Source organism: Paenibacillus humicola (genome assembly GCF_028826105.1).
Taxonomy (GTDB): domain Bacteria; phylum Bacillota; class Bacilli; order Paenibacillales; family Paenibacillaceae; genus Paenibacillus_Z; species Paenibacillus_Z humicola.
This window is the reverse complement of the sequence record NZ_JAQGPL010000001.1, coordinates 2,615,207-2,845,892: the sequence shown is the minus strand read 5'-3', so window position 1 is coordinate 2,845,892 and position 230,686 is coordinate 2,615,207. Positions and strand designations below refer to the sequence as shown.

Below are 230,686 nucleotides of genomic sequence, written 5' to 3'. Positions count from 1 at the left end.
ATTCGGCTCCGCCGATCTCGAACACCGTATCGGCAAAAGCCGTATCTTCCCCTTTTGCAGCCGTGATCAGGACGATATGCGCCCCGTATTCCTTCATTTCCTCCGCAACCTTCAATTCATAGGAACGGGCGTGCTCGGATACGAGCAGGCAAACCAGGGTGCCGTTATCCACGATGGATTTGGGGCCGTGGCGGAATTCCAGGGTGCCGTAGCTTTCGGTCCAGACGTACGACATCTCCTTGATTTTCAGACTCGCTTCGGACGCGATGCCGCCGTAAGCTCCCATTCCTAAATAAATGTACTTATTAAAAGATTTGCTTTCCGTCAGCATCCGGACGACAGCGTCGGCCTCCCGGACGACCGCAGCGTCGCGTTTCATGACGGCTTCCAGCTCGCCCAAGGCTTTGACGTTTCCGGCCCCTTTTGCAATGGCGGCCTGCATCAGAAAGGTCATGCTGCTGAACGATTTGGTCATGACGGTGCTCTGTTCCCGGCCCAGCGGCGAGACGAGACATTCGGCGAGCCGCGCCATCCGGCTGTCCTCGTAACAGGTAATTCCGGCAATCGTCCAGCCCGGCAGATCGCGGACGGATTCGAGTGCCAGAATGACTTCCGTCGATTCGCCGGAGCGGGAAACGCCGATCAGCAGCCGGCTGCGCCCCTGCGGCGCAGCCTGGTCGCGGAACAAATAGATTTCGGAGGAAGGATAAGCCGCCGTGCTTTTCCCGGCCCAGGACCGGCAAGTGGCCGCCATCGTGAGCGCCTGATAATAGGAGGAACCGGATCCGATAAAAATGATTTCTTCGTAAGCGGGATTAAGAATATATTTCGCTGCCCATTCCTGCTGCTTCTCCAATTGCTCCCACGCTGCCTGCAGCGCTTCGGCTTGCGTCGATATTTCCGGATACGTAAATTTTCCATACTGCGACATAGGATTAAGCCCCTTTCATCATAATAATGAAATACTAAATCATTAATATGATTTTTTCAATCATTTTTTAATAAATATTTGATTAATTTTTGTAAACTGCTTCGTTTTAGCCTTCGGCACGAAGCGAATGGGCGGACATGAAGGCTTCGACTTCCGCCGCGTCCGGCACGCTGCTTGCGCCTCCGATCCGCTGCGTGGCCATCGCGCCGCAAGCGCTCGCAAAAAGAAGCAGCTCTCTTCCCGTTTTGCCCGTCAAACGGCCGTAAATGAGTCCGGCATTAAACGAATCGCCCGCTCCCGTCGTATCGACGGGAACAAGATTATACGCCTGCACCGAGCAGATCCGCTTGCCGCGATCCAGCAGCATCGCTCCCCGCGCTCCCCGTTTCACGGCAGCCATTCCGCCATAGCCGGACAAGGCTTCATCCGCCTGTTCGATGTCGCCGGCACCCCAAATATGCAGCAGCTCATCCTCGCTCGGAATAAACATATCGGTATGCTCCAATAATCGGGATATTTCGTCCCGATCGAACCGTTCGTCCGGGTCCCACCCCGTATCGAAGGAGGTGGTGACGCCGCGCTTTCGCGCCTCGGCGAACAGCGCGTTCCAATGAGGCTTCATGCCCGTTTGCAAATAATACGAACCAAAATGAATGTGATCCGCCCGGTCAAACAAATCTTCGGGCAAATAATCGGGGGCCAGATGAGGAATGGCTCCCATATACGTCAACAGCGCCCGGTCGCTCCCGTCCGACAACGATAACGTTACGCCCGTTTGCAGCGCGGGATCGGCTTTGACGAAATCGGTCCGCACCCCCATAGCCTGCAGCCTCTCGATGCAGAACGCGCCAAAGCTGTCGTCGCCAACAACGCTTACGAACGACACGTCCAGGCCGAGCCCCGCCAGACCGCATGCCGTAATCGCGGAAGACGAGCCAAGGACGGCGCGGAACGAGTCCACCGTTTTTTCGCGGTTCCACTCCGGGGTCACGTCTTTTCCGGTTACGATAAAATCGACATTCAGTTCGCCCAAAACAACAACGCTGCGGCGCATCGGACACCTCCCTGGGGGAGGGAGAGGATCTCCCTCCGAGTTTATTTATGGGAATCGATCATCTGATTAATATTATCCTGAATTTGTTTTAATCCTTCTTCAACCGTCACTTTTCCTTCGCATATCGCCTGAAAATGGTCGGAGACCACCTTCCACCAATAATCGCGATCGATTACCGGTCCGACCCATTGACCGTACTGCAGCACGTCAAGGGATGTCTTCATGAGCGGAACCTGCTGCAGAAAATCGGCGTCGGCCGCCACCTTCTTATTGGCCGGCACGGTAAAGGTCCGCAAATTCCAGGCTTTCGCCTGATCCGGCTGCGCCGCGAAGGTGACAAAATCTTTCGCCGCCTCCTTGTTTTTGCTGGCCGCGGAGACGACCTCTCCCCAGCCGGATTCGGCCGCGAAAACGGGCGGACCGGAGGTGAAGGAAGGAACCGGAATATAATCGAAGCCGTCGGTTCCGAACGTCGTCTTCCCTTCCGCAATCGTCCACGGTCCCGCCGTCGTCATCGCCGATCCGTTTTTGAAGAAGATCATATAGGGCTCTTCGTCCGTATTGCCGAACGTGGATAAATCCGAAACCTTGTATTTCGTAATCAAATCGGTGAGTGCGGTCATCGCCTTGACGGCTTCGGGAGTCTGGAAATTGACGTGGTTGTCCTCCGTCCAGTACTTGCCGCCCTGCTGCAAAATCATGGCCAGAAACGTAAAATTGACACTGTCGTTGGACGTAATGTCCAGCCCTCTCACCTTGATTTTATTGCCGTCGTAAACCGTCAGCTTTTGGGCCGCTTCAATCATATCGTTCCACGTTTTGGGAGGGTACGCAATGCCTTTTTTGTCAAACATGTCCTTCCAGGCCAGCATCCCGTCGTTTTCGATATTGAATTCGTGCGGTATGCCATATACCTGATTGTTGTACGTATAACCCCCGATCGCCGCGGGATACAGGTCGTCCTTCAGCGTGCCGAGGTCCAGAGGCTCAAGCTTGCCGTTCTTGGCGTATTCCCACACCCAGGTGCCGAACATTTGGGCGATATCCGGCGGATTGCCCGAAGCATAGCTGGCCTGCAGCTTTTGAATAAACGCATCGTAAGGGAACGTTTGGTAATTGATGGTGATCTCCGGATGAACCTTCTTATACGCTTCGATCAGCTGTTTGTTTGCATCGACAAATGAGGGGCTGTCCTGAGACCACCAGGTCAGCGTGACTTTTTTGGATGACGAACCGCCGGAACCGCCGGAACCGTTCGATCCCCCCGCCCCGCCGTCGGAGCATGCGGTCAAACCCAAGATGAAGACGAGCAAGAACGGCAGTGCCATTTTCAACTTCATTCCCAAATCCATTACCTCCCGTTTGATAATGTTGAACGCGCGGCGGACGATGTCAGCTCATCGAGAAGTCATCGAAGCTCACCTCCTTACCGAAATCGGGATTAAAATATGTAATTTTTAATATTAATGGATAATTTATACTGTAAAAGCGCAGTCGTTGAATAGACAGGGCGATATGTCCTGTTTCGCGGGAGTTCGGGTCCAGCGGGTGAGGCGGGGATGCCGAAGCATCCGCGGCCGCATGCGCTGAACGTCACAATCGGTAAGCGGGTGTAGATCTCGGAAAGCGCGTTCGTCTTCGGGGAACGGTTAAACTGGGGGGAACAACCTTATTCGGGCAGCTTATTGGAGGCTTTCAGGCGTATAAATCTTGACGTTGGCCTGCTGAAAAGCATCCGTATACGCGTTTGCCGGCAAGCGGTCCAAAATGACGCCATGTACTTGATGGAGAGGCGTTATGGTGAACAGCGAAGCGATCCCCAGCTTGGAATGATCGAAGACGGCGAAGCTTTTTCTCGATCTTGAAATCATCAGCTGCGTGATTCGATTTTCCAGTTCGGAATACATCGTAAAGCCCTGCTCCACGGAAAAACCGTCAATCCCGAAAAACATTTTCGTAATGTTGATGTTCTCCAAAATGATTTCGGCAAGCGGACCGCAAAGCTCGAAGCTTTTGTTTCGCATTACCCCTCCTGTAACCACCACCTGGATATCTTCCGCTTCCGCCAGCTCCGTCGCGATATTGACGGTATTGGTGACGACCGTAATGTTTTTCTTCTGCTTGAGCGACTTTGCGATTAAATACGTAGTCGTTCCGCCCGTAAGCCCGATCACATCGCCTTCCTGCACGAGACTTGCGGCCGTTTGCGCGATTTGCTCTTTTTCTTTCGATAAGACCGAGCGTTTTTCCGAAAAGGGGATTTCCTTTTCTCCGCCATCATATATGGCACCGCCGATTGAACGGATGATTTGTCCCGATTTTTCCAGCGTGTCCAGATCTCTGCGTGCGGTTGCCTCCGATATTTGAAGGCGGTCGGTAATTTCCTGCAGCGAAACCCGTCCATGCTGTTTGATTAAATCAATCAATTGTTTGCGGCGGCTTTCCACCTTTGAATATTCCATTCTATCACTCCTCTGTGCAGTAAAAACACAAGATGGAATGATTATACCACACGGATTGCCTGATAATCAGCATCACATCTTTCGATTCCCCTTATAATCAGCATCATATCTCAGCTTTTTGATTTTTGCAATCACTGTTTTAAAAATTTCTTTAAACAAATGATTGACTCAATCATATCTCGATGATTAAATAAGGATAGATTCGATTTACTGCTTCATATTCTAATTCATGAGGTGATTGTTTTGACGAAAATTTCCATTATCGGCGCAGGAAGCTTTTTCACCCAGCACATTGTTGTGGACATCCTGAACATTTCCGGTCTCGATTCAGGCGAAATCGCGCTTGTGGACGTCGATCCGGAACGTCTCGAGCTTGCCCGGCAATTGGTGGAACAAGTCGTGAAGATGACAGGGAAATCGTTCCGGGTCTCCGCCTCGGTCAACCGGAAAGAAGTGCTTCCCGGAACCCGTTTCGTCGTCAACCAGATTGAAGTCGCCGGCATGCAAACGGTCCGGAACGACTTTGAAATTCCGCTGAAATACGGGGTTAAGCAGTGCATCGGAGATACGTTGGGACCCGGAGGCTTGTTTAAAATTCTTCGCACCGTGCCGGTATGGCTGGAGATCGTGCGGGATATCGAGGAGCTTTGCCCGGATGCGATGATCTTAAACTATACGAACCCCATGTCCGCGGTCACGCTCGCTACCGTCAAATCCAGCCCCATCCCCGTCGTCGGCTTATGCCATTCCATTCAAAACACGTCCAGGCAGCTTTCCGAATATGCGAACGTCCCTTACGAAGAATTGAAATGGAGAGCGGGCGGCATCAACCACATGTCGTGGTTTGTGGAGCTTACTCACCATGGCCGTGATCTGTATCCGGCCTTGATCGCACAAATGAACGATCCCGAGTTCGTCGCCAAAGATCCGGTACGGCTTGATTTCATGAAATACAGCGGCGCTTTCGTTTCGGAATCCAGCGGCCACTTCTCCGAGTACATACCCTATTACCGGAAACGGCAGGAGCTGATCGACAAGCATTGCGGACCGGATTATAAAGGGGAAACCGGATTTTACGCCAACCGCTGGCCCGCAATGAGGGAGCGTTCGGACAAGGCGATCCGCGCGAAGCTGTCCGGCGAAGAACCGATTGCGCTGGAATCGAGCCACGAATATGCGGCCGTCATCATCGAGGCTGTGCTGAGCAACAGTCCGAAGGTCATTTACGGCAATGTGCCGAACGAGGGACTGATTCATAACCTGCCGGCGGGCGGAATCGTCGAAGTGGCCTGCATGGTCGACCGGAACGGCGTTCACCCGACCCGGTTCGGCAGTCTGCCGGAGCATTTGGCGGCTCTATGCCGCAGCAATATGGCGTTTTTCGAGCTTGCCGTCGATGCGGTCATCCAACGAAGCCGGGATATGGCGTTCCATGCGCTGCTCGTTGACCCGCTGACTTCGGCGGTATGTTCTCCCGAGGAGATTAAGCGAATGTTTGACGAACTGTACGAGGCGGACCGGGCTTACATCCCGGAGCTGAGCTAGCGGGCGGGGCGAATCCGGAGGAATAGGACTTCCTTTCCTCCGTTCGATTCTTTTGACATTTGGAGGGAAGTCATTTGAAAAATGAACGGCACTTTCAGCAGCAAGTGAGCGAAATGCGTTTTGTATCCGTTTCCCTGTCCCCGATTATCGCCATTTTCCTGATTTTCGCCATCGTCCCGATTGTTTGGGGGCTTGTGCTCATGTTTTACAACTACAGCCCGCTCGACGCACATTCCCCTTTTATCGGCTTTGGCAACTTTAAGCGCATGCTTCATGACGATCTGTTCCTCAAGTCGTTCGGGAACACGTTCAAATTCGTGCTCATGGCGATTCCCGGCAACCTGGTGCTGACCTTGGCGCTGGCGATCGGCATCAACCGCGTGCGCAGCAGGTTTTGGCGCAACACGTTCCGCACCTTGTTTTTCCTGCCGACGATTGCGCCGTTATCGGGCTCAGCCGTCGTCTGGACGGTTATGCTGCGGCAAAATGACGGGCTGTTCAACCTCATTTTGGACCGCTTGGGAATGCCCGAAGTGAATTGGCTTTCCGACCCGCAAATGGCGATGATCTCGATCGTGATGATGACGCTGTGGGCCGATATCGGCTATAATATCGTCATTTTCATGGCCGGCCTGGACTCCATTCCGCAAATGTTTTACGAGGCGGCCGAGCTGGACGGCGCCGGCCGGTGGCAGCTGTTCCGGCATATTACGATGCCGCTGCTGAGCAGGACAAGCGTATTTGTCGTCATCATGACGTGTATTTCGTATTTTCAAATGTTTCCGCAGTTCCAGATTATGACGAACGGCGGTCCGAGCAACGGAACCCGGGTTTTGGCTCTGGACATCTTCGACAACGCTTTCTCGTACATGAATATGGGCTACGCGTCGTCGATCGCTTTCGTGCTGCTGCTCATCATTTTAGCCATCACCTTGGTCCAAATCCGTCTGGGCCGATCCCAATGGGAATACTAATGAGGTATGCTATGAGAAAAAAACAATGGGATATCCCCTACATCGTCCTGATATGCGTGCTTTCGGCCGCATCTCTGATCATGTTCGTGCCGTATTTGTGGATGCTGCTGCTGTCGTTCAAAAGCAATGTCGAGATCCTTCGCGATTCGACGTCCCTTCTGCCGAAGAAGCCTACCTTGCAGGGCTATCATACGGTCGTAAGCGACGCGCCGTTCATGCGGTGGTTCTTCAACAGCCTGCTTACATCGGCGATTGTAACGGCCGGCACGCTGTTCTCCAGCTCGCTTGCCGGTTATATCTTCGCCAAATTTACGTTTCGCGGCAAAAAAATCTTATTTGTCGTCATTCTCGCGACATTAATGGTACCGTTTCAAGTCGTCATGATTCCAACTTACCTGATCATTTCCAAGCTGCACCTCATCAACAATTTATCGGCGATCGTCGTTCCATATCTGGTCAGCTCCTTCGGCATTTACCTTTGCAAACAATTCGTCGAAGGTATACCGCGCGATTTGATCGAAGCGTGCCGGATCGACGGAGCCCGGGAATTCCGCATCTATTTATCCGTCATTATCCCGCAGATTACACCTGCGATGTCCGCTCTCGGCATCTTTACCTTCATGTCCGCCTGGAACAATTACTTATGGCCGCTCATCGTACTGAACGAAGAGCAGAAAATGACGGTGCCGCTTGCGCTGGTCTTTTTCAACAGTCATCATTCCGTGAACTACAACGTGGTGATGTCCGCAGCCGTGCTGATCATGATTCCGGTGCTGATCATTTTCCTGATCTTCCAGCGCCAGTTCATTAAAGGTCTTACGATGACCGGCATCAAATAAGCCGCCTGTCCGCTTCGCCACGCTGACACCGGAAGGGAAACATACGCCAATCCAAAAGAAACCGCCGCATGGAAAATGGACTCCCCATTAACCATGCAGCGGTTTCTTAGCGCTTGCATTTGAACCGTCTTAAGGCGGGGTTAGCTCTCTATGCCGGCCATCCGCCGAAAAAAAGCGGCAAAAGATCATCAAAAAGAAGGCTGAACGGATCCGGTTCCCCATCCCGCTCAGCCGATTTTCATGCTTATATCTTATTTGTTATGCTTGAATACTTTCGTTCCGGTCCCGTTATCCGTTACGCGTTCCGCTTCAATCCGGCGATATAGTCGTCGAATTCGACGGTTTTACCGGTCATCCGTGACTGCTCGGCGGCGAATACGATCAGGTGGCTTCGCGCGGACTCCATTCCGGAGGTGACGCTGTGAAGCCGGTTCTCTTTCACCTGCTTGACGAAGTCCATCATAATGAGGGTATCGGCGCCGCCGTGTCCCCCTTCGACGGATTCGGGGCGGATGACTTCCCGCTTCCCGGAGAAATGGTTAATGATAATCTCGTTCTTCAGCGAATGCCCGCAAATTTCCCCGGTGGAGCCCATGATTTTAAACGTACGGCTGATTTCGCTCGTAAAAGCCGACATGGTAAAGGAGACGGTAACGTCGTGATCGAAAACGAGATTGACGACCTGATGATCGACGACATCGTTATCGCAATGAAACACGCAGCGTCCGTACGGCCCTTCCTGCAAAGCCTTCAGACGCGCATCGAGGCTGGGATCCAGCGAGACGACGCGCTGCGGCCACTCATCCTCTTCGTTCAAATACAACTTTACCGCGGAATAAGGGCAGACGTGCTCAACGGCGCATCCGCTCGTGCAGCGGTCCGTCGAGCCTTCCGGCGCGTTCTGCGCTGTAAAATAGGACAAGCTGCCGAAAGACGAGACCTGAACCACATTTCCGCCAAGCAGCCACTGCAGAATATCCATGTCATGGCACGATTTTTGCAGCAGCATCGAGCTGGTTTCCTGCGAATTCCGCCAGTTCCCCCGGACAAAGCTGTGCGCATGATGCCAAAAGCCTACGTTTTCCGTCCATTGCACCGTCATCACCTTACCGATCACGCGCTGATCGAGCAGCTGCTTGACGGTGCCGTAAAACGTGGAATACCGGTTTCCGTGACAAACCTTCAGAATCCGGTTTCTTCGCTCCGCTTCCTCGGCCATGCGCAGCGCTTCGAGCGGATCGGGCGACATCGGTTTTTCCACCATAATATGATAGCCTTTTTCCAAGGCGAGCATGGTCGGCCGGTAATGATCGCGATCCTGGGTGCAGATCAGCAGCGCGTCGCACAGCTTGGGACGCTCCAGCAGCTGTTCCCATGAAGAAAACTGCATGTCCGGCGCAATGCCGTGCTTTTTCGCAAACAGGTTCCTGCGTTCTTCATTCGGTTCGCAAACGGCGATAAACCGGATTTCATGCGGCCTTTTTTCGGCATACGTCCCATAGGCAAACATCCCGCGTCCGCCCGCTCCTATCAGTGCGGCTTCAATCATTTAAAATTCCTCCTTCGTTCATGTCCGATTTCCGTTCCGCATGCTGCTGCCGCTCGTAAGCGCGTATCGCGCTTCCGATGACGCCGGCCTCTTCCATATGCTGCGCCGGCTCGATGCGGACCCGTTCCCTGAATTTGTTGTGCAGTCTGCCAAACAGCGTCTCGCGCAAAGGACGGAACAGGCTCTCGCCCGCCATCGCCCCTCCGCCGCCGATGATAATCACATCCGGACTCAGTAGCGGGACGGCTGCGGCCAGCGCTTTGCCCAATGTGGCGCCGGTGAAGTCCATAATTTCTTTCGCTAGCGGATCTCCCTCGGCGCACGCTTCGGATACGTCTCGCGCCGTGATCTGCTCCACATCGCTTTGCCGGCCGGCAAGCATCCGGCCGCTGCTTACCGCCCGTTTCGCCTGGGCCGCGATGCCGTTTGCCGACACCAGCGTTTCCAGACAGCCGCGAAGCCCGCATTTGCACGGCAGATCGTTGCCGTCCAGCGGGATATGCCCGAATTCCCCGGCGTAAAACTGCGCGCCGTAATAAATGTTTCCTTCATTAATCATCGCCGAGGCAATGCCCGTGCCGATCGTGACGCCAAATACGTGCTTGTCGTTCCGGCCCGCCCCTGCTACCGCTTCCCCGTACACATACATTTTCACATCGTTATCGATATGGACGGGCAGCCCGAGCTTGGCGGCAAGGGCTGCCGCGACGGGGATATTGGACCAGCCCAAATTGCTCGCCTGCACGGAAACCCCGGTTTCCGGGTTGACGATTCCCGGGATTCCGGCTCCGACGGTGATGATGTCCGTCAAAGATACGCCGTGCCCGGCAGCCGTTTCTTGCACCATGGACGCCATTCGTTCGAGCACGGCTTCGGCGCCCTGCTCGGCCCGGGTTAACCGCTTCAGCATGGCGACCGGATTGCCGTTCAGGTCGAGAAGACCGCATACGATATGAGTGCCGCCCAGATCCAGTCCAACGAGATAGCGCATCCTTCAGCCCTCGCTTGATCGATTGAATTTTTCCTCGCTGCCGTAAACCCGATGTCCGCGCACGAACGTGCTTTCCACCAGAAAATCGTCCGATAAAATGAGAAAATCGGCGTCTTTTCCCGGCTCGATCGATCCTTTCCGGTGATCCTCCTTCGCCTGGCGGGCCGGATTGATCGTCAAGGCGGGCAATACCTCATGCAAAGGCAGCCCGGTGAACCGCATCAAATTGATCAGCGCCGTATTCATGTCCAGGGTGCTTCCGGCCAGACTGCCCGGTTCCCCGTTCTCCCGCTGCAAATAAATCGTATTTCCCTTCTTGACGATGGTCCGTCTGCCCGACCCAAATTCGCCGTCCGGGCAGCCTGCGGGCAGGACGCAGTCGGTAACGGCAATGATTTGTTCCCTCGGTTTGACGCGAAACATGAATTTGACGACCTCCGGATGGACGTGAAGCCCGTCGCAGATCAGTTCCGCCGCGAGCTCGTCTCTCATCATCGCCGCCCCCGCTACGCCGGGCTCGCGGTGGTGCAGCGGGCTCATGCCGTTAAACGTATGCGTGATATGGCTCGCGCCTGCCGCAATCGCTGCGGCGACCGTCTCGTAATCCGCGTCGGAATGACCGATCGATACGACCGTCCCGAGTCCGGTCACATGGCGGATGAACGTCTGCATGCCTTCCTGTTCCGGTGCGACGGTAATGAGACGGAGCGACTGCTCTGAAAGCTGGAAATACCGCTCGAATTCCTCGATCGTGCCTTGACGGATCAGCTCGGGATTTTGCGCGCCGCACCGCTTCGGGTTCAAAAAGGGACCTTCCAAATGAATGCCCAGCACCTCGGCGCCCGGGGTCCCGCGTTTCATCGCCTGCACGATTCCTTGAATGCCCCGCTCGATCGCTTCCTGCGATTCCGTCCGGGTCGTCGCCAATAAAGAGGTGGTTCCTCTCGAGGCGTGATAGCGGCAGATTTCATCCACGCCGGACGGATCGCCCGACATCAGGTCGAACCCGCCCCCTCCGTGGATATGCACGTCGACAAAACCGGGTACGAGATATTTGCCTTCCAAATCCGTCACCGGAACGCCGAGGCACTCGGTTTTCCATGCATCATCCGTATAAATCGCTTCAAACTTTCCGCCGCTGACGAGAACGCCTCCCTGCCCGGCGACCTTTCCCGGCAGCGCCAGCCGCGCATTGACAAACAAGCGGGAATCCGAATTCATTGCTCGCTTCATCCTCCTCGGGGCTCCTTATTTTTCCTGTCCTCCTTATCCTTTCGTGCCGGAGAGCGCAATCCCTTCAATGAAATTTCTTTGCAGAAAAATGAAAAGAATTAGCATCGGCGCTGTGGCCAATACCGAGCCGGCCATAAGCATCGGATAGTCGGTTTCGTACTGTCCCTGCAAGGAGGCGAGGCCCGCCGACAAGGTCATTTTATCGGGCGAATTGTTGACGATGATGGGCCACAAAAAATCGTTCCAGGACCAGAGCGCGGTCAGGATTGCGAGCGAGACCAAGCCGGGCTTGGCCAGCGGAAGCAGGATCCTGTAATAAATGACGAAATGATTGCAGCCGTCGATTTTGGCGGATTCCTCGACGTCCTTGGGCAGGGACATAAAAAACTGCCGCAGCAAAAACGTTCCGAAGGCGCTCGTCAAGCCGGGCACGATCAGCGCCGTCAAAGTGTTCAGCCAGTTCATCTTCACCATGATGAGGTAAAGCGGAATTTGATACGTCTGCTGAGGCACCATCAGCACGGACAGCAGCACGATGAAGAGGACGTTTTTGCCCGGAAATTCAATCCGCGCGAACGCATACGCCGCCAGCGAACAAAAGAGCAGCTGGCCGGCCGTTTTGGCGATGGTGGTCACGATCGTATTCCAGTAAAACGACATAAACGGCAGCGTGCCGAAAATGTTCACGTAGTTTTCCCAATGGTAGCTGCGAGGGAAAATAGCCGGCGGAACCTGCGTCGCTTCGCCGATCGATTTGAGAGAGGTCAGAATCATCCAGGCAAACGGCACGACCATGATGAACGCGCCGATGGCGAGCAGCAGATGAATGAACCATTTGACTTGGAATTTGGATCTGTTCATCGTCATGATCAGGCTCCTTATTCGTAATGAACCCATTTTTTCTGCACCCGGAACTGGATGACCGTCACCACCAAAATGATGGCGAACAGCAGCATGGCGATCGACGTTGCATACCCTTTATCGTTCATCAGGAAAGCGTATTTGAAGAAGTCGTACACGATCGTTTGCGTTCTGCCGATCACGGGGCTGTTGGCCCCGATCATCATAAACACCAGCTCGAAGGTTTGAAGGGTCGAGATAATCGATATGACCGATAAAAAGAAAAAGGTCGGGCTGAGCATAGGCAGCGTGATGCTGAAAAATTTTCTCATGCCGCCGGCTCCGTCCATCGAAGCCGCTTCGTACAAATGGGACGGAATTCCCTGCAGCCCCGACAGGATAATGATCATGTTGTACCCGATCGCGGACCAGACGGCGACCGCCGCGGTGGAATAAAGCGCGAGGCCGGGATTCGTCAGCCATTGTACCTTGGCAGACGAGAATAAGCCGAGCAGCTCGTTGAGCAGGCCGAAATCGCCGTTGTACAGCCACTTCCAGACCATGGCGATCGCCGCGGGCATCGTGATGACCGGCAGGAAATACAGCGTCCGGTAAACGGGAATGCCCCGGATTTTCTGGTTGAGCAGCACCGCCGCGATCGTGGACAAGGCGAGCCCGACAGGCACCGTGATCAACGTAAAAACGACGGTATTGCCCAATGAGGACCAAACTTCCGCGTCATGCGCCATTCGCCGGTAGTTGTCCAGCCCGCTCCACTTGTAATTCCCGAACGAATTCCATGTCGTAAAGCTGAGGTAGACGGATTGCAGCACCGGCCATATATGAAACAGCAGGGTCCCGAGCATCGTAGGAGCGATCATCAAATACGCCCACGTATAATCGCCTCGCCGCATCGGACTTGTCTTCCTTCGCTTTGCCGCAGACAAGTCCAACGCGGATGGTCGTTCCATTTCCAATCCGTTCACACCATCATCCCCTTCCATGGTCTGCTATCCTTTCTCGGCTGCAAGCATGGCGTTGTCCTTTTCCGTCATCGCTTTTAACGCATCCGGCAGGGGAATTTGCCCGGAGAACGCTTTCGTCAGCTGCTCGGTATCCGTTTGCTGGATCGAGCGAAAATCCATCGAAATCGGGTAGTTGACGGCGTAAGATAACGCATCGATAAACACCTGCAGCTTATAATTCGGCATCGATTTCACCCACAGGTCCTGCGTGCCGTTGAAGGCCGGAATAACGGTTCCGGTTGAGCCCATAATTTCCGCCGCTTCCTTGGAACCGAGAAATTTCAGGAACTCCCAGGCTTCGGCCGTATGTTTGCCGTTTTTGGCGGCAACGTTGCCCAGCCCGTTAATAATCGTCGCCTTTTTGACCATTTGCGGAAGCGGAGCCACGTCCACCTTGTCTTTGATCAAATCCGTGTTGTTAAAGGCGACCGCCTCCCACGAGCCTGTCGTATACATGGCCAGCTTGCCCGATTCGAATAAGGACTCCGGAGTCGTATCCGTCATTTGGGCGATCGTCGGCGATACTTTATATTTATGAATGAGATCGTACCAGAACTGCAGCGCCTGGGCGGCTTCCGGCTTATCGTAGCCCATCGACTTCCTGTCGTCCGAGATGACGTAGCCGCCGTTTTGCAGGATCAGGTTATAATACGACGTTTGACCGCTGTCGACCGCAGCGCCGATCCCATACACGCCTTTGGCGGGATCCGTCAGCTTCTTGGCGGCATCGAGCAGCTTGTTCCAGTCCCACGTTCCGTCCGGATAGGGCACCTTCGCTTCATCGAAGAGCTGTTTGTTATACCATAGACCGATGGTGTCGAAATCTTTGGGGAAACCGTAGACCTTGTCTTGATATGTAAAGAAGTCAACCAACGGTTTGGGGTAGTTGTTCATATCGATGTTATTGCTTGCGATGTAGTCCGATAACGGAAGCAGCTGGTCGTTCGAAGCGAATTTCGGAAAGTTCGCCGGATTCATCCAGAATACGTCGGGCATGCTGTTGCCTGCCGCGGAGGTTTCTAATTTTTGAAAGTATTGATCGAAAGGGGTAATTTCCACATTGACGGTAATATTGGGGTGCGTTTCATTAAATTTCGCTGCAATTTGCTTCATGGCCGGGGCTTGGTTCTCGTCCCAGATACCGTACCGCAGCGTGACCGGTTTATTGGAACCGGCATTCGAGCTGCCGCCGTTTCCGCTGGTTCCGCTGGTTGCTCCGTTTCCGCCGCCGGATTGCGAGCATGCAGTAAGGATGATAATCAGACACAAAAGCAGGAGAGACATTCCTTTTTTCATGGCATTTTTTCCTCCCTATCCCATTTTCGGTTGTTTCCTTAAACTGCGGTTTACTGCCAAATTTCCCCCTCCCCGATTCTTTTTTAGACTATGAAGTGCTGATCGTGTTGTTAATTAGATTTAATCACGTCAAAATGATTGTGTCAATCATTCGTGTGAATATTTCTTACATTTTGAATCTTTTTTATGATCTTTTTATATAGATAATGATGGTTTATTTCATTTTTTCATCAGGATAGCTTCCTGATTTCCTCGTATTTGGCTTGTTTTTCTTATAGATGCTTTGTTTTTGATTGCAACATTCATTTAATTGATCTGTTGTTCCGTTTTTTGAATGGGGTCTGTTCGGATCGACGATCCGGGAATCGTAACGCGCGGCGAAAGCCCCGGATGCAAGTTCCGGGGCTTTCGGGAGGGGCTTTCATTCACCGTCGCTGTCGCGTAGTCTGGCGAGCTTTTCCAGAAAGTCCGCGACGGTCTCAAGGGATTGCAAATCGTAGCTTCTGAACAGCTCCAGACCTTTTTGGTCGTGCTCCAGATGAAACTGCCGATGCAGCTCGGCAAGCTCTGCGCCCAGCGGCGTGACGGCGAAATAAATTTCTTTGAGGTTGGACGGAAGCTGACTTTTTTGAATCAGCTCTTGCTCGAGCTGCCTTCGGGTGATTTTGGAGATGGCGCCCTTCGTCACTTCCAGCTCGCGCGCAATGTCCGCCCCTTTTATGCCCTTATGCCTGCTGATGATATCCAAAGTATGCAGGCTTAATACGGATTGGCGGGGAATCAGTTTTTTCAGGCGCGGATTGGATGTGCGCTCCATTAACCACGTTTTATCGGAATCGTCGTCGGTTTGGCTCGCGAGGAGAAGAAGCATCGATTTTTGAATGCGGTCTGTAAGCTTCAGGAAATCTTCGTTTGTTTCGGACACGACGCAGCCTCCCTTCATAAACTGGATTATAGCATAGTTTACACGGAAACCATTTGACAGCGCAACAATAAGGTGTTACATTGTTTCCATGGAAACTATATAGCAAAGGAGTCCTTCAAATGATGAATGATGTACTGAAGACGATTTACAATCATCGCTCGATCCGAAAGTTCAAACCGGTTTCGCTTACGCAGGACCAATTATACGATTGTTCGCGCCGCTCAAATGGCCCCTACCTCCGCTCATACGCAGCCGTTTGCCATGATCGGCATCACGGACCCCGATCTGAGAAAAAAACTGGCAGCCCGGGCGAACGGCGCCGCCGTCGGCGGAAACGGGTATTTATTTATTTTTTGCGCCGATCTTTATCGGATCATGGCTGCGGCAAGCCCGGAAGACAAAGCGAAGATGAGAGCCAATTTAAGCTCGTCGTTCTTTTTTCAAACCGCCGTGCTCAGCGCTGCGCTCGCTTTGCAAAATGCCAATTTGGCGGCGGAGTCGATGGGGCTCGGAACCGTCATCATCGGAGCCGTCAACAGCGCTTTGCCGGAGCTTGACGAATGGCTGAATTTGTCGGAGTTCGTCATTCCGATGGCGGGATTTGCGGTCGGCGTTCCCGATGAGCAGCCCGAGCAAAAGCCGCGTCTGCCGCAGTCCGTCGTCTTTTTCGAAAACCGCTATGATCCCGATATGAAGGAAAGCATTGCGCAGTATGACCGCGATATGGAGCTCTATTACGAGCAGCGGACGGACAACAAACAGAAAGCCAATTGGTCGCAAAAGTTTATCGGCATGCTGACGGCCGACCTGCCTCTCGGCTTTTACACGGAATATATCCGCCGCAAAGGCTTTGCGCTTAAGTAAACGATCGGAAGCGTGGTCTGGAAATTCATCATCACCAGGCGTTCAGCGGATCATATTTATTGCGACTCCTGCTGCGGTTCCGTATTTCAAACGGATTGAGGAATTATGGCGGCAGGGCTTGATGCACACAAGCAGCGCAATCCAAACAGGCCGTCAGGAACGCGTTCAATTCCTGGCGGCCTTATGCTTTGCATATCGTGTCCGTTTCGGTGAACCGGATATTGCTTCGATTGTACGCCGTTGTTCCCTAACTTAAGGGTGCTTTGTGGAAATAAACCGCCATCCGTACCGCGTTGAGCTGAAGTGCGGTCAGGCTGCCTACCGGCACGTAAACGTTACGGTTTGTACCTCCTGCTTCGCCTCGGCGTAAGCCCGCTGGATGCCAAGCCTTTGAACGGCGTCCTTGGATACGCGTTTCAGCGGCAGCGATGCCGTGAAATCGCTTTCGATCAGCCACGGAGTGATGCGGATTGTCTCGTTATCGATCCAAGAAGCCTCCCTCATTTTCCCATCCGCAAGCTTCCCGACGCCGTTTCTGAACCAGGGATGCTCGCTGCGCTTTTCCGCCCCCGGCTCATTCATCCCCACATAAAGCGACAAGTTGTCGCACAGCTGGAGCAGTTTGAGATGTTGGGAGACTCTCTTCTCATCCGGATCGCCGATCGCCGACCGGATCCGGTCCTGGCGTTCGCGTTCCAAGGAAGTAAATTCGACGCAATCGGGATCGTCCGAGCTGCGAATATCTATGAAGGATGTATAATGCAGACTGCAAAGCAGCGCAGCATAAGCGTCCGCCTCTTCCACCTCATCGACACCGAGCCGGTACAGAACCAGCTTGGGCGGCAGCGGGTAGTCGAAAAAAGAGAACGGGCGGTGTTCCCGGTCGTTCCAAACCGGCGTTCGGTCGAGCCGGATCCAGGCCCGGTCATGCTGACGCACGGCGTACCTCACCTGAGCGGCATCCCCGCCGAAGAGCCCGTCAACCAGCCGATCGGCAATTTCGCCCGACAACACCGCGTGGTCATGCTGGCCGATCATCGTAAACTGCTGCATGTCTTCACGGATAATCATTTTCCAACCTCCCCGATATAGAATCTGCCGACAACATCCATTACGCCCATTAGCCAAGCCGATAATCCTGCGGGATTTCCGAGCGATATCAACGTGTGGCCCTTATTTGACCTCCTTGTAAAACAAGCCCCCTTTTATTATATTCCTTCGAACAATGACAGGCGGACAAAATTGTAAAATATTTTAATCGGATCGTACACATACCAAAAATAAAGCAGCCGCGAAAAAAAACTCTCGCAGCTGCTTTTCCGCGGCGTTGACAACGACCTTATAACAATGCACCGCCCTTTTCCCGGATTAGCCCTCGCTTTCCTCCCAGCAAACGCAGCAGCAAAGCCGCGCAGGCGCCGCCGACAATAGCCGCGCCGTGAATGTCCCTGAGAGAGAGCAGGATAAGGGCGCCCGCAAGCGTGGCAGCTCCGGCGATTTGCTCGAGTCCTCTCCTGGCGTCCTTCATTCGCTTCGCGGCGGGTACGACGAGGCCGGCAGCCACAATCAGCACGATGCCGATATAAAGATTTCCTAGATCGCTGATCAGAAGTCCGACGACGAAAAATATCGAGACGAGACAGGGTACCGGATTTACACGTCCCGTCCTGCTTAACGCCGCCACGCAAATTCCGCCGCTCACACCGCAGAACCCTACCGATGCGCCGGCTCCGAACGGATCCCAGCCTGCGTATCCGGCCAGCTGGCCGATTAATCCTCCCGCCAGATAGAGCAGAAGAAAACGTCCGTGACCGAAGAGGCGTTCGGCGGCGTACCCGATCAAAAGGAGACACACCATATTGAGCGCATACTGCGTCCATCCGTCCGCATGAACGAGCAGCGACGTCACCACCCGCCACCACTCCCCCCTCTCCAGCGCCGCAGGGTTGCGGCGCAGTTGTTCCAGCACCTCAGGGTAAACGAATTGAAGAAGCGTGAATACGGTAGTCAACAGAAAAACCGTTATCAATACAATCGGGTACCGGTGCGTTTTCGTCTGATTCATCATCGCTTACCTCCGCCCGGTCAAGGGCTCGTAAAATGGGGGTTACGCACAATCGCCAAACAGACGGACCCGGCATCCCGCATATGCTGCGAAATGGCGGAATCGATCGTTTCGCGGGATTTTCCTTCCGCTTCCAGTGTACTTTTCATCTCGTTCAGATAACGGATCGCCTGCTCCAGCGCGGACCACATCTGCAGGGCAAGCAGCATCGGCGACATTGTCCGGATCTCGCCCGTTTCCATTCCCCTGCCGAGCAAGCCGACAATCTGCTCCATGTACAGCTGCGGCCACCGCAGCGCTTCGAGCTCGCCCTCGTCGAAGACGGCGTGTATATCGTAGCCCATGCGCATAAAGAAAAGGACGTTGTTCCGGTCCTCGAACGTGTTGGCGAGCATGGTTTCCACGTAGGTTTCGAGCACCTCGAGAACGGTACCTTCCCTGTTAAAAAGCTGCCGGATATAATCGTCGGCTTTCCCGATCATCTCTTGAAACAAAACGCGAAACAGCGTCTTCTTGTCCTTGAAATAATAATAGGCCAGCTCCCTGACGAGACCGGCCCGCTTGGCGATTTCACCGATATCGGATGCGGCGTAGCCATTTTCCACATAAACCTCGAGCGCCGACCGCAGCAGCTGTTCCTTGCGAAGCCGGCGAATCTCCTCGTTCTGCTTTTTTGTGCGCGGCATGTCGTCCCCCTTTTGATTTACACTGATGTAAATCAAAATACACGTTTCATGCTCAGCTGTCAATATGCGGTAATTATTATGTTAGTGAAAGCGTCAACAGTATCGTGAAAAAACAGCCATATCGTCTGACAGCTTGAACCCTTAACCGATTGCCGGCATCAACAAAAAACTCCTCCAGCAGCCGCTGGAGGAGCAAAGAGTTTACAGCTTCGATTCAAATGGCTTGTAATAATGAATGGGGCGAATTTCGACTCGCCAGCCGAATTGCTCGCCCGAAGCGATTTGTGTCGTTGGATGCAGCGAGGCGATCTCGACCGCTTCCTCCATGTCGCGCGCTTCGATGAGGAACACGCTGCCGATCATCTCTTTGCTCTCGACAAAAGGTCCGTCCGTAACGATCACCTTCTCGTTCTGCCGCCGCAAGCATTTGGTATCCGGCGATAAACCGGCATCGATCACGACGCGGCCGCTGTTATAGAACCGCTCGAGATGAGGCTGGCAAGCTTGCATGACGGCGTCGATTTCCTCCTTGGGGCGGGCATCCATTTTCGCGGGATCGAGATATCCCAAACATACGAATTTCATTTGTCCTGTCTCCTTTTTACGAGTTTCTATTAAGATCGACGAATAACATGCGGTTAAATCGACACCGGAAGAAAAAAAGAATGCTTAAGTTATCGGAATGGGATCGATCGAAAGTATTGCCAACATTGCATTTCTTATTGTACGATTACATGTAAGTTAATCTCACATGTATTTGCCTGAACTTAACATGAATAAACTCAAGCATGCTCGATACGAGGAGGACAACCCATGGTCAAATGCTATTATTTGTTTAAAAATCAGCCGGAAAAGGAGTATTACGAAGACCACTCACTGCTCGTGATGACCGGGTTTAAAAAATCGGAGCTGGTCGTCAGAGATGACGGCAGAGTTATCACGCCCGCCGAGTATCTTGCGTACAGCATGTCCACGTATTTGCCGGAGTCGGACAGTCATACGCTCAAGTACATTATTCACGATAAAGGGCTGGCGCGAAAGTTTTTGACCGAAAAAAAATGCAAGCTGCTGTGCGATGACCGGTCGGTTCATAACGGCAACGCGATCGACTACCTGTTAAAAGATTTCTAGACACGCGCCCGAAAGTGCCGGCATCCGTCCGCACACTCGAAAATCGGCGGAATCCCGCGACAACCGCGGCTTTTTTTGATAGGGTATACGTAGAGATCCCATAAAGGAGGAACAACAGGATGAAGCCTTTCGCGAAAGCCCGGCAGAGCATCCGGATGAACGGCATTCGGGAAATCATGAATTACGCCGAAGGGTTGTCCGATGTCATTTCGCTTCAAATCGGGGAACCTTCCGCGGCGACGCCGCTTCACATTCAGGAAGCCGCGGTCCGGGCCATGAGTGAGGGGTATACGCACTATACGGCAAACGCCGGCCTTCCTTCCCTTCGCGAAGCGATTTCCCGAAGGATGCGGCGGGACTATCGGCTCGATATCCCCATAAACCGCATTGTCGTTACGGCCGGGGCGGTTTCCGCGCTCCATCTCAGTCTGTTGGCCCTGGTGGAAGCGGGAGAAGAGGTGCTGATCCCGAACCCGGTATATCCCAATTACGAGGCGTTGGTGCGGATGCAGGGCGCGGTACCCGTTTATTATTCGACGAAAGAAGAGAACGGTTATCTCCCGGTCATCGAAGAGATCGAATCGCTCATTACCCCGCTTACGAAAGCCGTCATCGTCAACTCGCCGAACAATCCGACCGGCACCGTGTACCCGAAAGAGGTATGGGAGCAGCTGCTGTCGCTTGCCCGGACCTATGATCTTTACATCCTGTCCGATGAAATCTACGACGGACTTGTTTTTGAAGGCGAACATATTTGTCCGCTGGCATTGGATCCGCAGCTGCACGACCGGGTAATCAGCATTTTCGGCTTTTCCAAAGTGTATGCGATGACGGGTTGGCGGCTGGCTTATGCAATCGTGCCGGAATCCCTCTTTCCGCTGATATGCAAGCTGCAGGAGCCCGTCACGACCTGCGCTTCCTCCATATCTCAAAAAGCGGGAGAAGCGGCTTTGGACGGGCCTCAGGATTTCGTGGATGAAATGCGGGAATTGTACCGGCGCAAACGCGATTTGTCCTGCCGGCTGCTGAAGGAGACGAATATCCCCTTCACCGTTCCCAAGGGAACTTTTTATATTCCCATTAATGTGCAGGCCTCAGGTATGACGGCACAAGAGTTCGCCGTGGAATTGTTAAAATCGAACCGGGTTATGGTTGCGCCATGCGGATCGTTCGGTCCGGGAGGGGAATATTTGGTGCGCGTTTGTTTTGCCGGAGACGAGAAGCAGCTGCAGGAAGGGCTCGTCAGACTCGGGGAATTTTACGCAAGCAAAACCGTTCACGTTTGACCGCACGCCTTCTCCCCTTCGCGCGTCTGACCGGACGTATTATCCCCTTCGCGCTCTTGAAGGCGCGAAGGGGAACCGTTAACCGACGCCGATATTTTCGGTGACATGCCGGGCCGAAGAGGCCCTGCAAGACGCATCCTAAAAATCGGATGAAGCCCGTTCAGGACGAAAGCATTGCGTAAGCCTTATCGATTTTGGCGACCAGCGAATAGTTTGTATCGACCATGTTGCCGACATATAGCTTGCCGATTTGGGTCAAGGCTTGATAAGCCTCCCATTTGTCCCATCCGAGCTCCATCATCCACTCGATCAACTCCGCATACGCGATGCGCGCGGCATCCTCCATCGGCCGCGCGCTGCCGACGACCATCAGCTCCGTGGGGCTCTCGATTCTCGGCCACGCGATGGATGCTCCTTTGATCAAATCGAACTTCAAGGTGACCTTGGCCGCGATTTCCAATGCCACGCCGCACAGCTCGCCGTCTCCCTGTCCCGCGTGACAGTCTCCCGTGAAGAAATACCCGCCTTCCACACATACGGGCAAATAGACCGTGTTCCCTGGTTTCGTGTCGGGCACGTCCATATTGCCGCCGTGATTGCCCGGCGCCAGCGCGGAAATCGCTTCGATTTCCGGGGCCGTCCCGATCGTGCCCAGAAACGGCCGCCACGGAAATTTGAGCCGCTCATTATGAATCGCGAATTTGTCCTCAAGGCGATACATGAACACTTTTTCCGGCAGAGGCTCGTTCAGCGTCCGGGTCAAGCCGGTCGAGGTGAGGCCGCCGAAATTCGGCAGGTGTGCGCTGACGGCCCAATCCCGGGTCGGCTCAATGTCGAGGATATGGACGGCAAGCGTGTCACCGGGCTCCGCGCCTTCAATAAAGATAGGTCCGGTTTGAGGGTTCAGGTGGTTTCCGAGTATTTTCGACGGTATGTCCGTTTCAGACGTGATGAGGTCTCCGAACGCATCGATCGTATATACCGCCACCGTTTCTCCCGGACGTACCGACGCAATCGGTTCCGGGTAAGGACTAAATACGAAGCTGTGTGTTCCGGGCTGGCGAATTTCTCTTATCATCGCTACACGCTCCTTCTTATCGAGAGTTGATCTGCAGCCGCGCGCCTTTCATTCCATTTCCAGCAGGTCCTTCAGCCCTTTCTCGACGAACGCCATGTCTTCCGGGCTCAGACTTCCGCCGGCGGCATGACCGTAAACGCTTGGGATGACGCGGACTTCCGCACCGGGAATAAATTGCGCCTCGTATTCGACGTCGACCGGCGGGAAGTACAAATCCGTTTGTCCCGGCATGATCATCGCTTTCGCCTTAATGCTTCCCAGCGCTTTCTCGCGGCTTCCGCCGCAGCCCGGCGTCATGCCGATATCGGCATGCTGCCAGGTCCAGGCCATGGCGAGCAGGTTGTTGGCGTCTTTTTTCAGGAAATTGCCTTCCCAGTTGGTCACTATGTAGTCCTCCAGCGAGGAAAATCCGTGCTCAAGGTAAAGCCTGCGGTAATAGAACGCTTGCGACAGTCCCCAGCCCGCATACACCCTGCCCATCGCCCGAATGCCGATAACGGGCTGCTTGTCGTAAAATCCGTTGTTCCATGCGGCATCCGCACGCAAAGCGCTTGTAAAGCCATCGATAAATACGAAATTATGCGGCGTGGTCGAAGCGGTCCCGCAGATCGGCGCGATACGCTGAACCATGTCCGGAAATGCGGCTCCCCATTGAAACGTTTGTTGGGCTCCCATGGAAAAGCCGACGACGAGCGCCAGACGCTCGATACCGAATTTTTCGGTGACGAGCCTGTGCTGGCACAATACGTTGTCCAGAACGGTTACGTTCGGGAACCGCGCTTGATTGAAGGGCATCGGCGTATTGCTCGGCGAAGACGACAGCCCGTTCGCCAGCATATTGACCTGGATGATGAAATATTTGCCCGGATCCAGCGCCTTCTCTTCCCCGATCCGGAACTCCTCGTTCTTATGCGTCGCGGAGTAGCTCGTCGGGTAAAGAATCGCATTGTCTTTCCGCTCGTTCAGCGTCCCGTGGGTCTTGTAGGCCAGCTTCGCGCCGCGCAGTGTCGCGCCGCTTTGAAGCCGGACGTCGCCCAATTCGAACGTTTCGTAATCCGTAATCTGCCCGTATTCCGTCATGTTGACTCCAGTTCTCCTTTTCCCCCAAGTTTTAATGTAAAGTAATATAACATAAGCAGGGGGGTTCAATATAGGTTTACTAGCGATAGAGTAAACTATATTCACTTTAGATGTCAATTGAAATCTAAAATCGACCCGCGAATGGCCTGAATCCAAAGCCGCCTTTCGCGAGTCGATCCTTTATTTTCCGTGATTTCAATGGTCGTTACCGATGCTGTAATAATCATACCCCAGCTCGCGCATTTGCGCCGCATCCATCATATTTCGACCGTCGTAAAAATGCGGTTGTCCGAGCAGCGGCTTCGCTTTCTCCCAATCGACCCGGCCGAATTCAGACCATTCCGTGCACAGGATGACCGCATCCGCGCCCATCAAAGCGTCCTCAATCGCGGCACAGACCGTCACCGCTTGATAGGGGGAACGATTCGGCAGAACCGCAACCGGATCGTACAAACGTACGTCCGCTTGTTCCAGCAGCAATTGCTCCATAATCCGCAGAGCCGGCGCTTCGCGAATATCGTCCGTTTCCGGTTTAAAAGCAAGCCCGAGAACCGCAATGCGCTTGCCCGCGAAGCCTCCCAGCCGCGACCGCGCCTTGCCGAGCAGATAGGCGAACTGATGACGATTGACTTCCATCACTTGTTCCAGGATTCGAAGCCCGGAATTATGTTTATTGGAGGTCGTGACGAGCTCGGACAAATCTTTGGGGAAGCAGGAGCCTCCGTATCCAAGACCGGCCTGGAGAAAGCCGGGACCGATTCTCGCATCCAGCCCCATTCCTTCGGCTACCGTTTTAACGTTGACTTCAAGCGCGTCGCACAGCTTTGCCAGCTCGTTCATATACGAAATTTTCGTAGCCAGAAACGCATTGGACGCATATTTGATCAGCTCCGCGGCTCTGGGCTTGGTTACGATCAATGGACACGAAAACGACCGGTATAACGTCTGCAGCATTTCCGCGGCGCGCGGGCTGTCGGTGCCGATCACGATCCGGTCGGGCCGCAGCGCGTCTTCCACGGCTCTGCCTTCCCTCAAAAATTCCGGATTGGAGGCAGCATCGAAGGGATACGCCTGCCGCTGCGCCGCTTCGATCCAAGCTTTGACCTGCTCCTGCGTACCGACCGGGACGGTGCTTTTGACAACGACGAGCTTGTACCCGTTCATGGCGCGCCCGATATCCTCCGCCGCCAGCCGGATATAGCGCATATCCGCGCTTCCATCCGCCCCTGCCGGCGTTCCGACGCATATAAAGATGACGTCATGGCCGGCGATCGCCGCTTCTTTGTCCGTTGTAAACCGCAACCGGCCGCTCTGCACATGCTCGGCAATGCGATCCTGCAGACCCGGCTCGTGAAAATGCAGGTCTCCCTTCTTCAGCCGTTCAATCTTGGAAGCGTCAATATCCAGTCCGGTCACCTGCCAGCCGGTTTCGGCAAAAACCATTGCGGTTGTGGAACCGACATAACCCGTACCGATAATCAATACCTTCATGCTTTCTTCACCTCTTCACTGGCAAGGACGCCGGCGACGATGGCGTGCTCGCCGAAAATAACCTGCTTCACCGGGAACGGAAGATGACTGGCGTGAACGCCGTTTAACAGGATGCTGTTTTCGATTTGAACGTTTTCCAGCTTGGAGCCTGCGCCGACCGATACGTACGGCCCGATCCTGCAGTCCTTCAGCACGCAGTCTCTCGCGATCGTTACCGGTTCCAGGATCGTGCAGCGCTCCAGTATAACGGATTCATGAATGTTGTTTTTCGATCCTTTCGCCTCAAGCAGCTTTTGATTGGCCTGCAGCCACCTTTCCATCGTGCCGACGTCGATATTCAGCTGATCGGTGACGCGGTAGCTGACAACGCGGCGCTCCTGGATCAGCCATTGAATCGCGTCCGTTATTTCATATTCGCCCCGCTTCGAAGGCCGGATTTCATCGACCGCGTCAAAGATTGCCGGCGTAAACGCATAAGCGCCCATGACCGCCAAGTTGGACTTGGGCATGGCCGGCTTCTCTTCCAGGCCGACGATGCAGGAATCCCGGATGACCGCGATGCCGTAATCCTGCGGGATTTCAACCTCCGCGAGCAGCAGGGATGCTTGTACACCGCCAAGCTCGATATCGTCCTTCAAATCCTTCAACGAAGCGGATATCAAATTATCCCCGAGCAGCAGCAGAAACGGTTCTTCCGCAATGTAAGCCCGCGCCTGTTTTAACGCATCTGCGATTCCTCTCGGCTCATGCTGATCAATATACGTCAATTCGACGCCCATCGCCCCGCCGTCGCCGAACAAACCGCGGATGTCCGCTTCCTGGGACGGATGAACGACAATGCCGACCTGCCGTATCCCCAGCTCCACGAATTTCATGATCGAAAAATGCAGCAGCGGCGTATTGGCGACAGGCATCAGCGTCTTCGGCCGGCTGCGGGTAAACGGATAGAGCCGGGTGCCTTTTCCCGCACAAAGGATCAGTCCTTTCAACAGCTTCACTCCCCTCTCCATCGATTGCTATTATTCTATGAAAATGATGCTCAATCGGTATAGGCCGTATGCCGAATGCGGCCGGATAACGAAGCTTAAATTGAGGAAAGCGCCGTGACCTGCACGAATGTCCATTCATATTCTACATGGAATGCCTATGGAAGATATTGACCTAAGGAGCTGGGGGACAATTGCGAATTGTTCAAATCTCGACAAATACGATTCCGGTCCCGCCGAAGAATTACGGTGGCACGCAGCGCGACGTTCATTATTTAACGGAAGAACTGGTCAAACGGGGGCATGAGGTGTTTCTGTTCGCAAAGAAAGGCTCGACATCAAACGCGACCCGTACGTTCGAATATGAATCGAATGACCGGCAGGAGCAGCTGGATTTCATTATTAAACACATGCCGCCCGATGTGGACATTATTCACGACCACTATGGGATTGTTGCGAAAGCGAATCCTCCGATTCCGACGATCTGTCAATCACATTCCAAAAGGATCAAGAGCCGCGTGCAGATTCCGGTTTACGTAAGCAAATTCATTTTGCGCAAATACGGGAGACGCAGGGGCTATGCCGTCTATAACGGCATCCGGATGGAGGATTATACGTTTAAGACGGCCAAACGCAAATACCTGCTCTTCCTGGGGAGAATGATCAAGGAAAAAGGCGTTCATCTGGCCATCAAGGTCGCCAAGAAAACAGGCATGAAGCTTATCATCGCCGGAACCTTAAATGACAGAAAATATTTTAATACCCAAATCAAGCCGCATTTGAGCAGCAAAATCCGGTATATCGGCCCGGTTGGCGGAGAACGCAAACGCAGGCTGCTCGCCAATGCCAGCTGTGTCCTGTTCACTTCGACCTGGGATGAGCCGTTCGGCCTGGTCCTGGTCGAATCGCTGGCCAGCGGCACCCCCGTGCTCGGCTTCAGGAGAGGAGCCGTTCCCGAAGTGCTTCGCGGATTGCCGCAGCTCCTCTGCGGCACGACGTCCGGCATGGCGTTCAAGGTCAAACGCCGCAAACAGCTGCCGACCGCACGCAGATGCAGGCGCTATGCCAGAACCCGTTACTCCGACGTCATCATGACCGACCAATTTCTCCGCTTATACCGAAAGGTGATCGATCGAAGGCTGTACCGAATCAGGAAAAATAGTTTATGGAACCGGCGCAAAGCGAAGCTTCAATCCGAGTCGAACGGAGGGAATGGATAAAGTGATCACGGTTATCGCATGCACAATGAGGTCCTCCTTCATCGACAATGTCTTCGAGAATTACGACCGGCAGCTTTGGAAGGACAAACAAATGATCATCGTTTTAAACAACGATAAAATGGACGTTGAGCTTTACCGGCAGCGGGCGCGGCAATATCGGGATAACGAAATCAAAGTGTTCCAGCTTCCGCAAAAGTATAAGCTCGGCAAATGCATGAATTATGCGATCAGCCAAGCCGACGGCGGCATTATCGCCAAGTTTGACGACGACGATTATTACGGTCCGCGGTATTTGCAGGAAGCCGCCCGCGCGATTAAACGCGGCAAAGCCTCCGTCGTAGGCAAACATACCGCCTATCTTTATTTCACGTCAAAACGGGCGCTGATGGTATTCCGCCGCGGCGGCGAATGGAAATACAGGCGCAGCATCAAAGGCGGTACGCTGGTCTTTCGGAAATCGGTATGGAGGAAAGTCCGGTTTCCCGAGTTTAAAAAGGTCGGCTCTGATTCCGGGTGGGTCGGCCGATGCATCCGCAGAGGCTTTCGCGTCTATTCCGTATCCAAACGATATTATGTTTGTATCCGAAGAAAAAACTCCGGCAGCCATACGCAGAAGAAAAGCGTGCGCCGCTATATGGCACAGTGCACGCTTGTCCGCAAAACGAGAAATTTCAAACGTTACGTCAATTAAGATATATCATGATCCGATGCCGGGCGCAGAATTGCAGTCAAGGCCAACCTTTCATCGCCGGTTGACCTTGATCCGGCACAACGTATTATTGCGGCGTTCGACTTCCGTTCCCTAGCGTAACGAGCTTCGCTCCCCGGCGAATTTCTTTCACGGCGTTGCGCGTGTCGTAAACGAACGAGCAGTGCTCGGCAATCAACTGAACCGGCAGTTCGTTATGGTTCGTCAGAATGAGCAGGCAGTCCGCTTCCTCGAGCGCCGCCGCGGTCAGCTCGGTCCGCCGGACGATGCTGCCGGAAGGCAGCTGTACCGAGGGGAGATAAGGATCGTAATAGCGGATGTCGGCCCCTTGCTGAAGCAGAGCTTCCATAATCGCCATCGCGGTCGATTCCCGGGCATCGGCGATATTCGGCTTGTAGGTCACGCCGTATACCAGAATCCGCGCATGGTTCAGCTTTGTCCCTTCAGGCAAATGCCTCCTGATTTCCTGCACGAGATAATCCGGCATCTGACGGTTGATCTGCAGGGCCGTCTCGATAAAGCGGCTGATCTGTCCCGACTGCGCGGCTTTCCATTGGAGGTAAAGCGGATCGACGGGGATGCAGTGCCCGCCAATGCCGGGTCCGGGATAAAAAGCGCTGAAGCCGTAAGGCTTCGTGGCGGCAGCTTCGATAATTTCCCAGACGTTTAAGCTGAGGCGTTCGCACAGCATGGCGAATTCGTTTATGAAGGAGATATTAATGAAACGATAGCTGTTTTCCAGCAGCTTGATCGTTTCCGCCGCTTCCGTGGAGGACACGGGAATCACGCGGTCGAAGACCGTCCGATAGAGATCCGCAACCCGTCCCAAACACGCTTCCGACGTACCGCTGACGATCTTCGCGATCTGGTGAATGCCGCAGTCCCGGTTGCCGGGGTCAATCCGTTCGGGAGAATAGGCCAGATAGAAATCATGCCCCGCCTTTCTGCCGCTCGTTTCCAGCACCGCCCTGATCTGCCCGGAGGTTGTTCCCGGATAAGTGGAGCTCTCAATGATAATCAGCTGGCCGCTTCTCAGCACATGGGAAAGACGTCTGCAGGCATCGAGCAGGAAGCCAAGGTCGGGCGTGCCGTCCGAAGATAAAGGGGTCGGAACGCAGATCATCACTGCTTCGGCCTTTGAAGCCGCATCGTACCGTCCGGTTAATTCCAGCCGGCCGGAGGAAATCTCTTCGAGAAGGTCATGGCCGGAAACATCCTGAACATAGCTGTCCCCCGCCGCAAGCGCCGCTAGCTTGCGCTCGTTCGTATCGATCGCAACGACCCGAAATCCTTTTGCAATAAAACTCATGGCAAGCGGCAAACCGACAAAACCAAGTCCAATGATACAAACGGTGCGCTCCGAGTCCCGGTTGTACGCTGTCATTTCAATTTCTCCTTCCAACGCGGCTCTCTTCTAAACTATGATAAGAGATTCGCGCCGGACTATGCGCATAGCCCGTATATGCAACAATATTAGGACCGGAGGTGAAGATTTTTGTCTCTGAATGAAGATGAAGGCGTCACCGTCATTACGTCTACGATGCGCAAAAATCATAGGGAGAATATTTTCGATAACTTCAATCGTCAATTATGGCAGGACAAAGAGCTCATCGTGATCGTCAACGATAACGGCATCGCCTTGAGCCCCTATCGGGAGCTCGCCCGTCAGCAAAGCAACGTTCGCATCTTTCGCGTCGATGAGCGCAGCAATTTAGGCGCCTGCCTGAATTTCGGAGTTGCCCGCGCACGCTTCCCCTATATCGCCAAATTCGACGACGACGACTACTATTCGCCTCATTATTTGGATGAAGCCATGCTTCTGTTTTCCAAAAAAAAAGCGGACGTCATCGGCAAACGCTCCTGCTTCTTCTTCTTCCCACACCGTTCCGTCCTGCTGCTGCGCAGAACTTCCGTAAAGCCGTACGGGAGGTGCAGACGAATCGCAGGCGCGACCATCATGTTCCGCAAACGAGTATTCAAGAAAGTGTCTTTCTCGACGAAGGTCACGGCAGGTTCCGACGTTCGTTTTATCCGGGCGTGCCTGAGCAACGGCTTCAAGGTGTATACGACCTCTTCCTACAATTTCGCCGCATTCCGCCGCGCAGACCGGCAATCGCATACGTGGAAGGTATCGGAGCAGAAGCTGCTTGGTTCGAAAAACGCGGCGGTCATCCGGACGCCGGACTTCAAGCCGTACGTCGACCGGACAATCGAGCTTCTGCCCCTGCCGCGCGGTCTGGCGTCGAACGGAACGAAGGGGACGAATGGAACGAACGGGACAAATGGGACGAACGGGACGAACGGAAGGTTTGGCGGTTAGGCGTTTTTATTTTTTGGGATACGCTTTGGAATACCGCATGATTTTCTTAAATACTTTCGGATCCGGGTGTTTCCTGAAAATATAAGGGTCCGGCCGCGTATTGACCTCCAGGATCCAGGGATGCATCGATTTATCCATGGCAATGTCCAGGCCGATGACGTAAACGCCCGGGAACGCTTGCTGCATCGCCCTGCCTGCCTGAACGCCAAGCGTCGACAGCGACTGCAGCTTCGCACCCGGCTGGTTCGTATGCGGCCGCAGCAATACATGGGCCGGAACGATTTTGCCCCCGCTGTGGTAATTGGTGACGATTTTGTTTTTTGCGGCGACCCTGCCGATAATGCCGGTCGTTTCCCAGGTCCGGGACGGCGAGTATTGGGCCATGACCCGGAGATCGAACTTTCTCCCTTTAAATTCAAGCAGATGAATCCCCTTCTGAACGAGATAGCGTCTTCCTCCGGTTTGACGCCTGATCGATCGGTACAGTGCCCCGTATCGGCTGAATTTCCGCAGCTTCCTTCCGTGCTGATAGCGGAAACCGCCGCCGTGACGCTTGACCCGCATCACCCCTTTGCCGTAAGTGCCGCGGTCCGGTTTTACATAAACCATTCCGTGCCGCTTCAACTGATCGAATAAGGATGTCCGGGTCATTTTGAGCGTTTCGGGCACGTATTTGGCCAGCTGCGCGTGTTTGCGAATCGCGGCCGTCTTGCTCCACTTGCTCCCTACATAACGAGGCATAAGATCCCCCTTCAAGATTGGAATACTCCTGCATGCATTGCCGTGAGGTGCATGGTCGCCCGTTTCCTGCCCGGCCGGCTTGTCATCGGGCCCGGCATGAACGTATTACAGCCTATTCAGCGCTTTCGCGGTTGTTGCTGGGCTGTTAACGCAGGCAGCCAATTGTGTGCCTCCGATCCCATAAGCGAGGTCAGCGTACAACTTTCTCCTCTTCTGCATAGAACGATGGAAAACGGTGAAAATTAAAGAAAATTTGACCAGGGGGCGGGATGGCTTATTCAATTCATGAAATCGTCAACGTCGAAGGGCAGGAGCGATAAATTAACCGCTGCCGAACAGGGGAAGCTGTGGGCCAGTTATATGGGAAACACCATGTGCATTTGCGTTTTGACCCATATGCTGGAGCATGTCGAGGATCATGAGATTAAAAAAATCGTTGACCGGTCGATGTCCTTATCGAAGCAATTCGTCGCGGAAATCAAAGATATAATGTCCAAAGAGCAGTTTCCGCTGCCGGTCGGCTTTACGGACGAAGACGTCGTAAAAGGAGCTCCGCGTTTGTTCAGCGACGAATTTTGCCTGCATTATTTGAAATACGTCGGCAAAGCGGGCATCAGCCTTTACGGAATCGCCGTCCCTCTTGTCACCCGGCCGGATATTCGCCATTTTTTCACGCATTGCGTCGAATCCGCGCTGGAATTGATAAACGCGGTCAACGAAAACTTGATCGCAAAAGGACTTCTTGCAAAACCGCCCTACACGCCGTACCCGAAGAATGTCGAGTATATCCGGAAACAAAGCTACCTGAACGGTTTTTTCGGGGATGTCCGGCCGCTGCAGGCCATGGAAATTACCCATCTGTACGACAATATCGAGAACAACGCCACAAGCAAAGCGATCCTGATCGGGTTCAGCCAGGTTGCGAGCTCGCAGCAGGCCAAAGCTTATTTTATTCGGGGCAGGGAGCTTGCCGAGAAGCATTACGATCTGCTGTGCAAGGTTCTGGAAAAAGAACATTTGTCCGCGCCGCCGATCGTCGACCCTTATGTTACGACTTCAACGATCGCGCCGTTCTCGGACAAGCTGATGATGTTTCATAAGCTGGATATGTTTACGATGCGCATTCGCTCTTACGGGAACGCGCTGTCGATGTGCGCCAGGCACGACCTCGCCGAGCGTTATGGGCGGATCATGCTGCAGGTCGCGAATTATGTAGAGGACGGAGCCAACATTCTGATCGATAACGGCTGGCTGGAGCAGCCGCCGGAAGCAGCCGACCGCAACGCCCTGGCATCCCCGTGACGGCAAAAAGCCGGCTGCTGACCGCAGCCGGCTTTTGTCATGCTTACAACCCGTTCGCACGGAAGGCGAGGCGCCCGCCGCACTGCGCTTGAACCCGGACGGTCAGCGTCCGTCAGGTCCGTACGCAATCAGCGTCAATCCGCCGTCAACGCCGATGACCTGTCCGGTAATAAAGCTCGCGGCGTCGCTGGCCAGAAACAGCGCAAGGCCCGCCACGTCCTCCGCCTGCGTCAAGCGGCCAAGCGGCGTGCGGCTGGTGACGTTCGCCTTGAACGTGTCGAAGCCTTCCTTGGCATAAAACCGCACCGAATCGGTTTCGACCACGCCGGGGGAGATGACGTTGCTTGTGATCCCTTTCGGTCCGAGCTCCGTGGCCATATAACGCGTCAGCGATTCCAGCGCGGCCTTGGCCGAACCGATATTGGAATAGTTCGGAAGCGTAAATACGCTGCCCAAGCTGGATATGGTGATGATGCGGCCCTTCCGGCCTTCCATCAGCGGAACGGCGCGCTGAACACCGTGCAGCACGCTTTTGATGACGACCTGATACGTCCGGTCGATATGGTAATCTTTCGTATCCATAAGCGGCTTGAACGCCGTGGCGGCCGCATTGGCCATAAAGACGTCGAGCGCGCCCCATTCCTGCTGAATCGTATCGAACATCGCGTCGATTTCGGCCGGGGATTCCAGCTCCGCTTTGCATACGAGCGCCTGCGCGCCAAGCTTGCGTACCTCTTCCGCCGTCTCGTTCGCCGCATCCGCATCCCGGCGGTAATGGATGGCGACATCCGCGCCTTCCTTTGCGAAGGCCAGTGCGGTTGCGCGTCCGATGCCGCGAGAGCTGCCGGTAATGAGCACTTTTTTATCCTTGAACGACTGAGACAATGAAATCGCATCCTTTCAATCTGAGTAAATAGGTCGATAACAGCCGGATTGTTTGCCTGATCTTAAATCTTGGCGGCAATTTCGTAAGCATGGCGAATCGCTTTGGCGGCGTTCAGCTCCGCAGCGTCGCTCACCCCTCCGGCCCATTCGACGCCCGGACGGCCGTCCAGCTCTTCCGCCAATACGACCCGCGGCTCCTGCCCCGTGCACAGCACGACCTGGTCGGCCGGCAAAAACTGCTTGTCCTCGCCGTTCTCCGCCCAGACGCCTTCCGCCGTGATCGAAGCTGCGCGGAAGCCCTTCAACACGTGCACGCCTCGTCGTCTCAGCTCGCCAAGCAGCACCCAGCGGGAGGTCGGCCCGACGCCTTTGGCCACCTTCTCCGAACGGGAAATGAGCGTAATGCTCGTCTCAACCGGGTGCTTCGCTTCGCAGCCGCGCTCTGCGAAGAACGCCTCCACCTCCGGCCGCAGTCTCATCCGTTCGGCGATATAATGGGCGACGTCGCAGCCGATTCCGCCTCCGCCCACGATGACGATCCGCCTGCCGAGCGGCCGGGCTCCCGATAAAATGTCGGGGTAAGCGCACACATGCGGCAGCTCCGCGCCTTCAAGCGCTTCGGAAACATAAGGCTTCACGCCGGTCGCCATAATGACGCGGTCATAGCAATCCAGCTCAGCTGCGGACGGAGCCGTGTTCATCCGCACGTCGACGCCGAGACGCTGGAGGGCGACCCGGTAATAACGCACCGTTTCACGGAATACTTCCTTGCCGGGAATTTGCGAAGCAAGCAGGAATTGTCCGCCGAGACGGTTCTCCGCCTCGTACAATGTCACGCGGTGCCCGCGTTCGGCCGCCGTCTTGGCTGCCTGCAATCCGGCTACGCCCCCGCCGACCACGGCGACCTCAAGCGGCCGGTCCGCCGGCTTCAGGCCGACCGATTCGCTGCCTGTGCGCGGATTGACGAGACAGCCGACCGGCTTGGGCGGATGACCGAGCGTATGGTCCAGGCACGCCTGATTGCAGGAAACGCATAAATTCAGGGCGTCGCGGTCGGCATCCGCGATTTTCCGGGCGAACGAAGGATCGGCCAGCCACGGACGAGCGGGCGCGACAAAGTCCATGTCTCCCCGGGCGACGACCTGCATGGCTATCTCCGGCGTATGGATGCGGTTCGCGCCGATGACCGGAATCGAAACCGCGGCTTTGACGGCGGCCGCGACATGGGCGTACCCGCCTGCAGGCACGATCGCCCCGACCGTCGGGATCGTCGATTCGTGCCAGCCGATCCCCACATTGAGCGCGTCAACCCCGCACTGCTCCAGCCTGCGGGCGAAGCTCAGCGTCTCCTCGCGGGTCGTGCTCCCTTCCATGCAGTCGTCGCCGGACATCCGGTAAATAACGGGGAACTCGCGCCCGACCCGCTCGCGGATGTCGCTGACGATTTCCAGGCACAGCTTCATCCGGGCTTCGCTGTCTCCCCCGTATTCGTCGGTCCGCCGGTTCGTCAGCGGCGACGCGAACTCGTTCAGCAGATAGCCTTCCGAGCCCATAATTTCAATCGCGGCAAAACCCGCAGACGCCGCGAACGCCGCGGCGTCCGCGAACGCTTCTTTCAACCGGGCGATGTCCTCCGCCGTCATCTCGGCGGGCATTTCCTTCGTCAGCCGGGAAGGGACCGGACTTGGCGCAAGCGGCGTGAGGCCCGTCTCCCGGCTTGTGGCATACCGGCCCCTGTGAGCCAGCTGCAGCGCCAGCCGGCCGCCCGATCTGCGGACGGCCGCGGCCAGCTCCTCGAGCTGCCGCCGGTGTTCCGGGTCGGTCAGGCAAAACATGCCGTGACCGCCTCCTTCAGGCAGTACGGCGGCGTTGCCGGTAACGATCAGCGCCGCCCCGCCGCGCACGCGCTCCACATAGAAAGCGATCAGCTGGGGGAGCCGGCTGGGCTCCCCCTCGATCCCCAGATGCATCGCGCCCATCAGAATGCGGTGTTCAAGCGCGAGCGAGCCGATGCGGCCCGGCCTGAGCAGTAGTGGCTGTTCCATCGACAAGCCTCACTCTCCCGCCAAAATATGCTTGGCGATAACGGCCTTCTGGATCTCGGCCGTGCCCTCCTCGAACTTTTGAGCGCGGGCGTCGCGGTAAATGCGTTCGATCTCGTTGCCTTTGAAATAGCCGATGCCGCCCCAAATCTGCTGCGCTTTGTCGGTCACGCGCTGCAGCATTTCCAGCGCGTACAGCTTCGCCATCGACGCCGGCGGCGGCGTCAAGGCGTTCTCGTCCTTCAGCCGTCCCGCGTACATGACGAGCTGCCGGGCCGCCTCGATGTCGGTCGCCATCTCGGCAATCCAGGTTTGCACCACCTGGCGCTGGCTCAGCGGCTTGCCGAACGTCACGCGCTCGCGGCTGCGCTCGACCGCCAGGTCAAACGCGCGCTGCGCCAAGCCGACGCAGGTCATGCCGACGCACACCCGGCTCGGATCGAGAAACCCGTTCAGCGCCCCGGCCAGCCCCTGTCCGACCTCGCCCAAGAGGTTGGCCGCCGGCACGCGGGCATCCTTCATGATGATGCGGGCGTGACCCGTGCCCGTCAGGCCGAGCGTCGGAGGCATGACCTCGATCTCGACGCCGTCCGTCTGTCTCGGAACGAGCAGCGCCATGGTGCCCTCATAGCCGCGCGTACCTTCCATCCGCGCGTACAGCATCAGGTAATCCGCGGTATCCCCGAAGGTGATCAGCCATTTCTCCCCGTTCAATATGTATTCGTCGCCCTGCTTGCGCGCGGACGTCTGGATATCGGCTCCGGAGCCGGCATACGGCTCGGTCAGGGCGAAAGCCGCCGTAATCTCGCCGCGGACCAGCGGCTTGACGAACCGCTCCCGCTGCTCGGCATTCGCCAGGAAATCGATCGGCCGCCAAATACCGTTCATGACGTGAACAATCATCCGCAGGGAGCCGTGAGATTGGGAAAACAGCTCCAAGAGCTGCAGGTATTGGGTAAAGCTAAGCCCGCAGCCGCCGTATTCCGCCGGTGCCGCGAGCCGCAGATAGCCGCGTTCCCTCAGCTCCGCCCAAATATCCGGGCCGCATTCTCCGGTTTCCTCAATCCGTACGGAAAGCTCACGCAGCCGGCCGTTTACGTAGGCTTTGACTTCCTCTTTCAAATGTTGAAATGCAGCGTCATTCATTCCGATTCTCCTCACTGGTTTGATTTTGGCTCCCGTACAGCAGAAAGGACCGGACGCAAATCGCGCCCGGTTTGTGCCCCGGCTTTACTCGGCGGCTTTCAGCTTGTCCGCGATCATTTGTCTGAGCACATATTTTTGAATTTTCCCCGTGGTTGTGCGCGGCATCTCCGGTATGAGCTCCAGCCGTTCGGGCCAGTAAATTTTGGTGACGCCTTTGCCCTCGAGATAAGCGGTCAGATCCTCGAGCGCGATGCCGCGGCCGGGATCGTTCAATGCGACGTAAGCGCAAATCCGCTCGTTGAGCCGCGGATCGGGCATGCCGACAATGGCGACATCGCGCAGCCCTTCCATTTGGTAGAGCAGGTTCTCGATCTCGGCCACGGGAATTTTGACGCCGCCCCGGTTGATGACGTCCTTGACCCGGCCCGTCAGATGGAGATTGCCCTCTTCGTCAATGATCGCAAGATCTCCGGTATTAAAATAGCCGTCCGGATCGACAGCCGCTTCGTACCATTCCGGATGGTCCAGATAAGCGGTGAACATCGCCGGCGTTTTCACCTTGAACAATCCTTCCTGGCCGGGCGGGAGCGTGCGGCCCTGCTCGTCCGTGATCTTCATTTCCCTGCCCGCGATGACTTGTCCGTCCGAGTTCCAGGACGCTTCGGTGTAGTTCTTCACCGAGCCGACGCTGATCATGCAGCTTTCGGTCGAGCCCCAGCCGCCCGCAACCTTGCAGTTCAGCCGCTCGCTCGCCTCCTGCGCGAGCTTGCGGGGAACCGGCGCGCCCGTCGCGATGAAGACTTTCAACCCTTGCGGCGGATTCTCTTCACGGGTCAGATCGGCCAGGAACGGCATCGCCGCCTGAACGAACGTCGCGCCATACTTCTCTATCGCCACGCGCGCTTTGGACACGTCCCACTCCGCCTGGCATACCTGGGTGGCGCCTACGTACATCGCCATGATCATACCGTACAGGAATCCCGTCTGATGCGCCATCGGCGACGGAATCCAAAGCGTGTCTTCCGCGCTCAGCCCGAGTCCTTCCGCATGCGCGAGGACGCCGTGGCTGAGCGTGCCGTGCGTATGAATGACGCCCTTCGGCTCGCCGGTCGTTCCCGACGTAAACAGCAGCTGAGCCGGAGAATCCGCGCCGGGACGCCTCCGCTCAAGCTCCGCTTCATCCGGATCCTGCGCGGCGAGACCGCCCAGACAGCGCGTCAAATCCTTGGGATCCCGGTCGCTAATCGTAATGAGATGCTCCAGTCCCGTCAATTGCGGGCGGATGCTCTCGATCATCGGCCCGTATTCAAACTTGCGGTACGAGGCCGGAATGATCAGCACCCGGCTGCGCGACTTGTTCATAATGAACGGAATTTCCCGTTCCCTTAAGGCAGGGAGCATCGGACAGGCGACGGCTCCGATTTTCCATATCGCCAGCGTCAAGGCGACGAATTCCCAGCTGTTCGGGAGCATATAAGCGACGCTCTCACCGGGCTGTACGCCGCGTTCGATCAAGCCTGCCGCCGCGCGGCACGCCAGATCGTTCAGCTCTCCGTTGCTCATGACAATCGGAGAGGAAAGGCTCAGATCGACGACCGCATCTTTTTGAGGATCGGCATCGGCGAACCGGTTAAGAATCAACCGGCCGCCGTCAAGGTGATGGGATGCGATCATACGCTGACAACCTCCTCTGCGCGCAGCTCTTTCGGAGCGGCAGCCGGATCATCCGGAGCCGCCTGGATGCCGAGAAGCGCCAGATGCTCGAAAAATTCCGGATAGGAGATGCGGTAAGCGTTCGGGAAGGTCAGCTCGCTGCCCTCGCCCGCAGCCCGCAGCGAAGCGAGCGTGAACGCCATTTGCACCCGGTGATCGTTGTACGTGGAAATCGAAGCGCTGTTCAGGCTGCCGACCCCTTCGATAATCAGGTCGTCGCCGATTTCACGAATGTTCGCCCCCATTTTATTCAGCTGCAGCATCGCTTTTACGCGGTTGGACTCTTTCATCCGCCCCGGGCCGATATTTTTAAGCACGGTCGTCCCCCGGGACACCGCCGCGAGCACGGATAACGCCGGAATCAGATCCGGAATATGGCGCATGTCGATTTCGCCGATGCTGACCGGCTGAACATCCGGCCGCTGGATGCGCACGCTGTTGTTCCCGCCGTCATAAGCAAGCGGCACGCCGAACCTTTCAATAATATCTAGTATTTTCCCTTCGGGATGGGTTCCGCTTCCTTCCAGCCCTTGCAGCACAATGTCTGCCGGGAACAGCGCCGCGAGTACGAGCAAAAATGCGGCCGAGGATAAGTCCGGTTCGATATGGATCTCTGCGGGCTGGTATTTTTGCCCCGCTGGCACTCTCCAGCGGGTGCCGCTCGGATCCGTTTCGACGTGGATGCCAAACTTTTTCTGCATATCAATCGTCAGTTGGACGTATGTAAGTTCGTTATGCGGCGGCAGGGCCTCGATGATCGTATCCTTCTCGGCGAACGGGGCAAGGATGAGAAGGCCCGATATCCACTGGCTCAGCGTCCCCGGAATTTGAATGAGGCCGCCTTTCGGCCTGCCGGGTTCAATGGTAACCGGCATTTTGAAATCGGCTGCCGACCACCGGACCCCCATGGAGCCGAGCGCCTTGAGCAGCGGGCCGATCGGCCGTTCCCGAAGCGCTTTATGGCCGTTATATACGGGAGCTATGCTTTGCGACAGGCTTCCAAGACCGAGCATGAACTGCAGCGTGGAGCCCGAGCTGCCGACCCGGATTTTACCGTTCGCAGGCTTGTACGCGCCTCCCCGCACCCGATATCCGAATTCGTTCGGGGTGACGGCAATGCCGAAATCTTTGAGAGAATTAAGCGTATCCCGGATATGAAGCGCTCCTGATTTCCCGTGTATGACGGTTTCGCCTTCCGCAAGCGATCCAAAGATTAAAGCCCTGTGCAGATGATACTTGGATGGTGGAACTGCAACAGCTCCAGTAATCGATCCGTTATGGGGGTAAACTTTCAATCTTTTCAACGACCTCACTCCTTGTCTGGTTTATTTTTGCAGGCGGGCAAACCTGGCGTCGGCGCCAAGCTCGTTTCGATTTCTCCCGAAGCCGTTCCCACATGCCGGATCGTTCCGCGGCCAATCGCTGCTGTTGAATGGCGCAGAGCAAAATTTGCGAACTGCCTGTCACACTGCATTCTCTCATAAATGATTATACTACCCAAAATGGCTTTCATAGAACAGGCTGTCCAAAAAAATGACCCAAATTGCACAATTTTTCACAATGATTTTCATATTTGGATCCACATTATCCAATTTATGTATGGTTTTTCAGGGGCTATACTCCCGGATTCCCCCGCTGTACCAAAAAACCAGCCCCTTAAAAGGCTGGTTCATCCGTTTGCATTCCTAAATCGGGTCTTCAGGTTTCAGATGCCCGACGGAAGCAAACGCCGCGATTTTACATGCATTCCGATCATAATGTAGCGTTGTAACGGAGCACTCGGGGATCAGGCTGCTTTGGGCTTCAATGAAGCTCGGATGCCATAGATTAAGCTGGTCTTCGGACACGGCATGCACCAGAAAATCCGTGATAAGCCCTCCGTGGGTAACGATGACGATGCTGCTCCCGGATCCGTATTTCACAGCCAGCTCCGACAGCACCAGGGCTAAACGTTCGCCGGCCTGCTTCGCGGAATCGCCGACCGGCGGCATATAATCGGGATCCCGGGTGCTGCGTTCCCACATTTCAACAAATTCCTCGAACGATTGTTCCGGCAAATCCCCCCAATTCGCGCGTTCACGCAGGCGATGATCCACTTCCAAACCGGATTTTGCGGAACGTGCGATATATTCGGCGGTTTCTTTCGCTCTGCGAAGCGGGCTTGTCACGATAAGGCTGACCGGGAGCCTGCTGAAATGACACGCTGTCTTTCGGGCCTGCCATCGGCCGGCAGAGGTTATCGATACATCTCCGATCGCCTTTTCTTTCTCGGCATGCCGGACCAAATAAAATGTCGCCATGTTCGGAACCACCTAGTACCTGGTAATTAGATGATAGTCTAATGTATGATATCACACGAACGGTATGCCTTCAATCTTGAGTTGACCGATTTAATGTTATGTAAACGATCGAGCTCGCTTTAACTTCTCGTGCCGTTCGCCGCTTCCGCATCGAGACGGCCGAATTTTGGATGCCAAAATTAATGCAATCCCGCAGCGGAATCAGCTTCGTCCGCTCCGGAAGCTTCGGGGATGCACTGCATACCGAGAGACGGTATGCCGAATCGAAATCGATCAATTTCAAATCATACGCTTTGCCGCAATGAACGTGCTTCCAACAGCCTCCTCCGATCTGATAGGGGTCTACCCCCGTCAGCGGATACTGCAGGCCCACGCCCAGCGCCTTGACGAAGCTCTCTTTGAGCACCCAGCGGCTGCATACATATTCCTCCCGCCCAGGGGTAAACGACCACTCCCGCCGTTCCCGGCCGGTCAGCATCAGGGGAACGAGCCCGTTCAGCTTCTCGTCTACTCTTTCGACGTCGATCCCGACCGGCGCATAACCAAAGGCCGCCACCATCCAATCCCCCGAATGAGATACGTTAAAATGCGGTAGTCCCGGATGGAGCAACGGTTTGCCTAACGCATTATACCGGTAGGAAATCTCGCCCCTTTTCAGCCCATAGGCCCGAATGAATACGTAATCCAGCAGCAGCTCGGCCGCCGCAAGACGCATTCGCTGTTCCGGCCGCAAGCAGGCTTGCGCCCTGATTCTCCGCTGCACGTTTAAATGAGGATAGCACAATTGCCAGTCGTTATCCGCCGATTTCGGACATAACCTGGTGGCCCACAGTTGGATCAAACGAGTCACCCGGCCTTGAGAGAAAGTTTACGATTGCCTGCGCCTCGCGGTGCACCCAGCCGATTAACGCAGAGCCGCGCGTTGTTTGCCAGGGAAGGCCGACGAAAGCAAGACCCGGCACGGAAGCGATTCCTCGATCGTGGATCATTTGACCTCTTGCGTCCCGGATGCCCGGAATATCGATCCAGTTGTAATCGGAACGGAAGCCTGTTCCCCAAACGATCGCGCGCACTTCGGACGACGATCCGTCTTCGAAATGGACCGTTCGTCCTTCCGCTCGAACGGCTTTCGGGACGACAACAACCTCGCCCTCCGCAATCGCTTTCTTCAGCTCAAATCCGTACAGCGGGTCGCGTTTTGCTTTCAGCTTTCGGCCTAATCGGCTGTCCGGAGTCCGTTCGAACAGCCGGATCAGGTCGTACCACCAAAACAAGCTGCGGCCGAGCAGCCGTCTCGGCAAATAACTGCTCGGAACGCTGACGGACAAGCGGACGCGCTCCTTTCGGGACAGCTCATACGCGATTTGAACGCCGGAATTGCCTCCGCCGACCACCAATATTTCCCCGTTGCCGTCCGGCAGGTCCTGCGGATTCCGGTAGCGGTTTGTATGAACCTGCGTGACATCCGGATCCAGCTGCGAGGCGAACGAAGGGATATGGGGCCGTTGGAACGGACCCGTCGCCACCACGACCCGTTTCGCTCGAATCGCACCTTGGTTGGTCTTCGCAACGAACTCCCGTCCCTGCAGCGACAATCGGCTTACCCGCGTGCCGGTCTGTACGGGGAGCTGGAATCGGGACCGTTATTGTTCCAAGTAGTCCGCAAATTCATCTTTGCCCGGATATCCCCAAGGATCCCCGGTCAGCGGAAGTCCGGGCAGCGAGCTGTAAAGCCTCGGCGTAAAAAGCGTCAAGGAGTCGTAACGATTCCGCCAGACGTCCCCAACCCGACCCGATCGTTCCAGGGATCGGGAAGTTGGAGGACCGGTCCTTCATATAATAGCCCGTTGAGAGGCCCGCCTGTCCGCCGCCGATGATCAAAATGTCAACATCGCGCACTTCCATCCCCCTCTTAACAGAAGCATGTAAATTTCGAATCCCCATTCTCGATGCCGAGCAGCAGAGCCATCAGCTGTTTGCCGATCAGCCCCATATCGTGAAATACGGGCAGCCAGCTTAAGATTTTCGAATCTTGATCCAGCTGGAAATATTTCGCCAGCAGCGTCAGGTTGTGCAAAAGGTTGCTGTGCGTGACCATGACGCCTTTCGGATTGCCTGTCGACCCCGATGTATACTGCAGGAAAGCGAGATTTTCCCCTTTACACGACGGTCTGTAGTGTGTATCGGTAATCGTAAGCGTGTCCGTTGCGATCCACCGGAGATTAGACAGATGAACGAGATGATTCCGGTTGTTGGCCATATCGCGCAGTATGCTGCTCGTCGCCAACGCCACGGTCGCTCCGGAATCCTTGACAATCGCTTCAAAGACGCGGAGACGGCCGGCGAAGATGCGGCGGGAACGCCGGTATGGCGATGACGCCGGCGTACAAGCATCCCATAAATCCGGCAATGAAGTCATTTCCTTGCGGGTACAGCAGAATGGCCGATTCCGGCCGCCGGCCCGATTCAAGCAGAGCCATCGCGATCTCAGCCGCCCGCCGGTCGAGTTCGGCAGCCGTCATGCTTTCGCTCTGGCTTTCCCCGTCCGCGAGGTACGTATACAGCACCGTATCCGGGGAGTCGAGCGCGCGGTACCTCAGCAAATCGACCAGATTGTTTTGAAGCAATTTGTCCATTACCAGCTCAGCCATGACGCTCCCCTTCCGCCAGAAGGTGCATGACGAATACGGCAAGCGTCCGGACGGATTGGAAATGCGGCCGCAGCTGATTCAATTTTGTCCGGTCGATTTTCACGCCGAAACGCTCCTGAATGCCGCCGGCAATATAAAACGCTTCGACGGACTCCAGCCCAAGCCCCTCGCCGAATAACGGCGCGTCATCGGCAATATCGTCCGGTTCAACGCCTCTCAGCTCCAAATTGCGAATAATAATGTCCCGTTTTAAAATGCGGCGTTTGCCGTATTTCCGTCAAGGACCGGCCCTTCACGTATTCGCTGAAAATACTCGCGGTCGCGATCGACGCTGCGCATCCGTACGCTTTGTATTTCACATCCGCTGCAATATCTCCGTCGAAAAGCACCTGCATATGGATCGTGTCGCCACATATCGGATTCCCGATACGGACCGTCTCGTCGGACGTTTCCAGCTCGCCGATGTTGCGCGGATTCATGAAGTGTTCGGCAATCGTCGGATTATACATCGATCGAATTCACCTTCTTTGGCTTGAAAATGGATGCCATACGATCGGGCATTCCATGACGGAGCCGTCTTTGTCCGACATATATTTCTCCAAGTTAATCGCGCAGCAGCCGATTTCCGCGCCCTTGATGCGGTACATGTAATTCACAATTTGACCGTTGCGGCCGCAGCCGCAAGGCTCTTTGCTCAAATACACCAGATCGTCGGTCACGATAAAGCCCGGATAAGCTAAGGATAGCGGATCGTTTACGACAAGCAGCCCCGGCTCGCCCGGCGCCACCTCACGCGACGGATTGTCCAGATCTCTTACGGAAAAATGCACCCATGGCGGAACGTGCTTGGCATGCCGGTCGCATTCAATCGCCATGAAGTTCGTCTCGACAAGCCCGTACATGTCCCGGATTTGATCTTCGCTTATGCCAAATACGCGCGTGACGAGCTCCCTGAACGATTCCGGAACGATTTCCCGGCCGGTGAAGCTGCGCCAGCCGCCGAGCGTCACGATATGGGTTCTGCGTCAAGCTTCAGCTCGATCCCTTTCTCCTCGATTTCCTTCACGAGCCGTTCCACCAGAAAAGGAGGTCCGATCAGGTGACGCGTATGCGCATGCTGCCAAGCTTGAAGCTGCGCAACGACCGCTTCCGGATCGAGCTTTGCGTCGTGCACGAAAAACCGGGTTGAATCGAGCAGGCCGGAAAACATGTTGATCAGCTTCACTAGTCCCATCTCCGGCATATCTTCGGCAGAGGGCGACAGAAAAACGGCCGCACCGCCGAATAAACCGAACAGTTCCCGGAGCATCGCATAGATGCTGAATACGCTTCGCGTTACCGTTCGGTCGTCCCGGCGCGAAATGCTTGGAATGCCGCTCGTCCCCGTGCTGCGCAGCTCGTGCTCCAGCTCATGGATCGGCTTCGTAAGCAGCAGATGGGAGTTTACCTCTTTAAATTTGCGAATCGAGATGGCCGGAATGTTCGCCGCATCCCGGATGGAGTTGATGTCATCCGGCGTTAAACAATTTTTTTAAAATATCTTTAACTTTTTGCCGGAAAATCAGCGTAAATAAAAAAAGAAAGTTAAATATTATTATATATTAAACTATTATTTTGGCGCGTTTTTATTAGATATCTAACTATATGGTGATGAAAGCCCGCCTTCAAGCGGGCAACGGTTATTTTCCCTCGGCCTGATCTTCGTTTCGAATGACGGCGACAGGGCTAAAATTAGCATCTAATTTCTTCATCCACATGCGCATCATCGCCACTTCTTCTTGACTAAACCCGGTCCGGAGTACCCGTTCCCCTTTCTCTACGATGTCGAGACAGGGATCCTTGAGCTCGAAGCCTTTCTCCGTCAGGAAGATTCGGTTGATTCGCGAGTCCGCAGCATCCTGCTTCCTGATAATGAGCCCTTTGTTCTCAAGCCCCCGCAGCAGGAACGTCATTGATGCCGGCTGTATGCCTAACACCCGAACCATTTCCTTCTGCGTCAAGCCTTCCTTTTCCCACAACATGATAAGCACACCGAGCTGGGAGTTGGTTATTCCATGACGCTCGAGCTGCTGGTCGAGGTAATTGCAAATGTTCCGGTAATTTTTCTTCAGCCAAAATCCGATCCAGCCGTGTAAGATGTTATCGACCTCGATCACCCCCTTTAAGTCGTTATCGGTATGCCAGGCGCCGCAGCTTCTTCGAGAAATACCAGGTCCATGCGGCCGTGTAACAAATGACGCAGCCGTAAAACCTCGGTTTGGGATCGGTTGGATTGATCGGACACGATTGTTTCATCGAGCGTTCCCCCTTCCTTTTTTCATTTAGATATCTAACAATAGTATTATGCAAACCGCCGGAAATGATCAAGGAATGCCGCCTATTTTAACACTTTTTTTAGTTTAAGACTTAAACAAGAAAAGGAACCGGCTGGAAAACCGGTTCCTTCCATTATCCAAGAAAGAAGTTTACTTGGATGCGTTCTTGTCCAGATCAAATACGTATGGCTTGACGTTGACGTTGCCTGCCGCATCCTTCAGCCGGACCAGAATGAGCTGACCGCCGTTCTTGACCGCCTGATCGAAGCCGATGGTAACTTTCGTGTTGTTGTCGCTCCAATTCACGGTGTAATGTTCGGCAAAGTCCGTACCGAAGCCGAAGTTTTGCGGATCCATCGGATTGGCGAAGCCGATCGTGACGCTCGTCGTGTTCCCTTTAATCTTCTCATGGTCGGGATTAAAGGTCACTGCGCCGAGATTGGTCGTCGGCCATGGGAGCGTCTCCGGTCTTGCGCCGGTATCCGTGTTCTTGTTCGGGTAATCCGGCCAGTCGGGGCTCGGGCCGATCTTGACGTTCGTCGACGGCCAGGACGGCGGCAAAATCGTCTTCGCGCGGTTCAAATCGTACGAGAATTGGAACGTGAAGCCCGGCAGCGATTCCAGCTTCACGCCTTCGAGACGAACGACCCGGTTCGTGCCGGGAGCGTACGTAACCGGGAAGCCCGGCACGTCTTCCTGGAAGAACGCGTGCTGGTTCGAGCCGTCGGCGTCGGCGCTCGTATAGCCGGTATTAATCGAAGCGCCATACTTCAGAATCCAACCCGGCTCCTGCGCTTCGTTGACGCTTGCCGGAACCGGCACGTCGTTCGCGAAAATTTTCATCGAATTCGGGTCGACTTTGCTCGTGAACCCGAATATCCAGCGTTGATCGCCGGTATCGTCGCCCGTAATGCTCGTGCGCAAAATGCCGGTCAGATCGTAGCTCTGCAGGTAAACCGAATTGGCGTCCTTATCGTTGCCGATCGTGGTCAGCGTGTATCGGCCTGCCGTGACCTGATCAGCCTTCAGCTTAAAGGTGGCGACGCCGTTGGCGACGTTCGCGGTGTATACGCCCGAGCCGGTATTCAGCTGTACTTTCTTGGCGTTGGAGTACGCCTTGATCGTGGCGGGATAACCCGCCGTCACCATTTCGTTCGTGGTATAAAGCGTATATTTGTTCGGCCGGGACCATTGAATATACGAGCTGTCCACTTCGAACGGATATGAAGACATCGCCCACACGCTGTTGACCGTTTTCGCCGGACGAATCGGCGGGTTGACGTTCACGCCAAGCGTGTCGGGTCCCTCGACCTTCATCGGATCGCCGTATTTTCCGCCATGGAACTCGCGGTCCATGATCGCGAGCATGTAGGCGTGGTCGCGGTCCTGGAAGGCGTGCGCGCCGTCATGGACGCGGATGCCGATGTTGCCGCCCACCCCTAGGAAGTCGTAAACTTCTTTGCCCGCAACCGTTGCCAGCTCGGCGCCCGGCGAACCGAGCCAGTCGAAGCCCTCGCCGGTGAAGGTGAGGATCGGGCGAGGCGCGACCAGCGCCGCGAGAGCGTCCGAATCAAACGGCAGCTTGTCCAGGTTGAAGCGGAATTCCTCCGCCTTGACATCCAGCCAATGCGCTTCGCTGGGCGACAGCAGGTTCGTCGGCTTCTCGTTGCGGAAGAAGCTGCGGTTCATGTTCGAGTTGCTGTAGTCGGCGTTCGGCGAACCGGCTGTGGCGTCGGGCACGTTGTAATTGTAAATCCGGCCCTCCGACGTGTAACGCATGGATGTAATGCCGCCCTGACCGGGATCCACCGGAACGACAATGCTGATGCGCTGATCGAACGCGCCCGCCAGCGCGGCGGCCTTGCCGTTGCGGGAAACGCCGGTGACGACCGAGCGTGCCGGGTCGATCAGCCCTTTATACGCCCCGTTCTCGAGCGCGTCGATCGTCCGCGAAATCCCCCACGCCCAGGCCATCAGCGCGCCGGAGTTGTACTCGTACGAATCCTTGTTAAACGGATACAGCGTGGTGTACAGGCCGCTGCGGCTCGCATCGTCGCTGTAGATCGGGCGTGTCGGGTTGTTCATCACCGCATAGCCGCGCTGCAGGAAAGCGTTGCGCATATTCGCGGAAACGCCGCCGCCAACCCCGATGACGAACGGATATGGAGGCGCGATGTTCGTTTCGCCGGGCTGCAAATCGGCAGCCGCTACTCCCGGTTTGTAGGTCGGGACATAGATACCGGTCACGCTGTAGCTGCCGGAAGTACCGTTATCCGGATTTTTTACCGAAACCGTTAGCGTTCCGTTATTCGTTCCCATATCACCAGAGTAGGAAACGTCCTCCTTGGGAGTCTTCTCCTGATAACCGTAATAATAATATTGCAGCAGATCGGCGAGCTCGGAGCGGCGTTCGGGCCACTGTTCCTTGGTCGTGACATACCCGTTCGTGCCCTTCGCCGGATCCAGAAACTGAAACAGGTTGGGCAGCCCTTCGGAGCTCGGCAGTTTGCCGATATCGGTGGGGAAATATTCCCGGCCCGCAGGCGGCTGAGCGTTGGACGGCCCCTGATTGGACGGATAATAATAGTTCGTCGCAAAAGCGGCTTGCGCCATCGAGAACGTCAATGCTGCGCCCAAGACGGCACTCAAGATTTTCTTCTTGCCTCTCATTCAGCTTCCTCCTGTTCTTGTTAGCGGACATTTGCAAAAAACCAGCAGTCGAAAAATCGTCTTCCCCTTTTCACTGAACATCCCAATCGAACCAAGCCCGGTTATCCGTTTACTTAACCACCTCCTCGTCTCTGAGCGGAATGCGGGGCATTCCTCGTGCTTTAATGTAGCATTCGCCGTCCCGTTCTTAAATTAACATTAATTGAACGGTTAACCCTTGTGTAAACTCAGTCGCCCGGTCGATTAACTTGTTTTAAGATCGGTTAACTCCAATTAACATTTGATCGATCCCATCGAAAAACGGTCTCAATCGAACGGAATCAGCTTCCTTGTCAGCCGTCGGTTTAGTGCGCTTGGCACCGCTGTATCATTCGGTATGCTTCAGATTCTGTCTGTAGGAGCCGGGCGTGATGCCTTCCATTCGCTTGAAAGCCCTTGTCAGCACGATATTGTTGGCATAGCCGACCTTGGCCGCGATTTCCTGGACGGTAAGATTTTGTTCAAGCAGCCGTTTGGCGTGTTTCATGCGGGTTTTCATAATAAAGTCCGTTATATTTTCGCCGCTGTATTTTTTGAAAAACGATGAGATATAAACCGGGCTTAACCCCATTGCCTCGGAAATCATCGACAAGCTTAATTTGTTATCGCCGTAATGCTCCTCGATGAAGCGGATGATCGCTTGAACCATCCGTTCATTGCGGTCGGTCCGCTCCCCTCTCATGAACGAGCATGCCTTGATATACATCGCTTTCGTCCTGGCATAGAGTATTTCTGCGGTTGCCGCCTCGGTTAACATCGAAACCGGATCGGGGTCCAGGGGGAAAATGTCCCTGAAATCAACATGAGCCGAATCGAGAAGCTTCAACAGGGTACACTGCAGATCGAGAAAAAACCATTTGACCATGACAGGCGCCAACCGGCCGCTTTCTAGATTTTGATGACATAAAAGATCCAGCACTCGTTCCGTATGAACCCGATCGCCGTTCTTCACCCTATCGGCCAGCTGTGCCAGAAGGTCGGGCGGAAGGCGGTAGCAGTCTCCGCTGAACGAAACGGCTTCCTCGTCACGCCCGACAGTCTCGCCTTCCTGCGGGAATTTGCCTCCGGCGACGGACTCGGGAGCCTCCTGGATGACCCGCTTCAACTGATCACTGCGGTTCGCCGGCATGCAGTCCGCAGTATTTCCGGGCAACGGCGGAAGGGTGCTGCCGTCCGGTGAAGACTCGTCCTGCTTGTTCTCTTTGCGGATAAAATTGACCAGCTTCATCAGGTGCGCATAATGACGGCCGCTCAGGATACTCCTGTATCTGCTGTTCATCGCACATGCACGGCAGCGATACGAAATGTCCGTTGAGCTGCGACTGTATGCAATCTTAACGTTTCGGGTCTGCCGTCTCCCATTTTTCCGGTAACATCCGGGTCCATCGTGATCCCCCTTTGATTTCTCTTGTTCTCCACTTGGTTATGTCGTTCGCTGCATCCTGCCTCCTTAAGCACGGGCAAAACGCCCCGATCAAGCTGCTGCTTTCGAATCGGGACATCTGCGATATATTGTATACGAAAACGCTTTCAATATAAATGAAAAAATATCCATCTATGGATTCGATTGTGAGTAAGACCCGTCATTTCCCGCTTTTGATAGCGGCCTTGAAATAATTCGCGCCGGAAGCCGGATCTCCGGCCATTCTGCGGATAACGAGCAATTGGCCGATATGGGTCATGGCATCCGAAAGCGGGCCCTGCACCACCTTTTCGATCGTCTCGCGGCTCTGTGTCAATCCCGCCGGCACTGCTTGATCCAGTTTCTCGATAATGCGGTAAAAACGGGCCGTTTCCTCTTCCCATGTCCCCGTTTCGCCTCGGTCATGAAGCTCGCCGGTCATGGCGGTATGGGCGGATTGCAGGACGTTCGCCATATGGGCGACCAGTACGACGGGCGTACGAACGCCATTACCTGCCTCAAAGCCCGGATACTCTTCGTTCACCCCGGCAATCGCGATGTCGAACCGGAATTTTAGCGTGGCCAGCACATGACGCAGCAAATCCTCCGCTCCGATGGACTTTTGGGCACCATTCATTTCCATCAAGCTCAACCTCCTGCTGATTGCAATTACGGGTCCGGCAGTCCGATTACCTGTCGGCAGTACCGTCAATTTCAAACTTATTGAGGATCCATTTTCTTCATCAATATACCGCACGTCTTTTTGGATTGTCAAATCCAAAATTCTTTCCTGTTTTCGGCTTCGAGACGTACGATGAAATGCTGGCAATCGACGAAATAAGGAGTGATCGTTCAAGTATAACGCTGCGGCACTTTGAGCGGATGACCGCCCGGCGGCCGGCTTTTCCGGCCGGCCCGGGCAGTCCATCCCGTTTATCCGCGCAGCGTTCCCGGCTCTGCGGACGCGGCGGGCTCCTCCTCCCTCTTGACGAGCACGCCTTTGTTCAAAAACCAGCAGAGGACGAAGGCGATGATGACAAAGATGAGCGAAATATAAAAAATGTTCCGGAACGACTCCGCGAAAATGGTCTGAATGTCGGCCACCAGACCGCCGGCCAACCCCTGCGGAATACCGCCGGTCGCAATATTGTCCGCGGTGCCGGCCGGCAGCCTGTCCGCCATGGCGGCCACGCCCTCCTTGATATGCCGCGCCAGCAAGCTGCCGAAGACGCTCAGCCCGATCGTCGCGCCTAGCGATTGGAACAGCTGGACGGTACCGAGCGCAACGCCGCTCGTTTCTTTGGCGACCGATTCCTGCACGATCAGATTGTCGCCGCCGAACAATGCCCCGAGACCGAGACCGAGGACGAAGAAGGAAATGACGATGTAGAGCACTGTCGTCGAAACGCTGATTTGGGACAGCAGCATCATGCCGAAGACCGGCAGGATAAAACATACGATAAACAAATTGCGATAAGAAATTTTTGTAATGAGAAAGCCGTTTACGATACTGGAAGGGATGGCGCCCGCCATGAACGCGAGCGTCAGATAACCGGCTGCCGTCGGCGTAAGCCCCATTACGTTTTGGGCAAAAAACGGGAATGTCGCGATGCCGCCCATGAGGCCGAGCATCAAAATGAAGACGAGCATGGACAGAACAACGACATTGCGGTTGCGGAACAGGTGAAGCGGAATAATCGGCTCCTCCGCACGCGATTCGATCCGGATAAACAGACCGATCAGCAGAACGAACAATGTCAGCAGGCCGATAATAACCGGCGACGACCACGAAAGCCCCCGGTTATCGACCAGCACCGGCGCGAGCAGCAGCGACAGCAGCGACAGCACCAGCGTTCCCGCGCCGATCCAATCGATGCTGCGCTTGCCTTCGCCGCGCGATTCCCGCATGCCGGCGGACAGCACCGCGGCAGCCGTCAGACCGATCGGGATGTTAATCAGGAACACCCAGTGCCAATTGACATGGGAAACCATGTAACCGCCCACCGTCGGGCCAAGCAGCTGCGGTAAAATCATCAGCGGCCCGAACAGACTTTGGATTTTGGCCCGCTGCTCCAGCGGATACGTTTCGCCGATAATGACGAGCGCCAGCGGCATGAGCCCGCCCGCCCCGATCCCCTGAATGCCCCTGCCGACGAGCAGCATAATCATCGAAGGCGCCAGGCCGCTTACGATCGAGCCTGCGATGAACAGGCCCATACAGCTTAAATAGACGCGCTTGCGGCCGTACAAATCCGCCAGCTTCCCGAGAATGGGCATAAACATCGTAACGGCGAGCATGTAGACGCCCGCGACCCACCCGTACAGCGACAAGCCGTGAAGCTCGCGGATAATCGTCGGCATCGCCGTGGATACAACCGTTTCGTCCAGCTCGGCAAAAATAAGACCGATCAGCAGGCCGGTCAGCACCAGCGCTTTATTGTTTGATCTTTCCATCTCGTTACCTCTTTCAAATCTTTATATTTTTCATGCGATGCGGCCAGCTTCGCCCCGCTTGGCAAAGCTTACCGTCCCATTATGAACGGAAGATGAACGGAAGAATTCTATTACATAGAGGAATGAGGTCAACGGAATGAATTTCTTCGGAGTTGAATTCAGAAAGTGAAATGCGACACAGGACAGTGCCGCATCTCATGAGCTAGAAATATTTTTTGAAGTAAAAGATTCTGCAACTAAAGAGTTCCAAGAGCATCGACTGAAACTTCAAAATCTCCTACGAATTGACTGGCTATGCTATCGATCTTGATCAGATCTTCACGGTTTAATTTAACCTTCAAAGCGCCGATATTCTCCATTAATCTTATTTCTTTGCTTGTACCCGGAATGGGGACAATATCTTTCCCTTGAAGAAGTACCCAGGCAAGAGCAACTTGAGCAGATGTTACCTGATTTTCTCGTGCAATGTGTTCAATCTCAGCGATCAAATCGAGATTTATTTTGAAATGATCACTTGAAATCGTGTGAAGTGCCGCCTGATATCATGTTCATCCAAGTCCTCGTAACGTTTTATAGCTCCGGTTAAAAAACCCATTCCTAGCGGACTATAGGCCACAAGGCCTAATCCCAGTTCCCGTACTGTAGGCAGCGCTTGTTCAGCTTCGCGGCTCCATAAGGAATATTCGGCTTGTAGAGCCGTAATCGGATGGATTTTATTTGCTCTGATCAATGCTTCTGTCCCGATATTTGAAAGACCTATATGACGGACTTTTCCTTTTTTTACAAGCTCGCTCGTGGCACCTACTGTTTCTTCAATTGGAACATGAGCGTCTGGCATATGCTGATAATATAAATCAACATAATCTGTACCAAGTCTTCGTATCGTTTGACCCTTCGACACCATACGTATCAGCAGTATCAAACAATTTTATTCCTAAATCCATTGCCTTATGGATCGTTTGAATGGATTGTTTTTCATCAGCCGCACCATTAAAGTCGGACATCCCCATGCAGCCAAGACCCATTGCAGACACTTCCAGTTGACCTAACCATCGCTTTTCCATAGAATGGATCTCCTTGGATTATGTTCTGCTCCGCGGAAGCAATAACAAAAATATAGTGGAAATTTTCAAAAATGAATAGACTTTTTCTTTCCGATGATTTATTCTGATGATAAGGTGCGCCCCTTTGAACGATGGTTAATAGTTTCCTTTAAATAAGCAGTCAATCAAGGTTTTCTTTCTTCCCCTTGGTTGACTGTTTTTATTTGAACTTCATTTTACACGGAGACAATTACAGGAGTACGATCGGTTGTCCGGGCCGATAAGCGTCTGGCGGATGAACCCAATTTCCATCCCGGGACAGAAAGCATGATTTCCAAATCCGCCAGAAAAAAAGAAAAAAGCCGCAACCAAGCGGCTTTCTCATCCGGTTTATGAAGTCACACCAGCCAAACTTTCAATCGTTAACCATCACCATTTTGATCGCGGATCCGCGGTCGGCCTGCAGTTCCTTCATCGCTTCCGCGAACCGTTCGAGGCCGAACGTGTGGGTGACCAGCGTTTCGCCGTCGACCGCGCCCGATTTCAGCAGCTCGATGCTTTTCGGGAAAAATAGCGCGGGGGTCGCATGCGAAGCTCTCAGCTGCAGCTTCTTGAAATGAAATTCGTTCGCATCGAATGCGATATTCGCGCCGGCGCCGTATTCGATGCCGATAAAGCCGATGACGCCTCCCGTTCGCGCCGCCTTGAACGACGACGGGATCGTGGAAGGCGGAGCGGTCACGAGCACGCGGTCTACTCCGCCGCGGTCGAACGGATAGGATTCGAGCGGCGTCTTGTCGGTATAAATGATTTCGTCCGCCCCGAAGGCAAGCGCCGCCTCGATCCGTTTTATGGAGTGGGAACGGGCAGCCGCGTAAATTTTGCGCGCGCCGCGCAGCTTCGCCAGCCTCAGCGCCATCAGGCCGATCGGCCCGAGGCCGAGCACAAGCACGTCGTCGCCCATGCGGATGTCGACCGTCTCCGTCAGATCGACCGCGACCCCGAGCGGCTCCACCAGCGAAGCGACCGCGAAGGAAAGCCCTTCGAACGGTACGACAACCTCTTTGGGGACGACGATATACTCACCGAATCCCATGGAGAAGCTGCGCCCCCAGAAGCTTGGTCCTTTGTTGCACAGGTCGTACCGGCCGTCCCGGCACCAGTCGCAGGTCCGGCAAAACGTGCTCGTCTCCAGCGTAACGGAGCTGCCGACCTCGACGTGCCGGACACGCGCTCCCTTTTGCACCACGATACCCGATATTTCATGGCCGATCGGTTCCCAATCGGAAGCTGCCGTTTTGGCGCTCGTCATATCCGTGCCGCATATGCCGCATGCTTTCACGCGAATCAATACCTCATCCTCGCCGACCTCCCCAAGCTCGCCTTCGCGCAGCTCGAATTGAAAAGGCGCTTTGACATACCAAGCCTTCGTTTTCATCCCGTTCCTCCCGTGAATAACGCCTTATGTCATTTTTAAACAGATTAGATTATAAGCCATTTACCGGATTCATACGAGCGCTTACAAAAACTGCATCAGGTCTCAGCCATCATGATCCGTCATTTCGGTGACGCCCGCAACAAAACAAAGCCGCCTTTCGCAAGGCGGCTTGGCAGAACGGCTTCGGGTCAAGCCGTGGCTTGAGCGGCGATGCCGCCCAGTTCGGCTGCGTCCTCGGCGGTCAGCTTCACGTTGGACGCGCCGGCGCAGTTGACGATGTTGACCGCTTTGCTCGCACCGGGAATCGGCAGGATGACCGGCGACAATTGCAGCAGCCAGGCGATGGCGATTTGCTGCGGCGAAGCGTTATGCTTGCCGGCAATCCGCGAAAGCGTCTCGTTGCTGCCGATGCCGCCCGCGTTGCTCATCCCGTTGAGCGGGCTGTACGGCAGGAAGGCGATGCCGAGCTCTTCGCAGCGCTTCATGACGTCCATGGAGGAATGGTCGAACAGGTTCATCCGGTTTTGGACGCTCGCAACGTTGACGATTTTGCGCGCCTCCTCCAGCTGAGCAACCGAGACGTTCGACAGCCCCACATGGACGACCTTCCCTTCCCGCTGCAATTCCGCGACCGCTCCGACGGACTCGGCGAAAGGCACCTTCGGATCCGGGCGGTGAAACTGATACAGCGTAATCGCTTCGACGCCGAGCGAACGCAGGCTGTCCTCGCACGCTTCACGCAGATGCTCGGGGCGGCCGTCGGTATCCCAGCGGCCGTCCGGCCGGATATGCCCGCCTTTTGTCGCTACGATCGCGTCGGGGCGGTTTTTCAGCGCTTTGGCCAGCAGGCGCTCGTTATGGCCGTTTTCGGTCGAATTCAGGCAGTAAGCGTCGGCGGTATCGAACAGCGTGATCCCCTGCTCCAGGGCGGCATGAATCGTTTTGATGCCATCTTCCTCCGGCGGGCGGCTGTTCAGTGACAGCGGCATGCAGCCCATCCCGATTTCGCCGACGGACAAACCCGTCGGACCCAGTTTGCGCACAGGCATAGTCATTATAATATCCTCCTTGAGAGAAACGTGTTGTCGCCGGACATGCAGCGAAAGGTACCCTATCAATTATAGCAGTCGGCCAACCCCGCCAATAGTACTGAAATCGAGTTCATTAACTTACTTCGATGTTACGGTCCTTGAGCCAGGGCGTGCCCGTCCAAAAATTTCCGGCTCCAAAAATTGTGCTTGACAATTTCTTCCGTCATCTTTTATTATACGAGTAAATTAATCTGACCGAGTAAATCGAATAGGATGTGCAAAAATATGGAGCAGTACTTTATCATTACCACTTACGATCAATTAAAGGCGGTCAGCGATCCGTTTCGCGTCAAAATTTTGAGTTTGCTGATTGAAGGCTCTTATACCGGCCAGCAAATCGCCCAAATACTGGAAATTCCGAGAGCCAAAATTCATTATCATCTGAATGAGCTGGAGAAAAACGGGTTTATCAACGTCGTCCGCACGGAAGTAAAGAACGGGATCGTCCAAAAATTTTTCCGCGCGGTCGCCTACGGATTCAGACCGGCCGACGACCTGCTTCCATATACGGCTGAAGTCGGCGATTTGCTCCGGCAGACCATGCTTGAAGTGTTGAACCGGGCGCGGCTTCGCGTGCTTTCCGCCCCGGATGAAGCGTTTCAAAACGGCGGCAAGGACGCGAGCCTGCGCCCCCGCATCGGCGTGCAGGCCGAGATGCGCGTCCGGGAGGATCAATTTGTTCAATGGCTTGCCCGGTTCCGGGAGCTGCTCGACGAGTTTGACCGGATGGATGAAGCAGGCGAAGATGACGAGAATGCGAAATGGTATTATTTCTCTGCCGTCGGCCTGCAGATCGACGAACCGCGTTTTACCGCGGCCGTCAGAGCGCCAGAAGAGGCCGAAAAGCCCGAAAAAATGGAAGAAACAAGCGGAGATGAGAATAACGCGAACCATGAGGAGGAGAAATGACGATGATGCATCCTTATCGTTTCGAGAAATTTTCGCAGGCCCGGGAGGCCGAGCTGCAGCAGCGGCATAAGCATACGTGGGTGCTTGGGGATATCGAAGCAAAAGTACATCGGCACAAAAGCTTCCCGTTTCGATTTCGCAGGCAGCGGGACGAGGCCATCAAGCGGAAAGCTTTCATCGTCCTGGAGGAAATGCTGCAGCACGAGAACGGCGACCTCCGCTTGCGCGCGGCAGAAATCATCCTCCGCTTCTCGAGCAGATCGAGGCCAACCGCCTTATTCAGCCGAAACCGCCCCGGGCTTTAATCCGGCAGGGCACGCGGCCTTCAGCTTGATTCTCCGCGTCAGGCTTCGATTTTGTTCTGCACGGGTTCGAATATTCGTATCCACCGGAAACGGTTCACTTTCACGATCGCCACGAAGCATTTGAGGATTTGATCCGATTTCAAACAAATAAACGTCGGCACGGGCGGCAGATGGAATACGAACGCACATGCGGCGGAAGCCGGCAGCACAACCAGCCACATGAAAATAAAATCGTTGTACAGGACGAAACGGGTGTCGCCGCCGCTGCGCACGATGCCCGTTAGCGACGGCATTTGATAAGCGGTGCCGCACGACGTAATGGACAGGATCGTCATGAACTGCAGCGCAAGCGCTTTGGCGTCGCTTGAAATACTGTAATACCCGATGATCAGATCCTTGGCGGCAAACAGTACCGCCCCCGTGCCGAGCCCGATGATCACGTACAATAGCTGCAGCGTCTTAGCATACGATTTGATGGAATCGATTTGACCTCCGCCGATGGTTTTGCCGATGATGACGGCCGTCGCGCTTGCCGAGGCGTACGCCACCACCGAGACGATCTGAAACGCGGTCGTCGCCACGCTGTTCGCCGCAATCGCCGCCTCCCCCATATGACCCAAAATGGCGGTTTGAGTCGCCATGGCTACACCCCAAACGGCGTTCGACATCAGAATCGGCGATCCGATCTTGATATACTGCTTGAGCAGGCCAAAATCGATTTTCGCGACGAAATGACGAAGCTTGAACCGGAGCTTGCGATCGAATGCTTTCAGATACACCCAAACGATGAAGCATTCGATGATCCGGGCGGTAAGCGTCGCTGTCGCCGACCCCCTCACGCCCATGGCCGGAAACCCGAAATGCCCGTAAATGAGCGTGTAATTCAAACCGATATTGATGAGCAGCGTGGATACGGATACCATGAAGCCGACCTTGACCGTCTCCACGCTCCGCAGCGACGCGAGCAGCAGATTGGTCATGGCAAAAAAGAAATAAGAGAAGCAGATGATCCGCAGGTAATCGACCCCGGCTGCAATGACGCTCTGATCGTTCGTAAAAAGGCTTAAACATCCCGTGGGGAACAACCACACGACCCCCCACATGATCAAGCCGATTGCAGCCGCAATCCGCATGCCGATATTCGACACAGCGCGGATCGACTGCACATCCTTGGCGCCCCAATAGCGCGAGGACATAATGACGACGCCTTCGCCCACGCCCATGATCAGCATCTGGAGAATGAATTGTATCTGGTTGGCGATGGCTACGCCCGAAAGCGCCGATTCGCTGTAGCCTCCCAGCATCAAATTATCCGAAAGATTGACCCCGAATGTGATTAGGTTTTGCAGCGCGATAATAGAAGTCAGGACAAAAAAACGTTTGTAAAACGACATCTCCCGGACCCATACACTCATGCTTTTGCCCACCGTTCCTAAATTGGCCGGGAATAAACGGACCGCGCACCGTTCATGGCATGCGAGTCCCTTTTCCCTTATGTCTATAGAGAAAGTCCTTTTCCAATCGAAAACGTTTTCTATAGATGCCGAAAAATCGGGCAGCCTGCCGCCGCCCGTTACCGTTTGCGTCATTGCCGATGATAAAGCTTCGCTTCCGTCCCGGTTAAATCCTGCCGGCCCTGCAAAAATATTATTGTTCCGTCCGGGGGGAGCCGAGCGCATTCATCATGAACGCAAAGATGTCCTTTTCGCCGATTTTACCGGCTTCGTCCGAAATGTTTTGCTGCACCTGAAGCCCGTTTTTGAAAATCGCAAACATGCGCGCGGCTTTATCCGCATCGACCGAGCCCGGAATCGCTCCGTGCTGCTGCCCGAATTCAATCCACTTCCTGCTCGTCTGCACGGAAGTCTCGTGATATCGCTTCAAAATGTCCGCCACGGCGGGCTTATCCTGCTGGCTGAGCAGATAGAGAAACACCAGATTGACGGCGCTGTTCCCGCTGCCGATGCTTTGCAGCCGGCCGGATACGGCGTTCAGCGGCTCGATCAGCCCTTCCGGCCCTTCCGGGGCCTGGGCGGCGGATTCAAAAAACAGCCGGTTTGCATTCTCCATTCCCGCCTCCAATATCAGGGCGAACAATTCGTCCTTGCTTTTGACGTAATGATAAATGGCTCCTTTGGTCAAACCGGCGCGGTCCGCGATATCCTGAAGCGTGGTCGCCCGGCATCCCTTTTCCAAAATCATTTGCTCCGCGATATCGAGCAGCATTTTAAGGCTGGCGTTCATCGATTTTGTTTGCATTCGCAAAACCTCCCGGTGTCGTCAGATGTGTAGGAACCGCCGCAGCCTTTCGTTTCGCACGTCTAACGTAGGCGATATTCCACCAGATTGTCAACCCGATCAGCCCATAAGTGAATATCGGCGAGAAAGCCAGGAAAGCGGGAACCGGCAGCGCATAGACCAGCACGACTTTGACGCATGCTTCCAGCAGCAGGCTGGCGCCCCATACCGCCGTCATCAGCCGAAAGACCCGCCGATAGCGCGGCAGCCGCTGCCACTTGTCGTTCATTTCGGGATCGCGGCCCGTAAACCGCTCGGCAAAATAATAGATTAAAGGCCGGGAAAAAGCCAGCGAAATCAGGAACGTCAGGCCAAGCAGACCGGTGAGGTAAGATTCCCGCAGCAAAATGAACCGCTCATCTCCTCCCAGCAGAACGGCAGCGACGCCGAGGACCAGACCGAAAAAAATAAAGCCGGAAAACGCATCCGCCCTACGCGTACGGATCAGGCTGTACAGCGTGTCGCAGAGCGGCACGAGAGCCGCTGCGGACAAAGCGGTCAGGCTGCTCGTATGTTTAACCAGCAGGCTGTAAATCAAGTAAGGCAGCACGATGTTAATAATCAGCGTGACGATGATTTCTTTTCGTGTTTTGCTCATTTTCGTTCTTCCCTTCTCTTCGGTCTCGAATGAACCAACCGACCATACCTTCGGTAGGTATCTTCAATATACATACCCTCGGTAGGTATGTCAACGCCCCAAATATCATGTTTTTGAAATCGAAGCTTCTGCATCAAAAATAAGAGCAGGCCGGCTGCCTGCTCTTTCGTTTCCTATTTTGCTGCGCCGGAGAGCGTAACCGCGAAAAAAAACGCCTTTCATCAAAGCTCGCCTTATCTGCGCCTTCTCGGTCTTGTGGAAGAAATGGCGGCCGGCGAACGATCCGCAGCCGGCGGCGCAGAGAAAGCCCCCGGACCTGCAGCGGGCGGCGCGGGCGGCATAGCTCCCGGTCCCGAAGCAGGCGATGTATCGGGCACCATGGCGGCCGGTCCGCCGACCGCCGCCAGGCTGAGCTTCAGGGCTTCCATAAGATCGGCGACGGGCGATATTTGCGGCTGCACGATTTCTCTGTTTTGCAGCTTCGCCTGAATGAGCTGCTGAAGCGCCGCTTCGTAATTGCTGCGGTAATCGCTGCGGAACGCGCCGCTGATTTCACGGATCAGCTGCACCGCCATTTGAAGCTCGGGTTCGGAATATGGCTCCGCTCCTCCCAGCCCGGGCACCTCCTGCACCGGACGGACTTCCGCAGGATAATACAAGAAGTTCAGCACCAGGCCGTTCCGGTGGAGCCGCAGGACGGACAGATGCTCGCGGGTGCGGAAGGCGATTTTGGCTACTGCTGCCATGCCTGTCTGACTCATGGCGGCGTGCAGAAGCTTGTACGGTTTAGCGCCGAATTCACTCGGACCGAGGTAATAGGCGTTTTCATAAAAAATCGGGTCGATGCCGTTTGCGTCCGTAAAATGCAAAATTTCGATCGTACGCAGCGTGGGAAGCGGAAGCTTGTCCATTTCATCATCCGAAATCGTGACGTAATTTCCCCGTGCAAACTCATAGCCCCGGATGATCTCCTGCTGCTGCACCTCGCGCTGGCAGGACGGACACCATTTCTTGTATTGGATGGGCTGCTGACATAGGGCATGCAGGCTGCGGAAGCTGGTCTTGTGCTCTTCGGTCGCTTTATACATGCTGACCGGAATGTTGACCAGCCCGAAGCTGATCGTGCCTTTCCACATCGCCCTCATCGGTATCGGCTCCTTTCCGTATCCGGGCCCGCTTTCGCCGGCGAACCGGAGTGGATATTCCTGGTTATAGCCATGCCCAACCTCAACGGAGCCCATACAAGCACCGGTTCCGCTGGCCGACCGGTTATCCATATACGCCGCCTATAAAAGATATAGTTATTATATATTTCAATAATAATCGTTTCGCACTTACAATAGAGCTAACAGAATACCGGGAGGGAACACGTTTGTCCGAGTTTTTGCCGCTGTTCGCCAATGTCAGCATACCGATCCTGATCGCTTGTTTGCTCGGCGCTTTATACCAGCATTACAAGCAGCCGGATTCCCGCGGTCTGGCCGATATCAGCCTTTATTTGCTTTCGCCGTGCCTGATCGTTTCCGCGCTGACGTCCAGCACGCAGCACGACGCTTCCTTTCTCCACATCCTGCTGTACACGGCCGTTCATTCGGGGCTCTGCTGGGCGGCCGCCGCTGCGGCGGGGCTCCTGTTCCGCCTCCCTTCTCCGTCCCGCAGGGCAGTCGAGCTGACGACGATCTTCGGGAATTCGAACAATTACGGGCTTCCCCTGCTCCTGCTTGCGTATGGGACAAGCGGGTTTACGTTCGGCGTCACCTACGTCGTCGGGCAAATTTTGCTCGTCAACACGCTCGGTCTTTATCTTGCTTCCCGTTCCACCTTCAAGCCGCAGACGGCGCTGAGGCAAGTCGCCAAAGTGCCGCTCATTTATGCCGCCATCATCGGAATTGCACTGTACCTTCTGCGGGTTCCGCTACCGGGCAGCGTCGAAAGCGGCCTCAAGCTTGTCGGCGACGCTTATCCGGCCGTCGTGCTGCTCATTCTCGGGATGCAGCTGAGAAAAACGTCATGGCGCAAAAGCTGGCGGAAGGAGATCGTGCTTGCCGTGCTGCTGCGGATCGCAATCGTTCCCGTCCTGGCCTGGCTAGTCATTCTGCTGCTCGGACTTCACGGCCAGGAAGCCGCGGTCCTGTTCGTTCAATCGAGCATGCCCGCCGCCGTCAACGCCGTTGTGCTGATGGAGAAATACAACGGGGACAAAGATTTGGTGTCCATCACCGTCGCCTTTACGACGCTCGCCAGCTTTCTGTATTTGCCGCTGTTCATTACGTTATCCAGCCAGTTCTAAACCGGCTGCCGTCCGGAACTGAGCCTCTCAGCCCTCCGGACGGACAGTCCGACTGGGCCTTCAAACGTATTCCCCTTGAAAAAAAAGCGATTTTTTTCTCTGCAAAATAAACATTAATCCTCACGCAAAATTCATGTTAAATGTTTACAATGGGTCTAAATGGGACCTGAAGGGGGTCGTCCGATTCATCATCCGGCGCCGGGTGTATAAGAATTTGACGATGTATATTCATCCTCTTATTCCCGTAAGCTATACCAACTATTAAATAAAGATTTAAAATTCGGGGGGTTTTTGCTTGTAAACAATACGCGTTCTGACAGGAGGCCTTAAAAATGAAAAAGCGGTACATCTTCTTGATAGCGCTGTCATTAGTCGTCGTGCTTGGCGCCTTCTCCGTGACCGGCTTTACCAAAAACGCCGTGACCGGAAAAACAACGATCTCCTGGCTGGTACGGAGCGATCCGAATGCCAATCCGTGGGAACGAGATATCGTCAAATCGTTCGAGCAAAAGCATCCGAACGTCCACGTCAGTCTCATGATCGTTCCCCAGGCCCAGATCGACCAGAAAATGCAGACGATGTTCGCAAGCGGCAGTGTGCCCGACGTGCTCGCCACCAACTGGGCCAATGCCGGTTTCGCCACCTACAAGGACTACCTGATGGATTTGAAACCGTTTATGGAGAAGGACCCCGACGCGATCAAAGGATTTAATCAGAAGCTGATCGATATTTATACCATTGACGGCCATTCGTACGGCATGCCGATTCTCGGCCTTGGATCGTTCCTGTTCTATAACAAGGATTTGCTGGATGCCGCGGGTTTGCCGTATCCGCCGACGGATTGGGACGACAAGTCCTGGACATGGGATAAAATGATCGAATACGCCAAAAAATTGACGAAAAACACAGACAATCCGCAAAAAGCCGTCTACGGGATCAACGATGCCCTGGATATAGCCGGAGAATCCTGGCTGTTCGGCGGCGATTATTTCAAGCCCGAGGCATACGTAACGGGAGACATGGGAACTCCCACGGTGCTGACGGATCCGGCGGTAAAGAAAGCGGTTCAAGCCAGATACGACCTGGTCAACAAATACAAAGTGTCTCCCAACACTTCGGAAATGAAAGCGATTACCGCGCTTGGCGATCCTTTTCTTACCGGGAAAATCGCCATGACGATGACCGGAGGCTGGGGGTTCTCGACGTATAAACCGGCCACGTTCCATTGGGGCGTCGCGGCGCTGCCGTACACCCAGGACAACCGCCACGATGTGCTGTACGTCGATACGATGAACATTCCGAAGGCTAGCAAGCACCCCGAACTGGCCTGGGAGCTGATCAAGGAAATTTTGAACCCGGCCGACGGTCTCAAGCAATTTATGCTGAAAACGCAAAATACTCCGCCGGAGCAGGGCCTGCTCGAGCAGTGGGCGCAGACGATGAGCAAGTCGCTCGGTATGCCCGCGGACAAAATCATCCAGGTCAACGAAGGCGCCATCAAATACGGCAAAGAAGCGCCCAACCACATGATTAAATATTACGACTCGATCTCCAACGTACTGAATCAGTCGCTTGGAGCGGTGTGGGACGGCCGCAAGAGCGTCGACCAGGGGCTGAAGGAAGTCGACAGCAACCTCCGTTCCCTGCAAAACCTGAAATAAGGCAGCTGATCTATCGGCGGGTTTCCGCAAAGGAGTGAATTCCATGAAGGCCATTCCGGTTCAGCGCGCGGACGTTTCGGCTCATCTATCCGCAAAGCGCTCCTCGATTGCAAAGAAGGAAGAACGCGCTTTTTGGTTATTTGTCTCTCCATGGGTTATCGGCTTTATTCTGTTTTCCGGCGGTCCGATCGTGGCGTCGCTCGTGCTCAGCTTCACCAATTATAACGTCATGTCGCTGCCTTCGTTCGTAGGGCTAGGAAATTTTGTCCAGCTGTTCCACGATCAGCTGTTTACGAAATCCTTGTCCGTCACCGCCTACTATACGCTGCTGGCCGTGCCGTTCGATATCGTGGTATCGCTGCTGCTGGCGGTACTGCTCAATCAGAAGGTGAAAGGGCAGACCATTTTCCGGACGATCTTCTACGCCCCTTCCATCGTATCCGGCGTTGCGATTTCGTTCCTCTGGTCGTGGCTGCTCAATCCGCAGTTCGGGGTCGTGAACTATTTGCTGTCCTTCATCGGACTGGGCGGGCTGCAATGGTTCAACTCGCCGACGACCGTCATCCCGTCGTTCGTGCTGATGACGCTGACGTCGATCGGGGGCACGATCATCATTTTCCTCGCCAGCCTCCAGAGCCTGCCTACCGATCTGTACGAAGCGGCCGAAATGGACGGAGGGGGACGAGTCCGGCAGTTTTTCAGCATCACCGTTCCCCTGCTCTCGCCCGTCATTCTGTTCAATGTCATCATGGGCCTTATCGGCTCGTTTCAAATTTTCACGCAGGCTTACGTCATCACGCAGGGCGGGCCGGACTGGAATTCGTATTTCTACGTCTACTACCTGTTCAATACGGCATTCGGGCAAATGAGACTCGGGTACGCTTCCGCCCAGGCCTGGATCCTGTTCCTGATCATTTTCGCCTTGACGGTGCTTTCGCTGCAGCTGTCCAAACGGTATGTCCATTACGGAGATACGGAAGGAGGAATTTGAAATGGCGGGTAAAATATCTCTGTCGCGGCGCGAGACGCTGAGCGTACCCGGCAAAGTGCTGGTTTACGTGCTGCTCGGTATCTTTACGATCTTTTTTCTGTTCCCCCTGGCCTGGATGCTGACGACCTCGCTCAAGGTGCTCGGCGACGTCTACCTGATGCCGCCGAAATGGATTCCATGGCCGATGCTGTGGAAAAATTACGTGCAAATTTTTATCGATCAGCCGATGCTGGCTTATCTCTGGAATTCGCTTGGCTATACGGTTTACTGCGTCGTCGGCACGGCGATTTCGTCCTCGCTCGTGGCCTACGGGTTCGCCCGGCTGCGCGCCCGCGGCCGGAACGCCCTGTTTTTGCTGGTGCTGGCGACCATGATGATCCCGTCCCAGGTCACGATGATTCCGCAGTTTCTGCTGTTCAGCGGCGCCGGCTGGATGGATACGTATCTGCCTCTCGTCATCCCCGCCTTCGCCGGCAGCGCGTTTAACATTTTCCTGCTCCGGCAGTTTTACCTCGGTCTTCCCCGGGCGCTGGACGAGGCAACTATGATTGACGGCGGCGGTTATTTTACGATTTTCCGGCTGATCATTCTCCCGCTTTCCCTCCCGTCCATGGCAACGGTGGGCATTCTGGAATTTATGTACCGCTGGAACGACCTGATGGGACCGCTCGTCTACCTGAACACGACAAGCAAGTACCCGCTTGCGCTCGGGCTGACGAACTTCTCCGCGGCTTACGGGGCGACGCCTTGGAATCTGCTGATGGCGGCTTCGATCGTGTCCGTCGTGCCGCTGCTCCTGATTTTCTTCCTGGCGCAAAAGCATTTTATCCAGGGGATTGTCATTAACGCTTCCAAATAAATCCATTTTTATTCGCAAACGGATAAACGCAATTCGTCTCTTGTCCGGCACAAACAGCCCCCGTCTTTTCGAGGCGGAGGCTGTTTGACGCTGCGACGATCCGTTTAGGCTTGGCGGCCAGCGAGCATTCCCAGCACGTTCAATCGGACCTTGTATAAAGACGTGGAAGCCGTCACAAACAACGTTTGTCCGTCTTCTCCCCAGGCCAGGTTGGCTGCAATTTCGGGCGTCTTGATCACCCCGATCTTCTCTCCGGACGGGGAAATGATCCATACGCCGCCGTGTCCGGTCACGTACAATCTGCCCTGCAGATCCGTTTTCATGCCGTCCAGTCCGCCTCTGCCGGCATCGGGATCGATCTCGGCAAAGATGCTGCCGTTGACCAGATCTCCCGCCCCGGTCACGTCGAACACCCGAACGTGATCCCGGCCGGTATCATCGACATAAAGCTTTCGCTTGTCCGGGGAAAAAGCCAGTCCGTTCGGTTTATCGAAATCGTCGGCGAGCAGCCGCAGCCCTTCCGTCTCCGGGTTATAGCGGTATACGCCTTGAAACAGCAGTTCCTTCTCCTCGGACACGTTATTCAAACCGTAGGGCGGGTCCGTAAAATAAATGGAGCCGTCGGCGTGGACGACAACATCATTGGGACTGTTCAGCCGTTTCCCGCCGTAATGCGACGCCAGTGCGGTGACGGTTCCGTCCGCCTCTCCCCGCGACAGCTTTCTTCCGCTATGCTCGCAAGCCAGCAGGCGCCCCTGCCCGTCGAGCGTCAGCCCGTTGGCGTTCAGGCTCGGCGAGCGGAAGACGGAAAAACCGCCCGCCGCACTCCACCGGTAAATCGTATCGGCCGGAATATCGGAGAAATAAAGGCAATGATTCGTGTCGTCCCAAACGGGACCTTCCAGAAACTTGTAGCCGGTACCGAGCCGCTCCAGTACGGCTCCGTCCGGCACAATCGTATTCATTTCGTCGGTAAACGCCAGCCATTCCATGCGAGACACCTCTTTCGCGTCCGCCGGACCAAGCCTCAGGGGCTCGCCCCGGCTTCCTTATTATGCAGCCGTTCTTTTCACCCGCTTTATTCCAGCGCGCCGTATATCACGGACCGGAGCCTTGGCTGTATGTAACCGTCGAGCGGCGGCACCAGCTGCTGCATATAGACGACGGACAGCTCCTCCTTCGGGTCGATCAATACCCAGGACCCGGCCATGCCGGCCCAGCCGAATTCGCCGATCGTCCCGTTAATGCCGCCTGCTGCGGGATCGACCAGGACGCGAACGCCGAGGCCGTAGCCGTAGCCTTTGTTCTTCGGATTAAATTCGGCCATCTGCTGCATCTGCTGAGGCGTCAAACGGTTCGTCGCCATCAGCTGCACCGTTTTCCGGCCCAGAATGCGCACTCCGTCCAGCTCGCCTCCTCGTGCAAGCGCTTGCGCGAAACGGGTGTAATCGCCGATCGTGGACAGCAGTCCGCCGCCCCCGCTCTCGTGCCGGCATCCCGGCTGAAACGGGGCGTCGCGGCCGGTATCGGGGGTTAAGGTGCCGTCCTCCGCCCGGGCGTACAGCTTACTCAATCGGTCCCGTTTCGACTCCGGAATCCGGAAGAAGGTGTCGGTCATGCCGAGCGGCTCGAAAATTTCCTTCCGCAAAAACTCGCCGAACGTTTCGCCCGACAGCACCTCGATCAAAGCGGCCAGCACATCGTGGCTTGCGCCGTATTTCCACCCCGTTCCGGGATCGAATGCCAGCGGCACGGCCGCCAGCGCTTTGGACAGCGCCCGCATGTCCATCGTGGACACGGCGTCCTTGAACACGGCTTCGGTCTGCCGCTCGGTTTCCGTGCTGTTCCCGCCGTACGTCAGCCCCGAGGTCATGGCGAACAAATCCTTGACCCGGATCGGACCGGCCGCGGGTACCGCCATCCTGGAGCCGTAGCCGTTATAACGGTATACCATCGGGCTGCCGAATTCCGGCAAATACTGCTCGAGCGGATCGTTCAGCAGAAAAAGACCCCGCTCGTAAAGCATGAGCGCCGCCGTGCACGTAATCGGTTTGGTCATGGAATAAATGCGGTAAATGGTATCGCCTTCAATCGGCTTCCGGTTTTCCGCGTCCGCGTAACCGCAGCTCCCCTCGTACAACACTTCCCCGCTTTTGACGACGGTGCAGGCGACGCCGGCAGGCCCTTTTTCCACAAATTGCTTGAGCAGCGGGGTCAGACGTTCCATACGGTTCATTGCTCCCGACTCCTTTATAAAAAATGGAATTCGTCTTAAATGTATCACAACGTACCCGCCGGTGTCAGGCTATTTGTAGAGAAGCATGGATTTCTCCCAACCATGAAGAAAGCCCGGCGCGAAAACGCGCCGGACCCGCCAAAACCGATTGCTTGCGATAAACGATTCTTATCCTTTAATTCCTGTTAAGGTTACGCCTTCGATAATATAACGCTGCCCGATCATGTAGACGATCAGCACGGGCAGAATCGCGATGCTCGAAGCGGCCATCAGGAGCGCCCAGTCCGTCGTATACTGCCCCCGGAACTGATTCAGCATCATCGGTACCGTAAATTTCTCCGGCGAATTCAGGAAAATAAGCGGCTTGAAAAACGAGTTCCACATGCCGAGAAACGTGAAGATTCCGAGCGCCGAGAGCGCTGGCTTGATGAGCGGCATCGTAATCCGGCTGTAAAGCGTCCAGCGCCCCGCCCCGTCGACGATCGCCGCTTCCTCCAGCTCGGGCGGAATGCTCTTCACGAACTGCCGCAGCAGGAATACGCCGAAGGCGTTGATCAGCGAAGACGGAACGATCAGCGGCAGATGCGTGTCGATCCAGCCGAACCATTTCATGATCAGATACAGCGGAATAATCGTCACCTGCTCCGGCACCATCATCGTAGCCAGGAACAGCACGAACAGGGAATCGCGCAGCGGAAAACGGATTTTCGCGAACGCGTACGCCGCCATGGAGCAGGTAACCAGCTGTGCCGCCACGACGATGACATTGATGTATAGGCTGTTGAAGTAGGCCGTGCCGAACGGCAGATAGTTCCACGAATTTTTGAAATTGGACCAGATGAACGGATGCGGAATCCATCTGGGAGGCACCAGGAAAATTTGCGACAAATCCTTAAATGCGCTGAGCAGCATCCAGATAAAAGGCAGCGTCATGATCAACGCGCCGAAGATCAGGACGGCATGCAGCAGAATGCCCGCCGCTTGACCGCCTGCACGCCGCTTCGCCAGGACACCCGTTTCGGTTCGCTGCGCGTGATGCACGTTTGCTTTTGCCATCGTTTAACTCCTTTCGTCCTTCTTAACGCAGCCGTCTTTGTCACCTGCCGCTATCCTTCGTAATGCACCCACCTGCGGCCCATCCGCAGCTGAATGGCGGTCAGCAGCAAAATGATGACGAACAGCACGATGGCGCCGGCCGCGCTCCGTCCGAACGTGAAGTCGACGAAGGCCCGCTGGTAAATATGGTACACGAGCGTGTAGCTTGCTTTGGACGGCCCGCCACCCGTCATGATGAAGGACTGGTCGAACACCTGGAACGAGCCGATAATCGAGACGATCGTGGCGAAGAACGTCGTCGGCGTCAGAAGCGGAATCGTAATGTGCCGAAACTGCTGCAGCTTGCTTGCGCCGTCGATTTGGGCGGCCTCGTAATAGGAGGCCGAGATGCCCTGAAGCCCCGCCAGGAACAGGATCATGTTGCCGCCAACTCCCCACCAGATGCTGAGCAGCGCGATCGACGGCAGCACGATATGCGTATCCGTCAGCCATTTGGGTCCCTGGATATGGAACCACTGCTTCAAATAGACGTTAATCAGCCCGAAATCCGAGTTGAAAATCCACAGAAACACGACGGCGACCGCAACGGAGCTTGTGATGGACGGCATGTAATAGAAGATGCGGTAGAGCATTTTGCCCCTGACCTTGTTCAGCCCGACGGCGATCAGAATGCCGAATATAATCGTGCCGGGAACGACCATGACCGTATAAAACGTCGTGTTTTTGAGCGCGATGAGGAAATCCGGGTCCTTGAACGTGTAGGCGAAGTTGGCGAAACCGACGAACACCTTGGCCCCGAAGCCGTCCCATTTCATAAAGGCGAGGACGACCGCCATCACAAGCGGCAGGAGCGCGAACACGAGAAGCCCGGCCAGCTGCGGAAAGATGAACAGGTAGCCCCAGAACGTGTTGACTCCCTTTTTCTGCACGGCGGTATCTCCCTCCTTAACCTTTCACGTCTTTGATTTTGGCGTTCGCCTTCTCGCCGAGATTTTTCAGGCCCTGCTCGAGCGGGATGTTTTTAAGCCACAGCTCTTCCAGCGCCGAGGTGATCTCGGAACTCAGACCCGGGATGGACGCTTCGGCGGTTGGAATGACGTAGCCGCGTTCGCGGGTATCGAGGAACGTCTTGGCATGCGCCGGAATGTTGCCTTCCAGCACCACGTCGTCGGCGCCTTTCACCGATGGCACCGCGTTGCCGCCGCCTTGCAGCCGGAACGTCTGGCCTTCCTTGGACAGAAATGCCTGCATGAACTGCCAAGCCTCGTCCTTATGCTGGGTCGCCTTGTTCATCGTCAGGTAAGCGGTGGCCACCGCCGCAGGCTCGACCTGGCCGGTCTTCGTCGGGAACGGCACGACGTCGAAGCTGAGGTCCTTGTTCTGCTTGAACTCCGGCAGGTACCACCGTCCGGCGCCCGCAAAGCCCAGCTGGAACGACATGAACATCGCGTCGGAGCCCTGGCCCTTCGGCAGCGTGCCCGCAAACGTAAAGTTGCCCGCTTTCAGGTTATCGTAGAAGTACTTCCACGTTTCGACCGCTTTCGGATCGGTATCGGCGATGAACTTGCCGCTGTCGTCGTAAACCTTGCCTTCGTTGCCGGTGATCCAGCTGTAATAGGTATTCCAGGAATTTTCCACGACATAGCCGTATTTGCCGGCGGCATGCAGCTTGGCCGTCATATCCTGGAACTTGTCCCAGTTCCACTCGCCTTTCTGCTGAAGATCGGCGGGATCCTCCGTAATGCCGGCGTCGCTCAGCACTTTCTTGTTGTACCAGAGCACCATCGGGTTGCAGTCGACCGGAACGCCGAAAATTTTGTCGCCCGATTTCGCGGGTCCCCACAGCCCGTCGGCGTAATCGTCCGTTTTGATCGTGCTGTCGGCCCGCTCGAAATAAGGAGTCAGCTCCTCGATGCTGCCGTTATCGATCAGTTTGACGATCGTCGTATCCCCGCCGTAGAAAATGTCCGGCGCCGTGCCGCCGCTCAGCTGCGTCAAAATTTTCTGCTCGTATTCGCCCGGAATCGGAATCAGCTCGGCCTCGATATTGGGATGCGTTTTGTTGAATTCCTTCGTGAATTCCTGAAAGCGCGTCAGCTCGCCGGGGTTCCCCCAAGTAGCCCATTTGATTTTCACCTTCGCGCCGCTGCCGGACTCTGCGCTGTCCCCGCTGCCATTGCCGCTGCCGCCGCCTCCGCCGCATGCGGACAGCAGGAGCGACATCGCCATAGCCGGAGCGAGCACGCGCAGAACATTTCGTTTGAATTTCATGTCCAATCCCCCTCAACCGATATTTTTGAAAGCGTTTTAAGTATAAGACGGACCCATCCCCCGTTAAACCGCTTACATTCCGCCGGGGTGGAGTATGTTCGGAAAATAAACGGTTTCCATTCTTTTCAAACGATGAGCGGAAGCCCGGAATATTTTACTCCCTGAATTCGGACGGCGAGCAGTTCATCATTTTCTTGAACAGCCGGCTGAAATATTTCACGTCGCTGAAGCCCGAGCGTTCCGCTACCTCGAACACCTTCAGCGAGGTCGTCTTCAGCAGATGCCGGGCATGGCCGAGCCGGAGCTGAATAAGGTAGTCGATAAAGCTTTGGCCCGTCTCGCGCTTGAAAATTTCGCTGAAATAGTTTTTGCTCATATTGACATGCCGCGCGACATCGCCGAGCGTGATGCTCCCGCTGAAATGATCGCTCAGGTAGGCGAGCGCCGAATCGATCACCTGCTTGTACCGCTCGCGGTCCTCCTTCTGCCCGCTGCCGGCTTCGGGAGGCTTCTCCGTCTGCCGGACGGATTCGAACACCTCGACCATCCAGCTCTTGACCTCCTCTGCGGTGTTGAGCAGGTCCAACCGGTCGAGCCGTTCCGCGGGCCGGATCGCTTCCGGGTTGAACGGATGGCAGACATACAGCACCTCCTGGGCTTCGCGCAGCACCTCCTCCGGCGTCCGCTGCTCAAAGGTCCAATACCCGGCGATTTCCTCCAGTGTCGCCGCGGCCTTCTCGCGAAAGCCGTCTTCCAGATACCGGCGCAAAATGTCCTTCAGCTTCCGGAAATAGTCCGTGCTGAATTCCCGCTTCAGCTCAAACAGCGGCGTATACGCGTAAATGTTGCCGTAGGCCTCGAAAAATCCCCGCCGGACCGCCGTGACGGCCTGCTTGTACGCCTCCGGCAGGGCTGCCGCCTCCTTCACCGGAAGGCTGACGCCCAACGTGACGGTCCGCTCCAGCCGCTCCAGGCCGGCGTGAATCCGGCTGAGCCTGGCGTGAAAATCGGGATCCGGCCCTTCATCCGGGATCAGCATAACGAGCTGGTTCGACGGGTAACGCGCGCAGATGCCGTCCGAGCAGCAGTAAAACAGCTCCGCCGCCTCCTCCAGCGCAAATTCCAGAAAAACGCGGTTGTCCGGCTTGCGGCCGGCCATAACAAGCGAGCAGACGACAAGCCGGCTGCCGCGGAATTGGCCGTCCGCTTCGGGCGCCTTCCCGCCGGCTGCGTTCGGGTCGTCCTCCGTTTCGCCGCGAATCCAGCGCAGCAGCTGCTTCTCCTCCCGCATGCGGCGAATCTGAATGACCTGATCCTGACGGAGCATCGCCTCCCTCTCCTTCTCCTGCGCAAGCTCATCCGCCAGCCGCCGCAGCACCTCGATCAGGTTTTCCGCTTCCAGCGTCGGCTTCAGCAGGTAATCCGAAGCCCCGAGCCGGATCCCTTCGCGCGCATAGGCGAAATCGCTGTAGCTGCTCAGCAGCACGATTTTGGTGGACGGCGACACGGATCGCGTAATTTTCGTCAGCTCCAGCCCGTCCATGACCGGCATATAGATATCGGTGATCAGGATATCGATGTCCCCCCGTTCGATATAAGGCAGCGCCTTCTGTCCGTTCGAGGCTTCGCCGGCAAGCCGGAAGCCGTGCGCCTCCCACTCGAACGAATAACGCAGCCCGGTGCGGGCGAGCGCTTCGTCATCGACCAGCAGCACGTTTAGCATGGGCATCCTCCTCCCGCGAATCGGCGAACATCAGCGTTACCGTCGTGCCTTTTTTTGGCGCGCTTGCGACCCGGACGCCGTATTCTTTGCCGTAATACAGCTGCAGGGACTGATGGACGTGACGCAGACCGATATGCGACATGCCTTTGGATGCCGTATCGTGCGTCCGTTCCTTCAGCAGCTCCGGCAGCTCCTCGGGACCGATTCCGACGCCGTCATCCGATATGCGAATGAGCAGACGCTCCCCTTCGCGGGCGACGGCGATATCGATCGTACCCGGCTCGTCCTTGGGCGCAATGCCGTGAAAAATCGCGTTTTCCACGATCGGCTGCAGCAGCATGCGGGGAATTTGGCGGTCCATCAAATCGTCCGGGCAGTCGATCCGCAGCTGCAGCAGGCCTTCATAGCGGTACTGCTGAATGACCATATATTGGGTGAGCAGGTACAGCTCTTCCTCCAGCCGGACGAACAATCCCTTGCGTTCGACGTTCGCCTCCAGCAGTTGGACGAGCGCGGATATGGCCCGCTCCACCTTGTCGGGCTTGCCGAGCTTCGCCATCCAGCGGATGGAATTGAGCGTATTGTACAGAAAATGCGGATTGATCTGGTACCGCAGCGCGCGGATTTCCGCCTTCTGCTTCTCGGATTCCTCCTCGGAGATGCGGCGGATCAAATGGCCGATCTGGCCGATCATGTTATTGAAGCTCCGGCTCAGCTGACCGAGCTCGTTATGTCCGTATATGCTGCTGCGCACCGACAAATCGCCCCTTTCGCTTCGTTTCATCAGAATGCTCAGCTCGCGCAGAGGCCGGCCGATTTTGCGGCTGATGTAGTAGCCGACCGCCAGCGCCCAAAGCACCGATACGGCGGCGGTCAGAATCGTCAGGTTGCGGATCTGCACGGATTCCGCCACAAGCTCCTGGACGGGAACGATGCCGTTCAGCATCCAGCCGTTATTTAATACGGCCGGCACCATCAAATATTTTTTGCCGCCTTTCGTGAAATGATTGATTTGCGTTGTTTTGGGGAAATCGGCCTGCTTGCCTTCGAAAGCGGTATAGGTGACGTCCGGCCGGTAGACGACCCGGTTCGAGGCGTCCGACAAGTAGGCGAAGCCGCTTTTCGCAAAGCGGACATTGTCGAGCTGCTCGGAGAGCACATTGCCGCGGATTTCGATGAAAATGACCCCGATCACCTCGCCGGTCTGCACATTGCGCAGCGCCCGCCCAAGGCCGAACACGGGAATGCCCATGTCCGTCGCTTTGATAAACGATTTGTCGGATATGCCGAACCAGACCGGGCGGCCGCCCGCGGCGACGATCGATTTGTACCAGCTTGTTTTCCAGTGGTCGACGATCAGCTCGTCGTTGGAATCGAAGACGGAATTTTTTTTCTTGGCATCGAAAATGTAAATATGAAGCAGCTCCGGAGAATTGGCCATGACCGACGAGATGAGGCGCACCGCTTCGTTCTCCTGCTGCTCCTTCTCGTATTCGGTATCGCGCGGTCCGGGCTGAATCGCCTTTTGGATGGCCTGGCTGTACATGAATATCATCGACGTATCTTCGTATTTCTTCGTGATCACGTTCAGCTTGTCCCGCAGCTGATTGATCGTCTGCTGCGCGACGGCGCTGACCTGGCGCTCGATCATCCCCGCCGATTTATGATACGAGAAATATCCGCCGGCCAGTACGGGAATGATCATGCTGACAAAAAAAATGGAAAACAACTGCGTAGCTACGGTTCGGAACCTTCCATGCATCAAGCATCCTCCTTGCAAGCATCTGTTCGGGATGTTACCGGCTCGTTGGCGGAGACGGCCGTCAAGGCACGGAATCGCGTTGTCTTGCCCATTGGTGTCTGATCATTGTGAGCACCCCCTCTCGATCTATTTGGATACATGTTCGAGATTGAAACCGCCTTTCCTTGCCGCTGCGAGTGGATCGCGACTTGACCGGCGGCCTGTTGCGGTTCGTAAATCGGACTCGATTTCCGGTTTTTGGGGGAATGCGGCGGAAGATTGGAAGGCTCTACAAAATGGCAGGGTAAGTGTTAAGTTCGGGATCAGGGAGAAGAGCATATCGCTGTTCAGACATCCGGTGGGGCTATGAACGGCAAAACGCCCAAAAAATCGAATCGATTTTTTGGGCGTTCCAGTTTCCGGAGGTTGCGGTTTGGTGAAATTCAAACCAATAAACCCATTTGTTTACATTTAGTGCCAATCTATCAACTGCTACAATTCTTAAATTAGCGCCAGCTCCCGGACCAGCTCACCGGGCAAAACGACATCGCCTGCCGAGCAGCTGTCCGCCGCCTGGGCCGGATTGGAGCAGCCGCAAATCGGAAACACGGGAAACGGCCGGGATAGCAAATAGCCCAGCGACACCTGCGTCAACGATAGGCCGAGACGCCGGCCGAGCCCGGCGGCCTTCTCCAGCCGGGCTATATTTTGCGCGGTTCGCAGCTCGCCCGCTTTATTCGTTTGTTCCGCGCTTGCACGGAGCATGTCGGCGGTATATTTACCGCTAAAAAATCCGCCGGCCTGCGCATTGTACGGCACCGCGGTCAAACCGGTCCGGTGATGATAGGCGTATTCATCTCGGTCCATCGCGACCATCGACGGATCCTTCGGCTGCGGGTAAACGGCCAGGCTCCATTTGTTTTGGTTCGCCGCAAATGCCTGCAGCCCATGCTTTGCCGCATATTCCTGTGCAGCATCGATACGATCCGAACGCCAATTGGAACAGCCGAAATAGCGGATTTTTCCCTGCCGGACCAGCTCGTTCAAGGTGTCGACCAGCTCTTCGACAGGCCGGGCGGGGTCGTCACGGTGCAGCCAGTAGAGATCGATATAATCGGTTTTCAGATGACGCAGGCTGGCTTCAACGTCGTAAGCGATATCCTCGCGGCTTAGCTTGGAGACATCCATCGTATCCAGATCGGGGTGTCCGCCTTTGGTGGCGAGTACGATATCGTGCCGGTTTTTGCGATCCGCCAGCCAGTCGCCAATGATCTCTTCGCTCAGGCTCCTTTTTCCCGGCACCCACTCTCCGTAAACTTTGGCGGTGTCCAAAAAAGTGCCACCCGCCGCGGAGAATCGGTCCATGATCTCGTAAGCCGTTCGTTTGTCAATCGTATCGCCGTACTTGCTTGTCCCCAGACAGATGACGGACGGAACGAGCTCGGTTCCGGGTATCGGTTTCGTTTTCATTTATTGAGACCTCCTCATTTACGGAAAACCGCCGCTTCCGCGATAAAGCGTTTCCTTAATCATTTTATCAGCATTTCAATTTCACGGGGCGAAATGAACATAAAAAAAGCCGCGATATACGCGGCCCAAATGAGTGGTCCTTTCATCTCTTTCCGGATACGGCTTCGTCCCTGGAGAAAGAGAGCAGCTTTGAGCTGAGCTTGATGCTGTCGGACAGCCAGCCGAAGCTGCGGCTGACAACGCTCAGCGTTGCATCGTAAGACGCTTTCGTGCCGCCGGTCGTGCAGTCCGTCACGAGAATCGGATAGAAATCCAACATATACCCGTCGCGCAAGGTGGATTCTACGCAAATGCTTGTAACCACGCCTGTCATTAATAAGGTTTCGCAGCCCAGCGTACGCAATCGAAGCTCGAGATCCGTTCCGATAAAAGCGCTGTACCGGTGCTTGATGACTTCAATATCTCCCTGCTGCGGATATACGCCGAAATATTCGGCGCCCCAGGTGCCCGTTACGCAGGTTTTATGTTTTCTGTCTTTTCGCATGGCGAGCGAAACCTGGGAGTCCGTCGTTTCATCGTGGGTCGTTTGAATGAAAAATACGGGCCGCCCGGCAGCATGCGCAGCATCGATCAATCGCTGCAGGTTCGGCACGATGGCGGGAACACCGGAGACGTCACCGCCATTCCGCGCCGTCGCGCCATTTTCATGACAGAAATCGTTTTGCATATCCACGACAATGACCGCGCTTTTCTTTAAATCGATAAACTCTTCCCAATTGCTCATGTCAATTAATCTCCCTTCAAATATAATAGTTTTAATCCATGAGGGGTATAAACCAAACAATAGGTGAATCTTCTTTCCATGTAAATATGTTAGTATAGATTCCAAGTAAATTTTGGAAAGGGTGCGTGCTATGGAGGGCATGAACATGAATCATTTCCAAACTTTCATCACGCTGTGCGAATGCAAAAATTTTTCCGAAACGGCCAAGCTGCTGTACGTTCCCCAGCCCACGATTTCAAATCGAATCCATTTCATGGAAAATGCCTTTAAACGGGAGCTGTTCATCCGGGGGAAGAAAGGCGTGGAAATGACGAAAGCCGGGGAGCTGTTCCTTCCTTACGCCAGACAAATCATGGATTTATTAAGCCAGGCGATCAGCAGATTAAACGAAACCGAAGGTAAACACGAAATTGCAATCGGAAGCTCCGTGCCGTTCACGCTGCCGTTGATATTAGAGAAAATACTGGAGCTATCCTGCGAGGAATTGGAACATAATTTTATATTGACCAGCTTATATTCCTATGACATTATCCAATCCCTGCTCGACAAGGATCTCGACCTTGCGATTGCCATCAATCCTCTGAACCATAAGGATATCGAGACTCACCTCATCGGAAAAGAGGATTTGACGCTGTTTTTATCCGCCCATCACCCCCTTCGCGATCAATTCGAGCATCACGAGCCATTTTCCTTCATCCACGATTTCATTGTCTATTACCAGCCTTACTATGAGTTATTCCGCTCTCATCCGCTCATGAACCTGAATAATAAACGAAAATTCATTACCAACAATGTCGGTCTGATCAAAAAGCTGCTTGCAAGCAGAAATGCCATCTCGTTTCTTCCCGAGTCCCAGCTTCAGGACGAAATCAAACGCGGGGAGCTCGCCGGCATCCCCATAAAAAACGACCTTTTTGCGCTCTCGATTTCTTACTATCTCATGTATCGAAGAAACGAAAGATATTACGAGCATATATTGCTGCACACGAAATAGGTAGACTAGCTGCCGCGAAATCATGGCCCTCCAAAGTCGCATCGGATGCCTTTAGGGGGGCCATCCCTGCAATAAAATTTCAAATCGGGCCTTCAAACGGTTCGCCACATCCCGCCATCCCTTTCAGCTTGTTTGCCATCCTACTGCCAACTGCGTTCTTCTATCATCCGAGGCGGAAAAGAAAGGGGAAGCGGACGCTCCCCCTCATCACGCTAAACGGCTCGCTGTTCTTCCGTCATCCAGATCTCTTCATTCGGCCGCGTCTTGTTCCAGGACGTTTGCTGCTCGAAGCAGTGGCCGATGGATAAAATTTCGCCTTCGGCAAAAGGACGTCCCATGATCTGAAGTCCGATCGGCAGTCCTTCCGGCGTAAATCCGCACGGAATCGATAAAGCGGGCAGGCCCAGGAAATTGGCCGGTCCCGTAAAGCTTGGCGCCATCATATTCGAATTCCTTTCGTGCTCTTCGATAAGCTTGGCCGCAGTCGGGTTCGTCGGGCTGACCAACACATCCACCTTTTCGAATAGTTCATTAAACTTCGCCCTCATCACCGTTCGCAGGCGCTGCGCCTGGATATACTGCGCCGATGTGAAATACTGCCCCATTTCAAAGGCCAGCCGCAGCTTCGGCCCATACCCGTCCGCGCTCGTCTCCAAATTTTGCTGGTGATAAGCGTACGCCTCCGAGAGCAGAATGACCCGGTGAGCGGTCCTCATCTCTTCCATCCATTCCAGATCGACGGGGATCACTTCCGCTCCCGACCGTTCCATCACTTGTACGGCGGCGCGAACCGCCGCTTCCACATCCCCATCCACATCGTCGAAGAAGTAGGACGTTGGAAGGCCGACTTTTATCCCTTTTAAAGATTCCAGCTTGACGAAGGATCGAATGTCGAAATCGGAGCCGGGAACCGAGCTGTCGTCCTTCCCGTCGTAACCTGCGATCGCCTGCAAAACGAGAGCGGCGTCTTCGCATGTCCGGGTCAATGGGCCGATATGATCCAGCGACCATGACAACGGGGACACTCCGTAACGGCTGACTCTTCCGTATGTCGGTTTCAGACCGGCTACCCCGCAGTAGCTGGCAGGATTGCGAATGGATCCTCCCGTATCCGTCCCAATCGAGCACAAGACAAGCGAAGCTTGCACGGCCGAGCCTGCGCCCGAGCTGGATCCGCCGGGAACGCGTTCCAAGCTCCACGGGTTTCTCGTCCAGCCGTAATCGGGATGCGGTCCTCGAAAAGCGAATTCGTGCAAATGCGCCTTACCGGTAACAACAGCCCCGGCGTCGATCAATTTTTGTGCGACCGTGGCATGGAAATCCGGAATATATTCCGGATCGATCCGTGAACCGTTCGTCATCGGATATCCGGCGTAAGCGATGATATCCTTCAGCGAAATCGGAATACCGTGCAGCGCGCCCCGGTAATTGCCGTCCATGATTTCTCGTTCCGCTTGCTTGGCTTGTTCCTTTGCAAGGCTTGCCGTTACGGTAACAAAGCTGTTCAGTACCGGCTCAAACCGCTCGATACGCTGCAGAAAATAATCGGTCAATTCAACGGGAGACAGCTGCTTCTTTTGAATGGAAGAAGCCGTTTCGGCAATCGTCATCACGTTATTCGACTCCATGGTTAAGCTCCTCCTTTATTGCGCCTTGCTCTTAAATACCGGAGCAGGCTCGATGTCCGGCGAAACGGTTTTTGCCAGGTTTTGGGCGCTGTACAGCATCTGGATGATGGATTCGGCATTTTCCTCCACATATTGATCCAGCTCCGTGTACGGCGTTCGTCCGTTTGCTTCCGTGATCCGTTTAAGCAGATCTGCATTCATAGCGGAATCGGTCCCCTCTCTACAATGAAATGGACGTCACTTGCTTCGTTTCTTTGTTCACGGTCTTCGGTTTAAAGCAGGAAGCGGGTTCGATTTCGGCGGCAAGTTGACTGGAAAGCTCCGTCAGAACGTCCATAATCGAATCGATGCTCTTATGTACCGGACTGACAGAAGCACCCATTTCCTGCCGTGTATCCGGCGACTTTCCGGGAAAATCATCTTGAAGAACCGCCGGAACCTGTTTGCTGAACCATAACGTTGCCTGTTCGTACGCATGCGCCGCCTGAAAGACGAGGCTCTCGTCGAAAGGAACGCCCTGAATCTGCAGGCCGACCGGCAGGCCCGCATCCGTATATCCGCAAGGAACGGAAATGGATGGATACCCGTTGAAGTTGCCCGGCGCCGTTCGCCCGATAATGCCGATGTCCCGGGGATTCACGTCCTTGCCGTTCAGATGAATCGTTTCGGCTCCGATCGGAAACGCGGGAATCCCCGTCGATGGAACGGCCAGCAAATCGATTTCCCGATACAGCTCCGACCATACGGCTTGATATTGCTGACGCAGCCTTTGGGTCTCCAAATACGCCTGAGCCGAAATTTCCTTGGCCATTAAGAGCCTGGGAAGAATGTTCGTGCCGTAATCCTCCGAACGGCTGGTTACGTTTGCGTTATGGAAGGTCAACATTTCGGCGGCGGAAATCAGGGAATGCACCTGAACCATCTGTTCCAGCATCGGAATTTTCACTTCGCGGATTTCGGCGCCCAAATCGGCCAAAACCGCGATCGCCTGCTTCACGAGACGTTCGACCTCCGGGTCGAGGTTTTGAAAAAAATAAGCCTCGCAGTACCCGATCTTCATGCCCTCGAGCGGACGGCTGACCCCGGAATTCAATGCGGCCGCATAATCGGGTACGGGATGATCCGAGGACGCGGCGTCCAAAGGATCTTGACCGGCGATTACCGACAGCACTTGTGCCGTGTCCCATACCGATTTTGCCAGCGGTCCCGCATGGTCGAGCGACCAGCTGAGCGGAAACACGCCCCGGCGGCTGACTCTGCCGTAAGTGGCTTTCATCCCGACGATCCCGCAAAGCGAAGCCGGCATCCGGATGGAACCGCCCGTATCGGTCCCGAGTGAAAAGATGGCCGACGATGCGGCTACGCATGCAGCCGAACCGCCGCTTGAACCGCCCGGTATCCGATCCGGATTCCAAGGATTTCGTGCAGGGCCGAAATGTTCGTTTTCATTCGTTCCCCCGGAAGCAAATTCGTGCGTATTGTTTTTGCCGACCAGGATCGCTCCCGCATCCTTCAGCCTGGCGACTGTCGTCGCGTCGTAATCCGGCACGAAATCCCGGTAAATTTTCGATCCTGCGGTCGTTCGGATTCCTTTGGTGTAATATAAATCTTTCACGGCGAAAGGAATGCCGTGCAGCGGTCCCTTATAACCGCCGTTGACGATTTCCCGCTCGGCCTCTCGCGCATCCGCCATCGCCTCGTCTTCAAGACGGGTAATATAGGCGTTTAATCGTCCCTCCGTCTCCTCCATTCGCGCAAGGACCGCCTCGGTCAGTTCAACCGGGGAGACCGTTTTGCTTTGTAGAAGCGGGGCCAGTTCCTGAATTGTGCTGTCCGCCAATGATTTGCTCATCGCTAACACCATCCTTTATTCGTTATGATTTGATTCCTTTACGCAAAGTGGCAGGCTACGAAACGGCCTTCCTCATCGGAAATCAGCGGCGGTATTTCGCTCTCGCACTTCTCGCCCGCAACCGGACAGCGCGTTCGAAAAGCGCATCCCGAAGGCGGCTCCAAAGGGTTGGGAGGCTCGCCAATCGGCGGCATTTCGTTCCACCTGCCGATTTTCGCAAGAGACGGCATGGAATCCATCAGCAGCTTCGTGTAGGGATGCTTCGGCGAACCGTACAAGACCGAGGATTTCCCGGTTTCCATCAGCCCGCCGAAATACATGATGGCGACTTGATCGCTCATATATTCGACGACGTTCAAATCGTGGGAAATGAAGATATAACTCAGACGGTATTCCGTTTTGAGATCCTGCAGCAAATTGAGCACCTGTGCCTGCACCGATTTGTCCAGCGCCGATACCGGTTCATCCAATACGACCAGACGCGGCCTCATCACAAGCGCACGGGCGATGTTGACCCGCTGACGCTGACCGCCGCTTAATTCGTGCGGATACTGCTGCGCCTGCCTTTTCGAGAGTCCCACGTCCGCCAAAACCTTCAGTACCTTCTTTTCCGTTCCATTCCGTTCTCCATGCACCCAAAGATTAAAGGCCGCATTATCGAAAACGGACATTTGCGGATTTAAAGAGGAGTAGGGGTCCTGAAATACGATCTGCAGCTTTTTACGCACGTCCTTCATTTCCCGCCCGGACAATCCGTTCAAAAGCTGTCCGTCGAAGCGCACGTTTCCGCTGTCCGGTTCGATCAAACGCAGAATCAAGCGGGCCAACGTGGATTTTCCGGATCCGCTTTCGCCTACGAGGCCCGTCGTTTCGCCGGAGTTCACCGATAAATTCACTTGATTGACGGCATGAACGGTCCTTTTGCGTCCGCGCTGATCCTTCACTTGAAACGTTTTTGAAACGGCTTCGACTTCGAGCAGAGGGGCAGTCATCATCCCGATAACACCTCCGGATCAAGATCAAGATCGAACATCCAATGCATCCTGAATACAATCGCTGAGCAGGTTGAACGACAATGCCGTCAGAAAAATAACGATTCCGGGCGGTATGGCCACGCTTGGCACGATAAAAAGCGCGTTTTGCAGCGAGCCGAGCATCGCTCCCCATTCCGCCGTCGGAGGCGAAACCCCAAGCCCCAGAAAACTGAGCGACGAGGCGATCAGGATGCTGATCCCGATCAACGTGGTCACATACGCAAAGACCGGGCGAAAAATATTGCTCAGCAGGTGGTGACGAATGATCATCCAATGACCGGCTCCGCTGGCACGGGCGGCTTCGAAAAATTCGAGCCCCTTCACCTGCTTGACCGCCGTCTCCGTAATCCGCGCAATCGGGGCGATAAATACGATAGGCAGCGATACAAGGGCGTTGCTGATCCCCGGGCCGAGCGCCGCAGAGATCGCAATCGCCAATACAAGCGCGGGAAAAGCGTAGAATACGTCCAAGCACCTCATGATCACTGTGCCGGTCGTTTTCCCGAAATAGCCGGCTGCAATGCCCAATCCGCAGCCGATCAAACCCGCAACGGCCACCGGCACGATCCCCATCAGAAGCGTTATCCTCCCGCCGAAAAAGATGCGCGCAGCCAGATCGCGTCCTTGATCGTCGGTTCCCAGAAAGTGGCCGGCGGTACCGATCGGCATCAGCTTGTCCGCAATGTCGCCGGCAACCGGGCTGTAAGGCGTCAATAAAGGGGCGAATACGGCCGCTGCCACCACCAGGAAGATCCATCCCGATGAAACCCACGCGATGGGACCCGAATACAATTTTCTTAGGAACGAGCGGTTTGAACGGCTCCCTTCATCCATTTCCTCCGCTTGTTCAGGCATGACATCCTGCACTTCTTCAAGACTGCGTTCCTTGGCTGTCAGTTCCACCGGCTTATCCTCCTTCCTTCTAGGTTTTTTGAATGCGAGGATCTACAAGGGCGTTTACATAATCAACCACGATATTCAAGACGACAAACACCGTGCCGATCAGCAGAATGCCGCCCTGGATAACGGGGATATCCCGCAAGCCGATCGAGCTGTTCAACAACCCGCCCAGTCCGGGCCAGCTGAAGATCGTTTCGATCAGGACGGATCCCCCAAGCAGCTGTCCCATTTCCAACCCCATCACGGTCAACACGGGGAGCGCCGCGTTGCGAAGCAGGTGCCACAGGATTTTCCCGCGGAACAAGCCTTTCGCGCGCAGCGCCATCACGAAGTCCTGCGTGACGACTTGGATGAAGCTCGCCCGCACCATCCGGGAGATAAGCCCGATTGAAGCGAAGCTGAGCGCGACGGCCGGAAGGATCATATGCACCATTAAATCCGGAATGTTGTTTTCCATGCCTTGAGAATGCATTCCGCTCGTAGGAAGCAGATTCAGCTTTACGGAGAAGACAATGACCATCACCATGGCGAACCAATAAGCCGGGATGCTTACGCCCGCGAGCCCAAGGCTGCTGATCAGGCGGTCGATCCATTTGCCCCGGAAGATGCCGGCCGTCACGCCGAGAACGGAACCGGCGAAAAATCCGACGAAGCCGGCCGCCACCGCGAGAATCAACGTATTTTGAATGCCCTGCTTCAACAATTGGATGACAGGCACCCGCATCCCGATCGACTGCCCAAAATCCCCCTGAACGGCATGGAATAACCATAATCCGTATTGAACGAGCAGCGGTTTGTCGAGACCGTACATATGAATGACCTGCATTCGCACATCGGGCGTCGCATCCGGGGGGACCAGCGCGTCGATCGGGTTGCCCGGCATAATGTGGATCAAGATGAACGAGACGACCGAAATGCCGAACAACGTAGGAATCGCCATCAAGAAGCGTTGAAACAGCCGCTGCATATCAAGATCCCTCCCTCTCCTAATGTTGGATCCAGACGGTTGTCAGGTCGCAGAACCAGGAGGCGGGCGTCACGAGGCCTTTCACATTGGAGCCGAGAACCCGCAGATTTAAATCGTGGACGACCGGCAGCAGGGCCAGATCGTTCTGCTCGATGCCCCAGCCTTCCTTCAAAAGCTGGTCTCTCTTTGCCGCATCCGTGGTCGTTTTCGCTTCCTGATTCAACCGGGCCAATTGTTTATTGTCATAGCCCATAATGTTCCCACCGGCGGGAGGAGGAAGGACCACATTGCTTTCCAGATCGGTGAGCAACGTTCCGGCGGCGGCCGAAAAGACGAGTCCGTCCGCATCCTTCAAGGCTCCCGATTCAAAGCCCGTCCTTTTCTGCGTTAAAATTTCGTTTCCAGTCGTAGGTGCGGAATTTGACATGAATGCCGACTTTCTCTTCCTGGCTTTGGATGTATTCGGACATCGGAAGCGGCCACATATTCCCGGACCCGCTGGTCGGCATGTTCAGCGTGATGTTCAAGCCGCCTTCGTATCCCGCTTCCTTCAACAGCTTTTTGGCGTTTTCGGCATCGTAGGGATACTTCTGCGCATCCTCGGGGTAGTACTTGCTTTCGGGGAACATCGCCCCGTTCGCCGGCGCGGCCGCTCCGTTCAGGAGCTTATCGGACATGGACTCGCGGTCGATGGCTTCGACAAACGCTTCGCGGACCCGCTTATCGTTAAACGGAGGCTTCGCCATATTGGGAATGACCTCCCAGATATGCGGATAAGGTTTCGTCAGCACCTGGAAGCCTTTTTGTTTTAACTGGTCGATGGATTCCGTCGGCGGCACCTCCGCCCAGTTGATCTGCCCTGCCAGAACGGCGGCGAGACGCGATGCCGGGTCGGGCATGGGCCTAAGCACGAGCTTGTCCAGCTTGGGCGGATGATTCCAATAATCCCGGTTGGGAACCAGATCCAGCTCCTGCCGGGGCAAAACCTTGTCCAGCTTGAACGGTCCCGTCCCCGTCGGGTGATTTTGATAATCCTCGTTTCCGTATTTCTGAATCGCGGCCGGGCTGGCAAAGTAGATTTGGGTCAAATCCGAGACAAAAAAGCTGTCCGGCTCTTTCAGCGTAATCTGAAGGGTCATGTCGTCCAAAGCCTTGTATGATGCGATCGATTTCGTTTTGGATATGAGCAGGGCGGCGACGGGAGCGTAGTAATATTTGAAATCCGTTTTCATTAAACGGTCGAGGTTGAATACGGCGGCGCTTGTATTCCAAGGCGTTCCATCGTGAAAGGTCACATTCGGTCGCAGATGAAAGGTCCAGACTTTGTTATCGCTTGTGTCGTAGCTTTGGGCGAGATCCGGCTCCAGCTCGTTCGTATTCGGATTTTGCGCAATCAGCGGATCGTAGAGCTGGTTGCCGACGAATCGGCGTCCTTCATACCCTTGATCGGGATAGACGTCCATGTTCGGAATATTGGAAAATGTCGCGCCGATGATCAGCGTGCCGCCCGATCCGTTCTTTGCCGCCGGCGCGGAGGAAGAGATTGCGGCGGTCTTTCCGCAGGCCGTGATCGACACGGCCGCCGCTGCCGTGATCACCAACATCAACATGCTTTTGCTAACGTTCATATGTAGTCTCCTCCTCCCGTACCCTTACAATCGAACAATTGCGGTTCCGAGGCAGTCCGGTTCGCCGCCGTTTCCGTACGAGACGGAAGCGCTCCTCGCGGTCAAACGACTTTGCTGTGAGCTCCGCTCCGCCCTTCGCCGGCTGCCCAGCATGCAACCTCATGCCCCGACTCCATCCTGGTTACGCCGGGCATCATGCCGAGACATTCTTCTCCCGCGATCGTACAGCGCGATGCGAACGGGCATCCGCTTGGCAGACGGTCGGGCCGGGGCGGCTGCCCTTGGATCGCTTTGAGCCGGCCTTTCATCCCCAAGGTCACATTGGCTTCGATCAACGACTTCGTATAAGGATGATTCGGATGATGAAGCACCTGCCGAACGCTTCCCCGTTCGACAACGCGGCCCGCATACATGACCGCGATTTCATCCGAGATCGAAGCAACGACTCCGATGTCGTGGCTGACGAATACGATTCCCATGCCCGAATCCTTTTGCAAATTTTTAATTAAAGCAAGTACCTGGGCTTGAACGGTTACGTCGAGCGCCGTTGTCGGTTCGTCCGCCAACAGGAGACTCGGCTGACAGGCTACGGCAATCGCGATCATCACCCGCTGGCGCATGCCGCCGCTCATCTGGTGCGGATACTGCCCGAGCCGTGATCTCGGGGAAGGGATGCCGACCTTTTCCAGCAGTTCTTCGGCTTTTCTGTACGCCTCCATTTTCGATAACCGCTGATGGCGCATCAGCGTTTCGCAGAGCTGATAGCCAACGGTAAACAAGGGATCCAGCGCGGTCATGGGATCTTGAAAAATCATCGAAATTTCCTTCCCCCGGACGGATGCATACTCCATTTCGTTCATTGCCGTCAATTCTTTGCCTTCAAAACGAATGCTGCCGCCGATACGCGTATTCGGCGAACGCGTAAGCCCTAATATCGTCCGAAGCATGACGCTTTTGCCGGATCCGGATTCGCCGATAATCCCCAGCGTGCTCTGAGGATCCAATTTCAACGAAACGCCGTTCACCGCTTTCGATTCCTTCTCCTTCCGCTTGAACACGACGGATAAATTGTCCACTTCGATTAAAGACATTTTCTTACGCTCCTCTCTCATTATCATGTAAGATTTCGAAGAGAACGTCGTGATGAATAGAGCTGCCTGGCTGTTTAGTCCATTATATGGGATGTTTAGTAACATGGATAATACCTGTATTGTATAGTGATGATAAATATTCCGTATGTAAGCCTTTCCATTTGAGGGAAATTCAGTTTTCCTAAAATTTGTGTAATGTTATCTGACATAAAAATCGAAAAAAGAACCGTTTTTTGACGGCTCTTTTTCAGCAGAATGTGCTGGGATACGGATTCATTCCGTTCACCGGCATACGCGGAAAGAAGTTAAAAACTTCCGGCGGAAAACCAAACGAAAAATCGTCCCGCACACCGCCGAGTAGGCAGTATACGGGACGATTGGTTACCCGGCTTTATTCATCGCATGAGCTTAAATAAACATGCCGCCATCCACTTTCACAATTTCGCCTGTCACAAAATGAGCCTGTGCAATGAGCGAATAAGCCACTTCGGCGACATCGTCGGGAACGGCGACCCGGCCAAGCGGTGTGCCTTCCGCCAGACGCGCAACATGCTCGTCTTTCCCTTCGACCCAGCGCGTCTGCACGATTCCGGGAGCGATCGCATTCACGCGAATGTCCGGCGCCAAAGCGCGGGCCAGCGATTTCGTCACGCTGTTGGCGGCAGCCTTGGAAGCGGCATATGCGATCGAGCTTCCCTGACCGGTAAGCCCCGCAATGGACGTGACGTTCACGATACATCCCTTCCGCTTTTTCAATTCGGGCGCCGCCGCCCGGCAGCAAAAGAACATCCCTTTGACGTTCACGTCCATCGCGCGGTCCCAAAATTCCTCTTTCAATCCTTCCAAATCTTCATGCTGGACGAAATCGGTAACGCCCGCATTGTTGACCAGCACATCCAGCCGGCCGAACGCGTCGACCGTCTGCTTCACCATCGCTCTGACCTGCCGGTCGTCGGCTACCGATCCCTTCGCCAGCAAACAGGAAACGCCAAGCGCTTCGATTTCTTCTTTGACCGTCAGCGCATCCTGCTCCGAACGGGAGTAATTGACGGCAATATTCGCACCTGCTGCGGCCAGCCGCAGCGCGATCGCCCTTCCGATTCCGGTGGCGCCTCCTGTAATGAACACCGCTTTACCTTTCAAATGATTCCTCTCCTTCGCATCATAGGTGCAGCTTCAAATCATAAACGCCGGTTGCGTTTTTCATCCAGATAAAGATCGAGTGCTTCAATCCCCCGGAGCGCCAGCTTGATGAACAGATACAAGCTGTACAAGCCGAGCAGCAGAAACAGCCCGTAAACGATAAACAAAATCGTCGGCAGCGTTGATAACAGTTGAATGTTCATTTTCGTCAGCCTCCTTTCTTACATGGCGAAAGAAATTGACAGCTTGGCGGAAATAAGTTGGCTCCACTCTAGTCCCGCGCAAGCGAGTGAAGCCCGATCCGCCCGGTTACCACACGCTAACGTAACCGTCCGTGCGCGGCTCCGTCCCTCCGGCCAGGACGCCGCCAGGCGACCGCCAAATGATTTGTCCGCGTCCGAACCGCGAGGCCGGGGAAAGCTGAACCTGATGCTCCATTCTCGACAAAGCGTCCGCGATATGCTCCGGCGTGGAATGCTCGAGCTCCACCGTTCTGCCCGACGTCCACTGCCAGCGGGGAGCGTCCAGCGCAGACTGAGGATTCAGGCCGAAATCGATCGTATTCATTACAACCTGAACGTGTCCCTGCGGCTGCATAAAAGCGCCCATCACGCCGAACGGCCCGATAGGCTGCCCGTCCTTCGTCAAAAAACCGGGAATAATCGTGTGGTAAGGCCGTTTCCCCGGCTCCAGGCGGTTGTCGTGCGAAGGGTCCATCGAGAAATTGTGGCCGCGGTTTTGCAGGGCGATGCCCGTGCCCGGAACGACGATCCCGGAACCGAAGCCCATGTAGTTGCTCTGAATGAAGGACACCATGTTGCCTTCGCCGTCCGCCGCCGCCAAATAAACCGTGCCGCCTCGCGGAGGGCTTCCCGGCTCGGGGAGCAGGGCCGTCCTTCCGATTAACGTTCTTCTATCCGCCGCATAAGCTTCCGACAGCAGCGCTTCAACGGGCATCTTCATGTTCCGCGGATCGGTGACGTATTTCATGCCGTCGGCAAAAGCGAGCTTGATGGCTTCAATCTGCTTATGATAGGTATCCGGGTGATCGCGGGTTGTAAACTCAAATCCTTTCAGCAGATTCAGCGCCATCAGCGCCACGATGCCCTGACCGTTGGGCGGCAGCTCCCAGACGTCGTAGCCCCGGTAATTTACGCTCAGCGGCCGGACCCACTCGGGCTTGTACGCGGCGAGATCCTCTTTCGTCAAATAGCCGCCGGCCTGCTTCATGCAGGCATCGATTTTTTCCGCCAATTCACCGCGGTAAAAAGCCTCGGCCTTCGTTTCGGCAATGAGCCTAAGCGTCGCCGCATGATCCCGGGCTTTCCACATCTCGCCGATTTCCGGCGCCCGGCCATCCGGCGCGAAGACGCGGAACCACTCCGCGAAGGCGTCGCCCGTTACTGATTTCAAGTAATTCCGGTACGCCGAGCTCCACGTCTTTCCGAGACTCGGCGTTATCGGAAAGCCTCGCTCGGCATAATCGATCGCCGGCTGCAGGACATCCGGGAACGGGAGGCGGCCGAACCGTTCGGACAAAGCGGCCCATGCGGCCGGCGCGCCCGGAACGGTTACCGGCACGGCGCCGTAAACGGGCATCGTCGTATGCCCCGCCTTTTGCAGGGCATCGATGGAAATGCTGCGCGGCGCAGGTCCGCTGCCGTTCATCCCCTGCAGTTCGCCTTTCGTCCAAACCAGTGCGAAAGCGTCACCTCCGATGCCGTTTGTGGTCGGCTCCACCACCGTCAAGCAGGCGGCGGTTGCAATAGCCGCATCGATGGCGTTCCCGCCTCTTCGAAGCATGTCGAGCCCGGCTTGCGCCGCAAACGGCTGCGAGGTTGCGACCATGCCGTTTCTCGCATACAATGCATACCTTCGGGATGAATACGGATAATAGGCCGAATCAAAATCCATCAGCTCAAGCACTCCTTCATACCTTGATTCCGATCTATGTATCGGTTTACGCACGTTGACGATGAGGAAGAAAACGGACAGCGCAGTCTTTTGGCTCGGAACAAGCTTCTTTCTTCGAATCTATAGCGGAAGGAAGGCGATAAGTTAACCTTTCCGATTCGATAAAATCATAGGTCGGACGAAAAGCGTTCGCAGCCGCGCTGCACCTTACCAAATTATGTTCGCCATTGAAAGCGTTTGCTCCTTTTTTGCCGGGGATAAATCTTTGACCGCCGCCGTCCGCAGCTCCCGATCGCGCACAAAAAATAGGCCAGCCGTTCATTCCGGCTGGCCAATACATACGAAACCGTTCCTTTCTTGAAGGACGGGCCGGTGAAACTTGCACTGGAAGCGCCTAACGAAGACGAATGGGTTACATGGTATCCGCTCCGCCGTTCAGGTTCCGCAATAGGTTCGGTATGGACGGGCCGACGGCGCGGGAAGCGAGCAGTATTCGTCCTGTTCGGGCAAGTAGGCGTAAGGGTTGGCAAGCGCCGACAAAAGCCGCTCCATCACACTGTAATCGCCCGACTGCGCCGCCTCCAGCGCTTCTTCAACCCGGTGATTCCGCGGAATGAGCGCGGGATTGGAATTTCGCATCATTTGCTGCGACTCCGTTACGGGCTCCCGCTGCCTGCCCAGTCTCGACTGCCACAGCTCAAGCCACTGGGAAAACCCCTCCGAACCGAACATCGGCGTATCCTCCGGTTTGCCAAGCGTGAAGGCGCGGAACGTATTGGTGTAGTCCGCTCCATGCTTCTGCATGATGGCAAGCAGGTCTTGAACAAGAGACTCGTCCTCGGGCTCCGCGTTCAGGATCCCCAGCTTCGCTCTCATGCCTGCGAGCCAATTGTGATGGAACCGCTCATGATAGTTCCGGATTTCGTCTTCCGCGAGTTCAATCGCCTTGTCTTCGTTCTCATGCAGCAGCGGCAGCAGCGTTTCGGCGAATCTTGCGAGATTCCAGCCGCCGATATTCGGCTGATTGCCGTATGCGTACCGGCCCTGACGGTCGATGGAGCTGAATACCGTCTCCGGGTCGTAAGCATCCATAAACGCGCACGGTCCGTAATCGATCGTTTCGCCGCTGATCGCCATGTTATCGGTGTTCATCACCCCGTGAATAAAGCCGGCAAGCTGCCATTTGGCGATCAATCCGGCCTGCCGCTCGATCACGGCTTGAAGCAGCGCCAGGTACCGGTTCTCCGCGGCGGCCGCGTTCGGATAATGCCGCTCGATGGCGTAATCCGCCAGCGTTTGAAGATCTTGAGGAGCCCAGTGCGCGGCATATTGGAAGGTGCCGACGCGCAGATGGCTGGCCGCGACACGGGTCAGAACGGCGCCGGTCTGCAGCGATTCGCGGACGATTTTGTCGCCCGTGGTAACGACCGCGAGGCTGCGGGTGGTCGGAATATGAAGCGCGTGCACTGCTTCGCTGATGATATACTCGCGCAGCATGGGACCGAGCGCCGCCCGGCCGTCGCCTTGGCGGGAATACGGCGTTCTTCCCGATCCTTTCAGCTGAATGTCCACCCGGCCGCCCGCAGGCGTGATCTGTTCACCGAGCAGCACGGCACGGCCGTCTCCAAGCATCGTGAAATAGCCGAATTGATGCCCCGCATAGGCTTGAGCCAGCGGTGCCGCACCGGCGGGAATACGGTTGCCGGCAAAAACCGCCGCGCCGTCCCCGCTTTCCATCTCCTCCGGATCCAAGCCCAGCTCTGCGGCTAACGAACGATTGAACCTGGCCAGCTTCGGCGAGCTGACCGGGACGGGATCCTGCCTGGTAAAAAACGTTTCCGGTAAACGGGCGTAACTGTTATCGAAGTTCCATCCGGTCTGTGTCGCTGTTTGATCTTGGGTCATGGGAGCTCCTTTATTTTATCGGACTTGAGGGATTGCTCTTTATACCTTTCCAAATGGATGCCGCCTGATATACGCGATTTTCCATCTTTATTATAACCCTATTTCGAGAAGGGTACAGTGCCCGTAAGGGAATCGATGCAAACGTCCCCGATCCTGCAGCAAAACCGGTACTCAAAGCGACGGTTCGACTCCAGTTGATAGGCGGGAAAATGACGGCCGTAACTTCGCATGAGCGGCATCAAATGTATACGCCCGATCAGAGCATTCCGCCCGGGGCGTTCATCTGTCCCAATTTGCGATGAAATATCTTCCGCATAAAATAAACATAGCCAAAGCAAACGCTTCGGCTATGTTCAGGTTTAATGATGGATCATTATTGCTTATGCTTGCTTTCCGCGCAGGGCAATCAATTCCGGACCGCCGACGTTTTGCCGGATTTCCAGCGCGATTCCCGCGTCTTCCAATCGGCACGTGACGGTATGGCCGAACGGCGTTTCAATATGGCGGACGGTCAGCTCCAACGTGTCCGGGCCGCGCCAGGTGAAGCTGGAAGCGACCGCGCGGTCGACATTTTGCTGGATGCGGGATACGCCGGTCAGCCATTCTCCGCGGCCGCTGCGGATCGTATGCTCGCCGTTCCCGTTTCGGATGACGACGGCAGCTTCTTCCTGATCAAAGCGGATGGAGAACGTGCTCCAGCCGGTTTCGTTCTCGTCCAGCCGGTATACGTTGCCCGAAAGCTCCGCTTCTCTGGGGGAGCTCGGTTGATCGCGCGGCAGCCCGAGCGCAAGTCCGTTCAGCTGCGCGGACAGTGCGGCCGCGGCTTCGTTGTTCGCGGGCAGCGTGCCCGGCTGCATGGCGGGAAGCAAATGCTCCCAGACAAGGTTCAGCACGGCCTGCATGTCGCCCGTCCCGCTTGTAAATACGGCCACCGCATCCTGCTCCTGCATGACGATGCAATACTGGCCGAGATAACCGTCGCCGCGGTACGCCCCGTGCCGGCACCGCCAAAACTGATAGCCGTAGCCTTGCGCCCAGTCGACGTTTTGATTGCTGTTCTCGATGTGCTTCGAGGTCGCTTCCGCCACCCAAGCCTCCGGCAGGATGCAGCTGCCGTTCCAGACGCCTTTCTGCAAATACAGCTGGCCGAATTTGGCGATATCTTCGGTTTTGACGCTGAGCCCCCAGCCGCCGACATGAATGCCCATCGGACACGACTCCCACGTCGCGCCTTCAATCCCGAGCGGCAGCAGCAGGCGGGGCTGCAAATAATCGAGCAGCTTCTCCCCGCTCACCTTTTGCAAAATGGCGGACAGCATGTAGGTCGCCCCGCTGTTATAAACGAAATGCGTGCCCGGCTCGTACACCACCGGCGCGTGCAAAAACGCTTCAACCCAATTGTTCCGCGGGTTCTCCCGCAGCTTCGGCTCTTCGGCGTGACCGGTGCCCATCATGAGCAGATGGCGGATCCGCATGGCCGACAAATTCGCCGATACGTCCTGCGGGGCTTCTTCCGGGAAGAACTCCACGACCCGGTCGTCGAGCGAGATTCTCCCTTCCTCCACAGCGAGTCCGATGGCGGTCGAAGTGAAGCTTTTGCTCAGCGAATAAAGCGAATGCGGCAGGTACGCCGCGTAAGGCGACCACCAGCCTTCGGCGACCACCTGGCCGTGCCGGAGCAGCATGAAGCTGTGCAGCTCCATTTTGCTGTCGTTTTGAACCGCTTTCAAAAAATCCGAAACCGCCGCAGAAGAAATTCCTTGCGCTTCCGGAACGCTTCTCGGCAAAACCATTCGTTTATCCATCGGATCGCTCCTCTCTTTCTCTAACAGTACCGCAATCTGGAATATCCGGCAACATAAAGATCAGACACGCCTTATGCCGGCATTTTCGGCAGAAAACGCTTGTTCAATTTGCACACCATCGTGTATGCCGGATCGAATATGTTCCCCAGCTCGTACTCGACGCATTGGCTGAGTAAAATACTGGCCTCGGTCGTGCTCAAACCGTAATCGTCGCCTAACCAGCGCACCATCTCCGTCGTTGCATGCTGTACGGCTTGGTCCAGCGGTCGTGCATTGCCGACAGTAAACAAATGGGTGCCGGAATCGCCGCGCGGCCAGCGGGTCGTCTTGCCTTTGATCACTTCGACGGTAAACCGGATATCCATGGATATTTCGATTCCGTTTCCCGTAATTTCTCCGTCCCCCTGCACGGCGTGACCGTCACCGACATGCAGGAGGGCGCCTTCGGCAAAGACGGGGAAATACGCCGTTACGCCTTCGACAAAGCCTTTATAATCCATATTTCCGCCGTATTCGCCCGATGTGGCGGTGGAAATGGCCTGTCCGTTTGCGGGAGCCACGCCGAAGCATCCCAGAAAAGGAGCCAGCTCCACGTGCAGATAAGCAAGCGAAGGAGCCGAGTCGGCCAAGCGGGCCGTGCCCGCCTCCAAATCGACCGTCCAGCGGACCGTTTCCTTGCCCGGCAGAGTCGGAACAAAGTCCGGATCCAGCACATTCGGAGCAATAAGATTCGCCGCCCAGCCCCAGTCCCGGTTCGGGTAAATCCGTTCGAAGCGGACCGCAAGCATGTCGCCGGGCTCTGCCCCTTCGATGTAAAAAGGGCCTGTCATCGGATTGCTTCTCCTCGCGACCTGATCGCCGCGAATATCCATTCCGGCCGCGTCGACGGACGTCGTCTCGATCGTATCGCCGCTGCGGACGCGCAAAATGGGGTCATGCGAACCGATCGTGTTGTGGTAAACCGATGGCACAAACCGGTGAACCGTCATTTTTCCTCTCTCCCTCCAAATCCATCCCGATACAATTGCAGGTGTCCTTCATCCTATCATGGACTCGCCGCTCCTGCAATCTGTCTGCGGTAATAGACAGGAAGTCATTGCTTTCAGCTTCTATGCGGCCGCTTCATGTACCGCGGTCAGGACGGTTTACGCCCCGTTACAATCCGGACCGGCGGAAACATGAGCCAATGCGGCCCGACGATCCGCAAATCGTTCGCGCCAAGCCGTTCGAACCCTTCGGCGTATTCCTTCACATACTGAAAGTCAAGGATCGCAAAACGTCCGCCGGGCTTAAGAACACGCATCATTTCGCTCAAAGCTCTGTACCGCTCCTCGGTCTCTCGAATATTGTGAATGGCCAGACTGGATACGACCACGTCGTATTCGTTATCCCCGAACGGCATGCTCCGCGCGTCGCCGTCCACAATTTCCACCCGTTCGGCCACCCCTTCAACCTTGGCGTTTGCCCAAGTCGCGGCCGGACCGTTGCCCGACTGGTCCTGTTTGTTCCAAATATCGATCCCGACCGCTTTCCCGGTCGTCAGCCTGCGGGCCGCGGCGTTTAGCACAAGCCCCCGGCCGCAGCCGACATCCAGCACGTTTTCGCCGCCTTGCAGCTTAACAAGCTCAAGCAAACGTTCCCGCTCGCGGAATTTTCCTTTTTTGCTGCTCCAAATCATATACAGCGCCTCGGCCTCGAACACCAGGAAACCGATCAGGAAAACGAAGCCGATTGCCAATCCCAGTCCGTGCAGCCTGCCCGGGAATGAGGAAAAAGCCGCGATGGCCAGAAGGAAGGCCCCCGCTCCCGCCAGCGCCAGATTTCGTACGACGCCGGGCGCGTCGATCCCGTAATCACCCCTCATTGATTTCGCCTCCAGACTCGATGCAAAATAAACAAAAAATGAGTCTGCCATCACCAACCCGAATAAACTGGTTATATTATCCATCATCTTCGAATAAATGCCAAGAGATAAAGCGCAAATAAAAAACGCTCCTGCAGAGATATCGTGAAGCGGGCTTCACGACTCTTCTGCAGAAGCGATTTAAGCAGCCATTATGATTTGACGGAATGCTCTACCGGTTGATTGTCCATCCATTGGAAGTGGAAGCTGCCTTCCCGGTCGACGCGCTCGAACGTGTGCGCCCCGAAATAGTCCCGCTGCGCCTGCAGCAGGTTAGCCGGAAGCCGTTCTGTGCGGTAGCTGTCGTAATACGCCAGGGCGGAAGCGAATGCAGGCACCGGAATCCCCCGGGTTACTGCGATCGCAATTACGCGGCGCCATGCTTCCTGGTAGTTCTCGACGATGCTGCTGAAATATTCGTCCAGCAGCAGGTTTTTCAGCTCCGGATCGCGGTCGTACGCGTCTTTAATATTTTGCAAAAATCTCGCGCGGATAATGCAGCCGCCGCGGAAAATCATCGCGATGCGGCCGTAGTTCAAGTTCCAGCCGAACGCGTCGGATGCGGCTTTCATCTGCGCGAAGCCCTGCGCATAGGACGCAATTTTGCTGGCATAAAGCGCTTTGCGCACCGCCTCGATGAACTCCTGCGGATCGCCGTCATAAGCGGATGCCGCCGGGCCCGACAGCCGTTTGCTGGCCGCAGTGCGCTCCTCTTTCATCGCGGAGAGGAACCGGGCGAACACGGACTCGGTAATGATGGACAGCGGAACGCCCAGGTCAAGCGAGCTTTGGCTCGTCCATTTGCCGGTGCCTTTCTGGCCTGCGGAGTCGAGAATGACGTCCACCATCGGCTTGCCGGTCTCCGGATCGCGCTTGGAGAAAATATCGGCGGTAATCTCGATTAAATAGCTGTCCAGCTCGCCTTTGTTCCATTCCGAAAAAATTTCGTGCAGTTGGTCCGTGTCAAGCTTCAGCACGTCCTTCAGCAGATGGTACGCTTCGCCGATCAGCTGCATATCGCCGTATTCGATGCCGTTATGAACCATTTTCACATAATGGCCGGCACCGTCCGGACCGATATACGTCGAGCACGGGTCGCCGTTCACTTTCGCCGAGATGGCGGTCAGAATCGGTTCGACAAGCTCGTACGCGTCTTTTTGCCCGCCGGGCATGATCGCCGGGCCTTTCAACGCGCCTTCTTCGCCGCCGGAAATTCCTGCGCCGATAAAGCGCAGTCCTTTGGCCTGCAGCTCTTTATTTCTTCGCTGCGTGTCGGGGAAAAAGGCGTTGCCGCCGTCGATGAGAATATCCCCTTCGCTCAGATGCGGCACAAGCTGATTGATCGTATCGTCGGTCGGCTGTCCCGCTTTGACCATGATGATGATTTTGCGCGGCGTTTCAAGCGACTCGACGAATTGTTCGACGCTGTACGTGCCGACCAGATTTTTCCCCTGCGCTTCCGATACCAGATCCTTCGTCTTCTCCGGCGAGCGGTTGTACACTGAAACGGAAAATCCCTTGCTTTCGATATTCATAGCCAGGTTTTTCCCCATGACAGCCAGGCCCGCTACGCCGATCTGCTGCTTGCTCATTGCGATTGCCTCCCTCTCACTCCGTAATTCCGTATCTATAAAAGCTTGCCCAATGGACGGCCTGTATTATTGAACGGCTTTTTTCCAGTCGGCGGCAAATTTGGCGATCCCTTGATCCGTCAGCGGATGCTTGGAAATTTGCTCGATGACCGAGAACGGCACCGTTGCGATATGCGCGCCGGCCATCGCGACGCGGGTGACGTGGTCCGGATGGCGGACGGACGCCGCGATGATTTGCGTATCCAGGTTATGCGTGCGGAACAGCTCCGCTACCTTCGATACCAATTGGACGCCGTCTTCGGAGATGTCGTCCAAGCGGCCGAGAAACGGCGAAACGTAGGTTGCGCCAGCGCGGGATGCCAAGAGTGCCTGGTTCACGGTGAAAATGAGCGTCATGTTCGTTTTGACGCCTTTTTTCGTCAGGTAGCGGCACGCCTCCAAGCCGGCCAGCGTCATCGGCAGCTTGATCGTGATATTTTTGTCGTTGTCGTTGATTTTGATCAGCTCGTTCGCCTGCGCGATCATGTCTTCGGCGGTCTCCGCGTCCGGCGTAACTTCCGCCGAGACGGATTCGACCTCGGGTACTTCGCGCAAAATCTCGGCAATGCGGTCCTCGAATTTTACACCTTCCTTGGCGACAAGCGACGGGTTCGTCGTGACGCCGGAGAGGACGCCGAGTTTATAGGCCTTTCTGATATCTTCCAGGTTTGCAGTGTCGATAAAAAATTTCATGTAAACTACCTCCATTTAATAAAGTTGTATATCGAATCAAGCTGCATTAAAGCAGCTCCTTCGCTAATCTTACCACGTTTTGGACGGAGAAACCGAAATGCTCCATCACCGCGCCGCCGGAACCCGACGCGCCGAACGTATCGATCGACAGCACTTTGCCGCTTGGCCCTGTGTAACGGTCCCATCCCAGCGAAATGCCTGCTTCGATGGCGATCCGTTTCGTAACGGAAGCCGGAAGGATTTGTTCCTTGTACGCCTCGGTCTGGCGGTCGAACAGCTCACGGCTCGGCATGGCGACTACGCGTACCGAAACGTTGTCTTTCTCCAGCTCGGCTTTGGCGTCCATGGCCAGCGAAACTTCGGATCCGGTGCCGACGAGAATCAGATCCGGCCGGTCATTCGTTTCCGCCAGCACATATGCTCCCTTGGCGACCTCGTCCACATTGCCTTTGGTCGCTTCGTATACGGGCAGATTCTGCCGGCTTAAAATGAGGGCGACCGGCCCGGCGGCTTGCTGCAGGGCGTACGCCCACGCGCTTGCCGTTTCGTTGGCGTCGGTCGGACGGATCACCGTCATACCCGGAATGGTGCGCAGCGCGGCCAAATGCTCGACGGGCTCGTGCGTCGGACCGTCTTCCCCAACGGCAATCGAGTCGTGGGTGAATACGTAGACGACGGGCAGCTTTTGCAGAGCGGCAAGCCGGATGGACGGGCGCAAATAATCGCTGAATACGAAAAACGTGCTGACGAACGGCTTGACTCCACCGTGAAGCGCCATGCCGTTGCCGGCTGCGCCCATCGCGTGCTCGCGGACGCCGAAATAAATGTTGCGTCCCGAGTAGGAATCGATCGCGTATGTCGGCTCCCCGCTGATATCCGTCATCGTGGAGTGCGACAAGTCCGCGCTGCCGCCGAAAATGGCGGGTACCTTTTTCACGTAATGGTTGATCGCTTGGCCGCTTGCGATACGCGTCGAAACGGCTTTGGAAGCGTCGAACGTCAAAATATCCGCAGCATCCAGCAGCACCTTGCCGTCGATCGCCCGATCCAGCTCTCCGCCTTCCGAAGGATACTGCGCTTTATACGACGCGAACAGCGAATTCCACGCTTCTTCTTTGGCCGCTCCATGCTGCTTCAGCTGCTCAAAATGGGCTCTGACCTCATCCGGAACGGTGAATTCTTCCTCAAACTTCCAGCCGTACGCTTCCTTGGTCGCTTTCCCTTCTTCTTTGCCCAGCGGAGCGCCGTGCGCTTTATTCGTCCCCGCAACCTTGCTGCCGTAGCCGATAATGGTGCGGATTTCGATCAGCGTCGGCTGCGAATCGTTTTGCTTGGCGGCCGCGATCGCATCGGCGATTTGCGAGACGTCGTTGCCGTCCTCCACCCGCAAATAGTGCCAATGGGCCGATTCTGCACGTTTCTGGATATTTTCCCCGAAAGACAGGTTTAAATCCCCGTCCAGTGAAATGTCGTTGGAATCGTATAGCACGATCAGCTTGCCGAGCTTCATATGGCCCGCCATCGACATCGCCTCGTAGGAGATGCCTTCCATCAGGCAGCCGTCGCCGACGAGCGCGTACGTATAATGGTCGACGACCGGGAAGCCGTCCCGATTGAATTTCGAAGCGAGATGGGCTTCGGCCATCGCCATGCCCACCGCATTCGCGATGCCTTGGCCCAGCGGTCCCGTCGTAGCTTCCACGCCGTCCGTATGCCCGAATTCGGGATGCCCGGGCGTCTTGCTGTTCAGCTTGCGAAACTGCTTCAAATCGTCGAGCGATACCTGGTAGCCCGTCAGATGGAGCAGGCTGTACAGCAAAGCCGAACCATGGCCAGCGGACAAAACGAAGCGGTCCCGGTTGAACCATTTGGCATTGCCGGGGTTGTGATTCAGATGTCCGGACCAAAGGGCGTATGCCATCGGCGCCGCCCCCATCGGCAGCCCCGGGTGGCCGGAATTGGCGGTGTTGGTGGCATCGATCGACAAGGTGCGAATCGTATCGATCGCAAGCTGATCAATGGTTTGCGTGATAGGCATAATGATCGTCTCCTTTTTTGTTATCGGCTTGCTCCCGCGGCTTGTCGTCGAACCACCAGTGGTATCCTTCCCTTGCGAGGAGCGCATCGGACTCGGCCGGCCCGTAGCTGCCGGCCGGGTACAGATGAAGCGGAACGAGATTTTGTTCGAACGCCTCCAAAATCGGCTGCACCCATTTCCACGACAGCTCGACCTCATCCCAGTGCGCGAAAAACGTCGGATCTCCCTGAAGCGCGTCGAAAATCAAATTTTCGTAAGCTTCCCGCACGTCCTCGCGGCTCTCGTGAAAATCGATCTGAATCGGCTTCAGCTCCCCTTTTTGCAGGGGATCTTTGGAGTTAAGCTGCAGCGTAATGCTTTCGTTCGGGCTGATTTCGAAGACGAGCAGATTCGGCTCTTTGCTGTCGTCGTTTGCTGCCGAAGACTGCTTCAGCGGCTCCTTGAATTCGATGACGATCCGCGTCGATTTCTCCTTCATTCGCTTGCCCGTCCGGATATAAAAAGGAACGCCCCGCCAGAAGTAATCGTCGATCTGCAGCCTCGCCGCGATAAATGTGTCGTTCATGGACGTTTCGGCAATGCCCGGTTCGGAACGGTACCCGGCCGCCGGCTTCCCTTGAATTTCGCCCTCCGCATATTGTCCGCGGATCACATGGGCGCCGACGTCCTCTTTCAGCAGCGGCTCGACGGCTTCCATGACCTTTTTCTTCTTGATGCGCACCGTCTCGGAGGTGCTGTTATGCGGAAGGTGAATCGCCAGCATCATCAGAAGCTGCAGCATATGATTTTGGAACATGTCCCGAACGGCGCCTACATGGTCGTAATATCCGGCCCGCTCTTCCACGCCGACCATTTCGTTCGCCGTAATTTGCACGTTGGCGATGTACCGGTTGGTCCATAAAGCGTGCAGTACCGGATTGGACTGCTGCAGCACCTCGAGCTTCTGCACCATCGGCTTGCCGAGATAATGGTCGATGCGGAAAATTTCATGCTCCTCGAACGATTCGCTGAGCTTCTCGTTCAAATCCCGGGCGGACTGCAGATCGTGGCCGAAAGGCTTCTCGATCACGAGGCGCTTCCAGCCGTCTTCGGAACCGAGCCCGCTGTCCTTGATGTTCGCGGCGATCGTTTCGAAGAATTCCGGCCCGACCGACAAATAGAAGAGCCGGTTCGGCGCGGCGCCAAGCTCGCGCTCCCGCTGCTCGACCCGCTGCAGCAGCCTGCTGAAATCCTCCTTGCGGCCGACGTCCAGAATGCTGTAATAAAACGCGCTCACGAATCGCCCGATTGACGCGGCATCGTCCGCGCCGCGCCTCGAGAACGTGCGGATCGACTGCTCGACGTTGGCGCGGAAGGTTTCGTCCGTATTTTCTCTTCTCCCGAGTCCGAACAGGGAGAATGCTTCCGGCAGCTTACCGTCGAGAAACAAATTATACAACGCAGGGTAAATTTTCCGTTTGGCCAAATCCCCTGTGGCTCCAAACAAAACAAATGTGGTTGGCTCCATTTTTTCCTCTCTCCTTCCAGCAGAGATTCCGATGATCGTGCGGCATTGGCGTAAGACGGTATATGCAGCGGCGCAGGGCCGTTTCCAATCCGGTTGATCTGGTTTCTTTTACGTAATTACACTATAATACGATTAACATCCATACAAGTAATAAATATATTTCACAGGAGCTATAGACCGGATCTATGAACAACAATTACGAATTATATAAGGTTTTTTATTGGGCCGCAAAGACGGGCAGCCTTACCCAAGCCGCCAAAGCGCTTTATCTCACTCAGCCGAGCGTCAGCCATGCCATCAAGCAGCTCGAGGACAGCTTCGGCCTCACTTTGTTTTACCGGAATTCCAAGGGCGTTTCGCTGACCCCGGAGGGGGCGATCCTATACTCGTATATCGAGCAATCCCAAATTCTGATCTCGCTTGCCGAGGAGAAAATGGCCGCGCTGAAAAATCTGGACAGCGGCGAGCTGCGGATCGGCGGGAGCGATTCGCTGTTTAAGCATTATTTGCTGCCGTTCCTGGAGGAATTCCACCGGACTCATCCCGGCATCCGCCTTCATCTCAATCACGGCACGACGCCGGAAATCATATCGTTTCTGAAGGAAGGCCGGATCGACCTCGGCGTCGTCCGCATGCCGATCGTCGATTCCCAGTTGGAGGTGAAGGAGAGCTTTCAGCTGCAGGACTGCTTCGTCGCCGGGGCTCGATATGCCGAGCTGAAGGACAAGGTTCTGTCGCTCGACAAGCTGCTCCAGTACCCCGTGATCCTGTTTTCACGCAACAGCCGGGTACGGATGGCCATTACGGAATTGTTTCAAAACTACGGGTTTACGCTGAAGCCCGAAATCGAGGTCGGCAGCGTCGATCTGCTGATCGAGTTCGCCCGCAAGGGGCTCGGCATCTCGTATGTGACAAGAGAGTTCGTCAAGAAGGAGCTGGACGAGGGCTCGCTTTTCGAAATTTCGCTGGACGTTCGGCTTCCCCCGTCTCATGTAGGCATTATGACGATGCGCAACATGCCGCTGTCCAGCAGCGCCGGACGGTTTATCGATCTGGTGCAGGGGCCGCTGCCCCCGGGGCGGACCGAATAACAAGCACGATGCGACAATCGCCCTCCGCCCGGCCAAGACGGCCAAGCGGAGGGCGATTCATTCATCTGCAATATAGTTTTAAGACGTCGGTTCCGGATCTCCTGCATCCTCCGGTTCCTTCGCCGCGGCGATCTGGGAAATCGAATCGAGCTGCGCGTGTGATTTCACCGCCTGCGGCTCAGGCCGGGTGTGTCCGTACATCCGCACGTAAATGTCCTCGATCTCCTCGCCCGTCAAATCGCCCCGGAGCAGGAGCTCCTCCGCTATGGCGTGCACGAGCTCGGCATGCTCCCGCACCAGCTCCTTCACCTGGAGCATCTGGTCCTTCAGCAGCTCGTTGATCTTCGGCCGCAGCGCTTTGAGCGAGTCGCCCTGGCCGCCTGCAGCCCGGAAGCTGAACAGCTCGTCGCCCATGCCGACCATGCCGAGATAGGAGCCGGCGATGAGCGTTGCCTGCTGCAAATCGGAGGTGACGCCGTTCAATTTCTTGCCGAGAAACTCCTCCTCTACGGCTCTGGCCGCCAGGCAGACCTGAATTTCCGCCAGCATCTCGCTGTCGCTCCGGTTGTACCGTTCGTGCGTCGGCTTCGTGGCCGCAAGGCCGAGCGCTCCGCCGCGGCGAATAATGGTCACCTTCCAAACCCGTTCGTGAGGCTTCAGCAAGTATTGGGCGACTGCATGTCCAGCCTCGTGGTAAGCGACGTTCCGTTTTTCGTCCTCACTCATGGAGCGCAGCGGCTGCTTGAGCCCCCACTCGTACGTCTCCATGGCTGCGCGGAAATCTTCGTAGCCAGCCATCTGCGCGCCGCGCTGGTGGGCGATGACGACCGATTCGTTGACGATATGCTTGATTTGCGCCGGGCTGTAGCCGATCGTATCGAGCGCGGCGCGTTCCGGCGTCAGCGTCCGGTCCCGTTTGACCTTCTGCAAATAATAGTCGAACACGTCCACCCGCCCGTCGTAATCCGGCGAATCGACCCAAAGCTGCCGGTCGAAACGGCCGGGCCGAAGCAATGCGGGATCGAGCACGTCGGGCAGGTTCGTGGCGGCGACCGTCAGCACTGCCGGCCGTTCGGCCTTCCTGCGCCGCAGCCCGAGCGCGCGCAGGAACCTGGCGAAGCGGGAACCGTCCAGATTCGGCGGATCCATCTGCAGGAGAAGCTCATTGAGCAGGCCCGAGCCGCCGCCCATCATGCCCATCATGCCGCCTCCGCTGCCATTCTGCCGTTTGACGCCGATCGCGTCGATTTCGTCAATAAAAATGATGCACGCGCCGTACACCTGCGCCAGCTTGCGCGCTTTCTTGTAAAGCCGCATCACCTTCAAGTTGCCGACGCCGAAAAACATATTTTGAAAGCTGGGAGCGGACGCGTACGCGAACGGAACCTCCGCTTCGTTGGCGATCACCTGCGCCAGATACGATTTGCCCGTTCCCGGAGGTCCGCAGAGCAAGAAGCCGCGGATCGCCTCGCCGCCCATGTCCTTGAACTCTTTCACGCCCTTCAGCAGCGTAACGATCCGTTTGGCGTTCTCGACAATTTCCGGGTTGCCGCGGTAATCGTCCCAGGTCGCGCCGGTTTCCCCCGGCAATATCCAGTACGTCCGTCCCCGGGCCAAAAACCAGAACATGGCCGCGAATTGAATGATGATGAACAAGATGGCAAAAAGCAGCTGAAAAGCGACGCTCGCAATGCTGATCGCGATCCCTAAGGAATACTTGCCTCCCAAATACCACAGCACGCCTACTGCGATGAGAGCCGCAAGCCACAGGAGGAATGCACGCCATTTGATCCAACGATATCTCCTCATGGCTCCACATCCTTTTGGACAGTTTGCACCATTCTATTATGCAATCGGAGACCCGTCAACACATTTTTTATGGGAGAATCAGCGGCCAAAAGGCGTCGACGGTGACATCCAGATTCGTGACGCCGGCGCCGTTCAGGTAAGGCCGATGGTCGCGAAAATAGTCCGCATGCCCGCCGATCAGCTGCAGCGGTACGACGCGGCCGGGCCTGTATAGCCGGCGGTTCCAGACCGGCCCGCGGAAGCGCCCCCGCTCCCATCCGCCCCAGGTTCCCAGGCGGCAGACGGGATCCCGGATTCCGCCCTGCGGGCCGGCGGCATACAAATAGCCGACGCTCGAACGAAGCCCGTCGGGAATCCGGCATTTCGGCGAGCCGATCTGAACGACGCGGCAGTCCGCCAGCGGCTTGCGCGATTTCAGCAGCTCCAGTGCATGCACGGCCGCCAATCCGCCGGCGCTGTGCCCGATTAGGACGATACGCCAGCCGTCCCGGTATTCCGCCGTCTCCCGCAGGACGAACTGCCCCCCGACGGATCGTGCGCGCTTCCGCATGGAAAGGTTCAGATCGCGGCGGACTTCCCGCAGCTGGCCCAGCAGGCTTCGTCCCCAATCGCCATACGGGAACAGCAGCCTGGAATGGATGCCGGCAATGCCCGCCTGCCGGGCGCGGCGCACAAGCTCGCCTCCCAGCGCTTCCATGAAATCCGGCGAAGTATAAACCCCTGCGATCAGAAAAAATGCGATCCGATCGGGCATCGTTTCATCCAGCTTTTCCGGCATAACGGACCGTTCCTTTGCACATCGAATGGATGGCGGATGGGATTGTACATTTTCCGCAAATCGTAGACAATGGATAAGACAGGTTGTGCATGAATCCGGGATAGGGGAAAACCATGAAAAAATCGCTCGCTTTTCCGCTCGCCGTTGCGCTGGTCGCGATTTCATTTTCGGCGATCTTCGTCAAATGGTCCGATGCGCCGTCCACCGTCTTAAGTATGTACCGCATGCTGTTCGCCAGTATCCTCATGTTACCGATTGTATGGAAAAAACGCGCGGAATTCAAAAAAATCGCCGGTAAGGAGCGGCTGTTCCTCCTCTGCTCCGGCTTTTTTCTGGCGATGCATTTTGCGCTGTGGTTCGAATCGCTGAAGCTGACGACCGTGGCCAACTCCACGATCATTCTCGCCCTGCAGCCGATCGTCTCGCTGATCGGCGGCTTTTTCCTGTTTAAAGAACGGACGACTGCCGCGGCGCTTGTGACGATGGGCATCGCCACCGCCGGAGCGATGATGATCGGCTGGGGGGATCTCGGCGTCGGCCGCAGCGCGATCCTCGGCGACATCAGTTCTTTTCTCAGCGTTGTTGCCGTGGTCGGCTACTTGTTTATCGGGCAAAGCATTGTGAAGAAAGTGTCGCACTGGATTTACAGCTTCTGCGTCTTTCTGAGCGCAGCTTTGTTTTTAACCGTCTACAACGTCATCGCAGGCAGCGCGTTCGGCGGCTACTCGGCGCGGAACTGGGGCATCTTTCTCCTGCTGGCGATCGTTCCGACGATGGCCCATGTCATTAATAACTGGCTTTTAAACTACATCAATGCCACGACGATCTCGATGAGCGTATTAGGCGAACCGGTCGGGGCGACCGCGCTTGCGGCCTGGCTGCTGGGCGAGAGCGTTGTCGGCTGGCAAATTGCCGGAGGCCTGCTCGTTCTGCTGGGCGTTTTCCTGTTTCTCATCCTGAAGCAGAAGCCGTCTCTCCCGAATGAACGGGCTTCCGCCCGTCCCTTGAACACCGATTGATCAAGCGGACGGCAATTTGCGGTCGAACAAGCTTTTAATATCCCGGACGAGCTGCACGGACGCCTCGATTTCCACCTTCCGCGTGGAGACGCTTTCGACGCTGCAGCCGATGGGAATGCCTTTCTCCAGGCTGAAATCGAGCAGCTCCTCGAAGAGCTGCCGGGCGAGAACAAGCGATTTGTCCAGCACATCGCTCGAATATTTCAACTCGTTTTCCAGCCATTTTGGGATGCTGATGCCGAGCCACTTCATAAATTCCAGCGTTTTCGCGGAACCGCAAGGCGCAAGATTGAACAAGACGGGCGCCATTACGATTCCGTTATTCGTGCAGGTGTAATAATAGTCGGACAAAAAGTTTTTCGACGCTTCGACGTTATAGGTCGCCTGCGAAACGAAAAAGCTGCACCCGTCACGGATCTTGTTCACCACCCGCAGGTGTTCATCCTGCTTCTTCGTATGCCGCTCGGGTATCACCACGCCGCCGAAATGAAAATCCGGCTGCACGCGCTTGCTCAGCCGGGCGGCCGACGCGACATCGAGATGGACCTCCTGGTTGCTTGACGATGCGCCGACATAAACGGCATATTTGTCATGCTCCGAATTGGCCTTGATCCATTCTTCGAGCCGGGCTTCGGTATATTTGCCGACACAGCGGTAGATAATTTGCGGAACGGGCAGCCCGCGAAAATACAGGTCCCCGTATTGCGAAGGATCCACCATCGGCAGGTACGGAAACGGCCTCTCCTGCTCCGCCGCGCGGTCAGCCTCTTCCTGAACGTCATAAAGCAGCAGCGCGTCGATGGGGAGAGCTTCGATCCGCGCCAGCTGCTTCTGCGCAATTTCCGCGATTTTGTCCGGCGTATAAACCGCCTTCGGCGGAGTCATTCCATACGTTAAAATGCCCGGCTGCCTGTTCAGCAGCTTCTGTTTCAGCATCGCAGCCTCCCCCTGTCCTTTGCGATAATCGCAGCATGTATGGGATCGTCATTCATCGGAAACCGGCAGGCCGGGGCAAAACCGGCTCGCTCCCAGGCTTCTTCCTCATCCCGAATGTCCAAAAAATTCAATTGAAATTCATCTGCTGTTCACGCCCTCTTCATTTAACCCCGCTACGATTGGAATGTATTCCCAATCAAGTCATAGAAAGGCGGAGCTAAATGAAACGTACAAGCACCATTGCGGCGTTTATGGCCGCAGCCCTGCTCATGGGCTCTGGTATCGTCACCGGTCAGTCGGTCTTTGCCGCGGCGGCGCAGCACCAGACGAATACCTGGAGCGGCGGAAGCGTTCGGGCAGGCGGAATGAGCATGGCGAACGATGAGCTGGCCAAGCTTCTCGGCATGACAACGGCGGAGCTGCAGAAGGAACTCGCTTCGGGCAAATCCCTTGCCGCAATCGCCAAAGCCAAAGGCATTTCCGCGCAAAAGGTGACCGATCTGCTGGTGAAGGACCGGAAAGCCCGGCTGGAAGATCTGCTCAAGAGCAAAAAGATTACACAGGCTCAATTCAACAAGATGAGCCAGCAGCTGACCAACATGGCCGAAAAATCCGTTAACGGAACAATGACCGGTCATGCGGGCGGCCGCGCTTTTGCCGCTACGGACGAGCTTGCCAAGCTGCTGGGCACGACGAAAACGGAGCTGCAAAAGGAGCTTTCCGCGGGCAAGACGCTTGCCGCAATCGCCAAAGCGAAAGGCGTTGCCGTCCAGAAGGTGGTCGACACGCTCGTAAAATCGAAATTGACGGCGCTGGATACGCAGCTGAAAAACAAAAAAATTACGCAGACCCAATACAACACGATGAAAGCCCGGCTGAGCGCAGCCGCAGCAGCATTCGTAAACGGCAAGAAGTAAGCCACAGCCGGGCCATTCATTCCGCAGACGCCTGCCGAATCGAGGCTGCCGGTTGTCGCTGCGGAAGCCAAGCCCGATATCCGCCGAAGCGAACATATTGAACGGCAGGACGTTTGCCGTTTGAAATGCGCCCGTATAAACAAGAAGACCGCCGGCGTCCGGCCGGCGGCCGAACGCGGCGATCTCCCGTGCCGTCCGAAGACGGCGCACCCGCGGCGCTAATTTGTTGCTTTGATCCGCATCCCGCGCCTCTGCCGAAACCGGTTCTTTAGATTGCAGCAGATCGGGTAAAGGACGCGTTCAACATATGAGTACTAATGTTGACGCACCTCCTTTCCTGATAAGCAAACTGTACCACAGCTCCGGGCAAAGTGCCAGTCCTTTTATTCTTATTAGCCGATCTCTACCTGACCCTGATCGATGAGCCAATCGAGCGATTCCCTGACCGCTTCCAGCGAAGAATAACGCGGTTCGTAGCCGAACAGCCGCCGCGCCTTGCCGATGCTGCAGTTCGGGCTGTGCGCGATATGATCCCAAACGCTTCGCGCCTCCTGCTCGGACAGCTTGTCCTTCAGCGATTCGAACGGCTCGAAGCGCATATTAGCCTCCCGGCCGAACCAGGACGCGACGGCTTCCGCATATCCTCGCAGCGTCAAAGCCGCCGGGGAGACGACGTGAAAGCTTTCGCCGACCGCAGCGCTCCAGCATTGCGATGCCTTGACGAAAGCCTGCGCGACATCTTCGGCGTGAACGTGATGGATCGTCTCCAGGCCGAAGTTCGGGATGTCGACCTCCTCCCCCTTCGCCAGCCGGGAGAACACCTGCGGATTGAAATGACCGGCAGGATTCAGCGGCGCCCACCCCGGACCGACGATATGACCCGGATGCAGGACGGTCGCCGGGAAGCCTTTCCTTCTGGCGCGGTCCAGCAGGAAGCCTTCGATTTCCGCTTTCAAAATGCCGTACTCGCCGAACGGCCTCCGCGGCGCTTCCTCGGTAGTCGGCACCGATACGCTCGGTCCGTGCACCCAGATGGTGCCGCAGGAAATATAATGCTGGACCTCCCCATGCAGCGCCTCAACCATCAGAGCTGCGCTCTCCGGCTTGAAGCAGATCATGTCGATGACGACGTCCGGCTGAAGGGCGGCGATTTTTCGCCCGAACGTGCCGTCCGCTTCTTCCGCCGTCCGATCGGCGGAAACATGCCGCACGTCCGTCCAGGCCGCGTCCGGACGATACGGCTCCCTCGCTCCCCTGCTGACGTTGATCACCTCGTGACCGAGCCGCACCAATTGCGGAATCATATACGTCCCGACATGCCCGCTGCCGCCTATAATTACATACCGCATATAAAACTCCTTTGCCTTGTAGTGTGGGAAACCCATTAATAAAACACCAACATACTTATCCTATATATTAAGCGGAAACGCTACAAATTGAAAAGGGAAAAATAAAGGCCCCCCGGCTTCGACCTGCGGGAACGGCTCATATGCTGGGCGGCAGCCGCATCCGCTTTTCAATTCGCGCAGAACCGCAACTTTTGGTGTTTATTGAGCAAGAATGCGCTTTCTATACAAGAATAACAACCATTATAATAAATGGTAGAAGCGCAATAATTGGAGGAGGAATGCGGTATGGCGCTGCACGGACTGACAATCGAACAGAAGCTTATCTGGGAACGCGACGGTTACCTGGTTCTGGAGCAGTTTCTTGATGCCGGCGAGGTGAGCTATTATAACGAGAGGCTGGACAACGCCTTCAAGGCATGGGAAACCAAAGGCGGCACGAATCCGGCCTCCGGCCAGCTGCAAAACGTTCAGCAGGTATGCGGTGTGATCGAATACGACGACGCCCTGCTGGAATTGATGGAAAACAGGCGGATGATGTCGATTTTGCGCGATATCCTCGGCGATTCCTTCGTTATGATCGACAATGACGGCCTGATCAAACCCCCGCAGAAGGAAGCGCATACGAATTGGCACCGGGATACGGGCACTCTGCTCTATGTAAACGAGAAAAAAGTCCCTTTTATGGCAAAAGTGTTCTACTTCCTCTCCGACGTCCATTACGACGGCGGCTGTCTCGCCTTCCTGCCCGGAAGCGCGAATATGATGAACGAGCAGCTGCCGAAGGTGGAGAAGCAGGAGGATATGCCCGGGCATGTGCGCATGAATGTAAAAGCCGGAACCGCGGTTGTCTTCAACGGGTATACGTATCATTCCGCGCTCAATAATTACACGGAAAATACCCGCCGTTCGCTCATTTATAATTATGCTCCTTCGTTCCTTCGAACATGGCCCGGCTACGAGCCGTCCGAGGCGCTGAAGTCGAAAGCGAGCACCCGCCTTCGCCAAATGCTGCTCGGCATGCTGCCCTGGACGGAAAATCCGAAAGCGTTCGAAGAGTCCGAAGCCGTTAAATCATAACGGTCGCAAACATCATATAAGGGAACATCCTGCCGGACTCGGTCCTGCAGGATGTTCCCATTTGGCGGCAATTGTCGATCAACGAACAAAAGGATGCGATACGATGCATGAGGAATGGCTGAACACGCCGAGCCCGTTCGCCAAGGCGGCCCTTTATTATCCGCTCATCGGCGGCTTCGATCCCTGTCACAGCCGCTTTTACTTCGAACGGGATCATTATCCCGCCTATGAAATCCTGCTCATCACGAAGGGCAAAGGGGCTTTCCGCCACGGGGATGCTTGGATGAGCTTCGGTCCCGGCGACTGCCTGCTGCACAATATGCGCTACCCGCATGCTTACCGGGCGGACCCGGAGGATCCGTGCCAGATGCTGTATCTGGTCTTCGACGGCATCGAGCTGGAGCAGCTGTGGCTTCGTTTGTTCGGCGCGCCCGTCAAGCTTTTTGCCGCATTCGATGCCGGGCCGGAAAACGGCTCCTCCCCGATCGTCCGCACGCTTCGGGCGGTGCTGAGCGGCATGCGGACGCCCATTCCCCAGCAGGAATGGGAGCAATCTACGCTCCTGTACCGGCTGCTGATGGAGTGCGCCTGTTCGGCGGGCGGCGGCGGGGTTCTGCTTCCGGTTCCGGCCGCTATCGAACGCGCCGTGCGCCACATCGACGAGCATTACGTGACGGTCGGCGGCATTGCGGAATGCGCGGATAAGGCCGGGCTCAGCGTTTACCATTTTATCCGCCAGTTCCGCAAGCACTGCGGCTGTACGCCGAAGGAATATATTCTGCAGAAGCGGATTAATCATGCGAAACGACTTCTGATGCTGACGGACGCCTCCGTCGGGGAAGTGGCCGAGCAGGCCGGCTTCGAGAGCTACAACGCGTTCCTGCAGGCGTTTCGCAATGCCGAGCGCTGCTCACCGACGGCGTTTCGAAAAAACTGGAAACGGAGCTAGCATGGACGGCTGGACTTGCGGATTTCCCGGATCATCCGGAGCTGCGCATGCGGATGCGCAGCCTCGTTACCGCGCCGGTCGGCCGCTCCTTCCGCTACCGGATGGCGGCCGCTCCGGCCATTCGCCGTTTACAAGGCAGCACTTCGAGCGTGTTACGGTTTTGCCAAAATTTCGTTCACCTGCTGCTCCATCTGCTTCAAGCCCTCTTCCACGGATATCTTGTTGGCGAAAATTTGGTCGTCGATCGGGGAAATGACCTTATCCTGCGCCTCTCGCCAGTTCAGCTGGTAGATATCCCCGATTACAGCGTCTTTTTTCCAGGCGAAGCGAGCTTCCTCGTAGCCTTTCGGCGCCCACTCCGGAAGCTTCGCTTTCTCGAGGGCGGACTTGCTGACCGGAATCCAGGACTGCTGCTTCGCGAGCGTCTCCTGATTATCGGTCATCGTCCATTTGATGAACTGCCACGCTTCTTCCGGGTGCTTCGTCTTGGACGTCATCGCATAACCGCCCATCCAATACGGCACGACGCGCTTACCGTCCCATTTGGGCATCGGCGCCATATCCCAGTGCAGGTTTTTCGTATCCTTCAGCGTGCCCAGATCCCAGTCGCCGCCGACATACATGGCGATTTTTCCGGTCATGAAGTCGCCGCCGAGGGCGTTTGCCTGAGCCGCGTCGGGCGCTACGTGCTCCTTGTAAATCAAGTCCTGTAAAAATTGAAGCGCGTTTCTCGTCTGCGGCGTATCGAAGGTCAGCTTCTGCGGGTCGTGAATGTTGTCCGTCAGCGAACCGCCCTGCTCCTGGCTCAGCGCCATCCATCCCCACCACGCGCCGAGCGACATCGTCGTGCCGAACTGAACGGTTTTGTCTCCCTGCTTCACCGTCAGCTTCCTGGCCGCATTCAGGAAATCGTCCCAGTTCCAATCCGCGGTCGGATACGCGACATGCGCCTTGTCGAACAGGTCTTTGTTGTAATACAGCACCAGCGTCTGATAGTTTTCCGGCGCGACGTACATATTTTGGCCGTCGAATTTGAACGGTTCGAACAGCTTCCCGTCGTAGTCCGACATATCGAGGTCGCGGTCGAAATACGGCTGCAAATTGGCCATCAGCCCTTTTTTGTAATAGGCATAGGCCGGCACGTCCCAGTAAAACAGGTCCACAGGCGTGCCCGACGCCAGCGACAGCTCGATTTTTTTGAACGTTTCGTCCCACGGCAGCAGCGTCATGTTGACTTGAATGTCCGGATGCGAATCGTTGAACCGCTTGACCTTATCCTTTTCTTCGGCGTCAAGCGCCGGACCGTTCGACCAGCGGATGAAATTGAGCGAGACCTTCTCCTTCTTGCCGCCTTCCGAAGCTGGTTCGTTCCCGCTTGCGCCCGGCCCGGCCGGGCTCGTTCCTTTCGAACCGCCGGAGCAGCCGTACATCGTCAGCGTCAGCATGGCGGCAAGCAAACCGAGCGCCCATCTTTTTTGTCGTCCCATCGTCTAACCTCTCCCTTTGTTCATATTCCTTGAAGAACCGTTTCCGGATGGCTGGGGCTGAGCCGGCATTTTCCACACGTCGGATTACCCTTTCACACCGGTAAAAACCATGCCCTTGACGAATACCCGCTGACACAGAAAATAGAGCACGACGCACGGCGCGATCGCGTACAGCGTGGCGGCCATAAGCAGATGCAGATCGGGCGCCGCACGGGCCGAGCCCTGAAAATACGAGAGCGCGAGCGCGATCGTGCGCTTGTTCTCGTCGGTCAAATAAATGAGCGGTCCCATAAAATCGTTCCACGTCCCCATGAACGTAAATACGCCGACCGTGACGAGCACCGGCCTGCTCAGCGGTACGATGATTTTCAGCCATATCCCGTACGTGCTGCAGCCGTCGATTCGAGCCGAGTCTTCGAGCTCAAACGGAATGCCCATGTAAAACTGCCGCATCATGAAAATGAAGAACGCATTTCCGAACCAGGCCGGCACGATCAGAGGCATAAACGTATTGGTCCACCCCAGCTTGTTAAACAGCAAATATGTCGGCACCATGGTCACCGCAGCCGGCAGCATCATCGTGGACAGCAGCACCAGGAACACGAGATTGCGTCCGGGCGCGTTCAGCCGCGAGAATCCGTATGCGGAGAACGAGCAGGACAGCAGCGTACCAAGCAGGACGAACGACGTGATCGTAACGGTATTCCACGTGTACAGCCCGAAGGGAAAGACCGTGAAGGCGTCCTTGTAGTTGTGCCACTCCACGGGAGAAGGAATCCAATGCGGCGGGAACGTATAAACATCCTGCTTCCGTTTGAGCGAGGTGGAAACCATCCAGGTGAACGGAACGAGAATCATGAGCGAGCCCAGCGTCAGCAGCAAATAGGTCAGTCCGTCCCGCAGCCGCTCCGCCCGCCGCCTGGAAACCGTAGCGCTTTTCCGTTCCGTTCGAACCGCGGACGCGAAGACCGGATTCGTCTTGTTCATTTGGACGACCTCCTGCTTCCTTCATAGAAAACCCACATCGGAGACGATTTGAAAATAATAAGCGTGAACAGCAAAATGAGGAGAAACAGAACCCACGCAATCGCCGACGCGTAACCCATCTGCAAGTAATCGAACGCATTGCGGTACAAATAGAGCACGCTGAACAGGGTGGCGTTGTTCGGCCCGCCCGCGGTCATGATGAAGCCTTCGGTGAACACCTGGAGCGCGCCGATGATCCCCGTGATCAGGTTAAAAAAGATAACGGGTGACAGCATCGGAATTGTGATGTGCAGGAACCGGCGGAATGCGCCGGCGCCGTCGATTTCGCCCGCCTCGTACAAATCTGTCGGTATGCCCTGAAGCCCGGCCAGATAGACCAGCATGCTGCCGCCAACGCCCCACAGGCTCATGATAATAATCGGGGGCAGCGCCCAGTGCTCGTCGATAAACCACTTCGGCCCGTGAATGCCGATCAAGCCGAGCGCCCAGTTCATCAAACCGAAATCCGGATTGAAAATCCATTTCCACAGCAGCGCAACCGCGACGCCGGACATGACGGCCGGCAGATAAAATATCGTGCGGAACAGGAAAATGCCCTTTATGCTGCGGTTCAGCAGCAACGCCAGCAGCAAGGATACGACCAGCCCGAGCGGTACGCTCGCAGCGGAGTAGATGAGCGTGACCTTGAACGACTGCCAGGTCAGCGGATCTTTGATGAGCGCCTTGTAATTGTCCAAACCGATCCAGGCCGGCGCGCCCAGAATATCGTATTTCGTAAAGCTGAAATAGGCGGATGCCGCCATCGGCCCGAGCATGAAGATGACGAGGCCGATAATGGCCGGACTCATGAAGATGTAGCAGTCGAGCGCCTCCCGGCGCGATCTGGTCAACCATTTGCGCTTGAGGTTCATGCTGTCAATCGCCTCCTGAATTTAACCGCTTTCACGCTTGAGAACGGAGGGGAGGGCCCGGGTTCCCCTCCTCATTTCACGAGGTATTTCTTCACGACGCTTTCGTCAAGCTCGATTCCCAGACCCGGACCGTCCGGAAGCCGAATATATCCGTCCTTGAAGGAAAGCGGATTGGCCACGACATGCCTGGCAAGCGGCGACTCCGAACGCGTGTATTCGATCAAATCGCCTTGGGGCATGGTAGTCGCATAATGCGCGCTCGCCGCCACCAAGATGCCGGTCTTGAAAGCGTGCGGAACGACTTTGCGGTTCCGGTCGTAAGCCATACAGGCGATTTTCCGCCCTTCGGTGAGGCCGCCGCATCGTCCCAAATCGGGCTGCACGATATCGATTCCGCCTTCACGCAGCAGCCTGTCGAACGCCCTCCTTCCGCTCTCCTGCTCCCCGGCCGCTATGTACAAGCCGGACGCTTCGGACAGCTGCCTGTAACCTGACAGATCGTCCGGGGGAAGCGGCTCCTCCACCCAATACACGCCGTAGCGCTCGAACTCGCCGGCCATCCGGATCGCATGCTTGACGTCCCACACATGGCCTACGTCGATCATCAGATCGTGTTTTTCCCCGATAACCGACCGGAGCGTCCGGACAAGCTCGATATCGAACGACTTCGATACTCTTCCGATCGGTCCCCAGCCGAATTTGATCGCCTTGTAGCCGAGGCCGATGTACGTTTCGGCCAGCTTGGCTGCCTCCGCGATCGTGTCCGGCATAAGCAGGCTGGCGTAAGCCTTGATCTCCTTCCGGTACATACCGCCGAGCATCTGTGCCGCCGGCCGTCCGGCCGCTTTGCCGATGATGTCCCACAAGGCGATATCGATGCCGCTCATCGCATGCAGCACGGGACCCGTCCGGCCGTAATAAAGCGCGCCCATATACATTTTGTCCCAGAGCCGCTCAACTTCGAAGGGGTCTTCGCCGACGAGCAGATCCTTCAGTCCGGCGGCAATGGCATGCGACGGCGGGGCGTCGATGACGGAGCGGGCGACGACGGGAACGGAGTCGATTTCGCCGATGCCGTCGATCCCCTCGTCGGTCCGGACCCGGACGATCAGCGTATCCTGCGTGCCGTCGCAGCGCGATGCGTCGATTTCCGGCAGCTTGAGGTAAAGAGCTTCAACGTCGGTAATTTTCATTCAAGTTGCCACCTGCCTGCTTCATAAATGGGATAAGTTAGTGCGATATAACGCTCGGATGCGCTTTCACCCAAGAGTATAATTCCCGACATTATGATTGTCAACAATCTTAATGGTGACTGTTATTTTGACAACATCAGGAACTTCGCCTATGATTAATAGATAATGAGAGAGCCCTAGATTGCGATCCCTATCATGATCAGAAAGGTTTTGATGATGGAAACGTTCAGCTTTAAAGAACAAAAGCCCACCTCGCTGCGGCACCGGGTCACGGAAGAAATCCGCAACGCGATTTTGCGCGGACAGCTGAAGCCGGGTGACCGGCTGCGGGAAATTACGATTTCGAAGGAAATGGGCGTCAGCCGCGGCCCCATCCGCGAGGCGATCCGAACGCTGGAGCAGGAAGGTCTTCTCCTGTCCTCTCCGTACAAGGAAACGGTCGTGGCCGAGTTTTCCAAGGAAGAAGTGATTGAAGTACTGATTCCGATCCGGCTGACGATCGAGCTGTTCGCGATCCGCTCGGGTCTGTCCCGCATGAACGAGGAAAATTTCGCCGCAATGAGCCGGTTTGTGGAAGCGATGAAAGCCGCGGCGGAGCAGAAGGATCTGGTCCGCCTCGTCGACAGCGACATTTCGTTTCACGAATACTTAATCCAGACATCGCACGCCGTCAACGTGATGAACATCTGGTCGAGCATCGTCAACCGGATCCGGCTCCATTTTTTCGTCCAGGGCCCGATGTACAGCGACCCGAAGCAAATTTACGAGGAGCACGAGGTGCTCCTTGAGGCGATGAAAGCAAAGGACGTCGAGCGGACGTGCCGCTTAATGAAGGCGCATATTTACGACGAGAACGTCACCATTTTACAAAACGGCGATCTAGGCGTGACGGAATCAAGCTCCGCGCCCGAGGACCAGCCGGAATAATGGCGGACGCCCGTCCGCACTTACCCGCAATCAGCAAGGCCTTCCCGATCGGAAGGCCTATTGCTGCATCGGCAGCCGTTGACTTGGACGCCTCCTCCCCGTTATTCGCTGACGCAACCGATAACTTGGACGATGCGGCCCCTCCCTGTTATGCGCCGACACACACGATAACTTCGACGACGCGGCCCGTGCGCATTATGCGCAGCCGCAGCCGATGACTTGGACGACGCGGCCCGTCCCCGTTATGCACCGACGCAGAACCGCTAAGCAGCTGTGCGCGCTGCCCGCAGCCATTCTTTTCCCCCGCTGCACAAAGCCGGGACGTTCCCTCAAACGGCAATCCGCCGCCATGCTGATTTTTTGAAACTTCCATGTTTACCCTATTACAACCTGTCGGCAGCCGCCATATGATAGAGTACAAACAAAAATGATCCTCCTATAAGGGGGTGAATCAGGATGACCTTAATGCTTACAGGCTGGATGCTTTATTCGCTCTGGATTGTGCTTGGTTTAATGGCGCTCGATTTTCTGGTTGGCCTTTTCCGTTCGCTCCGCGTCGGCGATTTCTCCCCTGCGTTGATCGTGGGGTACCTGCAGGACATTGTCTACTACGTCTTCCCGCTGCTCTTGCTCGCCAGCATCTCCACGCTCGATACGACCGGATGGATCGTATTGACCGGCTATTACATCGGCGCGCTCGGCGTTGCACTCAAGTACGTACTCGGTCTGAAAGGCAAACTGTAATCGAATGGAATTGCCCCGGTGAACGGACCGGGGCAATTGTTTTTTCGGCGCGAAATTGGACAAGCCATCGGTTTGCCGGACCGGCCCTTCCGTGCCGCAAGCATGATCAGCCGGTGTACGCATACATTTAGCCTATATACCCATCGCGAGAAAGGAGTCTGGCGATGAATTATTATCCGTATTTCAGAACGGGGCCCTCATCCGCCTTCAAAAGCGCTTCCACGATCGAGGTGTTCGGCGAGGGTACGGTCGGAGCGGCCCCCGACCAGGCTGTCATTGTGCTCGGAGCCGAATCGGAAGGCCCGGAGCTGCAGCCGCTTCAAGCGGCCAACGCGGAAATCATGACGAATATTATCAATGCGCTTCTCCGGTTGAACATCCCCCGGGAGAACATACAGACGTCCGATTACCGAATCGAGACCCGGTACGATTTCGAGGACGGCCGGCAAATCTTCCGCGGCTACAGCGTCACGCATCTGCTCCAAATCAGACTGGACGAAATCGGGCAGACGGGTACCGTTGTCGATACGGCCGTTTCCGAAGGAGCTAACCGGGTCGAAAGCATCCGCTTCACGATCCGGCAGCCGGAGGTTTACGTCAATCAAGCGCTCGCGCTCGCCCTGCGCAATGCGCGGCAAAAAGCCGCCACGATTGCCGCCGCTCTCGGCGTCCCGCTGCCCGCCGTTCCCAGTCTTGTGGAGGAGCTTCCCCGAGCCGGCGAGCCGATCCCCTTCGCCGCCGTCTCCGCATTCGCCAAAAGCGCGCCGACGCCGATCGAACCCGGCGAGCTGGACGTGCGGGCCGCCGTCCGGGTGACGTACCGGATTTGCTAAAAGCGCACGACAAAAAGGCTGCCGCGGCAGCCTTTTCCGTGCAAAACGAAGACAGTCGGGTTCTTCCGGTGAAGCGTCGGCTATTTCCCCGGGCGCTTCTATTCCATGCTCGCGCCGCCGTTGACCGGCGTGTAGGTACCGGTCACGAACTTGGCATCGTCGCTTGCCAGGAATGCGACGACGCCGGCGATGTCGTCAGGCTGTCCGACCCGGCCGAGCGGCGCATGGCTTCCGGCCGCCTTCTTCATTTCATCCGGTATAAACGCCGTCGCATCCGTATCGACGAGTCCGGGTGCTACGACGTTCGCGGTAATCCCATGCGGGCCGAATTCCTGTGCTATGTAGAGCGAGAACGTATCCAATCCGCCTTTGGCCGTGCCGTGGGCGATCATGTTCGGGCCCGGATGCTTGCCCAGCCCGCTGGAAATATACACGATCCTGCCATACTTGTGCTCGATCATGGACGGGATGACGGCTTTCGTCATCATAAACGCGGATTTCAGCTCGTCGTTCAGCTTTTGCGAAAATTCTTCCCAGCTCATCGCCTCAAACGGCTTCATGGCGAAGGACATATTCGCGTTATTGACCAGAATGTCGATTCGGCCGCCGAACGTTTCCTTGGCAAAACGAACGAGCTCCGCAATCTGCTGCTCGTCGCGGACGTCCGCCCGAAATGCCGCCGCCCTGCCGCCGGCGGCCCGAATCTCCTCCGCTACCGCTTCGGCCGCTTCCCGCTGGCTGACATAATTGATCACGACCGCGGCGCCGCGAAGCGCCAGCAGCCTGGCGGTGGCGCTGCCGATTCCTCTTGCCCCGCCCGTTACGATTGCGACTTTGTTCGCCATATTCATGTGTGAACCTCTCCTTTTCCAGGAAAATGTTAGGTATGAACGAATTGCCGTCTCGGTATCAGGATACCATTAGACCGCTTTCAACCTTTTTGATGGCCTCCACTACCATGTCCGCCGTAACCGGAAACGGCATGTTCCCCATCGTCCCATCGGGCGAAAGCGAAAGGCGGGCAATCTCGGCCAGTTCGTCCTCCGATAAACGCCGGTCTATCCCCAGCTCGCTTAGCGCTGTCGGCAGCCCGATCCTTTTATAGAAGCCGCAGATGTCCTCGATATCCGTCTGCGAGCGGTTTTCCAGCACCAGCTGGACAAGAATCCCGTAGGCTACCTTCTCCCCGTGGTACGCATGGTGCGATTCCGGGATGGCCGTCAATCCGTTATGCACCGCGTGGGCGGCCGCCGAACGGCAGTTGTCTTCGCCCAAGCCTCCTACCATCCCGCTGAACAAAATATTCGCGTCGATGACGCGCTGCAGCGAATCGCTGGAAATGCCGCGCCGCGCATCCTCCATCGCCTGCTCGCTGTCCCGAAGCAGCGTGTCGTAGCAAAGCTTGGCCGCCATCAGCCCGCCTGTCGTCGGCAAATTGTGCGGTTTTCCCTCGGCCGCCATCGGCGCCTCGATCCACTTGGCCAGCGTATCGGCGATGCCCGCCCCCAAATAACGGACGGGCGCCCCGGCAATGACCTCCGTATCAACGAGACAAAGCGTCGTTCCGCGGACGAATACGGGAAAGTCGCGGTAAACGCCGTCCTCGGTATACATCACGGCCAGGTTGGCGACGGCGGCGCAGGTCGCGGCCAGCGTCGGCACGGCCACATATGGTTTGCCGAGGCGGTTAGCCAGCATTTTGGCCGTGTCCAGCACCTTGCCGCCGCCAACCCCGCAGATCAGCTCCGTCTCCGGCTCTACCAGCTCCTGCATGCGGGCAACTTCTTCGTACGAGCATTCGCCGCGGTACCGGTTCACCGTGTACGCAATGCCCGACCGCTCCAGGCTGGAAGCGAGCCTTTCCCCGCAGCTGGCCCAGGACCGGCTCCCCGTTACGATAAACACGGACTTTCCGTAGTGGCCCATCCATTCGCCGGCCCGGTTCAAAATACCGGGCTCGTGAATATAAGCGCCCGGCGATCCCAGAACAAAATGAACTCCATTCATGCATTTCCCTCTTTTCGCTCGGCTTCGGTTCTGAATTGCCTCCCTGCTTCCGTTAAGGAATTCTAGGCGGCGATTCAAAATCCTTCCGCCAAACGATCATTGCTGGAATCGAAGCAGTTTGTCGGGATTTCGGACGACGTACAGGCGGGTCAACTCTCCGGCGGCGATTTGCGGAAGCGCGACGGCGATCACTTCGCCGGCAGAACGGACGACGATGCCGGTTTGACCGTTGATTTCTGAAAAATCGATGTCGGTCCCGCCCGGATAATTGCCTGCCAGCCGACTCAAGCCGAGCAGGAAACGAAGCGCGCGGCTTCGGGTTTCGACCGGCACCGCCGCGGCAATTGCCTTGCCTCCTCCGTCCGATACGATGACGGCGTCCTCGGCCAGCAGGGACAAGATCGTCTCCGCCCTGCCTTCCAGCAAAGCCGCCATAAACCGCCGGACCCATTCCTCGCTCGCCGGTTCGGCATCGATCGGCTCGTCCTCGGAGATGCCCATTTTCCCCCGGGCACGGCTCATTAATTTGCGGCAGTTCGCCTCGCGTTTGCCGGTTAATCCGGCAATGTCGGGGTAATCGAAGCCGAGCGCTTCGCGCAGGACGAAGACGGCCCGTTCCGCCGGCGTGAGCCGATCCATCAGGACGAGCATGGCATACGACAGCAGATCGCTGCGGACGACCGCCTCGAACTCGTCCGGCTCCGCCGTCGAAACCGGCTCGGGCAGCCATGGACCGAAATACCGCTCCCGCCGCCTGCGCGCCGACCGGAGCAGGTCGAGACAGCGGTTCGTCACCATTTTGCATAAATAAGCCTTCGGATGCTCAAGCTTCTGCGGATCCAGATCCGCCGCCTTGACGAACACATCCTGCACGGCATCCTCGGCATCGGCGGCCGAACCCGTCAGCTGGTAGGCCAGCGTGTACAATAACATTCGGTATCGTTCGTATAGCTCTTTCATGCCAGTCCTCTCCCGCGAAGCAGCGTCCCGCGACGATCGATTTATTGTAACAGGCTTGCATGATTCCATACCCATTTTTTGAGGTTCCAAGCAAGCTTTCCTGTCATGATCATATCAAGTCCCCATTTGCGGGTCCATACGAGTCCGCGGTTCGGCCCGAGGCCAATACAGAAGAAATCCATCACTGCCTTGTGGGAAGGAGCGGGAAGTCCCTGCAAATCCGCGGTTACGATTTTCCCCAATCGGATCGCCTGCATGGAGCCTTCCTTGCAGGTCATGCCATCCGGCCTGCCGCTGACGGGGTCGACGATTCCGGCGCAGTCGCCGATGCTGTAAACGCCGGCCATTCCGTGCACGCGGTAGCAGGCATCCACCAGCACACGGCCTTCGGGCGTCAGCGGCAAGCCGATCGAACGAAGCGCCGGATTCGGCTCCAGGCCAAGCGCCCATATACTGAGGCCGACGGGAAGCGGCTCGCCGGATTCGAACCATAACCGCCCGTCCGACTCCTGCAGCGCTTTGCGCCGGTGCAGCACGGTTACGCCTGAATCCGTCAGAAGACGCTCCAGCTTGCGACCCACTTTGGCCGGTCCCTCTTGAAAAAGCCGGTCGTGCGCGTTGATCAGATAAACTTTGACGGCCCGCGGATCCAATCCCAGCGCCGCCGCTTCCTCCCGCATCGCATGCGCCAGCTCGGCGGACGTTTCGACGCCGCTGATGCCCGCGCCTGCGACTGCGGCGCTCATCAGGCGCAGGCGCTCCGCGCCCCCCGGTTCACCGGCAGCCCTGCGCATATTCGAGCGCCACCGCTCCCTGATCGCTGCCGCCGATTCCAGGCCGGTCAAAGCGATTCCGCCCTGAACGGGGGCCGGCTGCCGAACGGTGCTGCCGATTGCCGCGATCAGCAAATCGTAAGGCATGCTCGTCTCGTTCCCATTGGCATCCCGGACCAAAAGCCGCTTTTTCCCGCCGTCCACTTTCGTAGCGGTCCCTTGAATGACCTGAACATCGTCCGGGAACAGCTTTGCAAGCGGGATTGTAATATCCTCCTCTCCAACGGCCGGCCTGAACAGCAGTACCTTCCGGACATGATAAGGCTGCTTGTCGATCAAAATCAGCCGAAGCCTCCGCGAACCTTGAAGCTCCTTCGAAACGTTCAGCAGCGCCTTGGCCGCCTGAAGCCCGGCATGTCCTCCTCCGATGATGACACAGGTCAATTCCTCCATGAAACATCGCTCCTTTTCCCCGATTACACTTATAACGGGGGGCGGGCACGATCTGTGACACACGGTCGAATTTTTACCAACGGATTATTCTGCTATCCTTCGCGGGTTCGCTTACCGGATAATGACCTTCAATTTGAATCTTCCACTTTGGAGGTATAAAATACCAAGTATACGAGAGATGGGAGAGGTGCCTGTGACGACATTCGATACCGGTCTGGATTTATCTTCGCCGGATTTCAAACGAAACGCTTATGCCATTTACAACCGGCTGCGGCGGGAAGATCCGGTTTTCGAAACGATTCTGCCCGATGGAAGAAAAGCCTGGATGTGCACCCGCTACGACGATGTATTGGCCGCCTTGAAAGATAACGAGCGGTTCACGAAAAATTTGCAGTCGCTCAGCCCCGAGGAATATGATTCCGTGCTGCCGCGCAAGGAAATGGAGCTCCTCAGCAATCATATGCTTTCCGCCGATCCGCCGGATCACACCCGCCTGCGGGCAATCGTCTCCAGAGCGTTTACGCCGCAGCTTGTCGACCATATGGAGCCCGACATCCGGCGAATCGCCGATGGGTTGATCGACCGGATCGCTGAGAAGGGGAGCATGGAAGCCATCGCGGACTTCGCCTTCCCGCTGCCGATCCTCGTCATCGGTCAAATGCTCGGCATCCCTGAAGAGGACCATATGCTGCTTAAAAAATGGTCGAGCGATTTCATCGCCGCGGCCAACGACCGCAATAAGATGAAGGAAGCGGCACCTTCCTTCCAGGCTTTCGGCCAATATATTCAGGCGATGATTGCCGAACGAAGAAAGTCCCCCCGTTCGGACTTGACCAGCCTGCTGATCGACGCGCACGACAGCGGCGATCGCCTGTCGGCCGCGGAGCTGTCCTCAACGATATGGCTGCTGATTCTCGCCGGACACGAGACGACGGTCAACCTAATCGGCAACGGCATTTTCGCGCTGCTGGAAAACCCGGATCAAATGCGCCTTTGGCAAAACGACCCTTCGCTGACGATTACGGCCGTCGAGGAACTGCTCCGGTATTACAGCCCGGTCGAAATTGCAACTGCCCGCTGGGCCGGCCGCGACTTCGATTGGTATGGAAAAAACGTAAACCGAGGAGACGTCATATTCGTCAACCTGGCATCGGCCAATCGCGATCCCGAGCATTTCGGGCATCCGGACCGGCTCGATCTATCGAGAAAGAAAAATAAGCACGTAGCGTTCGGCAGCGGTATCCATTTCTGCCTCGGCGCCCCGCTCGCCCGCCTGGAAGCCCAAATTGCGCTTTCGGCGCTGCTTCAAAGACTGCCAAATATCCGGCTGGAGGGAACATTCGACGAGATCAGATGGCGCCCCGGAATTCTGATGCGAGGCCTGGAACGGCTTCCGGTCGCTTTTTAACCTCGGTAACCGGGCCTATCACAGCCTGCAAAACCGGAAGTTCGATTTCAACCAAGCATAGGCGGCGCGATACGGCTTAAACAGCCGATTGCGCCGCCTATGCTTTTGGACTCATCTCTCCGCCTGCGATTCAGCTATTCGGCGACGTACCGTGCTGAATCGCGTTAAAGTCGCCGGAGGCAACGCCACGGTTTCCTTTTCTCAGCTAAAAAAAAGCCCGCCCTGCGGCGGGGACTTTCATAAAGCTGACGGAGCGGATGGAGCGGTCTGTATGTTTTCCGGAGCTTTCTGATTTATAATCGGCAGCATCGTGAACGCGCCCACTAAAAATAACAGGCCGGATCCGGTATAAATGGACACGAGCGAGAACGAGTCCTTTAACGGGCCCGCAAACGACATGGAGATGACCATCATGCCGACGAACATCGGATTCAGGACGCCGTTCACCCGGCCGACGATCGAAGCGTGCGACCACTTCAGAATCATGGTGCTGATGCCGATTTGAATGCAGGGGAACACAAGACCGTTAATAAACTGCACCGTCAGTGTAAGCGGAACGCTGGTTGAATAGCCGACGATGACCGTGCACGCGGCGCCTACCAGCATCCCTATGATGAGCAGCAGCTGAGGGGCAACCCGCTTGGAAAATACGGCGACGACACCTCCGCCGACCAGCATGGCGGCTCCGCTCACCATAAGCAGGTACTGCAGAAAATCCTGATCCCGGCCGAGCCGTTCCGTCACGATGAAAATATTAAGCGCCTGGGCGACGCCTACGGCGAGACCCGCGAGAATGAAGGCGGCTCCGAGCATCCGCAGCACCTTCGTCTGCCAAACGTAACGGAAGCCTTCGGCGAATTCCTTGCGGAATTGGCCCTTGCCGCCCGCCGTCTGCGGCTGCGTCATATCCTCGGGCAGACGAACCAATACGGCCGCCGACAACATGAAAACGACGCCCATAATGGCGATCGACGTTTCCAGCCCGAACTTGCTGTACACGAAGGTTCCCAGCATCGGCCCAAGTACCATAAAGACGGCCATTAGCGATTGAAACAGGGCCATTCCCTGCTGCTGCTGTTCTTCCGGAATGTGATACTTGAACAGCCGCATGCCCGACGGCTGCGAGAACTGTGAAAGAATCGCCGAGATGAAGGCCACGAGATAGACGGCATGCCAGGTTCCGAAATGAATCGTCAGCAGCACCGCAAACACCGAAACGGCGGATAGCGCGTCGCACGTAATCATCGTGCGTTTCGGGCGCCAGCGGTCGGCAAAGGTGCCACCGATGAACGAAAAAATGAAAATCGGCGCGAATTCCGCAACGCTGATCAGCGAAATCGCATACGGATCGTTGTTCGTTTGTTTCGCCACATACAGAAGAATGGCGAAATTACGTACCCAGATTCCGATTTGCAGCAGCATGTTGGATAGCAGGATCGTTTGCAGAAAACGATTTCCCCAAAGACTCGGGGCTTTCGCGGTAACCGTGTTGGTTTCCATATGTGTTCAACCTCCCCTATTTCGTACCACATCTGTTAATTATACCTTTCTCATCCCCTTTTTCCTCCTCCCGGGGACCGAGCAATTTTATATTTTTTCATTTTCGCCCGAAATGGTCAAGACGTATGGCAGGCATTAAATTCTTGTAAATCATTCCTGCTCTATTGTCCGGGAGAAACGCGCTTTTTATAATGTAAGTGTTGGTAGATTCGCCTGTTTTATACTTTCTGGGAGAAGGTGATTGTCATTCCGTTCGGAAAAATGATTACGGTCTGCGCCGCTGCCGGATTGCTGTTTGCCGCTTCAGCCGCCGCCGATTCAGCCGACAAACCGGCCGCCGCCGGACCGGTTCAACCGGTTCAAGGTCAAGGTCACTTCGGCAAGACTGCCAAGCCCATTCGCGTCCACCGGTTTGTCCGTCATGACGATGTGGGGCAGCTTGCGTTCATCGGTGAACAGCGAATTTCAAACGATACGCAGTACAAAGGAACGCTGGTCGGCGGTCTCTCCGGCATCGATTACAATCCCCGAACGCACCGGTGGATCATGATCAGCGACGACCGTTCGGACCATAACCCCGCCCGTTTTTATACCGCGAAGCTGAAATACGATACGAAGAGCTTCTACTCGCTGAAGCTTACCGGAGTGACGGAATTAAAGCAGCCGGACGGCACCGTATACCCGAACAGCAGCCAGTACGGCACGACGCATCAAGGCGTTGTACCCGATCTGGAGTCGATCCGTTTCGATCCGTCCGGCAAATCGGTCTGGTACACGAGCGAAGGCGACCGCAGCCTCGGATTTAATCCTTTTATTGATCAAGCATCCATGAAAGGGAAATATTTGTCCTCCTACTCCATTCCGGATGCGGTTAGAATGGATTCGGCCGCCGGCGGTTCAAAAGGATTCCGCAGCAATCTCGCACTGGAGGGCAGCAGCTTCACTCCGGACGGGCAATTTTATTTTACGTCCATGGAAGCGTCGCTCTATCAGGACGGAGAGATTTCGACCGTGGATAATGGATCGTATTCGCGCATAACGAAGTATGACCGCGACGGGAACATCGTTGCGCAGTTTGCCTATCCGGTCGATCCCATTCCCGCGAAGCCCGGCCCGGGCAAAAGCGCCGACAACGGCGTGTCCGACATGCTTGCCATTAACGACCATCAATTCCTGATGCTCGAGCGTTCGGGCGTGCAGGCCGCAGACGGCAGTTATACCAATTACATCCGGATTTATGAAGCCGATCTCGATTCGGCGACCGATGTCAAAGACATGGACGCCTTGAAAACGGGATCGTTCAAGCCGGCCGCCAAAAGGCTGGTTCTGATCCTGAATTCGCTCCATTTGCCAAAGCTGGACAACATCGAAGGCATCTCCTGGGGGGCGAAGCTGAAAAACGGGCACGACAGCCTCGTGGTGATATCGGACAACAATTTTAATGATTCGCAGGTCACGCAGCTTCTGGCGTTTGACGTGCTGCCGGCAGCGAAAGGATAAAAACGGGCCGGAATCGGTTAGCCTAAGTTTAGTGAACAGGCTGTCTGCACGTTTTTATCATCCATGCTTTCTCCTTGAAGAGATGCATCTGACGGGCAGCCTGTTTGGCGAAATCCTTTACCCCGAATCCCTGACAGTAAGCAGTTTCGGGGCTGCTGTTCGGGCAGCCTACCTTGGACGAGTGCGGCGACCGGCGGACATCAGACATCCGCGGCGCAGCGGAATCCTATATTACCCGTGGAACTGTCGGGAGTATTGGAGCTTCTTGCCGCTACCCGGTAACGGTTGCAGTACGATTTATGGCAAAGGTAAGAGCCGCCGCGCGTAACTTTGGCCTGTCCGGCCGGCGGTCCCGACGGGTTCACCTTCGGTCCGGCAAAATGATAGTCTGGACTGAACCAGTCCGTACACCACTCCCACACATTGCCGGAGACGTTATACAGGCCGAACCCGTTAGGCTCGAAAGCGTCAACCGGACACGTGCCCGCATATCCGTCACTCGCGCTGTCGCGGACGGGAAATTTCCCCTGCCAGATGTTGCAGCGGTGTCTGCCGTCCGGCTTGAGCAGGTCTCCCCAAGGGTAACGCTTCTGAACGAGTCCGCCGCGCGCGGCGTACTCCCACTCGGCTTCGGTAGGCAGCCTTTTGCCCGCCCACCGGCAGTAAGCCTGTGCGTCATTCCAGGATACATGAACCACGGGATGATTCATCCGGTCCTCAAGATGGGAATCGGGTCCTTCCGGCCGCTTCCAGTAGGCGCCTTCAACGGCAAGCCACCATGGAGTGCGAGGGACCGCCTGCTTGACAGACGCACGCACCTGATCCGATGCCAGCAAATGAAATACAAACGACCAGCCGAAACGTTCGGCCTCCGTCACATAGCCGGTCGCCTCCACGAATTTGGAGAACGCTTCGTTCGTAACGGCGCAGCGATCGATGCGAAACGGTTTGATCGTTACGTTTCGTACAGGCCCTTCGCCATCAGCGGGAAAGCTCTCCAGATCATCCGTCCCCATCAAAAATGGTCCGCCTTCAAGCTCAACCATTCCTTCGATTGCCGGCACATGCAGCCCGGCTGTACTCGTTAATTGCACGTCCCCGGTATGCTGCCCCGATTGAACCGGTCTGCTCGCGGAGCAGCACGGGCACGTCGTATTCTTTTCCATTTCGAATCATCCTTTGTTCTGAAATCATGCAGGCACCCTCGCCTGAACGGCAGCAGCACTTCGCACCCCTTACGCTTATTCGTATTTTTATTATAATCGAATCTTACAAATCGTGATATGAAGATCGGACTTGACGCGCTTCGGTTGTGAATACCCCGCGGTTATATTATAATTTTCAATACGTACATTCGTGTTGAGCAGTAGAAACGGATATACTTTTAAGGAGTTGAGCAGGATTGCGCGATCGCAAGAGCGGGTACGGTGCCTGTCCGAACGATGAAGGCTGCCCGGTCGAATTTACACTGGACGTGATTGGCGGGAAATGGAAAGGCGTGCTCTTATACCATTTGATTGAAGGGCCGATCCGGTTTAACGAATTTCGCCGCATTTGTCCGACAATTACCCAAAGGATGCTGACGCTGCAGCTAAGAGAACTGGAAGAGGACGGCGTCGTCCACCGCGAAGTGTACCACCAGGTTCCGCCCAAGGTCGAATATTCGCTGACGGAATTCGGCAAGACGCTCGTGCCGATAATTTTAAAAATGAAAGAATGGGGCGACACCTACAAAAAAACGACGGCATTCTCGGCCAAAATGGAAGCACGGCCTGAGGAAGCCTGACCCCGTATTTCGAACGATTGCCGGCGGCATGCCATATGCCGCCTTTTTTATACCGATTCCAGCTGAGCCGGCAGATCGGCCCAGTGATCCTCGAGCCAATGCATTTCTTCGATGAAGCGGCCGAGCAGTCTGCGAAGCCCGCTCTCCTTGCGGACCTCCGTCCGAAGCCACCAGATCGATTCGATCAGGTAAATCATAGACATCGCCCGGGCTAATGTGCCGCGCGGCGCATATGCGTGCTCCCTGTATCCTTCCATGAACGCCCGAACCGCCTCCAATCGCAGTTCGCCGTCCCGCAGAGTCCCGGAAAGAACGGCACGAGCCAGATCGATTTCCGGATAGGCCACCTCCATCCGGTCGAAGTCGACGATACCGGCCAATCGGCGCTCGTTAAACAATATATTATCCACCCATAAGTCCCAGTGCAGCCATCCGGTCCTGCACGATTCAAAGCACCGGAAATCCATCGGCTCGACGATGGAATGCGACCGTTCGAGCCATTCCAAAACGGTCGGATCGCCGGCAGCCTTCGCCTGTTCCCGATTGATTCTCCACTGCCTTAAATAAGCTTCCTTATCCGGCTTCCAGCCAGGCGAATCGCTTAGAGGGACGGATTGGAGCCACCGATGCATGCGTCCGGCTCCCAAACCAAGCTCGAACATTTGTGCCGCGCTCATATGCCCGGCTTCCACGGCGCGTCCGTTCACCCACTCCATTACCGTATACATGCATCCCGACGGCGTTTGCTGAAGATGCCGTCCCTCGAACGACAATACCCGGGGGCACGGTATACCGGAGGCGTTCATTTCTTGCTGAAACCGGAGCGTCCTCTCGATCTTATTCCTTCTGTCCGGATGCAAATGAAGCTTGTATCGCTCCGGGTGATAATATTTTACGAACATAAGACCTTGATCGGTGGGCATTTTCCATTTCACGTTAAGAAAGCCTTTGTCGATGGCGGTCGCGGCATCGCAAACCGTTATTCCGAACCGGTCCTTCAGGTGACCGGCGATTTCCCCAGCCAGCCGCTCGTTCTCTTCCTTATGCATGCGGAACGTTCCTTTCCGTCATTGTTCGTTCATGCGTAGGTCCGACCCGTACCGGCCATGTCGGGATTCGGTCTCCGCAAAATCCGCCCTACGCATAGGCGGGTATCGGAAATCAATATTTTCCGGACGGCTTCAGCCGTATTGAGGTTCCCTTTAGCCCGACTTTTATTCCAATTTAACCGAACATCCGTTCGTTGTAAAGACTAAATTTTCTCACATACAAAAAGAGCATCGCCCGAAACCGGGAGATGCCCTTACATTTCCCCTGCCTGCTTCATTGTCCGAAGGTAAGCAGGCCTTTCATATAATTTCCGTCGCTCATGCGATGCAGCGTCCGCTCCAGCTCGTCAAGGGACGTAACATGCGTATACAGCTTGTCGTAACTGATTTTGGCATGGCGCTTCAGCAAATGAAAGGCTTTGTCGAACGCTTTCGCCGAGTTTGCGCTCATTCCGATGATGCGCGCATGCTTGCCGCAAATTTGGCGTGCCGGGTCGATGGCGACGGTCGAGCCGGTATTCACCATATTGCCGACTTCGATCAGCGTTCCCATTCTCCGGATCATGTCCAGCCCCTCGACAAAAGCGCCGGGAACGTTGGCGCATTGGATGACGACATCCGCTCCTTTGCCGCCCGTCATGTCTTTGACCTGTTTGATCCGTTCTTCCGGCGTCGTTTCCCGAATATCGATGACCGCATCGGCATCGGACAATTCCCGGGTAATGGAAAGCCGCTCTTTTCTTCCCCCGACGATAATTACCCGTTCCACCCCCATCGTTCGGGCGACGAGAGCCGTCAACGCGCCGACCGGACCGGCGCCCATCACCACAACGGACGAGCTTGTGGTGAAGCTCTCTTCCACGACGCCCGGACTCATAACGGCAAGCTCGATGGCGCGAACGGCTACCGCCAGCGGGTCGAGCAGCACGGCAACTTCGGAGGGCATATCATCCGGAAGCTTCCACATATAGGTGCCGGGGAAAACATACAAATATTCGGCAAACCCGCCTTTAAAATGAGGAAACAGCTCGACATCGGAGCTGATGCCCGCGACGCCCTCCAGTCCCAGCTTCTCGTAGGGTATACCATAAACGAACGCGTTGTCGCAGACCGTACAGGTTCCCGATCCGTAGGTCAGGCAGCCTTCGCATTTTCCGCACGTGATCCAAGGATACAGCACGACCCGGTCGCCGACCTGGACGGGTCCGCCAAAAATATGCTGCGTCCGGTTCGCATTCTTGCCCATTTGCACAATCGTGCCCGTAACCTCGTGTCCGAGAATTGCGCTGTAAGGCGGATTCTGCGGAAAAAGATGACCGTCCGTGCCGCAGACGCTCGCCGCATCGACGCGCAGCAGAAGCGCCCCTTCGCCCGCCTCGGGAATCGGCAGCTGCCTGACCTCCATTTGTCCCGTTCCGGTCCATACCGCCGCCCTGGCTGTTTCCCGTAACATAACCTTCATCTCCCCCATCGGCAAGTTGGAATTATATGACATGAATCCGCTTACTTATCATCCCATATGTCCTATGTAATCAGGAAGTGCGGCGGACTGTCAATGGCATTTTTGAAAGGCACGGCGGTTTCCCTTGCCCTTGTTCAGTCGCAGGCCGAGCTGAGACAGCTAATCATCCGGCTCCTTCGCCTTTATTTCAATATGACCGGACCGGTTCAGCTTCCAACCGTAAGCGGATTCCTTCAGCTTCGTACCGCCAATTTCAATCTCTTTCTCGCGAATGAACCGGCCTCCAAGCGCCTCGTAAAAATACCGGTTCGGGTTTTCGGACAGCACCCAGATCAGCATGCGTTAAATCGATGCTCCGCCAAATACGCAGCGGCGCTCCGGAATAGCCGTCTGCCGATTCCTTTTCGTTGATGCTCCGGAAGCAAATAGATGGCATACAGCTCTCCATCATACTCCGGATCTCCCGATCGCTCGGGCCCGCCGTCGGCAAACCCTAGGATGCGCCCCGCATGGTCTTCGGCTACAAATAATGTGCTGCGATCGGGCGGATGCTCAAGCCGGCGCCGCCACCTTTCCTCCCTGGACCGGTACGATAACCCTTGAAGGAAGTCCGCGGGAATCAAGTCTTTGTAAGTCGACCGCCAGCAGTCCACATGAACTCTCGCGACCGCCGGCGCATCGATTGCGTTCGCTTCCCGAATTGTCCAAGCCGCCACGGATGGTTCCTCCTTTCACGACCGCTTTAACGTTTCAGTACGCTCAAATAATTTTTGAACGCGCCGACGTCCTCGCGGTATCTGCCGGCCATCACCCGAATAATCTGGGCCATATGCGTCATATCGTGCACAACCCATGCCGAGATCAGTTCTCTTGCCTTTACCGGTCCCAGCGCTGGGTGCAGGCCCGTCCATTCCAAATGACGCTCAGAATCATCGATGAGCGCCTTCAGCTTGACTATATTTTGCGCACGGACGATGCTGAACGCTTCAAGCTTTCGCTCGATCGGCATTTCGGCGTCATCGTTCAGGTGCGCAAAACGGTCGAAGGCGGGAAACGGCTCGCGCTCCCCTTCCCGAAGCATAAATTCGAGCCGCGGAATCCAGTTCGTCTTCTCGGCCTCGATGAGGTGATCGACAACCTCCCCGGCGTTCCATGTTTCGTCGCCTTCCCTGCACGACAGCCATGCTTCCGATAAACCGGCAAGCAGCCCTTCCAAAGTCTTTGGCGTGCGCTCCAAAATCTCAATCGCTTCGTTCCAATTAAAATTCACGGACGTCGCTCCTTTCGGGGGAATGTGGTTTATGAAGCGCATAGCGTATTACTGCGTTTTACCTTCCCGCAGAGCCGCGACCGCTTTATCGATCCGCCGCTGCCGCGTTTCCGCCGTCTTGGCGTCCTCGATCGGGAGAATAAACCGGCGCTTGCCGCTATAGGACAATTTTTCAAAGTAACTCCTGGCTTTATCGTCCTGATGGAGCGCCTGGGCGAAATCAGACGGCACGGCAAGCTCGCGCGGCTCTTGATCGAGCTCGATGTCGACCTCCACCTCGTCGCCTGCGGTTAAACCGGCCGCTTGGCGGTGCTCGGCGCTTACGGGGATCATGAACTGCCCGCCCATGGACCCCACTGTCGTGCGATACGTATAGCCTTGGACGGTAATTTTAACCGCCGGCTTCTTGCCCGAACCGAGCGCTGCGATCACATCCTCCGGAACGGGGATGCCGGTCGCCGTTTTGCCGTTGAGCTTGAGAAAAGACTTGAATTTCATCTTGTTCATACCTCCCGCAGCGTAATTATGGGGTAAAAAATTCGGTCAGCACCGGCGCGAGAACAGCCGGTTTTACAATGTGCGTCTGACCGCTTATCGTTCGAAGACCGGCATTCGGCAGCGTTTCCGCGAGCGCCTGCATCGCGTTTCGCATCCAGGCGGGGCTTTTTCCGCCGACGGCAACGAGCGTCGGTACGGTTACGGCGGACCACTTGCCGGCAGGAAGCGGCTTCCCTTGCTGCAGGCTCACGGTGAGCATCGTATCGTAAGGAAGCGTATGCGCGACCGACTTCATTCTGGGCCATGCCGGCATCAGCTGCATCATGGCGACGAATATCGAAGGGATTTCGATTCCCTTGCGCATGAAATATTTGATCGCATCGCCGTACCGGCCCGATTCGACAAGCCCGTTCATCTGCTCCAAATAGAAGTCCGGTACCGGGGAGCGGCTGCCGTCGACAATGAACGGAGCCTCGTAGAGCGCCAATTTCCTGACGGACGGAAGTCGATTGGCCGCCTCAAGCGCTAACGCGGCACCGGACGAGATGCCATAGAGGTAAGCCGATCCGCCGGCCCGCTCGATTAATGCCTCGATATCTTCGACTTCCCGTTCAACCGCATACGGTTTCGTGTCTCCGCTTTCCCCCCGTCCGCGCCGGTCGTACGCGTAGACGGAAAAACGGCCGGCCAGCTGCGCCGCCAGCGGACCGTTTGGACCGGACGCCCGGTAACAGAGCGCACCGTCGACCAAAATAAGCGCGGGTCCTTCACCCAACTGATCGTAGGCGATGGTAGTGCCGTCCTTTGAGATGACGTGACCCATAGGGACACCTCTTTCCTGTTTGGGGTTTATCGAATGGCAATGGATATTTTCAAGGAATTTCGATAAATGTTCCTTTTTTCCTGCCGGATATCCCGTCCCCTATTCAAGCGACGAATAAGGTAAGGCGGCTTCGACATCCCCGTCAAAATAATTTCACGCCAAACAGCCGCCCCCTGCAGGGCGGCCTATTGAAAGACGTTTATGAAATTAATACGAAGCTTTCGTTTGCAGCTTACCGCAATAAGCCTAGCCTTCACGGCAGATCATCAGCTTATTGCCGTCCGGGTCGTTCACCACGAACCAGTGATCGTGCATAATGTCCGTTTCCAGTTCTACGCCGAGCGACTTCATATAATCATATGAGCCCTGCAAATTGTTCGTCATCAGCATGAATGCCGGTGTTTGGATCGCCGGCGCGCCTTCCGGCCGGCCGCCTCCCCATTTGGGCATCGTATCCAATACGACGCCGGTCCCTTCCATCGGAAGCGGGCATAAATGGCCGTGACTAATCGGGCAATCGTCTTCGTTCACGCCAAGGACGCGGCAGTACCAGCTGCGCGACTTTTCAATATCCCGTACCGGGACAAAAATAGACCCTACTTTGTTTTTGATCGGGCTGATCGGGCTGGTCCGCCCTGAAGCATCTTCCGCTTGCAGTTGTTTGTCCATCGTTTTGCCTCCATGCATCATTTTTAACAATTTCGGCACGGCATACGGCCGATATCCTTCCGGTGACGTTTTACGATTCGGCAGTTCGCTCATGGTTGATCCTCCGATTATGACTTCATTCTGACGGGTACGTAACACTCCGCGATAACGGAGCGTTCAAAGGACGTATTCGACTGTACCGGCTGCACCGTGTCCCGAGCCGGTACGTATCTGGTGTACCAGGTACGTGCGGTATCCGGCCGGTATTCGGAAGACGCATTCAGAAAACGATAAATCCGTTCCAGGACGCCGGTCATAGATCCGTAAGCTCCGCTTATCATCCGGGCATAAAGGCCCCCTTCCAGCTGCGAGAGCAGCGTCGCGTCATTCCCGGCAGGAACCTTGTTTTCCGGAAGGGAGATATACAGCTCATATTTGTGATCCTCAGTCCAGCTTCCGGTTCCGCAGCTCATGAATACGTCCAAGCTGTTACAGCTCCCGTTAACGTCCCGGGCGAGCCATGTCATGGCCGCCGCATCCGCCTTTTCGGCACAGCCGGCTCCCTCCGCCCGAAAACGAATGACGCTGACCGCCGGCCGCTCCACGAATTCAATCTTTTCCTGAATGGCGCTGCGGCTCACAGGAAGGTACAGCTTCATGCGGACAACCCGGTCTCCATATAGAAAATATTCTTCCATATAGCCATGCTCTCCCAGTTTGAAAGCGCTTCTCGGAAGCCATTTTGATAACATTCGGTCCCATGCGGCGGCGACGCTCTCCCCGGACCCTGCTGGAATCCGGCTCATGGCATAGAGACCTCCCTGCCGTTCAACCGGGTGCAGCTCTGGATGCTCCAAGACAAGTGCGGAACCGATTTCGCCGAAAGCGGCCAAATGATAGCCAAACGGCCGCCCGGTTCCTTCAAGATCCACATTCCAGCCGAACAGCCGAAGCCTTCCGTTATCGATGCCGATCCCCGAGAGAAGCTTCCTGAACTGCTTAAAGGCCCTTTCTTCCATTCCCTCCTCATGATCGGAGCGATATAAATAACCGACTCCCCGGGCGGCTTCGAGCCTCATGACCCGCATATCCGGGAATCGTTCGGCGATCTCGCGGTCCTCCGCAAAGAAGACGCGTTCTTCAAGATTCATCGGTTCGAAGCTGAAGATCGATTCGGAACGCCGGTAAACCCCCGGGGTCAGACCCGTATACCGTTTGAACGTTTTCAAAAAAGTCGAGTACGCCTCGAACCCACACCGGAATCCGATGTCAACCGCAGGAAGATCGGTTTCGCGCAGCAGACAGGCCGCCTCGCTAGTCCGTCGCTGACGCAGGTACTCTTTAACGGGATGGCCCGTTATGGCATAGAACAACCGGTACAAATTCGGCACCGACATCGAAGCCGCTTCGGCGATTTGTTCAAGCGTGAGCGGCTCGTGCAGCCGTTCTTCCACATAATCGATCGCTTTCTGGACGATTTTGGATGTCTGCATACCATCCCCCCATTATCGCTGTCCTAATCGGATGCGTCTCTGTTTGGTAAACATATCATAGCAAACCGCTGCCGCTTGAAGAGTGTCATTTTTTATCAAAATAAGCGAAGCCGGGCGTTTTTGACATTCAAAAACCCGGCCCTTTTAATTAATGCCCTAAATAATTCACCACATGAAAGAAAGCGAATTCTGCATTCGCCCGAGGCCCACGTCACGCCAGACTCAGCAAAGCCCCGATCGCACCGCAATATTCGCCGTTCTCGAGAAAGCGGGCTTGCGCCCCTCTGAGCTCCGTGTACCGTTCGACGACCTGCTTCAGCAGGTCGTTCCCGATGAAGGACGAGCCGATAAACACGATGGTCGACATTCCGCATTGGCCGGCGGCAAGCACGCTCGTCGTCGCTACCGTTTCGCCCACCAGACCGATGACGGAAGCGAGCAAATCTTCGCGGCTCAGCTGCTCTTCCGCATGAAGAGACATCAGGTTTCCGAAATTGCTGGCCGTCAAATCGCCCGGAATCGGCGGCTCGGCTCCCTCGTAAATATGGCTGACTTTCAAATCGATCCGGTCGCGCATGCCCTTTGCCGCCATCGATACGATCGTTTCATAATCGGTTATGCCGGTCAGCAGCCGGGAAAGCCCCATGATCGTTCCGCCGCCGACGCCTGTGCCGCCCACCCTGCGGTGGCCCCCATTTTCCAAATGATGGATCGACGTACCGGTGCCCACATTTGTGAACACAAACTCCGTTTGGGACATCGCGTTCCGGGCCAGCAAATAGCGAACGCCGCTGCTTGACGCCTCGAATTCCACGATTTCCGCCGGCGCTGTGTCCAAGTAGGAAGCCAATAAAGCCGCTTTCCCCCCGGTAATGCAGATTTGAGCATTTTTCATTCCGTTTATCCACGAAGCCGCCTGCTTCAGCTCGGAAACCGGAAACTTTCGATAGTCGGTCGTTTCCTTTTCCATGACGGCGATTTTAATCAGGGTGCCTCCAGCGTCAATTCCGACTTTGATCAAATGTCATTCACTTCCTCTTGTTTGTATGCCTTTGCCCTTCCCGTCCATCTCTTTATTCGCCGGGTATCCCCATTATCCTCTCAAACGGCACGCGCATGCAAACAATTGGCAACGACAAAAGAAGCCGCTTGCGCGGCCTTTCGTTTCGATGGTCTCGTTTTACGATAGAATGGACTTCGTTCCGCGACTTCTCAGCCCTTTACCGCGCCGTCGGTAATGCCTTGGATGATCCACCGCTGGAATACGGCGAAAATGACGACGATCGGAATCGACGACAAAATCAGCGACGCCAGAATAAGCGACCATTCCCGGCTGTATTTGCCGAAAAACATGTTGATCGTCAGCACCAGCGTATAGTCTCGGTAATCGGTCAGCAGCAGGATCGGCAGCATCGCGCTGATCTCCCCTTTCGGCCATAATGATCTATATTACGGGAATACGTGCGGGAGGACAATCCTGTAAACCTGTAAACGCTGTCACTTATCGCCAGACGGCTGCCCAGACAGGGGCCGGCTCGGAAAATACAAAAAAGCCGCTCGGAGCGGCTGCGGACTTTCTCGTTGTGCTTTCCGTTAGCGGGCCGGGCGGTCGGATCCTACAAAATCCGGCGATTGCCGGGTTTCGTCTGCCGAATCCGGCTCCCGCACCGAAAGATTTTTCATGCGGCTCACCATATTCTCATAATAATCCAGCTTATAGTTCATCATCTCGAGCGCGGCGTTCATTTCCGCCATCTGAGCCACGATCCGAAGCTTATGCTCGTGAAGGACTTCATAGCTTTTCTCGAAATTCCGGTCCCCTGCGAAGGCCATATACCGTTCGATTTCCTTCAGGGGCATATGCGTCCGCTTGAGCGTGGTCACAAAAACAAACCGTTCCAGGTCGATCGAATCGTAAGTCCGCTGCCCGTTGTCCCTGCGTTTGGCCGGCGGGGTCAGCCCGATTTTCTCGTAATAGCGGATCGTATCGTAGCTGAGTCCCGTCCGGCTCGCGATGTCCGCGATCGTATACGTCGTCGGTTCCACCCGTATCCCCTCCTCGTTACCTGCATCATAACGCATGGAGCATACTCCAGGTCAAGCAGATTCGCCTGGACAGCTTCGCTTAAACGGCTGCCGGATCGATGTCCATCCGTTGTTTTCCCCGATTCCGGACAAAAAATGTACCGGGAAGTCCAAACAGGCTTCGCCGGTGCATGAAAGCGATGCTGCACTATTATTTGATCGTTCAGAACTACTTGAGCGTCAGTTTCTTAGACCAGGTCAGCTCGTGCCCCTGATCGTTCTTGAAGGTGAACGTCACCGTGCCTTCCTCGCCCTTCATCTTATCCGGATAAATGAACCCGGAAAATTGCCCGTCGCCGCTAATATAAAACCCGTCTTCGTCGTTGCCCCCGTGAGCGATAGCCTCCGCCGTCGTATTGACAATGGTGGTCTTATCGGACACCCACTTCATTTCAGACAGCGCATACCCGTCCGGACGCTTGTTGACCGTAAAATCGAAGCTGTTGCCTTCGATCGGCTTCGGAGTCTGGTCGATAATGATGTAAATGTCGTTTTCGGCGTTGGCCGTGCTCGTTCCTTGATCCGCATTGCCGGCGCCCGCTGCGTCTGTTCCATGGCCAGTCTCGTTGCCGGCATTCCCCGCGTCCGTTCCTTGGCCCGCGTTTGCCGGTTCCGTTCCGAGGCCGGCGTTATCCCCGTTACCCGCTCCGCCTGCGCCTTGAGCTCCAGACCCTTCCTGACTCGTACCGGCCTGCTGCCCGTTTGCGGCATTCGCCGCGGAGTCCGATTTCGCGCCGCATGCGCTGCACAGCAGCAGCACGAACACCGCAGTAATTAAAAGGATCGTTTTCTTGTTAGTCATGAGGACTTCCTCCGCTTTCTTGTAAGGTAAAATAAAAGGCGACGCCGTCCGCCGTGTTGCGTGCGCCGAACGTGCTGCCGTGAAGCTCCAAAATATGCTTGACGATCGCGAGACCGAGACCGGTTCCGCCGGATTTGCGGTCCCGCGAGCGCTCGGCCCTGTAGAAATGATCCCAAATGCGGGCAAGATCTTCTTCCGCGAGGTGCGGTCCGTCGTTTTCGACGACTGTTATAACGCGTCCGTCCGCCGCTCGGCGTATCTCGACGGTAACGATACTCTGCTCCGTCGCGTGGCGTATGGCGTTGCTCAGCAAATTCCGAACGACCTGCTCGATCCGCGCCGGATCCGCAATGACGCGCAGGTCCTCTTCGCCGGCTTTTAACTCGGCTCGCAAGCCTTTGCTTTCAAGCTGCTGCGCGAACGAATCGGCCGCGGTTTGAATCAGCGCTTGAAGCAGCAGGCTTTCGGGCTTCAGCCGAACCGCTTTAACCTCGTATTTGGACAGCTCCAGCATATCCATGATCAACGCGTTCATCCGGTCCGTTTCGCTTACGATGAGCGCCAGGTAGCGGTCCTTTTTATCGCCGGCCACCCCGTCCTGCAGGCCTTCCGCAAAGCCTTTCACGATGCCGAGGGGCGTCTTGAGCTCGTGGGAGATGTTCGCGATCAGCTCCTTGCGCAGCTGCTCGGAGCGCTGCTTCTCGAGCACATCCTGCTGAAGCTTCGTATTCGCCTCGGTCAGCTCCTGCAGCGCCGAATCCAAATTCCGGGATAACAAAGTCAAATGGCGCGACAGCTCGCCGAACTCGTCCTTCGAGCGGATTTCCGGCTCTGCGCCGAAATCCAGCCGGGCCAGGCGCGCAGCCGAGCGGCTGAGCGCAATCAGCGGACGGGATACGATTCGGGAGTAGATGAGCGACAGCACAAGGATCAGCAGCAAAATGATCGGCGTCAAAAAGATGACGTACTTCCCGAGAATGTCGACCGCTTCTCCGACAGGCTGCATCGAACTGAGAACGAACAAATAGCGCTCCCCGCCGCCGGCCGCCGGAAGCGGCCGAATGAGCACGGCGTACCGGACGCCGCTCCATTTGTCGCTCCATTCCGTCCGGACCGTCTGCCCGCTGCGCAGCCGGGACTGATCGCCGCCCTCGTCCGCCACCCAGTCGCGGAGTGCGTCGTCCAGGAGCGAATCCTGGTAAAGCGGATTGAACGAACGCTGTTCAGGCAGCAGGAGATCCGAAACTTTTCCGGAAACCCGTGTGAGCCCTTCCTGGACGGCCGCCGCATTTTCCCGCCGGATGACGACGGGATGCAGAACGGTATCCTTCTCGTCCATGTAAATGCCGTCCACTGTCAGCGTATCCCCGGCCCGGATGCCTTGCGGAAGATCGTCCTGCGTCATGCCTTCCGCCGGAATCGGTATGAGGATCCGTTTTTTTGACGTTTGCAGCTCCAAAAAATAAGGATCGACGGCGATACGCTCGAACCGTTGATTTAGCAGGGCAGTGCTTGCATCGTTTTCGTTCATGAATGCGCCGAGCAGCCGGGAAAGCTCCCGCTCGCCGGAACCCGCCTGCCCCAGCTGCACCGCAAACCGGCTCATATTCCGTTCCAGGGCATGAACCTTGGACAGCCGGTAAAAACGTTCGAAAAACAAGCCTTCCGCAAGCATCACAAGCGAATAGACAAGCAGAATCATGACCGACGTGACGACAAACAGCTTAAGCACGACGCTGTTTTTTCTCATGGCTCGACGTCGAATTTATAGCCCGAGCGGATGACGGTGCCGATCATCCGGCCTTCGTCCCCGAGCTTGGCTCTCAGCTTTTTAATATGCGTATCGACGGTGCGCAAATCGCCCTCATACTCGTATCCCCAGACCGCGTCCAGTATATATTCGCGGGACAGCACCTTTCCTTTGTGCCGGATGAGAAAGAGCAGCAGATCGTATTCCTTCGGCGACAAATTGACCGGCTGACCCGAGACGGAGACCGCATGAGCCATCCGGTTGACGGACAGCCGCCCGAAACGGAGCGTACCGCCTTCGCGGCCGACCGTCCCTTCCGTTCTTTTCATCAAGGCCGTGGCGCGGGCGACCAGTACCCGCGGGCTTAGCGGTTTTGTGACATATTCGTCGGCGCCGAGTTCGAACCCCATGACCTGGTCTTCGTCCTCCGCCCTCGCCGTAATCATAATGACCGGTACGTCCGATTTCTCGCGGATACGGCGGCATACCGACCATCCGTCCATTTCCGGCATCATAATGTCCAGGACGACGAGATCGACGGACGTCCGTTCGAAAATTTCCATGGCGATCCGCCCGTTCTCCGCTTCATGTACGTCCCACTGTTCCTTTTTAAAATAATCCGTTATAAACTCGCGCATCAAAATATCGTCTTCCACCAATAATATACTTCGTTTCATGGCAGCACACTCCGGGTCAATCCGTATCGTTATCGATTTGAGTCGGGACAAATTCGCGTATCCCGTCCCATTATGTTACCACAAGCGAGACTGAATCCCGGAAGGGGCTGCACGTTTCCCATTTCTCAAGCAGCCGGCTGCCGGCCCTGTTAATGCATGGTTGTCATCGTATCCACTGCACCTCCGTTCCTTCAATCCGAAGTATAACGGACTCCTGTGTACATCGTGTGTAGGTTGTGTGATCAAATGAAATTCATGCCGAAATCCGGCAAAAAAATACCGCCCGGCAAAAATTCCGGGCAGCCTGGGGATGTTGCAGCACGTCCTGTGTGATTAATTGGCGATGCTTTGCAGCACGTCCGCGCTCACGGCGCTCAGTCCGGCGATTTCCTCGTCCGTCACCTGAAGGCCGACGGCTTTCAGATTTTCAAGAAAATGCTGCTCGTTCTGCGTCCCGATAATCGCGGATGTCAAGCCTTTCTGGCGGAACAGCCAGTGAATGGCCACCTGCGACAGCGCGGCGCCTCGCGCATCGGCGATTTCCTTCAAGCCCGCGATGAGCGGAGCCGTTTTCCGCATGTTATCCGGCTGGAATAACGGACGGTTGCGCCGGAAATCGCTTACCTGATGGCCGTACAGATGGAACGCGCCGGTCAGGATGCCTTTGGCGACCGAGTTGTAGCTCATGATGCTGATTTCATGCTCGACGCAATACGCCATTAGGTCCTGCTCGATGTTCCGCTGCAGCAGGTTGTACTCCGGCTGAATCGCGTCGATCCGGCCGTATTCCATCGCCTGCTTCAGCTGGCCTAGCGAAAAATTGGACACGCCGATCGCCCGAATCACGCCTTCCTGCCGGAGTTTGACGAGCTCGCTCATCGTCTCTTCGATCGGAATCTCCTTGCTGGGAGCGTGAATGTAGTACAGATCGATATAGTCCGTATTGAGCCGGAACAAGCTTTGCGACACGGCAATCCGGATATCGTTTGGCCGCAAATGATGCGGGCTGATCTTCGTGGCGATGACGCAGTCCTTCCGCATCCCGCCGAGCGCCTTGCCCACGATCATCTCCGAACGTCCGGCACCGTAGAGCTCCGCCGTATCGAACGAATTGACACCGTTTTCAAACGCCGTTTGAAGCAGCCGGATATTGTCTTCGTCGGGCTTGACCGCCCACCGGTCCATGCCGCCCGCATATGCATTGCCTCCTCCGAGCTCCATAGCGCCGTATGTAATGCGCGAAACCTTCAGATCCGTTTTTCCGAGCTGGACGTATTCCATTTTGCAGCCGCCTTTCTAAGATAAAATATCGATAAAGGTTGAATCCTGATGAACCGGTGCGAACGTAGTTCCATTATAAACGAATTTGACGCTCATGTTAAAGATGCTGCGGCCGTTCTCCCGCGCGTTTAAATCGGCTGTAGACGCCAGCTTGTTGCGCGCTTCGTCCTCTTCGATGACCCCGAAATCGGCAAGGGTCAACGGATAAGGGGTTATTAACTTAACCGATGCGCTTCATGAAAATATAAATCACTTCCGCCTGGCGGTGCTTTTCACGCATCACCGCTCTTGTTTTGCTGCCTTCCGCACAGGAGGAAACGCCCACCCGCTCGTATTCTTCGCCGGCCGGTCCTTTTGCCACAAGCTCGAAAGGGTCAAACCCGTTTTTCAGATAAAAGGCTTCGACCTTCGGATCGTCGGCACTGCCGGCTTCCAGCCTGCGAAATCCGGCCGACATCGCGATGGTTTCGATTTCACGGACGAGCAGGCTGCCGATTCCTCGTCTGGCGAAGCTTTTATTCGCATCCAGATTGACAGCGATTCCCTGAATCGCGAAGGCGGACCGGTCCTTGCGCGACGGTTGGCCGTAACAAATACCGGCCAGCTCTTCTTCGTCAAAAGCCGTGAGGTAGCAGCCGGGATTAGTCCGGACCCGCGCGGCAAATTCGGCGAAGCTTTCCCGGTCCAGATATTCGCATTGGAATTCGTGTATCCTCGAATAAATGTCTTCCAGCACGGGCCGAATGATGACGTTCATGTCTGATGACGCCTCCTGTTCTTTCATGGATTAGATGCGCCTGGCGTTCGTCCGGTTCACGAAAATTGAAAAAAAGCACAGCCGTCTTTGACTTCCGTCAGTTAATGGCTGTGCTCATCTCATGAGGTCTGGCAGCTTGCCTTGCGTTGTGTGGGATCAGCCGTTACGGCAGGCAGCTGCCTTGCCCCGATTTATATCGTTTCGCCTCCGTATAACTCCGCCAGTCGCCGCAGCTGCCACTCGCGCACCCGGTCTGCGGCGGCGGAAACGCCGGGGCCGGAGGCGTGCGCGCAGGCTTTGGCCGCGTAGGTTGCGGCATGCACGGCATGCGCGGCGGCATGAGCGGTCGCCGCGGCGTGGCCGGCGGCACGCGCGGCTGCGGCGGCGGCCGCGTCGCCCGCTTCGCGCGCGGCGGTGTGCGCGGCAAAGGCGGCTCTGCGCGCTCGCGCCATCGGAAGCTCGCCGCGCACCCAGACGCGCGCCGCTTCAATCGCGCGGCGCGGCCGGTCGTCTGCCGGCGCCTTTCGTTCGAAGTGCCGGAGCACATGCTCGGCGCAATCGGCGGCCCAAAGCGCCAACGTCCGTTGATCGCATATGCTTGCTCGGTCTTCGATCGATTTCCGGAGCTTCGAATCGACAAAAGTCGGTTTTATCATCGGATTCCTCCAGGCTCCATCAAAATCATTACAGGTTCTTCCAATGATATCAAATAACCGTGCTTCATAAAAGAGCCAAAGCCGGCAAGCGCCAACGCCGGCGTGCGGCAGGTGCCTAAAGCCGGCAAAAAAGAGCAGAACGCCGCAGCGTCTGCTCCTTGTCGCGCTTTACCGTCCGAGCGATTGAATGCCCGGCCAGTGCAGCCATATATTACGCATCGGGGCGCGCCAGTCCAGATCGTGATCGACATGCTTCAATCGGAAGAAGCAGGCATACCGGATATTCGGCGACACGTTGGGACCGATCCCGTGCGCCACCTGGTAATGGACCAGCACCGCGTCCCCGGCCTGTCCCGTAATCTGCACCGGCTCCGGCATCGGAACGGGCGGCATCCCGTTTAACAAGGCATCCGGTCCGTGCTCGCGGAAATAGGCTTCAAACAGCCGGTGCGTGCCCGGCCACACCGTGAAATTTCCCGCATTCGGCTTCGGCAGATCGCTCAGAAACACCCCGACGAGGGCGGTGAAATTGGCGATGACGCCCTTGGGGACGCCGTTGTTCGGGGAATGCATGCCGTCCAGGTGATAACCGGTCCGCAGCGAATTCAGCTCGGCCGCTGCCGGAAACCGAAGCGCGATCTGGCCGGCGCCTGCCGGCTTCAGCTTGCCTTCCCCGATGACGGATTCGGCCAGCTCCCAAATCGGCGTCTTGTTCAGCAGACCCGTAATGACCGGATCCCGCTGCAGCTCCGGGCAATACGACTGCGACCTAAAAATCGGCATCCGCTCGGTGTCCATCCCTTCTCCGACGGAATGATTGATCGCCTTGACGGCCTCGTCCACCATCAGCTTCGGAACAACGCCCGGCAGCTTGACGTAGCCGTGCTCCAGCAAATGCTCCCGCTGTTCGTAAGTCAGTTTCATTCGTATGGCTCCTCCGTTCTCATTCCCGGTACCTTTGATTTTGGAAAAAACGCCCTGTATCCCTGTTCGTTGGAGTCAGTGCCGTTTCCTTCTTGCTCAACCGGAAATTAGTATCGATTATAAAGCCGCAGGCAGCCCTGTTACCGCGGCCGATTAGCCTGCCGTATCAGTGTTACCGCGGCCGAAAAACCCGCCGTATTCCGGCAAACCTGCCGATTCGGCCCCTTCCGCTGAAAAAACGCCCTTATCGGACCTTTCGCTTACCCGGCAAAATGACAAGCCGCCTCGTGACCCGGCCGGATCAACCGCTTCTCCGGCTTCTGCGAGCGGCACTTCTCGGTCGCCAGCGGGCAGCGCGGATGAAAGGCGCAGCCGGAAGGGGGGTTCAGCGGCGACGGCATTTCCCCGCGGATTTCGACCATTTCCCGCTTAACGCCGGACTCTGGAATTTTCAATACGGAATCCATTAAAACGCGGGTATACGGATGCTGCGGGTTCGCGAAAACTTCCTCGACCGGCCCGTTTTCCACGATTTCGCCCAAATACATAACGGCCACTTCGTCACTCAAATATTCGACCACAGCCAAATTGTGGGAAATGAAGATGGAGGTCAAATTGAACTCCTGCTGCAGCTCCTGAAGCAGCATAATGATCTGCAGCTGGATCGACACGTCGAGCGCGGAAACGGCTTCGTCGCAAACGATCAGCTTCGGCTGCAGGGCCAGCGCCCGCGCGATGCCGACCCGCTGCTGCTGTCCGCCGGACAGCTCGGTCGGATAAGCGTCCGCCACGGACAGCGGAAGCCCGACGCGCTCGAGCAGCTCGTCGACCCGTTTCAGCTGCTCCTTCTTCGTCCCCATTTTATGGATGATCATCGGATCCTGAATAATACGTCCGACCGACATGCGCGGATTGAGCGCCGACAACGGGTTTTGGAAAATCATCTGCATCTGCTGGCGTTTCTTCCGCAGCGCTTCGCCGGGCAGCTTCGTAAGCTCTTCCCCGTCGAACCGGATGCTTCCCCCGTCCGGCTCGAGAAGCCGCAGTACCGTGCGGCCCACGGTCGATTTGCCCGAGCCGCTCTCGCCGACGAGCCCGAGCGTTTTGCCGCGGGGGATGCGGAAGGATACATTGTCTACCGCCTTCAGCGTTTTGCCGGAGACGTTGAACATCTTCTTGATGCCGTTCACGACGAGGAGCTCCTCAGATGACATGGTTGATCACCTCTTCCGCGCGGTGGCAGGCCACCGAATGGTTCATGTCGACCGTTGTGAGCTCGGGAATATCGCGGCGGCACGGCTCGATCGCTTTCGAGCAGCGCGGCGCGAACGGACAGCCCGACGGCGGCAGTATCGCCACTGCGGATTGGCCGGGAATCGGTACAAGTTTGCGGTTTTTGCTCCCGATTTCGAGAATCGACGACTTCAGACCGGTGCTGTACGGGTGAACCGAGTGGCGGATAAACTGCTCGGCGGTTGCGCTCTCCATCACTTTGCCTCCGTACAGCACGACGATCCGGTCGCAGAAATTTGTGGCAACGCCGAAATCGTGGGTAATGATGATGGTGCTCATCCGCCGTCTCTCCCGCGCTTTGCGCAGCACCGCCAGCACCTGCATCTGCACGGTCACGTCGAGCGCGGTCGTCGGTTCGTCGGCGATCAGCAGCTTGGGCTGGCAGGCCAGCGCGATCGCAATCATGACCCGCTGGCGCATGCCGCCGGAAAACTCGTGCGGATAGCTCCGGTACCGGCTTTTCGGATCGGGGATGCCGACCTCCTCAAGCAGCGCCAACGTGCGCTTATACGCTTCCTCCTTGCTGCACAGCCGGTGAACGAGCATCGCCTCCGCAATCTGGTCGCCGATGCGCTGAATCGGATTCAGGCTTGTCATCGGATCCTGGAATACGACGCCGATTTCCCGGCCGCGCAGCGCCCGCAGCTCCCTTTTCGATAATGCGAGAAGGTCCCTGCCCTCGAACAAAGCCTGCCCCCCGGTGACGCGGCCGTTCGTGCCGATCAGACCGAGCAGCGACAGGATGGATACGGATTTCCCCGATCCGCTTTCGCCGACGATGCCGAGCGTTTCGCCGGGCTCCACCGCAAAATCGACGCCGTTCACGGCGTACACTTTGCCGCCCGGCCGGTCAAACGCTGCGTGCAGATTTCGAACCTCGAGCAAAGGCGCCATGCTTACGCATCTCCTTTCGGGTTGAGTGCCAGCTGCAGGCCGTTACCGACGAACAGGAACGACAGCAGCGTCAGCGCGAACACGCCGGCGGGAAAATAAAGCATCCACGGAAATCCGAGAATATTTTGCCCGCCCGCGGTCATCAGGTTACCGAAGCTTGGCATCGGCGGCTGCAGGCCGAGCCCGACGACGCTCAGCGCGGCGTCCAGCGTCATGGCCGTCGGCAGGCTGAACGACAGCGACACGATAACGCTTCCGATAATGTTCGGCAGCAGGTAGTGCCGGGCGATATGAAACCGGGTCGCGCCGAGCGAGCGGGCGGCTTCCACCATTTCCCCGTTTTTCAGCGTCAGCACCAGCCCGCGGATCAGCCGCGCATGGCCCGCCCACTGGGTAATGCCGATCGAGAGGAAAATCGGGAACAGCCCCCGGCCCAGCGACACAACCAGGATCAGGTTCAGGAAATAAGACGGAAACGCAAACATCAGATCGACGAGCCGCATGATGATATTGTCCGTCACCCTACCGGCGAAGCCGGCCCAGAGTCCGAGCACCGCGCCGATGACGAACGCGACGGCCGTCGCCCCGATTGCAATGACGCAGGCGAACCGGATGCTGTAAATAATTTCGCTGAACATATCGTGGCCGAGGCTGTCCGTGCCGAACGGAAAGCTCCAGCTCGGCGCCTCGTTCGCGTGGATATAATTCGCCTGTTCGTAGCCGTACGGCGCGATCAGCGGCCCGATGACCGCAATGACCAGTACAATGGCCACCCACACCAATCCCACAACCGCCAGACGGTTCTTCGAGAACCGCCGCCATGCCAGCGATCCGCGCGTTATTTTCCGCTCCGGGATCGTCTGGACCCCCGCAATGCTTTGGGCTGTACTCACGTGAGCTCCTCCTTTGTTTCCAAAATTGTTGCAGGCTTACGACCCCAGCTTCACGCGAGGATCCAACAGGCTGTAGACGATATCGACGAGCAGACTCATGAGCATCACCAGCAGCGATAAAATGAAAATCGAGGTCACCGCCAGCGGATAGTCGTTCGCCTGGAAGGCGTTGCCGAGCATGGTGCCGAGGCCGGGTATGGAAAACAGGTTCTCGATCCAGGTCGCGCCGACGACGGTAAAAGCGATCTGCGGCCCGACGATCGTCACCAGGGCGACGAGCGAGTTGCGCAGCGCATGCTTCCGGATAAGCGCCCCTTCCGGCACGCCTTTCGCTTTCGCCGTCCGGATGTAATCCTGGTTCAGCGTATCGATCAGGCTGCTGCGCATATACTGCGTAATCGCGCCGATGTTGCCGATGGCGAGCGCGATCAGGGGGAGAACGGTCTGTTGAGCGGTCCCCCACCCGTTAATGGGCAGAACCGGCCAGAACACGCCGAAGATCAGCATCAGAAAAACGGCGATGACGTACGGCGGTATCGCCTGGCCGCCAAGGGACAGCGTCGTCAGGCAGTAATCGACCCAGCTGTTGCGGCGGATAGCGGCGAAGATGCCGAGCGGAATCCCGATCAGTGCGGCGATGAAGGTCGAGCCGATGGCGAGAAACACGCTGATGGGAAACGCCGTCTTTAACGTATTCATGATGGGCGTCGTCGAGTTTTGAAAGGACGTGCCGAAGTTAAGCGAGAACGAGTGCACGATATACAGGTAAATCTGCTCGTAGAGCGGTTTATCCAGCCCGTATCGCTCCTCCCACTGCTTCATCAGGTCCTGGTAGGCCTGCGGATTCGCGGCGGACAAGGCCCCCGTCTGCTGGGCGACGAGCTGCTGGTCGAAAAAGCTGCCGGGAGCGTAATACATCAGCGTATAAGACAGCGCGATAATGACGCAGGTCGTTATCGCGATCGCCAGGAGCCGTTTAACCAGAAATCCGGACAACTGCATGGAAAACGCCTCTTTTCGTCTGAAATTACTTTCCTTTGGCCGCGGCGGCATCGTCCTTCACGGTCAGGTACTGCAGCTGGAAGAAGTTGCCGAACGAAAATTTGTTGAAGACGACGTTGCTGATCCACGGCCTCGTAATATAGATGTCCTTCGGCGCGTACAGCGGAACGGCCCAGCCGCTGTCGATAATCGACTGCGCCAGCTGCCCGGCGATCTCCGGCGCTTTATCGAGATCGCTTGCCGCCTGGCGTGCGGACAATATATTCCACTGCTTGGCGTAGTCCGGACGGTGCTGGTCCTGCCACACCTGCATGTCGAGACCGGTGGCGTTCCCGATAAAATTCCACGCGTTCACCCATGCCGTATGCTTATCTTTATCGGTCTTCGCATTTTTCCAGGCGTCGAGATAGCCCTGCCACACCTCCGCGTTGCTCGGAAGCGGAGTGAGCGAATCCCGGTACGCCGGATCGGTCTGGGAAGCGGCGTATTGAACGAGGAAAGCGTTGTCTTTTTCGAATGCGTCCTGCAGCGGTTTCCAGTCGGCTTCCTGAATGCCCTTCTTCTCGTCGTCGGGACTTCCGTATTTGGTCACGGAATAGGGATTGTTGGTCGCAATGCTCGCTTTCGCGACGTACTGCCGCCATTCCGGCGGAAGACTGTAGGCGTACGCCTCGAAGGTTTGCAGGTCCATGTTGGACGAATCCCACCAGTTGACGACCCCGTTGGACATGAAGAAACCGGGCTTGACGTCCTGATGGTAGCCTCCCCAGATGATATCGCCGAAAAGCGAGCCGGTCGTAGGCTCGATGACGGCGTTGATGCCCAGCGTATTTTTCAGCTGGTCGGCCGCGGATACCGCCGCAAGCACCTGCGGGTCGCCGACGGCCGGCGTATAAATATGGATCGTCGGCATGCCTTTGCCTCCGGGATAGCCCGCATCGGCCAGCAGCTTTTTCGCCTGATCCACGTCCCTCGGAATCCCCTTCTGAAATTTGGCGCTCGGCCAGTCGGGCGGGCCGAAGACGTCGGTCGGAAGAACCATGCCGTTCATGACTTTATTCGCGATAATCGACCGGTCGATGACCATCGCGATCGCTTTGCGCACGCGCTCATCGTCAAGCGGAGACTTCTCCAGCGCTTTATCGAAAGTAAGCCCCTGCACTTGAAAGTTCGGCGTTTCGTGGACCACATCGGGCATTTTTTTGCGCAGGAACACATAGTCGGACGGGTTTGAAATCGGCGCCATATCAAGCTGGCCGGCCATATAGGTCTGCACCGGCGTCGACGGCGTCGGAATGATTTTGATTTCCTTCACGTTGCCGACATTGAACCCGCTCGGGTTCCCTGCGTACTTCTCATTTCGGACGAGGTCGAGCGTGCCGTTCGGCACGAACTTGCGGACCACGTAAGGCCCGTTGCCGACAAAATACTGCGGCATGAACCAATCGTTCGGATGCTTGTCGACCACCGGCTGATACAGCGGCATCGACGACGACAGCGCGAACCAGCCGAGCAGCGACGGGTGCGGACGCGCCAGCGTGATGCGGATTTCGTACGGATTGACCACCTTCAACCCGACCTGATCCGCCGGCACCGCCCCGTTATGGTAGTTGCTCCCGTTTACGACAAACTGCATGAAGCTTTCCCACGTCGGCGCCTGCGTGTTTTCCGGCCCCATGAACCGCATCCAGGCGTAATAGAAGTCCTTTGCCGTCACCGGTTCCCCGTTGCTCCACTTCGCGTCCTTACGCAGGTAAAACGTCCAGGTCAGGCCGTCCTTCGATTCCGTCCAGCGCTCCGCCACCTTCGGCACCAGATTCAGATTGGTGTCGTAGCCGACCAAGCCTTCAAGAATGGTCCCCTGATCCACGAGTATCTGGGCCTGCCAGGCATGGGGGTCGAGACTGGTCATTGCCGGCTCCGCCACGGTCACTACGCTCCGGTCGCCCGCCTGCTTCGGCGAGCAGCCGGACAGCAGTCCCGCCGTGAGCATAACGGCCGTTAACGAAAGCGCTGTCATTTTCCTCGACAACATCGTGCCAGCTCCTTTTTCTGGAATGGTGATCCTACGTCTGCTTGCGCATATGAAAATTGCGGGGCGTCCTGTTAGCATCGGCGGCATGCGGCGGAGCGGGTCTTTTAGGAACGAGGCTGCAAATGCGTAATCTTATTTTATTCGTTTGTTTGGTATTTTAGCATAGAATGGAAAAACAAAATTGAGTTGTTGGAACTAATTTCAATTTGCCGTTTCAAATGCGCGTTTCGCGTATAAAATCTGCATAAATTAGAGGATAAAGCGCTTCCTTCCGCGCTGCGGGAATTAGCGAATTCGGGTATATTTTGTTTGTAAAGGTCACATTTATTATTTTTTTGTTTGGTTTATTGCCATACCTAACAAAAACAAAAAATGAGGATTTGGAACTACTTCGGCAGCCCAAGAAAAACGGCAGATGTTGTTTGTGGCAGGCACTGACTCAGCAGTCCGAGCAGATGAGTATTTTCCAGAAAGATCGTAGTCGTTTTATTTAAATGACCCGAAAATCTTACAAGATCGGCCAATCTAAAAAGCTGTATCAGCTGCCAGTACTAGATAAAGATGAATTTTGAGATGTCAGGGATTTGCTTTTTTATACAATACTTGGTTTTCAATTACACTTCCAGATCGATCTAACGCTTCTATTGATAAGGAGACAAATCGAGTCGTTTGAACGTAGTACCATATATACCCTTCATCGGTTTTAGCTATGTTGCACATCGAGCCGTTCACTAAAACCTGAGAAATTTGCTTATTTTGTACGGCTCCAAAGGCGATATACAAATCATCAGTCTCACCTGTAGCATAAGTAAAACCATTGTTTGAGGAAATAGGTGCATATCCATAAATACTCATTCCACCCTTATGAAGTATGGCAAGGCCAATCTGAGAATCGGTTTTATAAAAGATATACGTGTATGGTTTTTCTAATCGAATATAGAGTACTTTTTGGAATTTATCATCCTTACCTTCTAATTGATGTTCCATTTCATTTTTTGTAAGCTTGCCGCTAAAAAGTGACACAGCTGCAATTATACAGAGCACTGTTAAAGTGATTATCAATAGAACAAAACTGATGGTTTTTTTCATATCCCTCTCCTCCCCAAGAATAGCTATCGCTACAACAATCTTACATTAATAAGGAAAAGGAGTCCATTTCAGGACTCCTTCTGTAACAGGAATGGGCTTCATTATAAATATGGATTTTTCACTGTCCGTATTTGCTAAACAAATCCGTAAACTTCTGGCTCAACGTACAGAATGAGCTGAAATACACATTCCGCTTCCGTCACGCCAGCGTATCCAGCCCTTCGCGCCGGCGGTTTTCCCAGTAACGCAGGCGGTAAAGCTCCATCTCGCCGTCGACGGACAGCTGCGCGCTGCCGACATTTTGCACCTCGAAGAAAGGATTGCACTGCTTGTCCGGATACGCTCTCGGCTTCCAGCGCTGGTAATGATCGGTGATGTAATATTTGAAATTGACATAATCGTACACCACCCGCCAGCTTCCGATCAGGTTATATTCGGCATAGCCCTGCGGCCGCAGCCTGACGTTCGTCTTGTCGCTGCCGAACATTTTCTTTTTGGCGTAATTCAGCTTGTTGGCGGCTTTCCGGCGTTCCGCGTCCTCTTCGTCGCGGCTTTGCGAAGGGACGCCTCCGACCCAGCTTCCGAGCTCGGTCGTAATCAGCGAACGTTTGTCGGAGGTGGCCGTTTCCTGAAAGCCCCCCTGCACCCCTTTATCCCGCACGCCGTCCATGACGACGCTCGGAGCGCCCTGCTTCATCAGAAAATCCTCTGCATTTTTGGCGGTGTAATTTCGCGTCTTCGCTTGGCCGAAAGCCGGCTCGTTCCGGTTCATCCGGATATCCGGCAAATTGCCTTTATCGTCGATATGCCAGCTTCGCATCAGGCCGTAATGACCCTTCTCATACTCGCGCAGAACGGGAGCAAGCTCCGCTCCGTTCTCGCCTCCTCCGACCGCCGTACCGCGCTGCCTCAGCCTTCTCGGATCGGCAACGATTGAGCTGTTCGTCCGCCTCTCTTCATTCGGATCGGCACGCCGCTGTCGTTCGAACGGCGTATCGCCCCCCATCCCCGCGATATCGTTTTTGCTCATGGAGGCGTACTCCGCGCCAACGACCGAGTCTTCCTCGTGAATGAACTTGATCAGCGTTTTCACCACCTCCGGAACTTCGGCGTATGGAATCGGGATCGGTGCGGCCGACCATGCGTCGTTCCAGACGCCGCCCGCTTTCGCCAGCAGCTCGTCGTTCGTCAGCCCGTCGCCGGACAGCTTCGAATGCTCGCTCATCTTCTCTTCCTCGCTGCCGTGAGCGGCCGCATAAGCCTCGAATAACGCATTGAGCGCCGCAATCCACTCGTCTATCGCCGTTTTTGCGGGGGCATAACGGTTCGCTTTCGCTTCCGTTTTCACGAGCTCGAATTTCGTTTTTGCTTCTGCGATACGGTCGGACTCGAAGCCGGCGTCTTTGCATTTCTTGAGCAAGTCCCGGTGAACCGGAAGCACGCGCTGTTCGGCATAGCTTCTCAGCTCGCCGATCGCCTGGCCGGCGTAACCGGCGATCAGCGCCCGTTGAACGACCGTCTCCGATACGCGCTGAACGACGGGAATCACCCGCTGCATTTGCGCCGTTCGACCGTTTGAAGCAAATAAACGGGCTGCCGAACGATTGCCTATCGCCCGCTGCAAAAAGGCGACCTGCGCCGGTGCCGCCGGCAGCGAAGCGTTCATTGCCTGCCGGGCAATTCCGGCCTGCGCATGCGAAATGGGAGGAAGTGCGGATGCTGTCCGGTCTCCGGCAGCCGCAGACCGGTGTGCCGCCGCGTTTCTGTTTGTGCGTTCCATAATAAAGTGCCTCCATGGCTCATATCGGTAATCGTTCATCCGGGCTCGTTTTCCCCGGGGCCAATGTTCGAGAGCGGTGCCGCGAATTCAGCAGACTCGAAAAAAATCGGCATTCGTCAGCAGCAAATCCGCCGTTTCCTCCGGCAGCTTCGAGGTCGTATCGATAATAAACCTGCCGTTCTCGGGGGCGTTACCCAACTTGTCCAGCAAAAACAAGGAACGATCCAGGGAATCGATATCGCCTCTTTGGGTCAAGCGCTTGACGATCGTTTCCCGGTCAGCCGTCAGGACAGCGTAATTTACTTTCGCGTCTAGATCCGAAACGCCCTCGCAAAACCAGTTCAGCTCGTCCTCGACGACCAAATCGATGACGACGTTCAATCCGCGCCGAACAAAGTTGCGTGTCAATGCGAGCAGATTATCCCAAGCGAGACGGAGGCGCTGCTCCCAGTCCAGGTGAAGATCGTCTCGTACCATATGCAGGAAAATATCGCCTTCGATCCGTACGCAGGATTGTATTTTTTGTGCCAGCAGCTTGGAAGTCGTCGATTTGCCGACCCCGAGCGGTCCGGAAATGAGAAAAATGGTGTTTTGACTGTCGTTCAAACCGATCCCTCCTGTCGCCGTTTCATATTAAATGCGGATTACTTTTCGTCCTTCTCGTTTTGCCAAAGCCTATCACCTGTCCATTATATCGGAAATCGCTGGGCTGGTGTTTATCTCCGTTTGGGCCCGATTCCGGGCGGTGCCGAATAAAAAAAGGCCGCCCCGTTGCGGAGCGGCCCTGCCGGACAATGGAAAACCTTCGTTTCTCAACCGTACGTCAATAACCGAAACACCCTGCCGAAACCTTAAAGCTTGGCGGCAACCCCGCTCGCCTGCCTGGCCGAACGCAGGATCACCGTGCCGGAAAGGAGAAGCGAGACGGCGACCAGCACGATCGGGATGAAGAAAATGATGTGGCTCGTACCCTGCAGAATTTGGGGCAGGATATAGCCGACGAGCGAAGCGGTCTGCGTAATGAGCACGTACAGGCTTGCGCCGAAGCCCGTACGGTGAAGAAACATGCGCTGCACGTAGCCCATCGCAACGCCGTACAGGATCGAGACATAGAACGAGTTGATCGGCTGCGCGACGAAATAAAGCGGCAGCGACGTGCTGAAAGCATACAGCGCGTAGACCGCAATCGCGGCCAGGCTACCGATCCAGATGACCTTTCGGCTGCCGTATTTGGCGGCGGCATAGCCGGTAACGGTCATAAACAGCAGCTCGAACACCGCTTGGCAGCTCCATAAATACGACATCAGCTCCGGCCGACCGAACGTGGCGTTCACGACGAGCGGCAAATACAGGCCGCGGATCGAGTCGGCGCAGCAGAGCAGCAGAAGCGCCAGCAGCATCAAGTGGGAAAACGGCTCGCCGCCGCTTTTTTTCGCCGCGGTTAATCCGTCTGCCGGCACTTCCCGGAACAGAAGCAGCAGCACGCCGAGAACGGCGTAGCCGAGAGAGTTGCCCCACAGAACGCCGTGGAAGGAAAACCATAAATATACGTTCGCCCCCAGCAGCAGCCCGATAAAAAAACCGACGCTGAAGCCGGCCCGCAGCCAGATCATGGCCATTTCCGTGAGCGCCGCGTCCCCTTTGGACAGCCGGCTCCGTGCCATCGCAAACAGCTGGCCCATAATAAGGCCCGACGGCGCAACGGCGAGACACATGCCCAGCATCGCTCCCGGGAATGCATCTGCGCGCATGTAGATCTGCAGACCTGTAATGCAGACGACGATCGCCGCCAGCGGCAGCCCCTTGCGGTAACGCATCCGGTCGCTGAACAGTCCCGTCACCAGCGTCAGCGCCATATTGAGGAGCAGGGAGACCGCAAACACAGCGGCGATCTGCCCTTTCGACAGCCCGATCGAATCGCGCAGGTAGATCGCGTTCATCGGAGCCAGCATGCCGGTTCCGATGCCGTATGCGATCAAGGCCGAGAGGAGCGCAGGCGCCCCCTTCAGCCGGGTAAAGCTGCGCCAATCCTGCACCATGCTCATGAAAGCACCCTTCTCTCCACTCGATAAACAAGCTCAGAAATAATCGACGTTCCAGAAAACGTACGGACGGCCGGGAAATAACGCTTTCAGGTAATGCCCGGCCAATGAATCCGGCAGATCCAGAGCCGATGCTCCGTTGAGCAGCAGCTCGAGCCATTCCGAATCGCTAAGGCTGACAGCTAAATTATAACAGACGGAGCCGGTTACCGGAACGGCCTCGACGGTTTCCCCGTACAGGTGAAGCAGCGCCTCCTCCCCGCCGGCGGTAATGAGCAGCGAAACAGGCATCCCCGAAACGTCCCGCAAGCCGGCCTGCCGGATATTACGAGCAAGCTCCGGCGTAATTTTGTCGAGCGTCCGGGCAAGACCGAGCGCCTTCCACATGTTGCCTGTCGCCGTTTCGACGGCAGCGCCTGCGGGCAGAAGCACATCCTGCAGCGCATGGCCGGCCGGCAGGCCCGCGCGGACGGTTTCGGCGCCGCCTGCCAGCTCCAGCGCCCGGCTTAGCAGCGCCCGCACGGCATCCGTCGCATCCGGCTTGCAGCAGCAGTCGCCGATAACCAGCTCCCGGCGTGCCGTCCATTTGAACCGCAAATAAGCTGCCACTTCACCGGATGCTTCGGCAACCAGGAAATGCTCCGGTCGTACGGCCCTCCAGGCCAGCTGGCCTTTCCAATACCCCGGGGTCCGGACCATAGGGCCGATCATGCCGGCGGTCGCGTCATCGTACAGGCGCATCACCCGTTCAAGGTCCGCGCCTTCGAAAGGCCGGATGACATACGCGGACGGAAGCGCGAATTCCTCATTGGAGGATGCACGGCTAACGGACAGTGCCGGTTCCGGTATCGTATGCCAGCCGGCCTGCTCGTAGAACGAATGGATCCCGGTCATCAGAAGCGACAGGTCGAAGCCCTGCGCCCGCATATATTCGCTTATCCGGCGCAGGATCCGCTGCGCCAGACCGCGGCGGCGGAATTCCGGCCGCGTGGCGACGCTGCCGATCCCGCCTACCTTCAGCTCGGCCGAGCCCCATCGCATTCGGAACGGGAAGATTTGAATGGCCGCCGCCGGCGTGCCGTCCGCCAGCGCAAGCCACGTTGTCTCCATCCGGTATGCCGGATCGTAATCCAGCCGTTCCTGGAAAAAGGAGCGGTCTTCCGGAAAAACCGCTCCCCAGAGATCGTACGCCTGCTCCAGCTCGCCGCGATGAACCGCCTGGCGGATCTCGATCGTTTCCATCATGACTCTCCTTTCGTCCGGTCAGCTGAATTGCGGCAAATAGTCCTTATTCGTTTCGATAATTTCGTCCAGCAGCGCCTTGGCGACCTTCGCGTCGCCAACGAGCGGATGAATTGTCAGCGCCTGCAGCCCCGCATCGTAATCGCCTTCGCCCGCCGCCTTAACCGCCAGCTCCTCGTAGGCTTTCACCACCTGCAGCAGGCCGCGGACCTGCGGCGGAATCGGCGCCGCGATCTGCAGCGGATGCGCGCCTGCGGCATCGATCACGCAGCCCACCTCAACCGACACGTCGTCCGGCAGGAACGGTATAATACCGTTGTTGCGCACGTTTACGATCTGGATATCCTTCGTGTTGTTATAAATCGACTTGATCAGATTAACGGCCGCTTCCGAATAATAAGCGCCGCCCCGTTTTTCGAGCTGAGGCGGCTTGACCGCCAGGTTCGGGTCTTTATACATTTCGAACAGCTCCGCCTCCACGGCCTTCACATCGTCCGCGCGCGTCGTGCCTTTCTCGTCGAATTTTTTCTTCATATCCGCGTACATTCGGTCCTTCATATAATAATACCGGTGGTAGCTGCAGGGCAGGGAACCGACCGACCGGAGAAAGTCCGCGTCCCAGCCGAAATCGGGAATGTTCTTCATCGTCAGCCCGCTTGCTCCGGCCGCCTTGTTCAGCACCTCCCTGGTAATATCCGTACCGTCCACGGCGATGCGGGTCGTCCAGTTCAGATGATTGATCCCCATCATTTCGATATCCACCTTGCTGACGTCCACCTCGCACAGCTTGGCGATCTGCATGCGCGTGCCGATCGGAAGATTGCAAAGCCCGACCGTGCGGATGCTCGAATATTTCAGAACGGCCTCCGTCACGATGCCCGCCGGATTCGTAAAATTGATCAAAAACGCGTCCGGCGCCAGCTCTTCCATGTCTTTGCAAATCCCGAGAATGACGGGAATCGTTCTGAGCGCCTTGGCCAAGCCGCCGGCGCCGGTCGTCTCCTGGCCGATCAGGCCGTATTTCAGCGGAATCTTCTCGTCGCGCGAGCGTGCGTCCAGCATGCCGATCCGCATCTGCGTCGTGACGAAGTCCGCTCCGCGAATCGCTTCCCGCCGGTCGAACGTCAGGCGGAGATCGATCGGCACGCCCGCCTTCGCGATCATCCGCTGTGCCAGCGCGCCGACGGTTTCCAGCTTTTCGCGGCCCGCCTCGATATCGACCAGGTACAGCTCGCCGACTGGAAAAACGCTGTAGTTTTTGATGAAGCCTTCGATCAGTTCCGGTGTATAAGACGATCCGCCGCCAATGACGGCGACTTTGAGCCGCTCTTTTTTCATGATTTGTACCCTCCATACGCATTAAATTGTTCGATCATCGCCTCGGTAACGGGCAGCTGCAAATGGTCCATCGCGAGCAAAACCGCTCCGAACACCGGCGCCATTTGCGGAATGACGAGCTCGAAACGGTCGTTTTCCTTCGCGATCGTCTCGCGCAGGGCGGCCAGCAGATGCGGGTTCCTTCCTTCCTGCACGACGCTGCCGACAAGAACGATCGGAATCGTTTCGCCGTTGAAGCCGCCCAGTCTGCGGATGACCGAGTTCGCCCCGAGGCCAAGCTCACTGCCCGCCTCCCGGAGCAGCCGAATCGCCAGCTCATCCCCTTCGTCTGCCGCCTCGTGCAGCACAATGGCGAGGTCTCTCGGCACCGAATTGATATCGTAATCGAGAAAATGATTGTACACCTCTTCCATATCGGCAAACCCGAAATAGCGGGCGACTTTGTCCTGCAAAATCGAAGGCGGCTCGCGCAAATCCCAGGACCGAACGGCATAGCTGAACGCCTGATAGGCAAGCTCGCCGCCGCCCGTGCGATCGCCGAACAGCCCGCCCATGCCGCCGGTCTGCACGGTCAGACCGGATCGGCCGCGTCCCGCGGCATTGGTGCCGCTGCCGCATACGAGCACGACGCCGATATTGTCCGGGCTACCCGCCCGCAGCCCTTCGAACGTGTCGCAGACGATGTCGCTCCGCTTGAACGGGAGAGTCGCAATCGCGGGCCGTAAAATGTTGAAGTCCTTCTCCCTGTCCGCCCCCGCAAGGCCGTATTGGACGAACGCGATGTCTTCGTACCCGAGCCCCGCCTGCTTCAGCGCCATCTCGGCCGCCGAGCGGATGTTGGCCAGCGCCGTTTCGATACCTGGCCCCTGGTGGTTGCCCCGGCCGGATACGCCGCGGCCCAGCAAACGCCCGTTTTCGTCGGTCACGACGCTGAATGTTTTGCTGCCTCCGCCGTCGATTCCCATGATGTACGTCATGGCCTGCTCACTCCTTTACTCCGCCGGCCGACAGCCCGCCCACAATATAACGGTACAGGAACAGCGAGATGACGACCGGAGGCAGAGAAGCGATGAACCCGCCGGCCGTCATAAGCCCCCAGTCGATGCTGTGACGACCGATAAATTCGCGGATCGCCACCGGAAGCGTCTTGGCGGCCGCCGTCTGCGTGAACGCGCTGGCGAAAATGAATTCGTCCCAGGCGTTCAGCATCGTGAAAATGGCGGTGGCGGCGATGCCCGGCATCGAAAGCGGCAGGACGATGCGGAACATCGTGCCGAGGCGTCCATTCCCGTCCACGTAAGCCGCTTCCTCCAGCTCCTTCGAAATGGTCTGGAAATAGCCGGCCATGAGCCAAATCGCAAACGGCAGCGAAAAAGTCGTATACGCTACGACAAGGCCGGCAATCGTATCGAGCAGCGGCGGCGTCCGGTAAAATACGATGCTCGTGAACGGAATACCGATCGAGATTCCGTCGCGCATATTCATGTACATCGGCACAATGATGCTGATGGACGGCAGCAGCTGCATGGCGAGAATGACCAGCAGCGAGGTCGACCGGAAAGGGAAGTTGATTTTCGCCAGCGCGTAAGCCGCGAAAACGCCGATGAAAATCGTGAACGCCGTCGTCCAGAGCGCCACGTAGACGCTGTTGCGGATCGCGGCGGTGAAATCGGCGCCGGTCGTGCCTTGAAACAGCCGGACGTAGTTATCGATCGTCGGCGAGTGCGGAAGGAGCCTGCCGCTCATCAAATCGGTGGCGCTGCTGACCGACGACCCGAGAAAATACAAAAACGGCGAAAGCGTAAAAAGCGCCAGCAGGATCAGCCCGAGCCACAAATAAAACGGCGGGATCAGCTCGCTGCCGGTTACGCGGAACAGCATCGTTTTTAAGCTTTTGCGGTACAAAGCCGGCGGTGCCGGCGCAGTCGTCGCAAGCGGTTTTTCCATGTTGCTCCCTCCTCAGGCGTTTTTGAAAAAAAACGCGGCTTCGTAAGCTTCGGCTCAGGCGTTTTCGAAGAAAACGCGGCTTCGTAAGCTGTAGCTTAGGCGTTTTCCGCATTTTTCTTCAGCATGCGGATGTAGACGATGATCATGGCCAGAATGAACAGCGTGGAAATCCAGGCCATCGCCGACGCCCTGCCGAGATAGAAGTACCGGAACGCATAGTTGAACGTCAGGTACGACACCGACGTTTTCGGATCGGTGGAGAAAACGGTCAGGATGTCGTAGACGCGGAACGCCCCGATGATGCGCAGCACAACCGCGACGACGATCGCGGGCATCAGCTGCGGAATCGTGATGTACCGGATTTTTTTCCAAAATCCGGCCCCGTCGATGACGGCAGCCTCGTACAGCGAATTCGGAACCGCCTGCAGACCCGCCAGCAGCAGCAGCGTCATGTAAGGGGTCATTTTCCAAATGTCCGCGATGGACGCGAAGGTCATAATTTTGAAGGAGCTCGACATCCATACCGGATTATCGTTCGCGCCGAGCAGATGAAGGTCGTGCAGCATTACGGTGAACGCGCCGTACCCCGGCTGGTAAATCCAGTTCCACATGAGGCCGTTCACGAGCGTCAGCATCGCCCACGGAATGATGATCATCCCCCGGAAGAACAGCTGCCCGCGGAACGTTTGATTCAGCAGCAGCGCGCTGAAAAAACCGAAAATCAGCTCCGCAGCCACGGTAAAAACGGTGAAATACGCTGTGTTTCCCATCGATGTCCAGAAATCGCCCAGCTGAAAAATTTGGGTGTAATTGCGGAGACCGACGAATTCGACGGCCGAATTGTCCATCAGGTTGTATTTATAGAAGCTCCACAGCAGCGACTGCAAAATCGGCAGCACGAACGTTTTCATCAAAATGTACAAGGTCGGCAGCAGCAGGACGATGGCAAAAATGAAGTCCTTTCTGCCCCGGGGCGTCAACCTGTGTGCAAGTCCGCTTCGAATCGGCTTCTCCATATTCCCGCCTCCCATGCTCGCAAAAAGCGGTTAGGCCGGCTAACCGCTTTTTGGTTGTCATTACCTTCCGGTGTCCGGCGCAAAGTTATGCCGCTTCGGCCTTCTTGATTGCGTCGTCGATTTTCTTCGCCGCATCGTCCAGCGCCGTTTTCGGATCTTTATGTCCGGCCAGCGCATTGAACAATTCGCCGGAGAGAATGTCCGCCCACTCCACGTACCCGGGTCCGTTCGGACGATTCTCGCCGTACTGGAACTGCTCCAGTATTTTGTCGATCGTGTGGTCCTTGTCGGCTTCTTTGACCTTCGGATCGTCGTAAAGCGATTGGAGCACCGGGTAAACGCCGCGTTCCACGAAGTTCGGCTCTTGGAAATCCTTCGAAGCCATCCACTTCAGGAAGGCGAGCGCCGCTTCCTTGTGCTTGCTCGATTTCATGATGGCGATGCCTTCGGAGCCGGTAACCGCAGCGGATACGACGCTGCCTTCGCCGGGAAGCAGGCCGACTTCCGTCTGGCCGACGACCTTGGATTGCGACGGATCGTTCAGCACCGGAAGCGTGCCTTCCCAGTTGGACATCATGGCGATTTTGCCGGCCGCAAACGCTTTTCGGACGTCGTCCTCGCTCCACTGCAGGCTGGCCGGGTCAACCGTTTTGTCGACGTTGATCAGATCGGACATATACTGCAGCGCCTTCACGGCGCCTGCGTCGTTCACGTTGAGCTTGCCGTCCTGCGTGAAGAAGCTGCCTCCGAAGGAGTACACCATGCCGACGAAATCGCAGATCAGGCCTTCCGCCTGCTTCCAGGACCAGCCGGAAGCGTAGAGGCCGGCTTTCGTCAGCTTCTTGGAATCCGCCCGGAACTCGTCCCACGTCTTCGGCGGGGAGGTGATGCCGGCCTTTTTAAGCAGATCTGTGTTCCAATAAAAGTGCTTCGTGCTGGAGAAATACGGCATAGCCGCCAGTTTGTTGTTATACTTGACGGAACTGAGCGAAGATGGAGTGAAGCCTTTCTGGACGTCGGCCGGCACGACATTCGTCAGATCCTCGACAATATTCCCTTCGAGGAACTGGCCCGCCCAGATCGTATCCATTTCGGCAAGATCGATATCGGAGGAGTTCGCTAACGCTGCGGTTGTAATTTTCGTATAAAGAGAGTTGTAATCGACGCCGATGACGTTCAGCTTGATGCCGGTTTGGTCCGTGAACCGCTCCAACATTTTGGCGACGGTGCCGTCGTTGTCCGCGACGAGTATTGTCAGCTGCTCGTTTTTCAGGGCCGGATCGTCCGTTTTGCTCCAGTCCAGCGCATTCGGATCGGCGGCGGTACCGCCGGTTGACGCGCCCGTTCCGGAACCGCCGGTATCGCCCGCACTGCCGGTATTGCCGGCTTTTTTGGGGGCGGGAGCGCACCCGGCCACGATAACCAGTAACGAAAGCATGATGACAACCGTTTTGATGATCCCCTGCTTGTTTCGCATACAATCCCTCCAGCTGATTTTGTAATTACCTTTCGGCAAGATTATAGTTGTCGTTATAACAAGCTGTCAATAGATGAAAGCGTTTTATTTTAAGTTTAATGTTATTTTACCTAACATTATTTATTGAAATGACAATTATACGTTATGTTTTATAACATTAATATGGAGATTTCCCTTGATTTTTTCCCATCTAAAATTAATTCTAAGTTTTTTCATTGACGAATAGAACGAAAATGTCGTAAATTTGTAATTACAAGTTCAAGGGGTGTTGCAGAATATGGAGGAAAAAACGACGGCGCTCTATACACAGGTGAAGACGAAGCTGCTAGATGCCATCCAATCGGGCACCTATAAAGCCGGCGACAAGCTGCCTACGGAGCTGGAGCTTTGCGAGCTGTACCAGGTCAGCCGTACGACGATCCGGCTCGCGCTGCAGCAGCTCGACCTTGAAGGACGAATCCAGAAAATCCAGGGAAAAGGCACCTTTGTGATGAAGGGCAAAATTCCCCATCGCACGCTCGCTCCGATCATGAGCTTTCCCGATCATATGCAGCATTTGGGACGCCGTTCCGACAGCCGGGTGCTGGAAGCGATCGTCGTTCCCGCCGATTTGACCCTGGGCGAGCTGCTGCATATCGATCCGGACGCTCCCGTGACGAAGCTGGTGCGCCTGCGCATAGCGGATGACGTGCCGGTCGCTCACGAGGTCAGCTATATTCCCTGGTATCTTGGGCCGGGTTTGGCAAGCGACGACTGTACGGGCTCCCTGTTCAAGCTGCTGAGGGAGAAATACGGCCGCCGCATCGTAAAATCCGTCGAAACGCTGGAGCCCGTCATCCCCGAACGCGCCATCGCATCCCTGCTGAACATCGAGCCCGGCATCCCGACCTTCCTGATGAAGACGGTGACGTACCTGGAAGACGATACGCCGATCGAATACAGCCTGAGCTACCACCGGGGCGATACGGCCAACTTTATTATCGAACGGTATTATCCTCCCGAACAGTAAGCGCTTTCTTTTTTAGACGGCAAGGACGGCGGCCAAGGCTTACCTGTCGGCCGTCCTCCCTGCCCCCGAGTGCCGCTTCCCCTATGCCCTATCATCTGCACGGCGCACCATCTCTCGGCTAATGAGCTTTTCGCCGGTCGCCGGTTACCCGGCACAAAGACTTCTCTTGCTTTCCGTCAGAGCTCCGCAGCCGCAGCATCGTCCAGATAGAGGAATCCGCTCGCATGCCGCCGCACCAGACTTCCCGGCACCCTGCTTGTCACATCCCCATGGACGACCTTCCCGACGACAGGCGCCTTCTTCGCTCCGCTTGCCGCCAGCAGAACGGTGTCCGCTTCAAGCATGTGCCGCAGCCCGAGCGTGATACCTTTGTCCAAGCTGACCCGACCGGTAAAATATTTTTGCCCGACGGTCTTCGTCACGGCGTCAAGCACAGCGACGTGCGAGTAGGACTCAGGATCGGCGCCCGGCTCGTTCAGCCCGATGTGGCCGTTCATGCCGAGTCCTACATACATCAGATCGACGCCGCCCTTCGCGGCGACGATCTCGTCGATCCGCCTGCACTCCGCTTCCAGATCCTCCGCCAATGCATCGAAGAAATGGATGCGGGACTCCGGGACGGACAGCGGGGTGAAGAGACGGTCATACATAAAGCCCATGCAGCTCCCGTCGTCATGCCGTCCGATGCCGGCCCACTCGTCCAGCCCGACGAAGCTGCACCGGCTGCAGTCGAAGCGTCCGTCCCGCGCGAATTCAACCAGGCGCCTGAACGTTCCGGCAGGCGTTTCCCCTGCAGGAAAGCACAGGACGGCATCGGGCTTGCGCGCCACGTAATCCGCGATAAACTCGGCAATCCGCAGCGACATCTCTTCGTAATCCCTGCATATCCGGACTTCCACGTTCCAATCCCCTCCCTTCCGCATTTTTCCGGTCACTATTGAAGCGGCGGCAGGATATCCTTCTGCAGCTCGCACATTTCGTTGATCATCGCAATGGCATTGTTGTAGGTAGACACAGTCGGATCGAGCAGCACGGCCTGCAGCAGCTTGTTCCGCGACTGCTCCGTATACGCTTCGATCACGAGCTTGTGAATGGCCCCCTGCACGCGTATCATCTCGGTGATCGCTTCCGGCAGCGGTTCCATCGTCTTGGCATGAATGCCGCCGCCGTCCGCATAAGCCGGAACCTCCACGACCATATCCTCCGGCAGTCCTGGAATGCTGCCCCGGTTTGGCACGTTAACCGTCAAACCGTCCCTGCGCTGGCCGAATGCGATCGCCTCCACGATCGGAACCGCCTGCTCGTGCGACGGCTTCAGGTCCGCTTCGTCCAGGCTGAACGGCTTATGCACCTCGCCTTGCGCCTCCGGCTCCACAAACATCGGCTTTTCCTCCAAACGCGCGATCGAATAGACGAATTCCGGCACCGGGCCTTCCTTCCACGGGTTCTCGGTCTGCGGGTCGTAAAAATATTGCAGCCGCGTGCCGGCGAGAAATTCCTCGCTCCAGCGAATGTATTCGCCGATATGGTTCGTGCCGGGGTAAGGGTACAGCCCGTACGTCCGCAGCATCACCCTCGACAATGCAATTTCGTCCCAATGGGCGAGCCACGGGATATTGCGCTCGTTCGCTTTCAGCAGCGGGTACAAATCTTCGCCGGTACCTTTGCGCCGGATGCTTTGAAACCAGGCGAAATGGTTCAACCCGCAGGCGGCCGTCTCCAGCTCCTCCTCGGGAATCCGCAAAATCCGGGAAATCTGTTCCATTCCCATGCCGATGCCGTGGCACAGCCCGACGCACTTGACGCTTGTCAGCCGGGCGATCGCTTCGACGATCTTCGCTTCCGGGTTGGTGAAATTGATCAGCCAGGCATCCGGGCAAATCCGTTCCATCGCCCGCGCGATCTCGAGCATGGGCGGAAGATTGCGCAGCGTATGGAACATGCCGCCGGGTCCGCCGTTCTCTCCGAAAATTTGCTTGAAGCCGTATTTGCGCGGCACGTGGAAATCCTGCGACCAGTAGAAGTACCGGTTCTTCTCAATGGCGGTGATGACAAAATCGGCTCCCGCAAGCGATGTTTCCAGCTCGGTCGTCGAGGTTATCGCCGGGCTGCAGCCGAGCTTTTGCGCGACCTCCCGCGCATAGGCTTCGCTGTGCGCCAAGGCGCCGGCGGAGATGTCCATCAGGCAGAGCTCCGGCCCGGCTTCGGCGATCGGGCCGCTTAGTAAAATATCGCGGATGGTCAGCGGGGCAAACGACAGGCTGCCGGCTCCGATGAGCGTGATTTTCAGACGTTTCGACGAGGTCATGCGAGTCCTCCCTATTGGAAATTTTGCACACGGCTGTTTTTAAGGCAGCCGAAGCTCCTTCATGCGCTTACTCCTTTAATGTAGCATCGTTTTGGGCGAGGGGCCATTCCGATTTGATGCAAAATCCGGCAAAAAAATTGTATTTTTTGCACAGGCACTTCCGGGTATAATGGAGGCATGCGAAAGATGAAGGAGGCGGCGGGAACAATGTTCGAGGATACGTTCGACCGGCATCCGGTGCAGCGGGCGGACTATCACTTATCGGCGGACAAGCCGGTCGTCGCGTTCAACGACGTGTACCTGGACAGCCGGTCGGCCCTGTTCGATATGCATTACGACGTGGAAATCGGAATCGTCCGTTCGGGAAAAATGGTGCGCAAATATCCGGATTTCGAGGCGGAGCTCGGCCCGGGCGAGGTGTGGCTGTGCGGCGTGTGGGAGCCACATGGATTTCGGCTGAGCTCGGTTCCCTGCGAGGTATACTCGCTCGTCATCTCGCCCGAGTTTCTCGTCGGCGCCGAACAGGCGGGTTTTGCCGGGTTCGGGCCGTTCGCGATGGCGGCGGACAAGCGTCCCCGGATGCCTACGGAGTATTATGCGGATATGCTGCGCATCTGCGACAGGCTGCGCCCCGTCATCGACGACGAAGGAATGGACGCGCTGCGGTGGAAAAAGCTGTGGGTGCTCGAAATCCTCACGTACCTTACGCAGGGTTCGCCGGCTTCCGCCGCCGGGCGGAAATCCGCCGAAGCCGGGACGTACGCCGGTATCCGGCCGAGCCTGCAGCTGGTGCTGCGGTCGAAAACGCTCGTCCCCGCAAGCGAAGCCGCCCGGGCGTGCATGATGAGCACGAGCCGGTTCACCCGGCATTTCCGCGAGCTGATGGGGATCTCCTTCGCCAAGTTCGCGCTGCGTCACCGGGTGAAGGAAGCGGCCAGACAGTTGGCCGCAACCGACGATTCAATCAAGGCGGTCGCCGCCGAATGGGGGTTTACGGACACGAGCCATTTTCATAATTGCTTCGTCAGCCACTTTTCGGTCACGCCGAAAAAATACCGGGAGCTGCACCGATCGCGGCAATCCGGCGAAGAGTTCGAGTGAGTCCCGGCTAGAAATAGGCAAACCTGGCCGGTCGCCGAAAAAGCCGATAAACAAAAAGAAAGAAGCCAGCCCGTTTCATTCAGGCTGGCCTTCGTCCGAAAGACGCTTTACGCGGCTTCCTCTTAAACTTTTCGGCGCTAAGCTTATAAAGCCGATGCGTGTCTCCACTGCATAATCAAATCCGCCGCTTTCGCCGCGCCTCCCGCCTCGCGGAAGGAAGCCCCGATCTTTTCCGCCTGGCGCTTATAGGATGGATCGCTCAGCAGCTTCTCGGCCGTTTCGCGCAGCAAGGCAGGCGTAATCTCGTTCAAATTCAGCGCGATCCCCGCCCCCAGCTCGGAAACCCGCCGGGCGACCATCGGCTGATCCGCCGAGACCGGCGCGACCGCAAGCGGCGTGTCATAATACAGCCCTTCGCTGGAGCTGTTCATACCGCCATGGGTGAAGAACACGTCGGCGATCTGCAGCACGTCCAGCTGCGGTACATAATTCCGGACGATGAAGTTGTCCGGAATCGACGAAAACGCATGAATATCCGTGTTCCGGCCTACCGACATGACGATCGCCGCGTCCAAATCCTTGAACGCTTCGAAGCACATATCGTAATAAGCCTTCTGCTGATTGAATACGGTGCCCATCGACACGAAAACGACCTTGCGTCCTTTCAGCTCCTGCAGCGGAAGCTCCGGCGCATCCGAACGCGGCGCAATCGACGGGCCGACGAAATGAAACGAGCCGTCGAACTTATCGGCCTTCGGCTGAAAATACGTCGACGTATAAACGATGGTCATATCGACCGGATGGCTGACGATGCCCATCCGACTGTTCAGGAAGCTTAAATCCAATCCGTATTTGGCCTGGGCCCGTTCCACCCAATCCTTGATCTTAATTTGCAGCTCCGCAATTTTGTCTTCGGAGATCATGTTCCGCATCGGGCTTTCCCATTCGGGATGAAAAGCAAACGTCGTGCAGGAGGCGGCTCTCGGCAGCTTCAGCTTTTCGGCGATCATCCAGCCCGCCACGAGCACATGGTCGTAGACGACATAGTCGTACCGCTCCTGCTCGACCTGAGGCAAAATCCATTCGTACAGCTCAAGCGATTTCCGAAGCATGAATTCCAGGAACATAAGCGGATCCCTTTGATTTCCCGGCGTGCCGAGCCCGGCAATCTTGCCCGCCAGCTCCCGTTCCACAAAATCGTCGTACGTCCTTACGCTAGCTCCGGCCCCTTCCATCCGCGCTTTATATTTTTCCGCGCAGTAATAGGTAATCTCTTCTCCTCTGGCCGTCAGCTCCTTTACCAGTCCTACCGTCGGGTTTATATGTCCTTCGCCCGGAAAATTAATGAACAGCATTTTTCCCATGGCTATCACTCCCTTCCACCTTATGGTAATGCAAGGAAAAAGGGCGAGTCAAAGTGGACGGAGCAATTTATTCCATAAAATGGATGATGTCCGGAAATGTTCAATTTCCCGACACATGATCGATTCCCGCGAACATGTTTTGCAGCCGGGCAATGTCTTCCGCGGGGAGCGGTCCCCGGTTTGCCGACTCGATGTTGTCGGCCAAATGCTGGACGTTTCCCGTTCCCATCAGCACGGAATGGACGCCCGGCTCATGCCTGCAGAACCGGTAGGCCGCGTCGACGATGCTCCGCGCGCCGTCCGGCCGGACCAGGAAGCCGAGCGGGTCGCTGCGGTCCACGCCGCGTCCGTCCAGCAGCCCTTGGTCCGCCAGGCCGCCGATCAGCTCCGCCAGCGCCTCCGGCCGGGACAGTGCCCTGCGCACGGCGAACATATCGAGGATGCCGATATTTTTGGCCATGGCCGGCTTAAAGACCGTCTCCCGCGCGCTTTGATTCAGCACGCTGAAGCCGACCATCATCACGTCCCAGCAGTCGTCCTGCACCGCCCGAATCAGCGCACGATGGGACGGATCGGACACGAACCCTTCCGTAATGCCGAGGAAGCGGATTTTTCCTTTATCCCGCATTTTGATCATTTCGGGCACCAGGTATTGGCTGACGTAATCATAATCGTCCAGGCTCACCGCATGCAGATGGTAAATGTCCATATAATCCGTCTTCAGGTTGGCCAAGCTCCGGTCGACGCTTTTCTCGAAATCCTCCGGCCGCTTCAGCGCCTTGTTCTCGCGCAGGGAATATTTGGTCGAAATGAACACCGCATCCCGGCCGACGTGCTGCAGTCCCGCGCCGACTGCCGATTCGGTCCCGTAAGCCTCCGCCGTATCGATCAGATTAATCCCCCGCTCGACCGCCGCGCTCACAATATCCGCAGCATGCCGCTCGGTCTGCGCCGACCCGATCCCCAGCCGGCTGCTGCCTCCCGCGCCTAGACTGATAACGCTTACATTCAATCCGGTTCTGCCCAGCGTTACGTAATTCATACCCATCGCTCCCGTCTGATGAAAATCTGCCTGCATCAAGCTGTCTTTTGTTCGATATTGTCGGGCTTTCGGCCCGGTTTGTCAAGAATGCCCGCCTGATGGCGGCTGTCCGCCGATGCGCGGAAACAGCGGACTGCCGTTCGGTTTTGAATCGGCCTATCCATAAACAGACGGCCGCTTTCGTCATTTCTTGTTCCAAGCGTCCTTCAGCGGCACGGTGCGGTTAAAGACGAGACGCGATTCGGTCGTATCCTTCCCGTCCACGCAGAAATAACCATGGCGAAAAAATGTGTCAAACTGTTCCCATTTTTTATAAAGTTTAATCAGCCGCAAGCCTCCGGATATCATGCCCCGTTATTCATCCCGCTCGTAAAATTGCCGGCCTGGTAGACTTGTACCCTATCAAAATAGCAAATGACGCATAGTATATTCATATCTTCATAGAATAGGAGTTGATTGTTTGTCAGATTCGTCAATGATGCCCAGCGCCCTTTGCCGCAGCTTTGCCAGTATATTGGGAGGTACCGCCCAGGTACTAAACGGCGTATGCACGGTCACCAAGCTGAGAACGAATCTTCGTCCGTTAATTGAGGGCAGAAGAACCAATTCGGCGCTGGCGATCCCCCAGCTGTTTTCGTTCGAAGACCTGGACAGCCGGGGAAACGCGCTCAATTTGGGAGAAACGGTTATTCTACAGGAGGAAGTCAACCCTTTCATTACGCAGCTTCGTATGCGCGGCATTGAAGTTACCGCCTTCCACAACCATTGGCTGTTCGAAAACCCGCGGCTGATGTACATGCACTTCAAATCGGTCGAGCCGCCGCTTGAATTTGCTCGAAAAGTCGCCGCCGCCTCCAAAGTGTTGACGACAAGAACCGTTTATCCCACGCGTACGGAAGGCTCGTCCGGCACGAAAGGCACGCGCGGAACAAACGGCTCGGCAGGCATGAACCGCTCGCGCGGAACAAACGGCTCGGCAGGCATGAACCGCTCGCGCGGCGTAGGCGGATCGTTTGGCATGAACAATTCGCGCGGCTGCGCCGTATGCTCGGCATCGTCCAAGTCCGCGAAAACGAAAGCCGCTCCGAAAAAAAGCGCGAAAAGCAGATCCGTCGGCGCCAAAACGAAAGCCGCCGCGAATAAAGCCCGGATTCGCTCGGCCTCCAGCACAAAAAAACGGTCTCGCTAATTCGCCAGGCAGCAGCTCTCCGTCCAAAATGAAAGTCAAACAACCCGCGTGACCAGGCGGTCACGCGGGTTGTTTCTTTGCCGCTTCGGCGGCATGGAATTACTCATCCTCGAACAGCTTTTCCCCTTTATGGAGACGCCACGCGATCCGCGCCGTATGCGGCAGCTCGCGTGCGGTCGGGGCGTGCGCCGCCAAATAGCGCGTCGCCGCCAGCAGCAGCGTTTCCTGCGCTTTCGCCGCAAAGCCGTCCTTTCTTTCCGTCCATCGCTCGTATTCCGTAACCGCCGCCTCAAGCATTTGGAAGGAATGAAACTCCGCATCCTCCCTCAGCAGCGCGTGACCGAGCGTATTGAGAAGCGCGCCGCGGTCGCCGTCTGTTTGCAGGTAGGCGGAAACCCACGAGGCCGCTTCGCCCACCTGCTGTCGTTTATCCAAAATGCCGAGCAGCTCCGCAGTGTCGGGCGGGCTGTCCGGGACGGACGCCTTCGGTTTTGGCGCGGCCGGAACGTTCAGGAATCGGTCCAAATAGACGCTGACGGCGCCGTAATAGACGGCCCGGACAACAAGCGGATGGCTGCTGCGCCGCAGCGCTTCATGGACGGCATGCGCATAAGTGAACGTATGCAACACGGCGATCCAATCGCCGAAATCGTTCTGGGTGTGAAAGCGGCAAATCCGTTCCGCAGCCGCGAGCGCCACCAGCTGAGCGACATGCGCCGGCGAACCGCCTTCCTTGAGAATGACGGTGATGGCGGCAATCGCCTCCAAAGGCCGATCGCTTAGCACGAGCTGAACCAGCGCTTCCTCCTCCGCTTCGCCGATCGGCCTCGGGCCGGGGGCCGTCCCGCCGTCCAGCTCCCGGAACGCTTCCTTGACCGGGTCCACCAGATTCAGCGGCGCAAGCCAGTGATGCTGCTCCTCGCTCCGGACCGGATTGCCGAGCAGCGGCACGAGCGAAGACAGCACCTTTTCCCGCGACTCCGGCCCGGTCCATTCGAGCGCCTCGAATGCCTTGTTATGAAAATCGAGCGTATGCCCGCCGTCCAAATAGAAATGATCGGTTACCGCCGTCAGCATCATGTCCATCAGCTGCCCGGCCGTCTGGCCGCTACGGATCGCCGTAAGCAGAACGCGCTGCGCTCCCTGCGTATCCCGCACTTCAATGCAGCTGCGGTACCACTCGGTCAGCCGATCGGCCGAAAGCTCGCTCGTCGGCAGCGGACCGAGCAGATGGCGTTCCGCCCTGCCCGAGCTGCCTCTGGCAACGTGCTGCAGCCCTTGAAAAAGCGCAAGAATTTGCCCGTTTTGATCCAGGCGCGGCAATACGCGCGTCATGGCGGTCAGGATCGTCAGGCCCGAATTCCAGCCGCTTCCGTAAGTTGTGCCGAATTCGATGCCGACCTTGGCGATTTCCTCCGCCGGGACGCCGGATTCGATCAGTCCGACAACCGCTTTGGCGGTCACGATGCCGATGTTCTGCTGCAGCCCTTCCCGCAGGCGGGCAAAATATTTATCCGTTCCCGACGCTTTCTTCGGACGGGGATTCACCCACAGCCGTCCGTCGGCCTCCGCCACTTCGTGCGAGGGAGCGTCGTCCGCCCAGGGATCGAGCGTTCCTCCGCTGCATATGTCGAAACGGGCATGGTGCCAGTGGCAGGTCAAAATGCCGTCGCAGAGGGTGCCCATATGCAGCGGGAATCCGAGGTGCGGGCATCTGTTGTCCACCGCATACACCCGGTCCTCGTGGTAAAAGACGGCGATACCTCCCCGGACCACCTTCGGGCCCTGCTCCCGGAGCTCCGTCAACGTCCCGGCGTCAATCCAGTTTTCAAATGAACCCACAGCAAACCCTCCTTGAAAAATGGTATCGAAGGAATACGCGGAAGCAAGACCGGGAAAGCCGGGGTTATACGTATACAAGCGCGGCTCCCGTCTTCCTGGTTATTTGACCGCAAACCGGAGCGAATGTCCGAACTGCGGCAGCACCTCCTTGTTCGCCTCGAACATCTCGTCCACCATCGATTTGATTTCGGCCAGGCTGAGGACGGCGGATGTCAGCGGATCGTAGCAGATCGCCTGAAAAATTTTCCGCGGATCGCCGGTCAGGGCGCCTTCGATCGCCAGCTCCTCGATCCCCGCGCTCGTATTGACAAGCAGCGCCAGCTGAGGCGGAAGCGGCCCGACATGCATCGGGCTGAGCCCGCGCTTCGAAGCGAGCACGGGAACCTCGACGCAGCAGCCCTTCGGCAAATTGTCGATCAAGCCGAAATTGCGGACGTTGCCGTTAAACTCGAACATCGTATGGTCGCCGAATACCGCGTTGAAGATGTAAGAGGCATATTCGCTTCCCCGCTCCAGGCTGATCGGCGCGTCCCGCCACTCCTCCAGCTGTTTCGTCCAGTTCTTCTTGCGCGCGTCGCGATTGCGGAGCCCGAGCGCATGAAGGCCGGGGTTCCAGCCGGTGCCGTGCGTGCAGTATTTCTCGATCAGGTCGGGCCGTTTGCGGAACCAGGCGTTATATTCCGAGTTGTGTCCGCTCGATTCGGTCACATAATAATCCAGGTGCAGGAACATTTCGTTGCGCACCTGCTCCTCGTTGTAAATTTCTGGCCGGTTCTCGACCGCCTCCCGAATCAGCGGATACGCATCCTTGCCGTTCCATTTGTAATCCAGGTAAAAAGCCTGATGATTGATGCCGGCGCAAACGTACGTGATTTCCTCGAACGGAGCGCCGATCCAGCGGGCAAGCATAGCCGCGGTGCCCTGGACGCTGTGGCACAATCCGGTGACGTTGACCTTCGTTTCGCTCTGCATGACGCGGCAAAGCATCGCCATCGGATTCGTGTAGTTCAGGAAAATGGCGTCCGGGCAATATTGTTCAATGTCCCGGCAAATGTCCAGCATCACCGGCAGCGTCCGCAAAAACCGGAAAATGCCCGACGGTCCCCGCGTATCGCCGATGTTGATATCGACGCCGTATTTCATCGGAATTTCCAGATCGGACCGCCATACATCGACGTCATGGGACAAAATCGTGCAGAGCACGCCGCTGGCGCCATCCAGCGCCCGGGCACGGTCGGTCGTGGCCTCGACCACCGCCGGATAGCCGCCTTCCGCAATGATGCGCTGCACCATTTGCTTCGCGTATTCGAGACGAACCTCGTCGACGTCCATGAGCGAAATCGTGCAGTCGGCAAAAGCGGGAAAGGTCAGCAGATCCCGGACCAGATTTTTCGTAAACACCATGCTGCCGGCGCCAATGAAGGCGAATTTAGCCATTCGAACCATCATCCCTTTACTCGTTTTTTCCTTGCGGCAAGGAATCCGAATGTTCGTGAATTTGCAGCCGCCAAAGCCGGCTGCCGGTCCTCGCGAATGTTGGAAAGCGCTTTCCAAGCATACCACAAACCGCCTGACGGTTGCTGGCGGTTCTTGTCGAAGCCGATCGTCCGGCATGAAATGTCGTCATGTTTAAGTGAGCCGAAGAACCATATAATCCTCGTCCCAGTATTGATTCCCGGCCTTCAGGGAACGGGGCTCGTGACCGTACACGGCGAATCCGGCGGCCGCATACAGCCGTTTGGCGGCTTCGTTGTCCGAAATGACGGAGAGATTGAGCTGCTCGACCCCGCCGAGCCGCCTGACTCTTGCAGCCAGCTCCCTGATCAGGGCGGCGCCGATACCTTTTCCCCGCCGTTCGGGAGCTACGTACATCGCCAGAACGCTGCCCTTATGCCTCGCTTTCAAAGGCGCCTCCCGGACGAACGTCACCATCCCGGCCAGCTCGTCTCCGATAAAAGCGCCCAGCGTGAACCGGTCATCCGTCACCGTTAAATTTTCCCGGAACCGTTCCAGCGGTTTCTCCCGTTCAACCTCGAACGTCGTCAGGAACGCTTCGGGGTTTTCCTTCAGGGACCGCAGCCGCAGCTCGCGGCAAATTTCCGCATCCGAAGGATGGAGTAAGCGGATGTCGAAGTCCATAATTAACCCCCTTAATTAAATTGCTTAATGGCATTAATAAGGATGAATTCACAATGAGCACTAATTGCGGCATATTTTTTTCCCTAGCGTAAGATTAACAGAAATCATGAATCGGCGGGAGGCAGATTATATAATACATCTTAGCGATTGAAAGCCTGCCCCGGATTACTTTTCTCAAATAACGGTATATTGGCGGTAAAATTTATTGCTTTCCCACTATTCGGGAAAATCATCGGTATAATATAGCGGGCGCTTTTACCGATTGTTGGGATGTAAAGCATTCGGTTTCGATTTCGTGTGCTTGGGCGTGAGGATTTGTTACTTTGCTGGAGGGAAGCCTTGCGGCCCTTACCAAAACCCGCGGAAAGCGCTATAATCAAGAGCAAGCCATGAAAGCGATGCCAAAGCCGATGCTTACCAAGAGGCTTGTCGCTATGCGGTTCAGGACAAGTTTCATTTTTCATCCCGAACTTATTCGAAATGCGATCGGCGGGCAACCCCGGGCATTGCGGGTTATCCGGTTACTCCTGACCGCAGCGTTCTAAATCATAGGAAAATATGAACCGTAAGGAGCTGCAACGATGTTTGATTTGAAAAATAAAACGGCCCTCGTCTCAGGGGGCAGCCGCGGAATCGGCAAGCATATCGCGCTGGCGCTGCTCGCCGAAGGCGCAAATGTACTCGTCGGCAGCCGTTCGGAGGAGGAGCTGCACGCGTTCGTCCGGGAGGCAGGCAGCCCCGCTCTTGCCGGCCGGGCGCTGGATGTCCGCGACCGCGCGAGCGTACGCGAATTCGTGCAGTTTGGCCTGTCGCGGTGGGGGCAGATCGATATTCTCGTGAACTGCGCCGGCGTCAATTACCGCGTCCCGGCCGAAGATTATCCCGAAGAGCAGTGGCTCAACGTGATCGATATCAATCTGAACGGCGCCTACCGCATGTGCCAGGAGGTCGGCCGGCATATGATCGAGCGCAGGAGCGGCAGCATCGTCAACATTACCTCCATGATGTCCCATGTGACGACGCCCAACCAGTCCGCTTACGCCGCTTCCAAAGCCGCGCTCGCCCAATATACCAAACTGCTTGCCGTGGAATGGGGCAAATACAACATTCGGGTGAACGGCGTCAGTCCGGGCTATATCGTCACGGAAATGTCCAAGGACGTGCTGCTTCAGCCGGACTTTCAGCAGCGGATCGTCGACAAAACGCCGCAGAACCGGCTTGGCTCGCCGGGCGAAATCGCCGATGCCGTCGTCTTCCTCGCGTCCGGCCGGGCGACGTTCATTAACGGCCACGTGCTTGCCGTCGACGGAGGCTTCCTGGCCGGCCATCCTTCGATCTACGTCAACCCGAAGCCGGAAGCTTGAAGAAGAGCCGCTCATTGCGGCTCAGCGATTCAGGCTATCGGCCGCAAAACGTAGGAGAACCCGCTCCCGGCGCCTCTATCCAAGAGGCGAGCCTGGCGGCGAAAACAAGCCTGTACTTTGTCTGCCGACGCGCAGACAAGGTACAGGCTTGTTTGCTTTTATGGAAATGTAAGCTTGCGTGTACTATTCGCTTTTTCATATCCGTCAAACATGGGCTTGCCCGATAGCAAGAACAGGCGTGCCTGTCTGGAGGGATGCCTGCTCATCCCGGGATCGCGGTCCTTCTTCGCCGCCGTAAACGTATACCAAATAATGAAGCTGCACGGCGATATCCTCGACATACCAGCTGTACGCCGCTTCGTCAAAAAAGCGCCGCTTTAACGCTTTGCTTTTGTAAAATACAGATTTAAATCGTCGTCCACGCGGACGAAGGACCCCGGAGCGGCGGGCTGCTGTTTGTACATCAGTCCTCTTCCGTCGGGGATATACCCCCGTGCCGCATACATGCGCTGCGCGCTGCCGTAATCCTTGAAGAGCCCGACGCCGATTCCGACGATGTCGTGCGTTTCGAAAGCGCAGCTTTCGGCGGCTTCCATCAGCGCATTGCCGATTCCGCGCCTGCGCAGCGGCGAAATGACGTTAAAATCGTTGATCTCCGGAATGCCTTGTTCCGCAAACCAGGGATAATGCGATTTCGCGAGCACATGCAGACTGCCGGCAAACCGGCCGTCGTAAAAGCCTAGGAAGGTAATTCTGCTTCCTGCGGCATTCTCTTCCCAGCATTGCGTCACATCATCGATCGTTCTTCGTATGCCGTGCTCGAGAAAGACGCGAGAAACCGTTTCTACGTCATTAGCGGTCATCCGGCGGATTTCGATTGAGCTCATTCCGACAACGCCTCCATTCGGCCGATATCTGCCTATTGTAACACGGACAGCCGCGCTTCAAGTTTTCCTTTATCGCTATAATCGTTTTTTACGACTCGTGTGCGAAACGCAAAAAAAAAAGCGTCCCCGTCCGCGGCTTAAAACGCATTCACCGTTAGGGAACGCGCAGCCGCATACGAAGACGCCTATGGGGTTCTTATTTCGCCGGAACGATGACGATTCCGCCCAATTCGTCCGCGCCGCTCGCAATTTGCAGCCCGCTGATCAGCCAGCCCGCATCCTTGGAGCCGACCGTTACGTTTACGCTGCCGCTGCCGGCATCGCCGGTCGAGTCTTTCAGCTTGAACGTCACGGTGTAGTTCATGCTGCCCCCTGCTCCCGCCGTTCTGGCGGACACCTGATAGCTGTCCACCCACGGGCTCGACAGTCCGGTTACCCAGTTCATATCTTTATAGGTATCCGCCAGTTTGGTTTGCAGCGCGGCCGACAGCAGCGCATATTGCGCGGCGCCGTTGCGGTTTTTGACCCACTCCGCCCACGATTTCACGGCATCGTCCGCCGATTCCGGGGCAAGCGCCTGCTGAAGCAGCTGAATTTGCTGCTTCGTGTCGCCGGATGCCGCCGGCGTATCGATCGTGACCGTTTTCGTGCCGTTGTCCCAGTTTACGTTCGCGCCGAGCGCTTCCGCGGCCGTCCGGATCGGCACCATCGTATGGCCGTCGATAATGCGTGGCGCCGTTCCCGAAACGATCGAATGCCCGTTGACGACCAGCTTGATTCCGCCTGCCGCATACACCGAACTGCCGATCACCAGCGCCAATGCTGCCGTCCCGAATACCGCCATCCATTTTTTTCTCATGCAGAACACCTCTTTCGATGGAATACCAAGCTTCAACCAACCTGACGAAGCCGGCCGCAAAAAGGTTGCACGGAAAAAAGGTCCGGGCGCCGATTGCCGGAATTAAGCGAATTGAACCTGACGTCCTCCCGGGACCTCCACCGTCTCACCGTCGACCTTCAGCCAGACGGATTCGGCGGACGGATTAAACGCGAAGCGGCTGTCTGCCGCGAATTTCAATTGCCTGAACGCCTTCATATAATCGACGATTTCCAGGTTGGTCGCGTACCAGATGTCGTCACGACCGCCGATAAACCGGCTAAACTCCTCGATGATCCCCCAATTTTCGTCGCGGTCGAATTCATAGCTGTGCCCCCAGACATACAGCATATATAAATATTGGGTTTTGTTCAGCTTGGCGAAATCGTCCGCGGTCTGTATCAGTTGGTGGTTATGGTGACAGGTAGGCTGCCATTCGTACAAATCATCCGGCATGCCGAATTGTCCCGTGCCCTTCACGGCCCGAGCATACTCGATGCCCAAGAAAGGGAGCATCGCCTTGATCTCGCGGGTAAAGGAGCCGTTCGGGTAGGACAAGCCCCTGACCGTATAACCGACGAGGCGCTCGAGCCGCTTGCGGTCCTCCATGATTTCCTCCACCAGCTGCTCCTTGGGCGACCTGGCGATCGTCGGATGCGTGAGCGTATGCGCGGACACCTCGTGTCCGGCGTACAGCGCGGCAACTTCTTCGGCCGGAATGCGGCTGCCTTCCCCGAGCAGGCCGGAATTCAGATGGAACGTTCCTTTAATCCCATGCCGGTTGAAAATGTCGACCAGCCTCCGGTCGGCGGCTTGTCCGTCGTCGTAGCTCATCGTCAGCACCTTGTGCTTTCCTCCGGGAAAAGCGAGCAGTATTTTCGGCACAATGTTCACACTCCTTATCGAATCATTTCAGTTTATAGGTTAGCAGCGAAGACAGGAACGCCAGAGCCAGCCCCTGGCCCCAGCCCTGAATCCGCTTATTGGGCGTATTCCGGTAGCCGTCCCGGTCCTTCATGACCGCCGTCCCCGCGGATACCTCCGTTACGGTGCCGTTGTCCGCTATTTTGCTCAGCACGCCGGTGATGGACTTCTGGATAAAAGGATTGTAGAGAGGGCTGCCGATCGCTTCGTTAAACAGCACGAGCGCCGCGGCGATTCCGGCCGAACCCGACGTCTCCGTATACGAGCCGCCGTCGTCCAGCACCGTATGCCAAAGGCCGTCCGGCGACTGGAGCCGAACCAGCGCGCTCAGCTGGTCGCGCAGCGAATCGTGGATGGTCATAAACGACGGATGGTCGACCGCGACCTCTTTCAGCGCCTGCGCCATCGTGAAGGCGGCCCATGCGTTGCCTCTCGCCCAGAAGAAACCCGACATATGATGGCCTGCCAGGTTGTCCCAGCCGTGATAATACAGATTGGTCACCGGATCCTGCAGGAGACGTTCGTGCCCGTGATATTGGAGCAGCCCGTCCTCCATATAATCGTCGCGCCGGAGCAGCGTCCCCATGCGGAGGAGAAAATAGCCCGCCATAAACATCGTATCCACCCAGGCCTGCTCCGGGAAGCTGAAATTTTGGGATACCGTGTGCTGAAAAATGCCTTCCCCGAAACGGACGGCCTCGTGCTTCAGAAATTCCGCCATTTGCACCGCCGTTTCCAAATAAACTTCGTTCCCCGTTTCGGTGTACAGGGCGATCAGCGTGTGGCCGATCGATACCGCATTGACGGTCAGCTTCGGGATCCCTTCCTCGAGCTGCCGGTCCACCCAGTCCCGCAAAGCCTCAAGATACCGCTCGCTGCGGGTTGCCGCATAAGCCTGGCTGACGCCGTAGAAGGCGACGCCTGCCGGCCAATCCCAGGTAAAATCCATCTGAAACGTGCGGGTAACGATGCGGTCGATCGCACCGCGAATCGTTTGTTCATCCATGACCAGCGCTGGCATGATCGTATTATCCTCCCTGCCTTGATCCAATAATGTTGAAATCGCCGGGGAGAAACGGCCGGCTCCGGCCTTTCGGCGAGGCCGGCTTCTTCCCCGGGAACGTACCGGCCGGCTACCGTACTTGCTTATTTCTGAAAAAAGCCGCCAATGGCAGACCGGCCGCGGCGATATGCCGGACCGCCAGCCGTGCGACCTCCACCGCGCCCGTTTCGTTAAAATGCGTGTTGTCCTCCGCCCCGTCCGGGTAGTTCGCATGCTCGCCCGGCTTCAGCCAGACGAACAGCCGCTTGGACGCTTCCGGGCCGAGCTCCCGGTACAGCTCGCCGGTCGCCGCGGTAAGATCGATCAGCGGCACCTGCATCGCCGCGGCAAGCTCACGCACCGCAGCGGGATAATGGCCGTGCGTCGGCGCCAATTTGCCGCTGCCGTCGAAGCGCCGCCTCTCCACCGGGGTGAACAGGACCGGTTCCGCCTCGCTCTGACGCGCTGCATCGACATACTGTCTTAAATGCGCCTGAAACGTGGTGAAAGGCTCGGTGCCGCCCGGTTTTTCGTCGTTATGGCCGAACTGGATGAACAAATAATCGCCTTTTCCTATGCTGGCGGTAATTCGCGTGAAATGCCCTTCCCGGATGAAGCTTTTGGAGCTTCTGCCGCATCTGGCTTCATTCCGGACCGCAGCTCCGCCCGTAATGAGCCGGCCGAGCATTTGACCCCATCCGGCCATCGGCGCCTGCTCCGGCGGGTAGTCGGCCATGGTCGAATCGCCGGCGAGATAAATGATCACGATAAGAGCCTCCTTTACCGGTGAAAGCGTTTGCGTATTCCTTGGAATGCCGAACCTAACGTTAACGCATTTGCCGTTTTCCGGCAATTTCACTTTCTTGCCGCAGCTCCGGGAAGAGCCGTACTTTTTTGCCTTCTTTGACGATCCTTGCAGGGACGCCGGCCTTCGAAGCCGTTTCCCATCCAAATCGCGGCCCCCGGGGGGGAACCTAAATAAATATGCCGGACCATGGCAAATACCGGAGCATGAAAGACGGCGGACTCCCTTCGGTTGCAGGCGTCCGCCGTCGTCTTCGCTGATACGGTTTATTTGTTGTTGAAATCCCGCAACACCGGGTTCGGCTGTTCCTTGCGGTCCTTCTCGGCTTTTTTCGCTTCGGTCTTGTCGTGCGGATTTCCGGATTTGAAGCGGGCCGCGTCCATTCCGTCCATGATATTCATGGGGCACCTCCTTCCAACCTGTATTATGATGGTTTTGCAAGTCCGTCATACAGGCAAAAGTCAGGCGGTGAGATGCCGCTTGAGCAGGTCCGCGCATTTTTCGATCACCTGCTCCTCTTCGAGCCCGGCCAATTCGTTCCGCGACAGCAGAAGCTCGCCGGCAAGCTTCTCCTCGTCGCTCCTGCCGAGCATCGCTTTCGCCAGCTTCATCATCCATTTTCGTTTGGCATAGACCCGGAGCATTAGCCGGCCGTCTTTGCCGTCCCAGATGAAGCGGACGATATGGCCCGGACTATCGAACACGGCGTACCAGCCCGGAGGCTGCGGCGTGAACTGCCGCCTCACGGTGCGGAAGCCAAGCGGGAGCAGGCGGTTTTCGATGTCCTGATGAAGCGTTTCCAGAAACGGTTCAGCTGCAGGTACGTGCATGATTTCGGTTCCTCTTTTACGCAATTGGAATGTTCCGGCAACGGGTGCCCGACGCTATTGTACTATAACCGGCTCTCCGGAACAAACCCGCTTCATCGACGCCGCGGTCCTTACCGTTTCGATCAGCGTAAACTGCCTCCGCCGTCGACCGACAGCGTCTGACCGGTAATCTGCTCGGCCATGTCCGACGCCATAAACACGACCGCGCCGGCGATGTCCTCCCCGGTCTGCATTCTGCCGAGCGGCATGCTGCCGCCCATGCTTTCGAGCTCTTCCCGGTCTTTACCCGTCGTCGTTTTCAATCGTTCGTATTCGCCGTCGGACAGCACCCAGCCCGGATTTACGCAGTTGACGCGAATGCGGTGCTTCGCCAGGGCGAAGGCCAGGTTGCGCGTTAACGTGATGATGCCGCCTTTGGAGACGGCGTACGCCATCGTATTCTCCTGTCCGCGCGAGGCATGAAGGGAGCCGATATTGACGATGCTGCCGCCGCCTCGCCGGATCATGCCGGGGACCGCCGCCTGGCACATCTGATAAGCACCCTTCAGATTGACGCCGAGCACCTTATCCCAGAACGGCCCGTCGGTGCCGAGCAGATCGGCTCTGGGAAAAATGCCCGCATTGTTGACCAGAACGTCCACGCCGCCGAATTCCTGCTCCGCCCGGCGGACGGCGCTCTCCGCCTGCTCCGCGGAGGAGACGTCGCAGCGGACAAAACGGACCGTGCGGCCTTCCCGCCCCCACTCGGCGGCAAGCTCTTCGCCGTTCTCGTCCAGATCGGCGATCACCGCCCGGGCGCCAAGCCGGACGAAATGGCTTACGATCGCACGCCCGATCCCTTTGGAGCCGCCGGTGACAAGCACCGTTTTCCCGTCAAAATTAAGGCCCATGCCGGACATACGTCTTTCCCCCTTTCGAAAATCGTCTACTGAAAGATCAGAACTCGTGGGCACCGGCTTTGACGGCGGCCTCGTAAGCAACTCTCGGAATCTGGGTTGCGAGCTTGCCGCCGCTCACATCGATCATCGTGCCGGTAATGTAGCCGGCAAAGTCGGACGCGAGGAAGCAGATCAAATGCGCCACATCGTCCTTTTCCCCCCAATGCCGGAGGGTGAGCGTATCGAGCAGCCGTTCCTGGCGTTCCGGCGGCTGTTCCGCAAAATGGTTCATGTCGGTCGGAATCATCCCCGGCGCATAGCAGTTCACCGTAATATTCCACGGTCCGAGCTCACCTGCCAGAACGCGCGTGAACTGGTGGACGGCCGATTTCGAGGCGGCGTAGGCAGCGCTGCCGTACGAAGGGACGATGGCTGCGAACGAGGCCGCGTTGATGATTCTCCCCGAACGACGGCGCTTCATGATCGGTGCGACCGCCTTACACATGAGGAACGTACCTTTCACGTTGACGTCCATGTTAAGGTCCCACATGTCCTCCTTCAGCGTCTCCACGGGCCCGCCGCCCGCAACGCCCGCGTTGTTGACAAGGATGTCAATGCCGCCCTGCTTCAGCGCCACATCCGCGACGACCTCTTCAATTCGGACAAAATCCCGTACGTCGCATTCGTACGGCAGTGCCTGCAAGCCTTCGCCGGTCAGCTCCCCCGCAGCCTCCTGCACCAGGGACGAATGATTGTCGAGCATTGCGACGATTACGCCCTCGCGGGCGAGCGTGCGGGCGATTTCTTTTCCGATTCCTCTGCCGGCGCCTGTGACGACTGCCGTTTTACCGTTCAAATCGATCAGCATGCCGATGCCTCCTTCTTTCGCGAATTTTCCGTTTTCCGTTCTTCGTTTTTCCGTTTCGTCCTTCCGTTTGACGTCAGCCTCCGGGTACCAGCAAAATTTTCGCCGTTTTGCCCGGATTGCCGATCAGCTTATCGAAGCTTGCGCCTCCTTCTTTCAGCGGCACGATGCTGGTCCACGGCGCAAGCTGCACCTTACCCTGCGCGATCCACCGCTGCGCGTCGGTGAAATCCGCCGGACTGTAAGCGAACGCGCCGCAGGTCCGGATTTCGCTGCGGATCATGTCGTTGATCGGCAGCCGGCTCTCGGCTTCGTGCAGGCCGGTGAAAACGACGCTGCCTCCGGGCCTGACCGCGAGGGCGCAAGCGGTGCGGGTTGCCTGCGCTCCGACTGCGTCGACCGCGGCGTCGAACGCGCCGGCGTCACCGGTCCGGGTCGAAGTCCGTGCGCCGAGCTCCCGCGCAATTTCGAGCCGTTCTTCGTTGAGATCGACGACGGTCACGTCCTCCACGCCGAAGATGCGCAGTGCCTGCAGTGCCAGCAGCCCGATCGGCCCCGCTCCCACGATCAGCAGCCTGTCGCCCGGGTGCGGACGGAGCAGGCTGCAAATGTGTACCGCGCAGGCGAACGGCTCGGTGTAAGCGCCTTCCTCCATCGAAACATGGGCCTCCAGCGGAAAGACATTGCGCTCCGGCGCAACGACATATTCGGCGAACGCGCCCGGAAGGTGCGCGCCGAGCAGCTTGCGCTCCGCGCAAAGCTGTGCCGAGCCCGTCGTGCAGGCGAAGCATTTGCCGCAGGTGACCAGAGGGTTGGCGGTCACCCGGTCGCCCGCGCGAAGACGGCTTACGTCTCGGCCGGCGCGCTCGACCGTGCCGGAAAATTCGTGCCCCATGATGAGCGGCGGCTTGCGCAGGGAATTATGGCCGAGATACCCGCCCAGCTCGGAGCCGCAAATTCCCGCGTGCGCGACGCGGATCAGCACCTCGTCCGCGGCCGGTTCCGGAATCGGCGCATCACGGATCGTCATGGTTCTCGGCCCTTCGTATACCAGTGCTTTCATGGCGTACCTCCATTGCGTATTTTAAAGCTGCAAAGCCGCTGCCCGCCGGGCTTACGCCTCATTTTCAAGCCCCGACCTTTTCTCCCAGCCCTGCTTGAAGAGCGGAAGGTAATGGCCCGGATGATAGGGATGCTTGGCGATCTCTTCCAGGTTCAGATCGACGCCGAGACCCGGCCCTTCCGGAGGCTTGATGTATCCGCGTTCGACCCTGCACGCAGGCTCCAGCACATCTTCCTCCCACGGCTCATTGAATTCGTCGAAGATTTCGTGCAGGTAGAAGTTCGGCGTTGCCATATTGAGATGGGCGCAGACGACGGAGCAGAGCGGCCCCTGCGCGCTGTGCGGCGCAATAACGCCATTGTGAGCGTGAACCATGCCGCAAATTTGCTTGGAGGCCGAAATGCCGAGAAACTGCGGTTCGAGCTGGACGATATGTACGGCTTCGTGCTTCATCAGCTCGGCGAACTGCTCGCGGCAGTAGTAATCCTCCCCGCAGGCGACCGGCACGGGGCTCCGCCTCGCCACCTCCACCATGGAGGATACGTTGTGCGGAGGCACGGGCGCCTCGAACCAGGTCGGGTTATAGGGCAGCATCGCTTCGGCGAACTGCAGCGCTGTATGGACACTGAAGCGGTTGTGGCCTTCGATCAGAATATCCGTGTCCGGTCCGACCGCGTCGCGAACGGCCGCGATAATGTCAAGCGCGAGCCTGAAATCTTTCCGGTCCACCGTCCGCCAGGCGCTGCCGAACGGATCGAACTTGAGTGCCGTATAGCCCTTTTCGACGACAATCCTGGCTTTCTCGTAAAAGCTTTCCGGCGTGCGCGGGCCGCGGTACCAGCCGTTCGCGTAGCAGCGCAGCTTGTCGTGGCATTGGCCGCCAAGCAGCTTATAAAGCGGCTGGCCGGATGCCTTGCCGATAATATCCCAGCAAGCGGTTTCAATCGCGGCCAGCGCCGAGCCTTGAATTTGCCCGCCGTCCGAATAGACGTCGCGGATCATTTTCAGCGAAATCGTCTCCACGTCGAAGGCGCTGCGGCCGATAAACAGATGTTTCAGCTCGTGAACGGCCGCTTCGACCGTCTTCGCGAAGCCGTTCAGCGTGCCTTCGCCGATGCCGTATACGCCCTCCTTCGTATGGAGCTTCACGAACAGCCAGTTCTTCCACGGATTGCCGACAATAAACGTCTCTACATCGGAAATAATCAGGGATGATCACCGCTTTCATTTCTATATTAGAAATTATGTTTCCGAATTTATGGCTTAAGTGTAGGGGATAATTGAATCTTCTGTCAATTGTTTTTATAGACAGGATTTGACTGTTTCCGCCGCCGGGTTATAAAATAGCGGTAAAATCTTTCGTTATCGGAAATTTTATTTCTTATCCGGAGGGAACCCCCATGACTCGACGCATCGCGGCCAAATCGTCCAAGGATAAAGTCGCCTCCTCTACGGTGGTCAAAGCGCTGCGCGTGCTGCAGGCGCTGGCCGATTTGTGCGACGACAGCCCGGAAGGCGCTTCCGTCAGCCGCATTTCGGCGAAATCCGGGGAAAGCCCGAGCAGCGTCTGCAAGCATTTGGCCGCTTTCCAGCAGTATGGCCTGGTGGAGCAGGACCCGTTCTCGGAGCGCTACCGGATCGGTATTTATGCTCTTCGCCTGTCCACCCTTGCGTTGAAGCCGATGTCCATCCGCGACACCGTGTCCCCGTATTTGCGCAAAATCGCCGACCGGGTCGGCGAAACGATTCACCTTGTCGTGCGCGACGGGCTCCGCGTCGTGTATATCGATAAAGTCGAATCGTCCAAAACGATCCGGATGCATTCCGAAATCGGGCTGCGCAACCCGATGTACTGCACGGGCGTCGGCAAAGCGATTCTCGCCTACTCGCCGGCGTCCCTCGTCGACGCCGTCGTCGCAGAGGGCATGACGCCGTTTACGCCGCAGACGATCGTTTCCCGGAGCGCCCTGCTCGAGGAATTGGAGCATATCCGCTCGCGAGGATATGCGGTCGACAACTGCGAGCACGAGAGCGAGGTCCGCTGCGTGGCGGCGCCGATCCTGAATCATTTGAAGGAGCCGATTGCTTCCTTCAGCGTTTCCTGTCCGAAATGGCGGCTGTCGGATGAGCGCGTGACCGAGATCGGGGAGATGCTGACCAGCATTTCCGCGGAAATATCCGGCCGATTCGGCTATCCCGGCTGAACGAAAAAAAGCTCCTGATTCCAGGAGCCAATACGCGAAAATTTTGATGGGGTGATATCTGCCTAATCGATCGCGATGCCCGCAACGACCGGATAGTGATCGGACGGAAAGCCGCCGTCCACCGTTCTTCGGTCCACCCGTACCTCCGTTACCTTCAATTCTTCGCTCGCAAAAATGTAATCGATCGGCTCCCCGTCGACGCCTCCGCGAAAATCGTGATACGTTCGTCCGGGCGGGCCTTCCAGCGCCGAATACGCATCGGTCATCGATGCCCGCTCGCCGCCGATTTCCGCTTCACCGCTCCAAAACCGCACGGCGCTGTTGTCCGGAGCCGCATTGAAGTCGCCCATCAGCACTGCCGGCCTGCCGGCCGCCTGCCTTTGCATCGCCTGCCGGATCAGAAGCGCGCCCTGCTCCCGGGCCTGCTGCCCGACATGGTCCAGATGCGTGTTAAACACGAAGATTTCCCGTCCCGGCTCCCGGACGAGACGAAAATGCGCCCAGGTGCATATCCGCGGACAGGCGCCGTCCCAGCCCATGCTGCCTTTCCGCTCCGGCGTTTCGGACAGCCAGAACTGCCCCTGCTCCACGATTTCCATCTCTTGCTTGCGATAAAAAATGGCGCAGTATTCGCCTTCCGTGCCGCCGTCGCGGCCCTCCCCAAGCCATGCGTAATCGGACAGCAGCGGCTGCAGCTCCTCCAGCATGTCGAGGTAGCCTTCCTGAATGCCGAATATGTGCGGTTCGTACGCGCGAATAGTCTCCGCAACCCGCTTTACTCTGAACGGCCACGCATGCGCGCCGTCGTCCGCTCTCGAATTTCGCAGATTAAATGTCATGATGTTCAGCTTCATGTCTTCCCCTCCTATAGGAAGTGTAAACCGGATAAGCCCGGGCGGCAACAACTGTTGACAAAGAATGTTACGCTGTTCGTCACCGGGACGAGCTCAAGTAATAGGCCGTTCATCGAGAACCGGACCGGGACCTGGAGGGAATAACAGGACCGAGTCGCCGGCCAGGCCCGGGCGGACGGGGATCAGCCCGGACGCAAGACCGGGCTGCCGCCAACCAAACAAAAAGCCGCTCAAATTCGCGGCTTAATCGTGCATTTGCAGCTTAATCGGCTCAATGCTCCTGTATGGCTTGCGTCTCCGCCGGCCTGCCCGTCAGGCTGTATTCGAACCAGTCGATGATGAACAAGAAACGCTCCGCCTCGCGGAACACATGATCGGCCAGTAACGGATGAATAATGCTCTTGATCCGGCAGGCTTCGATTAAATCGCGCGCCGTTTTCTTAAAATCGCGAAGCGACTTGACCGACACTCGGTTTTGATCAAGAAATTGGTCGAGCAGAGGCACCGTCTGCGATTGCGGACGCATCGAGTCCAAATCGATCGCCTGAAACAACAGCTGGTCGAAATCATGACTGAAATTGTTCGCTTGATCGACCAGCTTCCGTTCGGAAGGATCCAGCAAATGACTAATAAATTTGGCATGATCGGCCATGATTCGGAGGAAAAATACATTTTCGTCAATGATGGCGTCCGGCAGTGGCTCCAATCGTCCTAAATTCAATTCCTCCAGCCGGTTTCTGAAGTAGTTCGCCTCCCTGCTCACATGGTCGACCAGCAAAGGAAAATTGTTGGCGCCCGGGAGCTTGCACGTGAGAATCAGGCCAAGCACTTTTCGCTTGAACACCCAAATATTCGAAGCTGCGGTATGGACTTCTTCATTAAACCTTCTGATTACGTTCGGATCGGCTCCGGCCGTAAAGGCATTGGCTCTGCTTTCAATCTGTTCAAAGATCGCATAAAACCGATTCGCCTCGTCGATCAATGCCGTATCTTCCGCCCGGAAACCCAATCTTAAAAATAACGAATGCTCCTTCATGATCCTCGACCAGAATCTGATTTCATCCAAAGAACGCGTTACGAACCCGTCAGGCATTTTAGCGCCTCCCTGATATCATCTCTTATTGGTATCGTATGAGCGGAGCGTCTGGTCCTATGTCATCGCAGACCTACATCAACTGCAAAACGATTGCATCTTTTGCCGGAACCCGGATGGAGAAGAGGTTGTCACGAACAGCCGTATTCGGATCGCCCCATAATACTTTGCACGAGGCAATTTTTGCGAATTGCGGCGATATCTCGATTTCGGCCTCCGCCGATTCGCGATGCGGGTTCAGAATCCACGCGAATTTCCCGCCGGCCCCATCCTGCAGCCTGACGCGCAAATGCGGGCCGTTCACCTTGACCGACTGGTTTCCGCCGCTCCAGGCAAAAACGCGGCGGAAATATTCCATCCCGTTTTCGTCCTTTGTCCGGAAATAGCCTTCAGACGGAAACGTTCCGACCAGCATGGCTTTGCCTTTCCCGAACGAATGCTGGACGGCGGCGACTCTTCCGTCCGCATAAGTCCCTCTTACCGTACCCGTTGTGGGCGCATAGGATTGCAGGAACAATCCGCCGGGCACCTTTGCCCCGTCCAGATCGAATGAAATATGCTGCGCGATATCGGGCATAAATTCCACTTCATGCTGAAGAGCGCCGAATAAGCGGTCCCACCCATGATTCGGCTGCACGACGCCGACCCGTCCCGCATCGCCGAAATAAGCGGGGCACCCTTCGGAAATCAGGATCCCGCCCTTTTCCACCCAGCCGGCGATTCGGCCGGCATTTTCCGCAGACAGTTTGATCGGATACGGCAGATACAGCACGCAGTACTCGTCGATATGATCGATCAGCACATAGTCCGCCTGGATATGATTATCGAAGAAGCCCTGGTAAGTACCCCACATGCATTTCGTATAAAATTCGCCTTCCCCGGCCTGCTCCAGCAGATGATTAAACACCTGGGTTTCCGGAACCACGACGATGCCGATGTCCCCTTTCACCGGCGAAGAAAGGAACAGATCGCGCTGGGCTTCGCCGTTCGCCCATTTGGCGATCTCGCTTGCGGCTTCCGAACGGGGATTCTGGAGACCGTCGGTGTCGTAAAGGCCGAAGGCGCCGAACAGCGGCCCGTCCAGCAGCGAACGCCACCGCAGATACATGATTCCGCGGGCTCCTCCGGCCAGGGACGTCATGTTCCAAAGCCTGACGTCGGCGGCGGTCGCCACTCGGCCGTCCTCCTTCTCTCTGCCGACGACCTGCGGCTGCAGCCAGAGCGGTCCGCCCTGCATTTCCGCATGCCAGAACGGTTTTCCCCGCGAGCCTGCCCGTACGAGATCGATCGCCTGCGACTGCTTCCACGGCTCGCTCCCTTTGCGCGCGGTCACCCAGGTGAGCCCGTAGCTCGACACCTTCGACGCGGCAAGCCAGTCGTCGGATCCTCCGGCCGCCATATTTTGCAGGCTTGCGGCGATGCCGTGCGCCGTAACCGAATTGCGGCTGTCCAAGCTTCGGATAAGCTCTACCTTCCACTGCATTTGAGCGTGAAAATTGTGCTTGCGGAATTCCAGCCAGTCGATGCACTCGGGATACGCTTCCTTGAATACGGGCGCCTGCACGTCCTCCCATTCCGCAAAGCTGTAACGTCTCCATGCTTTGCCGAGCGCTTCCAGCGAGCCGTACTTTTCTCTCAGCCACTCGCGGAATTTGTTCTGCGTAGCCGGACAATAACAAACCTGGTGACCGTAATTGCATTCGTTCCACACGTCGTATCCGAACATGCCGGGATGATCCGTATATCGAAGCACAAGCTCGCGCAAAAATTCGCCCGTGAGCCGCTTCGATTCGTCGTGGTCGAGACAAAGCCCCCCGGTATGGCCTCCGATGGCGGAGCTTACCTGCATCCGGCTTACGGCGGTCTTCCCGTCCGCTTGCTGCAGCAGCAAATGACGGTATTTGCGGTTCAGCCATTCCGGCGTGAAGGTGGTCATCTCCGCAATAATCGTTCGAATGCCGTATTTGGCCGCCAGCTCCAGCTGCGCATCGTATTCCTCCCAATCGTACCGGCCGGGGGCGATTTCGATGGCGCTCCACATGAACCAATGGCGGAACAGGTTCATGCCGTCCCGGCTCGCTTGGGCGTAATCCCGCTCCCAATCCTTCCGGGGCGGATTCGATTTCCGAAAATAAACGGCGCCGTACGGCACTTGAGGGTGTTTCATGCTCATGAGCGGTTTTCCTCCAATTCAATTCGAATAAACTCCCGAACTTCCAGTTTCGATACGGCTATTGTCAGCTCGGCGTCCTGCTCCGAGAAGACCGCATTCCGGTCCGACTGCAGGAGCCGCACGCATCCGGCCTGTTCGCCGGGCTGCAATTTCATTTTCAGCGCAAGGTGCGGTTCGCCTGTCGATACGTCGCTGCTTCAGCGGAGATGCGCCGCCTTCATTCCTTCACGGACCCGAGCGTGATCCCGTGAATAAAATACCGCTGAAGAAACGGATACACGGCCAAAATGGGGATCATCGCGATGAACACCTTGGCCGCATTCAGCGTCCGGTTCGAGAGCGAGGCCATCATTTTCATCTGTTCTTCGTCGAGAATGTTCGGATTGAAGACGACGACCAGCTGCTGAATGTACGTTTGAAGCGGATAAAATTCCTCGCGGGTCATGAAGATCAGCCCGTACAAAAATTCGTTCCAGTGCATGACGATGTTGAACAACGAAACCGTGGCCAGCACCGGGACGGAGAGCGGGATGAACACGCGGGTCAGCATGATCCACGGCCCCGCTCCGTCGACGAGCGCCGCCTCTTCCAGCTCCTTCGGCAAATTGCGGAAGAAATTGACGGTCAGGATCACGTTGAACACCAGTCCGTGCGTCGCGCCCGCAACCAATACGAGCGCCCAGATGCTGTTGATCATGCCCAGCGCCTTGACCGTCAAATACAAGGGAATCAGTCCCCCGTTGAACAGCATCGTAAACACGAGGATCCACATGAGCGCGTTGCGCTGCGGGAATTCTCTCGTACTCCTCGATAACGGGTAAGCCATCAGCGCGACGACGAAAAAGTTCAGCACCAGCCCTATCGCCACGCGCTGGACGGAGATCCAGAACGAATGGAAAAATTGCGTGTCGCTTAACAGCTCGCGGTACGAGTTCAGATTGAATCCGACCGGCCACAGCCAGACCAGGCCGCCGGCCGCCGCCGCTTTGGAGCTGAGCGACAGCGCCAGCGTGTACCAGATCGGCAGAATGCAGGTGAGCGTAATGCCCAGCAAAATGACGATCAATACGATATTGAACAGCCTGGAGCCGATCGTCATGTCTTTAACCATCGTCTCACTTCCCATCTCTAGAAAATGCGGTAGTTCGTAAAACGATAAGCCAGTACGTAAGAAATCGAAATCAGAATCAGCCCGATAACGGATTTGAGCAGGCCGACGGCCGTCGCCAGTTCGTACTGCAGATCGAGGAGGCCCGCCCGGTACACCCAGGTGTCGATGATATCGCCCGTCGAGTAGACCAGCGGATTATACAGGTTAAAGATTTGATCGAATCCGGCATTGAGCACATTGCCGAGACTGAGCACGGCCAGCAGCGCCACGGTCGTCCGGATCCCGGGCAGAGTGATATGCCAAAGGGCTTTTATCCGGCCGCCTCCGTCGATGGCGTGCGCCTCGTACAGGGCGGGGTTGATTCCCGTCATAGCCGCGAGATAGATGATCGTATTGAACCCGAAGTCCTTCCAAATGTCGCTTCCGACGACAAGGTACGGGAACAGCGGCGCTTTGGCAAAAAAGACCGCCGGTTCCGCTCCGAATAAGGCCAGCAGCTGGTTGACCGGTCCCGTGTAGGAAAAGAGATCGAGCACGATGCCCCCCAAAATGACCCAGGACAAAAAGTGGGGCAAGTAGACGATCGTCTGAATCGACCGTTTCAGGATCGTGATGCGCAGCTCGTTCAGCATCAGCGCAAACGTTAACGGAACGATCAGATTCCCGACGATTTTCATGCAGGCGATAAACAAGGTGTTCACGAAAATAGTCTTCGTGTCGTCCAGCTGGAACATATATTCGAAGGTATCGAGACCCGACCATTTGGAGCCCAGAATGCCCCTCACCGGGTTAAAGTCCTGAAAGGCGATGGCGATCCCGAACATCGGGATGACGCAAAAGACGATCACCCACGCGTAGCCCGGCAGAAGCATCAGCACGTAATGCTTGACAAAACCTTTCGATTTCATCGCGTTCCTCCTTCCTTTCCCCGTTCACATAAAGAGGCGCCCCTTCATCCGGCGCCCCGTTATGTCCATTCGGCTCGTCACTGCTTCAGGAAGTCCTGTACTTCCTTCGTAATCTGATCGCCGCCCTGTCTTTTCCAGCTTTCGACGAATTGATCGAACGAATCGAGCGGAGCGGAGCCCAAGATGATTTTATAGAACGTCTCGGATTCCAGCTTCATCAAATTCGCCCAGCGCTTCGTCATCGTCGGCGTCTGCTCCCAGATCAGGCTTTCGACGTCGTTCCGATTCGGATCCATAAGCGGTCTGCTGCCGACCACCCGTACATACATTCGAGTGAAACCTGCCATATCCTCAAGATTCCAATTTTGAATATCGTAGTTATCGTAAGGCTTCTTCTTGACCTGCACATATTTGTTATAATCGTCGGGATATAAAGCCGGCTCGAAATCGACGTCGAGCGTTTCCTTCGGCTGGCCTTCCTCGAATACGCCTTTGATCAGCTTCGCGATTGCCGTCATTTGATCCCGCCGGTCGAAGGAGGTCCGGAGCGGCATATTCGATCCCTCGACGCCTAAGTCCTCCTCGAAATGATCGCCTTTGGCCATGCGGTAATTCGCCAGCTTCATGACAGCTTCCGGGTGTTTAAAGCCCTTCTTGGCGACCAGCCATTCCACGGTCGGCGCGTTGACGGTCTGATTCCATTTGCCGTTGGCATCGAGAGGCAGCGCGTAGGACTGCCAGTTGGCCTTCGGGTCGTTCTTCCAGGCATCCGTCAGCGGTGTATAAGCGGCCCACAGCGCTTGAAAGAAAATGCCCGCTTTCCCGGCAACGATCGGTTCGTTGTCGTCCTTGCGCACGCCCACCTGAGGATCGATCAGTCCTTCCGCATACCATTTGCGCAGCACCGAAAGCGCCTCCTTCGTTTCCGGCTGAATCGAGCCGTAGACGGCGCTCCCGTCCGAGCCCTTCACCCAATAACCCGGATAAGCGTTTTTGGCGTAGAAAATGCTGCCGAGCCCTTTTTCCGTTCCTTCCAGAAAAGTCGGATACAGGGGATCGTTCGCGTCCGTGCCCATGATGCCGATCGTATCCGCTTTTCCGTTGCCGTCCGGATCCTGTTCTACAAAGGCTTTGGCCACTTTCTCCAGGTCGTCCAGCGTCTTCGGCAGCTCAAGACCCAGCTTGTCGAGCCAATCCTTGCGAATCCACAGGTTGTGAAGGGCGCCGTCCGAGCTGCCGACGCCCGGAATGGCCATCAGCTTGCCGTCGAAGGTGGCCGAGGCCATCGCCTCGCCGTTGGTCGTTTTCCAAGCCTCCTGAATAAACGGGGACGCGTATTTCACGGCCTCCGTCATCTCTTCCAGCTGGCCGGATTCCACCATTTCTCTGAGCTGAACCTTGTTGACCTTCATCGCGTCGGGCAAATCGTTGCTGGCGATGGCGAGGCTCACCTTTTGGTCCAGATTGGTGCAGGCGACGGTCCAGTAACTGGTCGTTTTAATATTCATCTCCTGCTCGATCGCTCTTGTGTATACGTTATCCGACGGCGTCTCCCCCGGCCCCAGCGTATCCTGGGCCGTCGGGTCGATGCATTGCCCGGTGCTCATCGTCACCAGCTGGTCGTATTTGCCGAACGGGTCGATCGTTTGTCCCGGCGCGTCTTCTCCCGTCTTCCCGGAGCCGGAAGCTTCCGTGCCGGGGGATTCCCGGTCCGGGCCCTTTGCCTGCTCATCGCCTCCATTTCCGCTGCAAGCGCTTACGGAAACGATAAGAGCGGCCGCCAATACCGTTAAAAATCCTTTCTTCATCGATGCTCGAACCTCCCGGTTTCGTTGTTGGATTCATTGCCTTTGCCGGCCATACCACTCCCCTTTCGTTTGAGATCGTCCGCTATGCATGAATGAATAGACCTCGTCCGCTGCCGCGTTTTATTTTAAGATTACGTGGTGTAGACAAGATTCATTCGGGTTAATTTTGGACAGCGGCAGAAGCCTTGAACGGGATAAAACGCCAAACAGGCCAAATAAAAGCGTTACTACGCTTTTACTTGACCTGTTTTTCTTCCCGGCTATGCTGTTTGTAAGATGTTTATGTCCCTGTTATTCGTCCCCGAAAACCGTCGCCGGATACCCGGCCCCGAACGGCGCGTCGGGCCGCTCGAATTCGCCCGCCAGATAGCGGCGTACGGGCGTCGTGCGCTGCAAATAATCCTTATCGTTATGAAACCGGTCGGAGAACCGGACCCACGGCGGACTGTAAATATAGTGGGCGGTGTACCGGTCGTAATCGCCGTCGTGCGCGTACGTGCGGTGCCAGACGGCATTGTGAAACAGCAGCACGGAGCCGGCCGGCGCGCAGATGACGTGCCCGATCGGCAGATCGCCTTTTGCCGCGCGAATGTCCGGCGGCAGCGGCACCTGCGCCCGGTGGCTGCCCGGGATCATTTCCATGTTGCCCATCCGCGGGCGGGACTGATCGGTTAGCAGGTACGACGCGCGCAGCTGGAGCAGCGGAATCGGGTAGCCGAGCCGCTTGAAATCGTACGCGCCCGAGCCGTCCTGATGCCAGCCGCCGTGGCCCCCGAACGCCGGCTGCTTCGTGCACCAGGCGGACTGCAAAATGAAGCGGTCGCCATATAAGGCCCTGACCTTCGGCAGCACGGCCGGATGATCGATCAATTCCTCCAGCGCCGCCTCCGTTTCGAACCCCCGTCCAACCTGCGCCCACCCCGTCGTGCCCGCCTTCTCGTGAAGGCGGACGGACGCCTCCAGACATTGCTGCACCTGATCGGCGGACAGGACGTTCGGGATCACCAGATATCCCCACGATTCAAACATAAAGCGGTCAAGCTCCGTAAATTCACCGGGCTCGGAAACAGCCAGCGGCCCCTGATACAGCTCAGCAGACATGCGACAACCTCCCGATTTTGAAAAGTGAGTTCGAAGCAAACGACGCCTGGCATTTGCGGCATCGGCATCCTCCGCTGCCTTCCATAGCTTCCCCTTGATTCTCCTGCATGCCGCAATCGCCCTGAATATATCATATATATAGAATATGTACAATAAAGAAATGCATGGGGAACGACTTTCTTAAAATTTATAAAAATTTAAGTTATATGCCTCCGATACGTGTGCTTCCTGAAGGCAGTACATCGTTTTGGCTGTTAGAGAGGAATCGGCGGCTTTTTAAATATATATATTCAATATATTTTAATTGCAACTCTCCCGAATCCGTAAAAAAACGCCTTACCGGGCAATACCCGATAAGGCGCTTCGCTCATGATTTAACCGCTTCCGCCCGTTCAACCAAAGCCTCTCCGATCAGCTCAAGCCCGAGGATCACGTTCAGCGACCATTGCGAGGCGGTATTGGTGCTGATCCACGGCACTTCGTTCAGCGGTCTCAAATAATCCTGTGCCACCGCTTGCGCGTCCCCGGGGTCCTCAAGTCCGAAACGGTCCTGCAGCAAAATGTCCCATACCTGCCTCGCAAGCGCTTTGTCGTTATGTTTATGGGCAGCGTACGCCACGATCGACGCGCACAGCACCGGGTGGTCGAAGCTGCCGCGGCGGATGGCGCCGCCGGTCCGCCGCTCCTTTTCCTCTTTCGGGAGTAAATAGAATTCGCCGAATTCCGCCATCATCGCCTCCCATTCCGGGTCCTTCAGCAGCCGCGCCAGCTCGAACCACACCTGCGGCCCGCCCATGCAAATAGCGAGATGCCGTCCCCAGTTGTCGTCGCCGAAATGGAACAATTCGCCCGATTTTGGATCGTACCCGTACACCGGACCGGTGAGCAGCCGGAACGGCATGCTTTTGATGCAAGCGATGCCGACCAGCAGCTTATCCCGGTACGCCGTATCCTCATACCGCTCCCAGCGCGTCATCCAGTTCGAGCTGAACGCCGCCCAGTCCGGGCCGACCCGGGTATGGGTCGGAAATTCGTCCTTCGGAAAGTAGGAGCGCATCGGATCGAGGCCCACCGTCGAAAAATCCGAATCCTTCACCTCGTCCATAATATCGCCGATCCGCTCGTCCGCCGTCAAATAATAATAAAACCGGTGCAGCCCCGCCATGCCGATGCGGGCTTCCTTGCAGCCGCAGCCCCAGTGCACGACATTGTGGCGCGACCCGAGACCCGCGTAAGGCCCGAAGTGATACACATCGACTTCGCTCGTATGGCGGGTCATCGCCTCCGCCAGCCTGAAAATGTCCTCTCTGCCGCTGCGCAGAAACATGTACCAAAGCCACATATTCGGCGCCAGCTCCGTATTCTGCCAGGCGCAGCCGCCGATATCGTACCGCCAGACGTGCCGCACCGGGTCGTAGCTGTGCATCACGTCGCCGTAATCCCAAAAGCCGTACCATCGCCGCTGCTCGATTTCATCCTTGTAAAATCGAATGACGGCGTCAAGCCGCTCCTCCAAAAACGCCCGCTCCGGCCGGCTGCGGTCCGGAAGGCTCCAAACGCCGAAGGCTCCGGTCCGATGGTAATGCTCCGGCTCGCAGACAAGCAGGCTCGGAGCCTCGGCTTCCGTCGCCATCGCGCGCAGCGTTTCCTGCCCGGGCGTCCGGTCCAGGCACCAGATCGTCAGCTCGTTCGTATTCGCGATGCCGTAAGGCGTGGCGCGCATCTCTTCGAAGCCTTCGTAGGAGGATGCGACATGAGTTTCCGTATCGTAATGGCGCAAATCCATCGCACCGGCGTCCGGCGACCAGAACCATGCGGTCAGGACGGCTTCGTCCTTCGACAGCCCTACGGCTTCCATGGCGGAAGGATGCTTCTGCCAAAAATTGCGGATGCCGACCGCCAGTCCCCCGCTTTCGCCCCCGGCATAGACGAGCCCTCCGGATCTTCGGCCTTCGCCTGCCTTAATCCAGGCGCATTCCGCCTTCGTCCGTTTCGAAATGCGGAAATGGTCGGACGATGCCTGCACGAGCTTGAACTCGTCCCAGACCGCGGAATCGTCCAGCAGCTCGAGAAACCGGTCGTCCTCCTGCGGATCGAAGCTTACCGGTTCCCCGGCCGTCTGCCGCCTGTACAAGTCCTCGTATTTCCCGCGGGTGCGGAGCGTCGCGAGCAGCTTCGGCGATTCGGCGAAAAAGCCGGTATCTCCGGCAAAGCGGACATGCCGGTTGTAGAGCGGCCCGCTCATCGGGACGGCGAACGTCATCCCGAGCCCTTTTATATGGTCTTGCTGTTCGTTGCCGTCATACAGAAACGTATGGACGGCTTTGATGCCGATCTGCCCGGCGTAAAAATAGAGCCTGAGCACGAACGGCAGCCATTTTCTCGCGCCGGAAACCGCTTGGTGCCTGCCTTCGATTTTGATCACGCCGCGAACCGGTCCGCTCTGTTCCAGAACCGCTCCCGTAATCTCGCCGTGAAACGTCTCTTCCCGGTAAACCGTGCTTCCGGAGGTCCGATGCCGCTGCTCAAGAAGGCAAACCAGCTTTCCGTCCGCGCAGAGCGGCGTTCCGCCGCGGTTAATCGAGCGGATGGCGGACGATCCCGTCTTGTTCACCCTGCAGACGATGCCTCCGGTGTCCACTTCGATATAATCGCCCGCGTCTTTCGCCTGAAGCGGCGCATCGGCAGGCTCCGGTTCGCCTTTGACGAGGACGTAGGAATCGTTCGCCCCGCCGGCGAACGACGCCGAATGAGCGCTCCATTTCACGCTGCCGTCCGGCCAGTAGGCCGCCGGCCAGCTCTGCACGGGAACGCGCTGCCCGTTTGACGCAAGCAGGGCGACGCGTTCCTCTCGCTTCAGCTCCCCTTCGGCCCACGGGATCCCCCATGTAACGCCGGCGGACCCGGCAGGGCCGCCGTTCAGCCAGCGCAGCCGAACCGTTTGATTCGCTGTCATCAACGATCATCTCCCGTATCGCGTATTTTGGTTACGTCATAGACGTTCAGATCGGCGTATTCGGCAATGAGCGGCGCCATTTGGCGAAAGCCGATTTTGCCTCCGCCAAGCACTTCTCCGTAACGCCTGCCGTCGTCGATCCAATGAAAAATGGTCAGCCCGTTAATGGCAAACAGAATCTCCGGGCCGCATTTCACCAGCTTCATCCGGTACGGCGGCACTGCGTCGCTTACGGACGGAATCGGGTCGGCGCCTTGAGCCGCCAGATGAAAACCGTAGCTTTTGCGCAGATTGCACGTATGAAAGCCGCGCTCCTCCGTTTCCTTTCGCCGGAAATACGAGACGTGATACGCATGGATATCCCCGTGATGATACTGCCCGTAAACCCCGGTTCTTGCCGTCAGCCGGTCGTCGAACAAGTCCTCGCCGCCTTTGCCCTTCGCCGCAAAAAACAGGATGCACAAGCCCGGCTCCCGCAGCGGCCGGAACTCCCACGTGACCGCAATGTTTTCGGGGAAATCGATCGGGCACCAGTAGACGAAATTCGACTGCTGTCCGAGCCCGGGATCGAGCTTGTTCTCCAGCCGCATCCGGCCGAGTGGAAAGCTGACCGCGGCCTCCCCCTCCATCCTAAAATCGCGCACATCGTCTTCACTAGCCAATGGATTGCGATAAATCAGATCGCCGATCGCGAACCGCTCTTCATCTGTCATTTCCGGTTCCTTTCTTGATTGGGATAGGAACAACATAGCGGATCGCTTTTTTGCCCGCAACCGGACTTTTTTGCCCCCTGACGGACGGGGATAGGACATTTTTGTCCCGTCTTCCATTCTTTGTCCGCCCGCCCAGGAAGGAGCAAAAATAAAATTCATGTAAAAGGAAAGCGAACGGTTGTTCTTGAGTACCCCGAAATGGTAATATGGGAAAATAAGATTTGCAAAAAGCAGTTCGCTGGAGGGGACCCGACTTGAACGTTTCCAATGAAGCGGCTCACGCTTCACCCGATTTAACCGGAATCAAAAAAGGGCCGATCGTCGCCGCGCTCGTCATCGGCGCTTTTGTAGCCATTCTGAACGAGACGCTGCTGAACATCGCGTTTCCGGATTTGATAACCGAATTCGGCCTGACGCCGGCCACGATTCAATGGCTGTCCACGGCTTATATGCTCGTCATCGGTATTCTCGTGCCGGTCACCGCGCTGCTTCAAATGTGGTTTACGACAAGGCAAATGTTTCTGTCAGCCATGATTTTGTTCCTGGCCGGAACCGTCATATGCGGAACGGCGCCCGTGTTCGAAGTGCTGCTCGCCGGACGTATCGTTCAAGCGCTGGGGACGGGTCTCATGCTGCCCGTTTTGATGAATACGATCCTGATTATTTTCCCCCCGGACAAAAGAGGCGCGGCAATGGGAATGATCGGCCTGGTCATCATGTTCGGGCCGGCCATCGGGCCGACGCTGGCGGGGCTCATTATCGACCAGCTGAACTGGCGCTGGCTGTTTTACCTCGTCATACCGCTCGCAGCCTTCTCCGTCATTTTCGCGGGTGCGTTTCTGCGCAACGTGTCCGATCTGACCCGGCCCAAGGTCGATATCTTATCGATCCTGCTGTCCAGCATCGGCTTCGGGGGCATCGTATACGGCTTTAGCAAAGCGGGCGAAGGCTCGTGGGACACGCCCGAAGTGGTGTGGACGCTCATCGCCGGAGGCTTGGCGCTGGTGCTGTTCATCGTCCGTCAGTTGACCGTGCGCGATCCGATTCTCGATCTGCGGACGTTTAAATTTCCGATGTTCACGCTCGTCACGGTCTTGATGCTCGTGCTGATGATGACGCTGTTCTCGACCATGATCCTGCTTCCGCTGTTTCTGCAGACCGCGCTGATGATGACCGCGTTCAAGGCGGGGCTCACGCTGATGCCGGGCGGTATCATCAACGGTGCCATGGCGCCTGTTTCCGGCAAGCTGTTCGACCGGTTCGGCCCTCGCGTGCTGGTCGTGCCGGGGCTGATTCTCGTGCAGCTGTCGATCTGGCTGTTCACCGGCATTTCCGTCCATACGACCACGGGCTTCGTCGTGACGCTCCATATCATTTTGCTCGTGGGCATTTCGCTTGTCATGATGCCGGCGCAGACGACGGGGCTGAATCAGCTTCCCCGCCACCTGTACCCGCACGGAACGGCGATCCTGAACACGCTGCAGCAGGTCGCAGGCGCCGTCGGCACGGCGCTGTTTATCAGCATTATGTCGGCCGGCACGAAAAAATATAATGCGACGACGCCGAATCCGAATCCTGCGGAGGGGCTTGTTGCCGGGCTGCACAATGCGTTTCTTGTTTCATTCTTTATTGGCTGCATCGCGCTCATCCTGGGCTTTTTCATACGGCGCGTCCATTTGGCCGAGGCGCCGCAAACGGAGCCGAAACCGGAGCAGGAGCAAACGGCCTGAACAGCGGCAAGTTTACGGACAGAATAAAACGAAGACCCGCCAGGCGCGCAAGCCTGACGGGTCATTTTTTCGATTCCGTTTTACTTCCTTTCGTCCTTCATCCATTCGCCGGCGGCTTATTGTACCCCCGGTCGCCGAAAGGCTGCAGCTTCTCAAACCACCGCTTCTCCATCTGCTTCAGTTCCCAGCGCATATCGGTTACCTTGCCCGATTCCTTTTCCTCGAGCACCTCGAAATCGAAGGCATCGGGGCCCTGCTCCTTCCAATCCTTCTGAAGCGCGGCATTCGCAAAGCGGCCCATGTCCAGCTGAGCCTGCAAAGTCAGCCATTTGTTCTTCAGATTGGGATAGGCGGCGACGAAGATTTTGCCGCTGGCCCGGTTCGTGATCCGGATCGCCCCCATGTACGATTTGATCTGTTTAAATTCCTCCAGCAGCTCCTTGCGTTTCGTCTTATCCATTTTGTCCTCCTTTCCGAAGCGAGGATTTAATAGCCCATTTCCTTCAAAATGCGGGCCAGCGTGCGAAGCCGTTCTCCAATCAGCTCGTCGTCGGAGCTGAGTGCCTGGCTGAACAGCTTCATATCCTCGTCGATTTTGTCGTTTTCCGTACAGACCGCTACGGTCATGGCGTCCCCCTGCAGGCCGATGCGGTCGATGACCGGCTGCTGCGGATCGTACAAATGCTCATACCGGTAAGCGTCGCGGAAATGCGCCATAGCGCGGCAAATGAGAATCGACAAATCCAGCACGCGATGAAGCGGCAGCTCCTCCGACTGGCGGGACCATTTCTCCCCCGTATATCGCCACACCTTGGCGGAAATATCGACTTTCCCCCGGTCGTTCCACTGGGCCAGCCCAAGGGAGAGCCCCTTGGCGTCCGTATTCCGGGCATAACGCCCATCCACCTGCTCGTAATTTTCCGAAACGATGACCGGTTTATGTTTTAACGTTGTCGGTATGTTCAATTTCATCCCTCATTTTATTCGATTTAGTGAATTTACTAAATTACTAAGTAACTGATTTCTCGATTCATTATAGCTTGCATTTTGTCGAGCGTCAATGCCTGACGTGTCCCTTTGCCGGTGCTGCCAATAAGCCGCCGCCCCGCCATTCCTCTTAAGCTCGGTTCTACCGCTCCCCGCCGCCTGCGATTGACCACAAAAAAATGCCGCACTGAGCGGCATTTTCCTGCGGTTTCTTATTCGGCTTTTTGCGCGGAACCCTTGGACTACGGAGCCCTTGGATCCCTCCCTTCAAGTTGAATCCAAACTATTTTATCCGGCCATATTATTAATGGAATCTTTGGGCGCGTAAACGGAAATGTGGTCCACTTTGCCCGTCGATTTCGGAATAATAAATTTCAACTGGTAATCGCTGTTCGCTTGATAGATATAGATGCTGTCGTCCCCGTTTTTCGTGATATCGGCAGGTTTGCCGAGCGTTTGCTCGATCTGCTTCAAGGTCAGCGTCTGCAGCTTCGGATCGTTGGAGCGTACGTCGAAAATTTGCTCCCCTTTATTAAATCCGATGACGGCATGCTTCTTGCTGTATGTGGCGTACAGCCCTTTGCCCGCCGCATCCGTATTGTCGGCCTTCCCCCATGACTTCTGGACATCCTCGATCAAATTCGTATGCGCCGCAAACGGAATACCCGGAATGCGCCCCTTCTTTGCGGACGCAAGCAGTTCCTTCAGCTGCGCGGTATCGTCATCGTTCGTCGTTGTCGTTTTGCCGGATCCGGTCGACTGACCCGCTGTGGAACCGGCCGGACTGGACGAATCGGCTGCTCCTCCGGTGACGGACGTCCCTGTGGCACTGCTTCCCGTTTCCGACGAACCCGCTCCCCCGGCTGTGGAGCCGCCCGGACTGGACGTCTGAGCTGCAGGTACCGACGGCACGGGATTCGTCTGCGATGCGTTGCCGTTTGAGCTGTTTGAGCTGCACGCGGCTAGCGTCATGATGCCGGCCAATACGGCGGAATAAGTCAGTGCTTTGAACGTCGTTTTCATGTTAACATCTCCCAATTCGCTTTTAACGTTGCCTTAGGATTGACGAATGACGGCCAAGAAAAGTTGCTCCTAACCCCAAACTTCTCTCAAATCCGCCACAATATCCACCAAAAACCCTAATAAACGACATCTGTTAGAAGATCGTATCTTGAAAAAGAAATACCTGACGCGCGGCCGCGGACCCCCAAGTGCCGATTATGGACGATTGGGCGGGCAAACGCCGTTACGCCTCCGCCATCGCCCTCCATATACTGATCCTGTAATTTCACCCATTGGAAAGAAAGGAGACCTTATGAATATACCGGTCAGCGGTTTTATCATGGATGCCGGCGACGACGGCGAGCATTCGCACAAGCTTTACATTACGTCCTGGAATGGAAGACCCGTTCACGTCCATTCCTTTTCCGGCGTCACTTCCGTGGACAATGGCCACTCGCACCGCTATGCGAGCTGGACGGCGCCCGCACCAAGCGGCGTGCCACACGTTCACAGCTATAACACCGTAACTTCCATGGAAATGGGTCACACACATGAGATCCGAGGAACGACCGGCCCGGCCATTCCGCTTCCCGGCGGCGGGCATTACCATTTGTTCGAGGGCTATACGACCGTGAGCGGAAGCCGCCCGCATGCCCATGCATACAGCGGCCGAACAGGCAATGAAGTGAACGCCCGGTAAAAACGCGAAGGACGCCGTCCGGCAATCGGCCGGGGCGCCCTTCGTTTCGTTTCGGAGTGACTGCAGGCCGCATCCGCAAGCCGGTCGGTCCGCTCTTATGCGAGGAAACATCCTATCAAGACCCGCTGCTCTCTCCACCTCTTTCTAACCGGGAAAATGTACTGTCCAACAAATGGGCGAAAGGATCTGCGATTTCGCCGGTATGCTGACAGGGACAATCAGGCGTCCATTAACGGGGGGAAAGGATTTGCGGCTTTGCCGGTATCGTCGCTGCCCGTCGTCCGTCCTCGGCTTCCTCCAGTACGGCATCGCTCCAGATCGCTTCCGTTAGCAAGTAGGCCAGCATCGATTCCGCACCGCAGTTCGCGTTCGGTCCATCCGGCGTCAGTCCGTCGCAGCACGCGCCCTCCTGCGAATCGATAAGCGCAGTGCCGGCGTCGTTTCTTCCGTAAAACCATTCGCGGCACCTGATGACCGTCTCCCGGTATTCGCGCCTCTTCGTGACCCGGTACGCCGTATCGGCGGCGAGTGCCAGCTCCATCACGTCCAGCGGCTGCTGGTCCCACATCGCCAGCCTGTCCTTCGTCCCCCAGCCGTGGTTGCCGACGGGCCGAATCGAGCCTTGCGGGGACATCATCCTCTCCGTCAGAAAGTCGAGCGTCAGCAGTCCCGTCTTCAGGCCGCTCTCGCTTCCGGACGCTTGGCAGGCCTCAAGCAGTGACCAGGGCAAGCTGCCGTTACCATAGGCAAGCACCGGTTCGAACCAGCTCCAGCCCGGCTCGGCATGCACCCGGTACAGCTGCAGCAGCTTTGCTTCAAGCTCCTTCACGTAAGCGGAGCAGCGAATGCCGATTTCCCGGATAAGTCCGGCAGGCAAGCCCCGGATTTCTTGCTGCCGTTCAAGCCGCATCAGCAAGCAGCACGCAGACAGCGCATACGCCCAGCCGCGGGGAGATGTCATCGTTTCGATATGCCGCAGTGCACCCAGCAGCACGTTCGCCGCCGGCAGCTTTAGGCCCGGATGAAACGGCTGCACGCAGGCGGCGGCAGCCGCCCAAATCGCGCGCCCCAGGCAATCGTCCGAAACGTCCTCCCGCTCCGGCGTGCGGTCGTAGTGAAAATTATTATGAAACCACCCGTCCGGACGCTGGGCCCACAGCAAAAATGCGGAATATGTTTCCGCGAGCCGGAGCAGCAGTTTCCGCGCTTCCTCCGTCTGCGGCATATCTTGGAGCCGCTCCAGCCAGACAAAGCAAGCCCATAAGGCGCGAGCGTTGTCGTCGGTCGTATAGCCCTCTTGACGACGAGGGATAAGCCCCATACTGTGCTCCAGCAGCCCGGTGTCGTCCGTCATCCGTTCAAGATGGCGAAAACTTACGTTCATTTTGTTGTCATTCACGAAACAATCCGCCTGCCTCCTGCGGATAAGGCGGATTTTTCGCGATCCGTTTCAGGATGCTTCGCTGCCGCCGCCTGGTCGAACAGCCGGATGTGCGCTTTGCCGACCTGCGGCCATTGCATTCCCTGGCCGATACGCGCAATCCGGTCCTCCCATTGTCTCAGCGCCGCCGGATCGGACAGCATGGACGCGATCCGGCGCCCCCACTCCTCCGAATCGCCCGCCGGTACAAGCAGCTCGGGGCAGCCGCCCAGTATATCTTCCGCATAACTGTACGGCGTGCTCAGCACGGGGCGACCGAGACCGATCGCATAAGCCAGCGTACCGCTTGTAATTTGCTGCAGTCCCGGGTAAGGGGTTACGTACAGATCGCAGCCCGCAATCGCATCGGCAAGCCGATCTTCATCCACATACTCGTTCACCATCCGGACATGCTTGTCGAGACCAAGCTCGTGAACGAGCGACTGCAGCTGCTCCCGGTACGCTTCTCCTTCCGTGCGGCGGACTTCCGGGTGGGTTTGCCCCATAATGACATACAAAGCATTCGGCACCTTACGCAGCACATCGGGAAGCGCGCGGATGACCGTCTCCAAGCCTTTGCCTCTGCTCAGCAGCCCGAAGGTCAGCAGCACCTTTTTGTCCGCCCAGCCTGACTTTTCCCGGATCGCAGCCCGTTCATTTGTGCGAGGCTCCGGCGTGCCGTGCGGAATATAGTCGATTTTCACCGATGGGATGCCATACGATTGCTGCAGGTAAACAATCGCCTTCCGGTTCATGACAACGATTCGGTCGCTGCGACGGGCAATTCGCTCCTGGATGGAACGATACGGCTCCTCGGGATGCTGGAACACGGTATGGAACGTTGTAATCAAGGGCTTGTCCAGCCGCTCGATGAAATCGAGCACGTAGGAGCCGGCTTCCCCGCCGAAAATGCCGAATTCGTGCTGGAGCGAAACCGCGCCTACGTCGCTGCGGTTTATTTTTGCCGCCATCGCCCGGTAAGCGGACCTTTCATGCTTGGGCAGCATCCATAGTGAAGGATCTTCCGGCAGCTTCCGGTCGTCTTGGGCGGTCATGACAATGACGGGATCGATGCCGCTCCAGCTGCGCGCGGTCCGTATGCTTTGGCGAAGATGATGGGTATAGGTGGCAAGTCCGCATTTTTGCGGTACATAGGTACTCATAAAAGCGATGCGTTTCATCACGAAATCCCTCCCGGTACGCGATTCATAACAGCCTCGTGCAGCCTGTGATGCGGTCCAAGCTCGAGATCGTGCCCGAAAATGCAATGGTTCAGCTGCGCGCCCATGCGAACCTTGCAGCGGTCCCACAGAATGCTTTCGGCGCAACGCACCTGCGCCCCGATTTCGCAATCGTCGCCGATGACGGTGTACGGGCCGATGACGCTCCGCTCGCCGATGCGGACGCGGCTGCCGATCAGAACGGGCGGAACGATCAGTACGCCGGAGCCGATCTCCGCATCCTCCCCGATCCAAATGCTCTGATCGCGTTCCGCTGCATGCAGCTGCAGCGGAAAAGTCCGGTCAAGAATGTCTCGGTGCAGCTTGCGGTAGCGATCGGTTGTCCCCATATCAAGCCAATATCCGCCGAGGAGCCGTCCGTATAAGCCGCCGCTTTGCTCAATGAGCAGCGGGAACGTCTCCCGTTCGATCGATACCTCCCGTTTCGGCGGGATATAACGAAGCGCTTCTTTGTCCATGACATAAATACCGGCGTTGATCCGGCGGGACGGCGCCTCATGAAGAGCGGGCTTTTCGACAAAACGCGCGATGCGGCCGGACTCGGCTTGCTCCACGACACCGTAATGTGACGGATCCTCCACTTCCGTGAGGCCGATCGTCACGAGCGCCCCGCTTTTGTGGTGAAAATCGATCAGCGGAACGAGCGGTGTCCGCTGAATGATATCCGCATTGAGTACCAGAAACCGGTCCCCGAGCAAAGGCTCGGCATTTTTGATGGCGCCCGCCGTCCCGAGCAGCGATTCCTCGATCGCATATTGGATGTTTACGCCCCACCGGCTTCCGTCGCCGAAATATTGACGGATCGTTTCGGGCGCATGCTTCACGGCCATCACGATTTCTTCGATGCCTTCTTCTTTCAGATGCAGGACGACATGCTCCAGCCAAGGCCGATTCCCGACAAGGGCCATCGGCTTGGGCCAGCGCTCCGTAAGCGGCCGCAGCCTTGTGCCTAATCCTCCAGCCAGCAATAAAGCCTTCATGTGAAAACATCCCTCCAATTCGCTGAATAAAAATAGGAACCCGCATTCATAAGTGGAACGTCCGGCGGCACCATGTCATCCATGATTGATGGAGAAGTTCATTTATGAAGGGCTTCCTATCGCAACTTTGACGTCGTTGCAGCGCGATGCATTAGCACTCGCAACGCTCGTCTGCTAATAAAAATGTATGGACAGTCGACGCCGCCATTCAAGCCCGATTTTTTCCAAAAATTGTGGATGACTTGAAAATTATTCCGGGCTTTCTCTTTCTTATTTACCCTTATACATGTTTTCTAAACGGCATCCGCGCTGCTTCCGCCTTCGATTTCGAGCTATAAAAATAGGGGATTTGCGCTTCGCAGGAGAGATTTCTAATGAAATCGGATCGTTGGAGGAGGATTTGGAATGTGAAGCCGTTGGGTGACCGTGCGGTCATCGAACCGTAAAGCAGGGTATCCGCGAAAGAGTTACCTCTTGCAGCGTCACTGAGTGTGCCGGCAGCGGACATACCGGCTGCGTACGATCCGGCTGCGTAGATCCAGTTGCGTACAATCCGGCTGCGCGGGCTGCGGTTGCCGCCACCGTGCAAAAAGCCGCCGGCATTATGCCGGCGGCCTGGATGCCAGATTTTTAACTGAAAATGCTCCGCGTTATGGTCTATGGCCGTGTGTCGGCCCTACGCCCGGGAACGTTCCGCCGGTCGCGCCTTTGCCCGGAAAATCTCCCCGTTCCTTCGCCGGTTTGCCGTTCACGCCGTTCCCAAGTCCGGGGAATTTGCCGCTGCCGCTGACCTTCGTCTCAAATTTGATCGTGCTGTGATCCAGCACCTCCGGCTTCCTGTAAACCGGTTTGTCCATGGTATTCACCTCCTTTCGGCTTCTTCAGCAGCGACTCTAAATATTGAATCGATGCCGTGAAGCCGTGCACCGGCGAATCGAAATCGAACCATTGGTACCGCACAAATCGAACGTACCGCATCCATGATGCCGTCCGCTTGCCGCGAATGGATTCGTAGCACCACCAGGTTCCGCCGCGTTTCGGAAGATCGAGCGGCTTCCGTTCCTCTAGGAATGGAAACTGCCGGTATACGACCGACAATGTGCTTGCGAGGCGCCTATACGTCCGATGAGCCTTCGCATCTTCGAACAATTCGCCGTAATCAATCCGTTCGCCGATCACCCGGATCAGTTGCACGATATCGATTAAATATTTGAGCGAATCGAGACCGTGCTTCCAGCCGTGCAGGCAAATCATGTAAAAGGTATGGTACTCCGACAGTTCCAGCACATGCTTGTACGGCTTTAACGGCAGCGCGTCCCGCCACATGGGCTCCGGCTTGAAATTGGACGTCCCGTCCATCAAGAGGTCCCACTGCAACTCGACGGTGAGCGGCTGGCGTCGTCCGGGCAGCGGTTTGGAAAAACCGGCATGAAAATGCCCGCGGATATAGGGCTCCTCGCAGGCGAAACCAAGCGCCCGAACGCAATCGGCCGCCCGGTCCGCGTCGCCCGGCCGAATAAGCAGGTCGATATCCGACGTGCTTCTGGCGCCGATATGGCCGAAATATTTGGCCGCGAAACGGACGCCCTTCAGCGGAATCACATCGATGCCGCGGCTTTCGAACGCATGAAAGAGCCGTTCGGTTTCAAACTGGATATAGACATTAAGCATGACCGATTCATCGAATTTCGTTTTCAGTCGTTCCCTATGCGCGTCAGGCAATCGTTCCAGCTTGTTCTGGGTGCTCAGCAGCCGGTAAACCTGAGGCTCGAGACGAAAATATCCGATATCGTCCAGCGATGCGTCAAGCGTTTCGGAGTCGACCGGGAACGGAGCTTTTTCGTTATAAAGGGCATGAAGCAGCTTCCAGACCATACGATTCCCCTCCTTCCTGCAGCTGCTGGCGCACATACATGCTGCGGTACAATCCGGGCCCCGCGATCAGTTCGTCGTGGGTTCCGCTTTGCGCAATCGTTCCCCGGTCGAGCACAACGATCCGGTCGGCGCTGCGAATCGTCGAAAGCCTGTGCGCAATGACGATCGTCGTGCGGTTCGCCATCAGCCGCTCCAGCGACCGCTGCACCTGAAATTCCGTTTCGCTGTCCAGCGCAGCGGTGCCCTCGTCCAGCAGCAGGATCGGCGCATCGCGCAAAATCGCGCGCGCAATGGCGATGCGCTGCCGCTGCCCGCCGGAGAGCGCGATGCCCCTCTCGCCGATTTCTGTTTCGTAGCGGTTCGGCAGCGTAAGGATAAAATCGTGAATTTGGGCATACCGAGCTGCCGACTCCAATTCGTGCTGCTCGGCATCCGGCCGGGCAAGCAGCAGGTTGTCGCGGATCGTACCGGAGAACAGGAAGGTTTCCTGCGACACAAGGGCGAATGCGCTTCGAAGCTTCGACGCGGACAACGTATCGGCGGAAACGCCGTCCAGCAAAATGCTTCCGGACTCCGGCTTATAGAAGCCTTGAAGCAGTGAAAAAAGCGTCGACTTTCCCGCCCCGCTGCCGCCGACAATCGCAACGGTCTGGCCGGCCGCGACCGTCAAATTCAGCCCGTCAATCACCGGCTGCCGGCCGTCATAGCTAAAGCCAACCTCGCGGAATTCGATCGATTGCCATCGTGGAGCCGGCAGACGTTCGGGCAGCTCCTCCGACTCGGCCGGTTCATTCAGCATAGCACCGATCCGGTCGGCGGCCGCAGACGACTCCTGAATGCCGAGCCACAAGCCGGCCATGCCGGTCAACGGATAGAGCAAATGGCCGGACAAATTGACGAATGCAAGCAGAGCGCCGACCGATATGACCTGTTCGGACACGAAATACGCCCCCAGGCAAAGGCTGATCATAAAAATCGCCGCCCCTGCAGCTTCGCCGCCGGCGCGAATCCAGCCTTGGAGCAGCGTATACTTGCGATGAAGGCCGTACAGCTCGCCGTAAACATCGGTATATTTTCGAACCCGGAGCCGCTCCGCCAGGAAAGAACGGATGACGGAGATCCCCTGCAGCGTTTCCGTAAGCAGCCGGTTCATATATCCGTAGCGGTCATGGATCTCCCGTGCTTTTCGCCGCAGCAGGAGCCCGAGAATCGCGCCGGCTCCCAGCGTCAGCGGGACGATCGCAAGACCGATGACAGCCATCACCCAATGAATATGAATCATGTAGACGAGCACCGCGCCAAAAACGAGCGGCAGCCGGATCCATTGAACGAGATTGCTCCCGATCAATCCGTCCAGGTTGTGAAGGTCTTGCTGGAAATGGGACGTCAGCTCGCCCGTATGCAGACGGTCGGTCCGGCTTGCCGGCAGGAGCAGCAGATGCTGCAGCAGACGTTCGGACAGCTCCTGCTTCACGCCGTTTATGGCTGTAAACTCCAAACGATTGCGCAGCAGCCCCGATCCGATAGTCAGCAGGCTCAGCCCGGCGCCGATTACGACAAGCTCGCCGAGACGCGAAAATTGTTGACGCACCGCAGCATCGGTCATTTCTCCCAGAAACCAGGCGAATGCCAGGGTCAGCCCGATATCGAGCGGCACAAGCAGCAGCAAGCCGAGATAAGCTTTAAACCTCTTTCTGATATACGGAAGCAGCAGTGCATAAGCGCTTCGTGCGCCGCCTGCCGTCAAGGCGGATTTAAAGGACTTGACCATTCGTATGTTCCCCCGCTCCGGCCGGACTGGTCCGGGAAGCGAACCGCTTCAGCACCCCGGAGATGACGGGCACTGCCATAACTGCCCGCGACCACAGGACAGCCGGCCGGCTGTTCGGACGGATGACCCTGTTGCCATTGCGGCGAATACTGAGCAGCACGCCGAGCACCCGTTCGAACCCGACAGGTTCGTCGCGGCCCAGGTTCGAATCGCCTTTGCAAACGTACCGCCTTCCATTTTCCCCGTCTTCCAGGATGGCCATCAGTCGGTGGGCGACCAGGTGCCCGGATTCCGAATAAAATAAGAGGACGTCGCCTCGCTTGATCTGCTCCTCTTGAACAAGGTAGAAATGGCATACATCGCCTTCTCGAATGAGCGGAAACATACTGGTGCCCCGGGCCGGTATTTCCAGCCAGCCGTTCTTCCGGATCGTTCGCCGGATGGAGCGAAACAACGGCTCATTCATCTCCGGTTTCAATCAGTCCACACTCCAGCAGCCGGTTCAAAAATGCGGAGAGGTCCTGCCGGGCGTCGGCCTCCGATATCCCGAAGCGCTCCCGGACCGAGGCCGACAACCTCTCGAACGTGTGCGGCTCGCTCAGCTGCGACCAGCAAAATAATCCGGTATCGTTGATGCGGGTCACCGTCATCGCGGACGGATTCAGAATCATCGTTTCGTCATCGAGGACAATCGTCTCGCAGCCGGGCTTGCGCACGTAGCGGATCATGAAGATATCAACTCCCAGAAGTCAGGATCTTTGCGAAAATACAGGTCGAACTGGGGAACTTGATCGACCAGCAGCTGCAGCAGCCGGATGATCGTCCGAGTCTCCCCCGAGCCGGGATTCCAGAAAAATACCAGATCGGTCAGCCGGATAAAGCCTTCCCATTTCGATAAGGCGGCACGCTCATGCTTTTCCGCCTGGCGGAGCAAATAAATGGCGTTCAGCGGCCACGATCCGTTCTCGCCGAAGGCGCGGCTCTGATCGTCGCTGCGAAAAGGCGAATGGAACACGGCCGCCCCGTCCGGCCGAATGCGGATGACCGCGGCTTCGTCCGCAATAATCCCTCTCGGCCGGGACAGGCCGGCGGCCGTCGACTTGCCGGCGCCGGAATGACCGGCGAACAGATAGCAGCCGGCTTGGTCGGCTACGCAGGAGGCATGAAAAAGCAGCCCCCATTTGGCATGTACGATAAGGAGACTATACAAGTGCATAAAGGCGTGCTTTAACGCCAAGCCGTCATACACCCGGACCGTGACCGTTTTAAAATTCTCGTCCGCTTCGATCCGGTAATCCGTTCTTGAATAGAGGGTCCAGCGCAGCCCCCGTTCGATCCCGATCTCGTAATCGGTGAACGGAGCCCCGTATCCTTCGGACAAAAGTACGAATACGGCCGGGCGGCGGTTCGCACTTCTGAACAGGGTCGGAAATGTCCGCTCGAAGAGGGACCTGGCGGCCGGCGTCCCGAAAGCGATTCGAAACACATGTTCCCCGATAACAATATCCGAGCTTTCCGTGACTAATCATCCTTTCCAATGATTGTTCTATATAACGAACATCAGGACAAAAAGAAATGGCTTCACCTTTACTATAAGCCAATTTCTTTCCATACACAAGTCGGAAATCGCGAGAATTGATATGAACAACGGCATTTTCGACTCAAGCTCTGTTCGTTATAAAGTCAGGATTGCCGCTACTTCTGCCAAAAGCGGCGGGCGGTGTATGCCTTTTCTCCAGCCTCGAGTTTTTGTCTAATACAATTGAAAAAGACCGCCCGGAAGAGCGGCCTTTCACGATACGATACAAGGTCTATGCTGCGAAAGCCAGCCGCCGTTTTGCAGCACGCTGCATGCAGTGTTGCTCGAATGGCTCTTTACCGGTGTGCGGGCATCGATTCCCGTTCCATTGCGGGAAGCCGTTCGCGAAGCGAGCCGCCCGAACGCCGGCCGCGGACGGCCAGCAGCTCCGACATGACGCTGAGCGTAATCTCTTCGGGCGTCTGCGCTCCGATATCGAGTCCGACGGGAGCATGCAGCTTGTTCAGAACGGAGAGATCCGCAGCTATGCTGCCGGCTTCCTCACGCAGCACCTCCGCAATTTGCTGCGCTCTTCGTCTCGAGCCCAAGATGCCGAGATAAGCTGCGGGCGAAAACAGAAACCGGCGCGCCGCTTCGATGTCCAGTCCGATGCTGTGCGTCATTAGCACGACGTACACGCTGTCGTGCACCGGCACGCCGGAGAAGTCGCCGCGCGGGACTTGAAGCCAGCTCGAGCCGTTCGGCAGCTGCGAACGTTGTTCCTCGCCCGTACGGTGATCGATAAACGTGACTTTCCAATCCAGCGCGTGAGCCGCGCGGCCAAGCAGCATCGCATCCGGACCGGCCCCGACAATGTAAAGGCTCGGCGCGGGAGCGATCCGTTCCACGAACGCGGTCAGCGTTACGCCCTTGAAAGTCAACTTCCGCAGTTCTGCCGAACCGATCGATACTTCCGCCAGGGGAAGAGACGCTGCCAGCTCGTCCGCAGTCAGCCGGTATCCGGCCGGGTACGGAGCCTGCGAATCGACAACCATCGCCGAAATAAACGGCGCATCGGCCGACAATCTCGCTTCGAAATCGGCGGCAATTCGCCCGGCCGCATCCGCTTCCCCCACAGGATCGAACAATTCAAGCCAGATCGTAATCGCGCCGTTGCAGCCGGCGCCCATTCCCCACACATCGTCCGAGTCGGAGCGGAAATCGTAGACAATCCGTTTGGGCCTCCCGGTCGCGAAAACGTCTTCCGCGTGTTCCCGGACATCCGCTTCCACGCATCCGCCGCTCAGCATACCGACGATTTCGCCGTTTTCCGTGAACAAGCATCGGCTGCCTTCTCGCCGGTAAGCCGACCCTTCGACGCGAATAATGGTTGCCAGAACGGCTCGTTTTCTTTCGGCCATTAGACGCCGCAGCGTTTCCCGAATTTGTTTCATCTTCCGCTCACCTCCTGGGATCGATGATGGGACAATAACCTCACGCTTTGTCTTGCATCATGCGCCAAACCTTTTCCGCCGACAGCGGCAGCAGGGTGCCGCGGGCGCGGGCGGCATGCGCGATGGCGTTGCCGATCGCGCCGGGTACCGGATCAAGCGCGACCTCGCCGAGCGACTTGGCGCCGAGCGGGCCGTTCGGGTCCGGCACCTCGATAAAGTCAATCTCCACCGGCGGAATATCCGTCGCTCCGGGCATCCGGTAATCCATCATGGACGGATTGCGAACCTGCCCTTCCCGTACGACCAGATCCTCCATAAGCACCCAGCCGATTCCCTGCGCAACCGCGCCGACGACCTGACTCTTCGCCATCGTCCTGTTGAGGATCGTACCGGAATCGTGCACCGCCCAATAGCCGACGACTTTCGTCCGGCCCGTCTCCGGATCTACTTCCACCTCCGCCACATGGGCAGCAAACGGATAGTTCGGGGACGGATGGCCGTAAAAGGAAGCGTCCGGCAATTCGGTATCGGGACGGTAGGTCGCTTTGACGGACAGCTCGTCCCCGGCGTGCCTTGCACGATGCCACGCTGCGATGTCCTGCAGCGAATAACGTTTGCCGCCGTGTTCGACAGCGCCGTCGGCATAGACGGCTTCCGCACCGAGCTGGTCTTTGATAAGCGCGGCGACCCGCTCCGCCAGCTGCTTCGAGGCCAGCAGCACCGCGTTGCCGCCGATGACGGTGGCGCGCGATGCCAGCGTGCCGATGCCGAACGGATGCTTCGACGTGTCGCCGGACTTGACCGTGACGAGGCTCTCATCGATCTGCAGCGCCTGCGCCGCGATCTTGGCGTAGGTGGATGTCATCCCCTGACCCAACTCGATCTCGCCCGTTTCAATCTCGATTTCACCCGTCGATTTCAGGCGGGCGACGGCGGTCGAGCCTTCGAACCGCAGGTCGATGCCGCTGTAGCCGGACACGTGATTCGCAAGCGCCATGCCCAAGCCGCGGTTCGGCGGCAGCTTATCGCGGCGGTCCCAGCCCGACAGCTCCTTCGCCTTGCGGATGCAGGCCTCAAGCTGGCACGTATCCAATTTATAGCCATGAATCGTCGTTTCGCCTTCCCGCACGATGTTTCGCAGCCGAAGCTCCGCCGGATCCATGCCCAGCGCGTTCGCCACGTCGTCGATCACGCTTTCCACGGCGAACAGCATTTCGGCGTTGCCGAAACCGCGCATGCACGTGGTCGGACTGTTGTTCGTGTAGCACAGATGGCCTTCCGCACGGACGCTCTGGAACCGGTAAATGTTGTCCGGGCGGCTGCACGCCGTCGCGATCACGTTCGGGCTCCAATAAATGCGCGCACCGGCGTCCCCGTGTACGACGACGTCTTTATATACGAAATTGCCTTCCTTGTCCGCTCCGATTTCGATGTCAATTGACAGCGGCACGCGCGGATGAGCGGTCAGCATATCCTCAAAACGGTCCAGGACAATTTTAACCGGACGTTTCGTCTCCATCGTCAGAACAGCGGCGACCATGTGAACCTTCAGCACGTACTTCGCGCCGAAGGAGCCGCCGATCGGCGGCACAACGATCCGCACGCGATCCTCCGGCAGGCCAAGTCCCGCCGCGTACGTTTCCCGGGCCCGGTACGGAATATGGGAGCCGGCCCACAGCGTCAGCCCTTCCTCCTCCGACCAGTTGGCCAGCACGGCGATCGGCTCGAGATGGCCTTGATAAATGCGGTTGGTCTCGTAATGGCCGCCGCAGACGACGTGCGCTTTTTTCTTCCCCTCTTCGAAATCGCCGCGTGCAATGCGGATGTGCATCGGGCGATTTTGCGCGGTTTCCTCGTGCAGGAGGGGAGCCGAGTCGTTCAGCGCATCGCTTGCGCTGAATACCGCCGGCAGCACCTCGTATTCCACCTCGACCAATGCCAGCGCCCGCTCAAGCGCTTCCGCCGATTCGGCGGCAATGGCCGCGACTTCGTCCCCGACGAACAGCACACGGTCGCGGGCGAAAATGTTCCAATCCTTAAATCTTGTCGGCCCGTAGGCAAAATCCGGAACGTCGGCGGCGGTAAGCACCGCCTTCACACCGGCAACTTCCTTTGCCCGGGATACGTCGAGCCGGACGATGCGGGCATGGGCGTGCGGGCTGCGCACGATCCCGGCCACCAGCTGTCCCGGTAAATTCATGTCATGGATATACCGCGTCTGTCCCGTCAGCTTGGATGTGAAATCAAGCGGCGACTTTCGTTTCGTTTCCATACTCACCGCCCGCTCACCTCCGCCTCTACGACCTGCTCCACCGCGGAAATAATGCTCCGGTACCCGGTGCAGCGGCACAGGTTGTTCTTAAGCGCCGAGGTCACGTCGCCGCCGAACAGCGTACGGTCCTGCAGCCAGGCCCACAGCGTTACCATTATGCCCGGTGTGCAGAAGCCGCATTGAACGCCGCCGGTTTGAGCCATCGCCTCGACCAGGCGCTGAAAGACCGGCTGATCCTGCAAATGCTCGATCGTTTCAATTTCCGCATCGGCTGCGGCTGCGGCCGGAATCAGGCAGGAGTTGACCGGCTGCCCGTCGATCAGAACGGTGCACGCTCCGCATTCTCCCGTCCTGCAGCCGATCTTGGTCCCGGTCAGCTCCAGATCTTCCCGGAGGACATCCGCCAGCGCCCGTACCGGATCGCCTTCCCATCGGACCTGCCGCCCGTTGATTTGAAACGACACCTTGTTGTCTAGGCTGCTCATGATCAGGCATCTCCTTTCGGATCGGTTGTTTTAGGTGCCGAGAACGGAAGGATCGAACACCTGCTCCGGCGCAAGCTTTTCCTTCAGCAGGCCGTCTTCGACCAAATACGACATAAACGTTTCGATCTGCGGCCAGTTCGCTTTCATGCCATAAGGCCAAATATCGCCGTTCATCTTGTCCATGCTCATCTCGACCGATTCCCACAGCCACGGAACCGAAGCCTGAAGCTTGATCGTTTCCAGCAGCTGCGCGGCGCTGTCCGCTTTCGCTTTCAGCATCAGCTCGTACATTTGACCCGGGAGTCCGGGATGACGCTCGACCGTGCTTTTCTTCAGCGATACCAGATGCATGATCGGGAAAATGCCCGTCCGGGCGTAATAGTCGCGCTCGACGTTCCAGACGTCGGGAATAAGACGCCGAACCGCGCCGCCATTGCCGGTATTCGGAAAATATTGGCTTGGCGGACGGCGAGCGGTCATGATGGCGTCCACCTCACCCTCAACCAGCGCCGCAAAAATGTCGTCTTTCTCCGACCGCGCCGCCGGTGTCTCCACCGGAATCCGTTCCGCACGGTACGTCATCCAGCTCATATCCTCCGTCGGAATTCCCCATTCATGGCGAAACAGCGCGCGCACCCAGACGGCCGCGGTCATCTGGTACTCGGGAAAACCGAAGCGCCGTCCGCGCAGCTCCGAAGGATGGGTAATGCCGCTGTCGGAACGAACGTATATGGCATTATGCCGAAAAGCGCGGGACAAAAAAACGGGGATGGCGGTCAGCCGCATTTCGCCCCGTCCGAGCCCGATCAAATAAGAAGCCAGCGACATTTCGGAAATGTCGAATACCGCCTCTGCCGCCTGCCGCTCGAATATTTCCTCGATTGACGCTTTAACCGGCTCCAGAATGCAGTCCGGCAGCGACGCCCGCCCGGTCAGAACCGCGTTCGTGCGGTCGCTGTCCGACATGGCGATCGAAAAGGTCTCTTTCATTCCGTGTCCGCTCCTTTATCGTTACTTGCGCATCGATTGCGGCCCCAAGACATCCTGTCCCTCCGCAATCCGCTTCACGGCCCGGTTCATGAACACCCGGACCATTGCCTGCCGGTAGTCTTGACTTGCACGTACGTCGCTGATCGGCCGGGATAGCTCCATGTACCGTCCGGAGATGCGGTCCGCCTTCTCCGCGGTCAGCTCGCCGGCCCATTCCGCGTCAACCTCGGGAAGCGCCAGCGGAACCGGATTTGCGGCGCCGACGGCTGCGCTTCCCCAGGCAAGCCGTTCCCCCCACGCGATCGGTCCGTCTGACGTCCCTTTGAGCACGACCGCGACCGAGACGATGGAAATATCCGTCGCTCCCCGCTGATCGTGGCGCAGGAACATTTGCGGCGTATCCAGCATCCGCGCCGGAATGAGAACCGATTCGATCAGCTCTCCTTCTTGCAGCGCCGTTTTGCGCGGCCCGAGTATGAACTCGTCCACCGGCAATTCGCGCAGCCCCTCCGAGCTGCGGAGCCGGATTACGGACCGGTATGCGCTCAAGGGTACGACCATATCCGCAGCGGGCGAAGCATTGGCCAGATTGCCGCCGATCGAAGCCCGGTTCTGGATTTGCCAGCCTCCCACGATTCTGGCGGCCTGCTGCAGGGCGGGCACCTTTGCGCCGAGCGGATGCTGCCACAGCTCGGCGGCCGTCACTGCGGAGCCAAGCTCCAGCCCTTCGCCGGTCAGGCGGATTTGCCTGAGCTCAGGCAGCGTACGGATGTCCATCCACGTCTTGTTTTTCCATTCGGCATCCCTGCGCTGCGAATTGACGAATAAATCGGTACCGCCGCAAACGATGGCCGGGCGGCAATCGTCTAACATCGCCAGCGCTTGGGATAAATCTTTCGGTCGAAGCCAGGACATCCAAGCCGCCTCCTACTCCATTTTTGTGACGATATCCTTCACCCACGGCAGCGCCGGGAGCGGTTCGATCCGCGCACTTCCGCCGGGTACCGCGCGAATGCTGCACAAATAACCCGCCTTCCCGTTCACGACCGCCGCGCATTCTTTGCACGCATTGGCGGAACGGCACGAATACCGGACGGACAGCGACGGGTCCACATGCTCCCGGAGCCAAAAGATCGCGTCCAGCAAGCTCATTCCGTCGTAATAAGGCACTTCGTATTGTTCGACTTTGGCTCCGCTCTCCGCGTCGCCTCGAGTAATCTGCAAGGTTGTGGCCGACGACATGTCTATTGCTCCTTTCCGCCTATTGACTCGACTTGGCGATGGGGAGTTCCTCCATCCGCCACTGCCGCTGATCGTCCAGCGTAAAGCTGGAGCTAACCGCTTGCTCGTTCTGCTGTTCGTAATCGAGCCGGACATGCGCGCCGCGCGTTTCCCGCCTCGTAAGCGCTCCGGCGATAATCGCCTCGCCCAGCCTCAACATAACCTCCGCCTCGACCTTCTCCGCCAGCGACAGCGCGTAGCCGGTATGCCGTCCCAGTGCAATGTCGCCGAGCCGGGCCGCGTGAGCCCGAAGCTCTTCCCGCGCTTTGACGAGCCCTTCCTCCGTCCGGAGCGGGCCTGCGCCTTCCCACATGATCCGCTGGATTTCCCGCTTGAAGGCGAGCAGCGACCCGTCGTCCCGGGTGACCTCGCGCGGATGCCAAAGCCGCTGCAGGCGGCCCCATTCCTCATCCAGCACCCGGGATACTTTCTCGGGGGCGGCGTGTTCCAGCCCGCTTGCCGCAGCCGTCTCGCCGGCGATCCGTCCCGTGACCAGCGCTTCGGTGATGGCGTTGCCGGACAGCCGGTTGGCGCCGTGCATGCCGTAAATGAGCTCCCCGCAAGCGTACAAGCCGGGAACGCTCGTCCGCATGCTCGCATCCACGCGGACGCCGCCGAGCATGAAATGCGCCATCGGGGCGACTTCGACCATATCTTTCGTCAAGTCGACGTTTTGCGATAACAGCAGGTCGATGACTGGACCGAACGCTTCCTTCAGCTTGGATTCCGGTACTTGGCGGAAGTCCAGATAAGCGCCGCCGTGAGGCGTGCCTCTGCCGGCCTCCACTTCCTTGAAAATGGCGAAGGAGGTCTGGTCGCGTGTCGCCGTATATTTACCGGAGACCTCTTTGTTGTAATGATGCATAAACTCTTCATGAAGTCCGTTGAGCAGGCGTCCGCCCAGCTTGTAACGAAACGGGTCCCACATGATCGGATCGATGCCGACGAGCGGAGGGAACAGGTGCGCAATCGGAAAAAACTGCACCATTTCCATATCGCGCAGCTCCGCGCCCGCTTCGGCAGCCAGCAGGAAGCCGTCCCCCGTCATGTTCGCGGAGGCGCTGTTGCGCGCATAGAGCTCGGTCAGGCCGCCGGTCGCCAGAATGACGGAGCTGGCCGAAATGCAGACGGGCTGCAGCCCTTCCAGTGCGAAGCCGACCGCGCCGACGACCCGTCCGTCCTCCACCGCCAGCTTCGTGATCATCACGTTTTTCACTTTTTCGATATTTTCATGCTTCCAAATCGCTTTCCTGAGGCCGGCCGAGGTCGCGCCTCCGGTATTCAAAATATCGACGTAAACGCAGCGTTTCCGGGAATGGCCCGGCGAGACGACCTGCGACCGCTTTCCTTCAGGGGTCCGCGCCCACTTCACGCCGTACGATTCGGTCTCGAGAATAAGCTCCGGCCCGCGGTCTACGATCGCCCGGACGATGTCCGGATCGGCAAGTCCGCGGCTTCCTTCCATCGTATCCTCAAAATGAATATCCGGATTGTCTTCCTCCGCTTCCCCGAGCGCGACCGCGACCGTCATCTGCGCCAAAATCGTGGCGCCGCCGCGGCCGATCAGGTTTTTATCGGCGATCAACACCTTGGCGCCGGCGTCCGCCGCCGCCTTGGCCGCCATCAGTCCGGCCGCTCCGGAGCCGATTACCAGCACGTCCGCCGTTCGATTCCAAGTCTCCATCTTGTCGGTCTCCTTACTTGTAAACTGGGGCCAGGACGTCGATGCCCGCCGAGGTGAGCGCCGATTTGATTTTCGCGGCGAACTCAAGCGCATGCGGGCCGTCCCCGTGAATGCAGATCGTATCGGCTTTAATCGCGACATCCGTCTCCTGGCGGGTTTTGACCATCCCTTCCTTAACCATCCGGATGACTTGGGCAACCGCCGCATCGTCGTCCGTAATCATCGCGTCCGGCAGCCGCCGGTTCGTCAGCGTTCCGTCGGATTGGTACGTGCGGTCGGCGAACACTTCGCTCGCGGTTCGCAGACCGATTTTCTCGCCGGCACGGATCAGCTCGCTGCCCGAAAGCCCGAACATGATCAGCTCCGGATCCACCTTGTAAACCGCCTCCGCGAGCGCCTCGGCCAGCGCTTGGTTCGTCGCCGCCATATTGTAGAGCGCTCCGTGAGCTTTCACGTGGTTCATCCTGCCGCCTTCGGATCGTACGAATCCGGACAATGCTCCGATTTGGTAAACGGCCATGTCATAGGCTTCCTTTGCCGAGATCGCCATTTCACGGCGTCCGAACCCGATCAAATCGGGCAGCCCCGGATGCGCCCCGATCGCCACCTTGTTCTCCAGCGCAAGCTGCACCGTCTTTCTCATCGTCGCCGGATCCCCGGCATGATAGCCGCAGGCAATGTTCGCGGACGTGACGTATTTTAAAAGATCGGCATCCTTCCCAAGCGTGTATGCGCCGTAGCTTTCCCCCATATCACTGTTCAAATCGACGTATGTCAATTGAATGACCTCCTTCCTAGTTTACCGACTGCAAAACGAGCCCGTGACGAAGCGTCCTGACCTTCCGTTCGCCGATCACGGCATGCTGCTGCGCTTCCTTCAGCGAGACGGAGCGAAAACGAACCTTGCCGCCCAAATTCACTTGGGCAAGCAGAGGCAAATCCGCCGAAATCACCTGCGCGATCCGGGGGTATCCGCCTGTCGTCTGCCGGTCCGCCATCAGCACGATCGGGTCCCCGTCGGCCGGGACCTGAATGGTTCCGAACGTAACCGGCGAGGAAATCAATTCCGCCTGCTCCTTCAGCTTCAATTTCCCGCCTGATATGCGGTAGCCCATACGGTCCGACTGCGGCAAAACCCGGTACGTTTCGCTGAAGAAGCGGCTGACGCTCTCCTCGTCGAACAGCTCCCTCTCCGCGCCGTCGATTACCCGGATGACCGGATCCGGAGCATATGCCGGAAGCAAATCGGCCGACAAGGACCATGGGCTGACCGCGGTATCTTCCTTTCCCGCCCCGCGCCTCAGCTTCCGCAGCAGACTCAAACTGCGAGGCGGCAGTTCCCCGACGGGGATTCGGTCGCCCTGCTGCAGCGGCCGTCCCTCCCAGCCGCCGATGCCCGCCCGCAGATACGTCGAGCGGCTGCTCATCTCGACCGGTACGTCGAATCCGCCGGCGACCGCCAAATAGGCGCGGCAGCCCTTCTTCAGCTCGCCGAATTCAAGTCTGCTCCCTTCCGGCGCAAAAATCGTTCGCCACAGCGGAACCGGATTCCCGTTCAACGACGGTGACAAGTCGCCTCCGCATACGGACAGAAGCGCAGGGGCCTCGAATTCGATTTCCGGACCGACGATCGTCATTTCCAGACCGGCGGCAGCCTCGTCGTTGCCGACGAGCAAATTGGCGATGCGAAGCGCGTAAGAATCCATCGGCCCGCTTACGATGATCCCGTATTTCTGCGCGCCGAAACGGCCGCGGTCCTGGATCGTCGTCAGCAAGCCCGGTTTGAGAATGCGTACGCTCATGTTCGGGATTCCTCCCATCCGTCGAACTCGCTGCGGGAAATCGGGTAAAACCGGACGACGTTTCCGGCTTCCAGCAAAGCCGGCGGCCACGATTTCGGCAGGAAGAGCTCCATCGGCGTCCGGCCGATCAGCTGCCACCCGCCGGGCGTCTCGATCGGATACACGCCGGTTTGCTTGCCCGCGATTCCGACGGTGCCCGCCGGAATCGCAAGCCGCGGCGTTTGCCGCCGGGGGGCGGCGATCCGTTCGGACATACCGCCCAGGTAAGCAAAACCGGGCGCGAAGCCGAGCATATAAACGAGATAATCGGCGCCGCTATGAATGTCGATGACCTCTTGCGGCGTCAGCCCGTTTTGTTCGGCTACCGTTTCCAAATCAGGGCCAAATTCGCCGCCGTAACAGACCGGGATTTCGACCGTTTTCGCCTGCTGCACCGGCAGTGAACCGAGCTGACGCACGATCTTGTCCATCAGCGCGGCGGCGATTTGAAACGGAAACTGCCGGTGCCGCGGCTCAGCGACGTTCGCATGCTTGTCCAGCAGCGCCATCACGTCGTAATAAACCGCCACCGACGTAAACGCCGGCACAAATTCGATCATGCCATGGAACGGCTGGCGCTCCAGATAGAGCGCCAGCTGCCGGACCCGCTTATGGGTTTCCGGACCGATCCGGTCGCCGAAGACGACGGAAAGCGCCGAATCGCCGAGCGGAACGATCTCGAACGTGCGTAAATCGTCCGGCTGATATGGACTTGAATTATTCATGCTGCAACCACCGCTTCGAAACCGAATTGTCGATACCCAATTGGTCCAGCACCCTCGCAACCGTATGGTCCACGATGTCCTGAACGCTCTTAGGCTTGTTATAAAAGGCAGGCATCGGCGGGACGATCGATGCTCCCATTCTCGCCAGGCGAAGCATATTTTCCAGATGAATCTCGTTCAGCGGCGATTCCCGCGGAACGAGAACGAGCCTGCGCCTTTCCTTCAGAATGACGTCCGCCGCCCTTGCGATCAGCTGGTCGGCGTACCCGTGGCTGACCGCCGCCAGCGTTTTCATGCTGCACGGTATGATGACCATCCCGTCCGTGACGAAGGATCCGCTCGAGATCAGGGCAGCTTGATTTCCCGCCGAATAAACCTTCGTTGCGAGGCTTTTCACCTGATCGATCGTGTAGTCCGTTTCGATTGCGATCGTTTTCTCGGCCCAGCCGCTGACGATCAGATGCGTTTCGACCTCCAGCTTCCGAAGCCATTCCAACAACCGGATTCCGTAGATTGCGCCAGTTGAGCCGGAAATGCCTACTACGATTTTCATTCGTATCCTCCCTTAGGCGAACCGGGACGTTTAGTCAAACCACTTGCCTTTCTCTTCCCGCGTCAATTCGCGAATCGCTTTAACATCGGCGGCGTCCGCGAATTCCTTCGGCACGCGCGTCCGTTCCGGGTACGGAATCGGCGGCGCCGGCTTCGTCGCGTCGACGATAACCGCGCTCGACATTTTCGCCTTGTGCGTTCCGTCCGGAAGGTATTCCCAGTTGGTCGGAAGCAGCCCGCCCGGTCCGTTCCATTTCGGAATGACCGTCAGGTCGTTCACGGCGTCAAAGCGCGTGCCCATCGCCCAAGCGACCTCTTCGCCGTTGAATACGTTAATATCCGAATCCACGACGACGATCGCGCGCAGGTTCTCCTGCTCCGTGTTCAGCGCGGCGAACGCCGCTTTCTTCACGTCCGAATCCCGTTCCTTGTCCAGCGACAAATAGCAGTTCATCCGGCAGTAGTGCGGCACGTTGACCGATTTCAGGCTCGGAACCGCGTCTTTGACCGCCTGATAAATGCTTCCCATCCGCGGGACGGCGCCGACGACCAGATGCTCGCGTCCCGAAGCGACGATATCCTGGAAGATCGCGTGCTTGCGGCGCGTAATGCATGTAATGCGGATGAGCGGGACGGAACCGCCGCCGAGGTAATGCCCCGGCCATTCGCCGAACGGGCCTTCCGGATGCATCTCGTCCGGCAAAATTTCGCCCTCGAGCACGAGCTCGGCTCTGGCCGGAACCATTAGATCAGACATCTCCGCTTTCACGAGCTCGAGCGGCTCGCCCATAAGCGCGCCCGCCGCTTCGTATTCGCCGCCCATTCCTTGCAGACGGGAAACAGCGCCCATGACGAAAGCGGGGTGGTGTCCGAGCACGATCGCGATCGGAGCCGGCTTGCCGGCTTTTTTGTATTTGTTAAAAATAAGGCCGCCGTGATGGGCGCCGAGAAACCAGACGCCCATTTCGTTTTTGCCGAAAATATGGTGACGATAAATCCCCGCATTTGTAATATTCGTCTCCGGGTCTTTGATGACCATAACGCCGGCCGACAAATAAGGACCGCCGTCCAGCCGGTTGTGAACGGGAATCGGCAGCTTGCCGAGGTCGATCTCGTCGCCGCGCAGCACCACTTCCTTCACCGGCGCCGACTCGCGCTCAACGACGACCGGAGCGACTTTATTGTTCAGCCGCTCGCCGTATACCCGCGGGATATCCTGCACGTCGCAGTCCAAATATAACGCGATGCGGTCGTAGTCGGTCAGCAGGTTGGAAATACACGATATGTCCGGGTCCGCGCCTTCCACATTGGTGAACAGCAGTCCCGGGTATTGCCCCTGCTCGGCCAGCTTGGCCGCATAGCCCGTAATGCCGAAGCGCGGATTCACTTCCTGGTCGACAACCTTCAATTGATCGGGAGTGCGCTCCGACAGCTCCCGCAAATACGTGCGAAGATCCTTTGCCATCTGTACAGCCTTCTTTCTTATTTGGTTAACAAGCTAAGGTCGACGGTCTGGTCGAACGGCAGCCCTTTGTCGATCGCTTTGATTTCGATCTGCGATTGCGTCACTTTATCCACGCTCGCCTGCGAAATCTCGAGTCCTTGAGGCACTTTTTTCAATTGGTTCGTGATGGCGGTTTTAAGCACGTCGTCCGAAATTTTCGGGAAATCCTTTTTCATCGGCTCGACGGCGCTTCCCGGATCCGCCTGCGTCCGGTCGTTGACTTCTTTCAGCACTTTCAGGAAGGTTTGCATGGCTTCTTTGTTTTTGTCGACCCAGTCCGTTTTCGCCATGACCGTAATACCGGCGAATTCGTATGCCGGATCATACAGAATGCGGAATTTGCCGTCCGCGAGCATCTGCGACGTCGTCGGCTCGGATACCATGCCGCCGGCCACATTGCCGCTTTGAATCGCAGCCAGCATGCTCGCGCCGCTGCCCGCACCGATGATGGTCACGTCCTTGTTCGGATCGAGTCCTTCGTCCTTGAGCCCGAGACGGAGCCCCGTGTCGGACAAGCTGCCGACCTTCGTTACGGCAAGCGTCTTGCCTTTCAGATCCGCGACCGACTTGTAGGTCGCATCGCTTTTCACGACGAGCGAGTAGCCGACGCCGTTGTAAATATCGCCGTAAGCTTTGACGCCGAGGCCGTTCTTCTGCTGCTTCAGCACGTGCTCGAAGGAACCGAGGTTAATGTCCAGACTGCCGCCGACGAGCGCCTGAACGGCGTCCGCTCCGGCGGTGAAGCAGACGTTCTCGATTTCGAGGCCCGCTTTGGCGAACGAGCCGTCATTGACGCCGATCTGCTCCAGCAGCGGGGTCATCCCTCCGCATACGAGGCCGACCTTGATATGAACCGGCTTGGCCGTCGTATCCGAGCCGGACGGCTGATTGGTCTGCGTATCGCCGTTACCCGCGGCAGGCGTTTGACCCGAATCCGCGCCTTTGCCGCAGGCCGAAATCAGCAGTGCGATCATGACCACCATCATGGCGGTCCAACTCATTTTTCTCGAAACCATGACATCTACTCCCCTTATTTTTTTTGAATCGATGTATGGGAACTGAAACCCGATTCAACGATACCGAAGCAGCCGCCGCTCGAATTGCACGATGATTTGCTCAAGCACGAGCGCGATCAGCATGATGAGCACGAGTCCGGTATAAATACCGGTCGTATCCAGCAGGCTGGACGAGTAAGTAATGTAATAGCCGAGGCCTTTGTTTGCGCCGACCATTTCCGCAATAACCGAACCGATCAGCGCCATGCCGATGTTCAGCCGCAGGCTGGTGAAAATCCAGACCGTGATCGACGGGAGAATGACCCACCGCATGACCTGCGTCCGGTTCGCTTTGTACGTCTTCATCATATCGAGCAGGCTGTGGTCGATGTTTTTGATCCCTTCATAGGAGTTGTAAAACGCCACGAACAGAACCATCGCCACGACCATGATGACCTTGGAGGAAAAGCCGATCCCGAACCAAACGATAAAGAGCGGAGCCAACGCAACGCGTGGCAGACTGTAAATCGCCATCACGTAAGGATGAAGCCATTTGTCGACAATGCCCCCGAAAGCCGCGGCGATGCCGAGCAGAGTTCCGGCAACCATGCCGATCGCCATGCCCGCCAGGCATTCCTCCAACGTAGTTCCTAAATGGCGCCAAAGCTCTCCGGTCAATGCGATTTCGATGATGCGGCCTGCGATCAGGGATGGCTTGCTGAACCAAAATTCATTAATGACCGTTCCGGACAGCAGCTGCCAGATGCCCAGCAGGACGACGCCGACGGCGATTCTGCCGCCCCATACCGACCAATTGCCGGACGTCCGTTTCGGTCTTGCGCGATCCGGACCATCCGATCCGGATACAGGTTTGACGAGGGCAACCTCCGGGTCAGAGACGGCCTCCCGCTTTGTTGCTTGTGCCTGTTTCATATCGTTCCCCCTATTCCTCTTCTGACAGACTCTCCCATATTTCACGCTGCAGTTCCCTGAAACGCGGATCAAAACGAATTTCGTAAAACGGACGCGGACGTTCGATATCGACCGTAAATTCGGCCTTGATCCGGCCCGGCCGTTTCGACATCACGACCACGCGGTCCGACAGCGCGACCGCCTCTTCGATATCGTGCGTAATGAACAGGACGCTTTTGCCGACGGCTTCCCACATTTTCAGGAATTGCTCCCCGATCACCACGCGAGTCTGGGCATCGAGCGGACCGAAAGGCTCGTCCATTAAATAAATGGACGGATCGTAGGCAAAGGTGCGCGCAAGCGCGACCCGTTTGCGCATGCCGCCCGACAGCTGCTTCGGATAAAAATGCTCGAAGCCTTCAAGTCCCACCATGCGGATGAGCCGCATCGCTTCCTTTTCCTGTTCGGCTTTCGACATTTTTTTGATCACAAGCGGCAGGCGGATGTTATCGAGAATGGATTTCCACGGCAGCAAGGCGTCGTTCTGGAATACCATGCCGATATGGTCGGGAACGTCGGTTATCGGCCGATTATCGACGAGCGCTTCACCGGACAGCGGCTTCAGAAGCCCCGAAACGACTCGAAGCAGCGTCGATTTACCGCAGCCGCTCGGTCCGACGACGGAGACGAATTCGCCGTCGCCCACCTTTAAATTAACATCCTTTAATGCTATCGTTTGCCGGCCTTGCGAATTATATCCAACCAGCAAATCTTTAATCTCCAGTCTGACAGGCCTGACAGCCATGACGCACCCCCTGATTGTATTTGGAAGATCGGCTCGAATGCCGTCATTATATTGTGCTTATTTTCACTTTAACAGCTTTTTCAATCCGGCGCAGCCCCTCTTCGAGCGTCGACCGCCTGCAGGCAAGGTTCATGCGCAGAAATCCGTCCCCTTCTTTGCCGAAATCCGAACCGCTGCTCAAGGCTACCCTCGCTTCCTTGATCATGAACTGCGCAAGGCTGTACGGATCCATCCCCAAGTCTCGGCAATCAAGCCACAGCAAAAAGGTCCCCTCCGGATTCGTCGTTCGGATTTCCGGCAAATTCCGCTCGAAAAACGCAATCGCGAAGTCGGTGTTTGCGCGAATATACGACAGGCACTCGCTCAGCCACTCATCACCATGCCGGTACGCGCTTTCGGAGGCGACGATGCCGAACGTATTGGTCATGGACTGATGCGCATCCTGAAGCGTGCGATCAAACGCTTCGCGCAAATCCGGATTGGGAATGATGATAAAAGAAGTAGACAATCCCGGAATATTAAAGGTTTTGCTGGGCGCCATACAGATGATGGAGCTGGCGGCCGCTTTCTCGGAAACAACCGCAAGGGGGGTATGCTTATGGTTCGGGAAAACGAGGTCGGCATGAATTTCATCGGAGACGATCAGCACGCCGTGCGCCAGGCATAGTTCCGTCAGCCGCTCCAGCTCCGCCCTGGTCCACACTCTTCCGACGGGATTGTGCGGGCTGCACAAAATGAGCAAGCGGGCTCCGGTTTCTTTTATTTTTTGCTCCAAATCGGCAAAATCCATTTCATAACGTCCGTTGCGATGGATCAGCGGGTTTGCGACGACCTTCCGCCCGTTTCCTTCCACCAGCTTCGCAAACGGCGGGTAGACGGGGGGCTGGATGATGACGCCGTCACCCGGGCTCGTAAATGTCTGAACGCATGCGATCAGTGCCGTTACGACGCCGGGCGAGTAACAAATCCAATCGCGTTCAACCGCCCAGTCGTGTCTGCGCATCATCCAGCCGGAAATCGCTTCATATAACGAGCCAGGCCGCGCGGTATACCCGTAAATTCCCTGCGCGGCTCTTTCCCTCAGCGCGTCGATGACCGGCTGCGGGCTTGCAAAGTCCATATCCGCAATCCACATCGGGAGCAGATCTTCTTCGCCGAAAAAGTCCTTTACGAAATTCCACTTGATTGAGTCTGAACAAAACGTTCCAAACGGCTCATCGAAGTTGTATCGCATGCTGTATCCTCCCCGCTGATTAGGCCGCTTTCCAGAAAATCGGTTTGAAAATCCCCGCTGGCAAACCTTTCGTTATCCAATAGCTTGCGATGAAACGGTATCGTCGTATCCACGCCTTCGACAACAAATTCGCCGAGCGCCCGTTTCATTCGCCCGATCGCTTCCGTCCGGTCTTTCCCCCACACGATGACCTTCGCTACCATCGAATCGTAAAACGGCGAAATGACGCACCCCGTATAGACGGCGCTGTCCACCCTTACGCCGAAGCCGCCTGGCGGCAAATAGGCCGTAACCTTCCCGGGGGACGGCATAAACAGGTTGTCCGGATCTTCCGCATTGATCCGGCATTCGATCGAACACCCCTGCAGCCTCACATCCTCCTGGCGGAAGGACAAGGGCTGCCCCGCGGCGACGGCGATTTGCTCCCGGACCAGATCGAAACCCGTCACCCATTCGGTCACCGGATGCTCGACCTGAATGCGGGTGTTCATCTCCATAAAATAAAACCGTCCGCTTCGGTCAAGCAGAAATTCGATCGTGCCGGCGCCGTGATAATCGATCTCCCTTGCGGCCCGCACGGCCATTTCGCCCATCCGCTTCCGAAGCTCCGGGTCGATTGCGGGAGACGGCGCTTCCTCGACAAGCTTCTGATGCCGCCGCTGGATCGAGCAGTCCCTCTCGCCCAAATGAACGACGTTGCCGTGTTTATCGGCCATAATTTGAATTTCGATATGGCGCGGCGCTTCCAAGTACTTCTCCAGATAAACATCCCCGTTGCCAAAAGCGCTCTCCGCCTCCTTCCGCGCATGCCGGATGGAAGGGATCAGGCCATCTTCGCCGTATGCGATCCGCATCCCTTTGCCGCCGCCGCCGGAAGCCGCCTTCACGATGACGGGATAGCCGATTTCGGCTGCAACCTTGACGGCAAGCCGCTCGTCTTCAATGACGCCTTCCGTTCCGGGAATGACCGGCAGGCCGGCCAGCTTCATCGCTTCCCGCGCCGCGGCTTTCATTCCCATCTGC

217 protein-coding genes (2 of these 217 cut by a window edge) are annotated in these 230,686 nt (G+C 56.7%); 35 read left to right on the top strand and 182 right to left on the bottom strand.

Annotated features, from left to right (window positions below; translation table 11 throughout):
- The 4 genes from PD282_RS13190 to PD282_RS13175 form a co-directional block, all read right to left on the bottom strand.
- Window positions 1–931 carry the 5' portion of an SIS domain-containing protein gene (locus PD282_RS13190; protein ID WP_274651138.1) on the bottom strand. 125 nt of this gene lie to the left of the window's left edge, so the window shows 931 of its 1,056 coding nt (coding positions 1–931); the start codon lies at window positions 929–931; its stop codon lies off the left edge, out of view.
- Window positions 932–1,037: 106 nt separating this feature from the next.
- Window positions 1,038–1,985, bottom strand: coding sequence for a carbohydrate kinase family protein (locus PD282_RS13185; protein WP_274651137.1), 948 nt, complete (start codon window positions 1,983–1,985; stop codon window positions 1,038–1,040).
- Between the two features lie 41 nt (window positions 1,986–2,026).
- Window positions 2,027–3,325, bottom strand: coding sequence for an ABC transporter substrate-binding protein (locus tag PD282_RS13180; RefSeq protein WP_274655201.1), 1,299 nt, complete (start codon window positions 3,323–3,325; stop codon window positions 2,027–2,029).
- Window positions 3,326–3,667: 342 nt separating this feature from the next.
- Window positions 3,668–4,447, bottom strand: a complete 780-nt coding sequence (locus tag PD282_RS13175) for a DeoR/GlpR family DNA-binding transcription regulator (protein WP_274651136.1) — start codon at window positions 4,445–4,447, stop codon at window positions 3,668–3,670.
- Window positions 4,448–4,690: 243 nt separating this feature from the next.
- Between PD282_RS13175 and melA (PD282_RS13170) the strand changes: the two genes are divergently transcribed.
- From melA (PD282_RS13170) to PD282_RS13160, 3 genes are all read left to right on the top strand, one after another.
- Window positions 4,691–5,992 (top strand): alpha-galactosidase, encoded by a 1,302-nt coding sequence (gene melA, locus PD282_RS13170; protein ID WP_274651135.1) that lies wholly within the window; start codon window positions 4,691–4,693, stop codon window positions 5,990–5,992.
- Window positions 5,993–6,066: 74 nt separating this feature from the next.
- On the top strand, window positions 6,067–6,966 hold the full coding sequence (locus PD282_RS13165; protein WP_274651134.1) for a carbohydrate ABC transporter permease: 900 nt from the start codon (window positions 6,067–6,069) through the stop codon (window positions 6,964–6,966).
- A gap of 11 nt (window positions 6,967–6,977) precedes the next feature.
- The gene (locus tag PD282_RS13160; protein WP_274651133.1) at window positions 6,978–7,805 is read left to right on the top strand and encodes a carbohydrate ABC transporter permease; all 828 of its coding nucleotides are present in this window, start codon (window positions 6,978–6,980) and stop codon (window positions 7,803–7,805) included.
- Window positions 7,806–8,100: 295 nt separating this feature from the next.
- Here PD282_RS13160 and PD282_RS13155 read toward each other — a convergent pair whose 3' ends face one another.
- The 7 genes from PD282_RS13155 to PD282_RS13125 form a co-directional block, all read right to left on the bottom strand.
- Window positions 8,101–9,354, bottom strand: a complete 1,254-nt coding sequence (locus PD282_RS13155) for a Gfo/Idh/MocA family protein (RefSeq protein ID WP_274651132.1) — start codon at window positions 9,352–9,354, stop codon at window positions 8,101–8,103.
- Window positions 9,347–10,345, bottom strand: a complete 999-nt coding sequence (locus tag PD282_RS13150) for an ROK family protein (protein WP_274651131.1) — start codon at window positions 10,343–10,345, stop codon at window positions 9,347–9,349. The genes PD282_RS13155 and PD282_RS13150 overlap by 8 nt, the downstream gene beginning before the upstream one ends.
- A gap of 3 nt (window positions 10,346–10,348) precedes the next feature.
- Complete coding sequence (gene nagA / locus PD282_RS13145) at window positions 10,349–11,566, bottom strand: N-acetylglucosamine-6-phosphate deacetylase (protein WP_274651130.1); 1,218 nt, start codon at window positions 11,564–11,566, stop codon at window positions 10,349–10,351.
- 45 nt (window positions 11,567–11,611) lie between these two features.
- Window positions 11,612–12,445 carry a carbohydrate ABC transporter permease gene (locus PD282_RS13140; protein ID WP_420832291.1) on the bottom strand — a complete coding sequence of 278 codons (834 nt, stop codon included), beginning with the start codon at window positions 12,443–12,445 and terminating at the stop codon, window positions 11,612–11,614.
- A gap of 11 nt (window positions 12,446–12,456) precedes the next feature.
- Window positions 12,457–13,332, bottom strand: coding sequence for a carbohydrate ABC transporter permease (locus PD282_RS13135; protein WP_274651129.1), 876 nt, complete (start codon window positions 13,330–13,332; stop codon window positions 12,457–12,459).
- Window positions 13,333–13,428: 96 nt separating this feature from the next.
- Window positions 13,429–14,739: an ABC transporter substrate-binding protein gene (locus PD282_RS13130; RefSeq protein ID WP_274651128.1), complete on the bottom strand. Its 1,311-nt coding sequence runs from the start codon at window positions 14,737–14,739 to the stop codon at window positions 13,429–13,431.
- A 421-nt stretch (window positions 14,740–15,160) separates the two neighbouring features.
- Window positions 15,161–15,664, bottom strand: coding sequence for a MarR family transcriptional regulator (locus PD282_RS13125; RefSeq protein ID WP_274651127.1), 504 nt, complete (start codon window positions 15,662–15,664; stop codon window positions 15,161–15,163).
- A gap of 261 nt (window positions 15,665–15,925) precedes the next feature.
- Between PD282_RS13125 and PD282_RS13120 the strand changes: the two genes are divergently transcribed.
- Window positions 15,926–16,528, top strand: coding sequence for a nitroreductase family protein (locus tag PD282_RS13120; RefSeq protein WP_274651126.1), 603 nt, complete (start codon window positions 15,926–15,928; stop codon window positions 16,526–16,528).
- A 318-nt stretch (window positions 16,529–16,846) separates the two neighbouring features.
- Here PD282_RS13120 and PD282_RS13115 read toward each other — a convergent pair whose 3' ends face one another.
- From PD282_RS13115 to PD282_RS13100, 4 genes are all read right to left on the bottom strand, one after another.
- A complete protein-coding gene (locus PD282_RS13115; protein ID WP_274651125.1) occupies window positions 16,847–17,599 on the bottom strand; it encodes a DUF3891 family protein in 753 nt (250 codons plus the stop codon).
- A 268-nt stretch (window positions 17,600–17,867) separates the two neighbouring features.
- Window positions 17,868–18,593: a rhomboid family intramembrane serine protease gene (locus tag PD282_RS13110; RefSeq protein ID WP_274651124.1), complete on the bottom strand. Its 726-nt coding sequence runs from the start codon at window positions 18,591–18,593 to the stop codon at window positions 17,868–17,870.
- 20 nt (window positions 18,594–18,613) lie between these two features.
- Complete coding sequence (locus tag PD282_RS13105) at window positions 18,614–19,279, bottom strand: TetR/AcrR family transcriptional regulator (RefSeq protein ID WP_274651123.1); 666 nt, start codon at window positions 19,277–19,279, stop codon at window positions 18,614–18,616.
- A gap of 201 nt (window positions 19,280–19,480) precedes the next feature.
- Window positions 19,481–19,864, bottom strand: a complete 384-nt coding sequence (locus tag PD282_RS13100; protein WP_274651122.1) for a YciI family protein — start codon at window positions 19,862–19,864, stop codon at window positions 19,481–19,483.
- A gap of 228 nt (window positions 19,865–20,092) precedes the next feature.
- Here PD282_RS13100 and PD282_RS13095 point away from each other — a divergent pair, with 228 nt between their 5' ends.
- Entirely contained in the window at window positions 20,093–20,410 is a 318-nt protein-coding gene (locus PD282_RS13095) for a hypothetical protein (RefSeq protein ID WP_274651121.1), read from the top strand.
- 119 nt (window positions 20,411–20,529) lie between these two features.
- Window positions 20,530–21,696 (top strand): pyridoxal phosphate-dependent aminotransferase, encoded by a 1,167-nt coding sequence (locus tag PD282_RS13090; protein WP_274651120.1) that lies wholly within the window; start codon window positions 20,530–20,532, stop codon window positions 21,694–21,696.
- 160 nt (window positions 21,697–21,856) lie between these two features.
- Here PD282_RS13090 and PD282_RS13085 read toward each other — a convergent pair whose 3' ends face one another.
- The 4 genes from PD282_RS13085 to PD282_RS13070 form a co-directional block, all read right to left on the bottom strand.
- Window positions 21,857–22,774, bottom strand: coding sequence for an acetamidase/formamidase family protein (locus PD282_RS13085; protein WP_274651119.1), 918 nt, complete (start codon window positions 22,772–22,774; stop codon window positions 21,857–21,859).
- Window positions 22,775–22,822: 48 nt separating this feature from the next.
- Window positions 22,823–23,854: an alpha/beta fold hydrolase gene (locus PD282_RS13080; protein WP_274651118.1), complete on the bottom strand. Its 1,032-nt coding sequence runs from the start codon at window positions 23,852–23,854 to the stop codon at window positions 22,823–22,825.
- 195 nt (window positions 23,855–24,049) lie between these two features.
- Window positions 24,050–25,345, bottom strand: a complete 1,296-nt coding sequence (locus PD282_RS13075) for a UDP-glucose dehydrogenase family protein (RefSeq protein WP_274651117.1) — start codon at window positions 25,343–25,345, stop codon at window positions 24,050–24,052.
- Window positions 25,342–26,343, bottom strand: a complete 1,002-nt coding sequence (locus tag PD282_RS13070; RefSeq protein WP_274651116.1) for a sugar phosphate nucleotidyltransferase — start codon at window positions 26,341–26,343, stop codon at window positions 25,342–25,344. Before PD282_RS13070 ends, PD282_RS13075 begins: the two co-directional genes overlap by 4 nt.
- A gap of 182 nt (window positions 26,344–26,525) precedes the next feature.
- On the opposite strand from PD282_RS13070, the gene PD282_RS13065 reads away from it, so the two are divergent.
- Window positions 26,526–27,551 (top strand): glycosyltransferase, encoded by a 1,026-nt coding sequence (locus PD282_RS13065; protein ID WP_274651115.1) that lies wholly within the window; start codon window positions 26,526–26,528, stop codon window positions 27,549–27,551.
- On the top strand, window positions 27,544–28,242 hold the full coding sequence (locus tag PD282_RS13060; protein ID WP_274651114.1) for a glycosyltransferase family 2 protein: 699 nt from the start codon (window positions 27,544–27,546) through the stop codon (window positions 28,240–28,242). The genes PD282_RS13065 and PD282_RS13060 overlap by 8 nt, the downstream gene beginning before the upstream one ends.
- Window positions 28,243–28,327: 85 nt before the next feature.
- Here the strand turns inward: PD282_RS13060 and PD282_RS13055 are convergent, their stop codons facing one another.
- Entirely contained in the window at window positions 28,328–29,644 is a 1,317-nt protein-coding gene (locus tag PD282_RS13055; RefSeq protein WP_274651113.1) for a nucleotide sugar dehydrogenase, read from the bottom strand.
- Window positions 29,645–29,755: 111 nt separating this feature from the next.
- Here PD282_RS13055 and PD282_RS13050 point away from each other — a divergent pair, with 111 nt between their 5' ends.
- Window positions 29,756–30,580: a glycosyltransferase family 2 protein gene (locus PD282_RS13050; RefSeq protein WP_274651112.1), complete on the top strand. Its 825-nt coding sequence runs from the start codon at window positions 29,756–29,758 to the stop codon at window positions 30,578–30,580.
- Between the two features lie 6 nt (window positions 30,581–30,586).
- Here PD282_RS13050 and PD282_RS13045 read toward each other — a convergent pair whose 3' ends face one another.
- Window positions 30,587–31,321, bottom strand: a complete 735-nt coding sequence (locus PD282_RS13045; RefSeq protein WP_274651111.1) for a YheC/YheD family protein — start codon at window positions 31,319–31,321, stop codon at window positions 30,587–30,589.
- A gap of 285 nt (window positions 31,322–31,606) precedes the next feature.
- On the opposite strand from PD282_RS13045, the gene PD282_RS13040 reads away from it, so the two are divergent.
- Window positions 31,607–32,623, top strand: coding sequence for a DUF3231 family protein (locus PD282_RS13040; protein WP_274651110.1), 1,017 nt, complete (start codon window positions 31,607–31,609; stop codon window positions 32,621–32,623).
- 102 nt (window positions 32,624–32,725) lie between these two features.
- On the opposite strand, the gene PD282_RS13035 is transcribed toward PD282_RS13040, so the two are convergent.
- The 24 genes from PD282_RS13035 to PD282_RS12930 form a co-directional block, all read right to left on the bottom strand.
- On the bottom strand, window positions 32,726–33,508 hold the full coding sequence (locus PD282_RS13035; protein ID WP_274651109.1) for an SDR family oxidoreductase: 783 nt from the start codon (window positions 33,506–33,508) through the stop codon (window positions 32,726–32,728).
- 62 nt (window positions 33,509–33,570) lie between these two features.
- Window positions 33,571–35,553, bottom strand: a complete 1,983-nt coding sequence (locus PD282_RS13030) for an FAD-dependent oxidoreductase (protein WP_274651108.1) — start codon at window positions 35,551–35,553, stop codon at window positions 33,571–33,573.
- Between the two features lie 9 nt (window positions 35,554–35,562).
- On the bottom strand, window positions 35,563–36,696 hold the full coding sequence (locus PD282_RS13025; RefSeq protein ID WP_274651107.1) for an acyl-CoA dehydrogenase family protein: 1,134 nt from the start codon (window positions 36,694–36,696) through the stop codon (window positions 35,563–35,565).
- A gap of 84 nt (window positions 36,697–36,780) precedes the next feature.
- Complete coding sequence (locus tag PD282_RS13020) at window positions 36,781–38,370, bottom strand: AMP-binding protein (protein WP_274651106.1); 1,590 nt, start codon at window positions 38,368–38,370, stop codon at window positions 36,781–36,783.
- A complete protein-coding gene (aroA, locus tag PD282_RS13015; RefSeq protein WP_274651105.1) occupies window positions 38,367–39,713 on the bottom strand; it encodes a 3-phosphoshikimate 1-carboxyvinyltransferase in 1,347 nt (448 codons plus the stop codon). Before aroA ends, PD282_RS13020 begins: the two co-directional genes overlap by 4 nt.
- Window positions 39,714–40,094: 381 nt before the next feature.
- Complete coding sequence (locus PD282_RS13010) at window positions 40,095–40,709, bottom strand: histidine phosphatase family protein (protein WP_274651104.1); 615 nt, start codon at window positions 40,707–40,709, stop codon at window positions 40,095–40,097.
- A gap of 70 nt (window positions 40,710–40,779) precedes the next feature.
- The gene (locus PD282_RS13005) at window positions 40,780–41,442 is read right to left on the bottom strand and encodes a 4'-phosphopantetheinyl transferase family protein (protein ID WP_274651103.1); all 663 of its coding nucleotides are present in this window, start codon (window positions 41,440–41,442) and stop codon (window positions 40,780–40,782) included.
- A 61-nt stretch (window positions 41,443–41,503) separates the two neighbouring features.
- Window positions 41,504–42,304 carry a flavin-containing monooxygenase gene (locus PD282_RS13000; RefSeq protein ID WP_274651102.1) on the bottom strand — a complete coding sequence of 267 codons (801 nt, stop codon included), beginning with the start codon at window positions 42,302–42,304 and terminating at the stop codon, window positions 41,504–41,506.
- A gap of 317 nt (window positions 42,305–42,621) precedes the next feature.
- The gene (locus tag PD282_RS12995; protein ID WP_274651101.1) at window positions 42,622–43,128 is read right to left on the bottom strand and encodes an AMP-binding protein; all 507 of its coding nucleotides are present in this window, start codon (window positions 43,126–43,128) and stop codon (window positions 42,622–42,624) included.
- Window positions 43,031–43,360 (bottom strand): AMP-binding protein, encoded by a 330-nt coding sequence (locus PD282_RS12990; RefSeq protein ID WP_274651100.1) that lies wholly within the window; start codon window positions 43,358–43,360, stop codon window positions 43,031–43,033. The genes PD282_RS12995 and PD282_RS12990 overlap by 98 nt, the downstream gene beginning before the upstream one ends.
- Window positions 43,353–43,586, bottom strand: a complete 234-nt coding sequence (locus tag PD282_RS12985) for a phosphopantetheine-binding protein (protein ID WP_274651099.1) — start codon at window positions 43,584–43,586, stop codon at window positions 43,353–43,355. The genes PD282_RS12990 and PD282_RS12985 overlap by 8 nt, the downstream gene beginning before the upstream one ends.
- The gene (locus PD282_RS12980) at window positions 43,567–43,869 is read right to left on the bottom strand and encodes an iron-sulfur cluster assembly scaffold protein (RefSeq protein WP_274651098.1); all 303 of its coding nucleotides are present in this window, start codon (window positions 43,867–43,869) and stop codon (window positions 43,567–43,569) included. The genes PD282_RS12985 and PD282_RS12980 overlap by 20 nt, the downstream gene beginning before the upstream one ends.
- Window positions 43,870–43,878: 9 nt before the next feature.
- The gene (locus PD282_RS12975; protein WP_274651097.1) at window positions 43,879–44,370 is read right to left on the bottom strand and encodes a LuxE/PaaK family acyltransferase; all 492 of its coding nucleotides are present in this window, start codon (window positions 44,368–44,370) and stop codon (window positions 43,879–43,881) included.
- A complete protein-coding gene (locus PD282_RS12970) occupies window positions 44,367–44,792 on the bottom strand; it encodes a hypothetical protein (protein ID WP_274655197.1) in 426 nt (141 codons plus the stop codon). Before PD282_RS12970 ends, PD282_RS12975 begins: the two co-directional genes overlap by 4 nt.
- A gap of 247 nt (window positions 44,793–45,039) precedes the next feature.
- Window positions 45,040–45,516, bottom strand: coding sequence for a MarR family winged helix-turn-helix transcriptional regulator (locus tag PD282_RS12965; protein WP_274651096.1), 477 nt, complete (start codon window positions 45,514–45,516; stop codon window positions 45,040–45,042).
- Window positions 45,517–45,825: 309 nt separating this feature from the next.
- Window positions 45,826–48,345 (bottom strand): glucuronyl esterase domain-containing protein, encoded by a 2,520-nt coding sequence (locus PD282_RS12960; RefSeq protein ID WP_274651095.1) that lies wholly within the window; start codon window positions 48,343–48,345, stop codon window positions 45,826–45,828.
- Between the two features lie 367 nt (window positions 48,346–48,712).
- On the bottom strand, window positions 48,713–49,663 hold the full coding sequence (locus PD282_RS12955; protein WP_274651094.1) for a helix-turn-helix transcriptional regulator: 951 nt from the start codon (window positions 49,661–49,663) through the stop codon (window positions 48,713–48,715).
- 304 nt (window positions 49,664–49,967) lie between these two features.
- The gene (locus PD282_RS12950; protein ID WP_274651093.1) at window positions 49,968–50,429 is read right to left on the bottom strand and encodes a hypothetical protein; all 462 of its coding nucleotides are present in this window, start codon (window positions 50,427–50,429) and stop codon (window positions 49,968–49,970) included.
- 290 nt (window positions 50,430–50,719) lie between these two features.
- Window positions 50,720–52,240, bottom strand: coding sequence for an MDR family MFS transporter (locus PD282_RS12945; RefSeq protein WP_274651092.1), 1,521 nt, complete (start codon window positions 52,238–52,240; stop codon window positions 50,720–50,722).
- 236 nt (window positions 52,241–52,476) lie between these two features.
- Window positions 52,477–52,728, bottom strand: coding sequence for an aldo/keto reductase (locus PD282_RS27365; protein ID WP_338045187.1), 252 nt, complete (start codon window positions 52,726–52,728; stop codon window positions 52,477–52,479).
- A gap of 8 nt (window positions 52,729–52,736) precedes the next feature.
- Window positions 52,737–53,162, bottom strand: a complete 426-nt coding sequence (locus tag PD282_RS27360) for an aldo/keto reductase (protein ID WP_338045186.1) — start codon at window positions 53,160–53,162, stop codon at window positions 52,737–52,739.
- A complete protein-coding gene (locus PD282_RS27355; RefSeq protein WP_338045185.1) occupies window positions 53,095–53,304 on the bottom strand; it encodes an aldo/keto reductase in 210 nt (69 codons plus the stop codon). The genes PD282_RS27360 and PD282_RS27355 overlap by 68 nt, the downstream gene beginning before the upstream one ends.
- 394 nt (window positions 53,305–53,698) lie before the next feature.
- Window positions 53,699–54,721, bottom strand: a complete 1,023-nt coding sequence (locus PD282_RS12935; protein ID WP_274651091.1) for a zinc-dependent alcohol dehydrogenase — start codon at window positions 54,719–54,721, stop codon at window positions 53,699–53,701.
- A 188-nt stretch (window positions 54,722–54,909) separates the two neighbouring features.
- On the bottom strand, window positions 54,910–55,776 hold the full coding sequence (locus PD282_RS12930; RefSeq protein WP_274651090.1) for an aldo/keto reductase: 867 nt from the start codon (window positions 55,774–55,776) through the stop codon (window positions 54,910–54,912).
- 261 nt (window positions 55,777–56,037) lie between these two features.
- On the opposite strand from PD282_RS12930, the gene PD282_RS12925 reads away from it, so the two are divergent.
- Complete coding sequence (locus tag PD282_RS12925) at window positions 56,038–56,721, top strand: ArsR/SmtB family transcription factor (RefSeq protein ID WP_274651089.1); 684 nt, start codon at window positions 56,038–56,040, stop codon at window positions 56,719–56,721.
- A gap of 2 nt (window positions 56,722–56,723) precedes the next feature.
- On the top strand, window positions 56,724–57,026 hold the full coding sequence (locus PD282_RS12920) for a hypothetical protein (protein WP_274651088.1): 303 nt from the start codon (window positions 56,724–56,726) through the stop codon (window positions 57,024–57,026).
- Window positions 57,027–57,064: 38 nt separating this feature from the next.
- On the opposite strand, the gene PD282_RS12915 is transcribed toward PD282_RS12920, so the two are convergent.
- The 4 genes from PD282_RS12915 to ku form a co-directional block, all read right to left on the bottom strand.
- Complete coding sequence (locus tag PD282_RS12915; protein WP_274651087.1) at window positions 57,065–58,441, bottom strand: MATE family efflux transporter; 1,377 nt, start codon at window positions 58,439–58,441, stop codon at window positions 57,065–57,067.
- A gap of 232 nt (window positions 58,442–58,673) precedes the next feature.
- Window positions 58,674–59,285, bottom strand: a complete 612-nt coding sequence (locus tag PD282_RS12910; protein WP_274651086.1) for a TetR/AcrR family transcriptional regulator — start codon at window positions 59,283–59,285, stop codon at window positions 58,674–58,676.
- Window positions 59,254–59,922 (bottom strand): VC0807 family protein, encoded by a 669-nt coding sequence (locus PD282_RS12905; RefSeq protein WP_274651085.1) that lies wholly within the window; start codon window positions 59,920–59,922, stop codon window positions 59,254–59,256. Before PD282_RS12905 ends, PD282_RS12910 begins: the two co-directional genes overlap by 32 nt.
- Window positions 59,923–60,155: 233 nt before the next feature.
- A complete protein-coding gene (gene ku, locus PD282_RS12900; RefSeq protein WP_274651084.1) occupies window positions 60,156–61,067 on the bottom strand; it encodes a non-homologous end joining protein Ku in 912 nt (303 codons plus the stop codon).
- A gap of 227 nt (window positions 61,068–61,294) precedes the next feature.
- On the opposite strand from ku, the gene PD282_RS12895 reads away from it, so the two are divergent.
- From PD282_RS12895 to PD282_RS12880, 4 genes are all read left to right on the top strand, one after another.
- A complete protein-coding gene (locus tag PD282_RS12895; protein WP_274651083.1) occupies window positions 61,295–62,212 on the top strand; it encodes an AEC family transporter in 918 nt (305 codons plus the stop codon).
- 332 nt (window positions 62,213–62,544) lie between these two features.
- Entirely contained in the window at window positions 62,545–63,873 is a 1,329-nt protein-coding gene (locus tag PD282_RS12890; protein ID WP_274651082.1) for an ABC transporter substrate-binding protein, read from the top strand.
- A gap of 43 nt (window positions 63,874–63,916) precedes the next feature.
- Window positions 63,917–64,864, top strand: a complete 948-nt coding sequence (locus PD282_RS12885) for a carbohydrate ABC transporter permease (protein ID WP_274651081.1) — start codon at window positions 63,917–63,919, stop codon at window positions 64,862–64,864.
- 1 nt (window position 64,865) lies between these two features.
- Window positions 64,866–65,723, top strand: a complete 858-nt coding sequence (locus PD282_RS12880; RefSeq protein ID WP_274651080.1) for a carbohydrate ABC transporter permease — start codon at window positions 64,866–64,868, stop codon at window positions 65,721–65,723.
- Between the two features lie 104 nt (window positions 65,724–65,827).
- Here PD282_RS12880 and PD282_RS12875 read toward each other — a convergent pair whose 3' ends face one another.
- The 9 genes from PD282_RS12875 to PD282_RS12835 form a co-directional block, all read right to left on the bottom strand.
- Window positions 65,828–66,715 (bottom strand): SMP-30/gluconolactonase/LRE family protein, encoded by an 888-nt coding sequence (locus tag PD282_RS12875; RefSeq protein WP_274651079.1) that lies wholly within the window; start codon window positions 66,713–66,715, stop codon window positions 65,828–65,830.
- Window positions 66,716–66,801: 86 nt separating this feature from the next.
- Window positions 66,802–67,959, bottom strand: a complete 1,158-nt coding sequence (locus PD282_RS12870; RefSeq protein ID WP_274651078.1) for a serine hydrolase domain-containing protein — start codon at window positions 67,957–67,959, stop codon at window positions 66,802–66,804.
- Between the two features lie 168 nt (window positions 67,960–68,127).
- Window positions 68,128–69,015 (bottom strand): carbohydrate ABC transporter permease, encoded by an 888-nt coding sequence (locus tag PD282_RS12865; protein WP_274651077.1) that lies wholly within the window; start codon window positions 69,013–69,015, stop codon window positions 68,128–68,130.
- A gap of 50 nt (window positions 69,016–69,065) precedes the next feature.
- Window positions 69,066–69,944 (bottom strand): carbohydrate ABC transporter permease, encoded by an 879-nt coding sequence (locus PD282_RS12860; protein WP_274651076.1) that lies wholly within the window; start codon window positions 69,942–69,944, stop codon window positions 69,066–69,068.
- A 16-nt stretch (window positions 69,945–69,960) separates the two neighbouring features.
- The gene (locus PD282_RS12855) at window positions 69,961–71,286 is read right to left on the bottom strand and encodes an ABC transporter substrate-binding protein (protein ID WP_274651075.1); all 1,326 of its coding nucleotides are present in this window, start codon (window positions 71,284–71,286) and stop codon (window positions 69,961–69,963) included.
- Window positions 71,287–71,440: 154 nt separating this feature from the next.
- Window positions 71,441–73,009: a response regulator transcription factor gene (locus PD282_RS12850; protein WP_274651074.1), complete on the bottom strand. Its 1,569-nt coding sequence runs from the start codon at window positions 73,007–73,009 to the stop codon at window positions 71,441–71,443.
- Entirely contained in the window at window positions 72,984–74,771 is a 1,788-nt protein-coding gene (locus PD282_RS12845) for a sensor histidine kinase (RefSeq protein WP_274651073.1), read from the bottom strand. Before PD282_RS12845 ends, PD282_RS12850 begins: the two co-directional genes overlap by 26 nt.
- Before the next feature lie 480 nt (window positions 74,772–75,251).
- Window positions 75,252–76,220, bottom strand: coding sequence for an aldo/keto reductase (locus PD282_RS12840; protein WP_274651072.1), 969 nt, complete (start codon window positions 76,218–76,220; stop codon window positions 75,252–75,254).
- Between the two features lie 142 nt (window positions 76,221–76,362).
- A complete protein-coding gene (locus PD282_RS12835) occupies window positions 76,363–77,004 on the bottom strand; it encodes a cysteine hydrolase family protein (RefSeq protein ID WP_274651071.1) in 642 nt (213 codons plus the stop codon).
- A gap of 145 nt (window positions 77,005–77,149) precedes the next feature.
- On the opposite strand from PD282_RS12835, the gene PD282_RS12830 reads away from it, so the two are divergent.
- Window positions 77,150–77,998, top strand: coding sequence for a LysR family transcriptional regulator (locus PD282_RS12830; protein ID WP_274651070.1), 849 nt, complete (start codon window positions 77,150–77,152; stop codon window positions 77,996–77,998).
- 212 nt (window positions 77,999–78,210) lie between these two features.
- Here PD282_RS12830 and PD282_RS12825 read toward each other — a convergent pair whose 3' ends face one another.
- The 20 genes from PD282_RS12825 to zwf form a co-directional block, all read right to left on the bottom strand.
- Window positions 78,211–79,626 (bottom strand): amidase, encoded by a 1,416-nt coding sequence (locus PD282_RS12825; protein ID WP_274651069.1) that lies wholly within the window; start codon window positions 79,624–79,626, stop codon window positions 78,211–78,213.
- Window positions 79,627–79,641: 15 nt separating this feature from the next.
- Entirely contained in the window at window positions 79,642–79,827 is a 186-nt protein-coding gene (locus tag PD282_RS12820) for a hypothetical protein (RefSeq protein WP_274651068.1), read from the bottom strand.
- Window positions 79,828–79,846: 19 nt separating this feature from the next.
- Complete coding sequence (locus PD282_RS12815; protein ID WP_274651067.1) at window positions 79,847–81,478, bottom strand: amidase; 1,632 nt, start codon at window positions 81,476–81,478, stop codon at window positions 79,847–79,849.
- Between the two features lie 38 nt (window positions 81,479–81,516).
- A complete protein-coding gene (locus PD282_RS12810) occupies window positions 81,517–82,473 on the bottom strand; it encodes an ABC transporter ATP-binding protein (RefSeq protein ID WP_274651066.1) in 957 nt (318 codons plus the stop codon).
- Window positions 82,474–82,497: 24 nt separating this feature from the next.
- The gene (locus PD282_RS12805) at window positions 82,498–83,415 is read right to left on the bottom strand and encodes an ABC transporter permease (RefSeq protein WP_274651065.1); all 918 of its coding nucleotides are present in this window, start codon (window positions 83,413–83,415) and stop codon (window positions 82,498–82,500) included.
- Window positions 83,416–83,434: 19 nt separating this feature from the next.
- The gene (locus PD282_RS12800) at window positions 83,435–84,379 is read right to left on the bottom strand and encodes an ABC transporter permease (RefSeq protein WP_274651064.1); all 945 of its coding nucleotides are present in this window, start codon (window positions 84,377–84,379) and stop codon (window positions 83,435–83,437) included.
- Window positions 84,380–84,398: 19 nt separating this feature from the next.
- Window positions 84,399–84,632 (bottom strand): hypothetical protein, encoded by a 234-nt coding sequence (locus tag PD282_RS12795; protein ID WP_274651063.1) that lies wholly within the window; start codon window positions 84,630–84,632, stop codon window positions 84,399–84,401.
- Window positions 84,633–84,744: 112 nt separating this feature from the next.
- Window positions 84,745–86,007, bottom strand: a complete 1,263-nt coding sequence (locus PD282_RS12790) for an ABC transporter substrate-binding protein (RefSeq protein ID WP_274651062.1) — start codon at window positions 86,005–86,007, stop codon at window positions 84,745–84,747.
- Window positions 86,008–86,108: 101 nt separating this feature from the next.
- Window positions 86,109–87,098, bottom strand: coding sequence for an ABC transporter ATP-binding protein (locus PD282_RS12785; protein ID WP_274651061.1), 990 nt, complete (start codon window positions 87,096–87,098; stop codon window positions 86,109–86,111).
- 408 nt (window positions 87,099–87,506) lie between these two features.
- Window positions 87,507–88,241, bottom strand: coding sequence for an SDR family NAD(P)-dependent oxidoreductase (locus PD282_RS12780; protein ID WP_274651060.1), 735 nt, complete (start codon window positions 88,239–88,241; stop codon window positions 87,507–87,509).
- A 38-nt stretch (window positions 88,242–88,279) separates the two neighbouring features.
- Window positions 88,280–88,444 carry a hypothetical protein gene (locus PD282_RS12775; protein ID WP_274651059.1) on the bottom strand — a complete coding sequence of 55 codons (165 nt, stop codon included), beginning with the start codon at window positions 88,442–88,444 and terminating at the stop codon, window positions 88,280–88,282.
- A 106-nt stretch (window positions 88,445–88,550) separates the two neighbouring features.
- Window positions 88,551–90,155: a gamma-glutamyltransferase gene (gene ggt, locus PD282_RS12770; RefSeq protein WP_274651058.1), complete on the bottom strand. Its 1,605-nt coding sequence runs from the start codon at window positions 90,153–90,155 to the stop codon at window positions 88,551–88,553.
- A gap of 435 nt (window positions 90,156–90,590) precedes the next feature.
- A complete protein-coding gene (locus tag PD282_RS12765; RefSeq protein WP_274651057.1) occupies window positions 90,591–92,060 on the bottom strand; it encodes a protein adenylyltransferase SelO in 1,470 nt (489 codons plus the stop codon).
- Window positions 92,061–92,440: 380 nt separating this feature from the next.
- Window positions 92,441–93,865, bottom strand: a complete 1,425-nt coding sequence (locus tag PD282_RS12760) for a serine hydrolase domain-containing protein (protein ID WP_274651056.1) — start codon at window positions 93,863–93,865, stop codon at window positions 92,441–92,443.
- Between the two features lie 71 nt (window positions 93,866–93,936).
- Window positions 93,937–94,854, bottom strand: coding sequence for an acetamidase/formamidase family protein (locus tag PD282_RS12755; protein ID WP_274651055.1), 918 nt, complete (start codon window positions 94,852–94,854; stop codon window positions 93,937–93,939).
- 146 nt (window positions 94,855–95,000) lie between these two features.
- Window positions 95,001–95,729 (bottom strand): class I SAM-dependent methyltransferase, encoded by a 729-nt coding sequence (locus PD282_RS12750; RefSeq protein ID WP_274651054.1) that lies wholly within the window; start codon window positions 95,727–95,729, stop codon window positions 95,001–95,003.
- A 191-nt stretch (window positions 95,730–95,920) separates the two neighbouring features.
- Complete coding sequence (gndA, locus tag PD282_RS12745; RefSeq protein ID WP_274651053.1) at window positions 95,921–97,360, bottom strand: NADP-dependent phosphogluconate dehydrogenase; 1,440 nt, start codon at window positions 97,358–97,360, stop codon at window positions 95,921–95,923.
- Window positions 97,361–97,426: 66 nt separating this feature from the next.
- Window positions 97,427–98,092, bottom strand: coding sequence for a fructose-6-phosphate aldolase (gene fsa / locus PD282_RS12740; RefSeq protein WP_274651052.1), 666 nt, complete (start codon window positions 98,090–98,092; stop codon window positions 97,427–97,429).
- A 46-nt stretch (window positions 98,093–98,138) separates the two neighbouring features.
- Entirely contained in the window at window positions 98,139–100,124 is a 1,986-nt protein-coding gene (gene tkt, locus PD282_RS12735; protein ID WP_274655196.1) for a transketolase, read from the bottom strand.
- Window positions 100,108–101,637, bottom strand: coding sequence for a glucose-6-phosphate dehydrogenase (gene zwf / locus PD282_RS12730; RefSeq protein ID WP_274651051.1), 1,530 nt, complete (start codon window positions 101,635–101,637; stop codon window positions 100,108–100,110). Before zwf ends, tkt begins: the two co-directional genes overlap by 17 nt.
- A 185-nt stretch (window positions 101,638–101,822) precedes the next feature.
- On the opposite strand from zwf, the gene PD282_RS12725 reads away from it, so the two are divergent.
- A complete protein-coding gene (locus PD282_RS12725; protein WP_274651050.1) occupies window positions 101,823–102,728 on the top strand; it encodes a LysR family transcriptional regulator in 906 nt (301 codons plus the stop codon).
- Window positions 102,729–102,806: 78 nt separating this feature from the next.
- Here PD282_RS12725 and PD282_RS12720 read toward each other — a convergent pair whose 3' ends face one another.
- Together PD282_RS12720 and PD282_RS12715 are read right to left on the bottom strand one after the other, a co-directional pair.
- Complete coding sequence (locus PD282_RS12720; RefSeq protein ID WP_274651049.1) at window positions 102,807–104,537, bottom strand: AAA family ATPase; 1,731 nt, start codon at window positions 104,535–104,537, stop codon at window positions 102,807–102,809.
- 67 nt (window positions 104,538–104,604) lie between these two features.
- Entirely contained in the window at window positions 104,605–105,315 is a 711-nt protein-coding gene (locus PD282_RS12715) for a lipase family protein (RefSeq protein ID WP_274651048.1), read from the bottom strand.
- Window positions 105,316–105,428: 113 nt separating this feature from the next.
- Between PD282_RS12715 and PD282_RS12710 the strand changes: the two genes are divergently transcribed.
- A complete protein-coding gene (locus tag PD282_RS12710; protein WP_274651047.1) occupies window positions 105,429–106,334 on the top strand; it encodes a DMT family transporter in 906 nt (301 codons plus the stop codon).
- On the opposite strand, the gene PD282_RS12705 is transcribed toward PD282_RS12710, so the two are convergent.
- On the bottom strand, window positions 106,335–107,270 hold the full coding sequence (locus PD282_RS12705; protein ID WP_274651046.1) for a methylenetetrahydrofolate reductase: 936 nt from the start codon (window positions 107,268–107,270) through the stop codon (window positions 106,335–106,337).
- Between the two features lie 221 nt (window positions 107,271–107,491).
- Here PD282_RS12705 and PD282_RS12700 point away from each other — a divergent pair, with 221 nt between their 5' ends.
- On the top strand, window positions 107,492–108,187 hold the full coding sequence (locus PD282_RS12700; RefSeq protein ID WP_274651045.1) for a hypothetical protein: 696 nt from the start codon (window positions 107,492–107,494) through the stop codon (window positions 108,185–108,187).
- A gap of 392 nt (window positions 108,188–108,579) precedes the next feature.
- Here the strand turns inward: PD282_RS12700 and PD282_RS12695 are convergent, their stop codons facing one another.
- Entirely contained in the window at window positions 108,580–109,536 is a 957-nt protein-coding gene (locus tag PD282_RS12695) for an NAD-dependent epimerase/dehydratase family protein (protein WP_274651044.1), read from the bottom strand.
- 285 nt (window positions 109,537–109,821) lie between these two features.
- On the opposite strand from PD282_RS12695, the gene PD282_RS12690 reads away from it, so the two are divergent.
- Window positions 109,822–110,613, top strand: coding sequence for a phytanoyl-CoA dioxygenase family protein (locus tag PD282_RS12690; protein ID WP_274651043.1), 792 nt, complete (start codon window positions 109,822–109,824; stop codon window positions 110,611–110,613).
- 103 nt (window positions 110,614–110,716) lie between these two features.
- The gene (locus PD282_RS12685; protein WP_274651042.1) at window positions 110,717–111,562 is read left to right on the top strand and encodes a helix-turn-helix transcriptional regulator; all 846 of its coding nucleotides are present in this window, start codon (window positions 110,717–110,719) and stop codon (window positions 111,560–111,562) included.
- A 152-nt stretch (window positions 111,563–111,714) separates the two neighbouring features.
- On the opposite strand, the gene PD282_RS12680 is transcribed toward PD282_RS12685, so the two are convergent.
- The 4 genes from PD282_RS12680 to PD282_RS12665 form a co-directional block, all read right to left on the bottom strand.
- Window positions 111,715–113,049 carry an ABC transporter substrate-binding protein gene (locus PD282_RS12680; protein WP_274651041.1) on the bottom strand — a complete coding sequence of 445 codons (1,335 nt, stop codon included), beginning with the start codon at window positions 113,047–113,049 and terminating at the stop codon, window positions 111,715–111,717.
- 84 nt (window positions 113,050–113,133) lie between these two features.
- Window positions 113,134–114,036 carry a carbohydrate ABC transporter permease gene (locus tag PD282_RS12675; protein WP_274651040.1) on the bottom strand — a complete coding sequence of 301 codons (903 nt, stop codon included), beginning with the start codon at window positions 114,034–114,036 and terminating at the stop codon, window positions 113,134–113,136.
- Entirely contained in the window at window positions 114,033–114,947 is a 915-nt protein-coding gene (locus tag PD282_RS12670) for a carbohydrate ABC transporter permease (RefSeq protein ID WP_274651039.1), read from the bottom strand. The genes PD282_RS12675 and PD282_RS12670 overlap by 4 nt, the downstream gene beginning before the upstream one ends.
- A gap of 71 nt (window positions 114,948–115,018) precedes the next feature.
- Entirely contained in the window at window positions 115,019–116,140 is a 1,122-nt protein-coding gene (locus tag PD282_RS12665) for a mandelate racemase/muconate lactonizing enzyme family protein (protein WP_274651038.1), read from the bottom strand.
- Window positions 116,141–116,335: 195 nt separating this feature from the next.
- Between PD282_RS12665 and PD282_RS12660 the strand changes: the two genes are divergently transcribed.
- The 3 genes from PD282_RS12660 (at window position 116,336) to PD282_RS12650 (ending at window position 118,644) form a co-directional block, all read left to right on the top strand.
- Window positions 116,336–117,067 carry a GntR family transcriptional regulator gene (locus PD282_RS12660; RefSeq protein ID WP_274651037.1) on the top strand — a complete coding sequence of 244 codons (732 nt, stop codon included), beginning with the start codon at window positions 116,336–116,338 and terminating at the stop codon, window positions 117,065–117,067.
- A gap of 456 nt (window positions 117,068–117,523) precedes the next feature.
- Entirely contained in the window at window positions 117,524–117,811 is a 288-nt protein-coding gene (locus PD282_RS12655; protein ID WP_274651036.1) for a hypothetical protein, read from the top strand.
- A 164-nt stretch (window positions 117,812–117,975) separates the two neighbouring features.
- Entirely contained in the window at window positions 117,976–118,644 is a 669-nt protein-coding gene (locus PD282_RS12650) for an SIMPL domain-containing protein (protein WP_274651035.1), read from the top strand.
- A 98-nt stretch (window positions 118,645–118,742) separates the two neighbouring features.
- Here PD282_RS12650 and PD282_RS12645 read toward each other — a convergent pair whose 3' ends face one another.
- The 4 genes from PD282_RS12645 to PD282_RS12630 form a co-directional block, all read right to left on the bottom strand.
- On the bottom strand, window positions 118,743–119,495 hold the full coding sequence (locus PD282_RS12645) for an SDR family NAD(P)-dependent oxidoreductase (protein WP_274651034.1): 753 nt from the start codon (window positions 119,493–119,495) through the stop codon (window positions 118,743–118,745).
- Window positions 119,496–119,553: 58 nt separating this feature from the next.
- The gene (locus tag PD282_RS12640; protein ID WP_274651033.1) at window positions 119,554–120,651 is read right to left on the bottom strand and encodes an iron-containing alcohol dehydrogenase family protein; all 1,098 of its coding nucleotides are present in this window, start codon (window positions 120,649–120,651) and stop codon (window positions 119,554–119,556) included.
- Window positions 120,652–120,747: 96 nt separating this feature from the next.
- Window positions 120,748–121,611 carry an RNA polymerase sigma factor SigJ gene (gene sigJ, locus PD282_RS12635; RefSeq protein WP_274651032.1) on the bottom strand — a complete coding sequence of 288 codons (864 nt, stop codon included), beginning with the start codon at window positions 121,609–121,611 and terminating at the stop codon, window positions 120,748–120,750.
- 41 nt (window positions 121,612–121,652) lie between these two features.
- Window positions 121,653–122,837: an NAD(P)/FAD-dependent oxidoreductase gene (locus PD282_RS12630; RefSeq protein WP_274651031.1), complete on the bottom strand. Its 1,185-nt coding sequence runs from the start codon at window positions 122,835–122,837 to the stop codon at window positions 121,653–121,655.
- 193 nt (window positions 122,838–123,030) lie between these two features.
- On the opposite strand from PD282_RS12630, the gene PD282_RS12625 reads away from it, so the two are divergent.
- Window positions 123,031–124,245 carry a cytochrome P450 family protein gene (locus PD282_RS12625; RefSeq protein WP_274651030.1) on the top strand — a complete coding sequence of 405 codons (1,215 nt, stop codon included), beginning with the start codon at window positions 123,031–123,033 and terminating at the stop codon, window positions 124,243–124,245.
- A 237-nt stretch (window positions 124,246–124,482) separates the two neighbouring features.
- On the opposite strand, the gene PD282_RS12620 is transcribed toward PD282_RS12625, so the two are convergent.
- Window positions 124,483–125,745, bottom strand: coding sequence for an MFS transporter (locus PD282_RS12620; RefSeq protein WP_274651029.1), 1,263 nt, complete (start codon window positions 125,743–125,745; stop codon window positions 124,483–124,485).
- A gap of 237 nt (window positions 125,746–125,982) precedes the next feature.
- On the opposite strand from PD282_RS12620, the gene PD282_RS12615 reads away from it, so the two are divergent.
- Window positions 125,983–127,245, top strand: a complete 1,263-nt coding sequence (locus PD282_RS12615; RefSeq protein ID WP_274651028.1) for an esterase-like activity of phytase family protein — start codon at window positions 125,983–125,985, stop codon at window positions 127,243–127,245.
- Window positions 127,246–127,445: 200 nt separating this feature from the next.
- On the opposite strand, the gene PD282_RS12610 is transcribed toward PD282_RS12615, so the two are convergent.
- Window positions 127,446–128,411 (bottom strand): formylglycine-generating enzyme family protein, encoded by a 966-nt coding sequence (locus PD282_RS12610; RefSeq protein ID WP_274651027.1) that lies wholly within the window; start codon window positions 128,409–128,411, stop codon window positions 127,446–127,448.
- Between the two features lie 236 nt (window positions 128,412–128,647).
- Between PD282_RS12610 and PD282_RS12605 the strand changes: the two genes are divergently transcribed.
- A complete protein-coding gene (locus PD282_RS12605) occupies window positions 128,648–129,031 on the top strand; it encodes a winged helix-turn-helix transcriptional regulator (protein WP_274651026.1) in 384 nt (127 codons plus the stop codon).
- A 47-nt stretch (window positions 129,032–129,078) separates the two neighbouring features.
- On the opposite strand, the gene PD282_RS12600 is transcribed toward PD282_RS12605, so the two are convergent.
- The 34 genes from PD282_RS12600 to PD282_RS12435 form a co-directional block, all read right to left on the bottom strand.
- Complete coding sequence (locus PD282_RS12600) at window positions 129,079–130,080, bottom strand: phosphotransferase enzyme family protein (RefSeq protein ID WP_274651025.1); 1,002 nt, start codon at window positions 130,078–130,080, stop codon at window positions 129,079–129,081.
- A gap of 274 nt (window positions 130,081–130,354) precedes the next feature.
- A complete protein-coding gene (locus PD282_RS12595; RefSeq protein ID WP_274651024.1) occupies window positions 130,355–131,533 on the bottom strand; it encodes a zinc-binding dehydrogenase in 1,179 nt (392 codons plus the stop codon).
- Between the two features lie 168 nt (window positions 131,534–131,701).
- Window positions 131,702–131,881 carry a hypothetical protein gene (locus PD282_RS12590; protein ID WP_274651023.1) on the bottom strand — a complete coding sequence of 60 codons (180 nt, stop codon included), beginning with the start codon at window positions 131,879–131,881 and terminating at the stop codon, window positions 131,702–131,704.
- Complete coding sequence (locus PD282_RS12585) at window positions 131,875–132,258, bottom strand: GNAT family N-acetyltransferase (RefSeq protein WP_274651022.1); 384 nt, start codon at window positions 132,256–132,258, stop codon at window positions 131,875–131,877. The genes PD282_RS12590 and PD282_RS12585 overlap by 7 nt, the downstream gene beginning before the upstream one ends.
- A 26-nt stretch (window positions 132,259–132,284) precedes the next feature.
- The gene (locus tag PD282_RS12580) at window positions 132,285–132,812 is read right to left on the bottom strand and encodes a DinB family protein (RefSeq protein WP_274651021.1); all 528 of its coding nucleotides are present in this window, start codon (window positions 132,810–132,812) and stop codon (window positions 132,285–132,287) included.
- 48 nt (window positions 132,813–132,860) lie between these two features.
- The gene (locus PD282_RS12575) at window positions 132,861–133,310 is read right to left on the bottom strand and encodes a YdeI/OmpD-associated family protein (protein WP_274651020.1); all 450 of its coding nucleotides are present in this window, start codon (window positions 133,308–133,310) and stop codon (window positions 132,861–132,863) included.
- Between the two features lie 25 nt (window positions 133,311–133,335).
- Window positions 133,336–134,133, bottom strand: coding sequence for an alpha/beta fold hydrolase (locus PD282_RS12570; protein ID WP_274651019.1), 798 nt, complete (start codon window positions 134,131–134,133; stop codon window positions 133,336–133,338).
- Window positions 134,134–134,379: 246 nt separating this feature from the next.
- The gene (locus PD282_RS12565; RefSeq protein WP_274651018.1) at window positions 134,380–134,802 is read right to left on the bottom strand and encodes a VOC family protein; all 423 of its coding nucleotides are present in this window, start codon (window positions 134,800–134,802) and stop codon (window positions 134,380–134,382) included.
- Between the two features lie 107 nt (window positions 134,803–134,909).
- Window positions 134,910–136,274 (bottom strand): helix-turn-helix domain-containing protein, encoded by a 1,365-nt coding sequence (locus tag PD282_RS12560; RefSeq protein ID WP_274651017.1) that lies wholly within the window; start codon window positions 136,272–136,274, stop codon window positions 134,910–134,912.
- 211 nt (window positions 136,275–136,485) lie between these two features.
- Window positions 136,486–137,295, bottom strand: coding sequence for a type II pantothenate kinase (coaW, locus tag PD282_RS12555; protein WP_274651016.1), 810 nt, complete (start codon window positions 137,293–137,295; stop codon window positions 136,486–136,488).
- A 191-nt stretch (window positions 137,296–137,486) separates the two neighbouring features.
- The gene (locus PD282_RS12550) at window positions 137,487–137,687 is read right to left on the bottom strand and encodes an ABC transporter permease family protein (protein WP_274651015.1); all 201 of its coding nucleotides are present in this window, start codon (window positions 137,685–137,687) and stop codon (window positions 137,487–137,489) included.
- Window positions 137,688–137,867: 180 nt separating this feature from the next.
- Window positions 137,868–138,320 (bottom strand): MerR family transcriptional regulator, encoded by a 453-nt coding sequence (locus PD282_RS12545; RefSeq protein ID WP_274651014.1) that lies wholly within the window; start codon window positions 138,318–138,320, stop codon window positions 137,868–137,870.
- A gap of 208 nt (window positions 138,321–138,528) precedes the next feature.
- Entirely contained in the window at window positions 138,529–139,161 is a 633-nt protein-coding gene (locus tag PD282_RS12540) for a hypothetical protein (protein ID WP_274651013.1), read from the bottom strand.
- A complete protein-coding gene (locus PD282_RS12535; protein ID WP_274651012.1) occupies window positions 139,154–140,911 on the bottom strand; it encodes a sensor histidine kinase in 1,758 nt (585 codons plus the stop codon). The genes PD282_RS12540 and PD282_RS12535 overlap by 8 nt, the downstream gene beginning before the upstream one ends.
- On the bottom strand, window positions 140,908–141,588 hold the full coding sequence (locus PD282_RS12530) for a response regulator transcription factor (RefSeq protein WP_274651011.1): 681 nt from the start codon (window positions 141,586–141,588) through the stop codon (window positions 140,908–140,910). The genes PD282_RS12535 and PD282_RS12530 overlap by 4 nt, the downstream gene beginning before the upstream one ends.
- Window positions 141,589–141,921: 333 nt before the next feature.
- Complete coding sequence (locus PD282_RS12525; RefSeq protein ID WP_274651010.1) at window positions 141,922–142,869, bottom strand: aldo/keto reductase; 948 nt, start codon at window positions 142,867–142,869, stop codon at window positions 141,922–141,924.
- A gap of 220 nt (window positions 142,870–143,089) precedes the next feature.
- Window positions 143,090–143,626 (bottom strand): GNAT family N-acetyltransferase, encoded by a 537-nt coding sequence (locus tag PD282_RS12520; protein WP_274651009.1) that lies wholly within the window; start codon window positions 143,624–143,626, stop codon window positions 143,090–143,092.
- A gap of 191 nt (window positions 143,627–143,817) precedes the next feature.
- Window positions 143,818–144,282 carry a putative immunity protein gene (locus PD282_RS12515; protein WP_274651008.1) on the bottom strand — a complete coding sequence of 155 codons (465 nt, stop codon included), beginning with the start codon at window positions 144,280–144,282 and terminating at the stop codon, window positions 143,818–143,820.
- A 168-nt stretch (window positions 144,283–144,450) separates the two neighbouring features.
- A complete protein-coding gene (locus PD282_RS12510; protein WP_274651007.1) occupies window positions 144,451–145,206 on the bottom strand; it encodes a phytanoyl-CoA dioxygenase family protein in 756 nt (251 codons plus the stop codon).
- A 260-nt stretch (window positions 145,207–145,466) separates the two neighbouring features.
- On the bottom strand, window positions 145,467–146,420 hold the full coding sequence (locus tag PD282_RS12505) for an ABC transporter ATP-binding protein (protein ID WP_274651006.1): 954 nt from the start codon (window positions 146,418–146,420) through the stop codon (window positions 145,467–145,469).
- Window positions 146,410–147,393, bottom strand: coding sequence for an ABC transporter ATP-binding protein (locus PD282_RS12500; RefSeq protein WP_274651005.1), 984 nt, complete (start codon window positions 147,391–147,393; stop codon window positions 146,410–146,412). The genes PD282_RS12505 and PD282_RS12500 overlap by 11 nt, the downstream gene beginning before the upstream one ends.
- A 2-nt stretch (window positions 147,394–147,395) precedes the next feature.
- Window positions 147,396–148,286: an ABC transporter permease gene (locus PD282_RS12495; RefSeq protein ID WP_274651004.1), complete on the bottom strand. Its 891-nt coding sequence runs from the start codon at window positions 148,284–148,286 to the stop codon at window positions 147,396–147,398.
- A gap of 36 nt (window positions 148,287–148,322) precedes the next feature.
- A complete protein-coding gene (locus PD282_RS12490; RefSeq protein WP_274651003.1) occupies window positions 148,323–149,288 on the bottom strand; it encodes an ABC transporter permease in 966 nt (321 codons plus the stop codon).
- Window positions 149,289–149,313: 25 nt separating this feature from the next.
- Entirely contained in the window at window positions 149,314–151,323 is a 2,010-nt protein-coding gene (locus tag PD282_RS12485) for a peptide ABC transporter substrate-binding protein (RefSeq protein WP_274651002.1), read from the bottom strand.
- Window positions 151,324–151,899: 576 nt separating this feature from the next.
- On the bottom strand, window positions 151,900–152,412 hold the full coding sequence (locus PD282_RS12480) for a hypothetical protein (protein WP_274651001.1): 513 nt from the start codon (window positions 152,410–152,412) through the stop codon (window positions 151,900–151,902).
- A 199-nt stretch (window positions 152,413–152,611) separates the two neighbouring features.
- Window positions 152,612–154,192 (bottom strand): hypothetical protein, encoded by a 1,581-nt coding sequence (locus PD282_RS12475; RefSeq protein WP_274651000.1) that lies wholly within the window; start codon window positions 154,190–154,192, stop codon window positions 152,612–152,614.
- Between the two features lie 87 nt (window positions 154,193–154,279).
- Window positions 154,280–154,798, bottom strand: coding sequence for a P-loop nucleotide/nucleoside kinase family protein (locus PD282_RS12470; protein WP_274650999.1), 519 nt, complete (start codon window positions 154,796–154,798; stop codon window positions 154,280–154,282).
- 245 nt (window positions 154,799–155,043) lie between these two features.
- The gene (locus PD282_RS12465) at window positions 155,044–156,237 is read right to left on the bottom strand and encodes an MFS transporter (protein ID WP_274650998.1); all 1,194 of its coding nucleotides are present in this window, start codon (window positions 156,235–156,237) and stop codon (window positions 155,044–155,046) included.
- Window positions 156,238–156,270: 33 nt separating this feature from the next.
- Window positions 156,271–157,476, bottom strand: coding sequence for a GNAT family N-acetyltransferase (locus PD282_RS12460; RefSeq protein ID WP_274650997.1), 1,206 nt, complete (start codon window positions 157,474–157,476; stop codon window positions 156,271–156,273).
- A 21-nt stretch (window positions 157,477–157,497) separates the two neighbouring features.
- A complete protein-coding gene (locus tag PD282_RS12455; protein ID WP_274650996.1) occupies window positions 157,498–158,814 on the bottom strand; it encodes a 6-phospho-beta-glucosidase in 1,317 nt (438 codons plus the stop codon).
- The gene (locus tag PD282_RS12450; protein ID WP_274650995.1) at window positions 158,811–159,791 is read right to left on the bottom strand and encodes an N-acetylglucosamine kinase; all 981 of its coding nucleotides are present in this window, start codon (window positions 159,789–159,791) and stop codon (window positions 158,811–158,813) included. Before PD282_RS12450 ends, PD282_RS12455 begins: the two co-directional genes overlap by 4 nt.
- 7 nt (window positions 159,792–159,798) lie before the next feature.
- Window positions 159,799–160,761: a carbohydrate ABC transporter permease gene (locus PD282_RS12445; protein ID WP_274650994.1), complete on the bottom strand. Its 963-nt coding sequence runs from the start codon at window positions 160,759–160,761 to the stop codon at window positions 159,799–159,801.
- Between the two features lie 95 nt (window positions 160,762–160,856).
- Complete coding sequence (locus PD282_RS12440; protein ID WP_274650993.1) at window positions 160,857–161,777, bottom strand: carbohydrate ABC transporter permease; 921 nt, start codon at window positions 161,775–161,777, stop codon at window positions 160,857–160,859.
- An 85-nt stretch (window positions 161,778–161,862) separates the two neighbouring features.
- Window positions 161,863–163,254 carry an extracellular solute-binding protein gene (locus PD282_RS12435; protein ID WP_274650992.1) on the bottom strand — a complete coding sequence of 464 codons (1,392 nt, stop codon included), beginning with the start codon at window positions 163,252–163,254 and terminating at the stop codon, window positions 161,863–161,865.
- Between the two features lie 277 nt (window positions 163,255–163,531).
- Between PD282_RS12435 and PD282_RS12430 the strand changes: the two genes are divergently transcribed.
- Window positions 163,532–164,263, top strand: coding sequence for a GntR family transcriptional regulator (locus PD282_RS12430; protein ID WP_274650991.1), 732 nt, complete (start codon window positions 163,532–163,534; stop codon window positions 164,261–164,263).
- Between the two features lie 176 nt (window positions 164,264–164,439).
- Here PD282_RS12430 and PD282_RS12425 read toward each other — a convergent pair whose 3' ends face one another.
- Together PD282_RS12425 and PD282_RS12420 are read right to left on the bottom strand one after the other, a co-directional pair.
- Entirely contained in the window at window positions 164,440–165,162 is a 723-nt protein-coding gene (locus tag PD282_RS12425) for a glucosamine-6-phosphate deaminase (protein WP_274650990.1), read from the bottom strand.
- A gap of 35 nt (window positions 165,163–165,197) precedes the next feature.
- Entirely contained in the window at window positions 165,198–166,571 is a 1,374-nt protein-coding gene (locus PD282_RS12420; protein WP_274650989.1) for a family 4 glycosyl hydrolase, read from the bottom strand.
- Window positions 166,572–166,757: 186 nt separating this feature from the next.
- Here PD282_RS12420 and PD282_RS12415 point away from each other — a divergent pair, with 186 nt between their 5' ends.
- Window positions 166,758–167,672: a helix-turn-helix domain-containing protein gene (locus PD282_RS12415; RefSeq protein ID WP_274650988.1), complete on the top strand. Its 915-nt coding sequence runs from the start codon at window positions 166,758–166,760 to the stop codon at window positions 167,670–167,672.
- Window positions 167,673–167,815: 143 nt separating this feature from the next.
- On the opposite strand, the gene PD282_RS12410 is transcribed toward PD282_RS12415, so the two are convergent.
- Both PD282_RS12410 and PD282_RS12405 read right to left on the bottom strand, forming a co-directional pair.
- Complete coding sequence (locus PD282_RS12410) at window positions 167,816–169,036, bottom strand: macrolide family glycosyltransferase (RefSeq protein ID WP_274650987.1); 1,221 nt, start codon at window positions 169,034–169,036, stop codon at window positions 167,816–167,818.
- A 100-nt stretch (window positions 169,037–169,136) separates the two neighbouring features.
- Window positions 169,137–170,078, bottom strand: coding sequence for an aldo/keto reductase (locus PD282_RS12405; protein ID WP_274650986.1), 942 nt, complete (start codon window positions 170,076–170,078; stop codon window positions 169,137–169,139).
- 460 nt (window positions 170,079–170,538) lie between these two features.
- Between PD282_RS12405 and PD282_RS12400 the strand changes: the two genes are divergently transcribed.
- Window positions 170,539–171,267, top strand: coding sequence for a DUF1259 domain-containing protein (locus tag PD282_RS12400; RefSeq protein WP_274650985.1), 729 nt, complete (start codon window positions 170,539–170,541; stop codon window positions 171,265–171,267).
- Between the two features lie 99 nt (window positions 171,268–171,366).
- Here the strand turns inward: PD282_RS12400 and PD282_RS12395 are convergent, their stop codons facing one another.
- The 3 genes from PD282_RS12395 to PD282_RS12385 all read right to left on the bottom strand — a co-directional run bounded on the left by PD282_RS12395 (window position 171,367) and on the right by PD282_RS12385 (window position 175,248).
- A complete protein-coding gene (locus tag PD282_RS12395) occupies window positions 171,367–173,109 on the bottom strand; it encodes a Rieske (2Fe-2S) protein (protein WP_274650984.1) in 1,743 nt (580 codons plus the stop codon).
- Window positions 173,110–173,208: 99 nt separating this feature from the next.
- On the bottom strand, window positions 173,209–174,546 hold the full coding sequence (melA, locus tag PD282_RS12390; protein ID WP_274650983.1) for an alpha-galactosidase: 1,338 nt from the start codon (window positions 174,544–174,546) through the stop codon (window positions 173,209–173,211).
- A 192-nt stretch (window positions 174,547–174,738) separates the two neighbouring features.
- Window positions 174,739–175,248: a GNAT family N-acetyltransferase gene (locus PD282_RS12385; RefSeq protein ID WP_274650982.1), complete on the bottom strand. Its 510-nt coding sequence runs from the start codon at window positions 175,246–175,248 to the stop codon at window positions 174,739–174,741.
- Window positions 175,249–175,829: 581 nt separating this feature from the next.
- On the opposite strand from PD282_RS12385, the gene PD282_RS12380 reads away from it, so the two are divergent.
- Window positions 175,830–176,612, top strand: a complete 783-nt coding sequence (locus PD282_RS12380) for an SDR family NAD(P)-dependent oxidoreductase (protein ID WP_274650981.1) — start codon at window positions 175,830–175,832, stop codon at window positions 176,610–176,612.
- A gap of 377 nt (window positions 176,613–176,989) precedes the next feature.
- On the opposite strand, the gene PD282_RS12375 is transcribed toward PD282_RS12380, so the two are convergent.
- The 11 genes from PD282_RS12375 to PD282_RS12325 form a co-directional block, all read right to left on the bottom strand.
- A complete protein-coding gene (locus PD282_RS12375) occupies window positions 176,990–177,499 on the bottom strand; it encodes a GNAT family N-acetyltransferase (protein WP_274650980.1) in 510 nt (169 codons plus the stop codon).
- Window positions 177,500–177,695: 196 nt separating this feature from the next.
- Window positions 177,696–178,358 (bottom strand): copper amine oxidase N-terminal domain-containing protein, encoded by a 663-nt coding sequence (locus PD282_RS12370; RefSeq protein WP_274650979.1) that lies wholly within the window; start codon window positions 178,356–178,358, stop codon window positions 177,696–177,698.
- Window positions 178,359–178,460: 102 nt separating this feature from the next.
- A complete protein-coding gene (locus PD282_RS12365) occupies window positions 178,461–179,261 on the bottom strand; it encodes a polysaccharide deacetylase family protein (RefSeq protein WP_274650978.1) in 801 nt (266 codons plus the stop codon).
- A 22-nt stretch (window positions 179,262–179,283) separates the two neighbouring features.
- A complete protein-coding gene (locus tag PD282_RS12360) occupies window positions 179,284–180,321 on the bottom strand; it encodes a glycoside hydrolase family 88/105 protein (RefSeq protein WP_274650977.1) in 1,038 nt (345 codons plus the stop codon).
- Window positions 180,322–180,433: 112 nt separating this feature from the next.
- Window positions 180,434–181,108 carry a rhamnogalacturonan acetylesterase gene (locus PD282_RS12355; protein WP_338045182.1) on the bottom strand — a complete coding sequence of 225 codons (675 nt, stop codon included), beginning with the start codon at window positions 181,106–181,108 and terminating at the stop codon, window positions 180,434–180,436.
- 305 nt (window positions 181,109–181,413) lie between these two features.
- Window positions 181,414–181,548 (bottom strand): hypothetical protein, encoded by a 135-nt coding sequence (locus PD282_RS12350; RefSeq protein ID WP_274650976.1) that lies wholly within the window; start codon window positions 181,546–181,548, stop codon window positions 181,414–181,416.
- A 60-nt stretch (window positions 181,549–181,608) separates the two neighbouring features.
- The gene (locus PD282_RS12345; RefSeq protein WP_274650975.1) at window positions 181,609–181,977 is read right to left on the bottom strand and encodes a hypothetical protein; all 369 of its coding nucleotides are present in this window, start codon (window positions 181,975–181,977) and stop codon (window positions 181,609–181,611) included.
- Window positions 181,978–182,099: 122 nt separating this feature from the next.
- On the bottom strand, window positions 182,100–182,876 hold the full coding sequence (locus PD282_RS12340; protein ID WP_274650974.1) for an SDR family NAD(P)-dependent oxidoreductase: 777 nt from the start codon (window positions 182,874–182,876) through the stop codon (window positions 182,100–182,102).
- Between the two features lie 37 nt (window positions 182,877–182,913).
- A complete protein-coding gene (locus PD282_RS12335) occupies window positions 182,914–183,723 on the bottom strand; it encodes an SDR family NAD(P)-dependent oxidoreductase (RefSeq protein WP_274650973.1) in 810 nt (269 codons plus the stop codon).
- Between the two features lie 73 nt (window positions 183,724–183,796).
- Window positions 183,797–184,783, bottom strand: a complete 987-nt coding sequence (locus tag PD282_RS12330) for a galactitol-1-phosphate 5-dehydrogenase (protein ID WP_274650972.1) — start codon at window positions 184,781–184,783, stop codon at window positions 183,797–183,799.
- Window positions 184,784–184,834: 51 nt separating this feature from the next.
- Complete coding sequence (locus PD282_RS12325; RefSeq protein ID WP_274650971.1) at window positions 184,835–185,932, bottom strand: mandelate racemase/muconate lactonizing enzyme family protein; 1,098 nt, start codon at window positions 185,930–185,932, stop codon at window positions 184,835–184,837.
- 251 nt (window positions 185,933–186,183) lie between these two features.
- Between PD282_RS12325 and PD282_RS12320 the strand changes: the two genes are divergently transcribed.
- Window positions 186,184–186,987 (top strand): IclR family transcriptional regulator, encoded by an 804-nt coding sequence (locus tag PD282_RS12320; RefSeq protein ID WP_274650970.1) that lies wholly within the window; start codon window positions 186,184–186,186, stop codon window positions 186,985–186,987.
- Between the two features lie 62 nt (window positions 186,988–187,049).
- On the opposite strand, the gene PD282_RS12315 is transcribed toward PD282_RS12320, so the two are convergent.
- The 9 genes from PD282_RS12315 to PD282_RS12275 all read right to left on the bottom strand — a co-directional run bounded on the left by PD282_RS12315 (window position 187,050) and on the right by PD282_RS12275 (window position 199,704).
- Window positions 187,050–187,841 (bottom strand): endonuclease/exonuclease/phosphatase family protein, encoded by a 792-nt coding sequence (locus tag PD282_RS12315; protein ID WP_274650969.1) that lies wholly within the window; start codon window positions 187,839–187,841, stop codon window positions 187,050–187,052.
- 271 nt (window positions 187,842–188,112) lie between these two features.
- Complete coding sequence (locus tag PD282_RS12310; RefSeq protein ID WP_274650968.1) at window positions 188,113–188,934, bottom strand: DUF2935 domain-containing protein; 822 nt, start codon at window positions 188,932–188,934, stop codon at window positions 188,113–188,115.
- 73 nt (window positions 188,935–189,007) lie between these two features.
- Window positions 189,008–191,107: a beta-galactosidase gene (locus tag PD282_RS12305; protein ID WP_274650967.1), complete on the bottom strand. Its 2,100-nt coding sequence runs from the start codon at window positions 191,105–191,107 to the stop codon at window positions 189,008–189,010.
- A 217-nt stretch (window positions 191,108–191,324) separates the two neighbouring features.
- Window positions 191,325–192,218, bottom strand: coding sequence for a carbohydrate ABC transporter permease (locus tag PD282_RS12300; protein ID WP_274650966.1), 894 nt, complete (start codon window positions 192,216–192,218; stop codon window positions 191,325–191,327).
- Window positions 192,219–192,235: 17 nt separating this feature from the next.
- Window positions 192,236–193,126 carry an ABC transporter permease gene (locus PD282_RS12295; RefSeq protein WP_274650965.1) on the bottom strand — a complete coding sequence of 297 codons (891 nt, stop codon included), beginning with the start codon at window positions 193,124–193,126 and terminating at the stop codon, window positions 192,236–192,238.
- 77 nt (window positions 193,127–193,203) lie between these two features.
- Entirely contained in the window at window positions 193,204–194,934 is a 1,731-nt protein-coding gene (locus PD282_RS12290; protein ID WP_274650964.1) for an extracellular solute-binding protein, read from the bottom strand.
- A 291-nt stretch (window positions 194,935–195,225) separates the two neighbouring features.
- Complete coding sequence (locus PD282_RS12285) at window positions 195,226–196,035, bottom strand: phytanoyl-CoA dioxygenase family protein (protein WP_274650963.1); 810 nt, start codon at window positions 196,033–196,035, stop codon at window positions 195,226–195,228.
- A gap of 367 nt (window positions 196,036–196,402) precedes the next feature.
- Window positions 196,403–198,991: an exo-rhamnogalacturonan lyase family protein gene (locus PD282_RS12280; RefSeq protein ID WP_274650962.1), complete on the bottom strand. Its 2,589-nt coding sequence runs from the start codon at window positions 198,989–198,991 to the stop codon at window positions 196,403–196,405.
- Complete coding sequence (locus tag PD282_RS12275; protein WP_274650961.1) at window positions 198,991–199,704, bottom strand: DUF1961 family protein; 714 nt, start codon at window positions 199,702–199,704, stop codon at window positions 198,991–198,993. The genes PD282_RS12280 and PD282_RS12275 overlap by 1 nt, the downstream gene beginning before the upstream one ends.
- A 302-nt stretch (window positions 199,705–200,006) precedes the next feature.
- On the opposite strand from PD282_RS12275, the gene PD282_RS12270 reads away from it, so the two are divergent.
- Window positions 200,007–201,434, top strand: a complete 1,428-nt coding sequence (locus PD282_RS12270) for a DHA2 family efflux MFS transporter permease subunit (RefSeq protein WP_420832356.1) — start codon at window positions 200,007–200,009, stop codon at window positions 201,432–201,434.
- A 97-nt stretch (window positions 201,435–201,531) separates the two neighbouring features.
- Here the strand turns inward: PD282_RS12270 and PD282_RS12265 are convergent, their stop codons facing one another.
- From PD282_RS12265 to PD282_RS12255, 3 genes are all read right to left on the bottom strand, one after another.
- Window positions 201,532–201,894, bottom strand: a complete 363-nt coding sequence (locus PD282_RS12265) for a GIY-YIG nuclease family protein (protein WP_274650959.1) — start codon at window positions 201,892–201,894, stop codon at window positions 201,532–201,534.
- 26 nt (window positions 201,895–201,920) lie between these two features.
- On the bottom strand, window positions 201,921–202,400 hold the full coding sequence (locus PD282_RS12260; protein WP_274650958.1) for a DUF6530 family protein: 480 nt from the start codon (window positions 202,398–202,400) through the stop codon (window positions 201,921–201,923).
- Window positions 202,401–202,709: 309 nt separating this feature from the next.
- Entirely contained in the window at window positions 202,710–203,444 is a 735-nt protein-coding gene (locus PD282_RS12255) for a YjgB family protein (RefSeq protein WP_274650957.1), read from the bottom strand.
- A gap of 292 nt (window positions 203,445–203,736) precedes the next feature.
- On the opposite strand from PD282_RS12255, the gene PD282_RS12250 reads away from it, so the two are divergent.
- Window positions 203,737–204,123 carry a YmaF family protein gene (locus tag PD282_RS12250; protein WP_274650956.1) on the top strand — a complete coding sequence of 129 codons (387 nt, stop codon included), beginning with the start codon at window positions 203,737–203,739 and terminating at the stop codon, window positions 204,121–204,123.
- Window positions 204,124–204,352: 229 nt separating this feature from the next.
- On the opposite strand, the gene PD282_RS12245 is transcribed toward PD282_RS12250, so the two are convergent.
- The 26 genes from PD282_RS12245 to accC all read right to left on the bottom strand — a co-directional run.
- The gene (locus tag PD282_RS12245) at window positions 204,353–205,522 is read right to left on the bottom strand and encodes a glycosyl transferase (protein WP_274650955.1); all 1,170 of its coding nucleotides are present in this window, start codon (window positions 205,520–205,522) and stop codon (window positions 204,353–204,355) included.
- A complete protein-coding gene (locus PD282_RS12240; protein WP_274650954.1) occupies window positions 205,519–206,724 on the bottom strand; it encodes a glycosyltransferase family 4 protein in 1,206 nt (401 codons plus the stop codon). Before PD282_RS12240 ends, PD282_RS12245 begins: the two co-directional genes overlap by 4 nt.
- Window positions 206,724–207,764 (bottom strand): nucleotidyltransferase family protein, encoded by a 1,041-nt coding sequence (locus tag PD282_RS12235; RefSeq protein ID WP_274650953.1) that lies wholly within the window; start codon window positions 207,762–207,764, stop codon window positions 206,724–206,726. The genes PD282_RS12240 and PD282_RS12235 overlap by 1 nt, the downstream gene beginning before the upstream one ends.
- A gap of 650 nt (window positions 207,765–208,414) precedes the next feature.
- Entirely contained in the window at window positions 208,415–208,621 is a 207-nt protein-coding gene (locus PD282_RS12230) for a hypothetical protein (RefSeq protein WP_274650952.1), read from the bottom strand.
- Window positions 208,563–209,639 carry a nucleotidyltransferase domain-containing protein gene (locus tag PD282_RS12225; RefSeq protein ID WP_274650951.1) on the bottom strand — a complete coding sequence of 359 codons (1,077 nt, stop codon included), beginning with the start codon at window positions 209,637–209,639 and terminating at the stop codon, window positions 208,563–208,565. Before PD282_RS12225 ends, PD282_RS12230 begins: the two co-directional genes overlap by 59 nt.
- A complete protein-coding gene (locus tag PD282_RS12220) occupies window positions 209,608–211,410 on the bottom strand; it encodes an ABC transporter ATP-binding protein (RefSeq protein WP_274650950.1) in 1,803 nt (600 codons plus the stop codon). The genes PD282_RS12225 and PD282_RS12220 overlap by 32 nt, the downstream gene beginning before the upstream one ends.
- The gene (locus PD282_RS12215; protein ID WP_274650949.1) at window positions 211,394–211,888 is read right to left on the bottom strand and encodes a S24/S26 family peptidase; all 495 of its coding nucleotides are present in this window, start codon (window positions 211,886–211,888) and stop codon (window positions 211,394–211,396) included. Before PD282_RS12215 ends, PD282_RS12220 begins: the two co-directional genes overlap by 17 nt.
- Entirely contained in the window at window positions 211,869–212,138 is a 270-nt protein-coding gene (locus tag PD282_RS12210) for a PqqD family protein (protein WP_274650948.1), read from the bottom strand. Before PD282_RS12210 ends, PD282_RS12215 begins: the two co-directional genes overlap by 20 nt.
- Window positions 212,135–212,896 carry a hypothetical protein gene (locus tag PD282_RS12205; RefSeq protein WP_274650947.1) on the bottom strand — a complete coding sequence of 254 codons (762 nt, stop codon included), beginning with the start codon at window positions 212,894–212,896 and terminating at the stop codon, window positions 212,135–212,137. The genes PD282_RS12210 and PD282_RS12205 overlap by 4 nt, the downstream gene beginning before the upstream one ends.
- Before the next feature lie 389 nt (window positions 212,897–213,285).
- Window positions 213,286–214,383, bottom strand: coding sequence for an XdhC family protein (locus PD282_RS12200; protein ID WP_274650946.1), 1,098 nt, complete (start codon window positions 214,381–214,383; stop codon window positions 213,286–213,288).
- 40 nt (window positions 214,384–214,423) lie between these two features.
- Entirely contained in the window at window positions 214,424–216,655 is a 2,232-nt protein-coding gene (locus tag PD282_RS12195) for a xanthine dehydrogenase family protein molybdopterin-binding subunit (RefSeq protein ID WP_274655192.1), read from the bottom strand.
- A 2-nt stretch (window positions 216,656–216,657) separates the two neighbouring features.
- Window positions 216,658–217,140, bottom strand: coding sequence for a (2Fe-2S)-binding protein (locus PD282_RS12190; protein ID WP_274650945.1), 483 nt, complete (start codon window positions 217,138–217,140; stop codon window positions 216,658–216,660).
- 30 nt (window positions 217,141–217,170) lie between these two features.
- Window positions 217,171–218,130, bottom strand: coding sequence for a 4,5-dihydroxyphthalate decarboxylase (locus PD282_RS12185; RefSeq protein WP_274650944.1), 960 nt, complete (start codon window positions 218,128–218,130; stop codon window positions 217,171–217,173).
- A gap of 21 nt (window positions 218,131–218,151) precedes the next feature.
- On the bottom strand, window positions 218,152–219,045 hold the full coding sequence (locus PD282_RS12180; protein ID WP_274650943.1) for an FAD binding domain-containing protein: 894 nt from the start codon (window positions 219,043–219,045) through the stop codon (window positions 218,152–218,154).
- 12 nt (window positions 219,046–219,057) lie between these two features.
- On the bottom strand, window positions 219,058–219,372 hold the full coding sequence (locus PD282_RS12175) for a 2Fe-2S iron-sulfur cluster-binding protein (protein WP_274650942.1): 315 nt from the start codon (window positions 219,370–219,372) through the stop codon (window positions 219,058–219,060).
- Window positions 219,373–219,391: 19 nt separating this feature from the next.
- Window positions 219,392–221,095: an FAD-binding protein gene (locus PD282_RS12170; RefSeq protein ID WP_274650941.1), complete on the bottom strand. Its 1,704-nt coding sequence runs from the start codon at window positions 221,093–221,095 to the stop codon at window positions 219,392–219,394.
- Between the two features lie 13 nt (window positions 221,096–221,108).
- Entirely contained in the window at window positions 221,109–221,873 is a 765-nt protein-coding gene (locus PD282_RS12165) for a LamB/YcsF family protein (RefSeq protein WP_274650940.1), read from the bottom strand.
- Between the two features lie 16 nt (window positions 221,874–221,889).
- Window positions 221,890–222,897, bottom strand: a complete 1,008-nt coding sequence (locus tag PD282_RS12160; protein ID WP_274650939.1) for a 5-oxoprolinase subunit C family protein — start codon at window positions 222,895–222,897, stop codon at window positions 221,890–221,892.
- Window positions 222,894–223,661 carry a 5-oxoprolinase subunit PxpB gene (gene pxpB / locus PD282_RS12155; RefSeq protein ID WP_274650938.1) on the bottom strand — a complete coding sequence of 256 codons (768 nt, stop codon included), beginning with the start codon at window positions 223,659–223,661 and terminating at the stop codon, window positions 222,894–222,896. Before pxpB ends, PD282_RS12160 begins: the two co-directional genes overlap by 4 nt.
- Window positions 223,654–224,214: a UbiX family flavin prenyltransferase gene (locus PD282_RS12150; RefSeq protein WP_274650937.1), complete on the bottom strand. Its 561-nt coding sequence runs from the start codon at window positions 224,212–224,214 to the stop codon at window positions 223,654–223,656. The genes pxpB and PD282_RS12150 overlap by 8 nt, the downstream gene beginning before the upstream one ends.
- Before the next feature lie 30 nt (window positions 224,215–224,244).
- The gene (locus PD282_RS12145; protein ID WP_274650936.1) at window positions 224,245–225,678 is read right to left on the bottom strand and encodes a UbiD family decarboxylase; all 1,434 of its coding nucleotides are present in this window, start codon (window positions 225,676–225,678) and stop codon (window positions 224,245–224,247) included.
- A gap of 17 nt (window positions 225,679–225,695) precedes the next feature.
- The gene (locus PD282_RS12140; RefSeq protein WP_274650935.1) at window positions 225,696–226,733 is read right to left on the bottom strand and encodes an ABC transporter substrate-binding protein; all 1,038 of its coding nucleotides are present in this window, start codon (window positions 226,731–226,733) and stop codon (window positions 225,696–225,698) included.
- Window positions 226,734–226,787: 54 nt separating this feature from the next.
- Window positions 226,788–227,645: an ABC transporter permease gene (locus tag PD282_RS12135; protein WP_274650934.1), complete on the bottom strand. Its 858-nt coding sequence runs from the start codon at window positions 227,643–227,645 to the stop codon at window positions 226,788–226,790.
- Window positions 227,646–227,655: 10 nt separating this feature from the next.
- Window positions 227,656–228,429: an ABC transporter ATP-binding protein gene (locus tag PD282_RS12130; RefSeq protein WP_274650933.1), complete on the bottom strand. Its 774-nt coding sequence runs from the start codon at window positions 228,427–228,429 to the stop codon at window positions 227,656–227,658.
- Between the two features lie 46 nt (window positions 228,430–228,475).
- Window positions 228,476–229,663 (bottom strand): MalY/PatB family protein, encoded by a 1,188-nt coding sequence (locus PD282_RS12125; protein ID WP_274650932.1) that lies wholly within the window; start codon window positions 229,661–229,663, stop codon window positions 228,476–228,478.
- A protein-coding gene (accC, locus tag PD282_RS12120; RefSeq protein ID WP_274650931.1) for an acetyl-CoA carboxylase biotin carboxylase subunit crosses the window boundary here: on the bottom strand, window positions 229,597–230,686 show its 3' portion. The gene runs 332 nt beyond the window's last position; 1,090 of the gene's 1,422 nt are visible here — the last part of the coding sequence; the start codon falls outside the window, past its right edge; the stop codon is at window positions 229,597–229,599. The genes PD282_RS12125 and accC overlap by 67 nt, the downstream gene beginning before the upstream one ends.

Excerpts from the sequence above, each read along its gene's own strand:
- PD282_RS12620 (WP_274651029.1), bottom strand. The coding sequence starts at position 125,745 with ATGGAAACCAACACGGTTACCGCGAAAGCCCCGAGTCTTTGGGGAAAT.
- PD282_RS12475 (WP_274651000.1), bottom strand. The coding sequence starts at position 154,192 with ATGGAACGCACAAACAGAAACGCGGCGGCACACCGGTCTGCGGCTGCC.
- PD282_RS12950 (WP_274651093.1), bottom strand. The coding sequence starts at position 50,429 with ATGGAAATGAATGGTGCCCAAAAGTCCATCGGAGCGGAGGATTTGCTG.
- PD282_RS13055 (WP_274651113.1), bottom strand. The coding sequence starts at position 29,644 with ATGACAGCGTACAACCGGGACTCGGAGCGCACCGTTTGTATCATTGGA.
- PD282_RS12665 (WP_274651038.1), bottom strand. The coding sequence starts at position 116,140 with ATGAAAATTACCGACGTTGAAGCTCTTTACCTCAAGCTGCCGGAAATC.
- PD282_RS12175 (WP_274650942.1), bottom strand. The coding sequence starts at position 219,372 with ATGTCGTCGGCCACAACCTTGCAGATTACTCGAGGCGACGCGGAGAGC.
- PD282_RS12930 (WP_274651090.1), bottom strand. The coding sequence starts at position 55,776 with ATGACTATGCCTGTGCGCAAACTGGGTCCGACGGGTTTGTCCGTCGGC.
- PD282_RS12295 (WP_274650965.1), bottom strand. The coding sequence starts at position 193,126 with ATGAAATCGAAAGGTTTTGTCAAGCATTACGTGCTGATGCTTCTGCCG.
- PD282_RS12875 (WP_274651079.1), bottom strand. The coding sequence starts at position 66,715 with ATGGAATGGCTGGCGTTTACCGACGAAATGAATACGATTGTGCCGGAC.
- PD282_RS12375 (WP_274650980.1), bottom strand. The coding sequence starts at position 177,499 with ATGAGCTCAATCGAAATCCGCCGGATGACCGCTAATGACGTAGAAACG.
- PD282_RS12490 (WP_274651003.1), bottom strand. The coding sequence starts at position 149,288 with ATGCAGTTGTCCGGATTTCTGGTTAAACGGCTCCTGGCGATCGCGATA.
- PD282_RS12180 (WP_274650943.1), bottom strand. The coding sequence starts at position 219,045 with ATGTCCTGGCTTCGACCGAAAGATTTATCCCAAGCGCTGGCGATGTTA.
- PD282_RS12840 (WP_274651072.1), bottom strand. The coding sequence starts at position 76,220 with ATGAAAACGAAACCGATACCCGGAACCGAGCTCGTTCCGTCCGTCATC.
- PD282_RS12520 (WP_274651009.1), bottom strand. The coding sequence starts at position 143,626 with ATGAACGTCATCATTCGGCCCGTGCTGGAAGACATTTATTCGAGGATA.
- PD282_RS12190 (WP_274650945.1), bottom strand. The coding sequence starts at position 217,140 with ATGAGCAGCCTAGACAACAAGGTGTCGTTTCAAATCAACGGGCGGCAG.
- PD282_RS12460 (WP_274650997.1), bottom strand. The coding sequence starts at position 157,476 with ATGGAAACGATCGAGATCCGCCAGGCGGTTCATCGCGGCGAGCTGGAG.
- PD282_RS12420 (WP_274650989.1), bottom strand. The coding sequence starts at position 166,571 with ATGACCTCGTCGAAACGTCTGAAAATCACGCTCATCGGAGCCGGCAGC.
- PD282_RS12500 (WP_274651005.1), bottom strand. The coding sequence starts at position 147,393 with ATGGCGCCTTTGCTCGAGGTTCGAAATCTGCACGCAGCGTTTGACCGG.
- PD282_RS12980 (WP_274651098.1), bottom strand. The coding sequence starts at position 43,869 with ATGTATAATCCGACGATTGCCGAACACTTCATGAATCCGCGCAACATC.
- PD282_RS12755 (WP_274651055.1), bottom strand. The coding sequence starts at position 94,854 with ATGACGGTTCACCGGTTTGTGCCATCGGTTTACCACAACACGATCGGT.
- PD282_RS13175 (WP_274651136.1), bottom strand. The coding sequence starts at position 4,447 with ATGGAATATTCAAAGGTGGAAAGCCGCCGCAAACAATTGATTGATTTA.
- PD282_RS12610 (WP_274651027.1), bottom strand. The coding sequence starts at position 128,411 with ATGGAAAAGAATACGACGTGCCCGTGCTGCTCCGCGAGCAGACCGGTT.
- PD282_RS12130 (WP_274650933.1), bottom strand. The coding sequence starts at position 228,429 with ATGGCTGTCAGGCCTGTCAGACTGGAGATTAAAGATTTGCTGGTTGGA.
- PD282_RS12715 (WP_274651048.1), bottom strand. The coding sequence starts at position 105,315 with ATGCCGGAAAAGCTGGATGAAACGATGCCCGATCGGATCGCATTTTTT.
- PD282_RS12370 (WP_274650979.1), bottom strand. The coding sequence starts at position 178,358 with ATGAGAAAAAAATGGATGGCGGTATTCGGGACGGCAGCATTGGCGCTG.
- PD282_RS12925 (WP_274651089.1), top strand. The coding sequence starts at position 56,038 with ATGGAGCAGTACTTTATCATTACCACTTACGATCAATTAAAGGCGGTC.
- melA (WP_274650983.1), bottom strand. The coding sequence starts at position 174,546 with ATGGCTAAATTCGCCTTCATTGGCGCCGGCAGCATGGTGTTTACGAAA.
- PD282_RS12300 (WP_274650966.1), bottom strand. The coding sequence starts at position 192,218 with ATGGTTAAAGACATGACGATCGGCTCCAGGCTGTTCAATATCGTATTG.
- PD282_RS12510 (WP_274651007.1), bottom strand. The coding sequence starts at position 145,206 with ATGAAACTGACTTACGAACAGCGGGAGCATTTGCTGGAGCACGGCTAC.
- PD282_RS12320 (WP_274650970.1), top strand. The coding sequence starts at position 186,184 with ATGACTCGACGCATCGCGGCCAAATCGTCCAAGGATAAAGTCGCCTCC.
- PD282_RS12540 (WP_274651013.1), bottom strand. The coding sequence starts at position 139,161 with ATGACTAACAAGAAAACGATCCTTTTAATTACTGCGGTGTTCGTGCTG.
- PD282_RS12695 (WP_274651044.1), bottom strand. The coding sequence starts at position 109,536 with ATGCGGTATGTAATTATAGGCGGCAGCGGGCATGTCGGGACGTATATG.
- sigJ (WP_274651032.1), bottom strand. The coding sequence starts at position 121,611 with ATGAAAGAGCTATACGAACGATACCGAATGTTATTGTACACGCTGGCC.
- PD282_RS12265 (WP_274650959.1), bottom strand. The coding sequence starts at position 201,894 with ATGGATAAGACGAAACGCAAGGAGCTGCTGGAGGAATTTAAACAGATC.
- PD282_RS12905 (WP_274651085.1), bottom strand. The coding sequence starts at position 59,922 with ATGAGCAAAACACGAAAAGAAATCATCGTCACGCTGATTATTAACATC.
- PD282_RS12330 (WP_274650972.1), bottom strand. The coding sequence starts at position 184,783 with ATGAAAGCACTGGTATACGAAGGGCCGAGAACCATGACGATCCGTGAT.
- PD282_RS12765 (WP_274651057.1), bottom strand. The coding sequence starts at position 92,060 with ATGACCCAAGATCAAACAGCGACACAGACCGGATGGAACTTCGATAAC.
- PD282_RS12135 (WP_274650934.1), bottom strand. The coding sequence starts at position 227,645 with ATGAAACAGGCACAAGCAACAAAGCGGGAGGCCGTCTCTGACCCGGAG.
- PD282_RS12290 (WP_274650964.1), bottom strand. The coding sequence starts at position 194,934 with ATGAAGAAAGGATTTTTAACGGTATTGGCGGCCGCTCTTATCGTTTCC.
- PD282_RS13025 (WP_274651107.1), bottom strand. The coding sequence starts at position 36,696 with ATGAATGACGCTGCATTTCAACATTTGAAAGAGGAAGTCAAAGCCTAC.
- PD282_RS12815 (WP_274651067.1), bottom strand. The coding sequence starts at position 81,478 with ATGAGCAAATCATTGGCGGACAGCACAATTCAGGAACTGGCCCCGCTT.
- PD282_RS12240 (WP_274650954.1), bottom strand. The coding sequence starts at position 206,724 with ATGAAACGCATCGCTTTTATGAGTACCTATGTACCGCAAAAATGCGGA.
- PD282_RS12340 (WP_274650974.1), bottom strand. The coding sequence starts at position 182,876 with ATGTCCGGCATGGGCCTTAATTTTGACGGGAAAACGGTGCTTGTCACC.
- PD282_RS12795 (WP_274651063.1), bottom strand. The coding sequence starts at position 84,632 with ATGGGCTATGACAATAAACAATTGGCCCGGTTGAATCAGGAAGCGAAA.
- PD282_RS12920 (WP_274651088.1), top strand. The coding sequence starts at position 56,724 with ATGATGCATCCTTATCGTTTCGAGAAATTTTCGCAGGCCCGGGAGGCC.
- PD282_RS12445 (WP_274650994.1), bottom strand. The coding sequence starts at position 160,761 with ATGGAAAAACCGCTTGCGACGACTGCGCCGGCACCGCCGGCTTTGTAC.
- PD282_RS12675 (WP_274651040.1), bottom strand. The coding sequence starts at position 114,036 with ATGAACAAGACGAATCCGGTCTTCGCGTCCGCGGTTCGAACGGAACGG.
- PD282_RS12335 (WP_274650973.1), bottom strand. The coding sequence starts at position 183,723 with ATGCTGATCGATTTGAACGGTAAAACGGCAGTCGTCACAGGCGCCGGC.
- PD282_RS12720 (WP_274651049.1), bottom strand. The coding sequence starts at position 104,537 with ATGAGGAGATATCGTTGGATCAAATGGCGTGCATTCCTCCTGTGGCTT.
- PD282_RS12250 (WP_274650956.1), top strand. The coding sequence starts at position 203,737 with ATGAATATACCGGTCAGCGGTTTTATCATGGATGCCGGCGACGACGGC.
- PD282_RS12485 (WP_274651002.1), bottom strand. The coding sequence starts at position 151,323 with ATGTTGTCGAGGAAAATGACAGCGCTTTCGTTAACGGCCGTTATGCTC.
- PD282_RS12760 (WP_274651056.1), bottom strand. The coding sequence starts at position 93,865 with ATGGATAAACGAATGGTTTTGCCGAGAAGCGTTCCGGAAGCGCAAGGA.
- PD282_RS12385 (WP_274650982.1), bottom strand. The coding sequence starts at position 175,248 with ATGGACTTCGACATCCGCTTACTCCATCCTTCGGATGCGGAAATTTGC.
- PD282_RS12435 (WP_274650992.1), bottom strand. The coding sequence starts at position 163,254 with ATGCGAAACAAGCAGGGGATCATCAAAACGGTTGTCATCATGCTTTCG.
- PD282_RS12410 (WP_274650987.1), bottom strand. The coding sequence starts at position 169,036 with ATGGGAAAAATGCTGTTCATTAATTTTCCGGGCGAAGGACATATAAAC.
- PD282_RS12380 (WP_274650981.1), top strand. The coding sequence starts at position 175,830 with ATGTTTGATTTGAAAAATAAAACGGCCCTCGTCTCAGGGGGCAGCCGC.
- PD282_RS12145 (WP_274650936.1), bottom strand. The coding sequence starts at position 225,678 with ATGGCAAAGGATCTTCGCACGTATTTGCGGGAGCTGTCGGAGCGCACT.
- PD282_RS13085 (WP_274651119.1), bottom strand. The coding sequence starts at position 22,774 with ATGATAAGAGAAATTCGCCAGCCCGGAACACACAGCTTCGTATTTAGT.
- PD282_RS12505 (WP_274651006.1), bottom strand. The coding sequence starts at position 146,420 with ATGTCATCTGAGGAGCTCCTCGTCGTGAACGGCATCAAGAAGATGTTC.
- PD282_RS12640 (WP_274651033.1), bottom strand. The coding sequence starts at position 120,651 with ATGAATGGAGTTCATTTTGTTCTGGGATCGCCGGGCGCTTATATTCAC.
- PD282_RS12565 (WP_274651018.1), bottom strand. The coding sequence starts at position 134,802 with ATGGACAAACAACTGCAAGCGGAAGATGCTTCAGGGCGGACCAGCCCG.
- PD282_RS13180 (WP_274655201.1), bottom strand. The coding sequence starts at position 3,325 with ATGAAGTTGAAAATGGCACTGCCGTTCTTGCTCGTCTTCATCTTGGGT.
- PD282_RS13120 (WP_274651126.1), top strand. The coding sequence starts at position 15,926 with ATGATCGGCATCACGGACCCCGATCTGAGAAAAAAACTGGCAGCCCGG.
- PD282_RS12230 (WP_274650952.1), bottom strand. The coding sequence starts at position 208,621 with ATGGACAAACCGGTTTACAGGAAGCCGGAGGTGCTGGATCACAGCACG.
- PD282_RS12535 (WP_274651012.1), bottom strand. The coding sequence starts at position 140,911 with ATGAGAAAAAACAGCGTCGTGCTTAAGCTGTTTGTCGTCACGTCGGTC.
- PD282_RS12785 (WP_274651061.1), bottom strand. The coding sequence starts at position 87,098 with ATGTCTTTAATCGAAGTGGACAATTTATCCGTCGTGTTCAAGCGGAAG.
- PD282_RS12315 (WP_274650969.1), bottom strand. The coding sequence starts at position 187,841 with ATGAAGCTGAACATCATGACATTTAATCTGCGAAATTCGAGAGCGGAC.
- PD282_RS12310 (WP_274650968.1), bottom strand. The coding sequence starts at position 188,934 with ATGCCTGACGGGTTCGTAACGCGTTCTTTGGATGAAATCAGATTCTGG.
- PD282_RS12680 (WP_274651041.1), bottom strand. The coding sequence starts at position 113,049 with ATGGGACGACAAAAAAGATGGGCGCTCGGTTTGCTTGCCGCCATGCTG.
- PD282_RS12890 (WP_274651082.1), top strand. The coding sequence starts at position 62,545 with ATGAAAAAGCGGTACATCTTCTTGATAGCGCTGTCATTAGTCGTCGTG.
- PD282_RS12285 (WP_274650963.1), bottom strand. The coding sequence starts at position 196,035 with ATGTCTGCTGAGCTGTATCAGGGGCCGCTGGCTGTTTCCGAGCCCGGT.
- PD282_RS13030 (WP_274651108.1), bottom strand. The coding sequence starts at position 35,553 with ATGGAACAGCCACTACTGCTCAGGCCGGGCCGCATCGGCTCGCTCGCG.
- PD282_RS12885 (WP_274651081.1), top strand. The coding sequence starts at position 63,917 with ATGAAGGCCATTCCGGTTCAGCGCGCGGACGTTTCGGCTCATCTATCC.
- PD282_RS12915 (WP_274651087.1), bottom strand. The coding sequence starts at position 58,441 with ATGAGTGTATGGGTCCGGGAGATGTCGTTTTACAAACGTTTTTTTGTC.
- PD282_RS12690 (WP_274651043.1), top strand. The coding sequence starts at position 109,822 with ATGGCGCTGCACGGACTGACAATCGAACAGAAGCTTATCTGGGAACGC.
- PD282_RS12600 (WP_274651025.1), bottom strand. The coding sequence starts at position 130,080 with ATGCATAAGGAAGAGAACGAGCGGCTGGCTGGGGAAATCGCCGGTCAC.
- PD282_RS12880 (WP_274651080.1), top strand. The coding sequence starts at position 64,866 with ATGGCGGGTAAAATATCTCTGTCGCGGCGCGAGACGCTGAGCGTACCC.
- PD282_RS12280 (WP_274650962.1), bottom strand. The coding sequence starts at position 198,991 with ATGACAGCGAATCAAACGGTTCGGCTGCGCTGGCTGAACGGCGGCCCT.
- PD282_RS12440 (WP_274650993.1), bottom strand. The coding sequence starts at position 161,777 with ATGGAGAAGCCGATTCGAAGCGGACTTGCACACAGGTTGACGCCCCGG.
- PD282_RS13115 (WP_274651125.1), bottom strand. The coding sequence starts at position 17,599 with ATGATTATCCGTGAAGACATGCAGCAGTTTACGATGATCGGCCAGCAT.
- PD282_RS13020 (WP_274651106.1), bottom strand. The coding sequence starts at position 38,370 with ATGATCGCATCCCATCACCTTGACGGCGGCCGGTTGATTCTTAACCGG.
- PD282_RS12710 (WP_274651047.1), top strand. The coding sequence starts at position 105,429 with ATGAAAAAATCGCTCGCTTTTCCGCTCGCCGTTGCGCTGGTCGCGATT.
- PD282_RS12845 (WP_274651073.1), bottom strand. The coding sequence starts at position 74,771 with ATGCATGGAAGGTTCCGAACCGTAGCTACGCAGTTGTTTTCCATTTTT.
- PD282_RS12850 (WP_274651074.1), bottom strand. The coding sequence starts at position 73,009 with ATGCTAAACGTGCTGCTGGTCGATGACGAAGCGCTCGCCCGCACCGGG.
- PD282_RS13140 (WP_420832291.1), bottom strand. The coding sequence starts at position 12,445 with ATGACGATGAACAGATCCAAATTCCAAGTCAAATGGTTCATTCATCTG.
- PD282_RS12530 (WP_274651011.1), bottom strand. The coding sequence starts at position 141,588 with ATGAAACGAAGTATATTATTGGTGGAAGACGATATTTTGATGCGCGAG.
- PD282_RS13110 (WP_274651124.1), bottom strand. The coding sequence starts at position 18,593 with ATGAATCAGACGAAAACGCACCGGTACCCGATTGTATTGATAACGGTT.
- PD282_RS12705 (WP_274651046.1), bottom strand. The coding sequence starts at position 107,270 with ATGCTGAAACAGAAGCTGCTGAACAGGCAGCCGGGCATTTTAACGTAT.
- PD282_RS12790 (WP_274651062.1), bottom strand. The coding sequence starts at position 86,007 with ATGAACGTTAGCAAAAGCATGTTGATGTTGGTGATCACGGCAGCGGCG.
- PD282_RS12630 (WP_274651031.1), bottom strand. The coding sequence starts at position 122,837 with ATGGAGGAATTGACCTGTGTCATCATCGGAGGAGGACATGCCGGGCTT.
- PD282_RS12415 (WP_274650988.1), top strand. The coding sequence starts at position 166,758 with ATGAAGGAGGCGGCGGGAACAATGTTCGAGGATACGTTCGACCGGCAT.
- PD282_RS12570 (WP_274651019.1), bottom strand. The coding sequence starts at position 134,133 with ATGGGTCACGTCATCTCAAAGGACGGCACTACCATCGCCTACGATCAG.
- PD282_RS12960 (WP_274651095.1), bottom strand. The coding sequence starts at position 48,345 with ATGAGAGGCAAGAAGAAAATCTTGAGTGCCGTCTTGGGCGCAGCATTG.
- PD282_RS12465 (WP_274650998.1), bottom strand. The coding sequence starts at position 156,237 with ATGAGCATGGTGCAGGATTGGCGCAGCTTTACCCGGCTGAAGGGGGCG.
- PD282_RS12725 (WP_274651050.1), top strand. The coding sequence starts at position 101,823 with ATGAACAACAATTACGAATTATATAAGGTTTTTTATTGGGCCGCAAAG.
- PD282_RS13010 (WP_274651104.1), bottom strand. The coding sequence starts at position 40,709 with ATGGCGACATTTTATTTGGTCCGGCATGCCGAGAAAGAAAAGGCGATC.
- PD282_RS12235 (WP_274650953.1), bottom strand. The coding sequence starts at position 207,764 with ATGAAGGCTTTATTGCTGGCTGGAGGATTAGGCACAAGGCTGCGGCCG.
- PD282_RS12405 (WP_274650986.1), bottom strand. The coding sequence starts at position 170,078 with ATGAATTACGTAACGCTGGGCAGAACCGGATTGAATGTAAGCGTTATC.
- PD282_RS12990 (WP_274651100.1), bottom strand. The coding sequence starts at position 43,360 with ATGGCTGAGCTGGTAATGGACAAATTGCTTCAAAACAATCTGGTCGAT.
- PD282_RS12650 (WP_274651035.1), top strand. The coding sequence starts at position 117,976 with ATGAATTATTATCCGTATTTCAGAACGGGGCCCTCATCCGCCTTCAAA.
- PD282_RS12170 (WP_274650941.1), bottom strand. The coding sequence starts at position 221,095 with ATGGAGACTTGGAATCGAACGGCGGACGTGCTGGTAATCGGCTCCGGA.
- gndA (WP_274651053.1), bottom strand. The coding sequence starts at position 97,360 with ATGAGCAAGCAGCAGATCGGCGTAGCGGGCCTGGCTGTCATGGGGAAA.
- PD282_RS12430 (WP_274650991.1), top strand. The coding sequence starts at position 163,532 with ATGGAGGAAAAAACGACGGCGCTCTATACACAGGTGAAGACGAAGCTG.
- PD282_RS12750 (WP_274651054.1), bottom strand. The coding sequence starts at position 95,729 with ATGAGGGGTGATTACGGGATCGACGCGCCCGGCGTCGTACGAAATCTG.
- PD282_RS12775 (WP_274651059.1), bottom strand. The coding sequence starts at position 88,444 with ATGAACATTCAACTGTTATCAACGCTGCCGACGATTTTGTTTATCGTT.
- PD282_RS12945 (WP_274651092.1), bottom strand. The coding sequence starts at position 52,240 with ATGGAAAGATCAAACAATAAAGCGCTGGTGCTGACCGGCCTGCTGATC.
- PD282_RS13075 (WP_274651117.1), bottom strand. The coding sequence starts at position 25,345 with ATGAAGGTATTGATTATCGGTACGGGTTATGTCGGTTCCACAACCGCA.
- PD282_RS12525 (WP_274651010.1), bottom strand. The coding sequence starts at position 142,869 with ATGGAATACGTCCAGCTCGGAAAAACGGATCTGAAGGTTTCGCGCATT.
- PD282_RS12810 (WP_274651066.1), bottom strand. The coding sequence starts at position 82,473 with ATGATGACTGCCCCTCTGCTCGAAGTCGAAGCCGTTTCAAAAACGTTT.
- PD282_RS12910 (WP_274651086.1), bottom strand. The coding sequence starts at position 59,285 with ATGCAAACAAAATCGATGAACGCCAGCCTTAAAATGCTGCTCGATATC.
- PD282_RS13060 (WP_274651114.1), top strand. The coding sequence starts at position 27,544 with ATGGATAAAGTGATCACGGTTATCGCATGCACAATGAGGTCCTCCTTC.
- PD282_RS12660 (WP_274651037.1), top strand. The coding sequence starts at position 116,336 with ATGATCAGAAAGGTTTTGATGATGGAAACGTTCAGCTTTAAAGAACAA.
- PD282_RS12360 (WP_274650977.1), bottom strand. The coding sequence starts at position 180,321 with ATGCCAGCGCTGGTCATGGATGAACAAACGATTCGCGGTGCGATCGAC.
- PD282_RS12200 (WP_274650946.1), bottom strand. The coding sequence starts at position 214,383 with ATGAAACAAATTCGGGAAACGCTGCGGCGTCTAATGGCCGAAAGAAAA.
- PD282_RS12865 (WP_274651077.1), bottom strand. The coding sequence starts at position 69,015 with ATGGCAAAAGCAAACGTGCATCACGCGCAGCGAACCGAAACGGGTGTC.
- PD282_RS12995 (WP_274651101.1), bottom strand. The coding sequence starts at position 43,128 with ATGACTTCATTGCCGGATTTATGGGATGCTTGTACGCCGGCGTCATCG.
- PD282_RS12835 (WP_274651071.1), bottom strand. The coding sequence starts at position 77,004 with ATGAGCAATTGGGAAGAGTTTATCGATTTAAAGAAAAGCGCGGTCATT.
- PD282_RS12595 (WP_274651024.1), bottom strand. The coding sequence starts at position 131,533 with ATGTTACGGGAAACAGCCAGGGCGGCGGTATGGACCGGAACGGGACAA.
- PD282_RS12305 (WP_274650967.1), bottom strand. The coding sequence starts at position 191,107 with ATGAGCATGAAACACCCTCAAGTGCCGTACGGCGCCGTTTATTTTCGG.
- PD282_RS12590 (WP_274651023.1), bottom strand. The coding sequence starts at position 131,881 with ATGCTGATCTGGGTGCTGTCCGAAAACCCGAACCGGTATTTTTACGAG.
- PD282_RS12685 (WP_274651042.1), top strand. The coding sequence starts at position 110,717 with ATGCATGAGGAATGGCTGAACACGCCGAGCCCGTTCGCCAAGGCGGCC.
- PD282_RS12855 (WP_274651075.1), bottom strand. The coding sequence starts at position 71,286 with ATGAAATTCAAACGAAATGTTCTGCGCGTGCTCGCTCCGGCTATGGCG.
- PD282_RS13040 (WP_274651110.1), top strand. The coding sequence starts at position 31,607 with ATGAAATCGTCAACGTCGAAGGGCAGGAGCGATAAATTAACCGCTGCC.
- PD282_RS12655 (WP_274651036.1), top strand. The coding sequence starts at position 117,524 with ATGACCTTAATGCTTACAGGCTGGATGCTTTATTCGCTCTGGATTGTG.
- PD282_RS13130 (WP_274651128.1), bottom strand. The coding sequence starts at position 14,739 with ATGAAAAAAGGAATGTCTCTCCTGCTTTTGTGTCTGATTATCATCCTT.
- PD282_RS12820 (WP_274651068.1), bottom strand. The coding sequence starts at position 79,827 with ATGAATGCAGATCTGCTTAAACGGATCACGGAAGCAAACGGACGAACG.
- ggt (WP_274651058.1), bottom strand. The coding sequence starts at position 90,155 with ATGGATTTTGATTCGGCCTATTATCCGTATTCATCCCGAAGGTATGCA.
- PD282_RS13155 (WP_274651132.1), bottom strand. The coding sequence starts at position 9,354 with ATGATTGAAGCCGCACTGATAGGAGCGGGCGGACGCGGGATGTTTGCC.
- PD282_RS12955 (WP_274651094.1), bottom strand. The coding sequence starts at position 49,663 with ATGAACAGCAGATACAGGAGTATCCTGAGCGGCCGTCATTATGCGCAC.
- PD282_RS12870 (WP_274651078.1), bottom strand. The coding sequence starts at position 67,959 with ATGAACCGTATGGAACGTCTGACCCCGCTGCTCAAGCAATTTGTGGAA.
- PD282_RS12830 (WP_274651070.1), top strand. The coding sequence starts at position 77,150 with ATGAATCATTTCCAAACTTTCATCACGCTGTGCGAATGCAAAAATTTT.
- PD282_RS12455 (WP_274650996.1), bottom strand. The coding sequence starts at position 158,814 with ATGAAAAAAGAGCGGCTCAAAGTCGCCGTCATTGGCGGCGGATCGTCT.
- PD282_RS13160 (WP_274651133.1), top strand. The coding sequence starts at position 6,978 with ATGAGAAAAAAACAATGGGATATCCCCTACATCGTCCTGATATGCGTG.
- fsa (WP_274651052.1), bottom strand. The coding sequence starts at position 98,092 with ATGAAATTTTTTATCGACACTGCAAACCTGGAAGATATCAGAAAGGCC.
- PD282_RS12220 (WP_274650950.1), bottom strand. The coding sequence starts at position 211,410 with ATGGTCAAGTCCTTTAAATCCGCCTTGACGGCAGGCGGCGCACGAAGC.
- PD282_RS12275 (WP_274650961.1), bottom strand. The coding sequence starts at position 199,704 with ATGACAGATGAAGAGCGGTTCGCGATCGGCGATCTGATTTATCGCAAT.
- PD282_RS12185 (WP_274650944.1), bottom strand. The coding sequence starts at position 218,130 with ATGAAAGAGACCTTTTCGATCGCCATGTCGGACAGCGACCGCACGAAC.
- PD282_RS12515 (WP_274651008.1), bottom strand. The coding sequence starts at position 144,282 with ATGATAAAACCGACTTTTGTCGATTCGAAGCTCCGGAAATCGATCGAA.
- zwf (WP_274651051.1), bottom strand. The coding sequence starts at position 101,637 with ATGGAGCCAACCACATTTGTTTTGTTTGGAGCCACAGGGGATTTGGCC.
- PD282_RS13045 (WP_274651111.1), bottom strand. The coding sequence starts at position 31,321 with ATGCCTCGTTATGTAGGGAGCAAGTGGAGCAAGACGGCCGCGATTCGC.
- PD282_RS12350 (WP_274650976.1), bottom strand. The coding sequence starts at position 181,548 with ATGAATATCATGGACGGAATGGACGCGGCCCGCTTCAAATCCGGAAAT.
- PD282_RS12195 (WP_274655192.1), bottom strand. The coding sequence starts at position 216,655 with ATGGAAACGAAACGAAAGTCGCCGCTTGATTTCACATCCAAGCTGACG.
- PD282_RS12700 (WP_274651045.1), top strand. The coding sequence starts at position 107,492 with ATGAAACGTACAAGCACCATTGCGGCGTTTATGGCCGCAGCCCTGCTC.
- ku (WP_274651084.1), bottom strand. The coding sequence starts at position 61,067 with ATGAGGGCGATGTGGAAAGGCACGATCAGCTTCGGGCTGGTCAACATT.
- PD282_RS12345 (WP_274650975.1), bottom strand. The coding sequence starts at position 181,977 with ATGCACGTACCTGCAGCTGAACCGTTTCTGGAAACGCTTCATCAGGAC.
- PD282_RS12225 (WP_274650951.1), bottom strand. The coding sequence starts at position 209,639 with ATGGTCTGGAAGCTGCTTCATGCCCTTTATAACGAAAAAGCTCCGTTC.
- nagA (WP_274651130.1), bottom strand. The coding sequence starts at position 11,566 with ATGAATTCGGATTCCCGCTTGTTTGTCAATGCGCGGCTGGCGCTGCCG.
- PD282_RS13100 (WP_274651122.1), bottom strand. The coding sequence starts at position 19,864 with ATGAAATTCGTATGTTTGGGATATCTCGATCCCGCGAAAATGGATGCC.
- PD282_RS12160 (WP_274650939.1), bottom strand. The coding sequence starts at position 222,897 with ATGAGCGTACGCATTCTCAAACCGGGCTTGCTGACGACGATCCAGGAC.
- PD282_RS13095 (WP_274651121.1), top strand. The coding sequence starts at position 20,093 with ATGGTCAAATGCTATTATTTGTTTAAAAATCAGCCGGAAAAGGAGTAT.
- PD282_RS12255 (WP_274650957.1), bottom strand. The coding sequence starts at position 203,444 with ATGAAAACGACGTTCAAAGCACTGACTTATTCCGCCGTATTGGCCGGC.
- PD282_RS12480 (WP_274651001.1), bottom strand. The coding sequence starts at position 152,412 with ATGAAAAAAACCATCAGTTTTGTTCTATTGATAATCACTTTAACAGTG.
- PD282_RS13150 (WP_274651131.1), bottom strand. The coding sequence starts at position 10,345 with ATGCGCTATCTCGTTGGACTGGATCTGGGCGGCACTCATATCGTATGC.
- PD282_RS13135 (WP_274651129.1), bottom strand. The coding sequence starts at position 13,332 with ATGCGGCGAGGCGATTATACGTGGGCGTATTTGATGATCGCTCCTACG.
- PD282_RS12125 (WP_274650932.1), bottom strand. The coding sequence starts at position 229,663 with ATGCGATACAACTTCGATGAGCCGTTTGGAACGTTTTGTTCAGACTCA.
- pxpB (WP_274650938.1), bottom strand. The coding sequence starts at position 223,661 with ATGAATAATTCAAGTCCATATCAGCCGGACGATTTACGCACGTTCGAG.
- PD282_RS13090 (WP_274651120.1), top strand. The coding sequence starts at position 20,530 with ATGAAGCCTTTCGCGAAAGCCCGGCAGAGCATCCGGATGAACGGCATT.
- PD282_RS13105 (WP_274651123.1), bottom strand. The coding sequence starts at position 19,279 with ATGCCGCGCACAAAAAAGCAGAACGAGGAGATTCGCCGGCTTCGCAAG.
- PD282_RS13080 (WP_274651118.1), bottom strand. The coding sequence starts at position 23,854 with ATGACGGAATACGGGCAGATTACGGATTACGAAACGTTCGAATTGGGC.
- PD282_RS12645 (WP_274651034.1), bottom strand. The coding sequence starts at position 119,495 with ATGAATATGGCGAACAAAGTCGCAATCGTAACGGGCGGGGCAAGAGGA.
- PD282_RS12825 (WP_274651069.1), bottom strand. The coding sequence starts at position 79,626 with ATGGAGTCGAATAACGTGATGACGATTGCCGAAACGGCTTCTTCCATT.
- PD282_RS12140 (WP_274650935.1), bottom strand. The coding sequence starts at position 226,733 with ATGGTTTCGAGAAAAATGAGTTGGACCGCCATGATGGTGGTCATGATC.
- PD282_RS12150 (WP_274650937.1), bottom strand. The coding sequence starts at position 224,214 with ATGAAAATCGTAGTAGGCATTTCCGGCTCAACTGGCGCAATCTACGGA.
- PD282_RS12935 (WP_274651091.1), bottom strand. The coding sequence starts at position 54,721 with ATGAAAACGAAGGCTTGGTATGTCAAAGCGCCTTTTCAATTCGAGCTG.
- PD282_RS12210 (WP_274650948.1), bottom strand. The coding sequence starts at position 212,138 with ATGATCCGCTACGTGCGCAAGCCCGGCTGCGAGACGATTGTCCTCGAT.
- PD282_RS13185 (WP_274651137.1), bottom strand. The coding sequence starts at position 1,985 with ATGCGCCGCAGCGTTGTTGTTTTGGGCGAACTGAATGTCGATTTTATC.
- PD282_RS27355 (WP_338045185.1), bottom strand. The coding sequence starts at position 53,304 with ATGGAAAAGCGATGGTTAGGTCAACTGGAAGTGTCTGCAATGGGTCTT.
- PD282_RS12450 (WP_274650995.1), bottom strand. The coding sequence starts at position 159,791 with ATGACGTACATCATGGGAATCGACGGCGGAGGCAGCAAAACATTCAGC.
- PD282_RS12800 (WP_274651064.1), bottom strand. The coding sequence starts at position 84,379 with ATGCAGCGGCTGTTTCAACGCTTCTTGATGGCGATTCCTACGTTGTTC.
- PD282_RS12550 (WP_274651015.1), bottom strand. The coding sequence starts at position 137,687 with ATGCTGCCGATCCTGCTGCTGACCGATTACCGAGACTATACGCTGGTG.
- PD282_RS12560 (WP_274651017.1), bottom strand. The coding sequence starts at position 136,274 with ATGCAGACATCCAAAATCGTCCAGAAAGCGATCGATTATGTGGAAGAA.
- PD282_RS12670 (WP_274651039.1), bottom strand. The coding sequence starts at position 114,947 with ATGAACCTCAAGCGCAAATGGTTGACCAGATCGCGCCGGGAGGCGCTC.
- PD282_RS12575 (WP_274651020.1), bottom strand. The coding sequence starts at position 133,310 with ATGAAATTCAAGTCTTTTCTCAAGCTCAACGGCAAAACGGCGACCGGC.